216 protein-coding genes and 3 pseudogenes (1 of these 219 running past the window's edge) are annotated in these 225117 nt (G+C 67.6%); 111 read left to right on the top strand and 108 right to left on the bottom strand.

Features of this window, described 5'->3' with window-relative positions; translation table 11 throughout:
• The first annotated feature begins 138 nt into the window (after positions 1-138).
• The 5 genes from AC07O8_RS09985 to AC07O8_RS10005 all read left to right on the top strand — a co-directional run bounded on the left by AC07O8_RS09985 (position 139) and on the right by AC07O8_RS10005 (position 5449).
• Complete coding sequence (locus AC07O8_RS09985) at positions 139-1023, top strand: response regulator (protein WP_495047860.1); 885 nt, start codon at positions 139-141, stop codon at positions 1021-1023.
• 10 nt (positions 1024-1033) lie between these two features.
• Positions 1034-1537 (top strand): Csu type fimbrial protein, encoded by a 504-nt coding sequence (locus AC07O8_RS09990; RefSeq protein WP_495047861.1) that lies wholly within the window; start codon positions 1034-1036, stop codon positions 1535-1537.
• A 102-nt stretch (positions 1538-1639) separates the two neighbouring features.
• On the top strand, positions 1640-2431 hold the full coding sequence (locus AC07O8_RS09995) for a fimbrial biogenesis chaperone (RefSeq protein WP_495047862.1): 792 nt from the start codon (positions 1640-1642) through the stop codon (positions 2429-2431).
• Positions 2415-4943 carry a fimbria/pilus outer membrane usher protein gene (locus tag AC07O8_RS10000; RefSeq protein WP_495047863.1) on the top strand — a complete coding sequence of 843 codons (2529 nt, stop codon included), beginning with the start codon at positions 2415-2417 and terminating at the stop codon, positions 4941-4943. Before AC07O8_RS09995 ends, AC07O8_RS10000 begins: the two co-directional genes overlap by 17 nt.
• Positions 4940-5449: a spore coat protein U domain-containing protein gene (locus AC07O8_RS10005; RefSeq protein ID WP_495047864.1), complete on the top strand. Its 510-nt coding sequence runs from the start codon at positions 4940-4942 to the stop codon at positions 5447-5449. Before AC07O8_RS10000 ends, AC07O8_RS10005 begins: the two co-directional genes overlap by 4 nt.
• Before the next feature lie 36 nt (positions 5450-5485).
• On the opposite strand, the gene AC07O8_RS10010 is transcribed toward AC07O8_RS10005, so the two are convergent.
• Positions 5486-6952, bottom strand: coding sequence for a cryptochrome/photolyase family protein (locus AC07O8_RS10010; RefSeq protein WP_495047865.1), 1467 nt, complete (start codon positions 6950-6952; stop codon positions 5486-5488).
• A gap of 34 nt (positions 6953-6986) precedes the next feature.
• On the opposite strand from AC07O8_RS10010, the gene AC07O8_RS10015 reads away from it, so the two are divergent.
• The 7 genes from AC07O8_RS10015 (at position 6987) to AC07O8_RS10045 (ending at position 12606) form a co-directional block, all read left to right on the top strand.
• Positions 6987-7565 carry a YqgE/AlgH family protein gene (locus AC07O8_RS10015; protein WP_495047866.1) on the top strand — a complete coding sequence of 193 codons (579 nt, stop codon included), beginning with the start codon at positions 6987-6989 and terminating at the stop codon, positions 7563-7565.
• A gap of 14 nt (positions 7566-7579) precedes the next feature.
• The gene (ruvX, locus tag AC07O8_RS10020) at positions 7580-7996 is read left to right on the top strand and encodes a Holliday junction resolvase RuvX (protein WP_297526578.1); all 417 of its coding nucleotides are present in this window, start codon (positions 7580-7582) and stop codon (positions 7994-7996) included.
• Entirely contained in the window at positions 7993-8505 is a 513-nt protein-coding gene (gene pyrR, locus AC07O8_RS10025) for a bifunctional pyr operon transcriptional regulator/uracil phosphoribosyltransferase PyrR (RefSeq protein ID WP_495047867.1), read from the top strand. The genes ruvX and pyrR overlap by 4 nt, the downstream gene beginning before the upstream one ends.
• 4 nt (positions 8506-8509) lie before the next feature.
• Complete coding sequence (locus tag AC07O8_RS10030) at positions 8510-9472, top strand: aspartate carbamoyltransferase catalytic subunit (RefSeq protein WP_331615559.1); 963 nt, start codon at positions 8510-8512, stop codon at positions 9470-9472.
• Positions 9469-10797, top strand: coding sequence for a dihydroorotase (locus AC07O8_RS10035; protein WP_495047868.1), 1329 nt, complete (start codon positions 9469-9471; stop codon positions 10795-10797). Before AC07O8_RS10030 ends, AC07O8_RS10035 begins: the two co-directional genes overlap by 4 nt.
• The gene (locus AC07O8_RS10040) at positions 10797-11534 is read left to right on the top strand and encodes a lysophospholipid acyltransferase family protein (protein WP_495047869.1); all 738 of its coding nucleotides are present in this window, start codon (positions 10797-10799) and stop codon (positions 11532-11534) included. The genes AC07O8_RS10035 and AC07O8_RS10040 overlap by 1 nt, the downstream gene beginning before the upstream one ends.
• Before the next feature lie 199 nt (positions 11535-11733).
• Complete coding sequence (locus AC07O8_RS10045) at positions 11734-12606, top strand: ribose-phosphate diphosphokinase (RefSeq protein WP_495047870.1); 873 nt, start codon at positions 11734-11736, stop codon at positions 12604-12606.
• 55 nt (positions 12607-12661) lie between these two features.
• On the opposite strand, the gene gpmA is transcribed toward AC07O8_RS10045, so the two are convergent.
• Positions 12662-13405: a 2,3-diphosphoglycerate-dependent phosphoglycerate mutase gene (gene gpmA / locus AC07O8_RS10050; RefSeq protein WP_297526590.1), complete on the bottom strand. Its 744-nt coding sequence runs from the start codon at positions 13403-13405 to the stop codon at positions 12662-12664.
• A 231-nt stretch (positions 13406-13636) separates the two neighbouring features.
• Here gpmA and AC07O8_RS10055 point away from each other — a divergent pair, with 231 nt between their 5' ends.
• The 8 genes from AC07O8_RS10055 (at position 13637) to AC07O8_RS10090 (ending at position 20528) form a co-directional block, all read left to right on the top strand.
• Positions 13637-14821 carry a porin gene (locus AC07O8_RS10055; protein WP_495047871.1) on the top strand — a complete coding sequence of 395 codons (1185 nt, stop codon included), beginning with the start codon at positions 13637-13639 and terminating at the stop codon, positions 14819-14821.
• 21 nt (positions 14822-14842) lie between these two features.
• Positions 14843-15271, top strand: a complete 429-nt coding sequence (locus tag AC07O8_RS10060; RefSeq protein ID WP_495047872.1) for a type 2 periplasmic-binding domain-containing protein — start codon at positions 14843-14845, stop codon at positions 15269-15271.
• Positions 15272-15449: 178 nt separating this feature from the next.
• Positions 15450-16964, top strand: a complete 1515-nt coding sequence (locus AC07O8_RS10065) for a methyl-accepting chemotaxis protein (RefSeq protein ID WP_495047873.1) — start codon at positions 15450-15452, stop codon at positions 16962-16964.
• A gap of 114 nt (positions 16965-17078) precedes the next feature.
• A complete protein-coding gene (locus AC07O8_RS10070) occupies positions 17079-17498 on the top strand; it encodes a rhodanese-like domain-containing protein (protein WP_495047874.1) in 420 nt (139 codons plus the stop codon).
• Between the two features lie 73 nt (positions 17499-17571).
• Positions 17572-17829, top strand: coding sequence for a glutaredoxin 3 (gene grxC, locus AC07O8_RS10075; RefSeq protein ID WP_297529904.1), 258 nt, complete (start codon positions 17572-17574; stop codon positions 17827-17829).
• A 120-nt stretch (positions 17830-17949) separates the two neighbouring features.
• Complete coding sequence (gene secB, locus AC07O8_RS10080) at positions 17950-18417, top strand: protein-export chaperone SecB (RefSeq protein WP_297529905.1); 468 nt, start codon at positions 17950-17952, stop codon at positions 18415-18417.
• 108 nt (positions 18418-18525) lie between these two features.
• On the top strand, positions 18526-19536 hold the full coding sequence (locus AC07O8_RS10085) for an NAD(P)H-dependent glycerol-3-phosphate dehydrogenase (protein WP_495048131.1): 1011 nt from the start codon (positions 18526-18528) through the stop codon (positions 19534-19536).
• Between the two features lie 14 nt (positions 19537-19550).
• A complete protein-coding gene (locus AC07O8_RS10090) occupies positions 19551-20528 on the top strand; it encodes a Bug family tripartite tricarboxylate transporter substrate binding protein (protein ID WP_495048132.1) in 978 nt (325 codons plus the stop codon).
• A gap of 251 nt (positions 20529-20779) precedes the next feature.
• On the opposite strand, the gene trmL is transcribed toward AC07O8_RS10090, so the two are convergent.
• The gene (gene trmL / locus AC07O8_RS10095) at positions 20780-21250 is read right to left on the bottom strand and encodes a tRNA (uridine(34)/cytosine(34)/5-carboxymethylaminomethyluridine(34)-2'-O)-methyltransferase TrmL (RefSeq protein WP_495047875.1); all 471 of its coding nucleotides are present in this window, start codon (positions 21248-21250) and stop codon (positions 20780-20782) included.
• Positions 21251-21274: 24 nt separating this feature from the next.
• On the bottom strand, positions 21275-21982 hold the full coding sequence (locus tag AC07O8_RS10100) for a ComF family protein (RefSeq protein ID WP_495047876.1): 708 nt from the start codon (positions 21980-21982) through the stop codon (positions 21275-21277).
• 63 nt (positions 21983-22045) lie between these two features.
• On the opposite strand from AC07O8_RS10100, the gene AC07O8_RS10105 reads away from it, so the two are divergent.
• From AC07O8_RS10105 to AC07O8_RS10135, 7 genes are all read left to right on the top strand, one after another.
• The gene (locus AC07O8_RS10105) at positions 22046-22963 is read left to right on the top strand and encodes a biotin synthase (RefSeq protein ID WP_495047877.1); all 918 of its coding nucleotides are present in this window, start codon (positions 22046-22048) and stop codon (positions 22961-22963) included.
• A gap of 279 nt (positions 22964-23242) precedes the next feature.
• Entirely contained in the window at positions 23243-24427 is a 1185-nt protein-coding gene (gene coxB / locus AC07O8_RS10110) for a cytochrome c oxidase subunit II (protein ID WP_495047878.1), read from the top strand.
• A gap of 25 nt (positions 24428-24452) precedes the next feature.
• Positions 24453-26084 (top strand): cytochrome c oxidase subunit I, encoded by a 1632-nt coding sequence (ctaD, locus tag AC07O8_RS10115; protein ID WP_495047879.1) that lies wholly within the window; start codon positions 24453-24455, stop codon positions 26082-26084.
• A gap of 37 nt (positions 26085-26121) precedes the next feature.
• Entirely contained in the window at positions 26122-26241 is a 120-nt protein-coding gene (locus AC07O8_RS10120; protein ID WP_297529912.1) for a cytochrome oxidase small assembly protein, read from the top strand.
• The gene (locus AC07O8_RS10125) at positions 26238-26858 is read left to right on the top strand and encodes a cytochrome c oxidase assembly protein (protein ID WP_495047880.1); all 621 of its coding nucleotides are present in this window, start codon (positions 26238-26240) and stop codon (positions 26856-26858) included. The genes AC07O8_RS10120 and AC07O8_RS10125 overlap by 4 nt, the downstream gene beginning before the upstream one ends.
• A 61-nt stretch (positions 26859-26919) precedes the next feature.
• Entirely contained in the window at positions 26920-27171 is a 252-nt protein-coding gene (locus tag AC07O8_RS10130) for a DUF2970 domain-containing protein (protein ID WP_495047881.1), read from the top strand.
• A gap of 25 nt (positions 27172-27196) precedes the next feature.
• Entirely contained in the window at positions 27197-28081 is an 885-nt protein-coding gene (locus tag AC07O8_RS10135; RefSeq protein ID WP_495047882.1) for a cytochrome c oxidase subunit 3, read from the top strand.
• A 133-nt stretch (positions 28082-28214) separates the two neighbouring features.
• Here the strand turns inward: AC07O8_RS10135 and AC07O8_RS10140 are convergent, their stop codons facing one another.
• A complete protein-coding gene (locus AC07O8_RS10140; protein WP_297529916.1) occupies positions 28215-28424 on the bottom strand; it encodes a DUF2909 domain-containing protein in 210 nt (69 codons plus the stop codon).
• On the opposite strand from AC07O8_RS10140, the gene AC07O8_RS10145 reads away from it, so the two are divergent.
• From AC07O8_RS10145 to AC07O8_RS10165, 5 genes are read left to right on the top strand one after another with little or no spacing between them, the layout of a single operon-like run.
• On the top strand, positions 28423-29274 hold the full coding sequence (locus AC07O8_RS10145; protein ID WP_495047883.1) for an SURF1 family protein: 852 nt from the start codon (positions 28423-28425) through the stop codon (positions 29272-29274). The genes AC07O8_RS10140 and AC07O8_RS10145 overlap by 2 nt on opposite strands.
• Positions 29255-29983: an SCO family protein gene (locus tag AC07O8_RS10150; RefSeq protein ID WP_495047884.1), complete on the top strand. Its 729-nt coding sequence runs from the start codon at positions 29255-29257 to the stop codon at positions 29981-29983. The genes AC07O8_RS10145 and AC07O8_RS10150 overlap by 20 nt, the downstream gene beginning before the upstream one ends.
• A gap of 19 nt (positions 29984-30002) precedes the next feature.
• A complete protein-coding gene (locus AC07O8_RS10155; protein WP_495047885.1) occupies positions 30003-31232 on the top strand; it encodes a COX15/CtaA family protein in 1230 nt (409 codons plus the stop codon).
• Positions 31229-32137 (top strand): heme o synthase, encoded by a 909-nt coding sequence (gene cyoE, locus AC07O8_RS10160; protein ID WP_495047886.1) that lies wholly within the window; start codon positions 31229-31231, stop codon positions 32135-32137. Before AC07O8_RS10155 ends, cyoE begins: the two co-directional genes overlap by 4 nt.
• 43 nt (positions 32138-32180) lie before the next feature.
• Positions 32181-32810, top strand: a complete 630-nt coding sequence (locus AC07O8_RS10165; protein ID WP_495047887.1) for an SCO family protein — start codon at positions 32181-32183, stop codon at positions 32808-32810.
• Positions 32811-32861: 51 nt separating this feature from the next.
• On the opposite strand, the gene rpoH is transcribed toward AC07O8_RS10165, so the two are convergent.
• The 5 genes from rpoH to AC07O8_RS10190 form a co-directional block, all read right to left on the bottom strand.
• The gene (rpoH, locus tag AC07O8_RS10170; RefSeq protein WP_495047888.1) at positions 32862-33776 is read right to left on the bottom strand and encodes an RNA polymerase sigma factor RpoH; all 915 of its coding nucleotides are present in this window, start codon (positions 33774-33776) and stop codon (positions 32862-32864) included.
• Positions 33777-33933: 157 nt separating this feature from the next.
• The gene (locus AC07O8_RS10175; protein ID WP_495047889.1) at positions 33934-36795 is read right to left on the bottom strand and encodes a CHASE domain-containing sensor histidine kinase; all 2862 of its coding nucleotides are present in this window, start codon (positions 36793-36795) and stop codon (positions 33934-33936) included.
• Positions 36796-36948: 153 nt separating this feature from the next.
• Complete coding sequence (locus AC07O8_RS10180) at positions 36949-38463, bottom strand: efflux transporter outer membrane subunit (RefSeq protein WP_495047890.1); 1515 nt, start codon at positions 38461-38463, stop codon at positions 36949-36951.
• Positions 38464-38470: 7 nt separating this feature from the next.
• The gene (locus AC07O8_RS10185; protein ID WP_495047891.1) at positions 38471-40129 is read right to left on the bottom strand and encodes an MDR family MFS transporter; all 1659 of its coding nucleotides are present in this window, start codon (positions 40127-40129) and stop codon (positions 38471-38473) included.
• The gene (locus tag AC07O8_RS10190; RefSeq protein ID WP_495047892.1) at positions 40122-41261 is read right to left on the bottom strand and encodes an HlyD family secretion protein; all 1140 of its coding nucleotides are present in this window, start codon (positions 41259-41261) and stop codon (positions 40122-40124) included. Before AC07O8_RS10190 ends, AC07O8_RS10185 begins: the two co-directional genes overlap by 8 nt.
• A 107-nt stretch (positions 41262-41368) precedes the next feature.
• Here AC07O8_RS10190 and AC07O8_RS10195 point away from each other — a divergent pair, with 107 nt between their 5' ends.
• A complete protein-coding gene (locus tag AC07O8_RS10195; RefSeq protein WP_495047893.1) occupies positions 41369-42103 on the top strand; it encodes a CerR family C-terminal domain-containing protein in 735 nt (244 codons plus the stop codon).
• 254 nt (positions 42104-42357) lie between these two features.
• Here the strand turns inward: AC07O8_RS10195 and AC07O8_RS10200 are convergent, their stop codons facing one another.
• The 5 genes from AC07O8_RS10200 to AC07O8_RS10220 form a co-directional block, all read right to left on the bottom strand.
• Positions 42358-42762: a hypothetical protein gene (locus AC07O8_RS10200; protein ID WP_495047894.1), complete on the bottom strand. Its 405-nt coding sequence runs from the start codon at positions 42760-42762 to the stop codon at positions 42358-42360.
• Positions 42746-44830: a hypothetical protein gene (locus AC07O8_RS10205; protein WP_495047895.1), complete on the bottom strand. Its 2085-nt coding sequence runs from the start codon at positions 44828-44830 to the stop codon at positions 42746-42748. Before AC07O8_RS10205 ends, AC07O8_RS10200 begins: the two co-directional genes overlap by 17 nt.
• Positions 44830-46518, bottom strand: a complete 1689-nt coding sequence (locus tag AC07O8_RS10210; protein ID WP_495047896.1) for a hypothetical protein — start codon at positions 46516-46518, stop codon at positions 44830-44832. The genes AC07O8_RS10205 and AC07O8_RS10210 overlap by 1 nt, the downstream gene beginning before the upstream one ends.
• A complete protein-coding gene (locus AC07O8_RS10215; protein WP_495047897.1) occupies positions 46515-47930 on the bottom strand; it encodes a tyrosine-type recombinase/integrase in 1416 nt (471 codons plus the stop codon). The genes AC07O8_RS10210 and AC07O8_RS10215 overlap by 4 nt, the downstream gene beginning before the upstream one ends.
• A 195-nt stretch (positions 47931-48125) precedes the next feature.
• On the bottom strand, positions 48126-48368 hold the full coding sequence (locus AC07O8_RS10220) for a helix-turn-helix domain-containing protein (protein ID WP_495047898.1): 243 nt from the start codon (positions 48366-48368) through the stop codon (positions 48126-48128).
• Positions 48369-49098: 730 nt separating this feature from the next.
• On the opposite strand from AC07O8_RS10220, the gene AC07O8_RS10225 reads away from it, so the two are divergent.
• The 6 genes and pseudogenes from AC07O8_RS10225 to AC07O8_RS10250 form a co-directional block, all read left to right on the top strand.
• The gene (locus AC07O8_RS10225; RefSeq protein WP_495047899.1) at positions 49099-49428 is read left to right on the top strand and encodes a hypothetical protein; all 330 of its coding nucleotides are present in this window, start codon (positions 49099-49101) and stop codon (positions 49426-49428) included.
• On the top strand, positions 49415-49831 hold the full coding sequence (locus AC07O8_RS10230; protein ID WP_495047900.1) for a hypothetical protein: 417 nt from the start codon (positions 49415-49417) through the stop codon (positions 49829-49831). The genes AC07O8_RS10225 and AC07O8_RS10230 overlap by 14 nt, the downstream gene beginning before the upstream one ends.
• A gap of 19 nt (positions 49832-49850) precedes the next feature.
• Positions 49851-50369 (top strand): hypothetical protein, encoded by a 519-nt coding sequence (locus tag AC07O8_RS10235; protein WP_495047901.1) that lies wholly within the window; start codon positions 49851-49853, stop codon positions 50367-50369.
• 154 nt (positions 50370-50523) lie between these two features.
• Entirely contained in the window at positions 50524-50745 is a 222-nt protein-coding gene (locus tag AC07O8_RS10240; RefSeq protein ID WP_495047902.1) for a hypothetical protein, read from the top strand.
• Positions 50746-51050: 305 nt separating this feature from the next.
• Entirely contained in the window at positions 51051-51386 is a 336-nt protein-coding gene (locus AC07O8_RS10245; protein WP_495047903.1) for a hypothetical protein, read from the top strand.
• Positions 51387-51556: 170 nt separating this feature from the next.
• Positions 51557-51802: pseudogene (locus tag AC07O8_RS10250) on the top strand (response regulator); the annotation flags it as partial.
• On the opposite strand, the gene AC07O8_RS10255 reads toward AC07O8_RS10250, so the two are convergent.
• The 5 genes from AC07O8_RS10255 to AC07O8_RS10275 form a co-directional block, all read right to left on the bottom strand.
• The gene (locus AC07O8_RS10255; RefSeq protein ID WP_495047904.1) at positions 51750-52148 is read right to left on the bottom strand and encodes a hypothetical protein; all 399 of its coding nucleotides are present in this window, start codon (positions 52146-52148) and stop codon (positions 51750-51752) included. The pseudogene AC07O8_RS10250 and the gene AC07O8_RS10255 sit on opposite strands and share 53 nt — an antisense overlap.
• A gap of 98 nt (positions 52149-52246) precedes the next feature.
• A complete protein-coding gene (locus tag AC07O8_RS10260) occupies positions 52247-52702 on the bottom strand; it encodes a DoxX family protein (RefSeq protein WP_495047905.1) in 456 nt (151 codons plus the stop codon).
• A gap of 4 nt (positions 52703-52706) precedes the next feature.
• On the bottom strand, positions 52707-54032 hold the full coding sequence (locus tag AC07O8_RS10265) for a hypothetical protein (RefSeq protein ID WP_495047906.1): 1326 nt from the start codon (positions 54030-54032) through the stop codon (positions 52707-52709).
• 121 nt (positions 54033-54153) lie between these two features.
• Positions 54154-54840, bottom strand: a complete 687-nt coding sequence (locus AC07O8_RS10270; RefSeq protein ID WP_495047907.1) for an RNA polymerase sigma factor — start codon at positions 54838-54840, stop codon at positions 54154-54156.
• Complete coding sequence (locus tag AC07O8_RS10275) at positions 54837-56141, bottom strand: nucleotide disphospho-sugar-binding domain-containing protein (RefSeq protein ID WP_495047908.1); 1305 nt, start codon at positions 56139-56141, stop codon at positions 54837-54839. Before AC07O8_RS10275 ends, AC07O8_RS10270 begins: the two co-directional genes overlap by 4 nt.
• Positions 56142-56233: 92 nt before the next feature.
• On the opposite strand from AC07O8_RS10275, the gene AC07O8_RS10280 reads away from it, so the two are divergent.
• On the top strand, positions 56234-56887 hold the full coding sequence (locus AC07O8_RS10280) for a TetR/AcrR family transcriptional regulator (RefSeq protein WP_495047909.1): 654 nt from the start codon (positions 56234-56236) through the stop codon (positions 56885-56887).
• 102 nt (positions 56888-56989) lie between these two features.
• Here the strand turns inward: AC07O8_RS10280 and AC07O8_RS10285 are convergent, their stop codons facing one another.
• The 33 genes from AC07O8_RS10285 to imuA form a co-directional block, all read right to left on the bottom strand.
• The gene (locus AC07O8_RS10285; RefSeq protein WP_495047910.1) at positions 56990-58243 is read right to left on the bottom strand and encodes a nucleotide disphospho-sugar-binding domain-containing protein; all 1254 of its coding nucleotides are present in this window, start codon (positions 58241-58243) and stop codon (positions 56990-56992) included.
• 7 nt (positions 58244-58250) lie between these two features.
• Complete coding sequence (locus AC07O8_RS10290; protein WP_495047911.1) at positions 58251-58535, bottom strand: hypothetical protein; 285 nt, start codon at positions 58533-58535, stop codon at positions 58251-58253.
• A gap of 184 nt (positions 58536-58719) precedes the next feature.
• Positions 58720-60105 (bottom strand): hypothetical protein, encoded by a 1386-nt coding sequence (locus AC07O8_RS10295; RefSeq protein WP_495047912.1) that lies wholly within the window; start codon positions 60103-60105, stop codon positions 58720-58722.
• Complete coding sequence (locus AC07O8_RS10300) at positions 60102-61145, bottom strand: hypothetical protein (protein WP_495047913.1); 1044 nt, start codon at positions 61143-61145, stop codon at positions 60102-60104. Before AC07O8_RS10300 ends, AC07O8_RS10295 begins: the two co-directional genes overlap by 4 nt.
• Positions 61142-62824: a serine/threonine-protein kinase gene (locus AC07O8_RS10305; RefSeq protein WP_495047914.1), complete on the bottom strand. Its 1683-nt coding sequence runs from the start codon at positions 62822-62824 to the stop codon at positions 61142-61144. The genes AC07O8_RS10300 and AC07O8_RS10305 overlap by 4 nt, the downstream gene beginning before the upstream one ends.
• Positions 62821-63729: a Tll0287-like domain-containing protein gene (locus tag AC07O8_RS10310; protein ID WP_495047915.1), complete on the bottom strand. Its 909-nt coding sequence runs from the start codon at positions 63727-63729 to the stop codon at positions 62821-62823. The genes AC07O8_RS10305 and AC07O8_RS10310 overlap by 4 nt, the downstream gene beginning before the upstream one ends.
• A gap of 276 nt (positions 63730-64005) precedes the next feature.
• Entirely contained in the window at positions 64006-65505 is a 1500-nt protein-coding gene (locus AC07O8_RS10315; RefSeq protein ID WP_495047916.1) for a type VI secretion system contractile sheath domain-containing protein, read from the bottom strand.
• Positions 65486-66121: a type VI secretion system-associated protein TagF gene (gene tagF, locus AC07O8_RS10320; RefSeq protein ID WP_495047917.1), complete on the bottom strand. Its 636-nt coding sequence runs from the start codon at positions 66119-66121 to the stop codon at positions 65486-65488. The genes AC07O8_RS10315 and tagF overlap by 20 nt, the downstream gene beginning before the upstream one ends.
• On the bottom strand, positions 66121-69801 hold the full coding sequence (gene tssM, locus AC07O8_RS10325) for a type VI secretion system membrane subunit TssM (RefSeq protein ID WP_495047918.1): 3681 nt from the start codon (positions 69799-69801) through the stop codon (positions 66121-66123). The genes tagF and tssM overlap by 1 nt, the downstream gene beginning before the upstream one ends.
• Positions 69802-69814: 13 nt before the next feature.
• Complete coding sequence (gene tssL / locus AC07O8_RS10330) at positions 69815-71158, bottom strand: type VI secretion system protein TssL, long form (protein WP_495047919.1); 1344 nt, start codon at positions 71156-71158, stop codon at positions 69815-69817.
• Positions 71155-72492, bottom strand: a complete 1338-nt coding sequence (tssK, locus tag AC07O8_RS10335) for a type VI secretion system baseplate subunit TssK (protein ID WP_495047920.1) — start codon at positions 72490-72492, stop codon at positions 71155-71157. The genes tssL and tssK overlap by 4 nt, the downstream gene beginning before the upstream one ends.
• Before the next feature lie 130 nt (positions 72493-72622).
• The gene (tagH, locus tag AC07O8_RS10340) at positions 72623-74209 is read right to left on the bottom strand and encodes a type VI secretion system-associated FHA domain protein TagH (protein ID WP_495047921.1); all 1587 of its coding nucleotides are present in this window, start codon (positions 74207-74209) and stop codon (positions 72623-72625) included.
• Between the two features lie 47 nt (positions 74210-74256).
• Positions 74257-75000, bottom strand: coding sequence for a hypothetical protein (locus AC07O8_RS10345; RefSeq protein WP_495047922.1), 744 nt, complete (start codon positions 74998-75000; stop codon positions 74257-74259).
• Positions 74997-76319 (bottom strand): hypothetical protein, encoded by a 1323-nt coding sequence (locus AC07O8_RS10350; RefSeq protein WP_495047923.1) that lies wholly within the window; start codon positions 76317-76319, stop codon positions 74997-74999. Before AC07O8_RS10350 ends, AC07O8_RS10345 begins: the two co-directional genes overlap by 4 nt.
• Positions 76316-78514 carry a type VI secretion system Vgr family protein gene (locus tag AC07O8_RS10355; protein ID WP_495047924.1) on the bottom strand — a complete coding sequence of 733 codons (2199 nt, stop codon included), beginning with the start codon at positions 78512-78514 and terminating at the stop codon, positions 76316-76318. Before AC07O8_RS10355 ends, AC07O8_RS10350 begins: the two co-directional genes overlap by 4 nt.
• A 10-nt stretch (positions 78515-78524) precedes the next feature.
• The gene (gene tssH / locus AC07O8_RS10360) at positions 78525-81200 is read right to left on the bottom strand and encodes a type VI secretion system ATPase TssH (RefSeq protein ID WP_495047925.1); all 2676 of its coding nucleotides are present in this window, start codon (positions 81198-81200) and stop codon (positions 78525-78527) included.
• 102 nt (positions 81201-81302) lie between these two features.
• Positions 81303-82364 carry a type VI secretion system baseplate subunit TssG gene (tssG, locus tag AC07O8_RS10365; RefSeq protein ID WP_495047926.1) on the bottom strand — a complete coding sequence of 354 codons (1062 nt, stop codon included), beginning with the start codon at positions 82362-82364 and terminating at the stop codon, positions 81303-81305.
• Between the two features lie 10 nt (positions 82365-82374).
• On the bottom strand, positions 82375-84327 hold the full coding sequence (gene tssF / locus AC07O8_RS10370; protein ID WP_495047927.1) for a type VI secretion system baseplate subunit TssF: 1953 nt from the start codon (positions 84325-84327) through the stop codon (positions 82375-82377).
• A 32-nt stretch (positions 84328-84359) separates the two neighbouring features.
• The gene (locus tag AC07O8_RS10375) at positions 84360-84923 is read right to left on the bottom strand and encodes a type VI secretion system baseplate subunit TssE (protein ID WP_495047928.1); all 564 of its coding nucleotides are present in this window, start codon (positions 84921-84923) and stop codon (positions 84360-84362) included.
• Positions 84920-85591 (bottom strand): type VI secretion system tube protein Hcp, encoded by a 672-nt coding sequence (locus AC07O8_RS10380; RefSeq protein ID WP_495047929.1) that lies wholly within the window; start codon positions 85589-85591, stop codon positions 84920-84922. Before AC07O8_RS10380 ends, AC07O8_RS10375 begins: the two co-directional genes overlap by 4 nt.
• Before the next feature lie 28 nt (positions 85592-85619).
• Positions 85620-86141: a type VI secretion system tube protein Hcp gene (locus AC07O8_RS10385; RefSeq protein WP_495047930.1), complete on the bottom strand. Its 522-nt coding sequence runs from the start codon at positions 86139-86141 to the stop codon at positions 85620-85622.
• Between the two features lie 13 nt (positions 86142-86154).
• On the bottom strand, positions 86155-86685 hold the full coding sequence (locus AC07O8_RS10390; RefSeq protein WP_495047931.1) for an Hcp family type VI secretion system effector: 531 nt from the start codon (positions 86683-86685) through the stop codon (positions 86155-86157).
• 9 nt (positions 86686-86694) lie between these two features.
• Entirely contained in the window at positions 86695-87231 is a 537-nt protein-coding gene (locus AC07O8_RS10395; protein WP_495047932.1) for an Hcp family type VI secretion system effector, read from the bottom strand.
• 85 nt (positions 87232-87316) lie between these two features.
• Positions 87317-88825, bottom strand: a complete 1509-nt coding sequence (gene tssC / locus AC07O8_RS10400) for a type VI secretion system contractile sheath large subunit (protein WP_495047933.1) — start codon at positions 88823-88825, stop codon at positions 87317-87319.
• Positions 88822-89316: a type VI secretion system contractile sheath small subunit gene (tssB, locus tag AC07O8_RS10405; protein WP_495047934.1), complete on the bottom strand. Its 495-nt coding sequence runs from the start codon at positions 89314-89316 to the stop codon at positions 88822-88824. Before tssB ends, tssC begins: the two co-directional genes overlap by 4 nt.
• Before the next feature lie 43 nt (positions 89317-89359).
• Positions 89360-90424 carry a type VI secretion system protein TssA gene (gene tssA / locus AC07O8_RS10410; RefSeq protein WP_495047935.1) on the bottom strand — a complete coding sequence of 355 codons (1065 nt, stop codon included), beginning with the start codon at positions 90422-90424 and terminating at the stop codon, positions 89360-89362.
• A gap of 109 nt (positions 90425-90533) precedes the next feature.
• Complete coding sequence (locus AC07O8_RS10415) at positions 90534-91034, bottom strand: tetratricopeptide repeat protein (RefSeq protein ID WP_495047936.1); 501 nt, start codon at positions 91032-91034, stop codon at positions 90534-90536.
• A gap of 345 nt (positions 91035-91379) precedes the next feature.
• Positions 91380-92180, bottom strand: coding sequence for an anti-sigma factor (locus tag AC07O8_RS10420; protein ID WP_495047937.1), 801 nt, complete (start codon positions 92178-92180; stop codon positions 91380-91382).
• On the bottom strand, positions 92177-92719 hold the full coding sequence (locus tag AC07O8_RS10425) for a sigma-70 family RNA polymerase sigma factor (protein ID WP_495047938.1): 543 nt from the start codon (positions 92717-92719) through the stop codon (positions 92177-92179). Before AC07O8_RS10425 ends, AC07O8_RS10420 begins: the two co-directional genes overlap by 4 nt.
• Positions 92720-93365: 646 nt before the next feature.
• A complete protein-coding gene (locus AC07O8_RS10430) occupies positions 93366-94016 on the bottom strand; it encodes a hypothetical protein (protein ID WP_495047939.1) in 651 nt (216 codons plus the stop codon).
• 349 nt (positions 94017-94365) lie between these two features.
• Positions 94366-94647, bottom strand: coding sequence for a hypothetical protein (locus tag AC07O8_RS10435; protein WP_495047940.1), 282 nt, complete (start codon positions 94645-94647; stop codon positions 94366-94368).
• Between the two features lie 108 nt (positions 94648-94755).
• Positions 94756-96072, bottom strand: a complete 1317-nt coding sequence (locus AC07O8_RS10440) for a Y-family DNA polymerase (protein WP_495047941.1) — start codon at positions 96070-96072, stop codon at positions 94756-94758.
• Positions 96002-96736: a translesion DNA synthesis-associated protein ImuA gene (imuA, locus tag AC07O8_RS10445; protein WP_495048133.1), complete on the bottom strand. Its 735-nt coding sequence runs from the start codon at positions 96734-96736 to the stop codon at positions 96002-96004. Before imuA ends, AC07O8_RS10440 begins: the two co-directional genes overlap by 71 nt.
• A 612-nt stretch (positions 96737-97348) precedes the next feature.
• Here imuA and AC07O8_RS10450 point away from each other — a divergent pair.
• Positions 97349-98737, top strand: coding sequence for a hypothetical protein (locus AC07O8_RS10450; protein ID WP_495047942.1), 1389 nt, complete (start codon positions 97349-97351; stop codon positions 98735-98737).
• 533 nt (positions 98738-99270) lie between these two features.
• On the opposite strand, the gene AC07O8_RS10455 is transcribed toward AC07O8_RS10450, so the two are convergent.
• Complete coding sequence (locus AC07O8_RS10455; protein ID WP_495047943.1) at positions 99271-99669, bottom strand: hypothetical protein; 399 nt, start codon at positions 99667-99669, stop codon at positions 99271-99273.
• A 173-nt stretch (positions 99670-99842) separates the two neighbouring features.
• Between AC07O8_RS10455 and AC07O8_RS10460 the strand changes: the two genes are divergently transcribed.
• Genes AC07O8_RS10460 through AC07O8_RS10470 form a run of 3 tightly spaced genes read left to right on the top strand, consistent with a single transcriptional unit; the run spans position 99843 to position 102817 of the window.
• Positions 99843-100907: a hypothetical protein gene (locus tag AC07O8_RS10460; RefSeq protein WP_495047944.1), complete on the top strand. Its 1065-nt coding sequence runs from the start codon at positions 99843-99845 to the stop codon at positions 100905-100907.
• Positions 100908-100926: 19 nt separating this feature from the next.
• Complete coding sequence (locus tag AC07O8_RS10465) at positions 100927-102099, top strand: GmrSD restriction endonuclease domain-containing protein (protein WP_495047945.1); 1173 nt, start codon at positions 100927-100929, stop codon at positions 102097-102099.
• 4 nt (positions 102100-102103) lie between these two features.
• The gene (locus AC07O8_RS10470) at positions 102104-102817 is read left to right on the top strand and encodes a HEPN domain-containing protein (RefSeq protein WP_495047946.1); all 714 of its coding nucleotides are present in this window, start codon (positions 102104-102106) and stop codon (positions 102815-102817) included.
• An 8-nt stretch (positions 102818-102825) separates the two neighbouring features.
• Here AC07O8_RS10470 and AC07O8_RS10475 read toward each other — a convergent pair whose 3' ends face one another.
• Positions 102826-102978, bottom strand: coding sequence for a hypothetical protein (locus AC07O8_RS10475; RefSeq protein WP_495047947.1), 153 nt, complete (start codon positions 102976-102978; stop codon positions 102826-102828).
• A gap of 43 nt (positions 102979-103021) precedes the next feature.
• Between AC07O8_RS10475 and AC07O8_RS10480 the strand changes: the two are divergent.
• Positions 103022-103213 (top strand): annotated as a pseudogene (locus AC07O8_RS10480) (tyrosine-type recombinase/integrase); the annotation flags it as partial.
• Between the two features lie 78 nt (positions 103214-103291).
• On the opposite strand, the gene AC07O8_RS10485 reads toward AC07O8_RS10480, so the two are convergent.
• Positions 103292-103720: a MerR family transcriptional regulator gene (locus AC07O8_RS10485; protein ID WP_495047948.1), complete on the bottom strand. Its 429-nt coding sequence runs from the start codon at positions 103718-103720 to the stop codon at positions 103292-103294.
• An 81-nt stretch (positions 103721-103801) separates the two neighbouring features.
• Between AC07O8_RS10485 and AC07O8_RS10490 the strand changes: the two genes are divergently transcribed.
• The 3 genes from AC07O8_RS10490 (at position 103802) to AC07O8_RS10500 (ending at position 106237) form a co-directional block, all read left to right on the top strand.
• Entirely contained in the window at positions 103802-104767 is a 966-nt protein-coding gene (locus AC07O8_RS10490) for an acetoacetate decarboxylase (ADC) (protein WP_495047949.1), read from the top strand.
• 30 nt (positions 104768-104797) lie between these two features.
• Entirely contained in the window at positions 104798-105736 is a 939-nt protein-coding gene (locus AC07O8_RS10495) for an NAD-dependent epimerase/dehydratase family protein (protein ID WP_495047950.1), read from the top strand.
• Between the two features lie 102 nt (positions 105737-105838).
• Positions 105839-106237: a hypothetical protein gene (locus AC07O8_RS10500; RefSeq protein WP_495047951.1), complete on the top strand. Its 399-nt coding sequence runs from the start codon at positions 105839-105841 to the stop codon at positions 106235-106237.
• A 207-nt stretch (positions 106238-106444) separates the two neighbouring features.
• Here AC07O8_RS10500 and AC07O8_RS10505 read toward each other — a convergent pair whose 3' ends face one another.
• From AC07O8_RS10505 to AC07O8_RS10515, 3 genes are all read right to left on the bottom strand, one after another.
• Entirely contained in the window at positions 106445-106669 is a 225-nt protein-coding gene (locus tag AC07O8_RS10505; RefSeq protein ID WP_495047952.1) for a hypothetical protein, read from the bottom strand.
• A gap of 83 nt (positions 106670-106752) precedes the next feature.
• Complete coding sequence (locus AC07O8_RS10510) at positions 106753-107559, bottom strand: SDR family NAD(P)-dependent oxidoreductase (RefSeq protein ID WP_495047953.1); 807 nt, start codon at positions 107557-107559, stop codon at positions 106753-106755.
• A 28-nt stretch (positions 107560-107587) separates the two neighbouring features.
• On the bottom strand, positions 107588-108763 hold the full coding sequence (locus tag AC07O8_RS10515; protein WP_495047954.1) for a zinc-dependent alcohol dehydrogenase: 1176 nt from the start codon (positions 108761-108763) through the stop codon (positions 107588-107590).
• Positions 108764-108895: 132 nt separating this feature from the next.
• Here AC07O8_RS10515 and AC07O8_RS10520 point away from each other — a divergent pair, with 132 nt between their 5' ends.
• Positions 108896-109357: a DUF421 domain-containing protein gene (locus tag AC07O8_RS10520; protein WP_495047955.1), complete on the top strand. Its 462-nt coding sequence runs from the start codon at positions 108896-108898 to the stop codon at positions 109355-109357.
• 1 nt (position 109358) lies between these two features.
• Here AC07O8_RS10520 and AC07O8_RS10525 read toward each other — a convergent pair whose 3' ends face one another.
• A complete protein-coding gene (locus AC07O8_RS10525; protein ID WP_495047956.1) occupies positions 109359-109970 on the bottom strand; it encodes a cysteine hydrolase family protein in 612 nt (203 codons plus the stop codon).
• A 331-nt stretch (positions 109971-110301) separates the two neighbouring features.
• On the opposite strand from AC07O8_RS10525, the gene AC07O8_RS10530 reads away from it, so the two are divergent.
• The gene (locus AC07O8_RS10530) at positions 110302-110799 is read left to right on the top strand and encodes a YciE/YciF ferroxidase family protein (protein WP_495047957.1); all 498 of its coding nucleotides are present in this window, start codon (positions 110302-110304) and stop codon (positions 110797-110799) included.
• Between the two features lie 788 nt (positions 110800-111587).
• Here AC07O8_RS10530 and AC07O8_RS10535 read toward each other — a convergent pair.
• From AC07O8_RS10535 to AC07O8_RS10550, 4 genes are read right to left on the bottom strand one after another with little or no spacing between them, the layout of a single operon-like run.
• On the bottom strand, positions 111588-111935 hold the full coding sequence (locus tag AC07O8_RS10535) for a hypothetical protein (protein WP_495047958.1): 348 nt from the start codon (positions 111933-111935) through the stop codon (positions 111588-111590).
• Complete coding sequence (gene ligD / locus AC07O8_RS10540) at positions 111932-115333, bottom strand: DNA ligase D (protein ID WP_495047959.1); 3402 nt, start codon at positions 115331-115333, stop codon at positions 111932-111934. The genes AC07O8_RS10535 and ligD overlap by 4 nt, the downstream gene beginning before the upstream one ends.
• 4 nt (positions 115334-115337) lie before the next feature.
• The gene (locus tag AC07O8_RS10545) at positions 115338-115538 is read right to left on the bottom strand and encodes a DUF3606 domain-containing protein (RefSeq protein ID WP_495047960.1); all 201 of its coding nucleotides are present in this window, start codon (positions 115536-115538) and stop codon (positions 115338-115340) included.
• 45 nt (positions 115539-115583) lie between these two features.
• Positions 115584-116141: a tetratricopeptide repeat protein gene (locus tag AC07O8_RS10550; protein WP_495047961.1), complete on the bottom strand. Its 558-nt coding sequence runs from the start codon at positions 116139-116141 to the stop codon at positions 115584-115586.
• Positions 116142-116314: 173 nt separating this feature from the next.
• On the opposite strand from AC07O8_RS10550, the gene AC07O8_RS10555 reads away from it, so the two are divergent.
• A complete protein-coding gene (locus AC07O8_RS10555) occupies positions 116315-116698 on the top strand; it encodes a hypothetical protein (RefSeq protein ID WP_495047962.1) in 384 nt (127 codons plus the stop codon).
• Positions 116699-117470: 772 nt separating this feature from the next.
• On the opposite strand, the gene AC07O8_RS10560 is transcribed toward AC07O8_RS10555, so the two are convergent.
• Positions 117471-117767, bottom strand: coding sequence for a helix-turn-helix domain-containing protein (locus tag AC07O8_RS10560; RefSeq protein WP_495047963.1), 297 nt, complete (start codon positions 117765-117767; stop codon positions 117471-117473).
• Between the two features lie 54 nt (positions 117768-117821).
• On the opposite strand from AC07O8_RS10560, the gene AC07O8_RS10565 reads away from it, so the two are divergent.
• On the top strand, positions 117822-118292 hold the full coding sequence (locus tag AC07O8_RS10565) for a hypothetical protein (protein WP_495047964.1): 471 nt from the start codon (positions 117822-117824) through the stop codon (positions 118290-118292).
• Positions 118293-118626: 334 nt separating this feature from the next.
• Here AC07O8_RS10565 and ychF read toward each other — a convergent pair whose 3' ends face one another.
• Positions 118627-119721, bottom strand: a complete 1095-nt coding sequence (ychF, locus tag AC07O8_RS10570) for a redox-regulated ATPase YchF (protein ID WP_495047965.1) — start codon at positions 119719-119721, stop codon at positions 118627-118629.
• A gap of 222 nt (positions 119722-119943) precedes the next feature.
• Between ychF and AC07O8_RS10575 the strand changes: the two genes are divergently transcribed.
• The 7 genes from AC07O8_RS10575 to AC07O8_RS10605 all read left to right on the top strand — a co-directional run bounded on the left by AC07O8_RS10575 (position 119944) and on the right by AC07O8_RS10605 (position 127139).
• Complete coding sequence (locus AC07O8_RS10575) at positions 119944-121053, top strand: FAD-dependent monooxygenase (protein ID WP_495047966.1); 1110 nt, start codon at positions 119944-119946, stop codon at positions 121051-121053.
• 41 nt (positions 121054-121094) lie between these two features.
• Positions 121095-121868, top strand: a complete 774-nt coding sequence (locus AC07O8_RS10580) for a DsbC family protein (RefSeq protein ID WP_495047967.1) — start codon at positions 121095-121097, stop codon at positions 121866-121868.
• A gap of 35 nt (positions 121869-121903) precedes the next feature.
• Positions 121904-122374: a DUF3429 domain-containing protein gene (locus AC07O8_RS10585; RefSeq protein WP_495047968.1), complete on the top strand. Its 471-nt coding sequence runs from the start codon at positions 121904-121906 to the stop codon at positions 122372-122374.
• A 160-nt stretch (positions 122375-122534) separates the two neighbouring features.
• Positions 122535-124301, top strand: a complete 1767-nt coding sequence (locus AC07O8_RS10590) for a M61 family metallopeptidase (protein WP_495047969.1) — start codon at positions 122535-122537, stop codon at positions 124299-124301.
• A gap of 83 nt (positions 124302-124384) precedes the next feature.
• Positions 124385-125521, top strand: coding sequence for a DUF3108 domain-containing protein (locus AC07O8_RS10595; RefSeq protein ID WP_495047970.1), 1137 nt, complete (start codon positions 124385-124387; stop codon positions 125519-125521).
• A 96-nt stretch (positions 125522-125617) separates the two neighbouring features.
• Entirely contained in the window at positions 125618-126406 is a 789-nt protein-coding gene (locus tag AC07O8_RS10600) for an enoyl-CoA hydratase (protein WP_495048134.1), read from the top strand.
• Positions 126407-126854: 448 nt separating this feature from the next.
• Positions 126855-127139 (top strand): DUF4148 domain-containing protein, encoded by a 285-nt coding sequence (locus tag AC07O8_RS10605; protein ID WP_495047971.1) that lies wholly within the window; start codon positions 126855-126857, stop codon positions 127137-127139.
• A gap of 268 nt (positions 127140-127407) precedes the next feature.
• Here the strand turns inward: AC07O8_RS10605 and lysS are convergent, their stop codons facing one another.
• Positions 127408-128949, bottom strand: coding sequence for a lysine--tRNA ligase (gene lysS / locus AC07O8_RS10610; RefSeq protein ID WP_495047972.1), 1542 nt, complete (start codon positions 128947-128949; stop codon positions 127408-127410).
• 52 nt (positions 128950-129001) lie between these two features.
• On the opposite strand from lysS, the gene AC07O8_RS10615 reads away from it, so the two are divergent.
• The 12 genes from AC07O8_RS10615 to AC07O8_RS10670 all read left to right on the top strand — a co-directional run bounded on the left by AC07O8_RS10615 (position 129002) and on the right by AC07O8_RS10670 (position 141917).
• A complete protein-coding gene (locus AC07O8_RS10615; RefSeq protein ID WP_495047973.1) occupies positions 129002-130066 on the top strand; it encodes a Gfo/Idh/MocA family protein in 1065 nt (354 codons plus the stop codon).
• Between the two features lies 1 nt (position 130067).
• Positions 130068-130688 (top strand): acyltransferase, encoded by a 621-nt coding sequence (locus tag AC07O8_RS10620; protein WP_495047974.1) that lies wholly within the window; start codon positions 130068-130070, stop codon positions 130686-130688.
• Positions 130685-131788, top strand: a complete 1104-nt coding sequence (locus AC07O8_RS10625; protein ID WP_495047975.1) for a DegT/DnrJ/EryC1/StrS family aminotransferase — start codon at positions 130685-130687, stop codon at positions 131786-131788. The genes AC07O8_RS10620 and AC07O8_RS10625 overlap by 4 nt, the downstream gene beginning before the upstream one ends.
• Positions 131789-131796: 8 nt before the next feature.
• Entirely contained in the window at positions 131797-132357 is a 561-nt protein-coding gene (locus AC07O8_RS10630) for an acyltransferase (protein ID WP_495047976.1), read from the top strand.
• Entirely contained in the window at positions 132354-133667 is a 1314-nt protein-coding gene (locus tag AC07O8_RS10635; protein ID WP_495047977.1) for a DegT/DnrJ/EryC1/StrS family aminotransferase, read from the top strand. The genes AC07O8_RS10630 and AC07O8_RS10635 overlap by 4 nt, the downstream gene beginning before the upstream one ends.
• Positions 133664-134968 carry a lipopolysaccharide biosynthesis protein gene (locus AC07O8_RS10640; RefSeq protein ID WP_495047978.1) on the top strand — a complete coding sequence of 435 codons (1305 nt, stop codon included), beginning with the start codon at positions 133664-133666 and terminating at the stop codon, positions 134966-134968. Before AC07O8_RS10635 ends, AC07O8_RS10640 begins: the two co-directional genes overlap by 4 nt.
• On the top strand, positions 134965-136113 hold the full coding sequence (locus tag AC07O8_RS10645; RefSeq protein ID WP_495047979.1) for a glycosyltransferase family 4 protein: 1149 nt from the start codon (positions 134965-134967) through the stop codon (positions 136111-136113). Before AC07O8_RS10640 ends, AC07O8_RS10645 begins: the two co-directional genes overlap by 4 nt.
• Before the next feature lie 15 nt (positions 136114-136128).
• Complete coding sequence (locus AC07O8_RS10650; RefSeq protein WP_495047980.1) at positions 136129-137343, top strand: glycosyltransferase family 4 protein; 1215 nt, start codon at positions 136129-136131, stop codon at positions 137341-137343.
• A 93-nt stretch (positions 137344-137436) separates the two neighbouring features.
• Positions 137437-138162, top strand: coding sequence for a class I SAM-dependent methyltransferase (locus AC07O8_RS10655; RefSeq protein ID WP_495047981.1), 726 nt, complete (start codon positions 137437-137439; stop codon positions 138160-138162).
• On the top strand, positions 138159-139343 hold the full coding sequence (locus tag AC07O8_RS10660; RefSeq protein WP_495047982.1) for a DegT/DnrJ/EryC1/StrS family aminotransferase: 1185 nt from the start codon (positions 138159-138161) through the stop codon (positions 139341-139343). Before AC07O8_RS10655 ends, AC07O8_RS10660 begins: the two co-directional genes overlap by 4 nt.
• An 11-nt stretch (positions 139344-139354) precedes the next feature.
• Positions 139355-139948, top strand: a complete 594-nt coding sequence (locus AC07O8_RS10665; RefSeq protein ID WP_495047983.1) for a sugar transferase — start codon at positions 139355-139357, stop codon at positions 139946-139948.
• 61 nt (positions 139949-140009) lie between these two features.
• Entirely contained in the window at positions 140010-141917 is a 1908-nt protein-coding gene (locus AC07O8_RS10670; protein WP_495047984.1) for a polysaccharide biosynthesis protein, read from the top strand.
• Here the strand turns inward: AC07O8_RS10670 and AC07O8_RS10675 are convergent.
• The 22 genes and pseudogenes from AC07O8_RS10675 to AC07O8_RS10780 form a co-directional block, all read right to left on the bottom strand.
• A pseudogene (locus tag AC07O8_RS10675) lies at positions 141901-143007 on the bottom strand (acyltransferase family protein). The gene AC07O8_RS10670 and the pseudogene AC07O8_RS10675 sit on opposite strands and share 17 nt — an antisense overlap.
• Positions 142988-143860, bottom strand: coding sequence for a WecB/TagA/CpsF family glycosyltransferase (locus AC07O8_RS10680; protein ID WP_495047985.1), 873 nt, complete (start codon positions 143858-143860; stop codon positions 142988-142990). The pseudogene AC07O8_RS10675 and the gene AC07O8_RS10680 overlap by 20 nt, the downstream one beginning before the upstream one ends.
• Positions 143861-143865: 5 nt before the next feature.
• The gene (locus AC07O8_RS10685) at positions 143866-144993 is read right to left on the bottom strand and encodes a glycosyltransferase family 4 protein (protein WP_495047986.1); all 1128 of its coding nucleotides are present in this window, start codon (positions 144991-144993) and stop codon (positions 143866-143868) included.
• On the bottom strand, positions 144990-146264 hold the full coding sequence (locus AC07O8_RS10690) for an O-antigen ligase family protein (protein WP_495047987.1): 1275 nt from the start codon (positions 146262-146264) through the stop codon (positions 144990-144992). The genes AC07O8_RS10685 and AC07O8_RS10690 overlap by 4 nt, the downstream gene beginning before the upstream one ends.
• A 1-nt stretch (position 146265) precedes the next feature.
• Positions 146266-147330, bottom strand: coding sequence for an acyltransferase family protein (locus tag AC07O8_RS10695; protein ID WP_495047988.1), 1065 nt, complete (start codon positions 147328-147330; stop codon positions 146266-146268).
• Between the two features lie 2 nt (positions 147331-147332).
• Positions 147333-148409, bottom strand: a complete 1077-nt coding sequence (locus AC07O8_RS10700) for a glycosyltransferase family 10 domain-containing protein (protein ID WP_495047989.1) — start codon at positions 148407-148409, stop codon at positions 147333-147335.
• Positions 148406-149416: a CgeB family protein gene (locus AC07O8_RS10705; protein WP_495047990.1), complete on the bottom strand. Its 1011-nt coding sequence runs from the start codon at positions 149414-149416 to the stop codon at positions 148406-148408. The genes AC07O8_RS10700 and AC07O8_RS10705 overlap by 4 nt, the downstream gene beginning before the upstream one ends.
• The gene (locus AC07O8_RS10710) at positions 149413-150849 is read right to left on the bottom strand and encodes a lipopolysaccharide biosynthesis protein (RefSeq protein WP_495047991.1); all 1437 of its coding nucleotides are present in this window, start codon (positions 150847-150849) and stop codon (positions 149413-149415) included. The genes AC07O8_RS10705 and AC07O8_RS10710 overlap by 4 nt, the downstream gene beginning before the upstream one ends.
• A gap of 9 nt (positions 150850-150858) precedes the next feature.
• Entirely contained in the window at positions 150859-151806 is a 948-nt protein-coding gene (locus AC07O8_RS10715; protein WP_495047992.1) for a glycosyltransferase family 2 protein, read from the bottom strand.
• Positions 151803-152864: an NAD-dependent epimerase/dehydratase family protein gene (locus AC07O8_RS10720; RefSeq protein WP_495047993.1), complete on the bottom strand. Its 1062-nt coding sequence runs from the start codon at positions 152862-152864 to the stop codon at positions 151803-151805. The genes AC07O8_RS10715 and AC07O8_RS10720 overlap by 4 nt, the downstream gene beginning before the upstream one ends.
• Positions 152861-153787, bottom strand: a complete 927-nt coding sequence (locus AC07O8_RS10725) for a transketolase family protein (RefSeq protein WP_495047994.1) — start codon at positions 153785-153787, stop codon at positions 152861-152863. The genes AC07O8_RS10720 and AC07O8_RS10725 overlap by 4 nt, the downstream gene beginning before the upstream one ends.
• Positions 153784-154638: a transketolase gene (locus tag AC07O8_RS10730; protein ID WP_495047995.1), complete on the bottom strand. Its 855-nt coding sequence runs from the start codon at positions 154636-154638 to the stop codon at positions 153784-153786. The genes AC07O8_RS10725 and AC07O8_RS10730 overlap by 4 nt, the downstream gene beginning before the upstream one ends.
• Positions 154638-155987: a lipopolysaccharide biosynthesis protein RfbH gene (gene rfbH, locus AC07O8_RS10735; RefSeq protein WP_495047996.1), complete on the bottom strand. Its 1350-nt coding sequence runs from the start codon at positions 155985-155987 to the stop codon at positions 154638-154640. Before rfbH ends, AC07O8_RS10730 begins: the two co-directional genes overlap by 1 nt.
• The gene (gene rfbG, locus AC07O8_RS10740; RefSeq protein ID WP_495048135.1) at positions 155984-157060 is read right to left on the bottom strand and encodes a CDP-glucose 4,6-dehydratase; all 1077 of its coding nucleotides are present in this window, start codon (positions 157058-157060) and stop codon (positions 155984-155986) included. Before rfbG ends, rfbH begins: the two co-directional genes overlap by 4 nt.
• Entirely contained in the window at positions 157051-157824 is a 774-nt protein-coding gene (rfbF, locus tag AC07O8_RS10745) for a glucose-1-phosphate cytidylyltransferase (protein ID WP_495047997.1), read from the bottom strand. The genes rfbG and rfbF overlap by 10 nt, the downstream gene beginning before the upstream one ends.
• Before the next feature lie 50 nt (positions 157825-157874).
• Positions 157875-158876, bottom strand: a complete 1002-nt coding sequence (locus AC07O8_RS10750; protein WP_495047998.1) for an FAD-binding oxidoreductase — start codon at positions 158874-158876, stop codon at positions 157875-157877.
• Positions 158877-158896: 20 nt separating this feature from the next.
• The gene (locus AC07O8_RS10755; RefSeq protein ID WP_495047999.1) at positions 158897-159217 is read right to left on the bottom strand and encodes a MarR family EPS-associated transcriptional regulator; all 321 of its coding nucleotides are present in this window, start codon (positions 159215-159217) and stop codon (positions 158897-158899) included.
• A 125-nt stretch (positions 159218-159342) separates the two neighbouring features.
• Positions 159343-160506 carry a DegT/DnrJ/EryC1/StrS family aminotransferase gene (locus AC07O8_RS10760; protein ID WP_495048000.1) on the bottom strand — a complete coding sequence of 388 codons (1164 nt, stop codon included), beginning with the start codon at positions 160504-160506 and terminating at the stop codon, positions 159343-159345.
• The gene (locus AC07O8_RS10765; RefSeq protein ID WP_495048001.1) at positions 160503-161426 is read right to left on the bottom strand and encodes a GDP-L-fucose synthase family protein; all 924 of its coding nucleotides are present in this window, start codon (positions 161424-161426) and stop codon (positions 160503-160505) included. Before AC07O8_RS10765 ends, AC07O8_RS10760 begins: the two co-directional genes overlap by 4 nt.
• Positions 161427-161444: 18 nt before the next feature.
• Positions 161445-162542, bottom strand: coding sequence for a GDP-mannose 4,6-dehydratase (gene gmd, locus AC07O8_RS10770; RefSeq protein ID WP_495048002.1), 1098 nt, complete (start codon positions 162540-162542; stop codon positions 161445-161447).
• Positions 162543-162683: 141 nt separating this feature from the next.
• A complete protein-coding gene (locus tag AC07O8_RS10775) occupies positions 162684-163829 on the bottom strand; it encodes a Wzz/FepE/Etk N-terminal domain-containing protein (protein ID WP_495048003.1) in 1146 nt (381 codons plus the stop codon).
• Positions 163830-163856: 27 nt separating this feature from the next.
• On the bottom strand, positions 163857-166076 hold the full coding sequence (locus tag AC07O8_RS10780; RefSeq protein WP_495048004.1) for an SLBB domain-containing protein: 2220 nt from the start codon (positions 166074-166076) through the stop codon (positions 163857-163859).
• Here AC07O8_RS10780 and AC07O8_RS10785 point away from each other — a divergent pair.
• Together AC07O8_RS10785 and AC07O8_RS10790 are read left to right on the top strand one after the other, a co-directional pair.
• A complete protein-coding gene (locus AC07O8_RS10785) occupies positions 166033-167157 on the top strand; it encodes an MraY family glycosyltransferase (RefSeq protein WP_495048005.1) in 1125 nt (374 codons plus the stop codon). The genes AC07O8_RS10780 and AC07O8_RS10785 overlap by 44 nt on opposite strands.
• Positions 167158-167231: 74 nt before the next feature.
• On the top strand, positions 167232-168776 hold the full coding sequence (locus AC07O8_RS10790; RefSeq protein WP_495048006.1) for a DEAD/DEAH box helicase: 1545 nt from the start codon (positions 167232-167234) through the stop codon (positions 168774-168776).
• A gap of 26 nt (positions 168777-168802) precedes the next feature.
• Here the strand turns inward: AC07O8_RS10790 and AC07O8_RS10795 are convergent, their stop codons facing one another.
• Both AC07O8_RS10795 and AC07O8_RS10800 read right to left on the bottom strand, forming a co-directional pair.
• Complete coding sequence (locus AC07O8_RS10795) at positions 168803-169594, bottom strand: SAM-dependent methyltransferase (RefSeq protein WP_495048007.1); 792 nt, start codon at positions 169592-169594, stop codon at positions 168803-168805.
• A gap of 59 nt (positions 169595-169653) precedes the next feature.
• On the bottom strand, positions 169654-170265 hold the full coding sequence (locus tag AC07O8_RS10800; RefSeq protein WP_495048008.1) for a Maf family nucleotide pyrophosphatase: 612 nt from the start codon (positions 170263-170265) through the stop codon (positions 169654-169656).
• Positions 170266-170315: 50 nt separating this feature from the next.
• Between AC07O8_RS10800 and AC07O8_RS10805 the strand changes: the two genes are divergently transcribed.
• The 19 genes from AC07O8_RS10805 (at position 170316) to nagZ (ending at position 188335) form a co-directional block, all read left to right on the top strand.
• Entirely contained in the window at positions 170316-170879 is a 564-nt protein-coding gene (locus AC07O8_RS10805) for a YceD family protein (RefSeq protein ID WP_495048009.1), read from the top strand.
• A 270-nt stretch (positions 170880-171149) separates the two neighbouring features.
• Positions 171150-171335: a 50S ribosomal protein L32 gene (rpmF, locus tag AC07O8_RS10810; protein ID WP_067277410.1), complete on the top strand. Its 186-nt coding sequence runs from the start codon at positions 171150-171152 to the stop codon at positions 171333-171335.
• A gap of 228 nt (positions 171336-171563) precedes the next feature.
• Positions 171564-172697, top strand: a complete 1134-nt coding sequence (gene plsX, locus AC07O8_RS10815) for a phosphate acyltransferase PlsX (RefSeq protein WP_495048010.1) — start codon at positions 171564-171566, stop codon at positions 172695-172697.
• Positions 172694-173683 carry a beta-ketoacyl-ACP synthase III gene (locus AC07O8_RS10820; protein WP_297526123.1) on the top strand — a complete coding sequence of 330 codons (990 nt, stop codon included), beginning with the start codon at positions 172694-172696 and terminating at the stop codon, positions 173681-173683. Before plsX ends, AC07O8_RS10820 begins: the two co-directional genes overlap by 4 nt.
• A gap of 122 nt (positions 173684-173805) precedes the next feature.
• Positions 173806-174747, top strand: coding sequence for an ACP S-malonyltransferase (gene fabD, locus AC07O8_RS10825; RefSeq protein WP_495048011.1), 942 nt, complete (start codon positions 173806-173808; stop codon positions 174745-174747).
• Between the two features lie 52 nt (positions 174748-174799).
• Positions 174800-175549 carry a 3-oxoacyl-ACP reductase FabG gene (gene fabG, locus AC07O8_RS10830; protein WP_297526121.1) on the top strand — a complete coding sequence of 250 codons (750 nt, stop codon included), beginning with the start codon at positions 174800-174802 and terminating at the stop codon, positions 175547-175549.
• A 195-nt stretch (positions 175550-175744) separates the two neighbouring features.
• The gene (gene acpP / locus AC07O8_RS10835; RefSeq protein WP_058936430.1) at positions 175745-175984 is read left to right on the top strand and encodes an acyl carrier protein; all 240 of its coding nucleotides are present in this window, start codon (positions 175745-175747) and stop codon (positions 175982-175984) included.
• Positions 175985-175993: 9 nt separating this feature from the next.
• Positions 175994-177241, top strand: a complete 1248-nt coding sequence (fabF, locus tag AC07O8_RS10840) for a beta-ketoacyl-ACP synthase II (protein ID WP_495048012.1) — start codon at positions 175994-175996, stop codon at positions 177239-177241.
• A 38-nt stretch (positions 177242-177279) separates the two neighbouring features.
• On the top strand, positions 177280-177747 hold the full coding sequence (locus AC07O8_RS10845) for a hypothetical protein (protein ID WP_495048013.1): 468 nt from the start codon (positions 177280-177282) through the stop codon (positions 177745-177747).
• Between the two features lie 136 nt (positions 177748-177883).
• Positions 177884-179371, top strand: a complete 1488-nt coding sequence (locus AC07O8_RS10850; RefSeq protein ID WP_495048136.1) for a DegQ family serine endoprotease — start codon at positions 177884-177886, stop codon at positions 179369-179371.
• A gap of 566 nt (positions 179372-179937) precedes the next feature.
• Positions 179938-181746: a translation elongation factor 4 gene (lepA, locus tag AC07O8_RS10855; protein WP_495048014.1), complete on the top strand. Its 1809-nt coding sequence runs from the start codon at positions 179938-179940 to the stop codon at positions 181744-181746.
• Positions 181747-181763: 17 nt separating this feature from the next.
• Positions 181764-182735, top strand: coding sequence for a signal peptidase I (lepB, locus tag AC07O8_RS10860; RefSeq protein WP_495048015.1), 972 nt, complete (start codon positions 181764-181766; stop codon positions 182733-182735).
• Positions 182736-182891: 156 nt separating this feature from the next.
• Positions 182892-183248, top strand: a complete 357-nt coding sequence (locus tag AC07O8_RS10865) for a DUF4845 domain-containing protein (protein ID WP_495048016.1) — start codon at positions 182892-182894, stop codon at positions 183246-183248.
• 49 nt (positions 183249-183297) lie between these two features.
• A complete protein-coding gene (gene rnc / locus AC07O8_RS10870) occupies positions 183298-184005 on the top strand; it encodes a ribonuclease III (RefSeq protein WP_297526115.1) in 708 nt (235 codons plus the stop codon).
• Between the two features lie 268 nt (positions 184006-184273).
• Positions 184274-185167, top strand: a complete 894-nt coding sequence (gene era, locus AC07O8_RS10875; RefSeq protein ID WP_495048137.1) for a GTPase Era — start codon at positions 184274-184276, stop codon at positions 185165-185167.
• 40 nt (positions 185168-185207) lie between these two features.
• A complete protein-coding gene (recO, locus tag AC07O8_RS10880; RefSeq protein WP_297526114.1) occupies positions 185208-185984 on the top strand; it encodes a DNA repair protein RecO in 777 nt (258 codons plus the stop codon).
• Positions 185981-186763 carry a pyridoxine 5'-phosphate synthase gene (locus AC07O8_RS10885; RefSeq protein ID WP_495048017.1) on the top strand — a complete coding sequence of 261 codons (783 nt, stop codon included), beginning with the start codon at positions 185981-185983 and terminating at the stop codon, positions 186761-186763. Before recO ends, AC07O8_RS10885 begins: the two co-directional genes overlap by 4 nt.
• 70 nt (positions 186764-186833) lie before the next feature.
• Positions 186834-187229 carry a holo-ACP synthase gene (gene acpS / locus AC07O8_RS10890; protein ID WP_495048018.1) on the top strand — a complete coding sequence of 132 codons (396 nt, stop codon included), beginning with the start codon at positions 186834-186836 and terminating at the stop codon, positions 187227-187229.
• A gap of 20 nt (positions 187230-187249) precedes the next feature.
• Positions 187250-188335: a beta-N-acetylhexosaminidase gene (gene nagZ, locus AC07O8_RS10895; RefSeq protein WP_495048019.1), complete on the top strand. Its 1086-nt coding sequence runs from the start codon at positions 187250-187252 to the stop codon at positions 188333-188335.
• Positions 188336-188372: 37 nt separating this feature from the next.
• Here the strand turns inward: nagZ and AC07O8_RS10900 are convergent, their stop codons facing one another.
• The 3 genes from AC07O8_RS10900 to AC07O8_RS10910 all read right to left on the bottom strand — a co-directional run bounded on the left by AC07O8_RS10900 (position 188373) and on the right by AC07O8_RS10910 (position 191424).
• On the bottom strand, positions 188373-190244 hold the full coding sequence (locus AC07O8_RS10900; protein ID WP_495048020.1) for a hypothetical protein: 1872 nt from the start codon (positions 190242-190244) through the stop codon (positions 188373-188375).
• An 8-nt stretch (positions 190245-190252) separates the two neighbouring features.
• Positions 190253-190765: a hypothetical protein gene (locus AC07O8_RS10905; protein ID WP_495048021.1), complete on the bottom strand. Its 513-nt coding sequence runs from the start codon at positions 190763-190765 to the stop codon at positions 190253-190255.
• 215 nt (positions 190766-190980) lie between these two features.
• Entirely contained in the window at positions 190981-191424 is a 444-nt protein-coding gene (locus tag AC07O8_RS10910; protein WP_495048022.1) for an STY0301 family protein, read from the bottom strand.
• A 117-nt stretch (positions 191425-191541) separates the two neighbouring features.
• Between AC07O8_RS10910 and AC07O8_RS10915 the strand changes: the two genes are divergently transcribed.
• Together AC07O8_RS10915 and AC07O8_RS10920 are read left to right on the top strand one after the other, a co-directional pair.
• Positions 191542-191982 carry a DUF7684 family protein gene (locus tag AC07O8_RS10915; RefSeq protein ID WP_495048023.1) on the top strand — a complete coding sequence of 147 codons (441 nt, stop codon included), beginning with the start codon at positions 191542-191544 and terminating at the stop codon, positions 191980-191982.
• Positions 191983-192044: 62 nt separating this feature from the next.
• Positions 192045-192398: a lysozyme inhibitor LprI family protein gene (locus tag AC07O8_RS10920; protein ID WP_495048024.1), complete on the top strand. Its 354-nt coding sequence runs from the start codon at positions 192045-192047 to the stop codon at positions 192396-192398.
• A gap of 57 nt (positions 192399-192455) precedes the next feature.
• On the opposite strand, the gene AC07O8_RS10925 is transcribed toward AC07O8_RS10920, so the two are convergent.
• Together AC07O8_RS10925 and AC07O8_RS10930 are read right to left on the bottom strand one after the other, a co-directional pair.
• Positions 192456-193259, bottom strand: a complete 804-nt coding sequence (locus tag AC07O8_RS10925) for a DUF2314 domain-containing protein (protein ID WP_495048025.1) — start codon at positions 193257-193259, stop codon at positions 192456-192458.
• Between the two features lie 13 nt (positions 193260-193272).
• Positions 193273-193617 (bottom strand): hypothetical protein, encoded by a 345-nt coding sequence (locus AC07O8_RS10930; RefSeq protein ID WP_495048026.1) that lies wholly within the window; start codon positions 193615-193617, stop codon positions 193273-193275.
• 177 nt (positions 193618-193794) lie between these two features.
• Here AC07O8_RS10930 and AC07O8_RS10935 point away from each other — a divergent pair, with 177 nt between their 5' ends.
• Genes AC07O8_RS10935 through AC07O8_RS10955 form a run of 5 tightly spaced genes read left to right on the top strand, consistent with a single transcriptional unit; the run spans position 193795 to position 201630 of the window.
• Positions 193795-195246 carry an SWIM zinc finger family protein gene (locus AC07O8_RS10935; protein ID WP_495048027.1) on the top strand — a complete coding sequence of 484 codons (1452 nt, stop codon included), beginning with the start codon at positions 193795-193797 and terminating at the stop codon, positions 195244-195246.
• Complete coding sequence (locus AC07O8_RS10940) at positions 195243-196856, top strand: DUF5691 domain-containing protein (RefSeq protein WP_495048028.1); 1614 nt, start codon at positions 195243-195245, stop codon at positions 196854-196856. Before AC07O8_RS10935 ends, AC07O8_RS10940 begins: the two co-directional genes overlap by 4 nt.
• Positions 196853-197959, top strand: a complete 1107-nt coding sequence (locus AC07O8_RS10945) for an ATP-binding protein (RefSeq protein ID WP_495048029.1) — start codon at positions 196853-196855, stop codon at positions 197957-197959. Before AC07O8_RS10940 ends, AC07O8_RS10945 begins: the two co-directional genes overlap by 4 nt.
• A gap of 57 nt (positions 197960-198016) precedes the next feature.
• The gene (locus AC07O8_RS10950; protein WP_495048030.1) at positions 198017-200410 is read left to right on the top strand and encodes a DUF5682 family protein; all 2394 of its coding nucleotides are present in this window, start codon (positions 198017-198019) and stop codon (positions 200408-200410) included.
• A complete protein-coding gene (locus tag AC07O8_RS10955) occupies positions 200407-201630 on the top strand; it encodes a VWA domain-containing protein (RefSeq protein ID WP_495048031.1) in 1224 nt (407 codons plus the stop codon). Before AC07O8_RS10950 ends, AC07O8_RS10955 begins: the two co-directional genes overlap by 4 nt.
• 68 nt (positions 201631-201698) lie before the next feature.
• Here AC07O8_RS10955 and AC07O8_RS10960 read toward each other — a convergent pair whose 3' ends face one another.
• The 3 genes from AC07O8_RS10960 to AC07O8_RS10970 all read right to left on the bottom strand — a co-directional run bounded on the left by AC07O8_RS10960 (position 201699) and on the right by AC07O8_RS10970 (position 202936).
• Complete coding sequence (locus tag AC07O8_RS10960; RefSeq protein ID WP_495048032.1) at positions 201699-202337, bottom strand: DJ-1/PfpI family protein; 639 nt, start codon at positions 202335-202337, stop codon at positions 201699-201701.
• Positions 202338-202407: 70 nt separating this feature from the next.
• Complete coding sequence (locus AC07O8_RS10965) at positions 202408-202734, bottom strand: GNAT family N-acetyltransferase (RefSeq protein WP_495048138.1); 327 nt, start codon at positions 202732-202734, stop codon at positions 202408-202410.
• Positions 202628-202936 (bottom strand): hypothetical protein, encoded by a 309-nt coding sequence (locus AC07O8_RS10970; protein WP_495048033.1) that lies wholly within the window; start codon positions 202934-202936, stop codon positions 202628-202630. The genes AC07O8_RS10965 and AC07O8_RS10970 overlap by 107 nt, the downstream gene beginning before the upstream one ends.
• A gap of 2 nt (positions 202937-202938) precedes the next feature.
• On the opposite strand from AC07O8_RS10970, the gene AC07O8_RS10975 reads away from it, so the two are divergent.
• Positions 202939-203532 (top strand): GNAT family N-acetyltransferase, encoded by a 594-nt coding sequence (locus AC07O8_RS10975; RefSeq protein ID WP_495048034.1) that lies wholly within the window; start codon positions 202939-202941, stop codon positions 203530-203532.
• On the opposite strand, the gene AC07O8_RS10980 is transcribed toward AC07O8_RS10975, so the two are convergent.
• Positions 203524-204327: a TlpA family protein disulfide reductase gene (locus AC07O8_RS10980; protein ID WP_495048035.1), complete on the bottom strand. Its 804-nt coding sequence runs from the start codon at positions 204325-204327 to the stop codon at positions 203524-203526. The two genes, AC07O8_RS10975 and AC07O8_RS10980, sit on opposite strands and share 9 nt — an antisense overlap.
• A 9-nt stretch (positions 204328-204336) precedes the next feature.
• Positions 204337-204750: a VOC family protein gene (locus tag AC07O8_RS10985; protein ID WP_495048036.1), complete on the bottom strand. Its 414-nt coding sequence runs from the start codon at positions 204748-204750 to the stop codon at positions 204337-204339.
• A gap of 99 nt (positions 204751-204849) precedes the next feature.
• Between AC07O8_RS10985 and AC07O8_RS10990 the strand changes: the two genes are divergently transcribed.
• The 3 genes from AC07O8_RS10990 to AC07O8_RS11000 are packed head-to-tail and all read left to right on the top strand — an operon-like array spanning position 204850 to position 206545.
• A complete protein-coding gene (locus tag AC07O8_RS10990) occupies positions 204850-205494 on the top strand; it encodes a LysE family translocator (protein WP_495048037.1) in 645 nt (214 codons plus the stop codon).
• A gap of 13 nt (positions 205495-205507) precedes the next feature.
• Positions 205508-205912 carry a VOC family protein gene (locus AC07O8_RS10995; protein WP_495048038.1) on the top strand — a complete coding sequence of 135 codons (405 nt, stop codon included), beginning with the start codon at positions 205508-205510 and terminating at the stop codon, positions 205910-205912.
• A 51-nt stretch (positions 205913-205963) separates the two neighbouring features.
• Positions 205964-206545 carry a putative glycolipid-binding domain-containing protein gene (locus AC07O8_RS11000; protein WP_495048039.1) on the top strand — a complete coding sequence of 194 codons (582 nt, stop codon included), beginning with the start codon at positions 205964-205966 and terminating at the stop codon, positions 206543-206545.
• 140 nt (positions 206546-206685) lie between these two features.
• Here the strand turns inward: AC07O8_RS11000 and AC07O8_RS11005 are convergent, their stop codons facing one another.
• Entirely contained in the window at positions 206686-207900 is a 1215-nt protein-coding gene (locus AC07O8_RS11005) for an MFS transporter (protein ID WP_495048040.1), read from the bottom strand.
• 152 nt (positions 207901-208052) lie between these two features.
• On the opposite strand from AC07O8_RS11005, the gene AC07O8_RS11010 reads away from it, so the two are divergent.
• Complete coding sequence (locus tag AC07O8_RS11010; RefSeq protein WP_495048041.1) at positions 208053-209024, top strand: LysR family transcriptional regulator; 972 nt, start codon at positions 208053-208055, stop codon at positions 209022-209024.
• 135 nt (positions 209025-209159) lie between these two features.
• On the opposite strand, the gene AC07O8_RS11015 is transcribed toward AC07O8_RS11010, so the two are convergent.
• From AC07O8_RS11015 to AC07O8_RS11025, 3 genes are all read right to left on the bottom strand, one after another.
• On the bottom strand, positions 209160-210143 hold the full coding sequence (locus tag AC07O8_RS11015) for a hypothetical protein (RefSeq protein ID WP_495048042.1): 984 nt from the start codon (positions 210141-210143) through the stop codon (positions 209160-209162).
• 53 nt (positions 210144-210196) lie between these two features.
• Positions 210197-211720 carry a POT-type proton-dependent oligopeptide transporter gene (locus AC07O8_RS11020; protein ID WP_495048139.1) on the bottom strand — a complete coding sequence of 508 codons (1524 nt, stop codon included), beginning with the start codon at positions 211718-211720 and terminating at the stop codon, positions 210197-210199.
• A gap of 290 nt (positions 211721-212010) precedes the next feature.
• The gene (locus AC07O8_RS11025; protein WP_495048043.1) at positions 212011-215265 is read right to left on the bottom strand and encodes an Rne/Rng family ribonuclease; all 3255 of its coding nucleotides are present in this window, start codon (positions 215263-215265) and stop codon (positions 212011-212013) included.
• An 813-nt stretch (positions 215266-216078) separates the two neighbouring features.
• Here AC07O8_RS11025 and AC07O8_RS11030 point away from each other — a divergent pair.
• From AC07O8_RS11030 to AC07O8_RS11060, 7 genes are all read left to right on the top strand, one after another.
• The gene (locus AC07O8_RS11030; protein ID WP_495048140.1) at positions 216079-217080 is read left to right on the top strand and encodes an RluA family pseudouridine synthase; all 1002 of its coding nucleotides are present in this window, start codon (positions 216079-216081) and stop codon (positions 217078-217080) included.
• A gap of 19 nt (positions 217081-217099) precedes the next feature.
• Positions 217100-217756, top strand: a complete 657-nt coding sequence (locus AC07O8_RS11035) for an HAD family hydrolase (protein WP_495048044.1) — start codon at positions 217100-217102, stop codon at positions 217754-217756.
• A gap of 61 nt (positions 217757-217817) precedes the next feature.
• The gene (locus tag AC07O8_RS11040; protein WP_495048045.1) at positions 217818-218204 is read left to right on the top strand and encodes a Rieske (2Fe-2S) protein; all 387 of its coding nucleotides are present in this window, start codon (positions 217818-217820) and stop codon (positions 218202-218204) included.
• A 14-nt stretch (positions 218205-218218) separates the two neighbouring features.
• Positions 218219-219289, top strand: a complete 1071-nt coding sequence (locus AC07O8_RS11045) for a S49 family peptidase (protein ID WP_495048046.1) — start codon at positions 218219-218221, stop codon at positions 219287-219289.
• Positions 219290-219476: 187 nt separating this feature from the next.
• Positions 219477-219830 (top strand): hypothetical protein, encoded by a 354-nt coding sequence (locus AC07O8_RS11050; protein ID WP_495048047.1) that lies wholly within the window; start codon positions 219477-219479, stop codon positions 219828-219830.
• 177 nt (positions 219831-220007) lie between these two features.
• Positions 220008-220862, top strand: coding sequence for a ChaN family lipoprotein (locus tag AC07O8_RS11055; RefSeq protein WP_495048048.1), 855 nt, complete (start codon positions 220008-220010; stop codon positions 220860-220862).
• A 260-nt stretch (positions 220863-221122) separates the two neighbouring features.
• Positions 221123-222952, top strand: coding sequence for a hypothetical protein (locus AC07O8_RS11060; protein WP_495048049.1), 1830 nt, complete (start codon positions 221123-221125; stop codon positions 222950-222952).
• An 18-nt stretch (positions 222953-222970) separates the two neighbouring features.
• On the opposite strand, the gene AC07O8_RS11065 is transcribed toward AC07O8_RS11060, so the two are convergent.
• The 3 genes from AC07O8_RS11065 to AC07O8_RS11075 form a co-directional block, all read right to left on the bottom strand.
• On the bottom strand, positions 222971-223789 hold the full coding sequence (locus tag AC07O8_RS11065; protein WP_495048050.1) for a DeoR/GlpR family DNA-binding transcription regulator: 819 nt from the start codon (positions 223787-223789) through the stop codon (positions 222971-222973).
• A gap of 68 nt (positions 223790-223857) precedes the next feature.
• The gene (locus tag AC07O8_RS11070; RefSeq protein WP_495048051.1) at positions 223858-224904 is read right to left on the bottom strand and encodes a BadF/BadG/BcrA/BcrD ATPase family protein; all 1047 of its coding nucleotides are present in this window, start codon (positions 224902-224904) and stop codon (positions 223858-223860) included.
• 66 nt (positions 224905-224970) lie between these two features.
• Positions 224971-225117: the 3' end of an SIS domain-containing protein gene (locus tag AC07O8_RS11075; RefSeq protein WP_495048052.1), read on the bottom strand. The gene runs 1029 nt beyond the window's last position; the window shows 147 of its 1176 coding nt (coding positions 1030-1176); its start codon lies off the right edge, out of view — the gene reads right to left on this strand; the stop codon is at positions 224971-224973.

Consider the following 225117-nt stretch of genomic DNA (forward strand, 5'->3'; position numbering starts at 1 on the left):
GTGATCGCCCGACAAATCCTGCGGAGGGAACCCGACACCAGCTCGGGCGGGGTGCCGCTGATGTGGGCGCCAAGGCGCGCGCAAGATGCCGGACAGGCGGTGACAACCAGTCGCCGCGTGGATCCGGAGCATCCTTCCATGGACATTTTTCTCGTCGAGGACTCGTCGGCCATCCGCCGGCTCCTGGCACGCCGGCTCGAGGACATGCCCGGCGCACGCGTCGTGGGCGAGGCGGACTCGGCGCCGCAGGCGATCGCGCTGATCGACTGGCTGCAGCCCGACACGGTGCTGCTGGACATGACGCTGCTGGTCGGGACCGGGATCGACGTGCTGCGCGCCTTGCGCGCCAAGGGCTACCGGGGTCGCATCCTGATGCTCACGCACCATGCGATGGACGCCTACCGCGACATGTGCATGAAGGCGGGCGCCGACGGCTTCTACGACAAGGGGTCGGGCCTGGAGACGCTCTTCGGCGACCTCGATGAACTGCTGCAGAGCGAACTGGCCGGAGGCCGGCAGCATCGGCCGTCGCCGCTGCTGCGCGATGCCGTGACCGGTCTGCTCGGCCAGGTCGCGCTGCTCGAGCGCCTGGAGCAGGTGCTGCGCATGGTCAACGCCGAGGCCGGCAAGGTGGCCGTCACGGTCGTCGTGCTGAAGGGCCTGGATGCGCTGCTGCGCAGCCAGGGCGTGGCGGCGGCGGCGCCGGTGCTGGTCGAGATCGGACGCCGCATGGCGGGCTGCGCCGGCCCGGCCGACCTGCTGGCGCGCCATGCCAACGAGCAGTTCGCGCTGGTCGTCTCGCGCGCCGGCTCGGCGCAGGAAGCGGAAGCCCTGACGCTGCGCATCGGGGAATCGCTGGCCGATCCCTTCGACCTGGGCGGCCACGAGGTGCGGCTGGACAGCCATGTCGGCCTCGCCGTCTATCCCCGCGACGCGGTGTCCGCGCGCGGACTCCTCATCCTTGCGGAGGCCCGGGCCCACGGCTCGCGACTGCCCGAAAGGGGCAGCGCCGTGGTGCATTGACGGGACACGGATGCGGAGAAGCCTCCCGCTGCTCCTGGTCTCGGTCGCGCTCGCCGGCCTGATCGGCGCTGCGCGCGGCGGCACGGCGACCAACACCCTGACGTCGCAGACGACGGTCTCGTCCGCGTGCAACGTGTCGGGCTCGACGCTGGCCTTCGGCTCGGCCATCAATCCCATCGGCGCGGGACCGGTCAACGGCACCTCGACGCTGACCATCGAGTGCACCGCCACCACCGCCTACACCGTCGCCTTGAGCGCCGGCAGCAACGCCGGCGGAGCCGCCAACTTCTCGGCGCGCAAGATGGTCAACGGCGCCTACACGCTCGGCTACCAGCTCTATGTGGACGCGGCGCGGACCTCCGTCTGGGGCAACAGCACCGGCGGCAGCACCGTCTACAGCGGCACCGGCACCGGGGGCGTCCAGAACGTGACGATCTACGGGCAGGTGCCCTCGCTGACCGGCGCGGTGCCGGGGGCGTACACGGACACGGTCACGGTGACGGTGACCTACTGAACACGATCGACGGCCGCCCGCGGGCGGCGCGCGAGCAGGACGGCTTCGGGCGGCCGGGACGCCCAGGGAGACATCGGACAACAAGACACAGGAGTGACGCCGATGAACACGAAGCGACAGGGGGTGGCCGCTCCGGGCATGACGGCCATGCGGGCGGTCCGGCGGGCGGTCTGGCTGGTGACCTGGCTGATGGTTTTGCCGGTGGCCTTGCTGACGACATCGGCGGCTCGCGCCGCCGACGTCAGCATCATGCCGGTCAACGTGCGGCTGGACCGCGCGAACGACCGCGCGACGGTGCAGGTCCAGAACAACGGCACGGAGCCGGTGACGATGCAGGCCGAGGGCATCCGCTGGACCCGCGAGAACGGCCAGGACGTCGACGGACCGACGACGGACCTGCTGGTGAATCCGCCGATCTTCACGCTGCAGGCCGGCCAGGTCCAGGTCTTGCGCGTGGGGCTGCGGCGTCCGCCCGACCTGCAACAGGAGGCGACCTACCGGATGGTGCTGCGCGAGGTCCCGGTGGCGCGCCCCGGCGGCGACACGCAGGTCACCGGCGCCGTGCGGGTGCTGGTGGCGCTGCGGGTGCCGGTCTACGTGGCGCCCAACCAGGTGCGGCGGGACTCGAGCTGGAGCGTGCAGCGCGCCAGCAGCGGCGAGACGGTGGCGACGGTGACCAACGCCGGCAACGTGCATGTGAAGGTCAGCGAATTGCGGTTGACCGCCGCCAATGGCGAGGTGAAGTCGATGGCGGTGCCGGGGGCGCAAAGTGTGGTGTTCCCCGGCGAACAGCGCAGCTACCGCATTCCCACGCCGGCCGGGCCTCCCGGCAATCTGCAGGTCATGACCGATCAGGGATTGCAGCAGGTCACGGCCGGTGCAACGGGCAAGTGAACCCCGCCTGCTGCCCGCGGCGGTCTGCCTGTGCGTGACTGCCGCGGCGCAAGCCCAGCAACCCCCGCCGACGGCGCCATTGCCCGCGCCCGCGCCGGCGGCTTCCGATCCGGCCCAGGCGCTGGTCCAGGCCCCGCGCTTCGGCGAGACGCTGCTGCTGGGCCTGAAGATCAACGGCATCCCGCAGCCGCAGACGGTGCGCGCGGTGCGCGTGCCTGAAGGCGTCGCCATCCCGCAGGCGCTCTGGACCGAGCTGAAATTCAGACCGCCCGCGCTGCCGCCGCGGATGATCGACGGCGAACTCCACATGATCCTCGGCGAGGGCCCCGGCGAACTGATGCGCTGGCGCGTCGAGGAGCTGAGCCAGACGCTGGAGATCGAGGCGCCGCCCCAGGCCTTCTCCGAACAGCAGATCGAGGTGGCGCGCTCCGCCGCGCAGGTGATCCTGCCGTCGACCTTCGGGCTCTACGCCAACTACGACGTGCAATGGCAGAAGCGCCTGAGCGGTGACGGCAATGTCGACGGCGTCACCGAACTCGGCGTGCTGACGCCGCGGGGGGATCTCAACCACCAGCAGCTGTATCGCAGCGGCATGGGCGGCGGCTGGGTGCGGCTGGACACGCGCTGGACCATCGACCGCCCCGAGCACCTGACCAGCTGGCGGCTCGGGGACAGCATCGCGCAGCCGGGCACCTGGGGCCAGGCGATGCGTTTCGGCGGCCTGCAGTGGAGCACCGACTTCTCGTTGCGACCGGGTTTCCTGAGCTTTCCGCTGCCGACCTTGCGCGGCGAGGCGTCGCTGCCGTCGACGGTGGACGTCTTCGTCAACAACAGCCAGCGGCTGCAGGGGCGCGTGCAACCGGGACCCTTCGACATCAGCGACCTGCCGCTGGTCACGGGCCAGGGGGAGATCCGCACCGTGGTGCGGGACCTGCTGGGCCGCGAGCAGGTCGTCGTGCAGCCGTACTACATCAGCCCCTCGCTGCTGAAGCCGGGGCTCTCGGCCTACAGCGTCGAGGCCGGCTGGCTGCGGCTGAACTACGGCATCGACAGCAACCGCTACGGCCGCGCGGTGCTGGCCGGCACCTGGCGCAACGGCCTCACGCCGGGGTTCACGCAGGAGTGGCGCGGCGAACTGACGCAGCGCCAGCAGGCGCTCGGCGCGACCGGGCTGTGGCTGTTCCCCGCGCTGGGCACGGTGAGCCTGGCGGGCGTGGCCAGCCGCAGCGACGATCCCGAGGCACGCCGCGGCGCCCTCGCGACGCTGGGCGTCGAGCGCCAGGGCATGGACTGGAGCGGCGGCGTGCAGGTCAAGCGCGCCACCGCGGGTTTCACGCAGCTCGGCAACCCGGTGCTGCCGAAGTGGAGCGCCTCGGCGTCCGTCGGCACCTCGTGGAAGCAATGGGGCCTGGGCCTCGGCCTTGTCCACCAGGGCGCGCCGCAACGGCTGGCCCCCCAGGGCCAGCTGCAGGTGGCCAACAAGCTGTGGTCCTTCAACGCCAGCCGCAGCCTCGGCGGCTGGGGGTTTTTCGGCCTGTCCGCGTTGAAGGCGGGCGACGGCGGCGGGACCGCGATCTCGGTCTTCTGGAGCCTGCTGCTCGACGGCAACAAGAGCCTCTCGACGGCGTGGCAGGGCCAGCGCGGCGGCGGGCAGCAGTCGCGCGATCTCTGGCAGGTCCAGTTGCAGAGCAATCCGCCGGTCGGCGAGGGCGTCGGCTACCAGTTGCTGACGGAATCGCGCGGGCGCCAGCAGGCGCAGGCGCAATGGCAGACCAACGTAGTGGCGCTGGACGGCGGTGTCTCGCGGATGGCGGGACAGACCGACGTGCGGCTCGGCGCGGGCGGCGGGCTCGCCTACATCGACGGCAGCGCTTACGCGAGCCGGCGCATCGACGGCGGCTTCGCGGTGGTGCAGGTCGACAACCAGGCCAACGTGCGCATCCTTCACGACAACCAGCCGGTCGCGCGCACCGACGCGAAGGGGCGGGCATTCCTGCCGGCGCTGCGCGGCTACCAGATGAACCGCGTCGGCGTGGTGGCCGACGATCTGCCCCTGGACGCGGAGATCGAGGCCTTGGAGCTGCAGGTCATGCCGGCCGCGCGCAGCGCGGCGCTGATCCGTTTCCCGATCGTGCACAGCCGCACGGCGACCTTCCGCCTCGTCGACGAGGCCGGCGAGCCGCTCCCGCCCGGGACCGAGTTGCAGGTCGCCGGATCGAGGCGCACATTCCCGATGGGCCTGGACGGCCGGGCCTTCGTGACCGGGCTGGTCGACGGCGCCGACGCGGTCAGCGAGGTGCTGGCACGGCGCGAAGACGGCACGCCGTGCCGTCTCGAGCTGCGGCTGCCGGCCCAGGCGACCGAACTGCCGGACCTGGGCACCGTGGTCTGTCGCAAGATCACCCGCGGGTCGACGGGCACGCCGCCCAAGCCGGGCGAACCCGGCACGGCGCCTCCCGCGGAGACACCTGCGGAGAAGCCCGCCAAAAACACTCCCAAGGAGTCGCGATGAACGCCACACCCTTCCGCCTTGTTCGCCTGCTGCCCTGGCTGGTGCTGACGGGCGCGGCGCCCGCGGCGCATGCGCTGTGCATCCAGGGCCTGTGCTCGTGCAACGTCACGACGACGTCGGTGCTGTTCGCCAACTACAACCCGCTGGCGTACGGCAACACCGATTCGACGGGAACGGTCACCGTGAAGTGCGGAGGCGTCGCGGGCCTGCTGGTGCCCTTCACGATCGCGTTCAACCAGGGCGGCGGGCCCAGCATCTCCAGCCGCCGGCTGAGCTTCGGAGCGAATTCGCTCAACTACAACCTGTACATCGACAACACCTACACGACGGTGTGGGGCGACGGCACGACCGGGACGATGGTCGGCGGCGGGCTGCTGCTCGATGCGCTGGGCCTGTCGCCGGGGCTGGTCTACACCGTCTACGCGCGCATCCCGGGCCGGCAGACCACCGTGCCGCCCGGCGGGCCGTACACCGATGCCGTCAGCGTGACGCTCACCTATCAATGACCGCGAGGACGCCGCGTGGGCGGATCACGTCGACGCTCACGCGTCGGGGAAGGTCCGGTCCTTCACCACGGCGTAGCGCGCCATCGTCGCCATCCGGGCGGTTTCATGCCGCACGACCGGCTCCGGATAGTCGCGCCCGAGCACCACGCCGCAGGCCGCGAGTTCCACCGGCTTCGCCAGCCACGGCGCGTGGACGAGCTTGGGCGGCAGCTTCGCGAGTTGCGGCAGGTAGCGCTTGATGAACTTCCCTTCCGGATCGAACTTCTCGCTCTGGTTGACCGGATTGAAGATGCGGAAGTAGGGCTGCGCATCGCAGCCGCTGGACGAGGCCCATTGCCAGCCGCCGTTGTTGGCGGCGAGGTCGAAGTCGATCAGCTTCTCCGCAAAGTAGGCTTCGCCGCGACGCCAGTCGATGCCGAGGTCCTTGATGAGGAAGCTGGCCACCACCATGCGCAGCCGGTTGTGCATGTAGCCGGTCTCGTTGATCTGGTGCATCGCGGCGTCCACCAGCGGGTAGCCGGTGCGGCCCTGGCACCAGGCCTCGAAGTCGGCGTCCGCGTCGGGGCCGTCGGCCCAGGCGATGCGGTCGTACTCGGGCCGGAACGCAGCGCCGACCACCTGCGGATGGTGGTGCAGGACCTGGTGGTAGAAGTCCCGCCAGATCAGCTCGGACAGCCAGGTCTGCGCGCCCGCGCTGACGGCCTCGCCGCCCGCCGGGGCATGGCCCCGCGTCCAGGCCTCGCGCGCCAGGCGGCGGATCGAGATCGTTCCGAAGCGCAGGTGCGTGCTGAGGTAGCTGGGGCCCTTCGCCGCCGGGAAATCGCGCGTCTCGCCATAGCGGTCGATGCGCTCGAGGAATTCGTCGAACAGTCGCCGTGCGCCCGCGCTGCCGCCGGACAGCGCGGCCGCCAGGCCGGCCGGCTCGAAGCCGATGTCGGCGAGCGACGGCACGCCCCGTTGCGGCGCCTTTGCCAGATGCGCCGCGTGGCGTTCGACCGGGTAGCTGCTCAGGAAGAACGGCGTGATCTCCCGCAGCCAGGCGTTCTTGTAGGGGGTGAAGACGCCGTAGGGCTTGCGTGAACCCGTGAGGATCTCCGAGCGCTCGAAGACGACGTGGTCCTTGAAGCTCGCCACCTGCACGCCGCGTGCGAGCAGCGTTTCCCCCACGTCGGCGTCGCGGCGCAGCGCCTCCGGCTCATCGTCGTGGTTGAAGTAGAGCGCGCCGATGTCCAGTTCAGCCGCCAGGGCCGGGATCTGCTCCCGGGCGGTACCGTGGCGCACGATCAGGCCGGCGCCGGGCGCCAGCGCCGCCAGATCCGCATCCAGCACGCGCAGGGCGTCGACGATGAATTCCACGCGGCGGTCCGCGCGCGGCAGCGCGTCCAGGATGTCCGTGTCCAGCACGAAGGCGCAGAACACGCGCTCGTGATGCTTGAGGGCATGGAACAGGGCGGCGTGATCGTCCGCGCGCAGATCGCGCCGGAACCAGACAAGGGCGTTCATGGAGAGGGAGTGTCGGTGAAATAGAATCCGGCCCATGTCCAAGGAACGCATCGACCTGACCAACCAGTTCCTGATCGCCATGCCCGGCATGGTGGACGAGACCTTTGCCGGCTCCGTCATCTACCTGTGCGAGCACAACGAGAAGGGCGCGCTGGGCCTGGTCATCAACAAGCCGATCTCGCTGACCCTGGGCAACCTGTTCGAGAAGGTCGAGCTCGAGCTGGCCGACCTGGACATGGCCGCGCGGCCGGTGTTCTTCGGCGGCCCGGTGCAGACCGAACGCGGCTTCGTGCTCCACGAGGCGCTGGACGAGCAGGGCAACCACTACAGCGCGACGCTGGCCGTGCCTGGCGGACTCGAGATGACCACCAGCCGCGACGTGCTGGAGGCCCTGTCCAACGGCGCGGGCCCCAAGCGCGTGCTGATCACGCTGGGTTACAGCGGCTGGGCCGCGGGCCAGCTGGAGGAGGAACTCGGTCGCAACGGCTGGATCACCGTCGACGCCACGCCCGAGATCATCTTCGACACGCCGATCGAGGAGCGCTACGACAAGGCGCTCGCGCTGCTCGGCATCGATCCGCGCATGCTCAGCCAGGAGGCTGGCCACGCATGAATCCAGGAGGCGTCATGAGCCCGGTCTCTTCCGCTTCTTCTCCCGCCGCCTTTGTTTCCCCCCTCGGTTTCGATTTCGGTACCAAGCGCCTCGGCGTGGCGACCGGCAACCGGCTGCTCGGGAGCGCGCGCGGGCTGCGGACCCTCACCGAGCAGGGCGACGCCCGCTGGGCCGCGATCACCGCGCTGATCCAGGAGTGGCAGCCCGACGCGCTGGTCATCGGCGTGCCGCGCCATCCGGACGGCGCGCCGCACGAGATGACGGCCCGCGCGCTCAAGTTCGCCGGGCAACTGCGTGGCCGCTACCGGCTGCCGGTGGTCGAAGTCGATGAACGCTACACCAGCGTGGAAGCCCAGTCGCAGGGCGCGCGCGACCTCGATGCCGCGAGCGCGGCATTGATCCTCGAACAATTCTTCCGGGAACATCCATGAGCACATTGCACCTCGATGCGGAAGCGCTCTACGCCGACCTCGTGCGCGGCGTCCAGCGCCTGCTGCAACCCGACAGCGCCCTGGTCGGTATCTGGTCGGGCGGCGCCTGGCTGGCCGAGCGTCTCCAGCAGGACCTGAAGCTGCCCGGCCAGCACGGCGTGATCTCCAGCGCGCTGCACCGCGACGACTTCGGCAGCAAGGGCATGAACGCGAGCGCCGACCACACCAAGCTGCCCTTCGAGGTCGAAGGCCGGCACATCCTGCTGATCGACGACGTGCTCTACACCGGCCGCACGACGCGGGCCGTGATCAACGAGCTGTTCGACTTCGGCCGCCCCGCGAGCGTCACGCTGGCGGTGCTGGTCGACCGCGGCGGCCGCGAGCTGCCGATCGAGCCGGTGTTCTCCGCCGCGCGTGTCGCGTTGGCCCCGAACCAGCGCCTGAGCCTCGTCAAGGGCCAGGACGAAGGCGACAACGGCCGCTTCAGCTTCGATGTGAAGGAGGACTGACCCCATGCTGAGCAAACGCAATCCGCAGCTGAACAAGCATGGCGAACTGATCCACCTGCTGTCCACCGAAGGCCTGCCCAAGGCCGTGCTGCACCAGATCCTGGACACGGCCGGCACCTTCCTCTCGGTCAACGACCGCGAGGTGAAGAAGGTGCCGCTGCTGCGCGGCAAGTCGGTGTTCAACCTGTTCTTCGAGAACAGCACCCGCACCCGCACCACCTTCGAGATCGCCGCCAAGCGCCTGTCCGCCGACGTCATCAACCTCGACATCGCGCGTTCCAGCACCGCCAAGGGCGAGACGCTGCTCGACACGGTGGCCAACCTCTCGGCGATGCACGCGGACATGTTCGTCGTCCGCCACAGCGAGTCCGGCGCGCCCTACCTGATCGCGCAGCACTGCGCGCCGCATGTCCACGTGGTCAACGCCGGCGACGGCCGCCACGCGCATCCGACGCAGGGCCTGCTCGACATGTACACGATCCGCCACTACAAGAAGGACTTCACCAACCTGACCGTGGCGATCGTCGGCGACATCGTGCATTCGCGCGTCGCGCGCAGCGACATCCACGCGCTCACGACGCTGGGCGTGCCGGAGATCCGCGCCGTCGGCCCGAAGACGCTGGTGCCCGGCGATCTCAAGGACATGGGCGTGCGCGTCTGCCACGACATGGCCGAGGGCGTGAGGGATGCCGACGTCATCATCATGCTGCGCCTGCAGAACGAGCGCATGAGCGGCGCGATGCTGCCCAGCGCCGGCGAGTACTTCAAGAGTTTCGGCCTGACGCCCGAGAAACTGGCGCTGGCCAAGCCCGATGCCATCGTGATGCATCCGGGCCCGATCAACCGCGGTGTGGAGATCTCCTCCACCGTCGCCGACGGCCAGCACAGCGTCATCCTGCCGCAGGTCACCTTCGGCATCGCGGTGCGCATGGCTGTCATGTCCATCCTGGCGGGGAACGAAGCATGAAGATCCTGATCCAGAACGGCCGCCTGCTCGACCCGGCGTCGGGTCTCGACAAGATCGGCGATCTCGCCATCGCCTCGGGCCGCATCGTCGGCCTCGGCAACGTCGGCGACTTCAACGCGGACCGCGTCATCGACGCGACCGGCCTGGTCGTCGCACCGGGCCTCGTCGACCTCGCCGCGCGTCTGCGCGAGCCCGGCCACGAGCACGAGGGCATGCTGGAGAGCGAGCTCGCCGCCGCCGCCGCCGGTGGCGTCACCAGCCTCGTCTGCCCGCCCGATACCGATCCGACGCTCGACGAGCCCGGCCTGGTCGACATGCTCAAGTTCCGCGCCCGCAAGCTCAGCCGCTGCCGGCTGTTCCCGCTGGGCGCGCTGACGCGTGGCCTGGCCGGCGAGTCGCTCACCGAGATGGCCGAGCTGACCGAGTCCGGCTGCGTCGGCTTCTCGCAAGCCTACGTCCCGATCCGCAACACGCTGACCGTGCAGCGCGCGATGCAGTACGCCGCGAGCTTCGGCTACACGCTGTGGCTGCATGCGCAGGATCCGTGGCTGAGCGGCGGCGTCGCGGCCAGCGGCGCCGTGGCGACGCGCCTGGGCCTGTCCGGCGAGCCGGTCGCGGCCGAGACGATCGCCCTGCACACGATCCTGGAACTGGTCCGCGTCACGGGCTGTCGCGTCCACCTGTGCCGGATCAGCAGCGCCGCCGGCGTCGAACTCGTGCGGCAGGCCAAGAAGGACGGCTTGCCGATCACGGCGGACGTCTCGATCAACTCGCTGCACCTGACCGACGTCGACATCGGCTACTTCAATTCGTCGATGCGCCTGCAGCCGCCGCTGCGCCAGCAACGCGACCGCGACGCGCTGCGCGCCGCGCTGGCCGACGGCACGATCGACGCGCTCGTCAGCGACCACAACCCGGTCGCGGCCGACGAGAAGACGCTGCCCTTCGCGGAGGCCACGCCCGGCGCCACCGGTCTGGAACTGCTGCTGAGCCTGGCGCTGCGCTGGGGTCAGGATGAAGGGCTGTCGCTGGCGCAGGCGCTCGACGCGATCACGGCACGTCCGGTGAAGGTGCTGGGCAGTGCGCTCGGCTCACTGGCGGCGAGCGCGGGCCGCCTGGTCGAAGGCGGTGTCGGCGACGTCGTCGTCTTCGACGCGCAGGCCAGCGGTGCGGTGACGCCGGAGCGCCTGGTCAGCCAGGGCAAACACACGCCGTTCGCTTTCGACATCACCGGCTTCGAGTTGCCGGGTCGGGTGCGCTACACGCTGGTGGCCGGCACGGTCGCCTACGAATCGCTGGTCACCGAAGCCGAGCGGACCGTCTGATGCGCGCGCTGGTCGGCGTGTGGCGTGCGCTGCGGATGCTGGCGCACATCGTGCACGGCGTTTACCTCGTGCAGGTGCGCTGGCGGCGCTTCGACCCGCTGACCCGACAGCGCCACGTCGGCTGGTGGTCGGCCAAGCTGCTGAGGGTGCTGGGCGTCCGGCTGACGTCCGAGGGGCCGCAAGCGCCCGCGCCGAGGCTGATCACGGCGAATCACATTTCCTGGCTGGACATCGCCGCGATGCATGCGGTGATGCCGGAGGCGCGTTTCGTCTCGAAGGCCGACATTGCGACCTGGCCCCTGGTGGGGGCGCTGGCGACGGCGGTGGGCACGCTCTACATCGAGCGTGCCAGCAAGCGCGACGCGCTGCGCGTCGTGCACAAGACCGCGGAGGCGCTGGCCGCCGGCGAGACCGTGGCCGTCTTCCCCGAAGGCACGACGGGTGCCGGTTACCCCCTGCTGCCCTTGCACGGCAACCTGCTGCAGGCGGCGATCAGCACGCACACGCCACTGCAGCCGGTGGCGCTGCGCTGGCATCAGCCCAACGTCCCGTACAGCGACGCTGCGCCGTACATCGGCCAGATGTCGCTGATGGAGAGCCTCTGGCGCATCCTGACCGCGAAGGATCTGGCGGTTGAAGTGCGTTCCCTCCCCGCAATGCCCACCGAAGGTCTTGACCGCCGCCACCTGGCGGGGGCTCTTTCGGACCGAATCAACAACGCACTCCCCAGGCCCTGAGTCCTGGGTCGATCGGGGACGGCAAGTCGTGAGGTTTCGGAGCTTGACTCCGGGGCCTCATGACTTGGCGGCCAAGCGCGCCCCCGTCGGCAGGTAGGCGGTCCCCCAAGACCCTATATCCCCCCACCTCCGGACTCAGTTCGCCCAGCGCGGGTATGCCGGATGCCCTCCGGGGCCGGATTGGTGCGAGGATCCGCCGATGCTGCTTTGTTTCGAAGATGAACAGGAGTTGGCCACTCGCCTGGCGCGCGAGCTGGGCCGCCCCCTGGGCGTGATCACGCGCCACCGTTTTCCTGATGGCGAACTGCGCCTGGTCCTGCCGAAGCCCTTGCCGGTCGACATCATCGTGCTTCGCGGATTGCAGCATCAACCGAACGACCGGTTGGTCGAGCTGCTGATCGCGGCCCCTGCGGCGCGCGGCTGGGGAGTCCGCCACCTCATGCTGGTGGCACCCTACCTGGCCTACATGCGCCAGGACATGGAGTTCACCCCTGGGGAGGCGGTCAGCCAGCGACACATCTCGGCGCTGCTGTCGACGCAGTTCGACCGTGTGGTGACGGTGGATCCGCACCTGCACCGCATCGTGAGCCTGGACGAGGTGATGCCCAAGGGGCGGGGTGTGGCGCTGTCGGCGGCGGCGCTGCTGGGGCGCTTCATCGCGGCGCAGGTGCCGGGCGCGGTGCTGGTCGGTCCCGACGAGGAGTCCGGCCAGTGGGTCGCGGAAGCGGCGCGCGCCGCCAAGCTGGCGTACGCGGTCGGCCGCAAGGTGCGCTTCGGCGACACGCAGGTGCAGCTGGCCTTCCCCGACCTGGAGGTGCGTGGTCGCGCGGTGGTGCTGCTGGACGACATGGCGTCGACCGGCAGGACGCTGATCGGCTCGGCGCGCGAGGCGCTCGAGCGCGGGGCGGCCAGCGTCGACGTCGCGGTGACGCATGCGCTGTTCAACGGCGATGCGCTGCCGGCGCTGCGGGCGGCCGGCGTGCGGCATGTCTGGAGCAGCAACGCCGTGCCGCACGAGAGCAACGCCGTCTGTGTCGCGGAGCTCCTGGCGACGGCCCTGCGGCGGAAGTAGGGACAGGCCTTGCGCGTCGCGGCGCGACGTCGCCGGAGCCTGAGCATGAGCCTTCTTAGGCCTTGCCCTGGTTCGCCACCGCGGCGGCGGCCTTCGCGGCGGCCTCGGCGTCGCCCAGGTAATAGCTCTTGATCGGCTTCAGGTCCTTGTCCAGTTCGTAGACGAGCGGAATCCCGTTGGGAATATTCACGCCAACGATGGCTTCGTCGGCGATGCCGTCCAAATACTTCACGAGGGCGCGGATCGAGTTGCCGTGGGCCGCGATCAGCACGCGTTGACCCGACAGAATCGCGGGTGCGATCTGTTCGTTCCAGTAGGGCAGCACGCGGGCCACGGTGTCTTTCAGGCACTCGGTCAGCGGAATGTCCGAGGGCTGCAGGCCGGCATAGCGGATGTCGCCGCGCTCGCTGCGCGGGTCCGACGCTTCCAGCGCCGGCGGCGGGGTGTCATAGCTCCGGCGCCAGACGAGCACCTGCTCGTCGCCGTACTGCTTGGCCATGTCCGCCTTGTTCAGACCCTGAAGGCCGCCGTAGTGGCGTTCGTTCAGGCGCCAGCTGTGCTTCACCGGCAGCCATTGGCGGTCCATCTGGTCGAGGCAGTGCCACAGGGTCCAGATGGCGCGCTTGAGCACCGAAGTGTGGGCCACGTCGAAATCGACGCCGGCTTCCTTCAGCAGACGGCCCGCCTGCTTGGCCTGCTCCACCCCGGTGGGCGTCAGATCCACGTCGGTCCAGCCGGTGAAGCGGTTCTCGAGATTCCAGGTCGATTCGCCATGGCGAATCAGCACGAGCTTGTACATGGGTCTTGGATGGGTTCGTGAGGTTTGGCCGGGTTCCGGCAGGCCAGGCAGATTCTAGAGGCTGCCCCCCAGGGCACCCGCCTCAAGAAGGCTTCCGCAAGGCCGACAACTGGTTTCGTACCGGGCGAAAGGCGCACCCGCGCCCCAACTTGGTTCGCCGAAAGAACATGCCCCGTTGGGCATTCACGCTGTACAGGAGTACTTGCAATGATGGTGGTGAAGAACTTGCGCATGACGCCTCTGGCGCTGGCGCTGATGGTGTTCGGCGCGCAGGCGCAGGGCCAGTCGGACTCGATGTTCTCGTTCTCCGGCTTCGGCACGGTCGGTCTGACCGGCACGACGAAGGACGGCGCGGAATACGTCATCCCCGGCCAGGTCCATGGTGCCGACAAGACGGTCAGTGGCGAGGTCGACAGCAAGCTGGGCCTGCAGGGCACGGCGAAATTCAACGCGCAGTTCTCGGCCACCGTGCAGGTGCTCACCAAGCAGACCGGCAAGGGCGACTGGACGCCGCAGGTCGAGTGGGCCTTCGCCAAGTGGCAGGCCACGCCGGGCCTGGCGATCCGCGCCGGCCGCATCGGCGCGCCGTTCTTCGCGGTGTCCGACTTCCGTGACGTGGGATATGCCAACACCTGGCTGCGTCCGCCGATCGATGTCTACGGCCAGGTGCCGGTGAGCCACTTCGACGGCGTCGACGTGAACTGGACGACGCAGGTCGCCGGCAAGAGCGTCTCGCTGCAGGCCTTCGGCGGCGAAGCCTCGTCGTACGTGCGTCAGACCAAGCTCGAGATCAAGAAGATGGTCGGCGTGAACGCCACCATCGAACTGGCCGACGGCCTGAACCTGCGCGTCGGCCATGCGCAGGGCAAGCTGACCGCGCACAGCGCCACCGTCGCCTCGCTGGTCGGCGCGCTGCGCCAGACGCCGTTCGCCTCCGTGGGCAACGAGATCGACCCGACCGACAAGGACGCCAGCTTCTCCGGCGTCGGCCTGACCTACGACGAAGGCCAGTGGGTCGTCGCCGCCGAGTACACCAAGCGCCGCAACGACTCGTTCGTGCCGGACACCACCGGCTGGTACACGACGGTCGGCTACCGCGTCGGCAAGTTCACGCCGTATGCGACCCTGTCGCAGCAGAAGACCGACAGCAGCAACGTCAACAACACGATTCCGGGCACGGTCGTCGTGGGCGGCCTGCCGCTGCGCGCCGTCGTCGATGCGGTGACCGCCGCGCAGAGCACGCCGCAGAAGACCATCGGTCTGGGCGTGCGCTGGGACGCCTGGCGCAACGTCGCCCTCAAGGCCCAGTACGACAGCATCAAGACCACCGGCGCCGGCCAGTTCTACAACGTCCAGCCGGGCTTCAACAACGAGCGCGTCGGCGTCTACAGCGTCGCCGTCGACTTCGTGTTCTAAGCATCAGAAGAAGAGGCCCCCATGCAGTTCAACATCATCAAGCCCGTGATCGGGGCGGCGTTGTTCGCCGCCGCCGTGGCCGCGCAGGCGCAAGTCGCGGTCGTGGTCAATCCGAAGAGCCCCGTCGCCAGCATGACCGCGGACCAGGTCGCGAGCATCTTCCTGGGCAAGTCCAACCAGTTGCCCAACGGCAGCGCCGCGCAGGCGGTGGACCTGCCCGACAGCGCCGCGGCGCGTGAGCAGTTCTATTCGAAGGCCACCGGCAAGTCGTCCGCCCAGGTCAAGGCCGCGTGGTCGCGCCTGGTGTTCTCGGGCAAGGGCACGCCGCCCAAGGAACTGGGCAGCGCCGCCGACGTGAAGAAGTTCGTCGCCGCGAATGCCGATGCCATCGGCTACATCGAGAAGTCGGCCGTCGACGGCTCGGTGAAGGTGGTGCTCAGCGTCGATTGACGCCGGCAACGGAGCGGCGAATGCCGCTCCCGCACCCGCCGCCGAGTCCGCGCAGACGGGCCGGTGGCGAGTGCCAGGCGCCGCGCCGGGAAACGGGGCGCCGCCGACGTCGGCGACAGGGCCGACGTCGTTGGGGATCGTTGGGGATCGTTGGGACAAGGATGAATTGGAGTCAGGCATGAACTTGAAGACCCGTATCGCGATGCTGCCCGTGCTGGCGGCGATCGTTTTCGCGGTGGGCATCGCGGTGGTGCTGTTCTTTTCGTCGCGGACCTCGGGCGCGATCCAGGCACTGGGCGAGGTCGACTATCCGTACCTCGTGGCCACCAACCAGGTGGCCGCGCAGCTCGAGGCCTTGGGCGGGACGATCCAGTCCGCCGTCGCCGAGGGCGAAAAGAAGCGCCTGGACGAAGCCGCCGAGCGTGCGACCGCCATGCGCAAGGTGATCGCGTCGATCAAGGCGATCCCGGGCCGCGCCGATGCCGGCGCGAAGCTGGAGACCGGCTTCGAGGCCTACTACGCCGCGTCGGTCGAGACCGCGCAGCTGTTCCTGGGCATCAAGCAGGGCGACCAGGCGGGTTCCATTCCCAAGATGCAGGCTGCGCAGAAGGCGCTGGAGCAGACGCTGGGCGACGCGCGCGCCGATGCGAAGACGACCTTCGACGCGACGCTGTCCAGCGCCGAGAAGGGCGTTGGCTCGGGCCTGTGGGCGACGGTGCTGAGCGGACTGATCGTCGTCGTGTGCCTGGGCGCCGGCTCGTGGCTGCTGATCACCAGCGTGTGGCGCCAGCTCGGCGGCGAGCCCGAGTACGCCCGCGACGTGATGCGCCAGATGGCCGAGGGCGACCTGTCGCAGACCATCCACGTGGCGCCCGGTGCCGAGGCCAGCCTGCTGGCGGCCGTGCGGGACATGTCGCAGGGCCTGTCGGCCATCGTCGGCAATGTGCGCAGCGGCACCGATTCGATGACGCTGGCGTCCCGCGAGATCGCCGCGGGCAATCAGGACCTGTCGGTGCGGACCGAGAAGCAGGCGGGCTCGCTGGAGCAGACCGCGTCCAACATGCAGCAGCTGACCGAGACCGTGCGCCAGAGCGCCGACGCGGCCAGCCAGGCGAACCAGTTGGCCGGCAGCGCGGCGGCCGTCGCGAAGAAGGGCGGCGAGGTCGTGGGTCAGGTCGTCTCGACGATGGACGACATCAGCGCGAGCTCGCGCAAGATCGGCGACATCATCGGCACCATCGACGGCATCGCGTTCCAGACCAACATCCTGGCGCTGAACGCGGCGGTCGAAGCGGCCCGCGCGGGCGAACAGGGCCGCGGCTTCGCCGTGGTCGCGAGCGAGGTCCGTTCGCTGGCCCAACGCAGCGCCGAGGCGGCCAAGGAGATCAAGACGCTGATCGGCGCGAGCGTCACCCGGGTCGAAGCCGGTTCGCGCCTGGTGCAGGATGCCGGCGCGACGATGGAGGAGATCGTGGCCAGCGTGCAGCGTGTCTCCGACATCATCAGCGAGATCACCGCGGCCTCCGTCGAGCAGAGCCAGGGCATAGGCCACGTCAACGAATCGGTGGTCCAGCTCGACCAGATGACGCAGCAGAACGCCGCGCTGGTCGAAGAGGCCGCCGCTGCCGCCAACAGCCTCGAACAGCAGGCCCGCACGCTGCAGTCCGCCGTCTCGACCTTCAAGCTGAACTGACGCACGCCCTGACCGAAGGCCCCGCCCCGGCTTGCGCCGGCGAGCGGTCCCAGAGGATCCCAAGACGCCTTCCTATAATCCTCGGCTTTTGCATCCAACCGAACGGGCCCTGCCTTGAAGTTCCTGATTGAAAACTGGTATCTCGTGCTGTCGGCCCTGGTGTCGGGCGGTCTGCTGCTGTGGACGTCGATGCGTGGCAAGGCGGGCGGCGTACCGACGGCCGAGGCGGTGCGTCTGGTCAACCGCGAGAAGGGTGTGCTGGTCGACGTGAGCGAGCTGGAGGAGTTTGCCGCCGCCCACGCCAAGGGTGCGCGCAACGTGCCGCTGTCCAGCCTGACTGGCACGGACCTCCCGGCCAAGCAACTGCCCAGCAACAAGGCCCTGCCGGTGGTGCTGATGTGCAAGACCGGCGCACGCGCGCAGCGCGCTGCTGGCATCCTTCAGAAACAGGGCTACGCGAACGCGGTCGCTGTCCAGGGGGGTCTGACCGCCTGGCGCGAGGCGAGTTTGCCTGTCGAGACGTCCGCGGCCTGACCGCCCTGGCGCCCGTGCCGGCATTCGGATTGCCGGAAGAGGGACGTCCGACACGATTCTTGGAGAACTGGCGATGGCCGCCGTGAAGATGTATACGACCCTGGTCTGCCCGTACTGCGTGCGGGCGAAGCACCTGCTCAAGCAGCGCGGGGTGAGCCAGATCGAGGAAGTGCGCGTGGACCTGGATCCGTCGCAGCGCGACGCGATGATCCAGCAGACCGGTCGCCGCACGGTGCCGCAGATCTTCATCGGCGAGACCCACGTCGGCGGCTGCGACGACCTGATCGCGCTGGACCAGCGCGGCGGACTGCAACCGTTGTTGCAGGCCTGAAGCCGTCCCACCCGAAGTCGTCGCCGATCTCCGGAAACCCCTCACCGGACTGTCGCGAACGCTCGGTCATAATGCCCGCCACGGCTCGCCGCTGGCGGGCTTTTTCATTTGGATGACCCCATGGCCGACGACAACAACGCTCCCGTGTTCCAGATCCAGCGCATGTACCTGAAGGACCTGTCGCTGGAGCAGCCCAACGCCCCGGCGATCCTGCTGGAGCAGGCTCAGCCGCAGGTCGACATCAAGCTCTCGCTGGCCGCCGAACCGGTCGCCGAAGGCCTGTTCGAAGTCAGCGTCACCGCCACCGTCACGACGACGGTGCAGGACAAGACCCTGTTCCTGATCGAAGCCAAGCAGGCCGGCATCTTCGAGATCCGCAACCTGCCGCAGGACCAGCTCGAAGGCATCCTGGCGATCGTCTGCCCGCAGATGATCTACCCGTATCTGCGCGCGATCGTCTCCGACGTCTGCACCCGCGCCGGCTTCCCGCCGGTGGTGCTGACGGAAGTGAACTTCCAGGCGATGTTCGAAGCCCAGCAGGCGCAGATGGCCGCCAACGGCCAGGGCGGCGAAGCCGTTCCGAACTGAGCCTCGGCCCATGAGCGCGCCGGCCTCGCGGATCTGTCCGCCGGCCGGCGTGTTTCATTGCGAGCGTCCTTTCATCGATCCTCCGAACCGACCATGACTGCTCCGCGCATGAAGATCAGCGTGCTCGGCGCCGGTGCCTGGGGCACGGCGCTGGCCATCGCCGCGAGCGCGCGCCACGAGGTGACGCTGTGGGCGCGCGACGCCGCCGCGATCGCCGCGATGCGCGCGGACCGGCGCAACGTCCGCTACCTGCCGGATTCGCCGCTGCCGGTGGACCTGGGGCTGACCGATGACCTCGACGGCGCGCTCGCGCATGGCCGCGACGGCTTGATCGTCATCGCGACGCCGATGTCGGGCCTGCGCGGCATGCTGGCGCGCCTCCCGGTGGGAGCGCGGGCGCAATGGCTGTGCAAGGGATTCGAGGCCGGTACCGGCCTGCTGGGCCACGAGATCGCCCGAGAGGTGGCGCCGCAACTGGCCACAGGCATCCTGTCGGGGCCGAGCTTCGCGCAGGAGGTGGCGGCCGGTCAGCCCACAGCGCTCGTGTCCGCCTCGGGCGACGCCGCGCTCGCGCAGCTGGGTGTGTCCGCCTTCCACAGCGAGCGCCTGCGCGTGTACTCGTCGGCCGATCCGGTCGGTGTTGAAGTCGGTGGCGCGGTGAAGAACGTGATGGCGATCGCCGTCGGCATCGCCGATGGCTTGCGGCTCGTCGCCGAGGCGAAGGGCGTCAAAGGCCCCGGCCTCAACGCCCGCGCCGCGCTGATCACGCGCGGGCTGGCGGAGATGCAGCGGCTCGCGCTCGCGCTGGGCGCGCAGCAGGAAACCCTGCTCGGGCTCGCGGGTCTGGGGGATCTCGTGCTCACGGCCACCGGAGACTTGTCGCGCAACCGCCGCGTCGGCCTGCTGCTCGCCGAGGGCCTGGACCTGCCCGGCATCCTCGTGAAGCTGGGGCATGTCGCGGAAGGCGTCTACAGCGCGCCAACCGTGCTGGCGCGCGCTAAGCGTGCCGGCGTCGACATGCCGATCACCGCCGCGGTGGTCGAGGTCCTGGAGGGGCGCATGACCACGCATGAAGCCCTGGACGCGCTGATGGGGCGCCAGGCCAAGTCCGAGTGGTGAATCGCCGTGGATGGATGGCCGCGGCCACGGCCACGGCCACGGCAGCCACGACTGCACTGGGCGCGTGGCCGTTGTCCGGGCGCGCCGCGACATCGTGGCCGTCGCGGCCGATCCGCCTCGTCGTGCCGTTCCCGGGCGGGAGTTCGCCGGACCTGATCGCGCGTTATCTCGCAGAGCCGCTGTCGCAGGCGCTCGGCCAGACGATCGTCGTCGACAACAAGCCGGGCGCCGGCGGCAACATCGGCACCGGCGCGGTCGCCAAGTCCGCGCCTGACGGACACACGCTGCTGTTCACGATCCAGGGGCCGTTGATCACCGCGCCGCTGTTGGCGAAGGCGTTGCCTTACGACCCGCAGCGCGACCTGCGCGCGGTCAGCTTCATCGCGAGTTCGCCGAATGTGCTCGTTGTGCCGCCGTCGCTCGGCGCTGACACGCTGGCGCAGTTCGTCGCGCTGGCAAAGCAGCGCGCGGGGGCGTTGAACTACGGCAGCATCGGCATCGGCAGTGCCGCGCATCTGGCGATGGAATCGTTCATCGCGCGCGCCGGGCTGAAGCTGGTGCACGTGCCGTATGCCGGCTTCCCGCAGGTCGTGAACGCGATGCTCGCCGGACAGATCCACGCGGGGTTCATGGTGCCGGCCATCGCGATGCCGCAGGTGAAGGCCGGGAAGCTGAAGGCGCTGGCGGTGACCAGCGCGGGGCGCTTCGGCGCGCTAGCGGAACTGCCGACGGTCGCCGAATCTGGATATCCCGGTTTTGAAGCCACGTCGTGGCAGGCGTTGCTGGCGCCGGCTGGAACGCCCGAGACGATCGTGCGTCGCGTGGCTGACGAAGTCATCCGCATCGTCCGCAGCGATGCCTTCCGACGCGAATTGCTGCCGCTCTACTTCAGCGCGGCAGGCACCTCGCCCGAAGGACTGGACAGCCTCATGAGCGACGAACGCAAGCGCTGGGGCGCGTTGATCCGTCAGCTCAAACTCGAACGCGAGTAGGCGTCCTGCGACGGCCGCTGGCCCTCACCCCCGCCCTCTCCCGCAAGCGGGAGAGGGAGTCAAACCTGCGCCGTTCCCACCCTCTCTCCCGCAAGCGGAAGAAAGGGTCAAACCTGCGCCGTTCCCACCCTCTCTCCCGCAAGCGAAAGAGAGGGGCCAACCTGCGCCGTTCGTACCCCCTCTCCCGCTTGCGGGAGAGGGTGGGGGTGAGGGCCAGCGGCGGTGGAAGTGCCGTAGTGGGTCGTCGGCGATCACACGCCATCGGCGTAGCCGTTCTGGCGCCACGCCTCGAAGACCGCGACGGCGACCGCGTTGCTGAGGTTCAGGCTGCGCTGCCCGTCGCGCATCGGCAGGCGCACGCGTTGCTCGAGCGGGAAACTGTCGCGCAAGGCCGTTGGCAATCCCGCCGTCTCGCAACCGAACACCAGCCAGTCGCCGGGCTTGAGCGCCACCGACGGCAGCAGCCGACTGCCGCGCGTCGTGAACGCGAACATGCGCGTCGCATCCGCCTGCTCCGCGGCGATGAAGCGCTCCCAGTCCGCATGCCGCAGCACCGGGGCGTACTCGTGATAGTCGAGCCCGGCGCGCTGCAGCAGCCGGTCCTCCATCGAGAACCCGAGCGGCTCGATCAGATGCAGCCGGCAGCCGGTGTTGGCCGCGAGCCGGATCACGTTGCCGGTGTTGGGCGGAATCTCCGGATGGACCAGCACGATGTTGAACATGGGGCGAAGCTCTCTCGACAGGGGTCAGGGCGTGCGCGCGGCGACCCAGGCCTGCACGTCGCGGGCGCCCGCGCGCTGCAAGGCCAGCGCAGCCTCATGCAGCGTGGCGCCGCTGGTCATGACGTCGTCGACGATCGCGACACGCAGGCCGTGCACCGGCTTCACGACGGCGAACGCGCCGCGCAGGTTGCCGCGGCGCTCGTCGAGCGGCAGCTGCGCCTGCTGGTCGGTGTGACGCACGCGCATCAGGGTCAGCGCGCAAAGCCGGGATTGTCGCTCGGCGTCCGGCGGCAGCACGAGGCGTCGCGCGATCTCGTGCGCCTGGTTGTAGCCGCGCTCGCGCAGGCGTTGGGCGGACAGCGGGATCGGCACGATCAGGTCGGGTGCCTCGGTCCGAGCCAAAGCCAGTGCCCGGGACAGCCGCGCCGCGAGCAACGGCGCGTGTTGGAGCCGCTCGCCGAACTTCAGGCCGAGCAGCAGCCGGTCCCAGGGGAACAGGTAATCCATCGCCGCTACGCAACGCGACAGCGGCATCGGATGCGACGCGCAACGGCCGCAACGCATCGCGTCCGTGGCGCGCGTGCCGGCTGGCAGCCGCAGGGCGCAGAGCGCGCAACGCGGTCCCGCGTCGACCGGGTGCCCGGACTCGCAGTCCTCGCACAGCGGACCGCGGCACCAGCAGCGGCAGAAGGCGCACTGGCCGGGCCAGAACCGCGCGAGGCCGCTTGCCATCGAGGATCGCGCCAATGACCGGCGCCGGAACAGGTCAAGCATGGCCGCCTACAATCCCGCTCCATGACTGGAGATGAGGCCTTGCCGCCGAGCACACAGCAGATCGATGCGGGCGCGGCGCGGCGGCAGCGCCGTCGCCTGGCCGCGTCGGACCAGGCCCCGTGGCTGCATCAGGAAGTGGCCACGCGCATGCTGGACCGGCTGCCGGTGATCCGGCTCCAGCCGACGGCCGTGCTGCAGAGCCGCCCGTCGATCGGCGGCGGCGACGAAGGGCTGCGCCAGCACTACCCGCAGGCGACCCAGCTGTGGCTCGAACCCGACGCCGAGGTGCGCGCGCTGCTCGCGCAGCGGCTCAAGCGCGGCTTCATGCAGTCGATGGTGGACAAGCTGCGCGGCAGCGCGCCCACCGAGCTCATCACCGAGCCGCCCGCCGGGGCCGCGCAACTGGCGTGGTCCAACATGGAACTGCATGCGGAGGCCGACAAGCCCGAACTTGTGAAGCGCTGGCACGCCGGCCTCGCGGTCGAGGGCTGCCTCATGTTCTCCTGCCTCGGCCCCGACAGCTTCATCGAGCTGCGCCCGGTCTTCGCCCGCGAGGGCTGGGGCCCCCCGGCGCCGGACTGGGTCGACATGCACGACCTCGGCGATCTCCTGGTGCATGCGGGCTTCGCCGATCCGGTGATGGACCAGGAGCACCTGCGCCTCACGTGGGCGTCGCCGCAGGACCTGCTGCGCGATCTGCGCGCCCTCGGCGGCAACCTGGCGCCCGCCCGTCTGCGCGGCCTGCGCACGACAGCATGGCGCGAGCGGCTCATGCACGCGCTCGAATCGCTGCGCGGCGCGGACGGCCGGCTGTCGCTGAGCATCGAACTGGTCTACGGCCATGCGTTCAAGCCTCAACCGAAGGTGAAGGTGGCGGCCACGACCGAGGTCTCGCTGGATCAGATGCGGGCGATGGTGCGCGGCGCGGGCAAACACTGACCCCCGTCCTTCGCGGGCTCGGCTAGCCCCGCGTTGCCAGAGGGCGAGAGCGCACCATTCTGCGGGTAATCCTGGGCGGTTTCGCGCGCTGCGCCCAGTCATAGTGCGCCAGGGGGGTGGGCTAGAATCCGCCCCCGACTGGAGTACGTCTGCTGGCCCCGTAGGTTTCCGCCATCGCCTGGCGCCGGAGCCCGCGCTACGAGCGGGCTCGAGCACCAAAGCCGCCTGGAGGAGACCTGGGTGACAAGAGCTTGAGAAAGACTGGATAAAGAGACGACCATGACGATTGAACACAGTTGTGTGCAACTGGGGCGCCGCTGCAGCCAGCTCGCGTTCGGCCTGACGGCCGCGCTGGCCAGCCAGGTCGCCTTGGCGGTCAACGACCTCCCCGGAGGTCCGGCCGTCAACCAGCTGAATCTGCACCCGCCGGTCACCAAGATCGCGCACGAGCAGATGTGGTTGCACAACATGATGCTGATCCTCTGCCTGGCGATTTTCATCGCCGTGTTCGGGGTCATGTTCTATTCGATCTTCAAGCATCGGAAGTCCAAGGGCGCCGTGCCCGCGAACTTCCATGAAAGCGTGAAGGTCGAGATCGCGTGGACCATCGTGCCCTTCATCATCGTCATCCTGATGGCGCTGCCCGCGACCAAGGTCGTCGTGGCGATGAAGGACACCACCAACTCCGACATCACGATCAAGGCCACCGGCTACCAGTGGAAGTGGGGCTACGACTACCTGAAGGGCGAGGGCGAGGGCATCGGCTTCGTCTCGACGCTGGACGCCTCGCAGCGCGCGCTGTCGGACTCCGGCCATCCCGGCCAGGTGGACAACTACCTGCTCAAGGTCGACAACCCGCTGGTGGTGCCGGTCGACAAGAAGATCCGCATCATCACCACCGCCGACGACGTGATCCATGCCTGGATGGTGCCGGCCTTCGGCGTCAAGCAGGACGCGATCCCGGGCTACGTCCGCGACACCTGGTTCAAGGCCGAGCAGGTCGGCGACTTCTACGGCCAGTGCGCCGAGCTCTGCGGCAAGGAGCACGCCTACATGCCGATCCACGTCAAGGTGCTCAGCGCCAAGGACTACAGCGCCTGGGTCGGCGAGGAACAGAAGAAGATCGCCGCCAAGGCGGACGATCCGAGCAAGGTCTGGACGATGGACGAGCTGCAGGCCCGCGGCCAGAAGCTGTTCGACGCCAACTGCGCGGTCTGCCACAAGGCCGACGGCAAGGGCGCGGGCCAGTTCCCGGCGCTGGACGGCTCGGCGATCGTGAAGGCGGACGACCACACCCAGCAGCTCCACCTGGTGCTGAACGGCAAGGGCCAGATGCCGGCCTGGAAGACGGTGCTCAAGGACAGCGAGATCGCCGCCATCGTGACCTATACGAAGAACGCCTGGTCCAACAAGACCGGCCAGATCGTGCAGCCGTCGGAAGTCGTGGCCGAACGCGCCAAGTGACCCGAACCGCCACCGAGGATTTGACATGAGTGCAGTGCTCGACCACCCGACCGGTCATGCCCATGACCATGACGATCACCACGACCACCATGCCCCGACGGGCTGGCGGCGCTGGGTCTTCGCGACGAACCACAAGGACATCGGCACGATGTACCTGCTGTTCAGCTTCACGATGCTGATGATCGGCGGCATCCTGGCGCTGTGCATCCGTGCCGAGCTGTTCCAGCCGGGCCTGCAGTTCTTCAATCCTGAGCTGTTCAACCAGTTCACGACGATGCACGGCCTGATCATGGTGTTCGGCGCGATCATGCCGGCCTTCGTCGGCTTCGCGAACTGGATGATCCCGCTGCAGATCGGCGCGGGGGACATGGCCTTCGCGCGGATGAACAACTTCAGCTTCTGGCTGATGATCCCGGCGGCGCTGATGCTGGTGGGCTCGTTCTTCATGCCCGGCGGCGCGCCGGCGGCCGGCTGGACGCTCTACGCGCCGCTGACGCTGCAGATGGGCCCGTCGATGGACGCGGGCATCTTCGCGATGCACATCCTGGGCGCGTCCTCGATCATGGGCTCGATCAACATCATCGTGACCATCCTCAACATGCGCGCCCCCGGCATGACGCTGATGAAGATGCCGATGTTCGCGTGGACCTGGCTGATCACCGCCTACCTGCTGATCGCGGTGATGCCGGTGCTGGCCGGCGCGATCACGATGACGCTGACGGACCGCCACTTCGGCACCAGCTTCTTCACGCCCGCGGGCGGCGGCGACCCGGTGATGTACCAGCACATCTTCTGGTTCTTCGGCCACCCGGAGGTCTACATCATGATCCTGCCGGCGTTCGGCATCGTGAGCCAGATCGTCCCGGCCTTCGCCCGCAAGCGCCTGTTCGGCTACGCCTCGATGGTGTACGCGACCGCGTCGATCGCGATCCTGTCCTTCATCGTGTGGGCGCACCACATGTTCGCCACCGGCATGCCGGTGACGGGCCAGCTGTTCTTCATGTACGCGACCATGCTGATCGCGGTGCCCACCGGCGTGAAGATCTTCAACTGGCTGGCGACGATGTGGCGCGGCTCGATGAGCTTCGAGGTCCCGATGCTGTGGGCCGTCGGCTTCATCTTCGTGTTCACGATGGGCGGCTTCACCGGCCTGATCCTCGCGGTCGCGCCGGTGGACATCCAGCTCCAGGACACCTACTACGTTGTGGCCCACTTCCACTACGTGCTGGTGGCCGGCTCGCTGTACGCGCTGTTCGCCGGCGTCTACTACTGGGGCCCGAAGTGGAGCGGCGTCATGTATTCGGAGACGCGCGGCCAGATCCACTTCTGGGGTTCGCTGATCTTCTTCAATCTGACCTTCTTCCCGATGCACTTCCTCGGGCTGGCCGGCATGCCGCGACGCTACGCCGACTATCCGATGCAGTTCGCCGACTTCAACGCGGTCGCCTCGATCGGCGCCTTCGGCTTCGGTCTGATGCAGGTCTACTTCTTCCTTGCCGTGGCCATCCCGATGATGCGCGGCAAGGGTGCGAAGGCGCCGCAGAAGCCGTGGGAAGCCGCCGAAGGCCTGGAATGGGAAGTGCCGTCGCCGGCGCCGTTCCATACCTTCGAGACGCCGCCCAAGCTGGACGTGACGGCCACGAAGATCATCGCCTGAGCGCCGCGGCACCGCAGCGGAACAAGAGGAACGATCCATGTCGCCGACGCCCGAGCAACGCAAGAGCAACCTGCGCCTGGCCCTCATCCTCGCCAGCGTGGCGGCGATCTTCGGGATCGGCTTCGTGGTCAAGATCGCGTTCCTCGGCGTGTCATGAGCGAACCGACCAAGCGCGCCAGCTGGATCCGCCGGGAGAACCTGCGGATGACCGGCAAGCTGCTGGTCGTGGTGGCGGTCATGTCCTGCTTCGGCTACGCCCTGGTGCCGATGTACCGCGCGATCTGCACGGCGCTGGGCATCAACGTGCTGTCGCTGTCGGAGCGCCAGCACGCGGTGCGCGCCGAGGACGTGAAGAACACGCAGATCGACTACAGCCGGACGATCTCGATCGAGTTCGACGCCAACGCCCGCGGCCCGTGGGACTTCAAGCCGGCCAAGCGCCACCTGACGGTCCATCCGGGCGAGCTGACGACGGTGATGTACACCTTCCAGAACATCCAGGCGCGGACCATGTCGGCGCAGGCGATCCCGAGCTACGCGCCCAAGCAGGCGACGCCGTACTTCAACAAGCTCGAGTGCTTCTGCTTCAACGAGTACACGCTGAAGCCCGGCGAGCAGAAGGAGTGGCCGGTGGTGTTCGTCATCGACCCGAAGATCCCGAAGGACGTGCGCACGATCACGCTGTCGTACACCTTCTTCGAGGTCGCGGGGAAGGGCAAGGCGCAGGCGGTCGCTCCGGCGAACGTGACGGGGAAGGCCCAGCCGGGCGCCTGAGCGCGGCGGGCCGTGTGGAACGACGACGCAGACGACGATGTGAACGACGGTGTGAACGACGATGTCCGATGACCTGAAGCCGGGCGAGGATCTGAAGCAGGCGATGCGCCGCAAGGGTTCGCTGCTGGGGACGTTCCGGGCGGTGGCCTGGTCCTTCTTCGGCGTGCGCAAGGGGTCGGGACACGAGGAAGATGTATCGCAGCTCAATCCGCTGCACGTGATCGTCGCCGGCGTCATCGTCGCGGCGGTGTTCGTGGTCGGATTGATCCTGCTGGTCCGCTGGGTGGTGAGCAGCGGTGCGGCAATGAACTGAGAACCGAGTTCGAGGAGAAGAACGCATGTCGGCAACGACGACTCATGGCAACACGCCTTATTACTTCGTGCCCGGCCCGTCGCGGCATCCGGCGATGGCCGCGTTCGGCCTGTTCTGGGTGATCCTGGGCGCGGGGCAGTGGATCAACGGCCACGACTGGGGCAAATGGTCGCTGCTGTTCGGGCTGCTGTGGTGGGCGTTCACGCTCAAGCAGTGGTTCGGCGACGCGATCCGCGAGAGCGAGAGCGGCCAGTACAGCGACCGCATCGACCTGTCGTTCCGCTGGAGCATGGGCTGGTTCATCTTCTCGGAGGTGATGTTCTTCGCGGCCTTCTTCGGCGCGCTGTTCTGGTCGCGCGGCTACAGCATCCCGACGCTGGGCAGCCTGGACAACGCGCTGCTGTGGCCGGACTTCAACGGCCTGTGGCCCAGCGTCGCGGCCGGCGCGACGGCCTCGCCGGCGGGCACGGTGGACGCGTTCGCGACGATGGGCCCGTGGCCGATCCCGACGATCAACACCGCGCTGCTGCTGACCTCGGGCATCACGCTGACCATCGCGCACCATGCGCTGATCGCCGGCCATCGCGCCAAGACGATCCTCTGGATGTGGATCACCGTGATCCTGGGCATCACCTTCCTGGGCTTCCAGGGCTACGAGTACTTCCATGCGTACCACGAGCTCAACCTGAAGCTGAACTCGGGCATCTTCGGCTCGACCTTCTTCATGCTGACGGGCTTCCACGGCTTCCACGTGTTCGTGGGCATGCTGATGCTGCTGTTCATCACGCTGCGGCTGATGAAGGGGCACTTCACGCCGGACCGCCACTTCGGTTTCGAGGGCGCGGCCTGGTACTGGCACTTCGTGGACGTGGTGTGGCTGGGCCTCTACGTCATCGTCTACTGGATGTGACCGCGCCACGCGGCGCGATCCCCTGAAAGAAGAAGCGCCGCTCGATGCGGCGCTTTTCCTTTGGTGGCGATCCGGTCGACGATCGGATCACGGGGCCGGATCAGGCGATGATCGCCTGCCGGTCACCGCTTGATCATTTGCCGATCGGCAGGCCGGTGGGGTGGATCCATCCCATCCAGGCGCTGAAGAGGATGAACAGGAACAGCGCCACCGACAGCCCGACGCGCACCGCCAGCGCGCGGGCCATGGTGGCCTTGCCCTTCTGCTTGCGCAGCATCAGGATGCCGGCCGAGAAGAGCGCGGCCAGGATGCCGATGAACGCGATGAGGACGATGACTTTCATGGCGGACGATTATTCCCATCCGGCCCCGGCGGGGCCATCGGGCCGGGCCCGAAGGCGTCACGCCGTCGTGGTGATCGCGACGATCGCCGGCGTGGCGGCGGGGCTGTCGCTCGGCAGCTGGCAACTCGATCGGGCCGATCAGAAAAACGCGATGCAGCGGGCGATCGACGAACGCGGCCGGGAAGCGCCGCTCGCGACGGCCGCGCTGCCGCGCGCGGACGAGCCGCTGCAGGCGGCGCTCGAACATCGCCGCGCGGCGGTGGCCGGCGAATGGGACGCGGCGCACGCGGTCTACCTCGACAACCGCGTGATGGACGGCCACACCGGCTTCTACGTGCTGACGCCGCTGAAGCTTGCCGGGCGCCAGGACGCGATCCTGGTGCAGCGCGGCTGGGCGCCGCGCAACGCGGCGCAGCGCGAGGCGCTGCCGCCGGTGTCGACCCCGACGGGCGAGGTGCGGATCGAAGGCCGCCTGGCGGCCTCCGTGTCCAAGGCCTATGCGCTGGGCCGGGACGCGGAGACGGGGACGATCCGGCAGAATGTGGACCTCGCGGCCTTGCAGGCCGAGACCGGTCTGCGGTTGCTGCCGCTGGTGCTGCTCCAGACGGAGCCGGACCGGATGATGCCGTCGGGCGGCGCGGCGCCCGCGTCGCAAGCCGCCGACGGCCTGCACCGGCACTGGCCGCCGCCTGCGGTCGATGTCCACAAGCATTACGGGTACGCGTTTCAATGGTTTGCGCTTGCGGCGCTGATCCTGGGTCTTTATGTCTGGTTCCAAGTCCTCGCTCCGTACCGCGCTGGCCGAGCCGCCCGTGCCACCAAGGTCCCCGATGAACAGCGCGATGCGTGACGAGCACGACCATGGCCGCGATGCCGCCCCGGCGCCCGTCGACACGCCGCTGCCGCCGGACGGTCCGGTGACGATGGCCGTCCATTCGGTGCCGATGCCCGACCTCGATCCGCCCCGGCGCTCGCGTTGGATGCTGTGGCTGGTGATGGCGGTCTGCGCGGCGCCGGTGATCGCGTCGTACTTCAGCTTCTACGTGCTGGACCTGCGCGGCCGCGCCTACAGCGACCTGATCACGCCGACGCGCGATCTGCCCGCGGCGATGGCGTTGACGACGCTGGAAGGCGCACCGGTGGCGGCCGAATCGCTCAAGGGCCAATGGCTGCTGACCTACGTGCCGGACCGCGCGTGCGACGAGGCCTGCGAGCGCATGCTCTTCATGCAACGCCAATTGCGCGAGATGCTCGGCAAGGACCGCGACAAGCTCGACAAGCTGGTGCTGGTGCCCGACGACGTCACGCTGACGGCGGCGCAGATCGATGCGCTCACCGGCCACGGTGCACCGGCGACGGTGCTGCGCGCGCCGCGCGCCGCGATCGAGGGCTGGCTGATGGCCGCGCCGGGACGTCGCATGGGCGAGCACCTGTTCCTGGTCGATCCGATGGGGCGCTGGATGCTGCGTTCGCCGGCATCGCCGGAGCCGTCGCCGCTGAAGAAAGACCTGGAGCGCCTGATGCGCGCCAACGCCGGCTGGGACAAGCCCGGCCGGTGATGACGAGGACAGCCCGCGCATGAACGGATTGGCGATCGGTTTCGATTTCGAGCCGCTGCTGGAGCTGCTGGCGATGGCCGCGCTCGTCGGCGCGGTGCCGCTCGTCGGGTGGCAGTGGCGGCATCGCGGCGACACCGCGGCCAAGCGGCTGCGCGCGCTGACGGTGCTCGCGACCTTCCTGACCTTCGACCTGATCCTGATCGGCGCGCTGACGCGGCTGACCGATTCCGGCCTGGGCTGCCCGGACTGGCCGGGCTGCTATGGCAGCGCCTCGCCGATCGGCGCGAAGGCAGAGATCCTCGCCGCCCAGACGGCGATGCCGACCGGGCCGGTGACGCACGGCAAGGCGTGGATGGAGATGCTGCATCGCTACATGGCGGGCGGCGTCGGTTTCCTGCTGGTGGTGCTGGCGGTGCTGAGCTGGTGGGTGTGGTGGCGCGGCCGCCGCACCGGTGAGGCGACGCCGTCGCCGTGGTGGGCCACGCTGTCGCTGGTCTGGATCCTGGTGCAGGGGTTCTTCGGCGCCTGGACGGTGACGATGAAGCTGTTCCCGGCGATCGTGACGGCGCACCTGCTGCTGGCGCTCGGGCTGCTGATGCTGCTGGCCTGGCAGGCCGAGTCCTATGCGCCGAAACCGCTGGCCTGGCCCCCGGGCCTGCGACGCGCGTTCGCGGCCTTCACGGTGCTGGCGATCGCGCAGGTGGCGCTGGGCGGCTGGGTCAGCACGAACTACGCGGTGCTGGCCTGCCAGGACTTCCCGACCTGCCAGGGACAATGGCTGCCGCCGACCGACTTCGGACACGGCTTCACGCTGTGGCGCGAGCTGGGTCGTGGTGCCCACGGCGGCTGGTTGCCGTTCGAGGCGCTGACCGCGATCCACCTGGCGCATCGTGGCGGCGCGATGATCGTGTTCGCCGCGTTGCTGGCGCTGGCCTGGGCGCTGTGGCGCCAGGGCGGTGCCGAGGCGGGCGGCGAGGGCCGCGGCAACGGGGATCGCGGCGGTGACGGTCTCGACGCCCGTCGCTGGGCGCGCCGTCTGCTGGCGGTGGCCGCGTGGCAGTTGGCCTCGGGCTTGTCCAACGTGGTGCTGGGGTGGCCGCTGCTGGCCGCGCTGGCCCATACCGGCGGCGCCGCGGCGCTGCTGCTGATGTGTGCGATCGTGCTGGCGCGGCTGCGTGCCGGCCGGACAATCACTGTGATTGAGCCGGAGCCCGTGCGCGCCGGCATCCTGACGATGGGTTCGAAATGAGTTCCGCGACGCAGGCCGCCATGCCCTCCCGCTGGTGGCAGTTCTACCAGCTGACCAAGCCCCGGGTCGTGCAACTGATCGTGTTCTGCGCGGTCATCGGCATGGCGCTGGCGATCCCCGGCCTGCCGCAAGGCCAGGAGTGGGTGCGCCTGATCGCCGGCACCGGCGGCATCTGGCTGGTGGCGGGCGCGGCGGCGGCGTTCAACTGCCTGATCGAGCAGCACATCGACGCCAAGATGAAGCGCACCGCGTGGCGGCCGACCGCGCGCGGCGAGCTCAGCCGCAACCAGACGCTGCTGTTCTCGGGCGGGCTGTGCGCGTTGGGCTCGGCGATCCTGTACGTGCTGGTGAACCCGCTGACGATGTGGCTGACCTTCGCGACCTTCGTCGGTTACGCGATCATCTACACGATGGTCCTGAAGCCGATGACGCCGCAGAACATCGTGATCGGCGGCGCGTCGGGCGCGATGCCGCCGGTGCTGGGCTGGGCGGCGATGCGCGGCGAGCTGGGCTCGGAAGCCTGGCTGATGTGCCTGATCATCTTCCTGTGGACGCCGCCGCACTTCTGGGCGCTGGCGCTGTATCGCAGCGAGGACTACCGCAAGGCCGGCCTGCCGATGCTGCCGGTGACGCACGGCAACGAGTTCACGCGGCTGCAGATCTTCCTCTACACCTGGGTGCTGTTCGCGGCGACGCTGCTGCCGTTCCTGACGGGCATGAGCGGCTGGCTCTACCTGGCCGCGGCCCTGGTGCTGGGGCTCATGTTCTGCCATCACGCGTTCAAGCTGTGGCGGGCATATTCGGAAGCGCTCGCGCGCAAGACCTTCATGTTCTCGCTCCTGCATCTGTCGCTGCTCTTCGGCGCGCTGCTGCTGGACCACTACGTCAGTCCCTGGATCAGTTGAGCTGCCTCGGATGTCGGGACCTTCTTTCGGATCGGATGTGTCGATGATCTCGCGACGTTCTCTCGGACTCGGCGCTTTGGGGAGCCTCTGTGCCCTCGGCGCGGCGACGCTGCTGTGGGGCTGCGACAAGCTGGGTTTCTCCTCGGCGCCCAAGGCCAGCTTCCAGGGCGTGGACCTGACCGGCGCGGCCTACGCGCGCGGCTTCAGCCTGCCCGACCAGAACGGCAAGACGCGCACCCTGGAAGACTTCAAGGGCAAGGTCGTGGTCGTGTTCTTCGGCTTCACGCAATGCCCGGACGTCTGCCCGACCACGTTGGCCGAACTGGCGCAGGTCAAGAAGGCCCTCGGGCCGGACGGCGACAAGGTCCAGGGTGTCTTCGTCACGGTCGATCCGGAACGCGACAAGCCCGAACTGCTGAAGGCCTACCTCGAGAGTTTCGACCCCGGCTTCGTCGCGTTGCGCGGCACGCCGGAACAGCTCAAGGAAACGGCCAAGGAGTTCAAGATCTACTACGCCAAGGTGCCGGGCAAGACACCCGACAGCTACACCATGGACCACACGGCGGCGAGCTTCCTGTTCGATCCGCAGGGGCGGGTGCGGGTGTTCTCGCGCTATGGGGCGGGGGCGCAGGCGCTGATGGGCGACATCAAGGCGCTGATCGCCGGCCAATAAAGACGAAGGCCCCGCGAGCGGGGCCTTGTTCATGGTGCGTCGATCAGGTGCTCAAGCGGCTTCCGCCACCATCGCCTTGCGCATCTTCTTCATCGCGGCAACTTCGATCTGCCGGATGCGTTCCGCGGAGACGTCGTACTCGGCCGCCAGTTCGTGCAGCGTCATGCCGCCCGAGCCGTCGTCGTTGACGTTCAGGTAGCGCTCCGTGACGATGCGGCGGCTGCGGTCGTCGAGCAGGTCAAGCGCCTTCTGCAGGCCGTCGCTCGCCAGTCGGTCGCGCGACTTCGACTCGATCACCCGCGTGGGTTCCTGCGTGTCGTCCGCCAGGTAGGCGATCGGCGCGAAGGTCTCACCATCGTCGTCGGTCTGCGGCTCCAGCGCGACGTCGCCGCCGGAGAGCCGCGTCTCCATCTCGACCACGTCCTCGGGCTTGACGTTCAGCTCCTCCGCCACCAGGGCGATCTCGGCTTCCGTCAGCGAGGTGCGCTGCTGGTTCTCGGCGTGTTCCTTCAGGGCGTGCTTCTTCGAGCGCAGGTTGAAGAACAGCTTGCGCTGCGCCTTGGTCGTCGCGACCTTGACCATGCGCCAGTTCTTCAGGATGTACTCGTGGATCTCGGCCTTGATCCAGTGCATCGCGTACGAGACCAGACGGACGTTCTGCTCCGGGTCGAAGCGCTTGACCGCCTTCATCAGGCCCACGTTGCCTTCCTGGATCAGGTCGCCCTGCGGCAGCCCGTAGCCCAGGTACTGGCGCGAGATCGACACCACCAGCCGCAGGTGCGACAGCACCAGGCGACCCGCGGCGTCCACGTCGCCATGCGTCTTCAGACGCGTGGCGTAATCCTTCTCTTCTTCCGGCGTCAGCAGCGGAATGTGATTGATCGCCGTGATGTACGCATCCAGGTTCCCGAGCGATGGCACGAGGGACCAGGGATCGCGGACCTTCAATGCAAGGGTGTTGGACATGTGTTCGTTGCTCCTGGTTCGGGACGGTCCTCCGACCCGACGCCGTGAATATTAGCACTCATGCGGGAGGAGTGCTAAGGCTCGCGGAATCGGGCGGATCGGGGGAGGGCTACCCATGCAAACCAGTGTGTGCCCGCCGTCTTAGGATCCACTTAAGTCATTGATCTGCCGAAGAAATCGGCAGCTCAAAGCTGAATGTCGTCCCCTCGCCGACGGTGCTGCTCACCCGCAGCCGGCTGCCCATCAATTCCAGCAGCCGCTGCGTGATCACCAGCCCGATGCCGGTGCCCTCGATGCCGCTGACCTCCCGGCCCAGCCGGTTGAAGGGCTGGAACAACTGCGCCATCTGGGCCTCGGACAGGCCGGCGCCGGTGTCGGTCACGCTGAATTCAACCTGCCCATCCGCCGTCTGTCCTATTTGCCCCGTCTGCCCTGTCTGGCCCGTCCGCCGCGTCCGGAGCCAGACGCGCCCCCCGTCGCGGTTGTACTTGACGGCGTTGCTGAGCAGGTTGGTCAGGATCTGCTTGAGGCGCGTGGCATCGGCACGCAGCCGGTGGACGTCCGGCGCGAGCTCGACATCGATGGCCACCCCGCGACGCTGCCGCTGGGTCTCGATCATCGCCAGGCTGTCCGACACGATCGGCGCCAGATCCTGGTCGCCGATCTGCACGTGCAGACCGCCGGCGTCCAGCCGCGACAGGTCCAGGGTGTCGTTGATCATCGCCAGCAGGTGCCAGCCCGACTGCTGGATCTGCGCCAGCCACCCGCGCTGCCGGGGGCTGAGCGTCGAATCAGGGTCCGATTCGAGCAACTGCGAGAACCCCAGCATCGCGTTCAGCGGGGTGCGCAGTTCATGGCTCATCCGCGAGAGGAATTCGTTCTTGGCGCGGTTGGCGGCCAGCTCCGCCTCGTGGATGCGCTCCAGCTCGGCGAGCCGGAGTTGCTCGCCGATGTCCTCGACCACGCCCAGCAGCCGCGACGGCTGCCCCTGCGCGTCGCGCAGCAGGCTGACGGTGGAACGGACCGTGATGACCTGGCCCTGGCCGCCGATGTAACGCTTGATGCGGCTGTAGCGGCCGATTTCGCCCCGGATCAGCGCCATGCCCAGGCGGCCGTCCTCCGCACGGTCCTCGGGATGGGTGATCGCCATGATGGAGCGCGCCTGCAGCTGCTCGGCGCTCATGCCCAGCAGCTGGCAGAAGTAGGGGTTGATCTCCTGCGGCCGGGCCTTGAGGTCGCAGGAGACGACGCCGATGGGCGCGTGTTCGACGATGGTCCGGAAGCGTTCCTCGCTGACGCGCAGGCGATGGGTGGCCTCCTCGACGCGGCGGGCGACCCGCGCGGTGCTGCCGGTGACCGACAGCAGCAGCAGGCCCAGCAGCGCGGTGCCGACCAGCCCCGCGATCGCGAAGGGCAGGGCGGCGCCGCCGTCGAGGGCCGGCAGCCCCGACGGGTTGTAGACGACCAGGCGCCAGGCGCGCCCGGCGAAGTCGATGTCGCGCGACTGGCTCGGCAACTCGGCGGGCAGGTGGCGGCAACGCTCGTCGCCTGCCAGCAGCGGACGATGGGTGCCGGCGGTGGTGTCGATCAGGCAGTAGTCGAGCCGCCCGGCGAGGGCCGGCAGCGCGTCGTGCAGCAGCGCCTCGGGACGCAGCGTCGCGAAGGCCACTCCGATCGGTTTGCGGGCGCGCCCCGCGGTGTCGCGCGGATCCGTGAAGCCGCCCTCGTAGAGCGCGCGGTAGACCACGACGCCCATCAGCGTCACGCCCGCGTCCTGCGACAGCGGAAAGCTTTCGCTGGCCGCCGGCTCGCCGGTCGCCATCGCGCGCTCCTGCGCGGCGCGCGCCTGCGGGATGTTGCGGATGTTGGCGCCCATCGCCGGGCGGTTGCGGGCGAAGGGCGCGATGAGCCGGATCGGCAGGCGGTCCTCCGCCGGATCCTGGTCCAGGTCGCCCGGCCGGCGCCGCTCATAGACGCGATAACCGACGTAACCGTCGGCCTGGGCCGCGCGCTCGAAGGCGGGGACGTCGCGCGGCGGCACCAGCGGCGCCCAGCCCACCGCGTAGACGGCGCCCCCGGCACGCGCGCGCTCCGCATGGGCGCGCTCGAAATCGCTGCGGCTGATGCCGGGCGCGACCAGCAGCAGGCTGTGGTTGGCTTCGAGCGCGTTCAGCGGCATCGCCAGCCTGTCCGAGAGCGTGTTCAGCGCATTGACCGCCTCGAGGTCGAAGGCGTGACGCCGCCGGCCCTCCTCGTTGCGGGCGACATGCAGGGTGGCGCCGAACAGCAGCACGCAGGCGGTCAGCATCGGCAGCGCGACGCTCAGCCGGCGCGGCGCCCAGTGCCTGCGCGGCAGGCCGAACAGCGCCAGCGACACCGGCGCGCCGATGAGCACGCCGATCGCATCGCCGACCCACCAGGCGAACCAGTGCGACGCGACCTGCGCCGGCCCGATGGCGCCGCTGATCCACAGCGCCGCGACGCCGAAGCTCGGTCCGACGAGGCAGGCGACGCCGGCGGTCGCGGTGAGGAAGCGCACCAGCTCGGCAGGCTCGCAGAGCGGCGGATGTTCGCCGGCCCAACGCCTCGCGAGCCAGGCGCCCAGCCATGCCTGCAAGGCGCCGCCGAGGCCCACGAGCAGGTGCTGCAGCGGTTGGATGTGCGAGCGCTCGATCCCGAGCGTGAGGCTGACCGCCGCGCCGCCGATCGCGATGCCCGGCAGCGCGCCGGGCCCCCAGCGCAAGGCGGCGGCGACCGCGAGGCCGGCGGCGGGATAGATCGGGGAGACGAAGTCCGGCGGCAGGATGAGCTTGAGCGCCAGCACGCCGAGCGCGGCGTAGGCCAGCGCGAGGGCGATGTTCAGGAGCACCAGGCGGACCGCGTCGCCGGACCCGCCGGGCGGCGACCCCTGGCCGGCCTCGTCGAGCGCCAGCGCGATCGAGGCGGAGGTGGCGGGCGCGGCGCCCGCGCCGCTCGGGGTGCTTTCGGTAGACGGAGCGGGAGAGGACGCGTCGGTCATGAACGCCAGCCTACCCTTGCCGCGACCCGCCTGATACGCCGGATTGCCCCCGGATCGGGCGCTTGTCCTGCCAAACCAACGGCCTCATGCCGGGCTCATGCCGGGCTCATACCGCCTTGCATGCCGCCCCGCATGCCGACCTCATGCCGCCCCTCATGCCCGCAGGTCCCATCCCAGGCCCAGGCTTTTCTGCAGGGCGACGAAGTCCTTCAGCAGCGCGGACTCGCCGTCCAGCGCCTTCAGCCGCACCTCGATGTCGCGGCGCTGCGCGTCGAGCAGGTCGATCTGGCTCGCGGCGCCGGCCTGGCGGCGTTGCCGCGTCAAGTCCAGCGTCCGGCCCGTGGCGCCTTGTTGTGCGAGCAGATGCTGCACCGATTGCCGCTGCCGGCCGAAGCGCGCCAGGGAGGTGTTGGCATCCTGCAGCGCGCCGAGCACGGCGGACCGGTAGTTGGCGATGGCCTCGTCGCGGTCGGCTTCGGCCCCGCGCACCGCGGCGGCTGTGCGGCCGAAGTCGAGGAAGTTCCAGCTCAGGTAGGGGACGGCGGCGAGCGCCAGGTTGTCCGTGCGCAGCAGCTGGCCGGGGGAGGTCCCGGCGACGCCGAGGTTGCCCAGCAGGCTGAGCTTGGGGAAGTACTTCGCCGTCTCCTGGCCGATCTGCGCGTTGCGTCCGGCGAGGCGGCGCTCCGCCGCGCGGATGTCCGGGCGGCGCTGCAGCAGCGACGCGGGATCGCCGATGGCGACGCTGTCCGGCGCGTGCGGCAGCTCGGGCGTCGTGGCGGACAGCTGCTCATCGAGCGCGCCGGGCGCTTGAGCCGTCAGCAACGCGAGCCGGTCGAGGGCGGCGGCGATCTCCGCCGCCACGTCGGCGAGCGAGGCCCGTGTCACTTCAAGCTGCTGGGTGCGTTGCTCGACGTCGTCGGCCGTCGCGACGCCCTGGTCGCGTCGCTGCCGCACCAGCGTCAGCGCCTGCGCGTCGAACGCGGCCGTGTCGCGCAGCAGTGCCTGGCGGCCTTGCTGGGCGCGCAGGCCGACGTAGGTCGACGCCACTTCCGCCGCCAGCGACACCTGGGCGTCGGCCAGGTCCGCCTGCACCGCCTGCGCCTGCGCCGAGGCGGCCTCGACCGCGCGCCGCGTGCCGCCGAAGAGGTCAACCTCCCACGTCGCGTCGAAGCCGACGCTGTAAAGATGCAGCGAGTTCTCGTGGTCGGTGCCCGGCCCTTGCCAGACGCCCGCCCCCAGGGCCGAGGCCGAGCCCTTCGGCGGGCCGTTGGCCTCCTGCGCGCTGAACGCGGCGCGTGCGGAACGCAGACGGGCTTCGGCGGCCTGCAGCGTCGGGCTCTGGCTCAGCGCCTGCTCGATGAGTCCATCGAGCGTGGCATCGCCGAGCGCCCGCCACCACGCCGCCGCGACGGGCGAGGGGGCATCGGCGGAGGCCTGAGGCGTTGCGCCCGTCGCCCCGTCGTCGCGCTTGAGGCGCGATTGCTGGAGCGCATCGCCTGCGACGGCCGGCGCGCCTTCGTAGTCGGGGCCGACCGTGGTGCAGCCGGCGAGCAGCAGCATGGCGGCTGCAGCCGCCACAGCGGACAGCGTCGTGAGCGTGGTGAGCCGGAGCGGTCCCGAGAGCCGGAAGCGGGAGCGCGGGACGGAGAGGTGAGGAAAGTGGAACATGGGAATTTCAATGCGCGTCGTTGGGCACCGGCGCCTTGCCGGGCTGCTGCGGTGTCTTGAGCGTCAGCGCCAGCGGCACGCAGAGCAGCAGCGCGGCGGCGAGCACGTAAAAGGTTTCGGAGAAGGTCATCACGCTGGCCTGCTGATGGATCGTCAGCACCAGTTCCTTCATCGCCTGCAGTTGCGCGTAGGCGAAGTCGCCCACTTGCGCGAAGTGGCTGGCGGCGCTGCCGGCGAGGCGCTCCTGCACCAGCGTCGAATTGGCGTTCAGCGTCTCGCCCAGCCGGTCGATGTGCAGGCTGTTGCGGCGGTCGATGAAGGTGCCGATGACGGCCAGGCCGACGGAGCCGCCGAGGTTGCGCGCCATGTTGTAGATGCCGGCGGCGTCGCCCGATTCCTCGCGCGTGACCGTGGCCATCGACGCCTGGTTGAGCGGCATCATGCAGAGCATCTGGCCGACGCCGCGCAGAAGCTGCGAGCCGATGAAGTCGTGGCCGACGCTCTGGGCGGTGAGGCTGATGTCGAGCAGGCAGCTGGCCGCGAACGCCGCCAGCCCCAGGATCACCATCACGCGCAGGTCGACCCGCGAGATCAGCCGCGGCAGGATGGGCATCATCAGGAAGGCCGGCAAGCCGGCCAGCAGCATGATCGCGCCCGACTGCTGCGCGTTGTAGCCCGCGATCAGCGCCAGGAACTGCGGCACCAGGTAGGAGATGCAGTACAGCCCCGCGCCGACGGTGAACACGATGACGATGACGCTGGCGTAGTGCCAGTTGCGCATCAGCTTCAACCGCAGGATGGGCCGTGCCGCGTAGCGCTGCGAGAGCGCGATCATCGCCATCCCGATCGCCGACACCAGGCTCAGCGTGAGGATCAGCGAGGACTCGAACCAGCGCTCGCGCTGGCCCTCCTCGAGCACCACGGTCAGCGTCGACAGGCCGACCGCGAGACCGACGATGCCCAGCCAGTCGGCGCGGATGAACTCCTCCAGGTGCATGCGTTGCGCCGGCAGCCCCAGCAGCAGCAGCGTGAGCAGCGCGGCGCAGACCGGCACGTTGATGAAGAAGCACCAGTGCCAGCTGGCGTTCTCGGTCAGCCAGCCGCCGAGCACGGGTCCCAGCAGCGGCCCGAGCAGCACGATCAGCCCGAACAGCGTCATGCCGACGGGGAGCTGATGCCGCGGCAAGCGCGTGCGGATGATGGTCTGGGCGGTGGGGATCATCGCGCCGCCGGTGAAGCCCTGGCCGATGCGCGCGAGGATCAGCATCGGCAGGCTGCCCGAGAGGCCGCACAGCACCGAGAAGAAGGTGAACAGCGCCGCGTTGCCGACCAGGAAGTTGCGCAGCCCGAAGACGCGCGTGAGCCAGGCGGCCAGCGGGATCATGACGATCTCCGACATCAGGTAGCCGGTCGAGATCCAGGTGCCCTCGGTGCCGGTCGCGCCGATCGCGCCCTGGATCTGCGGCAGCGCCGAGTTGGTGATGGAGATGTCCAGCGTCGCCATCAGCGCGCCGAGCGCGCCGGCCGCGACGGCGATCCAGTCGCCGGTGCCGGCGTTGGGTTCCGCATGCGGCGCGACGCCGGAAGCGCGTGGCGCGCTCGAAGCGTTCGACGCACCGGGAGCACCGGGAGCAGCAGGCGCGGCCGGCGATGCGGCCTCAGCCATGGCGGGCCCCGCGCGTGTCGACGTCGGTGGTCACCGAGAGTCCGGGCAGCAGGCGGTCGCGCAGCGCCGGATCCGCCTGCGGGTCGAGCTGCACGCGGATGCGCACCGGCACGCGCTGGACGATCTTCGTGAAGTTGCCGGTGGCGTTCTCCGACGGCAGCAGCGCGAACTGCGCGCCGGTGCCGGGCGAGAAGCTCTCGACGACGCCGTGCAGGTCGAGGTCGGGCAGGGCGTCGACGTGCAGCGTCACCGGCTGGCCGGCGCGCATGCGCCCGATCTGCGTCTCCTTGAAGTTGGCGACGAGGTACACGTCCTGCGTCGGCACCACGGTCATCATCCGCGTGCCCGGCTGCACGAACTGCCCGACGCGCACGGTGGTGTCGCCGATGCGGCCGTCGATGGCGGCGCGCACGACGGTGTCGTCGACGTCGAGGTGGTTCTGGCGCAGCGCGGCCGCGGCGGCCTCGACCTGGGCCTTCGACTGCGCGACCTGCGCCTCGCTCGACTTCAGCCGGCCGTCGGCGGCCTTCACCGCCGCCTCGGCGGCGGCCAGGCTGGCGGCGGCCTGGTCGCGGGTGTTGCGCAGTTCGGCCAGACGCTCGGCGGTGGTCGCGCCGGTGGCGGCCAGCGGCGTGTGGCGCGTCACCTCGTCCTGCGCATGCGCCAGCGCCAGGCGCGACGCCTCGGCCTGGGCGCGGGTCTGCGCCAGCTGGCCCTGCTGCTGGAGGATGTCCGCCTCGAAGCGGCGGATGTCGGCCTTGCGGCCGTCGATGGTCGCCTGCGACTGGTCGGCGGCGGCCTGGTACTGGCGGGCGTCAAGCTTCACGAGCGGATCGCCGCGCTTCACGGCCTGGTTGGCGACGACGTACACCTGCGTCACGTAGCCGCCGACCTTGGGCGCGGCGGTGACGCTGTCGGCCTTCAGGTAGGCGTCGTCGGTGGTCTCGATGAAGCGGCCGGTGGTCCACCAGTGGATGCCGTACGCGCCGGCGGCGACGAGCGCCGCCGCGGCGATGACGAGCAGCACGGGCCTGCGATTCGAGGACGGCTTGGCGGGCGGCACCGGGGCCGAGGCGGGGGAGGACGCCGGGACGTCAGGCCCGTTCGGGCTGGCGGAGGTCTGGGAAGACATGGGAGGGGCCGGCTGGACCGGCTCGCAGAATTATTCCGGTCGCTATCTTTTTCCAGTTGGAAGATTTCTGTCAACTGGTATATTTTTGACTTCAGCCAGCTTTACACATGACCGAACGTCCCGTCCGAGCCCCCCGACACCGCGCCGACGCCGCCTATGCGCGCGGCGAGGAAACGCGCCGCCGCATCATCGACGTGGCGTTGCGGCTGTTCAGCGAGCGGGGTTTCGAAGGGGCGTCGACGCGGGAGATCGCGAAGGCGGCCGGCGTGAACGCGCCGGCGCTGCAGTACTACTTCGACAACAAGGAAGGCGTGTACCGGGCCTGCGCGCAGTACATCGCGGACAGCTCGGCGGCGCATTTCGGGCCGGTGGTGGCGCGGACGAAGGCGGTGCTCGACGACCCGGCGGCGACGCCGGGCGATCTCTTCGAGGCCTTCGGCGTGATGCTGGACGCGCTGACCGATTTCCAGCTGCTGCCCGACGACGCCGAGTACCGCCGGCTGTTCATCGCGCACGAGCAGATCGGCCATGCACCGGGCGTGCTGTTCGAGATCTTCGACAAGACGATGCGCCCGCAGATGGGCGAGCTCTCGGCGCGCGTGGTCGCGCGCTACTGCGGCATGCCGGAGAAGGACCCGCTGCTGGCGATGCGCGTGATGATGCTGTGCGGACAGGTGATGGTGTTCTCGCTGGGGCGGCGGACCATGCTGACCAAGCTCGGCTGGGAGCGCTTCGGGCCGGAGGAGGTCGCGACGATCAAGCGGTCGTCGCGCGAGCACAGCCGCGTGCTGATGGACAGCTGGCGCGAGGAATCCGGCAAGGCCCGACGGTCGACGTCCTGACGACAGGACGCGCGGAATGAAAAACGCCCGCGACGGCGGGCGTTGGGAGGACCGATCGGCGAGCCGATCCGGAGATCCGGCGGGTCAGACGTTGGACGCCTACCCAAGAGTGGATGGCTATGGACACTGCGCTAAGCAGTTGTCCTGAAATAGCTTTTGAGGGCTTGGCGATGTCCATGGCGACCACGGCCACATTAGGCCAAAGTTCCTGCGAATGGTTAGGGACGTGGCAATCCTCGGCACGGCCATCGTGTTCATCCGCCCTCGAACTTGCGCAGACGTGCCTCCATTTGATCGCGCTCCTCCAGCAGTTCCAAGATGACGGCATGCGCGCTCGTGATCTGAGACTGCGCTGCGTCCCTCTGCGCCTCTGTGACCTTCAGCCGCGCCTTGAGATCTAGTCTCTGGTGCCGGAGCTGCGCCCTCTGGGTCCGCCGTGCTTTGTCGGCCTCCCTCGCGATATCGACGTATGCCTGGATCTGCCTGACAACACCCGGGTAGCGCTCTTTTCTCAGAGCGGAAGGATCCACGCCAGCCTCTTTTGCAACATTGTTCTGCGAGACGGGGCTGCCAATTGGTAACTTTACTGGCGCGCCATCAACCAACCTCTTGAAGGCTTCGAGAAAGCGCTGCTCTGCCGAGCTACGCTGCTGTGACATTGATAAATCTCCGCATGCCTTCCACTTCCATTTCCAAGAGCGCCCTACGAGCGGGACCAATGTCGTCAGTGGTGAGGCGCTTCTCCAGTTCGCTTTTCTGCATTTCAATTGTGGCTCGTTTGCCTCTGTCGAAAATCGCATCGCGACATGCCTTCTCGCCATCTCCACCCGAACAGCGAGAAATGGACTCGATCCCTCCGTAGTCGCAATCACCTACTTTTACGCAACCACCGAGCCGGGTCGGCCGAAACGATACCTCGCCTGCTAGCCCTGCCGCCATCAGATTCTCAAAATCACGTTTGCCGATAATCTGATTTACGAGTTCGGCTTTCCGTTCATTGCCAAATGGAGAGACATACCTGTCACTTACTATGTTCTCGATCCTCTTCGCCATGGCCTCATATTTCGCCTGCGTGATGAGATCGTCAGCGTCCTCATTGAAGCGATGCCGAGTGAAGTTCCGACCGTAATACCAACTCTGAGACAAGGTGAGGTGCTTTAATACCAATTGAATCGCCGCATCGTTTACCAGTCCGCTGGCGAACATATTTACGGCGCCCGTCCTGCGAAGTTGGTGCAGAGCGAACGGCCAAGGCTGTCCCACCTTAAATGCTCCGTTCTTATGGAGGTTTGGCGTAAATAGTTTGGCCTGCCGAATATCTTCGTCGGTCATTCGAAGAATCGCAGGGTCGAAGATGTTTGAAAACTGGAGGATGACGGCTGCATACGAGGGGAAAGCCGGAACCTTCCAATAATCGCCTTGGTGCGCATTCCTGCTCCAGGGGTCGCTCGCTGAGAACCTGAGCCACGGATTGCTAACGTCCGATTCTGTGACACCTCGAGAGGGGTCTGCAGCGGCGCAGCGGATACGCAGGCGCGCGATGACCGATGCCGCCTCGACAGCGACGCTGACGGCTGGAGTTGTCGGCCACACCGCCTCAGCATCTCTATATGTCTTAGTGGTTGGGCCGACTATTATGGAAATGCGGCCCGCAATATCATCTTCAAAATACCGCAAGCAGTCGCTTTTGAGATGGGCTACCTCGGATTTGCGTTGCAACGTAAAGCAGGCGATATAAATCAAAGACACGACTTGCAGCATCGAAAGATACTTGGAAAAATCCTTTATTTTTAGCGATGAACCCTTGCGACCCACCCATCGGCGAAGTAGGTCGTCCAAGCCGAAATCGCGTGCGGTCGCCTCGAATGTGCCCAGGTAGATCTGATCAGGCATTTTTGCCCTCACAAACTTCTTTGTGAATGGCGGAAGAGGCGAATCGTCGGCCTTTGACCGAAACTCCATCGCAGCCTGAAGTGTTCCAAAGTTTTTGATGTACGCCTGGACGCAGAACTCATAGCATTGTTCTATGGCGACGCGATGCTCTAAAAACTCGTTAATGCAGGTGCGCAATCGGTTGAGTTGATAGTTCCAGATTCGCGGTGGAATATATGCCGTTTGCTCCGTTTCGCCGTCGATGTCCTCACTAATTTCTGCAGAGGATCTCTCCTTGAGGCACGCGGAAAGTCGCGCCAACCCCCACTCATTCAGTATCTCGAAGCCGAGCTCCTCCTTCGCTGCGCGCATCCGTTCGAGGAGCAAAAGTACGTCGCGTGATTGCCCGAGGCGACTGGCAATTGTTTTGATCACTTCCGGATGCCTGGACAGATTCGAGGCTGCAATGCCACATTCATCGCATATGGTCACAAGTCGTCGCAGTCGATTGAAGCGGCCTTTCAGTGTTTCCCAAGTGCGTTCGCCGCGTGGCCACCAGATCAGCCACGTTGCGATCAGGTGAAGCAATCTTTCGTTTTCCGGCGACAACTCTGAGGCGGACTTGCTGTCTACCAATTGACGCGTCGCCCAAAAATGTAGCTTTGCCGATCTTCCAAACCAAGCAGAAAAATCCCATGTGCGGTCGCCCCAAAGGGAATGAGGACATCCGTCCCGTTGAGCTGAAACGGGCCAGTCGAGCGCGGGCGGCCATGTGTCGGGGCGGAAACAAGGGTGGCTCGCGGAAATCAAGACATCATCGAATCGGAGCCCAAGTTCGTGCAGAAAATTTCGCATCAATTCACCTGCGCGGCTGTGATTTGTAAACTCCAGTCAGGATGGTAATTGCCTTCCATAAGCCTCATTCTTGCTTCGGTTATCCAACTTGCTCGTTCGTTACTCGATGCCCCAAGTTCATCCACCTTCTCTCGAACTCGTGCCGCAATCATCGCCGCAGTAGATTGTCTGGCTATGGGGGCATGCTGCGCCGCTACCTCCAAGTCTTTTAATAGACCAAAACTGATGAGCGACCATACATAGTCTTGGGAGTCAATATCTCGGTGGCTTTCGCACCACAAGCAGCCACCCGCGCGTCGACAGTCAGGCAGAGGTCCTGTGGCATTTGTCGCTGCGTTTCGGGAGGGGGCGGAGCCACATTCGCCTGGTGCAATTGAATTAGCGCGAGAATGAAACGGGTCGGTTGCCTCCCAGAAGCGCAGGATCTGCAGCGAGGAAGCGCGAAGACTTGTTCTTCTATATTGCTCGCTGATTACCGCGGGCGTGCTTTGTGAGACGTCGGAGGTTAGCTCTAGATCGTTAGTCTTGTTGAGAATCCAGTTGACACGCATCTTTCGCAAGGTTCGCATCGTCACAAACTTTATGCCTAACTTTTCAGCGATGCTCTTGATCCTAGAAGCATCGAATTTTGATTCGTGAAGCCCCCCCGCTGTGCGAATGAAGGGAAATAGAAGTGGCGAACTATCTTTGAAGATCTTTCGGCGCCAAACTATGTATCGATCTAGATGGGCGCGGTAACTTTGAAAGATCTCAAATTTGACTTCTCCGGCTCGGCGCTCCTTGTAATCCCGCACGTGGTATCCACCGCTGTAGCTAACGTACTGCAGATTGAATAAATGCATTTTTGAAGCCTGACTCGAGTTCATGCCGGTTTGGGCCATGAACATTATCAGTTCTGCCTCAATACGCAGATTGACAACTGCGGTTCGGGGGCCGAGCCTTGTGGCAAGCTCTGTTTGATCCTCTAATACGTGTTTGAAGTACTGCATTCCGAATATCTGCACCTCTTCTCCCTGCCTTGTGGTGATCGTTAGGGGCAGAGAACCTGTCAGAGTCGCGGATAGCGAGAGTGCATCACAGAGGTCTTGGATCAGCGCGCCGAATACAGACGTATCTTCAAGCTCCTTGATCTCTGTAGTGGGATTCTTATGTACGCGCCTCCGGGACGGCATACGAATTCCGGTGAGTGCGAGGAGCGAGCTGTGTCTGCCGAGAATGTTCTTGAACACTGTTCCTACGGACGAGGCATATAGGTAGGCGGTGGTATTGCTGATGGGAGGCTCTTCGCAGTCAGATGTTTCGTCACATTTGCGCAATCGGCTACGCGAGGAAAGTGAATCGCACCAGCGGCAATATGATTGAATGAGGTTATCAAACGTCAAAGATTCATCGTGCTTGTCGAGCCATATGAAGAATTGACGAAAGCACTGGATTAGTGTTTTTGTGCTTTCGGCACTTTCTCCCTTTGCGAGTCTTGCCAATAGATCGGCATGAATTTCGCAGACTACGGTCAACCGGTCGTGCAGAAGTGCTCCTACTTCGCCGTTCTGGATCTTCGTGGCGACCTGATTGGCGGGGCACGCGGTGCCTCCTCGATATAAGAAGCAAATCAGGTCCCATGGGGTTCCTCGCTTTGGGAACTTGATACCAGGAAAAGTGAGATCCGGCATTCTTTCCAAGACGTTCATCGCGCGCCGTTCCTTTCGTTCTTGGTAATTCCCGTGAACATTGCTCCGAACTCCTCGGCAAGTTTCTCCTTGCTTTCGGAGTCTTCAAGGAATTTGATGTAGCGCCAGGTCGTCTTCTCGCTCTTATGCAACATCGCATCACGCACCACTCGAATTGCGTCGACTTTTGTCCCAATGGATAAGAGCACCTGCATTAACCACGTTCCAAATGTGGCGCGAGTCTGATGAAACTTGAATCTGGCCATGAATTGATAGCCGGCTGTTGCGCAATCTGCGCGTAGTTGCTGAATAAGCCTATTCACGACGGTGACGGAATACCTCTGCGCACGTTTGGTTAGAAATAAGGTATCTTTATCCGCTCTGGCTGCTTTCGATACGCGAATCAGCCTTTCAGTTGAGACGGAGTAGGCCAGTAGTTCCTTGAGCAGTTCTTGAGGAAGCAATATTCTTCCGCTGACGGAGAACTTCGTGGCGATTCCGGTGCCTGGACCTACCTGAAGATAGAAGATTCCCGGAGTGAGTGGGTCTTCGGTTGCCAGGCGCAAGCTTGAGACGGTAAGGGTGGTGATGGTGCCCAGACGCGCACCGGTAAAGAAACCAGTGCTCAGCATTAAATGCAATTCGGTGGTTTCATTCTGCGCTGTGTAGGTGAGCAGCCGTCGCATGTGTTCTGCGCGAAGTGGCTGCAATCCATCCTCTAAGAAATGTCCGATACGGGCAGAGTTTGGAAGGGCGAGCTCACTTGTAAGACGGACGATGTTTCTTACAAAACCAGTGGTATCAAAATAGCGTATAACGGTCAATCGATCGTTCCAGAGAGGCGACGAGTTTTCAACCAGTCTCTTTTCTTGCGCGAAGCGATAGAACTTGATGATGGCGCCCATGCAGTTCGATGCGGTAGTGGGGGCGATAGCACCATCGTTGCGCTGATCAATCAAATGCTTGCGAAATTTTCTGAGCGGCTGATCGTCCTTTCGCAAGGGGAAATGGCGCCAGTCCTGGTTCACGACTTGCTCTAAGAACTGCGCATAAGCGCGCATGAATTTCATATCGCGGAGAACGGTTTCCTGCTTTACGCCCAAGGCGATTCGCGACATTGCCCAGACGTTGGCCGCGCTCCATCCAGAACCGTCAGACCAGAAAAGTTGGGGAAGATTCGCAATTGCGGCAGTGGGGCGGGGGAACCAGGAGAGTTCACCTGGGCGGGCCAGCGCGGCGTCGTAGCTTTGGAAGCGCACCAGTTCGAGTCTTGCTAGTGGCCTGTTGCGTACCGCACCATGCTTGCCATGGCCGTTCATCGAGCCAACGTCTTGGCGCTTTGCGACGGAGTTGGAAGGAGTGGGTGGTCCGGCGTTGGCGTCAATGCCGTTGGCTGAAGCACCAGCCTCAAGGCTCGACGGTTCCCGACTCATGCTTCGCGTGGGCGAGCAGCTTCCTGAGACTGAATTTCTCATCGTATTTGCGGGCAAAGATATGCCGCCCACTCGGGGAACATCCCAAGAGGCATTGACAGGCGCCGCCTACGAGAAGAAACTGTGGGTTCCTAGTCCTTTGGGTTTCGACTCGAAGGGGCGCCGACCATTCGATAGGATGGTCGGCGTTGTTTTTTACACGGGCTTCTCCTGAGCTGGTGTTAGTTTGATCGTGGCCTCGGGAAGAGGCTGCGGCTTCAGGCCGAGTGCGACAGCAACTCGGTGACCGTCTCCCCGCAGCGCCTGATTTCGTCCACTGAGCACCGCATATACCGTCTGAATCGGAAGTCCACGCTCGGTAGCCCACCGGCGCACGGAGATGCCACGAGCATGGAACTCGTCGAGAGTGTCCTGCCGCCGTTTGGCGTCGATGATCATGGACGTCATGTTCATAAATTTCTCAAAACTTAAACGATTCTCGTATGGACTGCTTTCGTGTCAAGGCTCGTTCGGGTTTGTTCCTAGGCTCGGGAGTAAATGACACAAGAGCGGGTAATTAAGTGAATGACACGAGATTGGATATATCGGTATCCGTATGGGTTACTTGAACCTCAATACTTGATTGCCGCATCATGTGGCCTCTTATCAGATCGTCACGGCAATGCATAGCAAATATGCCAAGCGCTGGTGGAGAGTCCAAGCCACGAGCGAGTAGAGTCAGGGTCACGAGGTGACCCATGAAGAGGATCAGAGTTGCGCCAGGAAAGTTCGTCACGATCAGCTCTGAACTTGCTGAGAAAGCGGAGCGGCTACTGTCGCGCAGCTTCACCAAGGCGGACCTCAATGTGTTCGCGGAGGCGGAAGCAAAGTTTGGCGGTGGGGCCATGGTAGGCAACCGTCGCCGATACAGAGTCAGACCCAAGCGCTGAGCTGAGGTGGAAGAGGTGGCCACGTTGGGAGTCTTTGCGGCAGGGAGCCCCAAGAGAGCAGATGACCGAGCAACAAACCCGGAACAACCACTACGTCCCACAGTGGTACCAACGCGGCTTCCTCGCTCCAGGCCAGTCTCGTCTTTTCCATCTCAACTTTGAGCCAGACCGCAAGACGCTTCCGGATGGTCGACAGGTGCCCGTACCCGTTGCACGAATGGGGCACCAAGAGCTGTTTCGTGGAGTACGACCTGTACACCATGCAGCTCGGCTCGAGCATCAATGACGACATCGAGAAGCACCTCTTCGGCACCATCGACGACAAGGGCTCCAAGGCTGTGAGTGCCTTTGCCCAGGGTGATCCTGTCGAGGTCCACGCCACGTTCCAGGACATTTTTGAGCATCTGGCCGCGCAGAAACTGCGCGCCTGTTGGGTTAAGGCTGGCCGGTTTAGGCTGGAAGCGGACACGCGACGTCGCGCACGCGAATCACGCGGTGCGCTGCTGTACATTGCGCGACGAATCAAAACAACAAGTTCTCAAAGGGAGAGATGCCATGCTTCGGTCTAGCTTGATACTTGCCGCCGCGCTGCTGACGGGCGCCGCGCTAGCTCAGGACGCGAGTTCGCCAGACCAGTTGGTCAGCAACTACAAGGCCGCGCTGGCCAAAGGGGACAAGACCAGCTTTGTCGCCATGCTTGCGGTCGCGGCCGAGCGAGATCTTCAGCCCGCAACCGAACGATTTGTCCGCCGCGCTCAGATGAAATTGATCTCTGCGGAGATCGTTCCATTCGCGACCTATGAGAGCGCCTTCAAATCCGCACTTGCTCGGGGCGTCAAGTCACCTGTGGAGCCCACGGATTGGCTGGTGGTCAAGTACGCGCCCCAGCCAATGGGCGGCGGCGCCACCCTTACCGAGACAGATGTGTTCCTGGTCGGCAGGAAGGACGGCAAGTACCTGTTGTCCTCTTGATGAAGATCTGCTCCTGCCGATGACGAAGCACTTTCACATCGACAAGACCGGTCAGGTCCGGTTGCCGAGGTCTGCATACGCTCTGTTCCTCGGCCTGGTGCTCAGCGGATTCGTGTGGCTGACCATGGGAGAGTCATTGAGCCTGCGCGCCTTCGGCGCCACCGTCCCTGCGACCTTGACGGAGCATCGGTGCGTACGGGAGATTCGGCCCGAAGGCGACGGCTTCATCTTCTACTTCCGTGCCAATTACACCGTCGACGTCGGGGGTCGAATGCTTGCCGGTGACAGAGTGAGCTTCGGATGGACCCAGGTGAGCGCGGCGGCTTGCGAGGCTTACGCGCAGAAGTTGTTGATCGACCGGCCGCTCTCCGCATATTACTGGCCGGACGATCCTCAGGGCTCGCTGACCCTCATGCTCGACGGAGCCGGAGGGTATGCGGCCCTCGCGGGACTGAGCCTCCTCGTCACCGCATTGACCGCGGCAATGGTGATTCGGGCCATCGTTGAGGATTTCATGCGTAAGCGTGTTCCCACATGAACGCGATCTCCCGCATGGTGGGTGCACACAGGCATCACGATCCGACGGACGACGGGGCCGTTCATGCCGTTGCTCGTGGCATCTCGCCCCCAAAGAATCTGGGGCAGAGATCGCCAACAATCCGCCCACGGCACTTCGCTTTCAGGGATTCACCATGCAAAAACTATTCATTGACTTGCTGCTCAGTTGGGGTCCGATGCTCTTGCTCATCGGTGTCTGGCTCTTCTTCATGCGTCGCGTCCGCGGCACACACCAGAAGCAGCAGGAATACATGGCGGCGGTGAACGGCTACGTCACCGAGCACTTGGCGGAGACTCGCCGCTTGAATCAGAACCTTGAGCGAATCGCCGATGCCCTGGAGCGCAGGCAACCCTGAACACTCACCCGACGCCTGGAGCGGGAAGTCCTGACGGTTGCACTGCATCGATGGGATGGCCATCGGCTGACGGCCAAGAGATCCCGCCCCAAACAGAACGCCCGGCTTGTCCCGGGCGTTTTGCGTTGAGGGCGGCTTCAGGCTGATTGCAGTCGCTTGGATGGAGCAAAGTGGCCGTCGGCTTTCGAGCCGGTGCTGACCTCCGACAGCTGTGGCTGCTTGCATCGCTGCGCCCAAGCCCTAGACTGCCCCTACGTCACCCCACCCAGCCAGCAGTCGACCGAGGCGCGGTGCCGACACCATGCGTGATCGCTGACAACGACGCGGCTGGCCGTGCGGCGCTCGCCGACATTCATGCCCTGCGCCTGCCTTCCACCTTCGTGGCGACCTGCCTGCCAGACCTGAAGGAACTCCGCGCGTTCAAGACAATCGGCCCCACCGGAGAAAGCGTCGAGGACATCAACGGGAGAGCAAGCGCTATCGAGTGCTTCCTCGACTTCCGCGGAGTCGAGCGAGAGCCTTCGATACGCTGGTCAGTGAGCCAATTTCTGTCCATGATGTGGACCGGGATTCCCGCTGTCTTGGTCAGCGCGTCCTCCGTACTGCCTCGCAGCTTGCCGATGCTGGCGGCGGCCGCCTAGGCCGCGCCCGAATCGAAGCGCGCAGCCCAACCGTCACTCGGTGCGCAGCGGACGCTCGTCGTCGATGACAACCCGACGCCGCGGACAGCTGGCGATGCTGTTATGCGTGCAAGGCGTCGACGTGCGCGTCGCCTACGACGGCGCTTCGGCGCTGGAAAAGCGCGGCCGAGTGGCTCCCGTCGGTGGTGCTGCTAGATCTCGGCATGCCGACGATGGATGGGTCGAAGGTCGCGCGACGCATGCGCGCCGAGCCGGCGCTGAAGGACGTCACGCTGATCGCGTTAACCGGCTGGCGCCAGGACCAGGACCGCGAGCGGACGGAGTCGTTCGGGTTCAATCACCATCTCGTCAGGCCGGTGGAGTTCAACGCGCGTCAGACGCTGCTGGGCTCAGCATTTGCTGAGCGACCTCATTGAGCCCTTGCCCGGCCTGGCACTGCAGCCACGCATACACCTTGGCCTGCGCCCAATGCAGCCGCCGTTGCGTGGGGCGCTGTCGATCGATGCTACCGCGGAAGGTCTTGATCTCTTGCAGACGCCGCCGCGCCGGATCGAAGCCGTCGGGGCGGCCGCGCACGCGCAGGTCGCGTAACTCGCCGCTGAGGGTCACTTCCCGCCGGTAGTCCGGAACGCGGCGCTCATAGACGAGCGCATGGGCGGCGATGCCCTCTTGCGCTGTCGGCGCGGGCGTGAAGCGCCGATCCAGGTCGCGCTGCTTGGCGGTGAATTCGCAGAGTTCGCGGACGGCGACGGTGTAGGGCACGGCAAGGCTGCTGACGGCTGACTGCTGAGTTTATATACAGCACTTGGCGCCGACTTTGTCGACAGCCTTGCGATCCCGAGAGGTCCGTCGTCGATCTGTCATCGACGCCGCGCACGGGGCGAAGGTCGCGGCTTGAGGCTCAACGCGCCGGGGCCGTTCAGCGCGATCTGCATCAGGCCGCCGATCAGTCCCAGGTTCTTCAGGAAGTGGATGAACTGGTCGGGACCGGTGGCCGGGTTGTGGAAGATCGCGCCGGCCACCAGCGTGAGCAGGGCCAGCACGACCGCGGCCTTGCGCGCGTGCCAGCCGACGGCCACGGCCAGGCCGCCGAGCAGCTCGATCGCCACGGCCATCACGTAGCAGAAGAGCGCGAAGGGCAGGCCGCCGTCGTCGATCATCGCGACGGTGGCGTCGCGCGCGCCCAGCTTGTGCATCGCGGCGAGCACGAAGATCAGCGACAGCAGCACGCGGCTGAGCACCTGCAGCGCGGCCCGGGCCGGCGTGAGGCGATCGTCGGTCACGGCCGGCGGGAGGAGGTGGTAGAGGTGATCCATGGCTTCAGATCTCCCAGGCGGCCTTGATGGCGCGGAACACGTCGCGTCCCGCCATGCCGGTCTCCGCGATGGAGACGATGCTCGACAGGTCCACCGGATTGGCCAGCTGGAACAGCCCGTCGGGCAGTCCGCCGATCGCCTCGTCGAACTCCTGCCACTTGGCCGATCGCCGGTAGTCGCTCAGCACGGACAGGTTCTCCTTGCTGAGCGCGAGCGCTGCGCCGCTCTTCTTGTAGCGTTCGGAGAACTCGACGGTCTGCTGCAGCAGCACGTTCAGGATGGCCTCGTCGCGCTGCGCCGCGCCCTTGACGGCGTCGGCGGCCTTGCTGATCAGCGCTTTCGACTCGGTCTTGTGCGGCGTCTTGCTGAGCTTGTTCTGCAAGGCCAGGTAGACCTCGGCCTTGCCGGTCTTGATCAGTGCCAGGTATTGATCGGCAGCCTTGGAGCAGCGATGCGCATGATCGAAGAGCCCCGTGCGCTTGGCCTCCAGCAGCTCGATGCCTTCCATCGCCGTCTTGATGCTGGGCATGGGCGCCGACGGGCCGGTCCCGCCGAAGAACTCATGGATGATCGCCAGCGTGATCTCCTTGGACTTGGTCGACTTCTTCAGCTCCTCGACCTTGCCCTTGGGCATCTCCTTGCGGATCTTCAGGCAGCGCTGCTTGACGCGCTTGATCGAGTCGTCGAGGTCCTTCTGCAGGGACTCGCAGGACCGGAAGGTCTCGTTCATGTGCTGGAGCAGTCCGATGAGCCCCTTCACCGAGGCGGTGAAGTTCTGCAGGTAGTCCAGCGGCGAGGAGGCGCCGGCCACCAGCTCCACCGGGCCGACGGCCACGCCGCCGGTCGACACGGCCACGATGCCCTTCACCATGTCCTTCACGTCGGTGAGCATCTTGACGGTCATGTCGATCTTGAACTTCCGGTACGCGGCGCGCGTCTCGGGCAACTGCTTCATGACCTGCGCGGCGACCGCGGCGCCGCCGTCGATGTTGGCCTTCACGGCGTTGACGATCATCACCGTCACGGTCTTGACAATGGCGTCGATCTGCGCCTGGTCGCCCTTGACGCGGGCCGCGACGGCCTTGGCGTCCTGCTCGGCGAGCGTACCGCCGATGGCATCGACCAGCCGGTCGTAGGTCGTCTTGAAGGCGTCCTTGACCAGCTGGTGCAGCATGGAGTCCTGCTCCATCGCCTTGAGCACGTCGGCGTTGTCGGCGCCGATCGCGACGACGTAGGGGGCCAGCTCAGGCACCGCGAGCACTTGCAGGCGCTTGGCCTTGGCCGCGACGTCATCGCGGAACTGGGTCTTCGAGAACAGCGTGATGTCCATGTCGGGGTCATCCTGGTTGGTGAGTGTCGGTCTCACCTACGAGGCTGTTTCCCGGACGGATGCGGCCATCGTTGCAAGCATCGGTAACCGGATTCCCGCCGCCGGTCGCCGTGCGCCCCTGTCAATGCGCGCAGCTGGGTTCAGGCATCGGCCGATGTGTCGGCGTCTTGCCGACGCGCGGCGTCCGTTCTTCGAGGCAGGCGCGCAACTGATGCTGCGCGCGACGCACCTGGTCCTTGACCGAGCCCAGCGGCATGGCGAGCGCTTGCGCGATGGCGGTCTGCGGCATGTCGCGGACATAGGCCAGCGCCAGGATCTGGCGCTGCGTCGGCCGCTGTTCGTGGAGGCAGTCCGCGAGCCGCGACGTCAAGCGCGCGCGGATGACCTCCCGTTCGACGTCGACGCTGAAGTCCGGCAGGCAGCGCGCCTCGTCCGTCTCCCAGTCCACGGAGGCCGGATGACGCCCGCGATGGCGGGCGATGTCGATCGCCTTGTTGCGCACAATGTTCAGCAGCCAGGTGATGCCGCTGGCGAGCGCCGGATCGAACTGGTGAGCGTTCATCCAGACGCTCAGATAGGCCTCCTGCAAGGCTTCCTCGGCGAGCGCCTCGTCGCCGAGCCTGCGCACGGCCACGCTCGACAGGTAGCGGCTCGTCGCCGCGTGAAGCTGGTCGAAGGCGTCCTGGTCCTGGTGCCGGATCCGGCGCAGGAGACCGGCCAGCGGATCCTCCTGCCGCCAGCGGACCGCGCTCGACCAGTCGTTGGCGTCGGCGGCCGCGCTCGCGTTCGAGTTCGCGCGGGTCGTCATGATCGCCCGTCCTCCGCAGTGCCGGTCAGCAGGTCCGCGATCGTCCGCACGGCATCGTGATGCGCATAGGCCTCGCGCAGCAACGCCGCTTGATACCGATAGGACGGATCGTCCAGGAGCGCGCGAACGCCGGTCCGCAACGCCTCGGCGCTCGGTCGGCGCGTCGCCAGGTTGAGCGCTGCGCCCGTCGCCGCGGACCGGGCGCAGACTTCGACCTTGTCTTCGGTATCCCCGGCCAGCAGCACGGGAACGCCATGCGACAGGGCCTGCTGAACGCCGCCATAGCCGCCGTTGCTCACCATCACTCGAACGTGGGGCAGCAGCGCCTCGAAGGACACGTACTCGACGACCCGGGCATTGTCCGGAACCGGTCCGACGTCGGCGACGCTCCGGCCCGTGGCGACGACGACCAGCACCGGCTCATCCTTCAGGGCCTCCAGCGTCGGCCACACCAGTTCGCCGAGATCGTGGTTGGCCACGGTCCCCTGCGTGACCAGCACGACGGGCTGATCGCCGTCCAGTTCATGCCACCAGGCGGGCGGCTCGAACGAGCGGTCGGGCGCGCGCAGCGGACCGATGAAACGCAGGTGCCCGGGCGCGTCGCTGCGCCGGTACTCGAGCTCGGGAATGCAGAGCTGCAGGTAGTGGTCGGGCATGCTGACCGTCCCGTCGAAGAAGAAGGGCGGGGCTTGCGTGGCGCCCGCGGCGGCCAGCGTCGCGATCAGGTGATCCTGCGCGCCCGCCAGCATGCCGCGGACCTGCTGGTTGAGCGCCGCGTTGCGCTCGAGGCCGGCCGGGGAGGCGTCGGGCGGCAGCCCCAGACCGAAGGGCGCGGTGTCCCGGCTGCTCAGGGCCAGCGGCGTGACGCCCAGCCCCACGACCTGGCGCGGCCGGGGCCAGTCCGCGCCGAGCAGGCCGGGCCAGGTCCCCAGGAACAGATTGTCGTGGAACAGCCAGTCGACCTTCGCGCCACGCTGCGCGAGCGAGGCCAGGAGTCGTCGAAGCGATTCGAACTGGTCCGGGATCACGTCGGTGAAGATGTGCCGCAGGTCGAAGTCCAACTGCGCCGGACCGCCCGGCAGCAGGGCGCGTTCAGGGAAGGTCGACGGGTCTGCCGGGTCGAAGTCCGCCTTGCCCAGCAGGGGCACGAACTGCGCGCCGCTCTTGCGCACGGCGGCCTCGAACTTCGATGCGGTGAGCACATAGACTTCATGCCCCCGCTCCACCAGCGCCGACGCGGCGACGAGGAGCGGCGCGAGGTGGCCCACTGCGGGGGTGGCCGCGAACACGATGGCTGACATGGGAACTCCGGAAGACAGCTGATGGTGGCAATTCATATTGGGTACATTGCTGATGTATTGAATTATGCATCGGCCGGCGAGGGAGCGTCCAGATGACGAGCGCGACGAGGGGTTATCAATCGGAGGTCCGGCAGGCGGCGGCCGCGCGGACACGGGAGCAGGTCGTGCGCGCGGCGCTGGAGTGCTTCCAGTCCAAGGGATACACGGGCACCACGATGCGCGCGATCGCCGAAGGCGCCGGCGTGTCGGTGGAGACGGTCAACGCGCTCGGTCCGAAGGCCGCGCTGCTCGGCGCGGCCCTGGTGCGCGCCTTCAGCGGCGACAACCACGACGTGCCCCTGCTCGACCTGCCCGAGCCGGCCGTGCTGATGGCCCATCCCGACGCGGCCGAGGCGGCCCGCGGCGTGGTCCGGTGGATCGCCGGAAAGAATGGCGACGTGGCCCGGGTCTGGCGGGCCTACGAGCAGGCGTCGGAGAACGACCCCGTCGTGGCGGTCGAGTTCAACGCGCTGATCGGCCGGCAGCGCGCCGAGGTACGCCGGTTCGTCGACATCCTTGCGAGCCGCCGTCCGTTACCGGCCGGCACCGATCGGGACGAACTCATCGACTTCCTGTGGTTGCTGACGATCCCGGATCAATGGATCCGTCTGACGCAGAACGCGGGCTGGTCTCAGGAGCGCTACGCGGCGTGGCTGGAGGCGAGCGCGGTGCTGGCGCTGTGGGGGCGACCAGACCGGCCGGACTGAAGACGAAGCCGTCGGCGCCGATTACCAGGATCGGCAGCGATGGCGCGGCGTCGTCGCGCGGCGCCGGCGTCGCGGCGGCGCCGACCAGCTTGCTGGCGTCGATCAGAGCGTGAACCCACTGCGCGCGTGGCGCGGCGTGAGGAGACCGGTCACCGTGTCGATCGCATCGTGATTGGCATAGGCGTTGCGCAGCGCGCGCGCGCCCGCCAGGGCGGTCGCCGAGTCCACGACCGATCGCACGGTCTCCCGCAGTGCGTCGCTGCTGGGAAGGCTGGACGCCAAGTGCGCGCCTGCCTGCGCCTGGGCCACGTAGCGGCCGACCTCATGCGCCGGACCGCTGTCCGCGGCCACGATCACGGGCACGCCATGCGAGAGCGCGTGCTGCACATCGTCGAAATCGCCGTTGCTGATCACGACGTCGACGAAGGGGAGCAGGGCCGCCAGCGGCAGGTTCGCCGCCGCGCGGGCGTGATCGGGCAGCGGACCGAAGCGTGCCGCGTCCCAGTCCACAGCCATGACGATCAGCACCGGGACGTGTCTGAGCGCGTGCAGGCTGGCGCGGGTGAGCCTGTCCAGATCGCCGCCCACCGTCGGTCCCGGCGTCACCAGCACCACGGGGCGGGCCGTGTCCAGGTCCGGCCACCAGGGCGGCAGGCCGTCGTCGCCCCGGTCGCCGCAGGTCGGCGGGATGTGTCCGACGAAGGTCACCCCGTGCGTCGTGCCGCGGGTGGGACGTTCCATGGCACTGATGCTCAACTGCAGGAAGCAGTCCGGCAGGGTGGTCACGCCGCCGAGCAGCAGCGGCGCGGCCGTCCTGGCGCCGCACTGCGACAGCACGCGGTCGAGATCGGCCTGCAGATCGACCAGCGACGCGGCGTCGACGGTCGGCCAGGGCAGCGGCGTCACACCCAAGGCCAGCACGGTGCCGAAGCGACGGCCTTCGGCTCCGAGGTGCGTCGGCCACGCGCCCAGGAACATCGTGTCGTGCACGAGCACAGGAAGCTCGGGCTCGGGCGCCATGCCGGCGATGCGGGTCAGCAGCGCCTGCAGCGCCGCGTGCTGATCGGCGATCGGATCGATGTGGCGGTCGCGGAGCTCGGCGCACAGGGATGGCAGGTCGTCGTCGGATGGCCGGCGGTCGACGACCTCGGCGGCGAGGCGCGCGTCCGGCCCGCCCGGTGAACCGGTGCGGCCCATCGGCACGAACACGACCCCCGCGCGTTCGACCAGTTCGCGGAAGGCGGGGGCGGCCAGGAAGTAGACGCGGCGGCCGCGACGGGCCAGCGACGCGGCGACGGCGAGCAGCGGACGCACGGCGGAAACGGCCGGCGTGCTGGCGAAGATCACAGTGGCCATGGGGATCTCAGAGCTCCGCGATCTGACGGTCGTCGACGGAGCGGTCGCGCCGGCCGTGGATGAAGACGGTCGGCAGCTGCTCGCGCGTGGCGTGGATGACGACCGGAGCCAGCGTGACGACGGCGGCGCGATCCTGGCGGTCCAGGCGCTCTTGACGCAGCCCGTGGGCGGACGCGATGCCGATGAACAGGGCGGACGCGGTGGCGGCGGCGACGAGCAGCGCCTTGAAGGAATGGGGCGCGTGCAGGCGCAGCGCGGGGGCGATCGGGGCGAGGGGCGGGTTGAGGTTCATCGGGGTCTCCTTGACGTGGTGGTGCCCGTTGACTGGCACTTGTCGTCTCGTGAGCCCCGGGTCGGGGCATGCGGCACCGGGGTGGCGCATCGAGACCTGGAGACTTACGCCGAACCGGTGCGGACGGATGTCGGCAAACCCGCAACAGGATGAAACGCCTCGATGGGAGCGCGGAGAAGTCCCGTCAGAGCTGCTCCGCGGGCGCCACGGCCTTCGCATCCACGAGCGGTGTACCCTTGAACACCCGGGCGACGATCTCCTCGGTCACAAGCAGTCCTGCGGCGGGGGTCAGGTTTTTCGCGATCTCGATGGGCTTGGGGTCGGCGAATGCCAGGCCGATCTCGACTGACTTGAGCGTGACATCCAACGCCACCCATCGCTTGCCATCCGTGAGCGGCTGCAGGCTCAGGATCAGCTCCTGGAGTCTGGCGATGCGCGTCGCGGCGGCATCGCTGCGCTCCTGGAGGCCGATGGCGGAGGTGAGCAGCAGATGGATCTGCCGCTCCAGGAGCTTTTCCTCGAACTTCAGATTCGCCTCGACCCGCCGGCGCTCCGCCTCGCCGGATTTCCGCTTGGCCGCGTACTGGAGGATCTCGGCCCCCAGCTGGGGGAGCTCCCGCAGCCCGCCTTCCATCCGCTGCGCCAGGCGGGTCGCATCCCGGTGGATGTCCAGTCGTTTTCCCTTGGCCGCCTGCAGAAGCTCGATGGCACGCTTGATCGTGGTGGCGCCGAACTTTCCGCCTTCGAGGCCGGTCAAGGAATTCAGTGCGACCTTCGCGGCTTCTCCCGCAGCCTGCCCGCCGCGCAACGACTCGGCTTGTCGGTACTTCTCCACCAATGCCTCCGCGGAGGTCTGCGCTTCCTCGATCGTCTTCTCCATCTCCTCGAAGATCAGCGCCGTGTTGTTGATGAGCTTGACGCCGGATTTGATGGCACCGTAGATCGCGGGGATGGCGATGGGGCCGGCGAACGGCGCGGTCGCCAGCATCGCCACGCCGATGATGAGCCCGCTCGCCGGGACGAGGATCGAGAAGCGTTCCCTCCAGTGGAAACTGCGGAGCGCCTTCTTGTCCATGGCGATGGTTGACAGGAAGGCCAGGACGGCGTCCGCGGCCTTCTTCTCGAACCGCGTCTCTAGGGTCTTGAGCTCGTTCAGGAAGTCTGCGTTCCAGACGGGCAACTGACCGGCGATCTCGTTGGCGAGACCTTCCTCGACGTATTCCAGGACCTTGGTGTTGGCGTCCAGCAAGGCCTGATGGATCTCGTCGACGTACTTCTCTTTCAAAGCGTCGAGCTTGCGGTCCAGCAGTGCCAGGTTCAGCGGATTCTTGAAGGTCTCCACCTGCTTCTTGTCGAGCTCGAGCGCGACTTCCAGCGGCAGCTCGTCCGGGAGGTGGATGGCCTCGAGCTTGCGGGCGCCGGCGAGTCTGGCGCCCAGGTCGTAGGAGAACAGATAGACCTTGGTCTTGGCGGTATCGGTGACTTTCGTGTGGAGCATGGTGATCGGGCGTTGAGAGAGTGGGGGCCGGGCGAGCGGGCAGCGAAGTGGAAGCAGGTGGCGGAGATTCAACGTCCGTCGCGCGACGGTCCGACGAACCGGCCCTCCTTGTGCGAGTAGGTCCAGCGCAGGTACTCCTTGAGCATGCTCAGCGCCGGCTTGGCGCCGGCATCCTGGTAGTGATAGAGCTCGGCCTCGCCCGATTCCGGCTCCCAGCGGCCCATCACGTAGAAGTCCTGCGTCTTCGTCTTGATCTCCGCGGCGGACAACCAGACGTCGCGGGCCTGCGCGTTCAGCTTGTTCTCCTTCTTGAACTGCTCCAGGGCCTTCTTGCCGACGACGTCGTCGTGCGCCTGCAGCCTGATCGTCCACACGTCGCAGCTCACCTTGACGGCGATCTGCTGGACGCCGCGATAGACGGTCGGATAGGCCTTGCCGCCGTTGGCCTTGTTGAGCAGCGCCGCAGGCGACATGTCCACCACGGAACTGGTCGTGACGCGGTTGCTCTTGAATCGCTCCACGGCCCAGTCGAAGGCGAATTGCCGACTCACGTTCTGCTTGATGTGGTCGTCGTAGAACTTGTCCTCGACCTTCCTGAACCTGACCGGCTTGCGGCCGCACCAGAGCAGGAAGGCCTGGTCCGCGTCGAGCTGCCGGGACTCATCGGGTTTCGGGGCTTTCGCCTTCAACCGCTCCAGCTTCTCGTAGGTGTCCTTGACGATCGCCGACAGGTCCTGGGCGAAGGACTCCTTGAGGAAGGCGACCTGGCGGGCCTCGAAGAGCGTCAGCAGCTTGTCCCATTGCCGCTCGTCGAAATCGGGCCGGGCGACCTTCCTCGCGTAGTCGACGAAGTTGGCGTCGATCTTCTTGCGGATCTGCGCGTCGAAGGCGGATTGGAACTTCGCCGGCGCGAAGCCGGTGTAGGTCTCGAACTGCTGCTCCTTGAGGTGTTTGTAGGCCTCGGGGTCGGCAGCCTTCAGGGCGATCACCGCCTCGTCGATCTGCTTGGGGAAAGGAAACTCCAGGTCCGCGGCGATGTCGACGTCGCGCTGGAAGCGCTTGGGCTTGACCTTGTCCGGGAATGCGTAGGAGAACCTGACCTTGTATTTCATGGGGACGTCCTGGAGGGAAGCGAATGTCCGTCGCGCAGCTCGGCGACGAGCGGGCCCGCCTCGGGGACGGTGTCCTGGAGACGGTCGAGGAAGGTCGGACGATCGGCCGCGCCGCGCGCGGCCTGCTGCACCATCAGCCGCGCGATCGGGCCGAGCTGCAGGGCGAGCGCTTCGGTGATCGCGCGCAGATAGGTGTCGCTGAGCGCGTCGTCCGCGTCCTCGCTGCGAGCGGCATCGACCGGCGCCGAAGCCGACGCCGACGCGTGCTGCGCCGGAAACGCATCCACCAGGATCGTGCGGCGCACGGTGCCCGATCCGGACGTGCCGTGCCCGGCGTCGACGAGCTCGCCGCTGGCCGCCGCCGCGGCGAGCGCCGCGGTGGTGGCGATGAACTGCTCGCGCTCCGGCGCGTCCGCGATGTGCCGCGCGAGCGAGCGCGACAGGTCCTCGACGCTGCCGCTGCGCGCGAGGTCCCTGGACACGAGGTGCTTCGCCAGCGGGCCGATGTGGGTCGCCAGCGCGCGCTCGACCCGGGACACCAGCGTGGCATCGAGCACGCCGGCCGGGCGGGCGGCCGACGAGCCGATCGATCCGGTGGATCCGGTGGATCCCGTCGAGCCTGTTACCGCACCGCCCGTTCCCCCGCGCGAGGGCATCGCCAGGGTCGGCGCCAAGGCGGTGCTCGCGGGACGCGTTAGCAGCAGCGTGCGATCGTCGGCGCCGTCCGCGGCCGCCTGCGAGGGCGCCGCGAGCTCCTCCAGCGCCGCGCGCATCGCCGCCGCATCGGCGAACCGGTCCCGCGGCTCGCGGGCCATCGCGCGGCGCACGATCGCGTCGATGCCGGTCGGCAGCTCGCCCGGACGCAGCGCACTCGGCGTCGGCGGCTCCTGGTGGAGCGTCTGATACATCACCGCCTCGGGCGCGCCGCTGAAGGGCATGCGGCCGGTCGCGAGCCGGTACAGCAGCACGCCGCAGGCGAAGAGGTCGGCGCGGTGATCGATGGGCCCGCCGAGGTACTGCTCCGGCGCCATGTAGCCCGGCGTGCCGATCTGCGAGGCCGCCTGCGTCAGGTGGCGGTCGGCGATGCGCGCGATGCCGAAGTCGGTCAGCTTGACGCGGCCGTCGCGCGTGATGAGCAGGTTGCCCGGCTTGATGTCGCGGTGCCAGACGCCCTGGCCGTGCGCGCAGGCCAGCGCGCCCAGCAACTGGTCCATGACGCCGAGGGACCAGGCCAGCGGCGGCGTCGGCATCTCGTGCTTGAGGACCCGGTCGAGGCCGCGGCCGTCGACGAGCTCCATGACGAGGAAGGCATAACCCCCCAGGCTCGCGCCGAGGCTGCCGCGCGGTCCCGCGATGGCGACCTGCGCCGGCGCGACCTCGCCGAAATCGTGGATGGTGACGACGCCCGGATGCGCGATGCGGCCGACGGCGCGCGCCTCGTTGCGGAAGCGCGCCGCCAGCGAGTCTTCGCGGGACGCGTCCTCGGCGATGTCCTCGACATGGCGGCGGATGACCTTCACCGCCACCTCGCGCTGGATGTGCGGGTCGAAGGCGCGATACACCACGCCCATCGCGCCTTCGCCCAGCCGCCCGCGGACCAGGTACTTGCCGATGCGCGACGGCAGCCCGGTCGACGCGGAGGCCGGCGCGCCCGCGCCGGCCGCGTCCCTGGCCGTCATGCGCCTCGCTCCAGCATCGCCATGGCCTGGTCCAGACTGCGCCGCATGCGGCCGAAGGACGCGGCCAGCACGCCGATCTCGTCGTCGGAGCGCACCTCGAAGTCAGGCGCGTCCTCGCCCAGCGACACGCGGTCGGCGATCTGCGCCAGGCGCGTCACCGGCCGGATCACCAGGTGCCACAGCATCAGGTTGAGCGCCGCGCCCGTGAGCACGAACGCGGCCGTCAACGCCCCCATCACCAGCCAGAAGGTCTGCGCCGCCTGCTTCAGCGGCAGCGCCATCGGCACGGTGACGACCTCCGCGCCCAGGGTCTCGCCGATCCGCCAGCCGAAGCCGTTCGACGGACCGTAGCGCGCGACCAGCGTCGGCGGCGCGGTCTGCGGCGAGGCGTGGCAGCCCAGGCAGGCCGCGCTGGCGATGCGGATCGGCTTGGCGATGTAGAGCGCCTCGCCGCCGGGGATCTCGCGGCGGCCGACGAACTCGGTCAGCGCGGGCCGGCGCGCGAATTGCGCGATCACGTCCTCCTCCCAGCCCACCGCGCGGTTGCGCGGGTTGGTCGGGTTGAGCATCGCCGACTTGTAGCTGTAGTCCTCGTAGGCCTTGGACAGCGTCGCCAGCACCTCGTGCGCCGAGAACGCCGGCACCGCCTCAGGCACGAAGCGCTCGCGCAGCTGACCCTCCAGCAGCGGGCGGACGTGCTCCGCGGTGTAGCGGTTGACCGCGCTTGCGCTCTGCATCAGCAGCCGCGCGCGGTCGGCGACCTGTTCCTGCGCGCTGGCCTGCAGCCACTGGCGCGCCAGGATGCCCGTCACCGCCAGGCCCACGACGAACACCGCCAGGAAGATCACGTTGAACTTCAGCAGCAGGCTCAGGTGGGGCAGGCGGTACCAGGGCAGGGCGCGCACTCCCGGCTGGGTGCATGATCCGGAACTTGTGCCCGGGCGGGTTCCGGTGCGTCCGGACGAGGTGTCGATGCGGCTCATGGGTGCTGTCTCGGCAGGGGGTCATGGCGATTGCGCCGACCGGGGCGATCGATGCAATCGCATTCATGAAGACCTACGGAGACGGCCGCCGCATGGACGCAGCCGAGATGGAAACTTTTGTAACGCCGCCGGAGGACGCTCTGCCGGAGCTTGTCCCGGCGGACTCCCGTCGATCGCTCGGCGGCGTCTCGCGGACGTTTACTCCAGCGACTTCAACAGCGCGGCCAGCTCCGCGTCCATCTCGTCCTCGGCCGCGGCAGGCGCCGGGGCCTCGGACGGCGCGGGGCTCGCGTCCGCGTCGCCCGCCGCGGACTCTGCATGCAAGCGGTCCAGCAGCGCCTCCAGGGCGTCGTCCGCGCCGAGCGCGCCGCCCTCGGCGGCCTCGGACGACGACTCAGGCGAGGAGCTCGTCGCGCCCTGCGGTGCCAGGTCTTGATCCGTTCCTTGCGCCGCCCCTTGCCCATCGGCTTGCGCCGTGTGGCCGCCTGTCTTCAAGACCGGCTTGGGCCCGGTCCGCGACAAGGCCGTGCCGTCGACGGCGGCCAGGCCCAGCACCCGCAGCGCCGGCTCGTTGCGCGCGGCCATCAGCGCCTGCACGCCGAAGTCGCGCAGGGTGACGGCCATGTCGGCGCGGATCAGGCGGTCCGTGCAGGGCAGGGCGACCTGGTCGCCGTCGGCGTCGCGCACGACGTGCAGCGGCCGGTCGCGCAGCATCAAGTCGCCGCCGCGGTGCCAGGCCAGCAGCGCCACCAGCGCCGGATGGCCCCAGCACATCGAGCGCAGACCCAGGCGCGGATCGAATTCCTCGAAGTCGAACGCGGTGATCCGGTCGGTGGCGCGCCCATAGACGTGGCGCACTTGGAAGCGCGGCCCGGCCAGGCACAGGAAGCCGGCCTCCGGTCGCGCCTGCAACGCGGCGAAGGCCGCGCGCACGGGCTTTTCCGGCGGATGCCGGCGGTCCGCCAGCGCGTCGGTCGACATCGCGGTGAACAGCGGCGCGCCGGCGTGCGCGGCGATCCGCGCCAGGCGCGCCAGCCGGGTCAGATCCGCCGGCGTCGCGTCGTGGTCGTGCAGGCAGGCGATCGCGGCATAGCCGCCGTCCGCGTCCTCGGAGGGGCGTTGGACCAGCCACGCATACAGCGCGGTCTGCGCGAGATCCCCGGCGCTGTCCAGGTCGGCCGCGAGCGCCTCGGCCCCCAGGTCGAACAGATGGATCTCAAGCGCCGCGCCGGGGCCGAGCTCGCGCACGATCAGGTCGACGCCCCGCCAGGCGGATTCCAGCCGCCGCAGCTCGGGATGCATCAACACCGCGCGCAGCGCGTCGGGGGTTGCGCTGCCGCGCGGGAACTGGCGGAGCAGTTCGTCGGGATGCAGGTCGTCGAGCGCGGCGATGCTCAGCGCGACGGACTTGCCGTCCGGTAGCGCGACCTCCAAACTCAGATCGGCCTGCGCGATCACCTCGTCGAAGGTGTCGAAATCGATCCGGCGCGGGCGACGCGCGGACAGCGCGCCACTGCCGCTGCCACCGCCACCGCCATTGCCATTGCCATTGCCATTGCCATTGCCATTGCCATTGCCGAAATCGCCGATCAACGCGATGCGCAGCGGCCGACGCGCGTTCCAGGTGGGGATGGGGGCGTCCAGGCGTCCGGCATCGAGCGCGGCGCCGGTCGGATCGTCATTCAAGGGGGCGGTCATGTGAATCTCCAGAATCGTTCGTGAGGCTGAGGGGCGCGGCGATCAATCGCGCAAAGGCGGTACCGACCGGCAGTCCCGGATGTCTGCGCCAGGCCGTCGCGTCGCCGACGGATACCGGCGACGCGGCCCAGCAGGTGCGGCCGGGCGGCAACCGGCCTTGCACGACGGCAGCGAGGTCCGCATGCAGCGGCGCGATGTCGTCGAGCAGGCTCAGCGACTCCTCCAGCTGCGCGATGGACCAGGCCTCGGTCACGGCGAGGCAGAGCACCGACTCGAGACCCGACAGCCATTCGTGCGCGGCCGGCGACATCGGCGACGCCATCGCCCGCAGCGCGATCAGCGGGAAGCGCCGCCCGACGCGGTCGCGCGAGGGCAGCAGCACCCCGCACAAGGGGCCGCTCCACGGGCCCTCGTCGGCCAGCACGCCGGCGGCCCAGGCGAAGCGCCAGCGCGGCGCATGGTCGTAGCCGGCCAGCCAGGCATCGGGCGCCGCCTCGATGCGCTGCGCGAGCCCCTCCGAGAGCCAGGCGTCCAGGCGTTCGACGGTGTCCAGGTCCAGTCGACGGTGCGCGAAGTCTCCGATCGCGGGCAGCTTGCCGAACCACGCGATCGACATCAGAGGCCCTCCGGGCATCGGAAGGCGCCGAACTCGCGCAAACGCAGCGGATGCACGGCGCTGCCGGCGATCAGCTCCAGCCGGGCCTTGCGGCCGTCGATGGTCACGGTGACGCTCATGCGCTCGGGGTTGCCGTCCGCGGCGACCTCGTGCTGCTGGATCAGGCGCAGCAGGGCCCAGGGGCCGTCGAAGGTCTGCGTCGCGGAGTTGTTGAAGGACAGCTTGATCTGCGAGCCGGTGCGGCCCGGCACCGTCAGCGTCTGCGGCGCCGACTCGGGACCCTTGAACCTGAGCTGCTGGCCGTCGACCTCCAGGCGCAGTTCGCGCGATCCGGTCAGCTCCGCGACCCGCACCGTGACGCTGGCCGCGGGGGCGCGGGCACCGCCCTTGAAGAAGGCGTCGCGCACGCGCGCGGCGCGCTGGAACTCGACCAGTCCAGCGCCGCCGCCCGGCTTGCGGCCGTCCGGCAGCGGGCGGAAGCTCCACGGCGAGCTGCCGGTGTCCACCAGCGAGGCCAGGCGACGCTGGAAGAAGTCGTCCATCAGTCCGCCCGGTCCCATCAACTGGCCCAGGTCGTCGGGCAGCCCGTCGGCGCGCGCCGTCGAGGTGAAGGGGAAACGACCGGCCACGGTACGGGCGCAGAAGTCCGTCACCGGGCGCAGGTCGCTGGACAGCCCCAGCCGCTCGGCCACGCGGCCCTGGCTGGCGCCGACGTCGGACAGCGCCTCCAGCAGGCCGCGCACCGGCTCTGGCTGCAGGCCGGCCGCGGCGCGGGCCGCGCCGACCGCCGGGCCCACCGGGGGCGGCGCGCTGCGGCTCTTCTGCGCGGCGTCGATTGCGGCCAGTTGCAGCAGCAGTTCGTTGAACAGGCGACCGGCCTCGTCGATGGGCGCGGGCTGGCCGGCGACCAGCCGCTGCAGCGCGGCGAAGTGCCCGTTGACGGCGGCCTCGGCGCTGCCCGCGAGGGCGAGCTCCGCCGGTGAACGCTTGGCCGCCTCCGCGGCATCGGGACCCAGGCGGGTCTCGCGCGAGGCGGCGCGCATCAGCGTCGGCAGCGGCGAGTCCGGCGAGGCCAGCACGCGCGCCACCGCCAGTCCGCGGTCCAGCGAATCTACGCGGACCGGCTTCAGATCGCCGATCAGGCCGTCCCAGTTCCGGATGTAGTTCTGTCCGTACAGCACGCCCACGCGGCGCAGCGCATCGAGGAAGGCGGCGTCGGACACGTCGGTCCTTGCGGGCGAGGACGTCGAGCCTGAAGGGACGCCCGCGTTTGCGTTTGCGGTCGTGGTCGTGGTCGTGGTCGTGGTCGTGGTCGTGGTCGTGGTCGGCGCGGGCGTCAGCACCCAGCGCTCTTCTTCGAGCAGCAGGCGCGTCTGCCGGGGCGCGTCGGCCAGGAAGAGCCGGCCGTATCCGGTGCGCGTGTACAGCGCCGGCACGCCGCGCGTGAAGGGCTGGCCGCTGGCGCGCTGGAAGACCTGCGCGACGGCGGAGCCCACGGCGGAGGCGACGGTGAACTCCGGCACGTCCGCGACCGCCCGCTGGCGCTGCATGCGCGACAGCACGCGCTGCTCCAGCGGGAAGGCCGCGAGCTGCTCGCGCACCCGCGCCACCAGCGCGTCGTCGCGCGGCGCGACGGGCGCGGGCACGCCCTGCGCCAGCGCGGCGCGCAGGTGGTGCTCGAAGGAAGCGCGCTGCGTGGAGCCGGCGGGTCCGGCCAGCGCCTCGTCCTCGTCCTGCAGCACCCAGTCGATGAGCCAGGGGCCGTCGAAGCGCTGCGGCGCGTGCAGCATCAGGTAGCCCTTGAGCGCGTCGTACTGCTGCGCCGGGCGCGCGGGATCGGCGGCCCGCAGGCGTTCCTCCAGCCGGCGCGCCACGCGCGGCAGCAGCGCGTGCTCCAGCAGGTGGCCGTAGCCGATGCGCATGCCGGCCTGCAGCAGGTCGCCCTGGTACAGGCCCAGCGTGTTGAGCGTCGGCGGATCGCCGATCTCGAAGTCCGCCGGTCTCGGCGCCGCCTCGACGCTGTCGAGCACCGGGAGCAGGCGGCGCGTGCCGGCAGCGTCGTCTGCGGCCAAGGCCTTCACGTCGGCGCTCAGCGCGGGCAGGCGCGCCGCCACCTCGTCGACGTAGGCGCGGTTGCGCATCGTCGACACCGTCCAGCCGGCCAGCACCGCGACCGCGCCCAGCCCCAGCGCGGCGAAGGCAAGCCGGCGCAGGCGACGTCGGGCCGCCGCGGCGCGGGGACTGGCGCCGACCAGGTCCTGCTCGGCGAAGACGACGTCGCGCAGCACGCCGGTCAGGAAGTAGCTGCGGCCCTTGCCCGGGGCTCCAGTCGCTGAGCCGCCTGCGCCGCCCGCGACGTCCGCGCGGGGCGACGCCGTCGCGATGCCGAAGCGGCGCGACAGCGTGCCCAGCACGCGGTCGATGGGCGTGCCTTCCTGCGTCGCGCTGGTGAAGTAGACGCCGCGCGGCAGCGTCGTCGCGCGCTCGCCCGCCGGCGTGGCGAAGACCTCGCCGAGGAAATGTCCCAGCAGATCGCGCAGTCCGGCGAACTGCGTCGGGAACGCGAACATCGCGGCCCGACGCGCGAGGTCGGGCTGCTGCTCCAGGCGCGTGGGCAACTGCGCCCGCAGCCGCTCGGACAGGGCGTCGAAGCCGGCGAGGAATGCGGCCGGAAGTTCCGCGCCGGCGCTTGCGGCTTGACCGCGCGCGGCGCCGCCGAGAGCACCACCCTGAGCGCCTGCACGAGCACCGGCCTGGCCGCCGTCGGCGGCCGGGAACGGGAAGCCCCAGATCTGCTCGCGCTCCTCGCGCGCCATGGCCGCGAAGCTGTCGTCGAAGCCAGCCAGCAGGTCGCACTTGGTCACCAGCACGTAGACCGGCGCCTGCACGCCGAGCCGGTCGTGCAATTCCTCCAGCCGCGCGCGCAGCCGTCGCGCATGGTCGGCGCGTTCCTCGGCGTCCTGCAGCAGCAGGTCCTGCACGTTGACGATCAGCAGCACGCCGTTGATGGGACGGCGCGGCCGCGTGGCGCGCAGCAGCGCGAGGAACTTGCCCCAGCCCTGCGCGTCCGCCGCCGCGTCCGACTGCTGCAGCGCATAGCGGCCCGCGGTGTCGATCAGGATGGCCTGGTCGGTGAACCACCAGTCGCAATGCCGCGTGCCGCCGACGCCGCGCACCGTGCCCTGGCCGAGCTGGCCCGCGAGCGGGAAGTTCAGCCCGGCGTTGGTCAGCGCGGTCGTCTTGCCGGAGCCCGGTGCGCCGATGAACAGGTACCAGGGCAGCGCATACAGGTTGCGGCGCCGCGACCAGGGCCAGCGCCGGCCACGCCGCGCGCTCTGGTCCATCAGCTGCAGCGCCTGCGCGAAGCGTTGGGTCAGCGCCTGCGTTTCGCTTGCGGATCTGCGTTCGGCCGCGCCGGCCTCGCCTTCGCGCAGGCCGTTCAGCAGCGAGCGCTCGGCCCGGCGGCGGCGCCAGGCCTGCCAACCGAAGACCAGCGCCGCGGCGACGAGCACCGCGGCGATCGCGGCGACGCGCGCGGCCGGCGTGTCCAGCGGCCGCGCGTCGCCGATGCCGACCAGCGGGCCGGCCCACCAGATCAGCGCGCTCAGCGCGGCCAGCGCGATCAGGGCTTGCGTGCGGCCGTGCAGCAGCACGGCCAGGAATTTCTCTTCTCGGTTCATGGCGGCAACGGGGTCAGGGGGTCGGCTGTTTCACCCAGAGGGTGATCACGACGCGGCGGTTGCGGGCGCGCCCGGCGGGCGTGGCGTTGTCGGCCACGGGCTCGGCCTCGGCGCGGCCTTCGGCGCGCAGGCGCGTCGCCGGCACGCGTTCGGCCAGGCCGTTGCGGACCGACTCCGCGCGCGCCTGCGACAGGTGCCAGTTGGAGGGGAAACGCGCCGTGCGGATGGGCGCGCTGTCCGTGTGGCCGGTGATCAGCACCTGGCCCGGCAGCGGGCGCAGCGCCTCGGCGATGCGCGTCAGCAGCGGACGCAGCGAGGGATCCAGGGTGGCGCTGCCGGCGTCGAAGAAGCGGTCGCCGGTCATGACGATCACGGAGCGGTCGGCCAGGTCGGTGACGGTCACCAGGCCTGCGGCGATCTCCGGCTGGAGGAATCCGGCCAGGCGCGGCGCCTCGGCCGCGGGCGGCGCGGCGCGGGCCGGCGCCGGCGCGTCCAGCGCGGCCAGCGTCGCGAACACCGGCTGGGTGCGGTCGGACAGTGCCAGCCGCAGTCCGCCGAAACTCAGTGCGAGCACGGCGACGGTCACGGCGGCGACCAGCCAGACGGAGACGCCGTCCCGCAGCCGCGAGGCGGCGTTGCCGGCCTCGGCGCGCGGCACGCCGACGGGCGACAGCGCCGTCGGCACCGCTTCGGCGCGGCTGGTCAGCAGCTCGTGCATCCGGTGGCGCAGATGGCGCACCTGCGCCGCGCCCTGGTCGGCCACGCGATAGCGGCCCTCGAAACCGAGCGCCAGCGCCAGGTACATCAGCTGCAGCAGATCGCGGTTGGCGGCGACGTCGGTCGCCAGCTTCTGCATCAGGCGAAACACCTTCTCGCCGCCCCAGGTTTCGTCGTGGAACTGGATCAGCAGGTTGTTGGCCGCCCAGACGCCGTTGCCGCCCCAGGGCGTGGAGGCGGCGGCTTCGTCCAGCACCGTGCAGAGCACGTAGCGCGCGGCGAGCACGCGGTCGCGCGTCACGCCCAGGCGCGCGGCGGTCTGCTCGAAGCGGCGCAGGCCGTCGGCCAGCGCGCTCTTGAGCGCGGCGGGGTCCTCCTGCCGTGCGGACTGACGCAGCCGCGGCGCGGCGGCCAGCAGCGGCTGCGCCGCCGCGATCAGCGGTTCGAGGCCGGCGTCGGGCCGAGCTTCGAAGCTCAGGGGTTCCGCGTCGCGCCAGGCGCCCGGTCCTGCGGCCGGCGTCGCGGACGACGCCCCGCGGCCGTCCGCCAACGGCTGCCGTGCCGCATCGAGCGCCGCGAAGGGGTCGCGGCCGTCATGGTCGAGGTGGGATCCGAGGCCGATGTCGAGATCTCGGTTCATGCGCGCACCGCCCAGAGTTCGAGTTCGAGACCGGGGAATTCGCCCCCGATGTGCACGGCCAGTCCGCCGGACTGGGCGAGCTGACGCCACTGGTCGCTGTCGCGCGTGTCCAGCTCGAAGTAATGGAAGCCTGCGTGGAAGGGGATCTGGCGCGGCACCACTGGCAGCGCGCGCAGCGCGACGCCGGGCAGCTGCAGGTTCACCAGGTCGCGGATGTGCTCTACGGTGCCGATCTTGGCCTGCGACGGCAGGCGCGCGCGCAGCGACTCCGCCGGCATGCGCGCGGAGGCCGCCAGCACGAACTGGGCGCTGCGCTGGAGTTCCACGTCCGGCACCAGCGCGACGCGCACGCCGTGCTTGCGCTCCTGCAGCGCGATGGGCATGGCGCCCTGTTCCAGCACGATGGACAGCGCCTGGCGCAGGATGGCCATCAGCGGCGGGAAGCACAGGGCGAGCTCGTCGTGGTCGTAGGCCGGCAGCGGCTGGGGGCGGCGCGAATCGCCGAATACGGCCAAGTCGCCCGCCAGCGCGACCATCGCCGCGTGGACCTCGCGCGGATGCAGCAGGCCGCCGGACAGGCGCTGGGCGAGCAGCGGCTCATGGCGGTTGATCGCGCCCAGCAGCAGGTAGTCGGCGATCTCGCCGACGCCGGCGCGGCCTGGCTCGGTCAGCCGGGCGGCGAGGGTGTCGCCGCGCTGCTTGAGCAGCCCGTGCAGTTCCCGCATCCAGCGCAGCAGCGGCTCGCTGCGCAGGGCGTCCAGCGTCGGCGGCACGTACGTCGCATCCAGCACCACCTGCTGGTCGACACGGCGCTCGGCGATGCGGCACACGCCCAGCACGGTCTGACCCTCGCCGCAGTCGCGCGCCAGCATCAGCCGCAGGTGGGGCCGGCCCAGCTGCAGCCGCGCCGCGCGCGGCGCGTGGGCGTTGTCGTCGGGCACGTCGGCCTCGTGCGCGCGGTAGCGCGGCGCCATCGCGCCGGCCGCGCCCTCGGCGTCGGTCTGCGCGACGCCGGGACGGGGCAGCGAGAGCGCCAGCACCACCAGCTCGTCGCGCGCGTCCGCGGGCACGTCGAGCGCGGCCGGGGCCGGATCGTCGCCGGGCAGATCGATGGCCAGGCCGTCGGGCAGCAGGCCGTGACCCGACTGCAGCGCGATCTTGCCCAGCGCCAGCGCCCCGCCGTCGAGCTGCAGCGATAGCCAGCCTCGGGCGTGCGGCGTCACGGCCGTCATGCGGGCCAGGTGTTGCGCGGCCTGGTGGCGGTCGTGCTGCTGGAAGTGTTGCGGCTGGAGGAACATGCCCTCCGTCCAGATGACTTTGTGGTGCCAGGTCATGAGCGGTGTGAAGTGGACGGGGAGGCCGGGAGGACCGTCACGGGACGAAGACGACGGGACGGACATCGCGGGAGATGCCAGGACATACGGGGGCCGCGTCCGGACGGATGCGGCCGCGGGCGCCCTGAACTCAGCGCCCGGCCTGCCGAAGCGTTTCGAAATGTTCCTCGTAGGCGGCGCAGAAGGCCTGGGCGAAGGCCGCCTGGAAGGCCTCGTCCGCCTCCTGGCCGAGGCGCTCGTACTCGTCGACGAAGCGTTCCCACAGTGCGGCCTTGCGGTGCATCGGGAGCGCCTTGTCGAGCAGCGAGGGCGCGCGCAGCCGCTCGGCCATGCGCTCGGGGGCCAGGCGGCGCAGCACGCGGGACGACGCGCCCTGCATGCCCGCGACCAGGCCGACCTGGTGCGCGCGCAGGTCGTCGACCGCGTCGCGCATCGCGGCGCGGGGCGCCAGGAAACCGGACACGGCGGGCTGTAGCAGGTGGCGCAGGGCGACGTCCACGTTGGGCGAGAACTTCAGCGGGTTGTTGTCCCGCGTGGCGATCATGGTGGCGGCGGCCTGCACCTCGCGCTTGAGCGTGGCGCGGGCGTGGAGCATGTCCACGGTGCCGGCGACGGCGTCGCGCAGCAGCTCGCCGATCAGCAGCGCCAGGGCCGGCGTCAGCACGGGCAACTGGTCGCGCGGCAGGCCGAGGCCCTGCGCGAGCGCGGCGGCCACCTCGTCCGCTGCGGCGAGGGGCGGTTGCTGCGAGGTGGCAGGAGCAGGTGCAGCGACGGGCGGCGAAGCCGGCGAGGAGACTGGCGAAGAAGGAGGCGCGACCGCGACCGGTGAGGCCGTCGGGGTGGGCCGGGTCGGCGGGACCGGCCGTTCCAACGTCAGTTCGTCGAGCGCGTCCTTCGGCGCAGCGTTGGGATGAAAGGCCTGGCGCCAGTCGTCGGCGTGCGCGTCCGCTCTGGTGACGCTGCCGAGCGGATCACCCAGCGGATCGCCGAACGCGTCGTCGAACGCATCGCCGAGCGGGTCGCCCAAGGGGCCGCCCTCGTCGATGCCGAACATGGACTCGAGCGCCCGACGCTCCTGCCGGACGTCGAGGTCCGAGGCTGGCATGGGGAGCGTCGCCGGCGCAGCGGCCCGCGAGGGCGGGGGAGCCAGACCCAGTCCGAGCGGGTCGTTCCCCGCATCGTTCCAGGCGTCGAAATCGACGAACGCGGCGAAGGGATCGATCGCGGCGGAGGGCCGCGGTTCGGGAGGCACGTGCGTGGGGATCACCGGGCGGATGAGGCGGTCGACCTCGTCACGGGCAGCGTGACCGGCATGACCGCCGGTGCCCGCCACCCCGGTACGGCCGGGACCGCCGACACGTCCGTTCAGGTCCAGCACCGTCGGCGCGTCGGCGTCCGGACTGGTGCCCTGCAGCGCGCGCAGGTCGACACGCAGCGTGTACGCGCCGAGCTGCACGCGGTCGTCGTTCGCGAGTTCCCGGGAGGGGCCGTCGAGCAGCGGCTCGCCGTTGAGCAGCACCGGGTTGCTGCCGCGATCCAGCAGCACATAGGCGCCGCGACGGAAGACCACTTGCGCATGCACGCGCGAGATGGTGCGGCCGGGATCCGGCAGCACCAGCAGGTTGGAGTCGGCGCGGCCGATGGTGCCGCCCAGCTCGTCGAAGCGGGCGGACAGGGCCGGCGCGCCGGGGCCGTTGACGACGGTCAGGGTCAGCATGGGGATGTCCTTCTGTGGGAAATGGAGGGGTCCGGAGCGGGCGCGGGTCAGCGCAGTCCGTGCAGTCGGTCGTCGATCCAGGCCAGGCGCAGCGGCAGGGACCACGCGTGGCGACCGTCGCGCGAGCGCGCCTCGAGCGCGGGACCGCCCGCGCGGCGCAGGCAGCTCAGCAGCCGGCCGTCGGCGTCGGGCCGCAGGACGAAGTCCTCGTCCGCGGGCCAGGCCCAGGACCAGGGGCGGCCGTCCGGCGCGGCGCGGAGGTGGTCGAGGAACGCGGCCTGCGTCGTGCGCACGTCGCCGCCGTAGGCCAGGGCGCGTTCCTCGATCGCCAGGCGCGTCAGCGCGAACCAGCCGTCGGCGACGCCGCGGCGGAACTCGAGCACGCGCTCCCGCACGCACTGCAGCGCGCGCACGCGCACGGCGTCCTGCGATGCCACGGGCAGAGACGGCGCGTCGAGCCAGCGCCAGCGCGGGAAGTCGATCGGCAGGTCCACGTCGACATCGACGTCGACGGGCGTCTGCATCGTCCAGTCGACCTTGGCGAGTTGCCGATCGGCGGAACCGGCGAGGCGGAGTTCCACGGCGGCGTTCGCCGGATTCGCATCGTCGAAGGCTTCCAAGCTGGCTGTATCGACGCGCAGCGTCAGCCGATTGACGCCGCGCAGCAGGAACTCGTGCACGGGGAGGGCGGTCGCGCCGGACGCGGTCACTCGCGCGAGTGCGACGCCGTTCAGCGCGGCTTCCGCCGCGCAGCTGCCGGTGCGCAGATGCAGGGTCAGCAGGCGCTTCATGCGTCGCACCGCCAGTCGACGAGGGGCAGCGCGGGCAGCCAGTCCAGGGTCTGCTCCCGGCGGCCGGACCAGGGTGCGCTCAGTCCGACCCGCACGGCGATCGGATCGAGCGTCGCCGTGACGGCCCATTCGAGGCCGTTGCCCCGTGCCGACGGGCGAAGGCCGACGCCTCCGACCAGAGCCGGCGGCTTGCCCGCCCAGTCGATGTCGGAAACGAATGCGCCCGTGGCGTTCGCCAGCGGCTCGAACTTCAGCCGCAGCGGCAGCCGCATCGGCACCCAGGGAAGCACGGCGGGGTCGGCGTCGTGGGACCACGGCAGGTCCCAGTCACGGCGGAAATCCGCCAGCGCCGGATCGTCGACGACGTCGATGCGGACACGCGCACGCGCTCCGGCGATGTCGACGACACCGTGCCACGACAGGTCCCAGCGACACAGGTTTCCTTGCAGATGACCGGTCATGTGCATCGTCGGAGCGAGGTCCAGCGACGCGCCCGCGCGATAGCCCCAGGCGACCCCGCTCTCGGCGGCCAGCAGCGCGGGCCGCGCTTCGATTCGCGTCGACGAGACGGCCTCGGCCGACCGCCAGCGCTCGCCAAGCCGGTCGATCGCCTCGGCGATCCGACGGTCCAGCGCAGCGAAGCCCGCCCGCCACGAACCAGGATCCAGCACCCGGCCGTCGGACTCGACCCGCACCCGGGTCTGCGAGGGCGCCGGTGTCGGTGCGGCACCGCCGTCCTGTCCGGAGCGGGCCCAGACCAGCAACCGCTGCTCGTCGGGCAAGGTGATGAGCCAGCTGTCAGCCTTGTTGTCGCTGCCGCTGCCGCTGCCGCTGCGGTTGCTGTTGCTGTTGCTGTTGCTGTTGCTGTTGCTTCTGTTGTGACCATCCGCGCTCCGGTCGTCGGCCGTCCAATCGATCGACAGCCGCGCGAACTGTTGCGGCGCGGACGCCGCGATGCCCGGCGGCAACACGGCGGGCACCGCCAGCGGATGCTCGATGTCGAGCGTCGTGCCGCGCTCGCGTCGCGTCGGCCCGGTCATGCCCATCAAGGTGAGGGTGGTGGCGGTCGTGTCCTGCGGCTCCTGCGCCTGCGGGCCCTGCACCTGCGCGCGCCAGCTCGCCACGGCGGCGCCGTCGGACGACGCCAGCGCGTGGAGCCGCTCCGGCAGGGCGACCCCGCCCGTGGAGCGCCAGACCGGGTCTACCTCCTCCGAGCCCGACACGATGCGCCAACCGTCGGCGTCGTGGACGTAACGCCGCGGCGCGCCCGCGGCCGCCGGGCGGCTCAGCCCCATGCGCACCTCGGGGATCTCGCTCATCGCGCACCGCCGTTCGGTCCGAGCGGATCCACATGCGCCGGCAGCGGGTCGGGCGCCGTGGGCGTGGCGGGCACGCCGGGCACGGCCGGGATCGCGGGCAGGGGCGGCGTGCCCGAGAACAGCTTGATCTGCGGTCCGAAGATCGAGACGCCCTCCATCCCGATGGTGATGAAGGACAGGCCCACGCGCAGGCTGAGAGTCGCCTGCGCTTCCAGGGTCAGCGCCATCGCCTGGACGCTGACCTGGCCGGTCGCCGTCACGCGCGCGCCCTGGCCGAGCGCGACCTCCACCGGCCCGTCGGCGTCGATGGACACGGGCCCGCCGGCCTTCAGCGTCAGACCGCCCGCGATCGAGGCGTCCACCTTGCCGCCGACGCCGACCCGGAGGTCCGCGCCCAGCGTCGCGTGCGTGTTGCCCGCCAATTTCAGCCGCGTGTCCTTCTCCACCGCGACCGACAGTCCGCCGCCGACCTGTACGCCCGCATCGCGTCCGATGTCCGTGCGCGCATCGCGCTTGACCGTGTCGACCTGGTCCTGGCCGACCCAGTGATGCAGGTCGCGCTCCGCCTTCATCCACAGGTGCTCGGCGCCGCGCGCGTCCTCGAAGCGCAGTTCGTTGCCGCTGTCGGGCGCGCCGTTCCTGCTGGACCGCGTGCGCACGCCGCTCACCGTGGCGTGCGCGGGCAGCGCATACGGCGCCGGCTGCGCGCCGTTGTAGACCCGGCCGGTGACGACGGGCCGATCCGGCCAGCCGTCGAGGAACTCGACGATGACCTCGTCCCCGACGCGCGGCAGCGCCACCATGCCGAAGCCCTTGCCGGCCCACGGATGGCTGACCCGCACCCAGCAGGAGCTGCGCTCGTTGCGTCGTCCGAGCCGGTCCCAGTGGAACTGCACCTTCACGCGGCCGTGGCGGTCGACGTGGATCTCCTCGCCCGCCGGGCCGGTGACCACGGCCGTCTGCGGGCCCTGCACGCGCGGCAGCCACGCCGCCGGCGGCGGCTGGTAGTCGACGGTCGCGGGCACGGCGGCGAAACGGCACACGTAGCTGGTGCTGCGCGCGTCGCCGTTGGCCTCGTAGCCGGCGAACTCCATGTCGGCGATCGCGCCGGTCACCAGCCACTTGCCGGCGTCGTCGTGCCCGGCGAACTCGAAGGTCTGGCCCACGCTCAGCGAGCGGTACGGCGTCGTGCCCTGCGCCACCACCGCCTGGCTCTCGAAGCGGTCGACCTGCCGACGCATGCGCGCCGTCCCCGCCGTGCGCTTGGGCCCGAGGTCGCCCGCCATGGCCAGGTCGTCATGCCCGCCCGGATAGACGTGGCGTTCGAGGCGCCCCGCGGTAAGACCGACGGGCCGGCGCGTCGCGTCGCGCCGGAGGTCGGCGTTGGGCAGCTCGGCCGCGAAGTCCGTGGCGGTCGCGCTCAGCGGCTGCAGCGACTGCGCGCGGGTCCATTGCAGGATCACGTCCTCGCGCAGCATCGTTTCCCCCTGCGCCTCGTTCCAGCGCAGCGGCACCGGTGCCGGGCGATGGCTGGACGGCGAGTCGCACAGCACCAGCACGTGGCGCTCGCGCTCGTGGCGGAAGAAGAAGTAGAGGCCTTCGTCCTCCATCAGCCGGGCGACGAAGTTGAAGTCGCTCTCGTTGTACTGGACCGTGCAGGGCCGCCGCGCGAAGCTGGCGTTGCGCAGCCGTTTCTCGACCGGTCCGGCGCCGGGGTAGGCGGCGAAGACCTCGTCCAGGATCTCCAGCACCGTGCGGTCCTGGAAGATGCGGCAGTCCGCGCCCAGCGTGAGCTGCCACAGCCACGGCCGCAGGTGCACGCGGTAGATGTCGAAGCGTCCGAGGTGGCCGCCGCGCTCGACGTGGGTGACCAGCCCGTGCAGGAAACGCTCCGTGTCGTCGTCCTGGCGCAGGCCCACCGCCGCCGGCTGGCCGAGCAGCTTGTCCGCGGCCAGCGGCGCTTTCTGGCTGGACCGCAGCAGCTCCAGGCGCAGCTCGGGCAGCCGGCCGAGTTCCTCGCGCCATTGCAGGCGGCGGAAGAGCAGTTCCTCGCCAGCGAGGGGGCCGAGGAAGCGCGCCTCGTTCGGCGCGGTGGACAGCGGCGTGGCCGCGGTCGGGGCGCCGCTCGCGGCGGACGGCGTGGCGGTCGGGGACGGCACGTGGAGCGCGGGCTCGATGGGCGCGGCAAGGGGCACGGCAAGCTCCTCAGTCGAAGGCGTAGGTGAAGGCGCCCTGGGCGGCGCCCACGCGGATCGCGCTCAGCGGAGGCGTCGACGTCGCGCCGTCCGCGAGCCGGCTCAGCAGTTCCAGCGAGATGCGCGGCAGTACGGTGTCGGAGATCACCCGGTCGATGACGCGGCCGCCCGATTCCGGCTGGTCGCAGCGCGCCATCAGCGCCGCGACGAAGTCGGGATCGAAGTTCACCGCCACGCCGTGGCGCTCCATCACGCGGTGCTGGATGCGCGCCAGCCGCTGGCGGGCGATGCGCCCCATCAGCTCGGGCGACAGCGGGCGGTAGGGCACCGTCACCATGCGGCCCAGCAGGGCCGCCGGGAACACGCGCAGCAGCGGCGCCTGCAGCGCCTGCGCCAGCGCGTCGGGCTCGGGCGTGAGCGCCTCGTCCGCGCACAGGCGCATGAGCAGCTCGCTGCCGACGTTGGAGGTCAGCAGGATCACCGTGTTGCGGAAGTCGACGGACCGGCCCTCGCCGTCCTCCATCCGGCCCTTGTCGAAGACCTGGAAGAACAGCTCGTGCACGTCGGGGTGGGCCTTCTCGATCTCGTCGAGCAGCACGATCGAATACGGCCGGCGGCGCACCGCTTCGGTCAGCACGCCGCCCTGGCCGTAGCCGACGTAGCCGGGCGGCGCGCCCTTGAGCGTGGAGACGGTGTGCGCCTCCTGGAACTCGCTCATGTTGATGGTGATGACGTTGTGCTCGCCGCCGTACATCGCCTCGGCCAGCGCGAGCGCCGTCTCGGTCTTGCCCACACCGGAGGTGCCGCACAGCAGGAAGACGCCCAGCGGCTTGTCCGGGTCCTGCAGGCCGGCTCGCGCGGTCTGCAGGCGGCGCGCGATCATGTCCAGCGCCGGCTGCTGGCCGAGCACGCGGCTGCCCAGGGTCTCGCCCAGGCGCAGCACGCCGTCGCGCTCGTCAGCGACCATGCGCCCGACCGGCACGCCGGTCCACGCGGCCACGACCGCCGCCACCGCCTGCGCGTCCACCACCGGCAGCACCAGCGGCGACTCGCCCTGCAGCGTGGACAGCGCGGCCTGCGCCTGGCGCAGATCGGCGATCGCCTCGGGGCTGCGCGACGGGGACCTCAGGTCCTCGCGCATCGCGAGCAGGCGGGTGACGGCCACGCGTTCCTCGTCCCAGCGCATGCTCAGCGACATGAGTTCGGACGAGATCTCCTCGCGCCGTCGGGCGAGTGCTTCGAGGCGCTCGACGACCTCGCCGCCCAGAGCGGCTTCGCGCTCCAGGATGTCGGTCTCCAGGGCCATGGCCTCCAGGCGGCGTCGCGCGTCCTCGACGGCCGCCGGCGTCGCGTGCTGGCTGATCGCGACGCGCGCGCAGGCCGTGTCCAGCAGCGCGACCGCCTTGTCGGGCAGTTGCCGCGCGGGGATGTAGCGCTGCGACAGCCGCACCGCCGCCTGCAGCGCCTCGTCGGTCAGCTCGACGCGGTGATGCGCCTCCAGCCCGGCCACCAGGCCGCGCAGCATGGCCAGCGCGGTGCCGGTGTCCGGCTCGGCCACGGTGACGGCCTGGAAGCGGCGCGTCAGCGCCGGGTCGGGTTCGATGAAGCGCTTGTACTCGGCCCAGGTCGTGGCGCCGATGGTGCGCAGCTGGCCGCGCGCCAGCGCCGGCTTGAGCAGGTTGGCCGCGTCGCCGGTGCCGGCCGTGCCGCCCGCGCCGATCAGCGTGTGCACCTCGTCGATGAAGAGCACCACTGGGCGCTCGGAGGCCTGCACCTCGTCGATGAGCGCCCGGAGGCGCTGCTCGAATTCGCCCTTCATCGCGGCGCCGGCCTGCAGCAGGCTGAGGTCCAGCCCCAGCAGCTCGATGTCGCGCAGCGCCGGCGGCACGTCGCCCGACACGATGCGCTGCGCCAGGCCCTCGACCACGGCGGTCTTGCCCACGCCGGCCTCGCCGGCCAGCAGCGGGTTGTTCTGGCGGCGACGCATCAGGATGTCGACCAGCTGGCGGATCTCGTCGTCGCGACCGGTGACGGGATCGAGCTCGCCCGCGCGAGCCTTGGCCGTCAGGTCCACGCAGTAGGCGGCGATGGCCTGACGACGGCCCATCAGGGCGGTGGCCGCATCGGTCCCGCCCGAGGTCGTCCCGGCAGTCATTCCCGCCGACGCCGCGTCCGTGCCGGCGCCGGATGCCGCGTCCTGCGCGGGCGCCTCGCCGGTGCGCCGGCACAGCGCGGGCAGGCGCTCCGCCAGGTCGTCGGCACGGATGCGCTCGAACTGGCGCGACACGGCCAGCAGCGCGTGGCGCAAGGTGTTGGATTCGAGTAGGCCCAGCAGCAGCGCGCCGGTGCGCACGCGGTCCTGGCCGAAGCGCAGCGAGGCCTGCACCCAGCCGCGCTCGATGGCGGCCTCGATGTGCTCGGAGAAGTCGGACACGGCGGTCGATCCGCGCGGCAGCCGGTCCATGGCCTGGGTGACGTCGCGCGCGAGCTGCGCGGCGTCGATGCCGTAGTGGTGGAGGATGACGGCGAGGTCGCTGCGCGCGTCGGGGATCAGCTGCGCGAACCAGTGCGACAGCTCGACGTAGGGATTGCCGCGCATCTTGCACAGCACGGTCGCGCTCTCGATGGCGCCGTAGGGGAGCGGATGAAGCTTGCCGAACAGGTCGGCGCGGCGGATCGTGGTCATGCGGAAGTCGTCGTCGGGATCGACGCCGTGGAAGTCATGGGTCGTTGAAGGAGATACGGAAGCGGGGGGCGATCCGGATGCAGGCGCAGATGCAAGCAGCGGTTACAGGGTGGCGCCGGCCTCGGCGGGCAGCAGCAGGTCGTCGCCGTCGCGCTCGCGCGGGACCGTGCCTATCCACAGGCCTCGGCCCAGCGCGGCGGGCGCGTCCGCACCGATGCGGGGCGGCGGCAGCTCTCGGCGGTCGAGCACCAGGCGCAGGTCCCAGTCGAGCTCCAGCCCGACCCACTGCCGCACCAGCGCGCGCAGGCGGGGCAGGGCGTCGCCATCCGGCAGCAACTCGCGATAGCGATCCCAGCCCATCGGACCGAGCACCACGCGGAACTTGTGCTGCACGTCCCAGGTGGCGGCGCCTAACGCCAGCCCCTGGCCGAGGCCGACCTGCTCGCCCGCGCGGGCCGGCAGGCCGCCGGCGCGGGCGCGCAGCTCGGGCGCCAGCGGCAGCCAGTGACCGGTCCACGGTTCGACGCGCGCGGGCACGTCGAAGGCTTCGCCGCACCAGGCCGCGAGGCCGTCCGCGTCGTGCACCTGCCGCGACAGGCGTCCCAGGAAGGCGAGCTTCGGTGCGTCGCCGAGCGCGTCGCGCTCGCGCAATGCCGGCAGACCCAGGCCGGCCAGCGCGCCCAGGCGCCCGCCCTGGCCGGCGTCGTCGGGGCGGTCCATCGCCTGCACCGGCTGGGCCTGCGCCCAGGCACGATGGAACAGCAGCGCGAAGCGGTGCGTCAGCAGATCCAGGAAGTCCTGCATCGCCGGATCGCCGTGATGGCGCTCGCGCTCGCGGGCCAGCTCGGTGAGGTGCAGCGGCAGCGGACCGTTGGGCCCGGTCAGGCCGAACACGCGTTGCCGCACGCGCGGGGTCGGGTCTTGCACCGTCACCGCCTGCACCGGCGAGGGGGCGAAGTCCAGCTCCGCCGGCTGGCCGACGCGCATCGGCTCCTGCGCGGGGCGGGCGGCCTCGCCCAGCCGCGGCAGCGACGGATGGGCCGATTCCCAACGCCTCAGCAGCGCGAAGAGGTCCTGCCGCTTCGGATGGGCGACGGCATCGAGCAGCCAGTCCGGCAAGGACGCGGCGGTCGCTGCCGTGGCTGCTGTGGCGGCGTTCGTCATGACAGTCCCCTCACAGCAGCGGACGCGCGCCGGCGCGCGGCGCCCAGCGGCCGATCTCGCCGCGCGTCGTCGACAGCAGCACCGTCTCGACGAAGCTGTTCAGCGAGACATGCCGCGACAGGAAGTGGTGCAGCGCGGCCCCGAGCAGGTAGGCGCTGTGGCCGCTGCCGGCCCCCAGCCGCTGCTCGTCCAGGGTGATCGAGATCTCCACGCCGCGTGCGTACGCGATGGGGCCCGGCGCCGGATGGCGGCGGTGCACGACGGCGGCGCTCAGCCCGGTGAGCGCGCCGATCTGGCGGCTCACGTCGGCGTCGCCGGCCTGCGGCAACTGCGACAACAGTTCGCGCAACGCGTCGGCGCCGGCGTCGATCAGCGACAGGTAGTTCAAGGACAGCAGGTTCAGCAGCCGCCACGCGGCCGAACTCTCCGCCGGTGCCGGCAGGGGGCGCGAAGGCCCGGCCACGGCGCGCACGTCGGTGAGCGCGATGCCCGCGTCCAGCGTCAGCGGCGCGTTGCCGCCGCGCAGGAACAGCGGCAGGTCGCGGTTGGTGCAGAGCACGTCCAGCGCCACCTGGTCCGGCAAGGGTTGAACGGCGATGGCGGAGGCGGAGGAGGCGGAGGACACCGCCGATGCCGAGGAAGCCGTGGATGCCGAGGCGCCGGCCGTGCCGTCGACCTCGCCGCGGAGCTCGCTGCCGGCCTCGGCCTCCCAGCCGTCGGACCACGAGAGGAAGACCTCCGTGCCCGCGTACGACGATCGCGCGCCTTCCCGCCGCACCCGCTCGCTGGGCCGGCGCGGCTCGCGGCGCATCGAGTAGACGCGCCGGACCGGCCCCGACCCCGTGCGCGCGGTGCCGTGCAGCGGTTCGAAGCGTCGCGATCCGCCGTCCGCGTCGTGGGCCGTCATGCCGGTGACCGCGTAGACCTCGTGGTCCAGCGGCCGGCTGCGGTCGACGACGATGTGGAACTCGTGCCGGTCGGGCCCCGGCAGCAGCCGGTCGGCGCGGCAGGGGAAAAGGTTGATCGCCGGAACGCAGTTGGTCAGCACGTTCGCGGCGGACACGTCGCCCAGGGACGCGTCGTCGGCCTGCGTCAGCGCGAGGACCAGCTCCATCGAGGATCCCGCCGTGCGCGAGAACGCCGTCGACAGCGCGTCCACCTCGAAGAACTGGAAGCGCTCGGGGAAGGCCAGCGTCTCCTGCAGGAGGCGCAGACCGCCGAAGCCGCGCGGCGGCGCCGGCAGCAGGGCCTCGTCGTCGGCATAACCGACGGGGACGACGGAGGACGTCGGCAGGCGCTGCACGCGCCCGGACGCGCCCGCCAGCACGGCGACGCAGCGCGACAGCGTCAGTTCCACCAGCGAGGCCGCGACGTCGGGCGCGCCGGTCAGGAAGAAGCGCAGACGGTCGACGCCGAGTTGATCGAAGCGTTGACCGTCCGGCAGCCGCAGGCTGAGCACGAGCGCGGCGCGAGGGCGTTCTCCGGGCAGGCCGCCGAGGGCCTCCAGCGCGGCGTGCTCGCGGACCAGCCGCGCCTCGGCGACCGACACCGGCGTGAGCACGGTGTCCTGCGCGGTGCGGAACTCGCAGCGCGTGCCGGTCAGCGCGGGCGCCGCGCCGTGCAGCGCCGAGCCGCGCGGCAGGCGGTGACCGGCCAGCAGCTGCGGGTCGGGCGCCGGTTGCATGCGGGCGACCAGCATCGCCGGCAGCGGCGCGTTGAAGCCCGGATAGACCATGTCCAGCAGGCGGTGGGACAGGCGCGGGAATTCGGCGTCGAGCTTGAGCTGGACGCGCGCGGCCAGGAAGGCGCTGCCTTCCAGCAGGCGCTCGATGTAGGGATCCTGGGCGGCGGCGCCCAGGCCCAGTTGGCCGGCGACCTTGGGATGCGCCTCGGCGAACTCCTGGCCGAGGTCGCGCAGGTAGCGCAGCTCCTGGTTGTAGTACTGCAGCAGTTGGGGATGCACGTGGGTCTCCTGGAGGGTCCTCGTCGGCCGCCTCAGCCGCGCAGATCGCGCAGCCGCGCTTGGCCGGTGGCCAGGTCCAGCTCCGCCGCCATCCACAGCGTCAGCGGCACCGGGTCGTGGCGCAGCCGGCCCTGGATCACCAGACGCAGCGGCCGATGCGCGCCGCGCGAGGCGATGTCACCGACGCCTGCTCCGCCCCCCGCGCCGATGCCCGAGTCGTTGCGGCCGTCATCGATCGAGACCTCCAGGAACTCCGGCAGGAGGCGAGGCTCGAATCGGCGGATCGCGTCCACCAGCTCCCGCTGGAGTCGACGTCTGTCCAGCGACGACTGCGCGCGGCCCGTCATCGCCGGCAGCCCGAAGTTGAGGACCGACGCGCGGGCCAGCGGCGCGTCGGTCCATGGCGTGCGCAGCGAATCGTCGCCCTCGCTCCAGGGATCGTCGTGGGCCGGTCGTTCGAGCCGGGTGGCGTTGAGCAGCCAGATCAGGTCGCGGGCGACCGATTCGCGGAGTTCGCGGCGGCTGATCACCGCCGTGCCGATGAGCCGGTCGAGCAGCGAGGGCTTCAGCCGATCGCCGGCGGCGGGCGCGCTCATCGCTGCAGCCCCTGCGGGCCGGCCGGCGCGCGGTTGGCCACCATGTCGGACCACACGGTCTCCAGGTCGCGCAGCGCGAACTCGCGCGAGGGTCGCGAGGGATCCGATGCCGCCGCGCCGCCGGCGGCGGGCGAAGACGCGCCGCCCTGGCGCGCCGCCTCCGCGCCGGCTGCCGCCGCCGATTGCTGCGCCGCGGGCGACGCCGTCGACGCCCCCGCCATGCGCGTCACCGTGGTCGTGGTGACGCCGGAGCGCCTGTCCTCGCGGTACAGGAACTCCGCCTCGCGGTAGTCCAGTTCCCAGGACTCCACGAGGCTGACGGCGGCGTCCTCGTCCCGCAGCTCGAGCGCATAGCGCGTCACCCGCGCCCGGCGCAGCTTGATCGACAGGCTCAGCAGCTCCTGGGCCGCGTCCTCCATGCACAGCGTGACCGTCATCGGCATGCCGCGGTCCATCGCCGAGAGCAGGGCGGCGCTGGCGCGGTCCATGCGCTTGGTGAAGGACAGCACCGAGGGCTCGGGCTGGCGGCCGGCGGCGCCGTCGGCGTCCAGCGCCCACTGCCAGTCCTCCAGCTCGATCCAGTCCTTCATCGCGGGCACGCGGGACTCGCCCGCGATGGGCCCGCCGTCGCCGACGGCGGACATGTACAGGCGCGCGCGTTGCGTCATGCCGGGCTCCTCGGTCGTGTCAGTCGTTTTAGTCGTATCGGCTGCTGCGCAGCTCGACGGTGTTGGGGGTGGGGCGGCGCAACGTGGACGCGTCCAGCGGGTAGTAGCGCAGGCGCAGGTCCTTGAAGGACAGCGTCAGCTCCTCCACGATGGGCTTGGCGTGGGTGCTGTCCTGGGTGCGCGTGGCGATGTGCGTCAGCGTGCCGTCTTGCAGCTCCATCGTCAGCATCGCGACCGGCGGCTTGCCGGCGCTGCCCGTACCGGAGAGCGCGGGATCGATGACGGTGATGCGGGCGCGGTCGTAGCGGCGCGTCTCGTTGGCGCAGCGGTACAGCAGCAGGCTGCTGCGGTCCAGGTACTTGGACACCGTCACGTGGCCGGGTCGCAGCTCGGTGCGTTCGCGCCGGCCGCGCGAGGCCAGGTGCACCGCGCTGGCCGACCAGGCCAGCGCGTGCAGTACGATCTGATCCTCGAAGCCCTGCACGCGGCTCTCCCCGAGCGCGGGCCGGCCCAGGCAGGCGAAGTCGAGGAAGGCGACGGGCAGGGACATGGCAGACGCTCCTTCAGGCCAGCTTGCCGGAGATGGCCGTGGTGGTCTTCATGTCCTTCACGCTCCACTCGAAACCGGTGGTGGTGTCGAGCTTGCCGTCGTTCTTCTGCGGCTTGTAGCCGATGAAGATCTCCTTGAAGACGAACTCCACATCCTGGTTCAGCGAGCCGTCCTCGGCGCCCTTGGTCGCGACCTTGGTGACGTAGGCCTCGGTGACCTTGACCTGGAAGTAGGTCTGCGGGCCGTCGAGGTTGCCGGTGGTCTTGAGCATCTCGATCGTGATCGTCGGGAAGTGCTTGCCCGCGACGATCTTGGAAAGGATCGCGGTCGAGGACGTGTCGAAGTAGTGCGTGATCGACAGCGTGCCGGGCTGTGGCTTGCCGACGGCCGCGCCGGTGCCTTTGGTGACGCTGTGATCGGCCTCGACGTCCCAGCTCCAGTCCGAGATCTCGATCCAGCCGTCGTCGCCGTGGTGGCCCTTCTGCAGCGATTCGCCTTGCGGCACGTCGGCCTTGCCGAAGTTGATGAAGCTATTGCCTGCCATGGGAGGTCCTTACTTGATGGTCAGCTTGATCTCGGGGGTCGTCTGGGTCATCTCGGCGATGTTCCAGCGGAAGAAGAGGGCGCTGTCGAGCTTGCCGTCGTTCTTCTGGCGCTTGTAGCCAACCGCCAGCTGCTTGAAGACGAACTCGATGTCCTGCGTCACTGCGCCGTCTTCGCCGCCCTTGCTGCCCACCTTCGTGATGAAGACGTCCTTGGCGACAAGCTGGAAGTACAGCTCGGGCTCGTCCTTGCCCGTCTGCTTGAGCAGGTCGATGGTGGCGGTCTTGAAGTGGGTGCCCTTGACGATGTACTGCAGCAGCACCGGCGAAGACTTGTCGTAGTAGTGCGAGAAGCTCAGCGTGCCCGGGTTGGGCTTGCCCACGGCGGCGCCGGTGCCCTTGAGGTGGCTGGCCTCGGCGTCGACGTCCCAGCTCCAGTCGCTGATCTCGATCCACCCGGCGGTGCCGAGGTGGCTGAGCTGTTGCGACTCGCCGGGGGCGTTGCCGCCGTCGGTCTTCTCGAACTTGATGAATGCGTTTCCTGGCATGGATCACTCCGGAAATCGGCGTCGTAGGGACGAGCGCCGGGAAGGCCCCGCGCGAGCGGGGACCGATGAACAAGGGGACGGACGCTTACGAGCGCTCGGACGGCAGGCGCGACACCAGCCGCAGCGAGATGGACAGGCCTTCGAGCTGGTAATGCGGCTTGAGGTAGAACTTGGCCTGGTAGTAGCCGGGCGCGTCCTCGATGTCCTCCAGCACGACCTCGGCCGCGGCCAGCGGACGCTCGGCCTTGGTCTGCTCCGTGCTGTTGTCCGGATCGCCGTCGACGTAGCGCAGGATCCAGTCGTTGAGCCAGCGCTCCATCGCCTCGCGCGTCTTGAAGGAGCCGACCTTGTCGCGCACCATGCACTTCAGGTAATGGGCGAAGCGGTTGCACGCGAAGAGGTAGGGCAGGCGCGCGGCGAGGGCGGCGTTGGCCGTGGCGTCGGGATCGTCGTACTCCGCGGGCTTCTGCAGCGACTGGCCGCCGATGAAGGCCGCGACGTCGGAGTTCTTGCGGTGCACCATCGCCATGAAGCCGTTGCGCGAGAGCTCGGCCTCGCGGCGGTCGGAGATGGCGATCTCGGTCGGGCACTTCATGTCCACGCCGCCGTCGTCGGTCGGGAAGCTGTGGGTGGGCAGGTTCTCGACGGCGCCGCCGGACTCGATGCCGCGGATCTGCGAGCACCAGCCGTGCAGCTTGAACGCGCGGTTGATGTTGACCGCCATCGCGTAGGCAGCGTTGCACCAGGTGTAGGTGTCCTGGTGCTCGCCGCCGGTGTCTTCCTCGAAGTCGAACTCGTCGATCGGGTTGGTGCGCGGGCCGTAGGGCAGGCGGCCGAGGAAGCGCGGCATGCACAGCGCCAGGTAGCGCGCGTCCTCGCTCTCACGCAGCGAGCGCCAGGCGGCGTACTCCGGCGTGGTGAAGATCTTGGTCAGGTCGCGCGGGTTGGCGAGCTCGCGCCACGATTCCATTTGCATCACGGCCGGCGAGGCGGCGGCGATGAAGGGCGCGTGCGCGGCGGCGGCGATCTTGGACATCTCGCCCAGCAGCTCGACGTCCATCGGCGAGTGGTCGAAGTGGTAGTCGCCGACCAGCGCGCCGAAGGGCTCGCCGCCGAACTGGCCGTACTCTTCCTCGTAGATTTTCTTGAACAGCGGCGACTGGTCCCAGGCCGTGCCCTTGTAGCGCTTGAGCAGGCGGCCGAGTTCCTGCTTGGCCACGGGCATGACGCGGATCTTGAGCTGCTCGTCGGTCTCGGTGTTGGTGACCAGGTACTGCAGGCCGCGCCAGGCGGATTCCAGGCGCTGGAAGTCCTCGTGGTGCAGGATCAGGTTGACCTGTTCCGAGAGCTTGCGGTCGAGCGCGCCGATCAGCGACTCAATGCTGGTGACCGTGTCGTTGCCGATCAGCGCGACCTGCGCCAGCGCGTGCTGCGCGAGGGTGCGCACGGCGCCCTCCATCTGCAGGCGGGCCTCGTCGGACTTGGGCTTGAAGGCCTTGTCGAGCAGCGCGGCGAAGTCGCTGCCCTCGTGGGTGATGCCTGCGAGGCCGGCGGGGCCGGCGGCCGGAACGGCGGATAGTGACGCGTCCATCATGCTTCCTTCTTGGGCGTGTCGGCCAATGTCTGCAGCAGCGCGGGGTCGCGCAGCACGCGGGCGATGAGCGCCTCGGCGCCTTCCTTGCCGTCCATGTAGGTCAGCAGGTTGCTGAGATGGCGGCGCGCCTCGAGCAGCGGGCGCAGGCCTTCGACGCGCGCGGCCACGGCCGCGGGCGAGAAGTCGTCCATGCTCTCGAAGGTCAGGTCCACCGGCAGCAGGCCGTCGCCGGTCAGCGTGTTGGGCACGGCGAAGGCGGCGCGCGGCTTCATCGCCTTCATGCGCTGGTCGAAGTTGTCGATGTCGACTTCGAGGAAGCGGCGCTCCGCGACGGGCGGCAGCGGTTCCTCGGGCTTGCCGGCCAGGTCGGACAGCACGCCCATGACGAAGGGCAACTGGACCTTCTTCTCGGCGCCGTAGAGCTCGACGTCGTATTCGATCTGCACACGCGGCGCGCGATTGCGGCCGATGAATTTCTGACTGCTTCCCATGGGGTCTCCAGAAAAGTCTGAGGAAAAATGAAACGGACGGCACTCACGCCGAGGCGTCGAGCGCGTCTTCTTCCAGTCCGAGGATGCGGGCCGCGTCCGCGATGCCGCCGGGGGCGATCTCGCGAACGAGGGCGAAGAAGTCCTTGTCGATGAGGCGCTCGGCGCGACGCAGCATCAGCTGGGCAGGGTTGGTCGGCTCGGTGCGTTCGAGGAACTCGCGGATCTGCCGCAGCGCGGCGAGCGCGTCGGCGCGCGACCCGATCGCGAGGCGGCCACCGCGCAGTGCGGGCGCGACGGCGAAAGCTTCTCGACTCGACGCCGCGTCGATTCCCTCGTCGTCATCGAGCATCCCGGCCGACGAAGCGTCGTCAGAGGTGTCGTCCTGCGCTCCTTCCCGCAGCTCCGGCAGCAGCCCCCGCAGATCGGCTACGGCCTGCCCGACCGCCTTGAGACGCGGCGCGACATCGACGCCGAAGCGCGTCGTCCACACCTGCCTCAGGGCTTCGAGCGCGCCTTGCGCCGCGTCGACCTGCGCGCGCAGCGACGCGGTCAAGCCGGCCTCGTCCGCGAAGAATCGTTGCAGCTGATCGGCGGTGAAGACCTCGTCGCCGTCGCGCGCCGGGATCCGCTCCAGCGCGACTTCGACGTCGCGCAGTCGCAGCGCCGGCAGACGGCGGTCGCGATGCAGCGGGGCGTGCCGCAGGTCACCCAGCAGGCCGCGCGCGTTGTCCAGGTCGACCAGCGGTCCCTGGCGGGCGAAGGCGTCCTCGTCGTCCGCGTCGGGCAGCGGATGCAGGCCGTCCCAGCAGCGGTCGAGCAGCCCGGCCACCAGCGCGAGCGCGTCGGGCAAGGCGGCCAGACCGCCGGCGACCACGCTCGCGCGGCCCCAAGCCACGGCGATCCGCAGATCGCGGGTGCGCGGCAGCAGGTCCTGCGCGAGCTGCCGCGCCAGCGGCCAGTCCGGCGCCTCGGCCGGCGCGAACTGCGTTTCCTCGCGGCCGCGCAGCGCGTCCATCAGCGCGGCGAATTCCGGCTCGTACTCGAGGTTGGGGCCGGCGGGCGCGTCGGCGTCCAGGGGGCGGGTCCAGTCGTCGATTGCGTCATTCATCGCGCCGTTTGCTGCGCCATTGGTCGCGCCGTGCATCGCGGGTTCCATCGCTGCCGTCCAGTGCTGGGGTCGTGTCGAGGTCGTCGTTCGTCGCCGCGCCGGTCGCTGCTTACCAGTTGGCCTTGGCCACGTACTTGTTGCCGTTGGCCTGGTAACGGTCGATGGCGGCGCGCAGCTCGTCGTACTGCTCGCACTTGGCGGAACACTCGGTCGCCAGCGTGGCCAGGCGGGCCTGCGCCTTCGGCAGGTCGCCCTTCATCAGGTAGAGCTCGCCGGAGTACTCCAGCGCGTTGCGGTGGCGCGGATCGATCTTCAGCGCGGCGTCGTAGTAGCGCTCGGAGGCGGCCAGATCGGGCGTGCTGCTCTTGCGCAGCGTGTAGCCCATCAGGTTGTTCCAGTCGGCGCTGGCGCGCTCGTCGACGCGCTTGAGTTCCTTCAGCGCGGCATCCCACTGGCGGGCGTCGATGTACTGACGGGCCTTGTCCAGGGAGGTGTCCTTGCGCGCGGCGGCGGCGGTTGGCGCGGCGGGGGCCATGTCCGCGGCCATCGTCAGCTGCATGCAGAAGGCGCTCAGGGCGATGGCCAGGGCGAAGGAGGTCTTGGTGTTCATGGGAAAGTCCTTTCGAGGTGAAGGTGGGGATCGCGTCGTCCGCTTGCCGCGGAGCGTCGTACCGAATCGTCGACACCAGGACCTACGGGCGCACTCGCGGCACGGATGCAGGCGGAGGTGAAAGGATTTGTAACTGGGAGGAGGGGAAGGGCGCCGCAAGGACTGACCTCGCGGACAGGCCACGACCCTCACCCCAATTCTTTCCCGCAGTGCGGGAGAGGGAGAAAGAAGCGCGCAGGCACGGCTCCCTGTCCCGCACGCGGAACAGGTGCGTCGTGTCGTGTCGCTTGGCTCGTGGAAGCCCCTCCCCGCACTGCGGGAGAGGGGCAGGAAAGGCTCAGCCGGTCACCAGACCTTCACGCAATCGCCTTCCCAGACGAAAGGCGCGAGGGGCGCCGTCGGCGCGGTGTCGGCGGGTTCGATGCTGACCGCCAGTCGGCGCACCGACTTGAACAGCCGTTCCGAGGTATCGGCCAGCGTCGCCTGCGTCGTGCCCTTGGCGGGCAACACGGCGGCCAGCAGGATGGGCGCGCCGTTGTCGGGCAGGGCCCACAGGCGCGCGACCTGGCCGGCGGGCACCACCAGCGGCTGCAGCAGGCGCACCGTCATCAGCGTGCCGTGACGGCGGGAATTCGCCACCAGGGTCGGCTGACCCTTGGCGTCGTGCAGCAGACCGACGTAGCTGGCGGGCGTGGCCTGATCGGCCTGCAAGCTCTCCATCCAGCCCGGCGAGCTGCGCAGCACGGCCACGCAGGCCAGCGCACCGGCCAAGGCGCCGGCGACGGCCCACCCGGACACGGCGGCCGCGCCGCGGCCGCCGCCCGGCACCAGCCAGTGCCACCAGCGGCCTTCGCCGCCCTTGCTCCTGCCGTTATTCGATGCCACCGCGCCGTGACGCGCCGCCTGTCCGAACTCATCGGGGAACAGCCGGCGCTGGATCGCGGGCCAGTTGCCCAGCGGCGGCGCGACTGGCGGCGTGGCGGCTTCCAGCGAGGACAGCCGTTGCTGCCAGATCTGCGCCGACAGGCGCACCGCGGCCGAATCCCGCATCAGCGTCTCGAAACGGCGGCGCGCGCCGCCCGCCAGCGTGCCGAGCGCATAGGCGCGGGCGAGGGCGTCCAACCGTTGGGGGCGGAGATAGTTCATGCGCGCCCCCCCAGGTTGTCCAGGCAGGACTTGAGCTGATCAAGCCCGCGACGGACCCAACTCTTCACCGTGCCCAGGGGGGCGTTCAGACTCTCGGCGATCTCGGTATGCACCATGCCGCGATAGTAGGCGAGCGCCAGGGCCTGACGTTGCGCCGGCGCCAATGCGAGCATGCATTCGTCGATGCGCGTCTTCACCAGACTTTCGTCGAACAGCGCGTGCGGATCGCCGCTCGCGTCGGCGGCGACGTCCATGGCTTCGTCGTTCAACTCGATCGTGCTGTCGCGCTCTTTGCGGCTGGCGCGCAGCGCGTCGATGGCGCGGTTGCGGACGATGTTGATCATCCACGTCATCGGCGTGGCAGCCTCGGGCTGGTAGCTCGCCGCTTTCTGCCAGATGCTGACGTACGCCTCCTGCAGCACTTCGTCCGCGCGGCCTTCGTCGCGTAGTACGCGCAGCGAGACCGAGAACAGGTGGGCGGAGGTCGCCCGGTAGAGGCGTTCGAAGGCTGCCCGGTCGCGCAGCGCGACGCGGGCCATCAGATGGCGGAGGGGATCGACGGGCTCCTGCGGAGAGGCTTCAGCGCTTGCGTTCATGGTTCCTTGATCAGGACGCCGCTCGGACGGACGGTCGCGGTTCTCGTGGAGCGCGCGACGACCCGGCCGCCCCGGACGGCGTGGTCTCGTCCGCGTCGGACGACGGACGAAGCAGTGCGTCAATTGTTCGCCAAGGGCTAAGCGCCGGCATGACGTGCCGCGTTCGACCGTGCGGCGTGCAGGACGCCTGCCCGCTGATGGTGCGGGATCCGGGGAATGGCCTCACCCTTTTTGGGTATTGCCGTTCACGCCGATTCGGCGATCACTCGAATCGCGCGCGATTCGTTGCAACGAACTGCGCCACTGTCGTTAGCGGACCGCCCAGACCTTCGAGCCCGATACTGTCGTCACCGCGCAGCAACCCCTGGCCACCCGGCTTCGCGAAGGGCTGATGCCGGCAGCGATGTAGCCTTCGGGCACCCGCGGGCACCCGCGCCGGATGAGCGCCGCACTCTCAATACCGGTCGTTGAGCCGTCAGCCGGCAAAGTGTGCCGCGACCGCTTCATGCCAGCAGCGTGAACTCGGTGGCTGCTCGTCGATGACGGCAATCGCTGCAAAGCCGCCGGCCGCATCAGGCTGATAGCGGGCCTACGCTTGCCAGCGGCCAGTCGCCTTGTCCAAGGTGTAGTGACGAAAGATGCCGACCTGCAATCGGTCTGGCGTTTGCTCATGAACGAACGCCTCGCCAACTACCATCTCAGCGCCACCATCGAGGTAGACCGCTACCGGAAGCTTCTCGCCGCCTTGGAGCGCCTTGCTGATGTCGATGCCGACTTCACCCAGGTACTCTGGGGTCGAGGCGACCACCTTGTATGCGCTCACCATGACGTCCGACGCGGAACAGAACTCCGGACCGCCTACCAGTCGCATGCGAGCAGGCACATCACGCATCGAAATATCCTTCTTGTCTGCGACGAAGTCTCGCGCGTCGACGTGTCCGCCAAGCACTTCCTGGGCGGCCACTTTCGCTGCAAAAGCCGCCGGCCGCAGCAGGCTGGGAGCGAGCCTACGCTTGCCAGCGGCCAGTCCCGTGTCCAAGGTGTAGTGACGAAAGATGTCGACATGCAATCGGTCCGGCGTTTGCTCATAAACGAACGCCTCGCCAACTACCATCTCAGCGCCACCGTCGAGGTAGACCACCACCGGAAGCTTTTCGCCACCTCGGAGCGCCTTGCCGATGTCGATGCCGACTTCGCCCAGGTACTCAGGGGCCGAGGCGACCACCTTGTATGCGCTCACCCTGACGTCCGACGCGGAGCAGAACTCCGGACCGTCTACAAGTCGCATGCGAGCAGACACATCACGCATCGAAATATCCCTTTGTCTGGCGATGAAGTCTCGCACATCGACGTGTCCGCCAAGCACTCTCTGGAACGCTCAGAGGGTCAGTCATTGCCACCTACAAGCATGTCGCCGTTGACGGGAGAAATGCGTACGCGTTCGACATCCCGAACCGCACTGCCGGTGCCTCGCTCGGACCGTACACAGCAACGGTCAGGACGACTGTCAACGGAAGCCCCGCCAACCTTCCAACAGACATTTAGCCGGATCAGGTAGTCACGGGCCTGTCCATATCGAATCGCGCGTTTCAGCTTTTCGGGTCTGGCGCAGCGTTTGGTCTGATCGCCACGTTTGTCTTCGGCGGCTTCCATTCAGCGCAGCATCGTTTGAACGCCTCGCGCTTGGCTGCGACGAGCTTGATGGCGCGTTCAATGGAATCAGTACAGTGCTCCGCGAAGACCCGGCGCTGCTGCAGGCCGCGCTCCAGCAGTGACCGCAATGCAGCCTCGCAACCGGGACCGGTGACGATGACCAGCGGGAACTCACAGTCCACCGGTGGCCGATGACCGATGCTCAGCACCCAGGCCATTTCATCGCCACCGCGGTAGTGCAGACCGCTTAGTACGGCGATGCTCGGGACGATCCCGAAGGATCGCGGCAGTGCCCGTGGAAGCTGGGTCAATACTCATGCGTGCCCTCAGCCGAACACGCCGTGAAGGAACCACGCAGTGCCGTCGTCCAACTTCGCCTGGAAGATCCAGAGTAGCCCGGCGTGCTTGGACTCGGCCAGCCAATAGTCACGCACGACAAGTCGACCTTGGTCGGTCGTCTCGTCGCGATCCCACCAGCCGGCCTCGACGCACTGCGGCCCAGCAAGGAGCTGCAACTCGCCCTGATACACCGGGCGGTTCTTGCGTACGGCCAACTTCAGCGGCTCAGGCAGCACCCAGGTGGGCTGAGGCAGTGGCGTGCTCGCTTTGAGCTTGCGCGGCTGCGGCGCTACCGCGGGCTGCCAGTGCCCCATCCATTCCTGGCGATGGTCCTCGCGTGTGACGCAGCGTTTCACCTTGTCCGGTCCGAGCCTGGCTGCCATTCGTTCGAGCACAAGGTGGAGCGACTCTCCGTCCTGCACCGTGTCGGGCAGCAGTGAGCCGCTGCTGCCGGCTAGGTCGTGGACCTGGTCGGCGATGAGCGCCAGGTCGCCCGCCGGCGCCAGCAGTTCGACCTTGGTCAGGTTTTCTGCCAGAAGCCTGCACAGGTGTTCGACATCACGGTTCGGATCGGCAGTGCCTACGCTCAGTGAACCGCCTTCGCCTGCGTCCTTCGACCGCATGGCGTCGTGCCACCAGCGCAGGGTGAAACCGGTAACGCCGGCGTGGCGCGCTGCGAGCCATCCGCACATCTGTACAAGCAGCCGTCGCGCGCCTTGCAAGAGCGCTGGCGCATGCTCCACGCGGAAAGGCAACTCGAGCTTCGCATTAAAGGTGTCGGGCAGCACCTCCCAAACGTGCAACTCCGGCGCGTGGCCATAGGCTCGGTCGAGCGCCTGCAAAAGCTCCTTGTCGAACCGCCGACTCAGGCCGCCGCGTGGCAGCGCACGAACGTCGCCCAGGGTCCGGCAGCCGGTCTGCGCGAGAGTCGTCGAATGCGGTCGAACTGCGGTGAGGCACTCCATGCGCAGGGCGTCGAGCATTTCTTCAAGCGGCCTTTTGAAGCCGTTCTCGATGCGCGATCGAGCCAAGGCGTGCGCTCCCAAGCTGGTGGCCGCCCACGCGACCTGTAGAACTCCAAGCTCCTCAGCTTCAGCCACGACACGGTCGCGCAAGGCGCGCTTGCCGCCGAATAGGCGCGTGCTGGCCTCGACCTCCATCAAGACGGCATCTTCGGAGACGGCGACGCGGGGCGTGAACTGCAACGCCCAGACGGCCACTGCTCGAAGTGCGTCAGGACTGGGAAGGCTCGAGGACGGGTTCTGGCTGGCGCACGGCGGCAGCAACAGGGCTGTCCACAGCATGGCTTGGCTCGACGGAAACGAGGCGACTCGGGTAGCGCAGCCTCGGGGTCATGATCTTGTTCAAGCCGCCGGGCATGGACGGCAACTTGAGTTGCCCCTCCACCGGAGAGCCCTTGCGCTTGAGCACTTGGACGGCGATCTGCCAGTCGGTCTCCACCCGCACCACGACGCGCAGCGGCGCAGCAGAAGAATCCCGTGCCGCCGACTCTGGCCGGCAGAGGAAGACTGGGCCTGTGCAGCGCGCAGCGAGCACCTGCAGCCGTCGGACCTGCTCTGCACGCACCAGCGGCAGCCAGGCGATGACTGCTCCGCAGCTGCCGGCCTTCACCAGTTGTTCGGTCGACCACAAGCGATCCTTCGGGGCATCGACATCCACCCAGACCAGATGGCGATCGTCCACACCATGGTGGCGAAGGCCGGGCATATGCGGCCATAGCGTAGGGCCGACCAGGGCCACAGTACGCCCTCGCTGCGTGATGGCCGCCATCATCGACACGAGCAGACGGAGTTCCACAACGGAAAATTGACTGACCAACACCTCGGTTAGCGCTGCGCAAGGCCAGCCCCCACCGGGCAAGGCGGCATCCAGCTGCGCAAAACCCGTGGGCTCTATGTCAGCGACCAAGCCTCCGAGCTGATTCCCTCGCCACAGCGCTGCTTCCACTGCGGCCGGCAAGGGTTCATGAACCTTTGCCTCAGCATCAGAGATTCCGTTCTGACTGGGTGAGGTCAGGCTGACAAGAGGCGACGCTCCCGCCAACCCGGGCGCGGCGGGTGACATCGTTCAGCAGCAAAAAGACTGTATGGACATACAGTATATGCACACCCAGCCGATGTCCAGTTTCGGTTGCAATACGGCTGATCGAGTCCGCCTATGTGTCCGGTCGATCACGAAAGCGCACCGCTGATTGGCGGCCACCCCGAGGGCACTGGTCCCTCTCGGGTCTCTAGGCGATGCTCCCTTGTTGACGGCGAGCTGACGAGCATGTCGGACTAGCGAAACAAGCCAAAGCTCGAGGCCCGTAGGCGGCGGAAGCACCTTCGCATAAGTCTGTGAAGTGAATGCTCCGCGAGCACGCGATGCAGGTGAGGAGGGATTTCGCTCGGTTGATTATCAGAGCAACTGAATGTCCGAACTTCCAGCCACGCGCTTGCAGGACAGTGCGAGAACAGCGCGTCCTCCGATCTTGTCGCCCGAAGATCTGGGCTGCACTCAAGCCAGAATGCGTGGCGCGCCAATACGCCAAGCCGAACAACAACACGGAGGAACCCGTCCATGCTGGTCAACATCGTCGGCAGCTTCAGCTTCGAACAACGGGGCGATGCCCTGTCCATCGGAACTGAAGAGTCCTCCGTCATGGTGGCAAATGGCTACGCGCGCCTGATGCCCCCTGAGCCCACCTATCTGATGTTCAAGGGGCCGGGGGTCAGTGCCCACGTACCCTATGGCGATGCCCCCACCACCGTTGACCATGGAGGACGGCAGTGGAGCAGCGATGACTGCCTGTTGGGCGGGGCCGCGAGCTATGGCGTGTGGCTCGCCGACGATTCGAACGGAACGCCGGTCGGCATCGTCCGCAACTGGGACGGCCAGCCCCTCGCAACCGTGCCCTACCTCGGCGGTCCGCGGCACTTCGCCAGCCAAGCCATGGTCTTCACAGAAGACGAGACGGCCCAGATTCACAGCCCGCAGGGCGAGTTGATCGCCAGCTTCGCCCTACAGGGTCAAGGCGCGGGCATTCAGCATCTGGCGCACTTCGCCGGGCTATGGGCATTTCTTCGCACGGATGGCGAAGCGCCGGTCTATCAGGTGTTCGATCTAGATCGGATGTCGGTGATCGCCGCGCTGCGCGTTGCCGACGCGATCTTCGCCCTGTGTCCGATGGAGAACGGCGACGTCCTGCTGGCGGATGCCGGAGGTCTGCAGCGCTGGAGCCCCTCGTCGCCGGACACCCTTCACCCGCTACACAGCTTCGAAACCCCGCTGGACGCTAATGAGGTCCAGATGCTGCTCTGGCACGATCCGCAGCACGCCTACGTGTCCATCGAACACGATCATGCACGCGACCGCCACACCCTGTTAGGCGTGCCACTGGTGGGAAGCAGTAGCGCTGCGGTGCAGACCCTGCATTGGTCCAGCGCCTGGGCCACATCCATCCATGGCGGCTTCCTGGCTGGGCAGAATTACTTGTCGCTTAAGCGCAAGACACTGCTGGGCGACAACGCCGTTCTGGTCTGGGCACCGGGCCAGCCGCTGTCGTCAGACATCTTTGAGCCCGCCGCCGACACCGCCGTCGAAGTCGAGCAATCGCAATCCGCAGTCAAGGGCAAGCATGGCTACCGAGTGCGGGTCGAGGATGACGATCCCAATCGAGCCGTGCGCCGTGCCGCGCTGGAGCTGGGCCGGTTACTGGGCGAGACCTGCAAGGGGCCCTACGTGCAGATCGACGAGGCGGTCGACCGTAAGTTCGACGGCGCATTCCATGTGGACATCGCATGCGCGAGCGTACCCACCGATTTCGAACGCGGCTTTCTGGACGCCTACCTTGGGTTCTTCCGAGACGAGGGCCACCTTCAACCGGCTGGAAGCAAGGCGCGCCTGTCCATTGCAATCTCTTGGACTCGCGGAAGCCCGAAGTTTCCCGTGGCTGTCATGGGCAAATAGTCTGTTCCCAGCGCGCCAGCTTGCTAGCCTGGTCACCACCCCGAGCACCCAGTGCGCGGAACTAGGGGCTCTTAACTGGCAGGGTTTCACGGCGCAGGACTTGTTCGCTCCCGGTTGAGGCTAATATGGAAACGCAGGCCCACGAACGATCAAGCAGAGGTGCGTGCGGCAGTTTGAGAACGCAAGACCGCCGTCACTGAGTAAGCGTCCGGCGAACTTGTCTTGAGATCCGCATTGCCGCCGACGACGATGGTGTCCATTAAAGACTGAACTGACCCCCAGAAGTTGGGCAGCCAGTGTCTGTGCCTAGGCGTTGATCTGCAACGGGGTTGAGCAAAATATCGGGGGTCGGCTTTGCAGCGGATGCGGTCCTTCGACTTGCTGAACTTGCGGCCCGGAAGCTGTCGTTCGACGTTCGCGCTCAGCGGGTTGTGCAGCCGTCCGCTGCAGCAAAAGGTTGGGCCAAGCGGCAACGTGCGCCTAGCATGCCAGGCACGAAGTTCACGGCGAGGTGAGCGACGACATAGGCACTGTCAAACATTGGTCTTCTTCCCAGTGACGATGGAAGCAATCAGTTCAATTGCCGTCGCCAGCCCAAGCATCACGGCGGCGCCTGTAAGCGAGAGCGAAATGGTGAGCGATGCTGCGTCAGTAGTCGGACTGCCGAGTAGTACCTTAAGTGCGGTGAAAGCCGCGCGACGGGTACTGACTTCCGTTCCGCTGGACTTGGCGCCAAGTCCCGAGGCTATTGGGACGTCATCACAATTGACCGTACCTTCCCGGAGCGCTGACGCGCAACGTCGCGCGTTCGATCGAGCGCGCCAGGCAACCGGCACTTGAGGGTGGACCGGGGTGAACAGGGCATACTCCTGACCGTCAAGAATTCTGAGGCTTTCGCCAAAGCTGTAGATAGAACCGGATGCGATCACCAAAGCTACCCGCCAAAGAAGAAGTCAAGTACAAGTACTACGCGGGGTTCTCGGACACATTTGTGCGAGACGTGCTCGACGGGTTCTCAACTGCAGCCACGCGCGTTCTCGACCCGTGGAACGGGAGCGGCACTACGACAAGCGTCTGCGCCCGGCGAGGCATTCAAAGCGTCGGCGTGGACATCAATCCTGCCATGCTGCCTGTAGCGTGGGCGCGGCTTGCTCGGGCAGATCTTGTGCTCGAACTGTGTAATCGCCTTGCCAGCCAGCGCATGCCGACCTTCTTTGCTCATGGCGGCGTGGCGCAGGACGATGACCTGCTATCAGTCTTGTTTGATTCAGAGTCCGCCGCAAATCTCCGCTGTCTGCGGGCCAGCTTCATTGGTGCCGCCCAAGCTGTAGCGGCCGGCCTCGACAACAACGAACTGCTGGCTCTCTCGGGCGCAGCGTTTGTCGCCCTGGCTGAGGTTCTGCGTGAGGCGCTTCGCCCTTTGCGTGGAACGAACCCCTCTTGGTTTAGCAGGCCCCGCAACCAGGGTGAGCGAATTCGGATAGGCCGGTCAGAACTCCACTCACTCATTTTGAAGAGCGTGGCTGGGTTGGAAGCCTCTGCCGTGGCGCTATCGAGCAACCGCTCGGACGATTTTCGGTGGCCCTGCCTAAGCGTTGGCGACTCCCGTTATGGCTTGAAGGGCTTGGGGAAATTTGACCTCGCAATTACTTCACCGCCATACTGCACGCGTATCGACTATGCAGTAGCAACGATTCCCGAGCTGCTGGCGTTAGGTGAGGCCGACCAGGCGGGATTTTCGGCATTGCGGCATCAGATTATGGGTGCCGTTGTTACTGAGAAATCCAACTTAGATCTCTCTTGGGTTGATTCGAAATCGCTTCTCGGGAAGACGCTTGAAGCGATTCGCAACCACCCCACAAAGGCTGCATCGACCTACTATGCGCGGTACTTCGAGAAGTACTTTAGCGACCTGCTGCTCTCTCTTTCGCAACTGGCCTCCGTTGTCCAGAATGGCCACATAGTTGTGGTTGTTCAAAGCTCGTACTTTAAAGATGTAAAAATTGATCTGAGCGGGATAGCGACCGAGTTTTTTGTGGCGAGAGGGCTCGCTCTTTCATCCCTGCGAGCGCACGCTGCCAGATCATCAATTGCTTGGTCCAATCCGAAATCCAGAGTTTATCGCAATTCAAATGTAGATACGGAAGATGTACTTGTCTTCTCTACTTAAATTCACATAGAGGCTCTCAATGGCTGACGACAAAATCGACTTCGTCGACGATGCAGACGCGGAGGACGACAGCTACGCACCTGAGCTAGATGCAGACGACGCGCTTGAGAAGAAATATGCAAAGCAGATGCGTCAGATTCATCCGCAAAAGATCGAACTTCCAATATCAACGCTCAAGGCGATGGTGGAGGATCAGATCAGCCTCAGCCCTGATTTTCAGCGTCGTGATCGCTGGGACACCAAGAAGCAATCGAGGTTTGTCGAATCCATCATTATGAATGTGCCTGTTCCACCTGTATTTTTAGGTGAAGATCGGTACGGCAAATATGTTGTTCTCGACGGGCGCCAACGGTTGACGGCTATCTATGAGTTTTTGCGTAGTAGCTATGCGCTTGAAAAGCTGGAAGTCTGGAAGGAACTCAATGGACTGAGGTTCACGGACCTCGAGGACAAAGGCCTCGCTCCTACAATAAAGCGACGTTTTATTCCGGCAGTTCTCTTGCTTCGCGAGTCATCGCCGGAGGTTAAATACGATGTGTTTGACCGGCTTAATACAGGCGGGGTTCCATTGAATACGATGGAAATTCGCAACGCGGTATTTCAAGGAAAATTTAATCGCGTGATTCACAAATTGTCCGACGAGTCGGTCTTTCGTGAACTGTGGGGGATCCCCCAAGGTACCGCAGAGCGTAAGTCGAACACGCTGTATAGCCAGATGAAGGATGTTGAATTGGTCCTTCGCTTCTTCGCGCTCAGAGATCCCTCCAAGATTCGCCGCAGCTTTAAGTGGTGGCTGGGCCATTATCTCGATGGCAGGAATCAAGAGGCAGATATTAATCCAGATGCGGATACATTTGAGCCAGATCGCCAAGCCTTTTTCCGGGCTATAAGTTCCGTGAAACGAGTGTTCGGGTCCGAGAATGCCTTTGTGCGGCCCGACGACGCTGACAAAAAATCGAAATCAGCTCCACTCTCTGATGCGGTGATGATCGCGTTTTCATACTTGGATCCAGCTAAGATTGACGATGCGATCGCCACGTCCTTGAAAGACGGTCTTGCCAATCTAGTTAGTTCCGACCACGCGTTTCGCGCCTCAATCACAACGGGAACGAACGGAAAGGGTGCGATATCGACGCGAGTTGCTCGCCTGGTCGGCTTGGTAAACCAGTCTGCTAGCGCGGCGTTGGCTTGAGGCGATGCGTAAATCTATTCGCGCTGCCTATACCGAGTTTTCTGCATCTGCCGGACCTATCTTGAAGTTGATGGTGCGGGTGCAGAATGAATCTATGCAGGCTATGCGCGACAGTAGCATGTTGGCTCAGCACAATACGATTCAGCTCGGTAGTGTTGTGCTTCTGAGTGGGTTTCTCGAATCATTTTTGCGCGCTACATGCGAGGCCTACTTTGCTGAGTTGCTCAGCAAGGGGTACGGGATGAATCGATTGAGTGCAGCCTTCTTGGAGACACATCTTCGAGAGGGTGCTGGATATCTCGAAGATTTGGTGAAGCGCGAAGTAAAGCGGAAGAATTCTCTTGCCGATTCATCCGCATTCGTGCGGCGGTTAGTGGCTCCGATCCTCGACGCCACCAAATCGCCCGTATGGGAGGCGTTCGCACGGACTCAAGGCAACCCGTCGCCGGATGTAGTTAAGAGCGTGCTTTCGGGCCTTGAGATCAAGGGTGGCTTTGACGCCATTGCGACGGCATTGAAGGGGAAATATTCCGCAAGCACGCTCACAAGCCTTCTCAAGAATCTGAATGACATCAGAAATGAGTGCGCGCACACTGGGACCACCTCAAGCGTCCCACAGCCCAGCTCGATCATTGATCTGGTCGAATATACCCGCTACCTTACGCTTGGTATCTGTCGGCTGGTTGATCAGAAAATCACGCAGCTAACGAAACCCTAATAAGTCAGCTACCTCAAGCTGCCTGCAGTCGAGTTAGTGGAGCTGAGAGTTTTTGCTCTTTGCAGGTGCTCGGGTGCAAGATGGGCGTAGCGCATGGTCATCGTCAAACTTTGGTGGCCGAATATTTTCTGCAAGGCGAGGATGTTGCCGCCGTTCATCATGAAGTGGCTGGCGAATGTGTGGCGCCTATGCCGTTATCGGCATAGGCGCCATTCATTCGCGACACACCTCTTGCAGTCAGGCTACGACATCCGAACAGTTCAGGACTTGCTCGGCCATTCTGATGTTGCCACCACCATGATCTACACCCATGTACTCAAGGTGGGTGGCGGTGCTGTGCGAAGCCCCTTGGATTCTTTGCCCGGCACCGCATCGCCGCAAAGCGGCCGTTGGTGAACGACAGCCTCCAGCCTGAAGCGGCCGGTCGCTTTGGGACAGGCCCGCCGGTTGCGCTCAGCCTAATCGTAGAAGGGCTCAGTCGCGCTGACCGCCGTCCGTGCTAGCGGCGCGAAGTTGATCCAGCACCCATTGAGGACGCTCAGCACACGCGATGTCCTCAGGACGGTTCTTCATGGTGTCGATCACCAAGAGCAGGCGCGCCTTGTTTTGCACCAGCCGTTGTTGCAGCAACTCGATTTCGGCGACCTTGCGCTGCAGGCTCAGCAGCAATGCATCGTGCTGCCACGCTGCCTCCGAGTCCGGCAGCAGGCTACGAATCTCATCAAGCGAGAAACCAGCGCTTTGGGCGCTAGCGATGATTTCCAACATCCACAGCGCTTCCGGCCCGTACTGACGGTAGCCGTTCTCGCGACGTTCGACCATGCTGAGCAGGCCGCTTTTCTCGTAGAAGCGGATACGTGAAGCGGCCAAACCAGTGCGCTTCGCCAGTTCGCCGATCTTCATCCCAGTTCCAAATCACCGCTTGACATTGAACTTAACTTTAACCTTAGAGTTTTGGCATCGTCAACGCTCCCGAACGAAGCCATGAATGTCCGAACGATTGCCACCACCGTAGGCGCCGCCCTCAACCTCGGCGCTGGCGCCGTGTTGGCGCAGGGTCAGACCACGACCATTGACATTGCTGGCCAGCCAGTCCCGGTCGTGAAAGGTGGTCTCTATGACCGCTACCGTTCGAATCCTCCGCTCACCGTCATCGCAGCCGAAGGGCCTGACCTCGACCTGAGCTGGTTCAAGCAGCTTCAGAAGGAGCGGGTAGACGTCGGCTTCGAGTCTTACTCGCCCAATTTCTATTACCAGGCGAGCCGCGTGACGGCCATCTTTACGGCCGACCTGGACCAACTCAAGGCGCTCATACCGTCCAAGGTGCTGGAACAGGTGCAACCCCTGCAGGTATGGCCGGGTCGCGGCCTCGTTGCCCTGACGGCTTACACCTACCGGTACTGCGACAATGACAGCTACAACGAAATCGGCCTGTCCATCGTCACCAACAAGCCCGGCTCGTCCAGCTTCGGCCCGTTTACGCTGTTGAGCCAGTCGATGTCGGGAGACTTCTGGGGTTATGTGCTCAAGCTCCCTGTGAACACGGAGCTGGCTCGCGTGCGCGGCGTGGTCGGCTACAACCTGCCGAAATGGTTGACCGACATCACCTACCAGGAGACGGACAAGTCCGTCATCGTGGAAATCTACGACGCCACGACCAAGCAACTTGATTTCACGATGGAGACTCGCAAGCTCGACGACCTGTCCAGCAAGGAGGTCATGGTCAAGAACAGCTTCACCAATGTCGACCAGAAGGGCCAGTTGATGACCGGCTACTCCGTCGCGCGTCAACTCAGCCATTCCAGTAGTAGCAGCGCTGATGACGTGAAGCTCACCCTCACTGACGGCAGCTTGTCGGCCTACATCAAGGCGCTGAAACTGGGCAAACTCGTGAAGTACGAGTACGTGCCCGATTTCCAGAGCGCGCTGTACTCGCCCAAGCCGTTGTGACTCCGGTCGTCACGCAGACTGAGGATCACCATGAAGACCATCCTGGGCGCCACCGGCCAAATCGCCGTCGAACTCGCGCTGGAACTGAGGCGCACGACGACAGACGACCTTCGCCTCGTCAGTCGCGCGCCTCGCCAGGTCAACGACGGCGACCTGCTGGCACCGGCGGACCTGCTGGACGCCAGGCAGGCCGCCGATGCGGTGAAGGGCAGCGACATCGTGTACTTCACGGCCGGCCTGCCGCCCGACACCCGATTGTGGGAGGCGCAGTTCCCCAAGATGTTGAAGAACGCGCTGGACGCCACGCGCGCGGCGGGCGCCAAGTTCGTCTACTTCGACAACACCTACATGTATGCGCAGGACGACAAGATATTGCGCGAGGGCGCGCCGTTCCAGCCCGTGGGCGGCAAGGGTCGAGTGCGCGCGGAAATGGCGTCCCTGGTGTTGCAGGAAATGGCCCGCGGGGACATTCCGGTGGTCATCGGCCGCGCGCCCGAGTTCTATGGCCCGGGCAGGACGCAGAGCATCACTAACTCGCTGGTCATCGACAGGCTCAAGTCTGGCAAGCCACCGCGCGTACCTGTGCGCGACGACACGCGCAGAACGCTGATCTGGACACCGGATGCGAGTCGAGCCCTAGCCGCGCTGGGCAACGCACCCGATGCGTTTGGTCAGACTTGGCATCTGCCATGCGACGACAACCGCCTGACCTATAGGCAGTTAGTCGAACTGGCGGCCGACGTGTTCGGTGGGCCGCCCTCATACAAGGTGCTGCCCAAGTGGATGCTGATGGCCGCCAGTCTGGTTTCCAACCAAGTGCGTGAATTGCGCGAACTGCTTCCCCGCTATGAGCGGGACCACCTGTTCGACTCGACCAAGTTCAAGCAGCGGTTTCCGGAGTTTCAGATAACGACCTACCGGAAGGGTCTGGAGTTGATCCGCGACGAATCGCGCGCACCACGTCGTTGACGGAGAGCCTAGCATGACGCGGACACTGTAAGAACTTCCAGCAGCGTCGACGTTCCCGATGCGTACCATTGCGACGTGCCAAATCCCCATGCGACAGTGCTCGTGCTTGATGATTTCCCCGACGCGTCCGAGGCGGTCGCCGCGTGGCTGGAAATCGAGGGTTGGCATCCCATCGTCACGTCCACGCCGGATGAAGCGCTCGATGCACTCTCGCGCGCACCCGTCGCTGCGGTAATCATGGAGCCGTACCTGCGCCTTGGAAGCGCCATGCATGTGGCGGAAGCTGCCCGAGATAGCCGATTCGGACGCCCGCTCATCGTGTCAGTCTCGGGACGTGGGCGGGAAGGCGACCACACAGCCTACGAACCCACGCTATTCGACTTCAATTTGGTCAAGCCAGTTCTCATGGAGCAGCTCTCGACCGTACTCACGACAGCGAAGCTTCGTCGATGTCCTGCGGTTGAGCACCCTGTGCCCGCTGACTACCCAGCTAAAGACTGAAGAAAGAAAGCCCCGGCACGTGGCCGAGGCTTGAAAGCCTTGTACTGCCATCGCAGAAGGCTCCTGCTCAGGGAGGAAAAGCAGGGGGCCGGAGCAGAGCCGCAGCCCACGCCGAGTCTACGCTTGAGTGACCAGGGCGCCCACGGCTCACAACCGAGGCGGGCGGCCAGGGATTCTGAACGACGCTCCGCTGTTGGTTGAACTGCACTATTTCAATCGTTTGAAATGCACTAGGTCAACAAATTGCTCGCCGGACTCGCTCTCGGAGTGCTGCGAGATAACCTCCACCAACCCCTGCTCAGCCAGTTCATCCAATCGTTCCAGTTCGCGGGAGAAACGCTCCAACGTCTCGACCACATCCCGGTGAGCTTCAAACGAGAACGTCTCTTGGGCCCCGATTTCGGCCATCTTGTAGATGTGATCTATGAGCATGCCCCCTGAAGGTGGGAGTTAGGGAAAAGACTTGGCAAACATCGACGGTGCGCGCTGCTCGCGGGCGCTTCCGCTGCCATCATCTACTCGGAAGCACCCTTGTTGCCGCCGCCAGGCTCTGCGGTCTTTCGATGCTGCGCCGCCAACACCTCGGCCGGGGTGACGTTGGCGAGCAAGGCTTGGACCTTGTTCTTCCAGCCTGCCACCACTGAACTCTCGCCTTCCTCCATGGCCTCGTAGCCGGTCTTGGCAACCTCCGCCGGAGGTTGCTTATCGCCGGAACCCACCTTGGTGTCCGTCATATCGGCTCGCCGGAAGAACTCAGTGTCAGTCGGGCCGGGCATCAAGACAGTCACGGAAACTTCGGTGTCCTTGAGCTCGTTGCGCAGGGCGTAGGCGAATGAGTCGATGAAGGCCTTTGTGCCGTTGTAAACAGCTTGGAAACTGCCGGGCATTAGACCAGCGATGGAGCCGGTGATGAGGATTTTCCCCGCGTTGCGGGTACGCATGGTTCGACCGATGCGCTGGATCAAGTCCAGCGTGCCGGTGATGTTGGTGTCGATCACGTGCCGCACTGCCTGGAAGTCCTGGTCAAGGAAGGCATGACCCAACCCGTGCCCCGCATTCGCAAGCAGCGCATCGACCGGCCGCCCGCGCAGTTCGGCCATCAAGGCGTCCACGCCGATCATCAGCGACAGGTCCGCTTGAAGCACTTGAACTTGCGCTCCCTCGGCGCGACAAGCTTCAGCTGTGTCATCCTGGGCGCGATCCGCTGCGATGAGCAGGTCGTAGCCATGTCGCGCGCATTCCAGGGCGAGCTCGCGGCCTATGCCACTGGATGCACCGGTGACGACGGCGAACGGACGTGCGGAAGAATTGCTGGTGTTCATGAGAACTCCTCGAACCAGTGGACGGGGATCAGTTGTCGAAGGGGGTGAGCACGACCTTGCGGCAGTCCTCTTCCTTCTTGTTGAAGATGTCGTAGCCGCGCGCTGCCTCGGTGAGCGGAAGGCGATGGCTGACGATGACGTCGGGCTTCAGTTCGCCGCTTTCGATGTGCCGGAGGAGCTCTGGCATGAAGCGCTGCGCATGGGTCTGGCCGCTTGCGAAGCTCAACCCCTTCTCGAAGGCATCCCCGAACAGAAACCCATGGATGAAGCCCGCGTACACGCCGGGCACGCTCACTATGCCCCCCCGCCGAGTAGCGGCAATTGCCCACCGCAAGGAGGTGCCGCTAGAGCCCTCCAGCTTCAGTGTTGACAGCACGGTTTCCACGGTGCTTCCCTTGGCCTCGAAGCCCACGGCGTCGATTGATGCATCGACGCCGCGATGGTCGGTCTGCTCGATGATGAGCTGCGCGGGGTCATCAACTTGGTCGAAGTCGATGGGCAGCACACCGTACGTCTCCTTCGCGAAGGCCAACCTATACGGATGGTGATCGACCATGAAGATTTTCTCGGCGCCTAGCAGCCGAGCACTGGCGGCGGCCATCATGCCGACGGGTCCAGCGCCGAAGATGGCGACGCTCGACCCAGCGGTGACCTGCGCGTTCAACGCAGCTTGGTAGCCGGTTGGCAGGATGTCTGAGAGGAAAAGCACTTGCTCGTCGCGCAGGCTGGTGTCGGGGATCACAAGCGGACCGACGTTGGCTTTGGGCACGCGCACGTACTCCGCTTGACCACCGGCGTAGCCACCATAGAGGTGGCTGTAGCCGAAGAGGCCCGCTCCGGGGCGAATGTCCTTCTTGTTCAGGATGGCACCGCGGCCAGGGTTCGTTGTCTCACAGGCTGCAAACAGCTTGCGACCGCAGAAGAAGCAGTCGCCGCAGGAGATGGTGAACGGCACGACCACGCGGTCGCCCCGCTTCAAATTCGTCACACCGCGCCCTACATCCTCGACGATCCCCATGAACTCATGGCCCAGGATGTCCCCCGACTTCATGTCTGGGATTTTTCCCCGGTAGATGTGCAGGTCAGACCCGCAGATGGCGGTCGCGGTCACACGCAGCAGGATGTCGTCGTCAGCTGCGAGCACCGGATCGGGAATCGTCTCAACGCGAACATCCTTGGCACCGTGGTAGGTCAGGGCGAGCATGGAAGGCCTCTAGGTTGGCGCGCTCCAAAGCGCTGAACGCAGGTGTGGCAAACCCGACGCCTGAGTCCGCTAACGCAGGTATCGGCGTTGCCAGTTCGTTGACAAGACCGTCGCCACCATCGGAGTCGTTCAGTGTTCGACCTGCAAGTCAGTCCATGGGAATTGCTCGCTCGCGCAGCGCTCATCTACCTCGCGCTGCTGGTCATGGTTCGGGTGTCAGGGAAGAGGACTGTGGGCCAGTTCACGCCGTTCGACCTGCTGGTCGTAATGCTGCTGAGCGAAGCCGTCAGCAACGGCCTCAGCGGCGGTGAGGACTCGGTCATAGGCGCGTGGATTCTGGCCGCTACCCTCATCGGCCTGAACGCAGGGATCGCCTACCTGGGCTCGCGCAATCGGCGCCTAGAGCGGCTGCTTGAGGGCTCCCCAGTGCTCATCGGTCGCGATGGCAAGTGGTTCGAGGCGGTGCTTCGTCGCCACAGGCTCAGCGACCTCGACGTCGAGAAGGCACTGCGCGAATCCGACTGCAAGCTGTCCGAGCTGAAGATCGCGGTGCTGGAGAGCGACGGGACCATCAGCGTCGTCAAGCGCGATTGACCTAAGAGCCCGTCCGCCGGCCGCCGGTTGCCGCAATCCGCGCCTTCAACGCTTCCTTCATCCATGCCAGGGCGGCACGCTTTCGTTCGTCAGATTCAGCAGCCGTGCAGTCGGAAGGGACTGCCACGCGATAGCCCCGGACGTAAGCATCCATGGCGGTGCACTTTACGCAGTAGTCAGTCGCGAGCCCGGTCATGACGACCTCCTTGGTGCCGAGTTGCTCCAGCAGCAGGTCAAGCGGTGTTGCGTAAAAGCCCGAGTGCCTAGGCTTGAGGATCATCAAGTCAGCCTTCGTTGGAGGCAGCAAGCGCGCAAGCTGGGCGGCAGCGCCGCCTGACCTCCGGCATTCCCTCAGCAGCGTCGGCACGTCCGACCGCCACTGCCCGAAGTTGTCGTTGATATAGATGACGCACGCCCCTGCGGCATGGAACGCCTTCTTCAGCTTGGCAGCAGCGCGAGCTGCTTCGACCGCCGCTTCGGCGATGTCCTCAGCGCCCTCGAAGCGCAACGGGTTGATGAAGTCAACGAGCAATAGGACCTTGGTCGACCGCGGCATGCCTGTGCCGCTGGCGACCTGATGGTCAATTGCGCGGGAGCTGGCGCGGGTTGCCATGATGATAGGGGTGACGGCTGCTGGACGCGCGCACTAGCGCTGCAACCAAGTCCAGAGCAGGATGAAGAAGAGCAGGGACAGCCCGAGGGTAGCGACGTCGCTGAACCCGTTCAGCGCACCGAGCCAACCTCCAACGACCGCACCTCCTAGGGAGACAAGGGCTCGAACCGGCGTCGTGACGTTCAACATGGCGTCCTCCGGTTCATAACTGGCATCCGACGTGCCGCACCGGTTGCGCCAGTGTCCATCGCGAGCCGCTGAAATCTGGGGCATGCCGGCAAGGCACGGGAATCTGACTTGCTGTGTGGCCGACTCAACCGGAGAACCCACCATGGCTGTGAAAACCATCGAAGACCTTTTCATACACGAACTCTCGGACATGCGCAGCGCCGAGATGCAGATGACGCGCTCGTTGCCCAAGATGGCCCGCGCCGCGGCGGATGCTGAACTGGTTGCCGCGTTCGAGAAACACCTCGACGAGACGCAGGGCCAAGTCGAGCGCATCGACCAGATCGTCGAGCTCACCGGCATCAAGCTCAAACGCATCAAATGCGCGGCCATGGAAGGCCTCGTTGAGGAGGGCAAGGACCTCATTGACGAAATCGACAAGGGTGCAGTGCTCGACGTGGCGCTCATCGGCGCTGCGCAGAAGGTGGAGCACTACGAAATTGCTTCGTACACCGCGCTCCTGGTTCTGGCCAAGCAGCTGGGACTGTCCGAGGCCCTGCCGCTCTTGCAGGCGTCCCTTGACGAGGAGAAGGCAACGGACCAAGCGCTGGGCAAGCTCGCGGCAGTCGCGAAAGTGAATGAGGCGCTCAGGGCAGCCTGACTCGAGTGCGCTACGGCCTGTTAAAGACCGAGGCTCGCTCGGTCTTCCTCGAACAGCTTCCACCGCGGTCGCCATAAGCTTGCACCGCCCGCCGCTATGGACGGCGGGCGCAAACTTGCGTGCTGTACCACCGGGCGTAGGGCGTGTTCTTCACGAGGTGCCGATTTAAATCCGGAGCGCCATCGTGCCACCAGGGCGGTCCGCACTCACCGAGTGCGACTTTCGCTGCGTGGACCTCAGAACGCGCGGCCGCGGGCTGGTCCTCATCAAGGTGCCCACGCAGACGAAGTCGCGCGTCATGAGCTCCTTCATTAGCGTGCCGTGGAGGTCCGGTTCAAGGTTCGGATTGGCTCTTCGCCAAAGACGGCCTCGGACCACAATGTTGAAGTCCGGCACCCCTGATTCGATTTCGCCATCCAACCAGCCAGATTCCGGGCCAGCAGCCGTTACGCCAGATCGGCCTGCCACTCAGCATCATCGGACGTGTACCGCCCGCCTGCGAGCATCTGCTCCTTCAGTGTCGCCACCTAGCTCTCCGTTGATTTTGATGAACTGCGGGAAGCCAACAGGAGAACGATGCGCACGAGCTCAGGGGGGGCGTGTAGCCCAAGCGGCTGGCCGGACTGCCGCATGACTGGTCTCCAGGCTGCTTGTCCAACAATTTCCTTACCGCCGCCGTCTCAACGATCAAGGTGAGTTGGCCGGACGGATACGTCGATTTCCCCCCTCCAGCAGGCCGCCGCATACTGATCTCGCTCGGCTAGACGTATGCGTCGGCCGGCGCGACGTCACAGCTGTTCGGCGATCGGAAGCGCTTCATACCAGCCGGCGTAGGGCGAATTTTTCACCATACGCTTGTTGTAGTCGGGGGCGCCATCCATCCACCACACCCGACCGCGTTCACCAAGATGAACCTTCGTGGTTTCAATTGCCTGCCGAGCAGCCGCTCGCGCAGCCGAACCAGCAGCGCTCGTTCGAAGCCTGCTGCGGGCGGACATCAAGGCGCTGACCAGCGCGCTTCGTTGATCCTCGCTGAGTGCGGGATTTGCTTTCCGCCACAGTCTTCCTCGCACCACGAAGTAGCGACCGTCCGGCGTCACTGGGTACCCCGCGCCGACCGTCTGCGGCGCGCTCACGGCGAAAGCGCCTTCATCGCCTTGCTCAAGCTCTGACGTTTTTTCCAGTAGTCCGCCCAGGGATCTGTTCGCTGGAACGACAGGTACTCGCGTGCGGTGGCGATGGTCCACTGGGCGCCGCTCTTCAATCCCCTGAGCTGCTCCCAGGCCACAGGCATGGATACGCCCATGCCAGGACGAGCTCGAGCAGAAAAGGCGGCGGCGGTAGTCTGACCGTGTCCGTTTCGCAGGTAGTCGATGAAGATGCGTCCGATGCGGTTGCCGCCGCCGGACTTCGCCACGAACCTCGACGGGATGGTCTTGGCCATGTGCTGCACGGCGATCTGGGAGAAGCGCTTCACCTCGTCATAGGCGAGCTTGGGCGTTATCGGCACCACAATGTGCAGGCCCTTGCCACCGCTGGTCTTAAGCCAGCTCTCCAACTGCAGTTCTCCCAGAAGCGTGCGCATTAGCACGGCGGCCTCTTGAAGCATCGTCCAGGTCACGCCTTCCCCAGGGTCGAGGTCAAAGATGACGCGATCTGGATGGTCGATGTTCTTGGCCAGGGAGTTCCATGTGTGGAACTCGACTGTGTTCATCTGCGCGGCGCTGAGCAATGCCTCCGGCGTGTCCACGCTCATGAGCGCGGCGTGGCCGGGCCACAGATCAGCATCCAGCTCGGTGAGGCCCGGCATCTTGGTCTCAGGATGCTTCTGGAAGAACAGTTGACCCGTGATGCCCTGGGGCGCGCGCACTAGGGAAATCGGCCGACCCTTGAGGTGGGGCAGGATCCACTCGGCCACCGATTCGTAATACCGCACCAGATCGACTTTCTTAAACCCGGTGGAAGGATCGATTACCCGCTCGGGATTCGTGACCTTGACGGCTGGGGCGATCTTGTTCTTCCCGCCAGAAGCGGTGGCAGTCGATGTCGCACCGAGTTCCTTTGGACGCTCCCTGATGATCGCGCTAGCCGGCTTGTCGGTCCGCACGCCGCGGAATGAGGCATGACGAATCTGCCCGTCGGGCGTCCATTCGGAAAACGCCACCTCTACAACGGTCTTCGGTTTGACCCAGCGCTCGGCCCCCGGCGAGCGCTTCGACCATCGACCCGGCTTCACTTCCGCGTGATCCACCGTCGGTGTGGATGACGCCAGCTTCTTGAGCATCGCGTGGAGCTCCTTGCCGGTGGTGGCGCTCCATCCCGTGCCGACGGAACCTGCGCTTCGCAGCTGTCCCTCGTCGTAGTAGCCGAGAAGCAGGCTGCCCACTTCCGTGGTGGATCCGGCGCGATCGGTGAAGCCGATGACGACGAACTCCTGCCGCTGCTGGCACTTGAGCTTCAACCAAGTCTCGGTGCGGCCAGATGCGTACGGCGAGTCAGCGCGCTTAACCATCACGCCCTCGAGCCCCATCCGGCAGGCCGCGTTGAGCATCTGATGCGGCAGCGCTTCGAACGATTCACTGAAGCGGATCATGTCGGATGACCGATCTTCGAGAAGCTCCCGGAGTACGCTCCTGCGCGCGGCCAACGGAACATCGCGCAGGTCCATCCCGCCGAGGAACGGCACGTCGAACAGGAACATCTCGATGTCCTTGTTTCGCGCGTTGTCGATGGCGTTCTGCAGCGCGTTGAAGTCCGGTACCCCTGCATCGCCCATTACGACGATCTCGCCATCCAGCCAGGCACTCTCCAACCCGAAATCTGCGATGGCCGCTGCGAGCGGTTTGAACTTGGCAGTCCAGTCGTTGCCGTTGCGCGTGAACAGCCGCACCTCGCCATCTTCCACGCGCGCGAGAAGTCGGTAGCCGTCGAACTTGGATTCCACGATCCAGTCGCCGTCGGGCACCGAGGAGGCTAAGGTAGCGAGCTGCGGCGCCAGCTTTGACGGCAGCGGTGCCCTCTTCGCTGCCCGCATGTCTTCATCGGCCACACGTGGGGCTGGCCGTGCCGCTACATCCCGCGGCTCGCGTTCCTCCAACAGGCCGAGCGGCTTGGTTACCACGCTGTCCGGTAACGCCGTGATGACGTCGTACTCGGCCGCAGGTCTGACCCAGGCGTCACCACGCTTCTTGAACAGGATCCACTGATCCTGTTTCTTCTCGCCCGGCTTGGAAATGCGCACGAGTTCCCACAGACCAGCGAGCTTCTGCCCATGGAGCTTAAAGAGCAGCTTGCCCACCTTCATGCCTTCGCGCGGATCGCCGATAGGCTCCCAGGAGCCTCGGTCCCAAACGATGACTGTCCCGCCGCCGTACTCACCCTTGGGAATGTCGCCCTCGAACTCGTTGTAGCTGACCGGGTGGTCTTCGACGTGGATCGCCATCTGCTTGCGGGCGGGGTCGAAGGATGGCCCCTTGGGCACTGCCCACGACAGCATCACACCGTCAAGTTCGAGTCGGAAGTCGTAATGGAGGCGGCTCGCCCAGTGCTTCTGGATGACGAAGCCCAGCGCTTGACCCTTATTGCGTGAACTGGCGGCGACGGCCGGCAGCGCGCCAGGCGGTTCTGCTGTTTTCTTGAAGTCCCGCTTCTGGTTATAACGGGCTAGGGGTACCGCTAAGGTTGGCGGGGCCGCAGCGTCAGGCTTGCCGTCCTTCACCGCAGTCTTGGCCTTCGAGGCCGCCGATTTCGTGGGCTTTCTGAACTTCGCCGGGGCGACCTCGGCCCAGACCGGCGCGTGGTCGCTCGGGTTCTCGCTCGCGCGTTCTTCGCGGTCCACGCCAGCATTGATGACTTTTAGCGCGCCACCGACAAGGATGTGGTCGATGCGAAGCCCCGCGTTGCGCTCCCATCGCTGACGTCGATAGTCCCAGAACGTAAACATCTTTTCGTCTGGATGCACCGTCTTCAACGCGTCGACCCAACCCTGGTCGAGGATCGCGGTGAACGCGTCGCGCGCTTGCGGCTGCAGGAGGGCGTTGTCTCGCCACGTGTCGGGCTTGTAGATGTCCTGGTCGGTAGGGACGACGTTCCAGTCGCCCAGCATCACCACCGGCTGTCCCGTTGCCCACAAAGCTTCGGCTCGCTGACGCAATCGCTCGAACCATCGCAGCTTGTAGTCAAACTTCGGGCCGGGCTGGGGATTGCCGTTCGGGAGGTACAGGCATGCGTAGAGCACACCGTTGATCGCTGCTTCCAGGTAGCGGGCTTCCTTGTCCTTCGGATCTCCTGGCAGGGATGTGGCGACCGAAAGCGGCTCGTGTCCGCGAGCCAGCAGCGCCACGCCGTTCCAGGTGCGCTGCCCAACGACCAGCGCCTCATATCCCGCGGCGCGAAGCGCGTCGACGGGGAAACTGTCCGTCGTTGCCTTCAGTTCCTGAAGGGCGACGACGTCTGGCTTGCGGTGATCCAACCAAGCCAGGAGCTGGTCGAGCCGCTTGAGAACGTTATTGACGTTCCAGGTCGCGACCAGCACGGCATCACCGCGTCTGGTTCTTGCTTTGGCCGCCCTTGAGATGAGCCTCGACATCTGCAGCGCTGGTACCGACCGCGTTCACCGCCCGCTTCAGCTCTTCGGGCGTCACACCGAACTTCTTGGACCAGTCGCGCAGCTCGTAATCCTCGTTGACGTTGATCTTGGTGCGGTCCTGGCCGCCGGACTTGCTCTTGTCGTCAGACATGTGAAACTCCTTTTTGATGGTGAACGGATCTGGCAAGCGCCTCGCCTAGAGACTTTCTTCTCGATGCAGGCGACGGTAGGCGCTGAAGTGGCGAAGAGAAGACTGGGTATCGCCCAGGCGCTCCATGAGGACGCCGAGGTTGTAATGGGCATCCGCCAGTTGCGAGTCCAACTCCAGCGCGCGCCGATAGGCATCGACGGCGAGCGCCGGACGTCCAGAATCTTCGAGAGCCGCGCCGCGGTTGAAGTGCACTAGCGGCGTGTCGCCGCAGTGGGAGATCGCATCGTCATACAACGCCACCGCTTCCAGGCAGCGCTTGGCCTCGCACAGCATGGCGCCGAGGTTCACGTAGGCCACGCCATGGCAAGGGTCCAGGGCAATTGCTCGCCGGTAGGCTCGCTCCGCAGCGGTGGTGTCAGTGGCCTCCAGCCGCACGGCCTGTTGGAACCAGTACCTCGCATCGCGCGCAACCGGGGGAACCGGTGCCGGCGCTGGGTCGATGCGAATCTCGCTGCCATCGAGCGGCAACAGCAACTGGCCAGATACCGCATCGCGTTTGCCGGCCTCATCGGCGGCTTCGACGCTCCTGCCATTTGCCCGCACGCGAACACTGGCTAGGTGCGCAGGCCCCGGCAGGCCCCGGCAGGCCCGCTCTGACATTCTTCAGCGCCTGAATGATTTTGCGATGCGGCACCCGCGCATCTCGAAGGCCCTTCGCCGTACGGAGCACCACCAGGTCCTGCAGGGTGAACCTTCCACTCTCCTGAGGAGCGACGATGTCCACGAGCTTGAGCGCGAGCTGCAGCTCCGAGTTGGATACGCCACAGTTGGAGCCAGCATCGCGGGAGTCATCTCGAGCACGCGAATTTGCCAGGAAGCTCAAGGACAAGTACTTCGAGCTGCAGGTGATTCAGCGCCTGTACGTCAACGCCATTTTTGCGTTGGCGACGTACCTCGTCTTGCGTCCGATTGTTGGACCCGGGGCCGCAGAGGGGGGGCTCTATCTCTTCTTGCTGTTCTGGGGCTTGGCGATCGCCAAGGACCTTCTGGATCTGTTCAAGAAAGTACAGGCAAGGGCGCGATGGGTCTGGAGGACGTCGACGAAGAGATTCTGTCGTTGTTGGTCCCACGGCAATTCATCTCTTTACGCTCACGCATAAACTACGGTCTTCATCGCAGCAGCTAACTAGTATGGCCGGCGCCGTTCAAGTGTTTGAGGCTCAATCCTTCGAGTGGTTATCAATGCTCAAGGACATAGCCCTTCTTGCGACGGGTATCGCAGGGGTATGGGTTGCACGCTCTGGCCTTGCTACCTGGCGCACTCAGTTGACTGGAACGGCAAGCTATGAGCTTGCTCGCCGAATTCTCCGGGCGACGTTTACGGCACGAGATGCATTGCGTAGCTGTCGGAACTCTTCCGTTTGGCTTGACTACGGCGTTCAGGGAACGGCTGATGCGAACATTAGTCGAGAGCGCTTCTCGGGGATGCTCAAGTTTTTTCCGAGCGCATAGATCAGACCAGATCAGCACTGAACGATCTAGAAACTGAAGCAAAGGAGGCTGAGGTTCTCTGGGGGACAAATCTTGCGACCGAGCAAGGTGCGCTTCAGAAGTTGCTCGAAGAGTTGGTGAAGGACACCCTAGATTACGCAGTGTCGATTGATCCGGAACGGACGGTCGAGGAGAGGCGTATCGCAGCAGAACGCCTGGGGATAGGTCGGCTCTCAATCGCATCACCTGGCAGAGAGTCTGTTGATAGTTTCGAGAGCGATATCGTGGATGCCGTCGAGAAAATTGTCCGTTTTGCCGCTCCGCACCTTCGGCGAGACGGGCTTTAACTTAGAAAAGATCACCGCTCTACCGAAGAATGGCATCGGCTTTTGCGAGCGATAGATGCATGCTTTATGCCCTGCTCATGTGTCGCGGGCTGTCTCAGCCTCTTTGCGCGAGTCGCTTAACTTCCTCGTCCGCGAGGTTCAGGACTGCCTGAATCTGCAGGACTTTCTCTGGATCCGCATAGGCGCAGATCAGTAGTGTTAGCGGATGCACTCCCAAGGCAAGTGCAAGGTCGTCGATCTTGTTCAGGGTTGGGCTCTTGCCGCCACGCTCGAGAACGCTAACGTAGGTCCGACTCGAAGCCGCATCGAGCATCTCCTGGGATAGCCCCTGCTGCTTGCGTACGAACTTGAGTGCGCGTCCGAAGTGGTTCGCGGGGCTGGACTTGATCATCCCGCGATTACCCTAAAATGAACCCTATAGAGCTACAAACTATAGGACTCATTTTTGGGAGCGATCCGAACCTATCCTGAGTTCGAGTTGGCTGCGATGTCGGTGTTTGGTCCGGAAGGATCGCGGCACTGGGGTCTCGTCGAACTTTGTGGCCGCGGGCCGCACTTCTTAGTCACGTTCGACGTCTTTGACGCAGACGGTGCTCTGCGTGAGCGCAAGGTATTGATACCCGGCGTGTCCGCCTTGGGCGACTTTCTGGCCGGGCGCCCCGCAACATGTGGGGATCTGGAAATTTTTGCGTTGCAGCCTGAGCAGGAGTCTCGGCTTGGTTGGCGAGTCTTGAAAGTTGATCAGATCGTCGCGGCGCGAGAGCCTCACAACCCTGCTCTGACGGCGTACGTGCTCAGATCTGGCGACGAGCCTGCACTTGTGCTCTCGGCGTTCGCGAACTCCGAGGAAGATCTCTTGGAGCCGATAGTGATCTATGACTTGTCACCCACGCCCGCGTCTGACGATATGGGCTGATCGATTGAATGTTGGGCGTCAGCCCGCCATGTGATCCGCTCCCCGGCTGTGCCGAAGAATTGACGTGGCACCTGTCGAGCCGATTGCTCGCGACCTCGAATCGGCTATTGCTCTGAACTCAACGCCCAGTTGCTGTTGTCAGGGCTCGTTGAGAGAGGTGAGGCGCTTCGCGGATGGCCAAGTTTACCGATGGCCCTGTATAGACGCCCGCGGGGATAGGTCTGTGAAGACCTCCCGGTCTTCACTCCTATGGCCACAGCCTTGAGTTGCAATCCCGCGAAGAACCCGCTACGTGTCAATGGGCGAGCACTCGCGGGTTGATGTCGATAGGTGCTTAGGTTTGGGTGAACAGGAAGTTCAGCACGTCGCCGTCCTTGACGACGTAGTCCTTGCCTTCCGCGCGCATCTTCCCGGCGTCCTTCGCGGCCTGCTCACCCTTGAACTGGATGAAGTCGTCGAAGGCGATCGTCTGCGCGCGGATGAAGCCGCGCTCGAAGTCGGTGTGGATGACGCCGGCCGCCTGCGGTGCGGTGTCGCCGACGTGGATCGTCCAGGCCCGCACTTCCTTGACACCCGCCGTGAAGTAGGTCTGCAGACCCAGCAGCTTGAAGCCGGCGCGGATCAGGCGGTTCAGGCCCGGCTCGTCCTGGCCCATCTCGGCCAGGAACATCGCGCGGTCCTCGTCTTCCATCTCCGACAGCTCCGCCTCGGTCTTGGCGCAGATCGCCACCACCGGCGCGTTCTGCTTGGCAGCGTAGTCCTTCAGGCGGTCCAGGAAGGGGTTGTTCTCGAAACCGTCCTCCGCCACGTTGCCGACGAACATCGCTGGCTTGGCCGTGATCAGGCACAGCGGCTTCAGGATGACCAGCTCTTCCTTGCTGAAATCGATGGCCCGCACCGGCTTGGCCTGGTCCAGCGCGACCTGGCACTTCTCCAGCACCTTCACCAGCGCCGCCGCGTCCTTGTCGCCCGCGCGCGCCACCTTGTTGTAGCGGTGCAGGCTCTTCTCCACCGTCCCCAGGTCCGCCAGGCACAGCTCGGTCTGGATCACCTCGATGTCGGAGATCGGGTCCACCTTGCCGTTGACGTGGATCACGTTCGGATCCTCGAAGCAGCGCACCACGTTCACGATCGCGTCGGTCTCGCGGATGTGCGACAGGAACTGGTTGCCCAGGCCTTCGCCCTTCGACGCCCCCGCCACCAGGCCCGCGATGTCCACGAACTCGACGATCGCCGGCACGATGCGCTCAGGCTTGACGATCTCCGCCAGCTTGCCCAGGCGCGGATCGGGCAGCTCGACGATTCCCACGTTCGGCTCGATCGTGCAGAAGGGGTAGTTCTCGGCGGCGATGCCGGCCTTCGTCAGCGCGTTGAAGAGGGTGGACTTGCCGACATTGGGCAGGCCCACGATGCCGCATTTGAGGCTCATGGTTGGCTTTCGGGGGAAATGCTGGGGGAATGCTGGGGGCTGTTCGGGCCTGCGGCAGCGCGCGGGCGAAACCGGCATTTTAGTCAAGCGCCGCCCCCGCTGCCTTCCCGTCGTGGTTGCGGTCGTGGTTGCCGTCGTGGTTCCCGCCGCCGGTCCCGCCGGTGCTCCCGCCTGGAACTCCGCCGGGCACGCCCTCATCGCCCCTGCCTACAATCGTCCTCCATGGAAAAGTTCGATGTCCTGGTGCGCGGCGACGGCTGCGTCGGTCGCAGCCTGGCGCTGGCGCTCGGCGCCCGCGGCCTGCGCGTGGCCCTGCTCGCCCGGCCGACCGCCCCCGCCTCCACTGCCGACGTGCGCGCCTATGCGCTCAACGCGGCCTCGGTCGCGCTGCTCACCCGGCTGCGCGTGTGGGAAGGCCTGGCCGAGGACGCCCGCACCCCCGTGCACGACATGCGCATCCACGGCGACCGCGCCGGCGCGGAGCTGCATTTCAGCGCCTGGCAGCAGGGCGCCGGTGAACTGGCCCACATCGTCGACGCCGCCGCGCTCGAGGCGCAGCTCGACGCCGCGCTGCGCTTCGCTCCGCACGTGCAGCGCGTGACCGAGCCGGTCCCCGCCACGCTGCAGGCCCTGTGCGAAGGCCGCGACACCGGCGCCGCCCAGGAATTCGGCGTGCACTACGACCGCCACGACTACGGCCACATGGCCGTCGCCACGCGGCTGATCGCAAGCAAGCCGCACCAGGGCCAGGCCTGGCAATGGTTCCGCTCGCCGGACGTGCTCGCGCTGCTGCCCTTCGACCGTCCCGAGCCCGGCCACGGCTACGGGCTGGTCTGGTCGCTGCCCAAGGACGAGGCCCGCCGCCTGATGGCCGCCGGCCCGGCCGAATTCGAATCCGCGCTGCTCGAGGCCACCGGCGGTGCCGCCGGCACGCTGAAGCTCGCCGGCGAGCGCCAGGCCTGGCCGCTGCAGCTGTGCCGCGCCGATGCGCTGTGCGGTCCCGGCTGGGTGCTGCTCGGCGATGCCGCGCACGTGGTCCATCCGCTGGCGGGGCAGGGCCTGAACCTCGGCCTGGCCGACGTGGAGGCGCTGGTCGACGTCATCGTGCGACGCGAATCCTGGCGCAGCCTCGGCGACGAGAAGCTGCTGCGCCGCTACGCCCGTGCCCGCATCGCCCCGACCTGGGCGATGGGCGAATTGACGGACGGCCTGCTGCGCGGCTTCGCCAGCCAGGCGCCGGTCCTCGCCCGGCTGCGCAACGAAGGCCTGCGCCTGGTCGATCGCGCCGGCCCGCTCAAGAAGTGGCTCACGGCGCGCGCGCTCGGCCACTGAACGGTGTCGTCCGTTCCTCCTGAAAGCTTTTGAAAGTGCCCATGACGTCCCTGCTGTCCACGTCCTTCTCCCGCAAGACCCTGGCCCTGGCCGCGGCGCTGGCCGCCCTGGGCCTGTCGGGCTGCTCCGCCCAGACCAACGAGGAGACGATCCGCAAGAACCTCGCCACGGTGATGCCCAAGGAGATCAAGATCGACGAGGTCCGCCCCAGCCCCATCGCCGGGCTCTGGGAGGTCCGCATCGGCAGCGAGATCCGCTACACCGACGCGAGTGGCCAGTACCTCATCGAGGGCGAGATCCTCGACCTGAAGAACCGCAAGAACGTCACCCAGGAGCGCATCGAGAAGATCACCGCGATCGACTTCGCCTCGCTGCCGCTCAAGGACGCGATCGTCTGGAAGAAGGGCGACGGCAAGCGTCGCATCGCCGTCTTCGCCGACCCGAACTGCGGCTACTGCAAGCGCTTCGAGAAGTCGCTGCAGGAGGTCGACAACATCACCGTCTACACCTTCGTGATCCCCATCCTGGGCGGCGACTCGCCGGAGAAGTCGCGCACCATGTGGTGCGCCAAGGACAACACCGTCGCCTGGCGCAACTGGATGATCGACGGCGCCATGGCCGGCCCGGCCGATGCGAAATGCGACAGCTCGGCCATCCAGCGCAACCTGGCCCTCAGCCAGAAGATCCGCGTCAACGGCACGCCGGCCATCCTGTTCGAGAACGGCACCCGGGCCCCGGGTGCGCTGAGCCCGCAGCAGCTCGAACAGCGCTTCCAGGCGATCCAGGATGCCGACAAGGCGCAGAAGAAGTCCTGATCCCGATTGATCCTGATTGATTCCGATTGAGTCCGATGAGCGACCGCACCCCCCACCACGCCGCCCCGGTCCACGCCGCCTCGGCCTCCGTCAACCCGATCGCGTTGCGGCTGGGCTACGCCGGCCTGATCCCCTTCGTGCTCGGCGCGGTGCTGGTCTGGCTGGTGCGGGAAGACGCGCACCCCTACGTCACCGACGGCCTGTCGCGGTACGCGGCCATCGTGATCAGCTTCCTGGGAGCGATCCACTGGGGGCTGGGCATGCGCCAGACCATCCCGTCGCCCGCACCCTTCATCTGGGGCATCGTGCCGGCGCTGCTGGCGTGGATCGCCTCGACGATGCCGGCGTACGCCGGCCTGGTGATCGAGGGCTTCCTGCTGATCGCCTGCTACGTCGCCGACCGCAAGCTGTATCCCTCGCTCGGCGCCTCGGCCTGGCTGACGCTGCGCTTCCGGCTGAGCGCCGTGGCGGCGCTCAGCTGCTTCATCGCCGCCCAGGGGACCTGAGCCCGCCGCGGAACCCGCCCGGGCGTCGATCCGGACGAACCCTGGGCGGGGTCCGTCTCCTGAACGAGAACCGCCCAGAACCACTCAGAACCGCCCAGAACCTTCCAGAAAAGCGTCCGACGCGCCCCACGCGCGGGCCAGCCTTGGTAGTCTGTTCCTCATGACCGCTCGCCCCACGATCCATTACCGCATCGCCGTCGCCGACCTGCACGCGCATCGCTTCGAGGTCACGCTGACCGTGCCCGCGCCCGAGCCGCGCCAGGTCCTGAGCCTGCCGGTCTGGATCCCGGGCAGCTACCTAGTGCGGGAGTTCTCCCGCCACCTCGGCGCCGTGACGGCGCGCCAGGGCCAGCGTGAGGTGCTGGTCACGCAGACGGCGAAGAACCGCTGGGAATTCGACTGCGCCGGCCGCGGCGCGCTGATCATCAGCTACCCGGTCTACGCCTTCGACACGTCCGTGCGCGCCGCCTTCCTGGACGCGCAGCGCGGCTTCTTCAACGCGACCGGCCTGTGCCTGCGCGCCCACGGCAAGGACGATCTGCCGCACCGCGTCGAGCTCGCCGGTCTGCCCGAGGGCTGGGACGTCGCCACGGCGATGGCGCCGGTCGATAGCGCGCCGCTGCAGTTCGAGGCGGCCGATTACGACGAGCTCGCCGACCACCCCTTCGAGCTGGGTCCGTTCTGGCGCGGCGAATTCGTCGCCGGCGGCGTGCCGCACGAGTTCGTCGTGTCCGGCGCCTTGCCGATCTTCGACGGCGAGCGGCTGCTGCGGGACGCGCAGAAGATCTGCGAGGCGCAGATCGCCTTCTGGCACTGCGGCAAGAGCAAGCCGCCGATGTCGCGCTACGTGTTCCTGCTGAACTGCACCGACGACGGCTACGGCGGCCTCGAGCACCGCGCCAGCACCGCGCTGATCGCGGCGCGGCGCGACCTGCCGCGGCTGGGCCAGTCCGAGACCGGCGACGGCTATGTGAAGCTGCTCGGCCTGATCAGCCACGAGTACTTCCACACCTGGAACGTCAAGCGGCTGCGGCCGGACGTGTTCGAGCGCTACGACTACGAGCAGGAGAACTACACCGAGCTGCTGTGGTTCTTCGAGGGCTTCACCTCGTACTACGACGACCTCTTCCTGGTCCGCGCCGGCCTGATCGACGAGGCCCGCTACCTGAAGCTGATCGGCAACACCCTCACGCAGGTGCTGGGCGCGCCGGGGCGCAAGCACCAGAGCGTGGCGCGCTCCAGCCTCGAGGCCTGGACCAAGTACTACCGCCAGGACGAGAACACCCCCAACGCGGTGGTGAGCTACTACGCCAAGGGTTCGATGGTGGCGCTGGCGCTGGACCTGTCGCTGCGCGGCGCGGAGAAGTGCGAGAAGCCGATGTCGCTCGACGACCTGATGCGCGGCCTGTGGAAGGACACCGGCGGCGGGCCGGTCAGCGAGGCGAAGATCCTGCAGAAGCTCGTCGATCTCGGCGGCGAGGCGATCGCGCAGACGCTGTCGACCTGGGTGCACGGCACCGAGGACCTGCCGCTGCCGCAGCTGCTGGAGCGCGTCGGCGTGCGCTGGTGCCTGGACAAGCCGACGCTGGCGCAGCGCCTGGGGCTGCGGGTGTCGGAGTCCGACGGCATCGTGACCGTCAAGAACGTGCTGCTCGACAGCGCCGGCCTGGCGGCCGGGTTGAGCGCGGGCGATGAGATCGTCGCCTGCAACGGCTGGCGCGTGCGCAAGCTCGAGGACCTGCCGCTGACCTTGAACCACATCGATCCGCAACGGCTCGAACTGCTGGTGACGCGCGACCAGCGGATGCTGACGCTGGCCCTGACGCTGCCGACGCAGGACAGCGCGGCGCGGCCGGTCTGCCTGGGTCTGCTCGACAAGGCGCCCGCGCGTGCGCAAAGCCTGCGGCGCGCATGGTTGGGTGGCTGAGACGCCGGCTCGCCCTTGAAATCCGGCAGATCCAGGACGCCGGACGGGCGGTGGGCCGATGGCTGTCGTCGGCGGCGAGGGGCGTGGCGCCGCTCGCCGACCCGCGCCGCTGGCGCGAGGCGGTGCTCGGCATCCGCAAACATCACGTCGCGCTGGCCGGGCTCACGGTGGCGGTGATCGGCGCCCACCTCTGGCTGCTGAGCGGCGCCCGCGAGCTCCACGACCAATGGGCGCCCGAGACGCCCGAACCCGAGCGGCTGCAGGCGGCCTTCGTCCGGGAACTGACGGCGGCGCCACCGCCGCCGCCCGCCACCGCGCCGCCGAAGGACGGACCGCAGGGAACGCCGCCACGCCGCATCGAATCGATGCCGGCGCTCGGCGAGGGGCCGGCGCCGCTGCCGCCCGATCCCGCGGCCAGCGAACCGCCGCCCGAGCTGCAGGCGCTGGCGATGCCGCCGGCGCTGGCCGTCTCCGACGCGGTGGGCGAGTGGATGCCGGGGATCGAATGGCCGCTGTCCACCGAGCTCGACTACAAGCTGACCGGCGATTTCCGCGGCGCCATCTACGGTGACGCCAGGGTCCAGTGGCTGCGGGAGGGGACGCATTACCAGGTCCACCTCGAGGCCTGGATCGGCCCGAAGATCGCGCCGCTGATGTCGCGCCGGATGAGCAGCGATGGCGAGATCACGCCGCTGGGCCTGGCGCCCAAGCGTTTCGACGAAGTGACCGGCGGCCTCGCGGGCGGGAACCGGCAGACGACGCTGCTCTTCGACCTGGGCGGCGTGCGCCTGGCCAATGGCCGTCGCGAGCCGGTGCCCGACGGCACGCAGGACGCGGCCAGCCAGTTCGTGCAGTTCACCTGGCTGTTCCTGACCGGTCGCCAATCCGCGCAGGGCGACCTGCTGATCCAGCAGCCGCTGGCTCTGCCGCGCAACGTGCACCTGTGGCGCTACAAGGTGCGCGGGATGGAGGACGTCGCGACGCCGCTGGGGCCGATCGCGGCGTGGCACGTGGACTCGGACATGGACGACACGCGCGGCGACATGCAGGCGGAGTTCTGGCTGGCGCCGTCGCTGCAGTACCTGCCGGTGCGGGTGCGGATCTGGCAGAACCGGGCGAAGGATCCGCGCACGCACATCGACCTCGTGCTGAAGGCGCCGCCGAAGCAGGCGCTGGCGCCGGCGCAGCCGATGCCGTCGGCATCCGCCGCGGCGCCTTGACCGTCACGGGGCGCGGGCCTCGCCGTCCGCGGGCGCCTCTATAGTTGCCGCCATTCCAGTTCAAGGAGACATCCCATGATTCCAGCCCTGTCCGGCGTGACGTTCGAGAACATCCTGGTGGAGGTTGCCGGCACCGGCGAGCGCAAGACCGGCGTGATCCGGCTGAACCGCCCCAAGCAGCTGAATGCGTTGAGCGATCCGCTGATGGATGAACTGGGTCGCGCGCTGCTGGCCTTCGACGCGGACGACGGCATCGGCTGCATCGTGCTGACCGGCAGCGAACGCGCGTTCGCCGCGGGCGCGGACATTCCGACGATGGCGCCGCACACCTTCCTGTCGGCGTTCAAGAGCGGCCTGATCTCGAAGAACTGGGAGACCCTCCTGCAGGTGCGCAAGCCGGTGATCGGCGCGGTGGCAGGTTTTGCCCTGGGCGGTGGCTGCGAGCTGGCGATGATGTGCGACTTCATCATCGCGGCGGAGACGGCCCGCTTCGGCCAGCCGGAGATCAAGCTGGGCATCATCCCCGGCGCGGGCGGCACGCAGCGCCTGCCGCGCGCGGTCAGCAAGAGCAAGGCGATGGACATGCTGCTGACGGCCCGCATGATGGACGCGGCCGAGGCGGAGCGCGCCGGGCTGGTGTCGCGCGTGGTGCCGGCGGAGCAGCTGATGAGCGAGGCGCTGGCGGCGGCGGAGACGATCAACGGCTTCAGCGGGCCGTCGACGATGCTGATCAAGGAACTGGTCAACCTGGCCTACCAAGGCCCGCTGACCGACGGCGTCGCGATCGAACGCCGCTATTTCCACGCCCTCTTCGGCACCGACGACCAGCGCGAGGGCATGGACGCCTTCCTGGCGAAGCGGGCGCCGGCGTTCAAGCACAGCTGAAGTTGCCTGACTGCGGCGGCCGCTGGCCCTCACCCCCCGCCCTCTCCCGCGGTGCGGGAGAGGGAGCCCGATCGGCGCCATGCATACCCCTCTTCCGCTTGCGGGCGAGGGAAGGGGTGAAGAGGAGCAAGCCATCCGCCGCAGGAGCACTGGGTTGGCTCCCTCTCCCGCTTGCGGGAGAGCACCGGGTGGCTCCCTCTCCCGCTTGCGGGAGAGGGTGGGGGTGAGGGCCAGCGGCCTCGGCAGTCCTCCCCATATCCGGCCCCGATTGAAACAATCCTTGATCCCGACCGCTGTACGCTTGGTGCTCGGTCGGGGGATTGTTGACAATCCGTGAACGGATCTTTCCAGTTTGCCTAGTGTTTCCCCTAGGCGGCGGCGCCTAAAGTTCAACCCATGGACAACGCGGAGTGCGGAGTCCGGTGCAACGAACCGCTAGGAGCCCGCCATGAACACCCTGATCAAGACCACCCTGATTGCCGCCGCCTTCCTGACCGCCGGCGCCACCTTCGCCGCCGAACCGGTCCAGAAGACCCGCGCCGAAGTCATCGCCGAGCTGCAAGCCGCCCGCGAATCGGGCGAAATCGGCTCGTTGAGCGCTGAGCAAGCCGGCGTCGGCTCGCTCGAGAACGGCATCAACGCGCCGACCTCGGCCCAGATCGCCGCCAAGAAGGCCGCCGTCAAGACGGCCGCCAAGAAGGGCGCGACGACCGAAGGCAACTCGGCCAAGTAAGACCACGCTTCCCCCTCGACACTGCCGGACGCACCGGCCGGCCTGGGGGGCCAGCAAGGAAAAAGGACACCCTCGGGTGTCCTTTTTTCGTTCGTGAGGCTGTGATTGCGGGAGGCCGGGCTTGCGTGAGGCCGGGCTTGCGTGAGGCCAGGCGCGGGCACTCCACGCAGCAGGGGGCATCCCTCCGGGAACCCCCAGCAGCATTCCGGCCCCACTCGCAGTCGTTGACTGCACGTTGAATGGGGTCAGGTGATGCCTGTCTCCTGGTTCAACCTTCGCGGCGGAGCGCGGGGAAGAGGATCACGTCGCGGATCGACGGGCTGTCGGTGATCAGCATCATCAGGCGGTCGATGCCGATGCCGCAGCCGCCCGTCGGGGGCATGCCGTACTCCAAGGCACGGATGAAGTCGGCGTCGAAGAACATCGCCTCCTCGTCGCCCGCATCCTTGTTGGCCACCTGCGACTGGAAGCGCGCGGCCTGGTCCTCGGCATCGTTCAGCTCCGAGAAGCCGTTGGCGTACTCGCGGCCGGTGATGAAGAGCTCGAAACGCTCGGTGATGGTCGGATCCGCATCCGACGCACGCGCCAGCGGCGAGACCTCGACCGGGTAGTCGACGATGAAGGTCGGCTCCCAGAGCTTCTCCTCGACCGCCGCCTCGAACAGGCCGAACTGCAGCGCCGACAGGCCCCAGTGCTTCGGCGCTTCCTCGCCGAGCTCCTTCAGCTTGGCGCGCAGCACGTCGGCGTCATCGGCCTCGGCCTCGGTCACGCCCGCGTGCACGATCAGCGACTGGCGCACGGACAGGCGCGTGAAGGGCTTCTCCAGATCGACCGGCTTGCCGGCGTAGGTGACCTGGGCGCTGCCCGTGGCGGCGCGCGCGGCGTGGCGGATCACTTCCTCGGTGAAGCTCATGACCTCCTGGTGGGTCCAGTAGGCCGCGTAGAACTCCATCATCGTGAACTCGGGGTTGTGCCGGACGCTGATCCCCTCGTTGCGGAAGTTGCGGTTGATCTCGAAGACGCGCTCGAAACCGCCCACCACCAGGCGCTTCAGGTAGAGCTCCGGCGCGATGCGCAGGTACATCTCCTGGTCCAGCGCGTTGTGGTGTGTGATGAAGGGCTTGGCGTTCGCGCCACCCGGGATCGGGTGCAGCATGGGCGTCTCGACTTCCAGGAAGCCGTTCTCGACCATGTACGAGCGGATCGAGGACACGGCCTTGGACCGCGCCACGAAGCGGTCGCGCGCCTTGCCGTCGGAGATCAGGTCGGCGTAGCGCTGGCGGTACTTCTGCTCCTGGTCGGCCATGCCGTGGAACTTGTCCGGCAGCGGACGCAGCGACTTGGTCAGCAGGCGCAGGGTCGTGACCTTGACCGAGAGCTCGCCGGTGCGGGTGCGGAAGAGCGTGCCCTCGGCGCCGATGATGTCGCCCAGGTCGAAGTGCTTGAAGTCGGTGTAGACCTCGTCGCCCAGCGCGTCCTTGGACAGGAACAGCTGGATCGCGCCGGTGGCGTCCTGCAGCGTGGCGAAGCTGGCCTTGCCCATGATGCGCTTGAGCATCATGCGGCCGGCCACCGTCACCGCGACGGCCTGGGGCTCGAGTTCCTCGTTGGGGAGCTCGCCGTACTGCGTCTGCAGCGGCTGCGCGCGGTGCTGCGGCTTGAAGTCGTTGGGGAAGGCCGCGACGCCCTTGGCCTTGGACTTCTCGCGGATCGCGGCGAGTTTCTCGCGGCGTTCGGCGATCAGCTTGTTCTCGTCTTGCGCGGGCGCCGCTTGGTCGGCGCCGGTCTGGGGGGCTTGGGGCTGGCTCATCGTGGACCTGGAAAATGCTGGCCGCGATTTTAGGCTCTTAAAATCGCCCCCCATGCCTCAGTTCCCCATCCTGGACCGCCCGGTCCGCGTCGCCCTGGTCGGTTGCGGCCGTATTTCGAAGAACCACGTCGACGCGCTGACCCGGCACCAGGGCCGCGCGGAGCTGGTCGCCGTCTGCGATACCCGCCCCGAGGCCGTCCAGGCCGCGCTGGCCCAGACCGGCCTGCCCGCGGAGCGCGGCTTCGCCTCGCTGGACGCGCTGCTGGCGGGCTCCGACGCCGACCTGATCGTGCTGTCCACGCCCAGCGGGCTGCATGCGCAGCAGGCCATCGCCTGCGCCCAGGCCGGCCGCCACGTGCTGAGCGAGAAGCCGATGGCGACGAAATTCGAGGAAGGCCAGGCCATGGTCCGCGCCTGCCGCGACGCTGGCGTCAAGCTCTTCGTGGTCAAGCAGAACCGCCTGAACGCGACCGTGCAGCTGGTCAAGAAGGCGCTGGACGAGGGCCGCTTCGGCCGCATCTTCATGAGCACGGTCAACGTGTTCTGGACCCGCCCGCAAAGCTATTACGACGCCGCCCGCTGGCGCGGCCGCTGGGACATGGACGGCGGCGCCTTCATGAACCAGGCCAGCCATTACGTCGACCTGCTGGACTGGCTGGTGGGTCCGGTGGACAACGTCCACGCCTACACCGCCACGCTGGCCCGCGACATCGAGGCCGAGGATACCGGCGTGCTGGCGCTGCGCCTGCGCCACGGCGGCCTGGCCAGCATCAACGTGACGATGCTGACCTACCCGCAGAACCTGGAAGGCTCGATCACCATCCTGGGCGAGAAGGGCACGGTCAAGATCGGCGGCACCGCGGTCAACAAGATCGAGCACTGGGCTTTCGACACGCCGCATCCCGACGACGAGCTGGTGAAGAACGCCAGCTACGAGACGACCAGCGTCTACGGCTTCGGCCACGCCGCGTACTACGACAACGTCATCCAGACGCTGCGCGGCGAGGCGCAGGCGCAGGTCGACGGCTACGAAGGCCTGCGCTCGCTGGAGCTGCTGGTCGCCTGCTACCGCAGCGCGCGCGACGGCCAGCGCGTCGGCCTGCCGCTGGTGTTCTGACATGAGCTTCTGGCAACACGCCTCGGCGGTCGTCGACGACGGCGCGCAGCTCGGCGAGGGCACCAAGGTCTGGCACTTCAGCCACGTCTGCGCCGGCGCGCGCGTGGGCGACGGCTGCTCGCTGGGGCAGGGCGTCTACGTCGGCAACGACGTGACGATCGGCCGCAACGTGAAGATCCAGAACAACGTGTCGGTCTATGACGCCGTGACGCTGGAGGACGACGTCTTCTGCGGCCCGTCCATGGTCTTCACCAACGTCTACAACCCGCGCTCGGCGGTGCCGCGCAAGAGCGAGTACCGCCGCACGCTGGTGAAGCGCGGCGCGACGCTGGGCGCGAACTGCACCGTGGTCTGCGGCGCGACCATCGGTGAATACGCCTTCGTCGGCGCCGGCGCCGTCGTCAAGGGCGACGTGAAGCCGTATGCGCTGATGGTGGGCGTGCCCGCGCGCCAGATCGGCTGGATGAGCCGCCACGGTGAGAAGCTCGACCTGCCCGTCGACGGACAGGGCCGCGCGAGCTGCCCCGCGAGTGGCGAGCGCTATGAACTCGACGGTCAGGCGCTGATGCTGATCACCGCCTCGACCCCCGCCACCGCGGCGACCCAGGATTCCAAGCCATGAGCCTTCCCTTCATCGACCTCCAGGCCCAGTACGCCGCGCTGAAGACGACGATCGACGCCCGCATCCAGCGCGTGCTCGACCACGGCCAGTACATCATGGGTCCCGAGGTCAAGGAGCTGGAGACCGCGCTGGCCGCCTACGTCGGCACGAAGCACTGCATCACCGTCGCCAGCGGCACCGAGGCGCTGCTGATCGCGCTGATGGCACTGGATCTGCAGCCCGGCGACGAGGTCATCACCACGCCATTCACCTTCGCCGCCACGGTCGAGACCATCGTGCTGCTGGGCGGCGTGCCGGTGCTGGTCGACATCGAGCCCGACAGCTGCAACCTCGACGCGTCGCTGATCGAGTCCGCCATCACGCCGCGCACCCGGGCGATCATGCCGGTGAGCCTCTACGGCCAGGTCTGCGACATGGACGCGATCAACGCGATCGCCGCGAAGCACGGGAACATCCCCGTCATCGAGGACGCCGCGCAGAGCTTCGGCGCCTCGTACAAGGGGAAGAAGAGCTGCGGCCTGTCGACCTGGGGCGCGACCAGCTTCTTCCCGAGCAAGCCGCTGGGCTGCTACGGCGACGGCGGCGCGCTGTTCACCGACGACGACGCGCTGGCGCAGGCCGCGCGCGAGATCCGCGTCCATGGCCAGAGCCAGCGCTACACGCACACGCGGGTGGGCGTCGGCGGCCGGATGGACACACTGCAATGCGCGGTGGTGCTGGGCAAGCTGGAACGCTTCGACTGGGAGATCGCGCAGCGCCTGGCGATCGGCGAACGCTACCAGCGCCTGATCGCCGGACTGCCGGTGCAGCGACTGGCGGTGCGCGAGGACCGCGATTGCGTCTGGGCCCAGTTCACCGTGCAGCTGGATCGACGCGATGACGTCGCGGCAGCGCTGAAGCAGGCCGGCGTTCCGACGGCGGTCCATTACCCCAAGCCGCTGCACCGCCAGCCCGCCTACGAGCAGCGCTGCCGCGTCGCGACGCCGCTTCCCAATGCCGAGTCCGCCGCGCGGCGCGTGATGAGCCTGCCGATGAGCGCCGACCTGAGCGAGGCACAGCAGGACCAGGTCGTCGCCGCGCTGCGGATCGCGCTGACCTGACCGCCCCGATGCTGATCGGCTACACGCTGGATGCAGTGCGCGCCCGGATGCGCGCGCGGGTCGCGGCGTGGCTGGGGCTGGCGGTGGGCACGCGGGCGCAGATCCATCCCGGCGCGCGCGTGCGCTGCGCCGGCGGGAGCGCGCTCGGCGCGGGATCCATCCTGTACCGCGACGTGCAGATCCTCGCCACCGGCGACGGGCGCTTCACGATCGGCGCGCGCAGCCACATCGCGCCGGGCGGCTATCTGCTGGTCAGCGAGCAGCGCCTGTCCATCGGCGACGACGTCGCCATCGGCCCCGGCCTGATGCTGTTCTGCGAATCCAACGCGGTGACGGCGACCGGCCTGTTCCGCGACCACTACCGGCGCGGCGAGATCCGCATCGGCAGCAACGTGTTCATCGGCGCCCGCGTGACGGTGCTGCCGGGCAGCGTCATCGACGACGGCGTGGTCGTCGCCGCGCACGCGGTCGTGCGCGGCCACCTGCCCAGCGGCTGGGTCTACGGCGGCGTGCCGGCGCGGCCGCTCCACCGGATCGACGGGGCCCGTCCGCCGTCGACCGGCCCGTGAAGGGTCACGTCGCCGGCGCGCTGCGCTGGCGCGACCTGCCTCGCGCGCTCTGGCACTGGCTCCGCCGCGGGGACGCCAGCGCCGAGGACTTCCGCGCCGCCTTCGCCCGCAGCCTCGCCCTGGATCCGGCGCAGTCCGGCGAAGTCCGCCTGTTCGGCTCCGGCCGCGCGGCGCTGCATGCGTTCACCGCGTCGCTGGATCTGCCGGTCGGCTCGGAAGTGCTGCTGCCCGGCTACACCTGCGTCGTCGTGCCCAACGTGTTCATGCACCTCGGGCTCGCGGTGCGCTACGTCGACATCGCGCGGGACGACTTCAATCCGACGCCCGACGCGATCTCGAACGAGATCGGACCGGCGACACGCGTCGTCGTCGTGCCGCACAACTTCGGCCTCGTCACCGAGGGCCTGGACGCGCTGCGGGCGAAGCACCCCGCGGTCGTCTTCATCGAGGACGCGGCCCACGCCTGGGGCAGCACCGACGCGATCGGCCGCATGGTCGGCACGCTGGGGCACGCGGCCTTCTTCAGCTTCGAGTATTCGAAGCCGCTGACCACCGGCATCGGCGGCGCGCTCGTGATCCACGACGCGGCGCTGCGTGCGCGTTTCGCGGCGCACTTCTCGACGGACAGCTCGGCAGATGTCTCGACAGAGGTCTCGACGCACGCGTCGGCGATCACGCCGACCCTGCACGCGCCGCCGGCCTCGACGGTCGTGAAGCAGCTGCTCACGCTGTGCTGGCATCGCCTGACGATGAGCCTGCCGCGCCCTGCGTTGCAGGCGCTGATCGCGCTGCTGCGGGCGCCGTCGCGGATGCTGGGCGTCGTCGCGAAGACGCCCGACAGCGAGGTCGCCGGCGAGACGGAGCCCGACTACCGCGCCGGCCTGCACCCGCTGAGCGCGGCGATCGGACTGATGCAGGCGAGCCGCTTCGACGAGCTCCACGCGCTGCGCCGCGCGCAGGCGCAGGACTACGACGCGCTGCTGACGAACCTGCCCGGCTGGGAGTGGCCGGTCCGCGCGCCCGGCGCCGTGCTGCTGCGTTATCCGCTGCTGCTGCCGGACGCGGCGACGCGCGACGCCGCGATCGCGGCGCTCGAGGACGTGGGCATCGTCGGCGGCACCTGGTTCGACGACGTCGTCCATCCGCGCGGCAGCCGGCGTTTCGGCTACACCGAGGGCGATTGCCCGAACGGCGAGCGCGCCGCCCGCACCGTGCTCAACCTGCCGCTGGGGCGCCACGGGCGGCTGAGGCCGTCGCAACGCGCCGCCGTGCGCGCGATCGCGGAACGCCACGGGGGCAAGGCCCCATGACCGTCCGCCGCCGCTTCGCGCAGCTCGCCGGTGCGTCGATGCTGACGCAGGCGATCCCGATGCTGATCGCGCCGCTGCTGACGCGCTGGTACGGCGCGGAAGCGCTCGGCCACTGGGCGCTGTTCGTCGCGCTGGCCGCGAACCTCGCGACCATCGCCAACGCGCGCTACGAATTCGCCGTGGTCCTGCCGCGCCGCGACGGCGAGGCCGCGCTGGTGCTGCAGCTCGCGCTGTGGATCGCGCTCGGCGTGGGCCTGCTCACGGCGGCCGGCGCCAGCGCCTGGCACCTGCTCATGTCGCATCACGCGAAGCTGGGCGGGCGCTGGGTGTCGCTCGACCAGCTCGACCCGTGGCTGCTGATGCTCGCGCCGGTGGTCGCGCTGGCCGGCATGCAGCAGGCGCTGAGCCTCTGGAACAACCGCCAGGGCCGCATCGACGTGATCGCGCAGGCGCGCGTGCTGCAGCAGGGCGTGATGGCGGCGGCGCAGGCCGTGGCGGCGATCGGCGGCTTCGCGGGTGTCGCGGCGCTGGTGCTGTCGCAGAGCCTGGCCGCGCTGCTCGCGCCGCTGTGGCTGCTGCGGCGCGGGGCCCGCTGGCGACGCGCGACCCGGCTGGACCGGGCCGGCAAGACCTGGCACTGGCGCCATCTGCGCCGGCTGGCCTGGCGCTACAAGCAGTTCCCGCTGCTTAACAGCCCGCACGCCTTCGTCAACGCGGCGCAGGAGACGCTGGTGCTCGCGATGATCGCCGCCTGGGCCGACGCCGCGACGGCGGGCTACTACGCGCTGATGGTGCGCCTCGTGAAGGCGCCGGCGACGCTGGTCGGCGGCGCGCTGTCCGAGGCGCTGCTCGGCGAACTGGCCCGCGACTGGCAGCGCGGCGTCGATCTCCGTCCGCGCCTGCTGCGCGGCATCCGGCTGCTGGCGATGGTCGCGCTGCCGTGCATGGTGGTGCTGATCGCCGTCGGTCCGGCGCTGTTCGGCTGGCTGCTGGGCGACGATTGGGCCCGGGCCGGCGAGTACGGCCGCTGGCTCGCACCCTACGTCGCCGCGCACTTCATCGCGGCGCCGCTGACGGTCACCCCCATGGTCACCGGCCGCCAGCGCGGCGCGCTGGTCTTCAGCCTGGTCGGCAACGCGCTGTACGTGCTGCCGGTCGCGCTGGTCCTGAGTTCCGGCGGCGCGCTGACGACGGCGCTGGGCGCCATCGCGGTGCTGCTGCCGATCTATTTCGCGATCTATCTGGCGTGGCTGGTGCGCGGCTCGGCGCCTCGCCCCGTCCCGCACGGAGTGCCTGCATGAGACTGGTCCTGATCGGGGACGGCGAGAGCCCCCACCTCCTGAAATGGGCGCGCGCGCTGTCGCAGCAGCGCGAGCTCGAACTGTGGGCCGCGTCCACGCGCGGCTTCGCGCCGGAGTTCCAGTTCCTGATCCCCGAGGATCGCCGCCTCGCGTTGAACACCGACCCCGCGCATGCCGGCGGCAACATCGCGGTGCTCCGACAGCTGCCGGCGCTCGGCGCCTGGCTCAAGCGGGTCGACGCCGACTGGCTGCATGCGCACTACCTGACCTCGCACGGCACGCTGGCCTGGGCCGCGCGCCGCGGCTGGAAGCTGCGCGCGAAGATCGCCGGCTCCGCCTGGGGCAGCGACATCCTCGTCACGCCCGACCAGGGCTGGGCCTACCGCTGGCTGACGACGCAGGTGCTGAAGGCCTGCGCGATCACGACCTCCGACTCCGAGCACATGAGCGCCCGCATGCGCGAACTCGGCGCGGGCGAGGTGATGACCTTCCCCTTCGGCCTGGAGCAGTTGCCCAAGCAGAACGTCCGCAAGCAGCCGTGGCTCTTCTTCACCAACCGCGGGCTGGAACCCATCTACCGGCCGCATCGCGTGATCGAGGTCTTCGCCGCCGTCGCGGCGAAGCAGCCCGAGGCGCGTCTGGTCGTCGCCAACGACGGCTCGCTGCGCGGCGCGCTGGAGGCGCAGGTCCAGACGCTCGGCCTGACGGACCGTGTCGAATTCGTCGGGCGCCTGGACGCGACCTCGCAAGGTCGCCGTTATGCGCCGGCGCGCTGGTTCCTGAGCCTGCCGCAAAGCGATTCGGTGTCGGTGTCGGTGCTGGAGGCGATGGCGCACGAGTGCCTGCCCATCCTGTCCGACCTGCCCGCCAACGACGAGGTGCTTGGCACCGGCGGCATCGCCAGCATCGATGCGGCGATGCACCCGAACGCGAAACTGCTGGGCCGCCACGGCCTGATCCTCAAGGACGGCGACGACCTGACCGCGCTGGCCGACCGGCTTCAGCTGATGGTCGGTCAGACCGACGTGGCGGGCCATGCGGTCGACGCCGACCGCCTCGGCGCCGCCAACCGTGCGTGGGTCGCGGAACACGCGATGTTCGCGCCCGCCGTCAAGACATTCATCGAGCGCCTGAAGCGCGTCTGAGCCTTTGCCTTCCCCATGAAGCTGCTGCTGATCAACCACTACGCCGGCTCGCCGAAGCACGGCATGGAATTCCGCCCGTTCTACCTGGCCCGCGAATGGGTGCGGACCGGGCACCAGGCGCTGATCCTGGGCGCGTCCTACTCGCATGTCCGCACCACCCAGCCGGAGCCCGGCATGGCGGCGATGAGCGGCGTGAACTACTTGTTCTACGACACGCCGGCGTACGAGGGCAATGGCACCGGCCGGGTCAAGAACATCTGGTCCTTCTGCCGGCAGGTCTGGAAGGACGCCGACATCCTGGCGCGCGAGTTCGAGCCGGACGTCGTCATCGCCTCCAGCACCTACCCGATGGACATCTGGGTGGCGCGCCGCGTCGCGAAGCTGGCCAAGGCCAAGCTCGTGTACGAGGTGCACGATCTCTGGCCGCTGTCGCCGATCGAGCTGTCGGGCATGTCGAAGTGGCATCCGTTCGCGATGCTCTGCCAGAAGGCGGAGAACGACGCCTACCGCGATGCCGACGTGGTCGTCTCGATGCTGCCCAAGGTGCACCAGCACATGGCCGCGCACGGCCTCGACCTGAAGAAGCTGCACATCGTGCCCAACGGCATCACGCTGGACGAATGGTCCGAGCACGGCGAGCCGCTCGAGCCCGCGATCCAGGCCCACCTCGACGCCGAGCGGGCGGCGGGCCGCACCGTCGTCGGCTACGCCGGCTCGATGGGCGAGCCCAACGCGCTGGACGTGCTGCTGGACGCGGCGAAGCTGGTGAAGGACCGCGCGCTGAGCTTCGTGATCGTCGGCGGCGGGCATCTGCGGGAGCAGCTCGAAGCGCGCGTGCGCGACGAGGGGCTCACCCACGTCGCGATGTTCCCCGCGATCCCGAAGGCGCAGATCCCGTCGCTGCTGAAGGGCTTCGACATCGCCTACATCGGCTGGCAGCGCACGCCCATCTATCGGTTCGGCATCGCGCCCAACAAGCTGATGGACTACATGATGGCCCAGCGGCCGGTGCTGCATTCGGTGGAGGCCGGCAACGACCCCGTGGCCGAGGCCGGCGCCGGACTGACGGTGCCGCCGCAGGAGGCGAAGGCGGTCGCCGAGGGCCTGCTCCAGCTCGCCGCCGTCCCGGCCGACGAGCGCGCCGCCATGGGCCGCCGCGGCCGCGAGTTCGTGCTGGCGAATCACACCTATCCTGTCCTGGCGCAGCGTTTCATCGACGCGGTGTCCTGAGCCGTTTTCCCCGAATCCCCCGGCAGTCCCGCACAGTCCCCTCCGCAGTCCCGATCAACGCAGTCCTCACCACGGCCCTCCGCCGCCGACGACATGACCCAGGACCGAGAACTCCAGGCCATCGCCCAGCGATACGCCCGCCGCGACCAGCGGCTGGCCGGACTGGAGCGCTACAGCCTGCTGCGCCCCGAGGTCTGGCAGATGCTGCACGAGCGCCAGGCCGCGATGCTGCGCCTGCTGGCGTCGCATCGCGCGGCGCTGGCCGATCCCGCGGTGCCGTTGAGCGACTGGCGGATGGCCGAGGTCGGCTGCGGCGCCGGCGGCAACCTGATGGACATGCTGCGGCTGGGCCTGCTGCCGCAGCACCTGACCGGCATCGAGCTGCTGCCTGAGCGGCTCGACGCCGCGCGCGCCGTGCTGCCGCAGCAGGTGCGGCTGCTGGCGGGCGACGCCTCGCAGGCGGCGGTCGAGCCCGGCAGCCAGGACCTGGTGCTGCAGTCGACGGTGTTCTCCTCCATCCTGGACGACGGCCTGCAGGGCCGGCTCGCCGATGCGATGTGGCGCTGGCTGAAGCCGGGCGGTGCGGTGCTCTGGTACGACTTCATCGTCGACAATCCGCGCAATCCCGACGTCCGGGGCGTGCCGCTGAAACGCGTGCGCGCGCTGTTCCCCGAGGGCCGCCTGGCGGTGCGCCGCGTCACGCTGGCCCCGCCGATCGCGCGGGCCGCCTGTCGCGTCCACCCCGGCGCCTACCGCGTCCTCAACACGATCCCCTTCCTGCGCAGCCACGTGCTGGCGCTGATCACCAAGACATCATGAGCACCAACGAGCCCAAGCTCCCGTTCCTTCCCTTCGCGCTGCCCGAGCTGGGCGACGAGGAAATCGCCGAGGTCGTCGACACGCTCAAGAGCGGCTGGATCACGACCGGCCCGAAGGCGCGACGTTTCGAGCAGGCCTTCGCCGAGTTCCTGGCCGAGCCGCAGATCGAGTGCATCGCGGTCAACTCCGCGACCGCCGGCCTGCACCTGGCGCTGGAAGCCCTGGGCATCGGCCCCGGCGACGAGGTCATCACGACGACGCACACCTTCACCGCCACGGCGGAAGTGGTGCGCTACCTGGGCGCGGACGTGAAGCTGGTCGACATCGACCCGGCGACGATGAACATCGCGATCGACCAGATCGAGGCCGCGATCACGCCGCGCACGAAGGCGATCATCCCGGTGCACTACGCCGGGCTGGCGGTGGACATGCTGACGCTGCTGGACATCGCGCGCAAGCACGGCCTGAAGGTGGTCGAGGACGCCGCGCACGCGCTGCCGACGACCTTGGAGAAGGAGCTGATCGGCACGATGGGCAGCAACGCCACCGTGTTCAGCTTCTACGCCAACAAGACGATGACGACGGGCGAGGGCGGCATGCTGGTCACGCGCGATCCGGAGCTGGCCAAGCGTGCGCGCGTGATGCGGCTGCACGGCATCAACCGCGACGCGTTCGACCGCTTCACCGCGAAGGTGCCGAGCTGGTACTACGAGATCGTCGCGCCCGGCTTCAAGTACAACCTGACCGACATCGCCGCGGCGCTGGGGCTGCACCAGCTCAAGCGGCTGCCGGCCTTCCAGAAGCGGCGCGAGCAGATCGCGGCGCGATACTTCGAGGCGCTCGCCGACCTGCCGCTGATCCTGCCGCCCAAGGCGCCGAATGAGGACGTGCACAGCTGGCACCTGTACGTGCTGCGCCTGTCCGATGCGGCCGTGGCGGCCGGCGTGTCGCGCGACCTCTTCATCGAACGCATGTTCGAGCAGGGCATCGGCTGCAGCGTGCACTACGTGCCGTTGCACCAGCATCCGTACTGGCAGGAGCTTTACGGCCTGACGCCGGAGATGTTCCCCGAGTCGCAGAAGGCGTATGAGCGCACGGTGACGATCCCGCTGTACACGGCGATGACCGACGAGCAGGTCGAGCGCGTGATCGCGGCGGTGCGCCGCAGCCTGGGCTTCTGAGCGGACGGCCGATGGCCAAGCGACTCTTCGACATCCTCTGCGCCGGCGTGGGCTTGCTGCTGCTGAGCCCGCTGCTGCTGGTCGTGGCGGTGTGGGTCAAACTGGATTCGCGCGGGCCGGTGATGTTCCGGCAGGAGCGGGTGGGGCGCTTCGGCCGCACGTTCCGCATCCACAAGTTCCGGACGATGCGGGTCGATGCGCCGAAGCTCGGCCCGGAGATCACCATCGGCGACGATGCGCGCATCACGCGCAGCGGCCGCTGGCTGCGTGCGAGCAAGGTCGACGAGCTGCCGCAGCTATGGGACGTGCTGCGTGGCGCGATGAGCCTGGTGGGGCCGCGGCCCGAGGTGCCGCGCTATGTAGCGCTGTATCCGGAAGAGTTGCGCGCGCTGGTGCTGTCGGTGCGGCCCGGGATCACGGATCCGGCCTCGCTGAGCTTCCGCAACGAGAGCGAGCTGCTGGCGCAGGCGGAGGATCCCGAGCGCGAGTACGTCGAGGTCGTCATGCCGATGAAGCTGCGGCTGGCGGCGGACTATGTGCGCAATGCCAGCCTGGTTGGGGACATCCGGCTGATCCTGGCGACGCTGGGGGCGATCCGGGCCTGAGCCGGTCCCATCGCCACGAGCTGCAAGACACGCACGAGACGTTCAAGAAAACGAGAACACGATGAACTGGTTGTCCCTCGATGCCTTCCTGACGCGGATCCGTCCGTACCGCGAGGCGGCGGCGCTGGCGCTGGACATGGCGGCGGTGGCGCTCGCCTGGCAGGCCACGTATCTGTTCCGGCTGGGATTCGAGCGCTGGTTCGAGGCCCGGCCCGACTACGACCATTGGGTGATGCTGGGCATCGTCGCGCTGTACGCGCTGTTCCTGAAACTGTTCCGCGTGCCCAAGGGGATGTGGCGCTTCAGCGGCTTCGGCGAGGTGAAGCGGTTGGCGGCGGTGTGCATCCTCGCGGGCCTGATCGCGGCGGTGGGGGTGCTGATGGCGCAGCTCACGAAGGTGCCGCGCGCGGTGCTGGCGCTGCATCCCCTGTTCACGCTGATGGCGCTCGCGACGATGCGCATGGGCTACCGCATGCTCTACGAGCACATGCGCAGCCGGATCAGCGGGAGCGCGCTGGAACAGCGGCGCGCGCTGGTGATGGGCGCGGGGGACGCGGGGCGCCTGCTGGTGGCGGGGATCCAGCATCAGCAGGGATGGGTGGTCGTGGGGTACTTGGACGACGCGCCGGAGAAACGCGGCGCGCGGGTGGCCGGGGTGCCGGTGATCGGCACGCTGGAAGACGCGACGCGGTTGGCGGACATGCACGGCATCACGCATGTGATCGTGGCGATGCCGGCGGCGACGACGGTGGAACGGCGTCGGGCGCTGGACCTGGCTGGGAAGACAGGGCTGGCGGTGCTGACGGTGCCGAGCAGCCAGGAGCTGCTGGCGGGGCGCGCGGTGAATCAGGTGCGGGATATCGAGCCCGAAGACCTGCTGGGGCGCGAGCCGGTGGAGCTCGATGAAGGCGGCATCAGCGAGTGCATCGGCGGGAAGGTGGTGCTGATCACCGGCGCGGGCGGGTCGATCGGGTCGGAGCTGTGCCGGCAGGTGGCGCGGTATGGGCCGTCGAGGATCGTGCTGTATGAGCTGAGCGAGTTCGCGCTGTATTCGATCGAGCAGGAGCTGAGCGAGAAGTTCCCGCACATTCCGCTGGTGAGGTTGATCGGGGATGTGAAGGACCTGGAGCACCTCAGGTTCACGTTCGGGAAGTACCGGCCGCAGATCGTCTTCCATGCCGCGGCTTACAAGCATGTGCCGTTGATGGAGGAGGAGAACGCGTGGGCGGCCCTCCGCAACAACACGTTGGGGACGTATCACGCGTGCACGGCGGCGGCGGAATCAGGGGCCGAGCGCTTCGTGATGATCTCGACGGACAAGGCGGTGAATCCGACGAACGTGATGGGGGCGACGAAGCGCGCGGCGGAACTCGTCATCAGCCACATGGCCGGGCAAGGGCATGCGACGAAGTTCATGGCCGTCCGCTTTGGCAACGTCCTCGGCTCGAGCGGGAGCGTGATCCCGAAGTTCAAGGAGCAGATCGCCAAGGGCGGGCCGGTGACGGTGACGCATCCGGAGATCACGCGCTACTTCATGACGATTCCGGAGGCCGCGCGGCTGGTGGTGCAGGCCGGAGCGATCGGCGAGAGTGGCCAGGTATTCATCCTCGACATGGGCGAGTCGGTCCGCATCGCCGATTTGGCGCGGACGATGATCCGGATGGCTGGTTATCGACCGGAGGCCATTCCGCTTGTGTTCACGGGACTGAGGCCGGGAGAAAAGCTGTACGAAGAACTGCTGGCGGACTCGGATGCCACTTTGCCCACGGCGATCGCCAAGCTGCGTATCGCGCGGCTCGACGGAGGAGAGCCTCGTGCGGAGCTGCGCATGGGGGCCTGGCTGGAGGGTTGGCGCGAGAGCGAGCGCATGAGCGACCGGGCCGTGATGGCCCTGTTGATGGAGGCGGTGCCCGAGTATCGGGCCCGCTCGGCTGACCTTGCGAGTCAGGGCCTCAGGCCGCGCGCTTGATCGCGGCCTTGGCGCGGTAATAGAGGCGCTTTTCGAAGATCTCGCACCAGGCGATCGACATTGCGATAGCGACCACCAGCTGCAACAGCACGTTCGCCGGCGCCGCGTCGAGCGGGTTCGGCATGAACAGGATCACGAGGTAGTGTAGCAAGTAGAAGGAAAAGCTGATCGAGCCCATGAACAGCAGCGGGCGCGAGCTCAGCAGGCCGGCGGATGAGCCTCGTCGATAGGTGACGATCGTGACGAACGTGGCGACGACGAAGAACGCTTCCGCAATCTTGCCGTTCACTGGCCTGAACGTCGAGGCGGCCAGCATCGCAACGAAGACCACGCCCACTGTCACCAGCGCGCCGGTGTACAGCCTGATCGCGGTCCGGCTCCCATCGGGGTACTTCGCCTTCAGGTGACGCCTCAACACGAAGGACAGGCCGCCAAGGTAGAACATCGGAAAGTAACCGAACGGGAGCCAGTGCACGAAGTCGGGGTCGAGGCCCCATCGCTTCGCGATCAAGAGCTGTAGAACGGAGATCAGGAACGCCAGCACGCCGAACACGATCATCGCTCTCCGGTGCATCCGTACCAGACCGAGATGGATCAACAGGCCGATTGCGACGTAGAAGAACACCTCCACGCCCAATGTCCACTCGATGCCGATGATGGTGTTCTGCCACGCCAGACGGTAAGGCGACAGATAGGTCAGGTGAGCCAGCAGATTGGTGGTGTCGATCACGCCGCCGTTGAGCATTTCTGCCCACGGGGTCAACCGGGTGCCCCCGGCCTGCGCATAGATGAACAAGACGATGAGCAACGGGAAGTAGGGCAGGGACAACCGCGTGAGGCGGACCATCAGGAACTTCTTCAGCGTGTACTTCTCCTAAAAGAACTGGCTGAAGATGGTGAAGCCGCTGATCACGAAGAAAACCTGGACGCCGTACTTGCCGCAATCGATTAGGAAGTTGCTCCAGCTTGAGAGTTCACGCATTCCGCCACCGCCGCTATGGATGAGGAAGACGAGCAGGATGGCGATGGCGCGCATCCCAGTCAGAAAGTTGGTGTCGCCGTAATTTTTGTCAGGCGTGGGGGTGGTCATGTGCGACAGAACGTCGTGGACAGAAGAGTAGATGTTTAAAGAATCTCAGGCTTGCTGTAGCCTTTTTTGCATTCTTACGAGGCAGAGTGATAAATCGCCAGAGCCATTCCAAACCAGATCTCCGGACGACCTCAGGAGCCCTCCGTTCAATGCCGCCCCAGAAGTCAAATAGCCCACCAACGCCGATGACGATCAGGCTACCTCGCTCCTGAAATCGTGCTTGGTTTTCCAGGATCCATTGTTCTTGTTTCGGCGTGCCCAGACCGACCAGCAGCACAACGGGATCGCGCCCTTCGAGCATCTCAAATGGAAACGGAGCGAAGCCGTGGGTTCCTTGAACTTCGAGACGATGACGCTGACGGACATGTTCAATGGCCTTGGTGGATACCTCGGGCATTGCGCCATACAGCACTACGCGGACATTCCTTCCTTGCAAACTATCCAGGATCTTGGGCGAGAGGTCGGTGCCGTTCAGATTGGGAATGGCCTGCGCGGAGTACTTTCTGTTTCGAAGCAGGATGCTCAGGCCCGAAAGATGCGGTTGATGGAAGGCGAAATGCAGAAGGCGAAAAGCAATGCCATCCGCCAGAACGAAATCCGCTTGGGCGAGTGACCGCTGATATCCTGCCTCAGGATGCCCTGCATACCAGCCGGTCATTTGCAAGGCGGCGAAGTACACGAACGATACCCAGGCGATGCCACCCAGGGACAGCGTGTGATGCAGGTGCTCTATGAGTTCTTTCTCTGATCCGGAGAACGCCTTCCTGTACACATCCTCAATCTGGAAATCCATCGCCGGGGCCGGCTCGCGGTTCGCCGTTGAGTTGATTTTTTCCGAGGAAATGATTGGCATGACCGTCAGGATTGGAGAGCGTCGTCAATGTGCTGAGCGAGTATCTGCGCCACCGATGTGCGGTCGAATCCGCGGGCGATTCTCTGGCCTCGAGCGACCATGCTTGCCAATGCTGGGTCAGGACACTCGAGCACATGGCTCAAGACTTTCGCCAGAGCCCCCGGTTGGGTCGGATCAAAATGGAAGGCACTCTCGCTGTTCCGCGTGAAATCCGTGAAGGGGCGAATGGTGCTGCAGATCAGCACATGGCCAGCTGCCAATCCTTCCAGAGCCGCGAGACCGAGGCTTTCTCGCTGCGAAGGGACCACATGGAAATCGAACTGTGCATGGGCTCGAGCCAGTTCTGAAGGAGGGATGGCATTGTGATAGAGAACGCGGCCCTGACCATCCTTCTCGATGCGATCGCGCAGTTTTTCCACTTGTTGTCCGATGCCCCAGAAGTGCAGCTTCGCCCGGGAACGCTGGAATTCAGGCAATGCCAGGAAGGCGTCGAACAGAGACTCCCATCCCTTGTCGGCCTCAATGCGCCCGATATAACCGAACTCGGCAATTCGGTGCGCGGGGTCCGCAGCCCAGTAGCACGGGCGACTTGTCGTGGCAGCACTCAGTTTGGGGAAGTCGATCCCACTCGAGGGTGAGACGACGACTCGTGCCGATGGAATGTCCGGAAAACGCTCGAGCGTCAATTCCTTGAAGAACTGGGAAGGCACCACCAGCAACCTGGCGCTGCGCACCAGCCTGGCCTGGCCGACGGACATGATGCGTCGATAGAGCGTGGATCGGCCCAGCAACAGGTCATCGCCGTGGATGTTGACCACGGTTTTCTTGCCGAACCACGAGGCGCCAAGCGCGGGGATCAGGCAGTGATGCGACACGTAGTGCACGTAGTAATGACTTCGATTGGGCTTCAGCAGCAATAGGAGAAGTCCCGCGTAGTGCGAGGCATAGGCGCGCACGCGACGCAGCCCGGTGGAGCGGCCACGGATGACAACTTCTTCCCGGATGTTGAAGCCCTCGGCGCGGAGGTCTTCATTATTGCGCCCGACGAAGGCGCCGTAAGACGGGTCTGTCGGGGACGGGTACATGTTCGAGATCAATGCCCATGGGGCGGACCGGACAATGCGATCGTTCATGTGGGACGCAGCAGCGAGGCCGTGGTGGTCGTTGGTGGCGAAGACGTTCCGTGGGGCCGTGACGAATTGCCTGGGAATCGCTGAGAGGACGTCAGCGCCAGCAGCGCGATGAAGGGGGCCAGCGTGGCGGAATAGACGACGTGGCCGGCGAAAACGCTCAGCATCAGGAACATACCGACCATATAGGCAGCGAAGGCGCCTTCGGCGCGCCCTTCCATCCAGCGTCCCCTCAAGCCGCGCATCATCCATCCGCACCAGACAAAGTAAAACAACACGCCTAGCAGGCCCGCGCTGTAAGTGAGATCGAGAAGGTCATTCTCGAAGGACGCCGCAAGTTCACCGGTCACCTGCCCGTTGCCAAATAGCAGGACGAGGGGGTTCTCAGTTTCGGTGGACCACGCGAGATAACGGTCGATGCGGTCGATGCGGCCGCTGGTGATGAAGCCGAGCAAGTCGGGACTTCGCTCCCAGAAGTACTCCCATCGATCAAGCGACAGTTGCAGCAGCGGAATCCACCATGGCGACGTGGCGGCGACCGCGACGCCGAAGACGACCAAAAACCTGATCTTCATTGCGCGAGACAGATAGCTGTGCATCACGAACAGGAGGATCAGCAGAAAGCCAAGCAGCGAGGTCTTGCTCAATGACACTAGCGAGGCGACGAAGAAAACGCCGACGACGATGAAGAGGTGCAACTGATGGCGCCGAAACCTGGCACGACCAACAAAGACGACAAGTGCGAATAGCGCCACCAGCGTGGCGGACACTTCGTTGCCGGCGAAGAAGAAGCCCTTGCTGCCGAGCAGCTCACCGTCCTCGGTTTCGCCGTAGTTGCCGAACCCGAAGCCGAACAGGCCCAGCGAGAGATTGGCCAGCATCACGATTGCATTGAGCCCGAGGATGCGGTGCAGACGCGCAGCATCGAGCACCCCCTGCTCCATCTGGATCTGCAGCACGAAGTAGATCAGCACCGGCATCAGGAGCTTGAGCAGGAACTGCAGGTCCGCCATGGCATGCGGCCCGTCCATGCCCTGCGCCAACATGTGCGCGCCGGCCCAGACGAAACACAGGAAGAGGAGCACGACGCCCGGCAGGCGGCTCACGCTCGCATGGCGCAGGATGATAGCGATGAACAGCCCGACCGCGACCAAGCGCACCAGCGCGCTGATCGTCTGATTGCCGGGCAGAAAGATGTTGTGGTTCTGGAGGAACCCGCTGAGCGTGTCCACTAGCAGCCAGGTCAGTTCGATGATGTAGGCGAGTCGGAGCATGTCAGCTTGCCTTCATCAGGCGATGTCGATAGCGATCCACCGGTTTGTCGATGAGGTGCGTGAGCAGCACGGCCATCCCGATGGCCGCCACGATCATCGCCGCATTCCGGCTCGCGCCCGGTGCCATGACCAGGGCGAAGAGCTGGAACACGAACACGTGGCAGAGATACAGCGGGTAGGAGTACTCGCCGATGGCACGGTCCCAGCGAGTGGTTCGCGTGAGCCGGAACAGCCAGGGGATCGCCGCGGTGAGCAAGAAGGTCGCTGCCGCCGCGGGACTGAGCAGCTTGGCGTTCACATGGCCGAAGCCGTTGGCTGCGAGGCTGGCGACCGCTGCCGCGACCGCGCCCAGATAGAGCAGGCCGCCCGTCGACAGAGGTAGCGCGTCCGACGCGCAGACCCAGCGGAAAGCCAGCATGCCCAGCAGGAAGAACGAGAGCTCCGAGGGGAAGAAACGCGTCGCCCAAGGGTCCTGCACAAGGCCGGCTCCGAAGGCGAGCACCAGGCGGAGGGCGATGCTCGCCACCATCAGGACCGCGAGCCGGCGCGTGGACCAGCGCGCAAGGAACGGGACGACGAGATAGAACATCAGTTCCAATGACAGCGACCAGGCCGGGGGAATGATGTTCAGCGACGTCAGGGCGGTGTCCGGCGCGGCCTCGGACGGGCGGAACGCGAGCATCCCCTGCGCGTCGAGCCCGAAGAAGAGCAGCACGTCCTGGCCCAGGATCAGCGCCTGCGACAGGATCCAGCCCAGGAACAGCCAGGGATGGTCGGCGGGGAATTCCAACTCGAGCGCGAATCGCCAGCCGTGCGAGGGCAGCCAGATGCCGAGCAGTACCGACAGGGCCAGCAGGGCCCAATAGGTCGGGAACAGACGTAGCAGCCGCTGTTGGTAGAACGTCCGCACGTCGCCATAGGCGCGCTTCTCCGCCAGTACCATGGCCATGTAGAAGCCCGAGATCGCAAAGAAGACGGTGACGCACAGATCGCCGGACAAGCCCTTCGGCAAGCCGGCATGCGTCCATGCGACGCTCAGTGCAAGCAGGAAGCGCAATAGGCCCATTTTCAGTCCTGGTGACCCGCTGCCGGTAGATCGTCGACCGAGGTCGCGATCATGTTGACCAGGCTGTCGTGATACAGCGTCTTGCCGGCGGTGCGCAGGAAATCGCGCCCGGCATCGCGGCGAAGCTGCCATTCGGTGTCGGTCATCGCCGACACGCGGGCCCACATCGCCGCGTAGTCGTTGCTACCGAAGTCGCGCATGTCGACGTAGGCCTCAGGCGGGATCTGCGTCGAGATGTCCTGCGCGCCGAGGTACACCGGCACCGTGCCGGCGTAAAGGCAGTCGAAAATCTTCTCGGTAACGTAACCGAGCATCGGCATGTTCTCGAAGCACAGGCTGAACCTGTACTGGCTCAGGGTGTCCATCTTCGACGCGCAACTACCACGATAGGTCGAGCGTATCGCGCTGCGGTGGCGCCAGTAGGCCGGCGACGCGGCTTGCCGCGTCCACCAACGCTCCCAGCCGCGACCGTACAGGTCGACGGCCCCCAGCGGCTCCAGCGCACCAACCGCCTCGATGCGTCGGCTGTAAAACTCTGGTCGCCTGCGTCGCGGGTTGTGCAATCCGGCGATCACCACCAGCCGGTTCTGGCGATCGGTGCGCGACCAGTGCGGCTCCTGCACGTCGGCGTAAGGCTGCGGCCAATGCAGCTTGGCCAAGCGTTGTCGCGGTACGCCGGTCAGGTCGTAACCGTCGCCGTCGGTGTTGTGGAGGAAGACCTGCTCGAAGGCGCGGGTCAGCTCAGGCAGCGCCCGGTACATCCACGGCGCCACGAGCGGCGGCTCGAGCAGGATGAAGCCACGCAGGCGCACGTCCGCACGCCCGATCAGCGAACGGTGTCCGTCCAACAGACCCAGCGACCAGTAGTGGTGGGTCCGCGCACGGACGCTGCCGTCTCGCAGCCGATCCGCGGTGTGTACCGGCACGCCGCGTGTCGTCAGGTGGTCGCGCAGCCGCGCAAAGGGCAGCAGCGTCCCGTCGCGATTCAAGGCCGCGTTGGACACGTCGAACAGACGGTCGCCTAGGAAGTCGTCGCTGGACGGGTCGATGAAAACCGCGTGATCGGGCAGCGCGCTCATGCCGCAAGTCCCCGGCCCTCGGACGCGCCCATCCGCGCGAACACGCCCTCGAAGCGCTGTGCAAAAGTGTGCTCCTCCACCGTGCGCCGATAGCCGGCCGCCGCGACCCGTTCGCGGAGTTCGTCATCGGCCAGGTAGTAACGCACCTTGTCGATCATCTCGTCCGCATCCACGTACACCGCGATCTCCTCGCCGATCCGGAATGCGCGTTCCAGGCCCTCGACGTAGTAGGAGAGCTGGAAGGCGCCGCAGGCGTTGATCTCGAAGTGCCGTGCCTTGATCTGCTCGGCGGTCTTCTTGCTGCGCAGTTGGCGCAAGCCGTTGATCGGTTGCGAGGCCAGCATGCGCAGGTCCCAGCAGCGCGAGTTGGTGAGGTTCAGGTTAATGCGGGTCTCGTTGAACATGCGCACCATCGCGTCGTGCTCGATGATGCCGCCGGGCCAGCCGAAGCCGGCGACCGCGACCTCGACGCCAGCCTTGCGCAAACGCCGGATCAACCATTCGCGTGCGGGGTTCCAGCCGCCGACGAAGGACACGTCATGTCGTTTCGCCAGTCCCAGCGGCTTGTACAGGCGCTCGTTGGCTCCGAAGGGAAAGTGGATCACGTGAGGCAGGCCTGCCTTTATGTACTTGTTCCTGCACTCGTAATCGGACGAGGTGAAGAAGTCGAAATGCGGCGCCCAGGCGCGCACGAAGTCCTGGCGCCAGTTGTCGTCGTGGAAGAAGCACAGCGTGCGCGTATGCCCGCGCACCGCATCCACCGCAGCGGGATCCAGCTGATCCGTGTACGGCGAGAAGACCGCCACGTCGAAGCCGCCTGCGGCGGCCGTCTCGACCAGCATCCGGTTCATGCGGTCACGGCCGTGCGCCTTCAGGTTCTGCATGTAGTCGAAGAGCTCGACTTCATGGCTTGCGCGCAGGCTGTCGTAGAAGTTGAAGTACTCGTACGAGCGGCCGCGAGCCGGATCGCCGTAGTCATGCTCCATGCAAACGAGGAGGATCTTCATGGGTGACGGTTTCGGTTCATGACGGAGGGTTTCAGCAGGCGCCAGGCCAGCAGGCCCCAGGCGGCGCCGACGGCCAAGCAGGCGGTCAGCGGCAGGCCGCGGCGGTCCAGGTCTAACAGCCACGTCTGGACGCCGGCGAAGACGGCCGAGATTGCAGCAAGGGCGGCGATCCTGGCAAGCAGGGCGCGGAAATCGATGCGCGCATGCGCATCGTTGGCAAACGTGATCCGGTAAAGGTAGGCCACGATCGTCATACCGCCGAGAAACACGGCGAGCGGTGCGGCCAGCATCCCAAGCAGCGGGAGCAGCGCGTAGAACGCTGCGTATGTGGCCGCAGCGCCGAGGACGTTGGGCAGGATCAGCGCGCGTGTAGACATGTGCCGATGGGCGTTCAAGCTGATCATGCCGACCATCATCCGCGCCCATTCCGCCAGGGCGCCGAGCATCACATATTCGCCGGCGTCGTGGAAGGACGGCCCCAGCATCACGCGCGGCAGGCTGGGCGCGGCGGCGATCAGCGCAGTTACCGCGAGCAGCGAGGCCGGAATCATGACCCGGGCGTACTCGGACCAAGCGCGGTTGCGACGCTCGGCGGATTCGGCGCTCACATCGCGGTAGAACTGCGGCTGGAACCAGGTCGTCAGGATCGTCTCCGCCGCCGACATCAGCGAGGCCGCGAGCCCGTAGCCCGCTGCATACAAGCCCAGCCGGGCCAGGCCGAACTCGTCGGCCAGCAGGAAGCGATAGCCCTGCATGTGGGCCCACTGCAGCAGCACCGCGATGGCGATGGGCCAGCAGAAGTCAGCCATCTGCCGCAGTTTGACCGCGTCCAGCGGCGCGGGTCGGGGCGCCTCGGGCGTCGACTTTCCGAAGAACACGGCATATGCGACGACCGAGAACAGCGCCTGTGCCAGCAAGGTGCCGGCGAGCCAGTGTTCCGCGCTGGCCCCGCCCCAGCGGTTGAGGGCGATCGACGCTCCCAGGCCCACCACCAGGCAAGCCAGGGTGAGCACGATGAACGGCCGTGGACGGCCCACCATGTTCAGCGACGGCACCAGCGTCTGCACGGCGGTGTTGAAGCACAGGGAGCCGCACACCAGCACCATCGCCCATCCCAGCGAGACGCCGCCCAGGTCCACGCCCAGCCGGTCGCCCAGCCACAGGCCGCAAGCGGCCAGCATGGCCACCGCCAGCAGGTAGACCGCGAACAGATGGAAGCGGGACCGCGCGACGCCGTCGTTCACCCACGGATGCAGCCGGCGGTTGAAGAACATGCCGACCGGATTCACCAGGAAGAGCGCGAAAAGGGAGGTCGCGGTGGTGAGCAGCGCCACGCGGCCCATGTCCGACGGTGACAGCAGCTGGGTCATGATGCGCACGCTCGCGAACATCAGCGCGAACTGGATCAGACGCCCGACCAGGGTGATCAGCATGTCGGGTCCTCAGGCCGCGGGGCGATGCAATCGCTGCCGCACCATCCGGCCCAGCTTGGACAGCGAGCGTTGCCACAGCGTCGCACGGGTCAGCGCGTAGGTGGCGGTGCGAGCCACCAAGAAGCGCCGCACCACCCGTCTGCGCCAGGGTTGGTCAGCCGCCGTCGCGGCGCTGCCGCGCCACCAACTCATCCAGTAGCGGTAGCGGTATTGCGTGATCAACGGCGAACGGCGATTGACCCCGGTCGAGCCGTAGACGTAGCGCAGCAATCTCAGTCGCTGGCCGACCGCCTCGGTACCGCTGTCGTTCTGACCGTGGATCCGGTAACGCATCAACGGCGTCGCCAGCCAGAGCAGGGCGCCGCGCCGGAGCACTTTCAGCAGGAAGGACACGTCCGAGTACTTGCCGCCGTGGCCCGGATCGAGGAAGAGGCCCTGGATGGCGCTGCGCCGGTACATGTAGCCGGGGAAAGGTGCCGGGCCCTTCAACGACAACGAAAAATACGCGCGCAGCAGGTCTTCCGGCGCGCGCAGCGTCAGATCGACCTCGCCTGGCGCGAACCACTCGTCGGTGACCTGCGCGCCGCGCAGGATCGCGGCGTTGCAGCAGACGGCCGCGAGCGACGGGTCGGCTTCCAGGCGATCGCGCAAAGTGCGTGCGTAGCCCTCCAGCAGTACGTCGTCGTCGTGAAACATGACGACCAGATCCGCGGTCGCGCCCTCGATCACCGTGCGGAAATGGTCGAACGCGGCCAGCGGCGGCGTGCGGCGGATGCAGTGCACATGGGGGAATTCTGCGGCCAGCATGCGAGCGACGTCTTCGCGCTCGGAGTTGTCCGACACGATGACCTCGATGCGATCGCCCTTCTGCGACAGCGCCGAGCGCAAGGCTTCTCGCAGGTAGTCGGGACGGTCCCGGGACAGCAGGACGATCTGCAGACTGGCGCTGCCGCTCATGGCGACACTCCGCGGCGATGCCAGCGCGCGGTCCGTGCGATCGCCTCGTCGAGCACGATCGGCGCCGCCAGTCCGAGTTCTTCGCGAGCCAGCCGGTGATCCGGCACGTAGCGTTCGGCCGGTCTGGTGGGGTCGGGCGTGCCGACGATGCGCACTCGGGCGGGCACGCCCATCACCGTGGAGACGCGGTGCGCGAGCTCGCCGATCGAGATCGCCGCGTCAGCGCCGACGTTGTACGCCGCGCCGGGGCGTCCCTTCAGCAGCACTGCCCACAGCCACGCCGCCATATCGGCGGCATGCAGGTAGCTACGCACCGGCGTGCCGTCGCCTTGGATGACAATCTCCCGACCGTCCAGGGCCGCGCCCATGAAGTTGCCGATGGCGAAGTGCTTGTCCAGCGGCAGGTAGGGACCCACGAAGGCGAAGCAGCGCGCCGAGCGCACCTTTAGTCCGAGACGCGCACCTGCGGCGGTACACAGCCACTCCGAGGCGCGCTTGCCTTCGCCGTAGGCTGAACCGGGAAGCAGCGGATCGGGCGCGCCGGGATAACTCTCCGGCACGCCGGCCAAGTCCGCTGGTTGCCGACCGTAGACCGCGCCCGAACTGACTAACAGGAAGTCTCGCGTTCCGGCCCTAGCCGCGAAGTCCAGCACTCGGCGCGTGCCGGAGATGCACGTGTCGAAGATATCCTCCGGTGTCGCCTTGGCCACGACGTCGGTGGCGGCGTGGATCACGGTGTCGAATGTTCCCTCCGGCATCGGGAAATCGCGCACGTCGCCGCGCAACCAGTCGATGCCCGCAGCATCGGCCAGTTGGGGGGCCACGACGCGGAAAGCGTCAGGATCGCGGCTCAACACCGTGGCGCGCACCTCCAGGCCGAACCGGCTATTGGCCGCCGACAAGGAAGCGAGCAGCCATTTGCCGACAAACCCCGTACCCCCGGTGAGGAAGATTCGCCTGCCTGCCAGGCTGCGCCAGACGTCGTCGGGCAGTTGCGCGAAGACGTGATCGAGATCGTCCTCGGGCAGTGACTGCAGGAAGGAGGAGGAAGCGCTCACGAGGCAGTCGACGTCTTGCGTACGAAGGCGTCTATGCGGGCGCGGACACTGTCGGCATCCAGGCCATGCTCGCGCAGCAGGTAGGCATGCGTGCCGCAGTGCTCCGAGAACCGGTCCGGCACGCCGATGCGCAGCACGCGCGTGGGCTGGTGCTCGCTGGTGATCTCCGTCACCGCGGCGCCCAGACCACCCAACACCGAGTGCTCTTCCAGCGTCACCAGTCCGCTTGTGGCGCGCGCGGCGGCGCACACATCCTCGACCAGCAGCGGCTTGATAACGGGCGCGCTCCAGACCGCGAGGTCCAGGTCCGCCGCGATGTCCGCGGCGGCGCGCACCATCGAGCCGGTGGCGATCAGTCCGGGACGGTCGGCTCGGCCCGCGCGGACCTTCACCAGTCCGCCGGCGCGCAGCGTGGCGATCGGCGCCGCATGCACGTCACCGCGGTCGGACTTGCCCATGCGCAGATACACCGGGCCGTTCGCGGCGTAGGCGTAGTCCATGCTCGCGGTCATCTCAAAGCGGTCGGACGGCGACAGCACGGTCAGGCCCGGGATCGCGCGGGTGCAGGCGATGTCCTCGGTCGACTGGTGGCTGGTGCCCAGGTGGCTGTAGACGAAGCCGGCGCCGTCGCCGAGCAGGACGACCGGCAGGTCGTCATGGGCGATGTCGAGCTTGATCTGTTCCACCGTGCGGATCGGCACGAAGGCGGCCAGGCCGTAGACGAACGGCCGGAAGCCCACGCGCGCCAGGCCCGCGGCCATGCCCACCATGTTCTGTTCGGCGATGCCGGCGTTGATGTATTGGTCCGGGCAACGCTTACGGAACTCGTCGAACAGGGCATAGCCGTGGTCGCCGGTCAGCAGCAGCACCTTCGGGTCGGCGAGCGCCAGCCGGACCAGTGAGTTCGAAAAGGCGTCTCTCACGTCGATGCTCCGGGAAGGCCGAGGGCGTCGACGGCCTCGGCGAAGGTCTGCGCGTTCAGGCGCGTGTAGTGCCAGCGGTTGTCCGATTCCATGAACGGCACGCCCTTGCCCTTGACCGTGCGCGCAATCAGCGCCTTGGGCTTGCCCGCGCCGGTCGCCCAGAGCCCGCGGATCGCCGCGTCGACGGCGGCCTCGTCGTGCCCGTCGACCTCCAGGGTCTCGAAACCGAAGCTCGCGAACTTGGCCGACAGGTCGCCCAGCGCCAGCACGTCGTCCGTGGTGCCCATCGCCTGGAAACCGTTCTTGTCGACGATCAGCATGAGGTTGTCCATCCGGTGGTGCGCCGCGACCAGCGCGCCTTCCCAGATCGGCCCCTCGTTGAGCTCGCCGTCGCCGACGATGGCGTAGACCTTCTGGTCCGTGACCTTGCGCTGCAGGCCCATCGCGATGCCGACGCCGACCGAGAAGCCGTGCCCCAGCGATCCCGACGTCACTTCCAGGCCGGGCACGCGCGAATCCGACAGGCCCTTCAGGTCGCTGCCGTCCTTGAAGTAGCCCTGGACGTGCGAATCCTGCAGCCAGCCCAGTTCGCGCATGCAGGCGTACTGCGCCATCACGCCGTGGCCCTTGCTCAGGACCAGGTAGTCGCGCCCCTCGGCGCGCGGATCGTTGCCCGGGTATCGCAGATGGTCGCGGTACAGGACCGTCACCAGCTCGATGATCGAGAACGCGCAGGCGATGTGCACCGTCGAGCCGGCGTAGGCCATCTCGAGCACGGTGCGGCGCATGCGGGCCGGCGCGAACTTGCGTTCGGCGCCGGACTCCGCGCGGGGGGACGCGAGGGGAGACATCAGAAGTTCACTCCGAAGAACTCTTCCAGCTTGCCGGCGATGTAGTCCAGTTGCTCTTCGCCGAGCGCCGGGAAGGTGCCCAGCCAGAAGGTCTGGTTCATCACCACGTCGGTGTTGGTCAGCGCGCCGCTGACGCGGTAGTTGCGACCGGCCATGTAGGGCTGCTTCGTCAGGTTGCCGGCGAACAGCAGGCGCGTGGCGATCTTGTTCTCTTCCAGGAAGTTGATCAGGTCCGCGCGCTTCACGCCGGCGGCGTCCTTCACGATCAGCGGGAAGCCGAACCACGACGGCTCGGAATTCGGCGTCGCTTCGGGCAGGTGCAGGAACTCGGCGACGCTCGCCAGCTTGGCCTTCAGGTAGGCGAAGTTGGCGCGACGCTTGGCGATGAACTCCTCGACCCGGTCCATCTGCGCCAGCGCGCAGGCGGCCTGCATGTCGGAGATCTTCAGGTTGTAGCCGAGGTGGCTGTAGGTGTACTTGTGGTCGTAGCCGTCCGGCAGGTCGCCTCCCAGCTGTTCCTTGGTCCAGCAGAAGCGCTTGTCGCAGGTGTTGTCCTTGCCGGGCGGGCAGTAGCAGTCGCGGCCCCAGTCGCGGAAGGACTCGGCGATCAGCTTCAGCTCGGCGTTGTTGGTGAACACCGCGCCGCCTTCGCCCATCGTGATGTGGTGCGCCGGGTAGAAGCTCAGCGTGCCGATGTCGCCGAAGGTGCCGACCATCTGACCGTTGTAGGTCGCGCCGAGCGCGTCGCAGCAGTCTTCGACCAGCCACAGGTCGTGCTTCTTGCACAGCGCGGTGACCACTTCAAGGTTGAACGGGTTGCCCAGGCTGTGGGCCAGCATGATGGCCTTGGTCTTGGGCGAGATGGCCGCTTCGATCTTCGAGGCGTCGATGTTGTGCGTCGCCAGGTCGACGTCGACGAACACCGGCACCGCACCGAACTGCACGATCGGGTTCACGGTCGTCGGGAAGCCGGCGGCCACGCCGATGACTTCATCGCCCGGCTTGATCGCACGGTCGCCCAGCTTCGGGCTGGTCAGCGCCGAGAACGCCACAAGGTTGGCCGACGAGCCGGAGTTCACCGTGATCAGGTACTTCACGCCCAGGAACTGCGCCAGGCGCTGTTCGAACATGGCGTTGAAGCGGCCCGTGGTCAGCCAGCCGTCCAGGGAGGCGTCCACCATCATCTTGAGCTCGCCCGCGCCGATGACCTTGCCGGAGACCGGGACCTGGGTCTGGCCGGGGACGAAGGGCTTGGGGGCGTACGCGATGTCGGCGTACTGCTGGACCAGCTCGCTGATCTGGCTACGGAGCTTGTCGAGCTGCGGCTGGAAATTGATGGGAGTGGTCATGCGTCGGCTCGGTATTGAGAGATTTGGTTCAGGCAGACGGCACGCATGTCCTGGCCGTCAAGCCAGGCGTGATGCCAGTCGGTGATACGGGTCAGCGTGGTCTCGAGCGACCAGCGCGGGGCCCATTGCAGGCGCTGCCGCGCCTTGGAGATGTCCAGCTTCAGGAAGCTGGCCTCGTGGGGATGGTTCCCCGGCTGCAGGGTCCAGGAGGCGCCGTCGCCCCAGGACTCGCACAGGTGCTCGACGATCCACTGCACGGGACGGGCGTCCTCGTCGCGCGGACCGAAATTCCAGCCTTCGGCGTCGGCCTGGCCTTGCGTGTACAGGCGCTCGGCCAGCAGCAGGTAACCCGACAGCGGCTCCAGCACGTGCTGCCACGGGCGGATCGCGTGGGGGTTGCGGATCAGCACCGACTCCTTGTCCTGCAACGCGCGCAGGATGTCGGGGATCAGCCGGTCCAGCGCCCAGTCGCCGCCGCCGATGACGTTGCCCGCGCGGGCCGTCGCCATCGCGATGCCAGCGTCCTTCAGGAATGACTTCCGGTAGGCCGAACTCACCAGTTCCGCGCAGCCCTTGCTGTTGGAGTAGGGATCGTGGCCGCCCATGGGCTCGTCTTCACGATAGCCCCAGACCCACTCGCGGTTCTCGTAGCACTTGTCCGTCGTGATGTTGACGATGGCCTTGACCGAGCCGGCGTGGCGCGCTGCCTCGAGCACGTGCACCGTGCCCATCACGTTGGTCGCGTAGGTCTCCACAGGCTCGTTGTAAGAGAGGCGCACCAGCGGTTGAGCCGCCATGTGGATGACGATCTCAGGCTTGAACTCATCCACCTGCGCCTTCACCGCGGCGAAGTCGCGGATGTCGGCGATGCGGTGCTCCATGCCCTCGGCCACGCGCGCGACGTCGAACAGCGCAGGCTCGGTCGGGGGCTCGAGCGACAGGCCGCGCAGTGTCGCGCCCATGGACTGAAGCCACAGGCTCAGCCAGCTGCCCTTGAAGCCGGTGTGGCCGGTCAGCAGGACGCGCTTACCCTGCCAGAACGCCGGGTCGGTCTGCGCGAGGCTCATGTCCAGCTCTTCCAGGGTGCCTTGCCCGACGCCCACAGCTCTTCGAGCAGGTGCTTGTCGCGCAGCGTGTCCATCGGCTGCCAGAAGCCGTGATGCTCGTAGGCCATCAACTGACCGTCGGCGGCCAGGCCCTGCAGCGGCTGCTGCTCCCAGACGGTGGCGTCGTCCTCGAGATAGTCGAGGACGCGCGGCGTCAGCACGAAGAAGCCGCCGTTGATCATGGCGCCGTCGCCCTTGGGCTTTTCCTTGAAGCTCATGACCTGGCGGTCCCGGATGTCGAGCGCGCCGAAGCGGCCCGGCGGGAAGGTGGCCGTCAACGTCGCGGCCTTGCCATGGCGCTTGTGGAAGTCGATGGTGGCGGAGATGTCGATGTCGCCGACGCCGTCGCCGTAGGTGAAGCAGAAGGCCTCTTCGTCGCGCACGTAATCGGCCACGCGGCGCAGGCGGCCGCCGGTCATCGATTCATCGCCGGTGTCCACCAGCGTGACGTTCCAGGGCTCGGCGCGCTTGTGATGCACTTCCATGCGGTTGTTGCGCATGTCGAAGGTGACGTCGGACGTGTGCAGGAAGTAGTTGGCGAAATACTCCTTGATCACGTAGCCCTTGTAGCCGCAGCAGATCACGAAGTCGTTCACGCCGTGGTGCGAGTACATCTTGAGGATGTGCCACAGGATCGGCTTGCCGCCGATCTCGACCATCGGCTTTGGCCGCGTGGAGGTCTCTTCGCTCAGTCGCGTTCCGAGGCCACCGGCCAGGATCACTGCTTTCATGGAAAGGTCCTATGGGATCTGAAGGGATCGTGAGATCGATGGGTCGACGCTCAGGTCGCGGCCGAGCACACAAAGGCATCGGAATGGAACTGCCGGTCCGGAAGGCCGGCGGCGTGGAGCTTGGCCTGGGCGCCGTGGATCATGGCGTCCGAGCCGCAGGCATAGACCAGCGTGTCGGCCAGGTAGGCGTGATCGCGCAGCATCGCGTCCTGCACATGGCCGCGCTCGCCGGTCCAGTCGTCGGACGCGCGCGACAGCACGGGAATGAAGCGGAACGCGGGCAGGTCCGGATAGGCCGGCGCCTGCCAGTACAGGTCTTCGGCCTTGCGGCCGCCCCAGTAGACGGTCACGCTGCGCGGGTGGGCGTCGGCGGACAGCGCCGACAGGCCTTCCAGGATTGCCTTGACCGGCGCGATGCCGGTGCCGGTCGCCAGCAGCACCAGGTCCTTGCCGGTCTGGCCGCGCAGGAAGAAGGTGCCGAGCGGACCGCGCAGGCGCAGCAGGTCGTTGGGTTTGGCCTGTTCGAACCAGTAGCGGCTCATGGCGCCGCCTGCGACCTCGCGGATGTGCAGTTCGACCTGCTTGTCAGCGCGCGGCGCGTTGGCCACCGAGTAGCTGCGGCGGAGCCCCTCGGCGCCGATGACGTCGAGGTACTGGCCGGGCAGGAAGTCGAGCGCGGCGGTCGGCGGCAGTCGCAGCAGGACGCGGACCACGTCCGGCGCGAGCCGGTCGATGGCCTGGATGCGACAGGGCAGGGTCTTCGCCTCGGGCAGCACGACGTCGCCCAGGTCGTCGATCTCGAGCTCGACCGGACCGAGCGCGCGCCGCACGCAGGTGAGGATGAAGCCGTGGGCGCGGTCCTCCGCGCTCAGGCCGAGTTCGTCGTGCAGCGCCGCCGTCTCGCCCGAGCGCACGCGGCCCTTGCAGGAGCTGCAGCGGCCAGTGCGGCAGCTGTAGTCGAGCACCACGCCCTGGCGCAACGCGGCGTCGAGCAGTGCTTCTCCCGCCTGGACTTCAAACGACTTCCCGCTGCTGATGGTGACGGTGTGCATCCCTGATCCTGCTTCTTCTCTTATGCCGAGCGATCGCCGTCGCTTTCCGAGACCTCATGCCGAAGGACCTCGATCTCCTGCTGCAGCGCCTCGAACTCCCTCTCCTTGATCGCAAGGAAGTTGCGCGCCATGCGCATCTTGGCACTGGCGCCGCTCGGCGTCAGCAGGTAGGCATAGGCCAGCTTGTTGTCGGCCCGCCGGAAGTTATTGACCTTGACCCAGCCGCGGTCGATCACTGCGCGCAGGCAGAAGTTGATCTTCCCGACGCTCACGCCCAATCGCTTGGCCAAGTCACGCTGGTTGCCGTCCGTCCGGGTTTCCAGCTGGCGCAACAGCGCCAAGTCGAGTTCGTTGTCGGAGGGCGGGGGATCGATCAATGCAAGGACCCGTTCAATCGATGAACGGGTGCGACTCTAGCACGATGGACGGGCGTCCCGCGGCCGCCGCGGGACGCGTCTCCAGGCGATCAGATCGACTTGAGCGCCTGGACGGCTTCGACGATCGGGTAGTGGTGATTGCCGATGAACAGGCCGTTGCGGTCGATGTGGTCCGCGTTGCGCAGCTCGCCGTGGATCGTGGCGTCGAAATACTTCATGACCTCGTTCTTGGCGAAGTTTCCCGCGACGATGGGGCGGCTTTCGAAGCCCACATCGGTCAGGCGTCCGAGCAGTTGCTCGCGCGTCATCGACGAGCCCGGGCGGATGACCAGGCTGAAGCCAAACCAACTGCTCTTGCCGATCTCGCGCTGGATCAGCAGTTCAGGATGGTTGCCCATCACGTCCTGCAGCACCGCGGCATTCTTGCGGCGTTCCGACACAATCATCGGCAGCTTCTTCACCTGCTCGATGCCTAATGCGCCGGACATTTCCAGCGGCCGGAAGTTGTAGCCCGGCAGCACGAAGCGGAACGATTCCTTGAACGGATCGTCGCTCTTCTCTCCCACGACATGGTTGACCTTGGGCAGGTTGCGCGTCCAGCCGTGCGCACGCAGCGACAGCATGATGTGGAACAGCTCCTCGTCGTCCGTGACGACCAGACCGCCCTCCATTGTCGAGATGTGGTGCGAGAAGAACGAGCTGTAAGTGCCCATCACGCCGAAGGTGCCCGCCTGCTTGCCCGCGAACTCCGCGCCCATGGATTCGCAGTTGTCCTCGATCAGGCGGATGTCACGTCCCGCGACGATGCGTTGGAGGGCGTTGAAGTCGTTGGGGTTGCCCAGCAGGTTGACCACCATGATCAAGCGAGTCTTGTCGGTGATCGCCGCTTCGAGCTGGGTCAGGTCGTAGTTCAGCGTCTCCAGGTCGATGTCGACGAAACGCAGCTTCAGTCCGTACTGGTGCAGCGGATAGTAGGTGGTGCTCCACGACACGGCCGGGACGATCACTTCATCGCCGGGTTGAAGCTTGTTCTCCTTGGTGAAGAACAGGGCGCCCACCATCAGTAGGTTGGCTGACGAACCGGAGTTCACCATCACCGCATGGCGGCTGCCCACATAGGCGGCGAAGTCCTGCTCGAAACGCTGCACTTCCTTGCCCATAGTGAACATGCCGGAGTCGATGACGCGTTGGATGGCGGCATATTCGGCCTGATCCCAGGTGGCGGTGGCGAGGGGGTACTTGAATGCGTTCACTTGGCAATGTCCTGAATGTAGTGTTGGTAGGTCAGACGCAGGCCTTCCTCGATTGAGGTCTTCGCGTGCCAACCCCAGATAGAGGCGCGGGAAACGTCCACCAGCTTCTGCTTCATGCCAACCGGCTTGGTCAGATCGTGGACGAACTCGCCCCGATACCCGATCACCTCCGCCGCGACGCGGTAGTAGTCGTTCACGGCGAGATCTCGCCCGAGACCGACGTTCATCAGCGCGGGCAACTGCTCGAAATGATCCAGCGTCTGCCAGAGGCAATCGGCGAGGTCGCCTGAATACATGAACTCGCGCCGGGCGGTGCCGTCGCCCCAGATATCCACTTGCGGCGAGCCGGCCAGCTTGGCCAGATGCAGCTTGTGGATGATCGCGGGCACCATGTGGGAATGCCTGGGATCGAACTTGTCGTGGCGACCGTACAGGTTGCAAGGCAGCAGCGTCTTGAACTGGAACTCTGGCGTTTCGGCGGAGATGTACTGGCACAAGCGCGCCGTCGCGATCTTCGCGATCGCATAGCCCTCGTTGGTGGGCTCCAACGTGCCCGTCAACATCGCTTCTTCCGGGATGGGATTGTGCGTCTCGCGTGGATACATGCACGAGCTGCCGAGGTTGATCAGGCGTTTGACGCCGGCCGCACGTGCGCCGAGCACGACGTTGCGTCCCATGTCCAGGTTGTCCACGAGGAAGCTGACTGGCTCGCGCATGTTGGCCTGGATGCCGCCAACACGGCCCGCCGCGTGGAAGACGATGTCCGGGCGCGCGTCGCGGAGGAAGGCCTCGACGGCCTTGGCGTCGCGCAGATCGAGTTCGCGGCTGCTCGGGCTGATCAGTTCATGGCGTGACGCCGCCGCGTGCTCTGCGACGTTGCGGCCGACCATGCCGCTGCCGCCGGTCAGAAAGACTCGCATGGGGAATCCGGTCCCAAATCACTCGTTGTAGTTGAAGGTCGCAAAGCCGTGGCCTTTGACCAGTTCATCGCGTTGCGCGGACTTCAGGTCCTCGCGGACCATTTCCGAGACTAGTTCGGCGAAAGTGATACGGGGTGTCCAGCCAAGCTTCTCGCGCGCCTTGGTCGGATCGCCGAGGAGTGTCTCGACTTCCGTGGGGCGGAAATAGCGCGGGTCGACGGCCACGATCGGGGTGCTGCGGCCATTGTCAGCATTGGTCCAGAAGCCCCGTTCGTCAACGCCGGAGCCTTCCCAGCGGATTTCCATGCCGAGTTCCTTGGCGGCGATGGTCACGAATTCGCGCACGCTGAACTGAACGCCTGTCGCGATGACGAAGTCCTCGGCCACATCTTGCTGCAGCATCAGCCATTGCATCTCGACGTAGTCGCGTGCATGACCCCAGTCGCGCTTGGCGTCCATGTTGCCAAGGAACAGGCATTCCTGCAGGCCCAGCTTGATCCGCGCCAGTGCGCGGGTAATCTTGCGCGTCACGAAGGTCTCGCCGCGCAGCGGGCTTTCATGATTGAACAGGATGCCGTTGCACGCGTATATGCCATAGGCCTCGCGGTAGTTGACGGTGATCCAGTACGCATACAGCTTCGCCACTGCGTAAGGGCTGCGCGGATAGAACGGAGTGGTCTCCTTCTGCGGAATCTCCTGCACAAGCCCATAGAGCTCCGAGGTAGATGCTTGGTAGAAGCGCGTGGTTTTTTCCAGGCCGAGAATGCGGATCGCCTCCAGGATGCGCAACGCACCCAGTGCGTCGGAGTTCGCGGTGTACTCGGGTTCTTCGAAGCTGACAGCGACATGCGACTGTGCTGCCAAGTTGTAGATCTCGTCCGGCTTCACCTTCTGGATGATGTGCGTCAGGCTGGAGGAGTCGGTCATGTCGCCGTGATGCAGCACGAAGCGGCCATCCGAGATATGCGGATCCTGGAACAGATGGTCGATCCGATCGGTGTTGAACAGCGAGGTACGGCGCTTGATGCCGTGGACCTCATAGCCTTTGCTCAACAGGAGTTCCGACAGGTAGGCGCCGTCTTGACCGGTGACGCCGGTAATCAAAGCTTTCTTCATTGTTGTTCCTCTGATGGACTGCATAGGCCACATCGCGGGGCAGCGCCTGGAGGACGTGCGGCGTGGGGCCTGTTGAATATCTATGGGTGCCGACGTTCCCTGGCGGGGTCGGCGTGGAGCGGAGAATTGTCGTCTGTTCGATCAGTGGCCCTTCCACGCCAGTCGAATTCGCTCAAGCTTGTCCTGATTCGCGGGATCTCGGCGGATCGCCGAAAGGGAGTGCGAGATCATGAGCGCCGTCAGCAGCAACATGCCGGTCACGAGCCAGGTCAGAATCGCCGCCACGGCCCGCTTCGGGCGGCTTTTGTATTCTGGCTTCGTGGCGGGATCCACTACCTGCACCAAGCCGCCGTCACGGGCTTCGTCCAAGCGGGCCATCTCATACTGCTTCGAGAAAAGCTCGAAGAGCGTTTCCTGATACTTGTACTCTCGATAGCGGGTGATGTAGTCAGACGAGCCAAGGTTTCCGTCCGCGCTCTCGACGCGGCGCAGCTCCGCCCGTAGGGCACCGATCACGGCGCCAAGGCGTTGGATCTCCGGGGCACTGTCGACAAGCGTGCGACGGGCCGCGTGTAGGGCCACTTCGGAGGTCGTCAGTTCAGCCTTCAGCTTGGCGTACTCCTCGGCCGCTGCCTTGGGCTCGGCCTTCAGCGCGCCAGGATTGAAGCCGCTGCCCTGCAATGCGATCTGCGCCGCCGTCAGGCGTTCCTTTGTCTGCTTTAACTCGGTCTCGAAGAAGACACGGCGTTGCTGTGCTTCCGTCAAAGCCAGCTCCGAACTCAGCCGGCGCAATTCCGCGATGTACTGGTTCGCGATGTCCGCGGCGCGCTGTGGATCGGTGTCGTCGACTTCGACCGAAATCAATGTGTCCTTCTTGCCCAGTGTCAGACGGACGTTGGTCTCCAGCGTCTTGCGGGCCTGAAATCGAAAGTCGACATCGTATGCCTCCATCAGCTTGAAGCGGTCGACGATGCGATCCTCGACATTCACGCTCTGCATGAGGCCGATGTACTGATCGCCGGGCGTCTTCATGCCGGTGAGACCGCCGGCTAGGCCGCCTAAGGCACCCAGATTGGCCAGTGCGGCCATGGACGAGGACTGTTGTTGCTGGGGCGGCAGGAAGGAAGTCTTGGCTGTGAAGACCGGCTTCATCAAGTAGGTAATGCCCAACGCCCCTGCACCGGCGATGACCGGAATCACGAGCAGGAGGCGCCAGCGCCGCGCAACGACGGCCGCGAAATCAAGCAAGCCGGGCGCGCTGGCGGAAGATTGGCTGGAATCGTTCATGTGAAACGTCGGATGAGCCATGTCGGCTCAATTCTTGATTGTCTGCAACGCCGCAATGCCCAGGCCGAAATTGGCCAGGATCTGCGTCCAGTCCTTCGCGTCCTGGATGAACGTCGACTTGTTCATCTCTTCGGGCACGAAGACCGTGTCGCCCGGGAGCGCAGGGAGTCCGGCGAGGCTCGTTCCGCCCAGCCAACCGCTATTCTGCTGGCGCGCGCTCACAACAGTCCCGTTCGCCCGGATCACGAAGGCACCTCGCGCATCCGCGCCGCGGGTCGGGCCGCCGGCGAGCTTCATCACGTCGTCAAGCGTTGCGCTGCTCTGCAGCAGGAAGCTGCCCGCGTTGAATACGCTGCCGAACACGCCCACCGTCGAAGGCCGAGCCGGCACCAGCAGCCGGTCGCCGTCTTCAACGGTCAGCGTGGGGAGGACGCGCGCATCAGGTTCGAGCTGCAGCACAACGCGTCCGGTGGGCCGCACGGCCCGCAGCCGGGCGACAAGGCGCTCGGTGCCAGCGGCACGCTGAGCATTGCCGGCAGCTTCGTCGGCTGTCGACGCCCGCTGCGTGCTGCTGTTTTTGGTGAACTCCGTCTCCAGGTCCCGCAGCGCGCGATCGTAGTTCTCCTGCTGCGACTGACGAACGCTTTCTCTAGAGAAATCGGTGCCGTACACGTAGGCCTGTGTCGTCAGGCCGCCGGCGGCCGCGATCGCGTCCTGCAAGGTGCTCGTCGGCGGGAGCACGTACTCACCCGGACGGGATACCTCGCCCTCCACCGTCACGCGCTTGAACTGCTTGCCGACGGGCAGCGCCGCGTTGACGCTGCTGAACGCGCGGATCACGTCGCCATTGCTGGCCACCGTCTTCTGCTGCGTCGGCAGTTGAAGCTCGCGCACGCGGCGGTCGTTGCGGTCGCTCAACTGTTCGATCGACACGCGCGAGCGGTCGGCCACGGCGCTGAAGCCGCCGGCCATCGCCAGCACATCGTCCACCGTTTCACCCGGCTTGAGCTCGACGATCGACTGCTTGTTCACGCTGCCGAGCACCGCCACCTGCGGGCCGATCGGGCCGATGTGGATCACGTCTTCGGCCTGCAGCGCGCGGTCGCTGGCCTTGTCGCCCTTGAGCAGCAGGTCGTAGGCGTCGAAGCTGGCAACGACCTGGCCGTTGCGGCGCAGCTCGATCTGGCGGAAGCTGCCTGCGGCCGACGGGCCGCCGGCGCGGATCAGTCCGTTGACGATCGTTGCCAGGCTGCTCACCGTATAGGCACCAGGCCTTGCGGTGAAGCCCGTCACGTAGATGCGGATCGTGCGCAGCTTGCCCAGCGAGGTGCTGACCTGGAAATTCTTGAAGACCTGCGAGATGCGGGCGCGGACGACCTCGTTCAGGTCGCCGTAGCGCACACCGGCGACCAGCACCGGCCCGACACGAGGGATTGTCACGCGACCGGCGCGGTCCACCGTCAGGCGCAGGTCGGCGTCGACCGAGCCCCACGCGGTGACCTGGATCTCGTCGCCGACGCCGATCAAGTAGTCCGCCGGCGCCTGGCGAGGACCGTCGACATCGCCGCCCATGCGGGCGTCCAGCATCAGGTCCGCGCCGAGCCGGCGCACGATGTTGTCCGCGGAGACGGCCGCACTCTTGGTGATGGCGGCGGCCTGCGTCTGCGTCTGCGACACGGCGGCGGTCTCAGTCTGGCTGGCTTCCGAGCGGCGCAGTTGCTCCAGCGTCGACGGGTCCGTCAGATCAATGCCCAGCAGCTTGTTGACGTAGATCTCGAACTCGCCGGGCACGTACTTCGGCGCGCGAGCAGGCGCCGCCTGCACACTCGCGCTGTCCTGGGCGTTCCGGTTGGCCGGGGTCAGCCGGATCGGGCCGGACAGATCGCTGCCCGTATCCGAAGAGTTCTGGCTGCCGCCCGTGTTCACCTGCGCGAGGGCCGAGGTCGCCGCGAAGCTAACCATGAGGCAGACCGTCAGCAGCGCGAGCGCGGGCTTGCGGAAAGAGGGGCGCGCGCGAGTCGTCGACATCGGCGAAAGGGCGCGTTGGGCGCGAAGTTCCATGCGTGATCTCGTCTCAGATGAACTTGGCCGCCCGCGACGGGCCTGATGATCAGGGCGTCGGAGCGACCAGCGGCGCATTCTATGGCAGCGCTGTTGCGCCAAAACCGCCTTGGGCCTGAAGCCCGTCGTTACACTGCCGCCCATGTTGTATTTGCTCATCCCGTTCGCGCTGGCGGCGGCGATCACGCTCTACGTCGTGCACTCGTCGACGGTGCATGGCCATCTGTCCTCGGACCACGATCTGTCCGGCCCGCAGAAGTTCCATGCCCGACCCGTGCCGCGCATCGGCGGTGTCGGCATCTTCGTGGGCCTGGTCGGCATGGTTGCCCTGGCCTTCGTGCTGAAGCACCCCCAGGCCAAGACCGGTCTGCTGCTGCTGCTGTGCGGCCTGCCCGCATTCGCCGCCGGCCTGATCGAGGACTTCACCAAGAAGGTCTCGCCGCGCGAGCGCCTCATCGCCACGATGGTCTCGGCGGCGCTCGGCTGCTGGCTCCTCCAGGCCAGCATCAACCGGACCGACATCCCCGGCCTCGACTTCATCGTCGGGACCACCGTCGGCGCTGCGCTCATCACCATCTTCGTCGTCGCCGGCGTAGCCAACTCGGTCAACATCATCGACGGCTTCAACGGCCTGTCCTCGATGTGCGTCAGCCTGATGCTGCTGACCCTCGCCTACGTGGCCTACCAGGTCGGTGACACCGAACTCGCGTTGTGGGCGCTCGCGGGCGTCGGCGCCATCCTCGGCTTCTTCGTCTGGAACTACCCCGCCGGCCTCATCTTCCTGGGCGACGGCGGCGCGTACTTCATGGGCTTCTATCTCGCGGAGATCGCCATCCTGCTGATCCACCGCCATCCGCAGGTCTCGCCGCTGTTCGCGCTGATGGTGTGCATCTACCCGGTGTTCGAGACGGTCTTCTCCATCTACCGCCGCCGCTTCCTGCGCAACACCAATCCCGGCGATCCGGACGGGATCCATCTGCACTCGCTGATCTATCGCCGTCTGATGCGCTGGGCGATTGGCGCACGCGATGCGCGCCTGATAACGCGCCGCAATTCGATGACGGCCCCGTACCTGTGGACGCTCTGCCTGTCCTCCCTGGCGCCGGCGCTGCTGTTCTGGGACTCGACGCCGATGATCGCCGCGTGCATGGTGCTGTTCGGCGTCGCCTACGTGGCGCTGTACTGGCGCATCGTGCGATTCCGGACGCCGAAATGGATGGTCTTCCGCGGCGACCAGCGCAAGCTCACCGATCGTTCGGCGCAGTGAACCCACAACGGTCCGCGTGTGCGGATCGGTGGTTTCCCGGGTCTTTCCGGCCCTTGGGGGATAATCCGCCGCTTATGACAGAAACCACCCCGACGCCAAACCCTCTTTTCGACACGCTGCCGCTGGACCCCAAGCTCTTGCGCGCCGTGTCCGATCAGGGCTACGCGACGATGACGCCCATCCAGGCCAAGGCGATCCCGATCGTCCTCGCCGGCCGCGATGTGATGGGCGCCGCCCAGACCGGCACCGGCAAGACCGCCGCGTTCTCGATCCCGCTGCTGCAGCGCATGCTCAAGCACGAGAACGCCTCGATGTCCCCGGCCCGCCACCCGGTGCGCGCGCTGGTGCTGGCCCCGACCCGCGAACTCGCCGACCAGGTCGCCAACAACGTCAAGGCCTACGCCAAGCACACGCAGCTGCGCGTGGCCTGCGTGTTCGGCGGCATCGACATGAAGCCCCAGACGCTGCAGCTGAAAGCCGGCGTCGAGGTGCTGATCGCCACCCCCGGCCGCCTGCTCGACCACATCGAAGCCAAGAACGCCGTGCTGAACCACGTCGAGTACGTCGTGCTCGACGAGGCGGACCGCATGCTGGACATCGGCTTCCTGCCCGACCTGCAACGCATCCTGAGCTACCTGCCCAAGGCGCGGCAGACGCTGCTGTTCTCGGCGACGTTCTCGCCCGAGATCAAGCGGCTGGCGCAAAGCTACCTGCAGGAGCCGGAGCTGGTGGAAGTCGCCCGCCCGAACGCGACGGCCTCGACCGTCGAGCAGCGCTTCTTCAGCGTGGACGACGACGACAAGCGCGCCGCGGTCAAGCAGCTGCTGCGCCAGCGCGAGATCCGCCAGGCGATCGTGTTCGTGAACTCCAAGCTCGGCGCGGCGCGTCTGGCCCGTTCCTTCGAGCGTGATGGGTTGCGGACTGCCGCCCTGCACGGTGACAAGTCGCAGGACGAACGCCTGAAGTCGCTGGATGCGTTCAAGCGCGGCGAGGTGGACCTGCTGGTCGCGACCGACGTGGCCGCGCGCGGCCTGGACATCGCGGACCTGCCGGCCGTCTTCAACTTCGACGTCCCGTTCAATGCCGAGGACTACGTGCACCGCATTGGCCGTACCGGCCGCGCGGGCGCTTCGGGGCTGGCCTTCACGCTGGTGACCAAGGGCGACGCCCGGCTGGTCGGCGACATCGAGAAGCTCATCAAGCGCAAGCTCGACCTGGAGCCGATCGAGTTCGAAGGCGAGCGCCGCCGCTTTGACGGCGATCGCGGCGAACGCAGTGAACGCGCCCCGCGTGGCGAGCGCTCCGAACGCCCCGAACGCGCGCCGCAAGCCGAGGGCAGTGGGGAGCGTCGCGACTTCCGCCGCGAGCGCGAAGATCGTCGTGAGGAAGCCTACGGATCGCAGGGTTCGCATGCGCCGGCGCGCGCGCCGCGTCAGGCCTACGACCCGCTGTTCGACAAGCCGTATGAAGCCGCCCAGGGGGGTGACGTGCCGGCCTGGGAAAACGGTCCGGCGAACACGCCCCGCGGCGGCCTGTCGGCCAACATCAAGCCGAAGAAGAAGGTCGCGGCGCTGTTCGGCGCCAAGCGGCCGCAGGTCACGGCCGACAGCGAATCCTGACCGGCCTTTTGATCAGCCCAGGCTGATCAGCGAACGCCGAGGATCGCGAACACGGCCGGCACCTTGTCCGGCAGCGTCTTCGGCGCCTGACGCCATTGCTCGACCGTGGCCGTGTGCGTCCACGCGTCCTTCAGGCTCAGCCCGCAACTGACCGACAGCAGCGAACCCGGCTTGAGTGCCGCCAGCAGCGCCTGCAGCAGCGCGCCGTTGCGGTAGGGCGTCTCGATCATCAGTTGCGTCTGCTGTTCGCGGGCCGAGAAGTTGTCGAGCGCCTTGATGCGCGCGGTGCGCTCGGCCGCTTCCAGGGGCAGGTAACCGACGAAGGCGAAGCTCTGGCCGTTCAGTCCGCTGGCGGCGAGTGCCATCAGCAGCGAGCTCGGCCCCGTCAACGGCACGACCTGCACTTTCGCGGCATGCGCCGCAGCGACCAGCTTCGCGCCCGGATCGGCAACCGCCGGCATGCCGGCTTCGGAGATCAGCCCGATGTCGTGACCGGCCATTGCCGGCTCCAGCAGCGCCAGCCAGAGCTTCTCCTCGCTGGAGGAACTCGTCACCGCGCCTGCCGCAGGGCCGCGGCCCTTCTGCGGGCGCGGGAGTTCCTCGATGTGCTGCTCCTGCAGCGGCACCGCCAGCGGATGGATCGCGCCGACGCGCTTCAGGAAGGCGCGGGTGGTCTTGGCGTTCTCCGCGGCCCAGTGCGTGATCGACGCGGCGCGTGCGAGCACCGCGTCCGGGAGGACCTCTCGCAGGTCGACCTCCTGGCCGTTCATGCCGAAGTCGAGGGCGTTGGGAACGAGGAAGAGGCGGCCGCGGGTCATTGTTGTTCTCGAAATGGGCAGGGCAGGGCGGAGGCAGAGGGAGATGTCAGGGATCGGGTTCAGGCGAGCGCGCCCAGCACGTCCAGCCCGCCCTGGCGAAGCAGCGCGGCGGTGCGGATCAGCGGCAGGCCGATGAGCGCCGTCGGGTCGTCGGACTCGATCGCGTCCAGCAGTGCGATGCCCAGGCCTTCGGCCTTGGCGCTGCCGGCGCAATCGTAGGGTTGTTCGGCGCGGAGGTAGCGCTCGATCTCGGCGTCGCTCAGGTCGCGGAAGCGGACGCGCACCGCGGCCAGATCCTCGGCGACGAAACCGGTCGCGGCACAGACCACCGCCAGCGCCGTCTGGAACACGACGGTGCGACCGCGCATCGCGCGCAACTGCTCGACGGCGCGTTCGTGCGTCCCCGGCTTGCCGATCGTCTGACCGTCCAGGTCCGCGACCTGGTCCGAGCCGATCACCAGCGCCTGCGGGAAGCGCGCCGCCACCGCTTGGGCCTTGGCAAGCGCCAAACGCCGTGCGAGCGCCTCGGGGACTTCGCCGGGGCGCGGGGTCTCGTCGACGTCCGGTGCCGCCGTTTCGAACGGCAGTCGCAGGCGCTCAAGCAGCTCGCGCCGGTAGCGGGACGTGGAGCCCAGGATGAGCGGGCGGGTGGGCTCGGCGGCGGCGGTCATGGGGGCGGATTCTCCCATCGGGGCGGAGGCGGCTCGTACACTTGCGCCCCATGAAACCGCGTTCCTTTGATCCATTGAAGCTCGATGTCGGAGCTTTTGCCCGGGAGGGCGCCGCGTTGGCGGGCGAGTGGCCCGTCACCAGCCTGACGCGCCTGGCGGGTGCCGCCGCGCCCGAGTCCGATCCGGCCAAGTGGCCGCCCGTGTCCTGGTCCGCCCATGGCGAGCTGCGCACGCCCAAGGGCGGCGAAGCGCAGGTGTGGCTCGAGCTGAGTGCCGAGACGCAGGTCGCGCTGACCTGCCAGCGCTGTCTCCAGCCGGTGCGTGAAGACCTGGCGGTGTCGCGCTGGTTCCGCTTCGTCAAGGACGAGGACATGGCGGCGGAGATGGACATGGATTCGGACGACGATGTCCTGGCGCTGCCGCGCCACCTGGACCTGCGCGAGTTGATCGAGGACGAGTTGCTGCTGGAACTTCCGGTCGTGCCGCGTCATGACGAGTGCCCGGAGCCGCTGCCGCACGCCAACGTCGACGAGCACGAGGCGCCGGCCGAGGAGAGGCCCAACCCGTTCGCGGCGCTGGCGGCATTGAAGAAGGGCTCCGGCGGCAAGGCGTGAGGGCGGGGCGTCGCCGCCTGCCGGCGTTGCGCCCATGAAGCCTTCCGGTTCGCCGGATTTGCGAGGCCGGGGAGTGCTGTGCTATAGTTTCCGGCTTTCCCGGATCTAAGTGCGGCCACGTCAGCAATTTCAGCGATGTGGACGTGCGCCGGGACCGAGGCGTCGGTAGCGGAGCATCCTCGTCGGATCCGCGGCACAGCTCGAGTCCTCTCGAGACCCCGAGCAACCTCGAATCACCGAAGCCAGCCGAAGCCTTTAGGAGAATCAATCATGGCCGTTCAGCAAAACAAGAAGTCCCCGTCGAAGCGCGGCATGCACCGCTCGCACAACGCCCTGGTCACCCCGGGTACCGCGATCGAGCCGACCACCGGCGAAGTGCATCTGCGTCACCACATCAGCCCCAACGGCTTCTATCGTGGCCGCAAGGTGCTGAAGACCAAGGGCGACGCCGCCTGATCGATTCGATCAGCCGGTCCGGAGGGTTCGCAGGAGCCCCCGCCTGGTCTCACAAGATGAAAAAGCCCGGTTCCGCATCACGCGTTGCCGGGCTTTCGCGTTTTTGATCCTTTCCCGATCCTCGCTCCGGCAGGGCTCCCCCTTCCTCTGGAAGCCTCCCCTTGTCGCGCACGCTTCTTGCGGGGTCGCTACAGTCGCACCTTCGACCGGTGTTCTTCCCAGGTTTCGATGACCGCCATTCCCGCCACCCGCTCATCGCCCTCCGCCGAGCCGCTCCGCCTGTCGGTGGACTGCATGGGCGGCGATCACGGCCCTGCCGTCACCCTCCCGGCCTGCCAGGCCTTCCTCGCCACGCATCCGCAGGCGGAACTCGTGCTGGTCGGCCTGCCTGACGCGCTCCAGGCCGCGCAATCCTGGCCGCGCACGCGCATCGTCGCGGCCAGCGAGGTGGTCAACATGGACGACCCCATCGAAGTCGCGCTGCGGCGCAAGAAGGACTCGTCGATGCGGGTGGCGCTCTCCCAGCTCAAGCCGGGCAAGGACGGCACGCCCGCGCAGGCGCATGCCTGCGTCTCCGCGGGCAACACCGGGGCGCTGATGGCGGTCGCGAAGTACCTCCTGAAGACGCTGGACGGCATCGACCGGCCGGCCATCGCCACGGTGATGCCCAACCAGATCGGCGGCTTCACGACGGTGCTGGACCTCGGCGCCAACGTCGACTGCGGCCCGGAACACCTGCTGCAGTTCGCCGTCATGGGCAGCGCGCTGGTGTCGGCGGTGGACGGCAAGGAGAACCCGACCGTCGGCCTGCTGAACATCGGCGAGGAAATGATCAAGGGCAACGAGACGATCAAGCGCGCCGGCGAGCTGCTGCGCGAGGCCGCCTCGCACGACCAGTTGAACTTCCACGGCAACGTGGAAGGCAACGACATCTTCAAGGGCACGACGGACATCGTCGTGTGCGACGGCTTCGTGGGCAACGTGGCGCTGAAGACGGCCGAGGGGCTGGCCAGCATGATCTCCAGCTTCATCCGGGCGGAGTTCACCCGCAGCTGGTGGACCAAGGTCATCGCGCTGCTGGCGATGCCGGTGCTGCAGCGTTTCAAGGACCGCGTGGACCATCGCCGCTTCAACGGCGCGGCGCTGCTGGGCCTGCGCGGTCTCGTGTTCAAGAGCCATGGTTCGGCCGATGCCTTCGCTTTCGAGCAGGCGTTGAACCGGGCGTATGATGCGGCCCGCAACCGGCTCCTAGACCGGGTTCACGATCGCATCGTCGCAACGCTGCAGGCGCTCCCCGCGCCTGCCAATGAGGAGGGCGGCGATGCAGGAGACACGGCGGCCGCCGCCGCCCACGCTGCATGACCACTGCTTCCACGCGCCACGCCCGCATCCTCGGTACGGGCAGCTACCTGCCCCCGAATCGCGTCACCAACTCGGACCTGGCCGAACGCCTGGCCCGCGACGGGATCGAGACCTCGCATGACTGGATCGTCGAGCGCACCGGCATCCATGCCCGTCACTTCGCCGACCCGCAGATCACGTCCAGCGACCTGGCCCTGCCGGCCTCGCTGGCCGCGCTCGAATCCGCCGGCGTGCGCGCCGACGAGATCGACCTGATCATCGTCGCCACGTCCACCCCGGACATGGTGTTCCCCTCGACGGCGTGCCTGCTGCAGCAGAAGCTCGGCATCCACGGCTGCGCCGCCTTCGACGTGCAGGCCGTGTGCTCGGGCTTCGTGTACGCGCTGACGGTGGCCGATTCGATGATCAAGACCGGCGCCGCGACCAAGGCGCTGGTGGTCGGCGCCGAGGTGTTCTCGCGCATCCTCGACTTCAAGGACCGCACGACCTGCGTGCTGTTCGGCGACGGCGCCGGCGCCGTGGTGGTCGGTGCCAGCGACGAGCCCGGCATCCTCGCCAGCGAGCTGCATGCCGATGGCCGCCATGTCGACATCCTCTGCACGCCGGGCACCGTGTCCGGCGGCGAAGTCCTGGGTCATCCGCTGCTGAAGATGGACGGCCAGGCGGTGTTCAAGCTGGCCGTGGGCGTGCTGGAGAAGGTCGCGCGCTCGGTCCTCGACAAGGCCGGACGCACCGATGCCGACATCGACTGGCTGATCCCGCACCAGGCCAACATCCGGATCATGCAGGGCACGGCCAAGAAGCTGAAGATGCCGCTGGACAAGCTGATCGCCACGGTCGACGAGCATGGCAACACCTCCGCCGCGTCGATCCCGCTGGCCTTCGACGTCGCGGTGCGCGCCGGCAAGATCAAGCGCGGCGACACGGTGATGCTGGAAGGCGTCGGCGGCGGCTTCACCTGGGGCGCGGTGCTGCTGGACTTCTGATGGCCGACGCCGTCCGGTGCCTGATCCTGGCCGCCGGACCCGCGCGCAGCAGCGGCACCTGAGGGGCCGCGTCGCTGTCACGCGCGCTTCTCTCTCCTCATCGACAGTCTCGGACGCCAACCATGAGCAAGAACTTCGCAATCGTCTTCCCCGGTCAGGGCTCGCAGTCCGTCGGCATGCTGGATGCCTGGGGCGATCACCCCGAAGTCGTCCGCACCTTGGCCGAGGCCTCGGCCGCGCTGGGCGAGGACATCGGCGCGCTGATCAAGAACGGTCCGAAGGACCAACTGGACCTGACGACCAACACCCAGCCCGTGATGCTGACCGCGGGCATTGCCAACTACCGCGCCTGGATCGCCGAGACCGGCCGGGTGCCGTCGGCGGCCGCCGGCCACTCGCTGGGCGAATACACGGCCCTGGTGGCCGCGGGCGCACTGAGCCTGGCCGACGCGCTGCCGCTGGTGCGCTTCCGCGCCCAGGCGATGCAGGAAGCCGTGCCGGTGGGCACCGGCGCCATGTCGGCCATCCTGGGCCTGGACGCCGCCGTGGTCCGCGAGGTCTGCCAGAAGATCGCCGCCGAGTCGGGCGAGGTCGTCGAGGCCGTCAACTTCAACGATCCCAAGCAGACGGTGATCGCGGGCTCGAAGGCCGGCGTCGAGAAGGCCAACGAGGCGCTCAAGGCCGCCGGCGCGAAGCGCGCGCTGCCGCTGCCCGTGTCGGCGCCGTTCCATTCCAGCCTGATGAAGCCGTCTGCCGAGCGCCTGCGTGAGAAGCTCGCCGCCGTGTCGTTCCAGCCGGCCGCCTTTCCGGTGATCAACAACATCGACGTCGCCGTGACCGACGACGCCCAGGCGCTGCGCGACGCGCTGTTCCGCCAGGCCTTCGGTCCGGTGCGCTGGGTCGAGGTCGTCCAGGCGCTCAAGGCGCGCGGCCTGACCACCGTCATCGAGTGCGGCCCCGGCAAGGTGCTGGCCGGCATGGCCAAGCGCATCGACGCCGACCTGGTCAGCGCCACGGTGCTGGACCCGGCCTCGCTGGCCGAGGCCAAGGCGCTGCTGGCCTGAGTCGCGGCGCGCACTGCGGTCCTTTCCTTCCGAATTCCTCCCGAGGTTCCTCATGTCCGACAACACGTCCGATAACAAGCACGTTGCGCTGGTGACCGGCGCCAGCCGTGGCATCGGCCGCGCGATCGCGCTGACGCTGGCCCAGAAGGGCTTCGTCGTGATCGGCACCGCGACCAGCGAGTCCGGCGCGCAGGCCATCACCGACGCACTGGCGCCGCACGGCGGCCGTGGCGCGGTCCTCAACGTCAACGACGGCGCGGCCGTCAATGCGCTGATCGACGCGATCGTCAGCCAGGACGGCGGCATCCAGGTGCTGGTCAACAACGCCGGCATCACCAAGGACATGCTGTCCATGCGGATGAAGGACGAGGACTGGGATGCCGTCCTGGACACCAACCTGAAGGCCGTGTTCCGCGCCAGCCGCGCCGTGATGCGTCCGATGATGAAGCAGCGCTACGGCCGCATCATCAACATCACCTCGGTCGTCGGCGCGTCCGGCAACGCCGGCCAGGCCAACTATGCCGCCGCCAAGGCCGGCGTCGCGGGCATGACGCGTGCCCTGGCCCGGGAGCTCGGCAGCCGCTCGGTCACCGTCAACTGCGTCGCCCCCGGCTTCATCGCCACCGACATGACCGAGGTGCTGCCGGAGGCGCAGAAGACCGCGCTGCTGGCCCAGATCCCGGCCGGCCGCCTGGGCGATCCGGCCGAGATCGCCCACGCCGTGGCGTTCCTGGCTTCCCCGGAAGCCGGCTACATCACGGGCGTGGAGCTGCACGTCAACGGCGGCATGTACATGAATTGAGGTGGACCCCGTCCCACGCATGCGGCGTGGGCGGCCCACCCACCGGATTCACCCGGCCGGTGTAGGGCTGATAGAGTGCGAGCGCGCGCCGCATCCATCGTGGAGGGCGCGCCTCGGGAGGTCCGACTAGGGGCGCCACTCTAAGGCCTTAGAATCCCGGGTTGTTCTAGCAAACCACCCCCTCCTGGAGGAGTCATGAGCGATATCGAAGCACGTGTCAAGAAAATCATCGCCGAGCAGCTCGGCGTGCCCGAAGCCGATGTGACCAATGAAAAGGCCTTCGTCGCCGATCTGGGCGCTGATTCTCTGGACACCGTGGAACTGGTGATGGCCCTCGAAGACGAGTTCGGCATCGAGATCCCGGACGAAGAGGCCGAGAAGATCACCACCGTGCAGCTGGCCATCGACTACGCGGTCAAGCACCAGAAGGCGTAAGCAAGCAGCATGAGCCGTCGTCGCGTCGTCGTCACCGGTCTCGGCCTGATCTCGCCCGTGGGCAACACGGTCGAGGAAGGCTGGGCCAACATCGTGGCTGGCAAGTCCGGCATCGACACCATCACCCGTTTCGATGCCTCGGTCCTCGCCTGCCATTTCGCGGGAGAGGTCAAGGACTTCAAGGTGGATGACTACATCCCCGCGAAGGAAGCCCGCCACATGGATACGTTCATCCATTACGGGCTGGCGGCGTCGCTGCAGGCGATCCGCGACGCGGGGCTGCCCACCGGCGACGCGCTCGACCCGGAACTGGCGGAACGCATCGGCGTGCTCGTCGGCTCCGGCATCGGCGGCCTGCCGATGATCGAGGAGACCCACGCGGAACTGACCAATCGCGGCCCGCGCCGCGTCAGTCCGTTCTTCGTGCCGGCCTCGATCATCAACATGATCTCGGGCCACGTCTCGATCAAGTGCGGGTTCAAGGGCCCGAACCTGGCCATCGTCACGGCGTGCACGACGGGCCTGCACAGCATCGGCACCGCCGGTCGCATGATCGAGGCGGGCGACGCCGACGTCATGGTCGCCGGCGGCTCCGAGTCGACGGTGTCGCCGCTGGGCGTCGGCGGTTTCGCCGCGGCCCGCGCGCTGTCGACCCGCAACGACGACCCCAAGACCGCGTCCCGTCCCTGGGACAAGGACCGCGACGGCTTCGTGCTGGGCGAGGGCGCCGGCGTGCTGGTGCTCGAAGAGTACGAACACGCCAAGAAGCGCGGCGCCAAGATCTATGCGGAGCTGGTCGGCTTCGGCATGAGCGCCGACGCCTATCACATGACCGCGCCCGACGTGGACGGCCCGACGCGCTCGATGCGCAACGCGCTGCGCAACGCCGGACTGAACGCGGACCAGATCCAGTACATGAACGCGCACGGCACGTCCACGCCCCTGGGCGATGCGAACGAGACCAACGCGATCAAGAAGGCCTTCGGCGATCATGCGAAGAACGGCCTGGTGGTGTCGTCGACCAAGTCGATGACCGGCCACCTGCTGGGCGGCGCGGGCGGCATCGAGTCCGTCTTCACCGTCATGTCGCTGCACGACCAGGTCGCTCCGCCGACGATCAACATCTTCAACCAGGATCCCGAGTGCGACCTGGACTACTGCGCCAACGAGGCGCGGAAGATGCCCATCGAGTACGCCGCGAAGAACAACTTCGGCTTCGGCGGCACGAACGGCACGCTGATCTTCAAGCGGGTCTGATTCCCTGAACTGATCCAACGCGAGACGGACGGCGACCCATGACGCCGGATCGTTCGACATCACGCCGGGCCGTCGCCCGGCGTTTTTCATTGGCGGACGATCCGTGGTGGGTGCGCGTGCAGCGCGCGATGCTGTCCGGCGGCATGGCGGCGGCCCTCGTTGCCTTGCTGCTCCAGGCGGGCGTCGCCGACGGCATCGGACCGTGGCTGGGCCTGCCGCTCGCCGCCCTGGCGGGCGCGGCGCTGCCGGTCCGCGCGCGGGGCCGGGCCTTGCTCCGGTGGGACGGCGCGCAATGGTGGTGGCAGCGCGCGGGAGAGCCGCTTGCCATCACGCCGGACGTCGTCATCGACCTCGAACAGTGGATGCTGTTGCGGCTCAACGCCGCGACCGATGCTGAAGGTGTCCGCGGTCGCACGCCCCCGGAGCGCTGGATCGCGCTGTCGCGACGCGCGCACGAAGCGCAGTGGCCGTCGCTCAGGCTCCACCTCTTTCTCGCTGCCGGCTGACACCATGTCGTTTCTGAATTCCGGGCATGATGTGGGCCTTCCGTTTTTGCATCGCCACCTGCGAGTGTTCATGCTCAATTCCGATCGCATCTGTTCCCTTCGACGTCTTGCCCTGGCGCTCGCCGGCGCCACCTTGATGGGCGCCTCGCTGGGCGCTGCCGCGCAGACCGCGACCAAGCCGGCCGCACCCGCCACGGCCGCCACGGCCGCCGCCCCCGTCGCCGCTTCGGTGCCGGTTGCCGCCCCCGATCTCGCGCGTGCGCTGCCCGACTTCAGCGCCCTGGTCGAACAGGCCGGACCGGCCGTCGTCAACATCCGGACGTCGGAGAAGGTCAAGGTCGCCAACGCGCAGATCGACGAGCAGATGCGCGAACTGCTGCGCCGCTTCGGCATCCCCGTGCCGCCGCAGCGCCGCGCGCCGCCAGGAGCGGCCCCCGCGCCCGCGCCGACCCCGGACGACGATGACGACGAGGACGCGCCGCAGCGTCGCGGGCTGGGCTCGGGTTTCGTGATCGGCGCGGACGGCTTCGTGATGACCAACGCGCACGTCGTCGACGATGCCGACGAGGTGACGGTCACGCTGACCGACAAGCGCGAGTTCAAGGCCAAGGTGATCGGCCTGGACCGCCGCACCGACGTGGCGGTGCTCAAGATCGAGGCCAGCAACCTGCCGATGCTGCGCATGGGCGACGTGGGCAGGCTCAAGGTCGGTGAATGGGTCATGGCCATCGGTTCGCCGTTCGGTTTCGACAACACCGTGACGGCCGGCATCGTCAGCGCCAAGGCACGCGATACCGGCGACCTGCTGCCGCTGATCCAGACCGACGTGGCGATCAACCCGGGCAACTCCGGCGGTCCGCTGCTGAACCTGCGCGGCGAGGTCGTGGGCATCAACTCGCAGATCTACAGCCAGTCGGGCGGCTTCATGGGCATCTCGTTCGCGATCCCGATCGACGAGGCGATGCGCGTGGCCGACCAGTTGCGTGCTGGCGGCCGCGTGACGCGCGGCATGCTGGGCGTCTATCCGGACGACGTCAGCAAGGAGGTCGCCGAGGCCATCGGCCTGGGCAAGCCGCAGGGCGCGCTGATCAGCCGCATCACGCCGGCCGGCCCGGGGGAGAAGGCCGGCCTCCAGCTGGGCGACGTGATCACGAAGTTCGACGGCAAGGCCGTGGAGAAGGCGGTCGACCTGCGCCGGCTCGCCGCGGCGACCAAGCCCGGCACCAAGGTGCCGCTGCAGGTGTTCCGCCGGGGCGCCTACAAGGACCTGACCGCGACGCTCGACGCGTTGCCGGATGACCGCGCGGCGGCGACGCCGGAAGCCGAGGCACCGGCCGCCACCGGCGCGTCGGCCTGGGGCCTGACGGTGAGCGAACTGACCGAGGCGCAGCGCAAGGAACTCAAGGTCGACGGCGGCCTGCGCATCGACACCGTCGACGGTCCGGCCTCGCGCGCCGGCTTGAAGACTGGCGACGTGATCCTCTCGGTCAACAACGCCGAGGTGAAGACGGTCAAGCAGTTCCAGGCGGCGCTGGCCAAGCTCGAGAAGGGCAAGTCGCTCCAGATGCTGGTGCGCCGGGGCGAGGTCGCGACCTACGTCGTGCTGAAGCCCGGCAAGGGTTGAAGCAGTCCGGGTCAACCTAGCGCCGGCATGGGGCTTTCCGCAATGCGGAAAATCTGGCCGTCGATGGGTGATCCGGTGCACAACTCGACGTCGGTTGGTGCTTGCTAACGGATGTGACCAAGGCGGGGCAGCGATGGGGTATTGGTGCCCCGCTCCGCTACAATCCAGCCGCGTTCGGGCAGCTTTGTCGCTGTTCCGACGGTGAATCGGAAGGCATCATTTTGATGGGCTCAGCGATCCACAGGATGTCCCCGCGTTTTGTGGATAACCTGTGCACAAAATCGCTGTTGGCGAAGGGCAACGCGCGAGAAGCTCGCATCCATGCGGTTTCCAGGGCGGGGCTTTTGGCTACAATGAAAGCCCAACAAGCAGTTGCCATACGTTTTGTTGGAAGGCGCGTCACCGTTTAGACGTGCCTTTTTTTTATGTCCCGTTCAGGTCCTGCGAAGGGTCCTGCATCACCGCCTCGACCGACCGTCCCCAGCATGTTTCAGCATGCATCAGCGTGCGCCGCTCGAGCGTCGCTGAGGTGTGGCGGACGAACCGCGCGGTCTCCGTCCGAGTCCATGAACCACATCCGCAATTTCTCCATCATTGCCCACATCGACCACGGCAAGAGCACGTTGGCCGACCGGATCATCCAGCGCTGCGGCGGACTGTCGGATCGGGAGATGGAAGCGCAGGTGCTGGACTCGATGGACATCGAGCGCGAGCGCGGCATCACGATCAAGGCGCAGACCGCCGCGCTGCAGTACACGGCGGCTGATGGCCAGGTCTACAACCTGAACCTGATCGACACGCCCGGACACGTGGACTTCTCGTACGAGGTGAGCCGCTCGCTGTCCGCCTGCGAAGGCGCGCTGCTGGTGGTCGATGCGAGCCAGGGCGTCGAGGCGCAGACGGTGGCCAACTGCTACACCGCGCTGGAGCTCGGTGTCGAAGTCGTGCCGGTGCTGAACAAGATGGACCTGCCGTCGGCCAATCCCGACGGCGCGAAGGCGGAGATCGAGGAAGTCATCGGCATCGACGCCACCGACGCGATCCCGTGCTCGGCCAAGACCGGCATGGGCATCGACGAGATCCTCGAGGCGGTCATCGCCCGCATGCCGCCGCCCCAGGGCACGGTCGAGGCGCCGCTGCGCGCGATGATCATCGACTCCTGGTTCGACAACTACGTCGGCGTCGTGATGCTGGTCCGCGTGGTGGACGGCACGCTGAAGAAGAACGAACGCATCCGCATGATGGCGACCAACGCCATCTACCCGGCCGAGCACCTGGGCGTGTTCACGCCCAAGTCGGAGAAGCGCGACCAGCTCAACGCGGGCGAGGTCGGTTTCATCATCGCCGGCATCAAGGAACTGTCCGCGGCGAAGGTGGGCGACACCATCACGTTGGAAAAGAAGCTCCCGAACAACCTGGGTCCGGCCACCGAGGCGCTGCCCGGCTTCAAGGAGATCCAGCCCCAGGTCTTCGCCGGCCTGTACCCGACCGAAGCCAGCGAGTACGACCAGCTGCGCGACGCGCTGGAGAAGCTCAAGCTGAACGACGCGTCGCTGCGTTTCGAACCGGAGGTCTCGCAGGCGCTGGGCTTCGGCTTCCGCTGCGGCTTCCTCGGCCTGCTGCACATGGAGATCGTCCAGGAACGCCTGGAGCGCGAGTTCGACCAGGACCTGATCACGACCGCGCCCAGCGTGGTGTACGAGGTCCAGCTGGGCGACGGTGAAGTGATCGAGGTGGAGAACCCCTCGAAGATGCCGGAGCAGAGCAAGATCGCCGAGATCCGCGAGCCGATCGTGACGGTCCACCTGTACATGCCGCAGGAGTACGTCGGCGCGGTCATGACGCTGGCCAACCAGAAGCGCGGCGTGCAGCTGAACATGGCCTACCACGGTCGCCAGGTCATGCTGACCTACGAGATCCCGCTGGCGGAGATCGTGCTGGACTTCTTCGACAAGCTGAAGTCGGTCTCGCGCGGCTACGCGTCGATGGACTACGAGTTCAAGGAATACCGCGCGTCCGACGTCGTCAAGGTCGACATGCTGATCAACGGCGACCGCATCGACGCGCTGTCGCTGATCGTGCACCGGGCGCAGTCGCAGTACCGCGGCCGCCAAGTGGCGGCCAAGATGCGCGAGATCATCCCGCGCCAGATGTACGACGTGGCCATCCAGGCGGCCATCGGCGCCAACATCATCTCGCGCGAGAACATCAAGGCGCTGCGCAAGAACGTGCTGGCAAAATGCTACGGCGGCGACATCAGCCGCAAGCGCAAGCTGCTGGAGAAGCAGAAGGCCGGCAAGAAGCGCATGAAGCAAATCGGTTCGGTGGAGGTGCCGCAAGAAGCCTTCCTGGCCATCCTCCAAGTCGAAGAATAAGTCTCCGCATGAAAGCCATGAGCGCACTGACCGGGTTGCTGTACGTGACCCTGATCGCCTACCTGGGCGGCTGGTACCAGGGCTACTGGAACGGCAACTTCTCGCTGCTGCTGCTGATCCTGACCACGGTGACGCTGGCCTACTGGCTGGCCGAGCGCTTCCACTTCCAGCCGTCGCGCGAGCGCGCGGCGGCGCAACTGGCCAGGAACGACGAACAGCGTCGCGCCTCGCTGGCCGCGCAGGGCATCCAGCGCGTCGACGGCGACGTCGAAGGCGCCCGCGAGGAGATCCTGCGCCAGCCCTGGTGGCTGGACTGGACCGCCGGCCTGTTCCCGGTGATCCTGATCGTCTTCCTGCTGCGCTCGTTCATGTTCGAGCCGTTCAAGATCCCGTCCGGCTCGATGGTGCCGACGCTGCTGATCGGCGACCTGATCCTGGTCAACAAGTTCCACTACGGCGTGCGCCTGCCGGTGATCAACAAGAAGATCATCAGCAACAACGACGTGCAGCGCGGCGACGTGGTCGTGTTCCGCTATCCGCAGAACCCGAGCATCGACTACATCAAGCGTGCCGTCGGCCTGCCGGGCGACGAGATCGCCTACCTGAACCAGAAGCTGTACGTGAACGGCAAGCAGGTCGAGACGGTCGCGCAGGGCGAGTTCTTCGACGAGGATCCGAACTCGATGCGCTTCCGTTCGCGCTATACCGAGAAGCTGGGTCCGGTCGAGCACCAGATCCTGGTGGATGCGCAGCCGCAGGGCCGCATCGGCAAGATGTATGACTTCCCGTACAACGAGAACTGCAAGTACACGCTGGAAGGCGTGACCTGCAAGGTGCCGGCCGGCCATTACTTCATGATGGGCGACAACCGGGACAACTCGCAGGACTCGCGGTTCTGGGGGTTCGTGCCGGATGAGAACATCGTCGGCCGGGCCTTCGTGGTGTGGATGAACTTCGGCAGCCTGAAGCGCATCGGCGGCATCCAGTAACGCCGGCTGCCATACCCACCGACACATCGACCAACACATCGACCGACGTACCGACCGACACACCGACCGACACACGGACTGACACACCGGTCCGACCACGGCCGGTCGACGATCGACTACTCTGTTCGCCAACGACAACCACCGGAGCGAGACGTGATGAGGGCACGGAAGATTCAACGGGGCATCAGCCTGCTGGGACTGCTGTTCTGGGCGGTGATCATCGGCGGCGGGTCGGTGATCCTGCTGCGCGTGGTGCCGACGTTGATGGAGTACTACACCATCCAGCGGGCGATCGACAAGATCGCCAAGGACAGCCCGCCGACCGTGCCGGCGGCGCGCGATTCGTTCGAGCGCACCAAGCAGATCGAATATTCGATCGTCAGCATCGAGCCCAAGGACCTGGTCATCACCAAGGTCGACGACAAGGTGAAGATCAGCTTTGCCTACGACAAGGAAGTGCCCTTGTTCGGCCCGGTGTTCCTGGTGATCAAGTACAAAGGCGAGTCCCGCTGACGCCGCTGATCCCATCGACCCCATCGACCCGACCCACCGACCTCCGGCCATGACCCCGCAAGCGCTCGACGCCCTCCAGCAACGCCTCGGCTACCGCTTCACGCAGCCGGGTCTGCTGCAGCGCGCGCTGACGCATCGCAGCTTCGGCCAGCAGCACAACGAGCGCCTGGAATTCCTTGGCGACGCGGTGCTCAACCTGACGGTGTCGGCGCTGCTCTTCGATCGCTTCGCCGGTTCCGACGAGGGCGACCTGACGCGCATCCGCGCGCACCTGGTGCGCGAGGACAGCCTGCACCGGCTCGCCCTGACACTGCAGATGCCCGAGGCGCTGCGGATGAGCGAAGGCGAGGCCCGAGGCGGCGGCGGCCAGCGGCCGTCGATCCTGGCGGACGCGCTGGAAGCCGTGATCGGCGCGGCGTTCCTGGACGGCGGGTACGAGGCCGCGCGCGAGATCGTGCGCGGGCTGCTGGGCGAGACCATCGCCGCGAGCGGCATCGAGCAGTGGGCCAAGGATTCGAAGACCGCGCTGCAGGAATGGCTGCAGGCGCGCAAGCTGCCGGTGCCGACCTACCGCATCGCCGAGACGCGGGGCCAGGCCCACGCGCAGACTTTCACCGTCGAATGCGAAGTGCCCGCGCTGACGCTGTCGCGCCGCGGCGAGGGCCGTTCGCGCCGGATCGCCGAGCAGGAGGCGGCCCGGCAGGTGCTGGAAGAGCTCCTCGCCGGCGATCGACCCGGTACCGGCCTGCGCGACTGACGCGGAGCCCGCGATGAATGCACCGACCACCCCGAGGACGCCGAAGCCGGCGTCCCCGTCTGCTTCCCTTTCTGATGCCCCTGTTTCCGAGGATCCCGATCTGAACGCCCCGCACGACCCCGCCACGCCGCACGACGCTGAAACGCCGCTGGACCACGACGCCGACGCGAGCGCCCACGACGAACTCGACGAGGCCGACGAACTCGACGAGGACGACGCGGGCGACGCCGGCGAGGGGCTGCCCGAGGTCCAGGGCGGCATCGGCGCGATGCCGTACGAGGGCGACCTGCGCTGCGGCCTGATCGCGATCGTCGGCCGGCCCAACGTCGGCAAGTCGACGCTGCTGAATGCGTTGGTCGGTCAGAAGGTCTCGATCACCTCGAAGAAGGCGCAGACCACGCGTCACCGGATCACCGGCGTGCGCACCGTCGACGAGGCGCAGTTCGTCTTCGTCGACACCCCCGGTTTCCAGACCAAGCACAGCAGCGCGTTGAACCGCAACCTGAACCGCACGGTCCAGGGCGTGCTGTCGGACGTGGACCTGGTGCTCTTCGTCGTCGAGGCGGGCCGCTTCGGCCTGGACGACGCGAAGGTGCTGTCGCTGCTGCCCAAGGACAAGCCGGTGGTGCTGATCGCCAACAAGCTGGACGCGGTCACGCGCCGTGCCGAGATGATGCCCTGGCTCAAGAGCATGCAGGAGCGTCGCAACTTCAGCGAGTTCGTGCCGCTGTCGGCCAAGAAGGACTCGGACGTGCAGCGCCTGTTCCAGATCCTGAAGCCCTACCTCCCGAGCCAGGAATGGTTCTACGAGGAAGACGCGCTCACCGACCGCAGCGAGAAGTTCATGGCCGCGGAGATGATCCGCGAGAAGCTCTTCCGGCTGACCGGCGACGAGCTGCCCTATGAAGCCACGGTGATCATCGATCGCTGGGAAGAGGAGGGCAACCTGCGCCGCATCGCCGCGACCATCGTGGTCGAGCGCGACGCCCAGAAGGGCATGATCATCGGCCAGGGCGGCGAGCGCCTGAAGCGCATCGGTTCCGAGACCCGCCAGGAACTTGAGAAGCTGTGGGACGCGCGCGTGTTCCTGGAGCTCTGGGTGAAGGTGCGGTCCGGCTGGGCCGACTCCGAAGAGCATCTCAGAAGCTACGGCTACGAGTGATCCGCCGGCGCGGTCGCTGAAGACATCGCAGACATCCCGCATGGCCACACGTGCCCCGAAGCCGCCCGCGACGCAGGCGGCTTTTGTTTTGCATCACTACGACTGGAGCGAGACCAGCCTCGTGCTGGACCTGTTCAGCCGGGAGCACGGCCGGCTGGCGGTGGTCGCGAAGGGCGCGAAGCGGCCGTATTCCCAGCTGCGATCGGTGCTGCTGCCCTTCCTGCGCCTGCAGGTGACGCTGTCCAGGCCGTCGAAGATGAACGAGGACGGCGCGGCCGAAGTGCAGTCGCTGCGCGGCGCGGAGTGGGTCGGCGGGCAGACGCTGCCCAGCGGTGCCGCGCTGTTCAGCGGCTACTACGTCAACGAGCTGCTGCTCAAGTTCCTGCCACGCCAGGACGCGCAGCCGGAGCTCTTCGACGCCTACGCAGCCTTGCTGCCGCAGTTGCGGTCGGTGGACGACGCGCAGGCGGCGCTGCGCGCCTTCGAGCTGAAGATGCTGGCGATCTGCGGCCTGCTGCCCGACCTGAGCGTGCTGTCGACGACGCAGGCGCCGCTCGATCCGGAGCGGCCCTACATGCTGGCGCCCGAATCCGGCGTGATCGTGCCCACCCACGACGCACCGCAGCTGACGGGTCAGGCCTTCATCCAGCTCCAGGCGGCGCTGCTGCACGGCAGCCAGGCGGCGCTGCAACAGGCCTGCGAACTCGCGGGTCCGGCATTGAAGCCCTTGTCGCGCGCCTTGCTTCACTATCATCTGGGGCATCGTCCATTGCGGACGCGGCAAGTGCTGCTCGACGTCCAGAAGCTGCTCACATGAATCCGCTGATCGCTCCCGAATCCGGCCGTCACGACGCGCGATGCGCGCTCTCGGTCAACGTCAACAAGGTCGCGCTGCTGCGCAACACCCGGCACCTGGGCATCCCCAGCGTGACGCGCGCGGCGCAGCTGTGCCTGGAGGCCGGCGCGCAGGGCATCACGGTGCACCCGCGGCCCGACGCGCGCCACATCCGCGCCGACGACGTGCGCGAGCTCGCCGCCCTGATGAAGGCCTGGCCGCAGGCCGAGTACAACATCGAGGGCAATCCGACGCAGAACCTGATGGACTTCATCCGCGAGGTGAAGCCGCACCAGGCGACCTTCGTGCCGGACGGCGAGGACCAGTTCACCTCCGACCACGGCTGGAACCTGCCGGCCGACGCTGAACGCCTGCGTCCGATGATCGCCGAGTGCAAGTCGCTGGGGGTGCGGGTGAGCCTGTTCATGGATCCGCTGCCGGAGGCGATGGTCCATGTGGCCGCCGTGGGCGCGGACCGCATCGAGCTCTACACCGAGACCTGGGCGAGCGCCTTCGGCACGCCGCGCGAAGCCGAGGTGGCCGCGGCCTTCGCCGCCACGGCGCGCGCCGCGCTGGCGCAGGGCCTGGGCATCAACGCGGGCCACGACCTGAACCGCGACAACCTGACGCGCTTCCTGCGCGAGGTGCCGGGGGTGTCGGAGGTCTCGATCGGCCACGCGCTGATCGCGGACGCGCTGGAGCTCGGCTACACCGAGGCGGTGCGCGACTACCAGCGCTGCATCCAGCGCGCATACGTCTGATTGCACTTCCGCACCAGATGCCCACAGAGCGGGCACCAAGCGCGCACGCGCTGCGCATGAAAGGATCGCGATGATCTACGGCATCGGCACGGACGTCTGCGACATCCGGCGCATCCGGGAGACCCTCCAACGGCGCGGCGTGCGTTTCGCCGAGAAGGTGCTGGGCCCGCACGAGATGGAAGTGTTCCGCGAGCGCTACGCCAAGGTCGAGGCGCGGGGCATCGCGTACCTGGCGACGCGCTTCTCGGCCAAGGAGGCGTTCTCCAAGGCGATCGGCATGGGCATGCGCATGCCGATGACCTGGCGCGCCTGCGAGATCGTCAAGGCGCGCAGCGGCAAGCCGGGGATCCAGCTGCACGGCGCGCTGGCCGAGTGGTTCGAGGCCAAGGGACTGAGCGCGCATGTCAGCGTGAGCGACGAGACCGACTATGCGACGGCGTTCGTGGTCGTCGAGACCCGCGATTGAAAATGAAAGAGACACCCTCAATGACCGAGCATCTGCATTCGCCCGTGATCCTGGACATCGCCGGGACGACGCTGACGGCGGACGACCGCCGCCGGCTGGCGCATCCGCTGACGGGCGGGATGATCCTGTTCGCGCGCCATTTCGAGAACCGCGCGCAGCTGACCTCGCTGTGCGCCGAGGCGAAGTCCCTCCGCCCCGATCTGCTGATCGCGGTGGACCAGGAAGGCGGCCGTGTGCAGCGTTTCCGCACGGACGGTTTCACGGCGCTGCCGGCGATGCGCGCGCTCGGCGAGCTGTGGATGGATGACGCGATGCGGGCGATCCAGGCCGCGACGGCGACCGGCCTGGTGCTGGCGCTGGAACTCCGGGCTTGCGGCGTCGACATGAGCTTCACGCCGGTGCTCGACCTGGACCATCAGGACGAGGGCCGGCAGTCGATCAGTCCGGTGATCGGTTCGCGCAGCTTCCACGGCGACCCGCGCGTGGTGAGCCTGCTGGCGCAGAGTCTGATGCAGGGCCTGGCGCTGGCGGGCATGGGAAGCTGCGGCAAGCACTTCCCGGGGCACGGCGCGGTGAGCGTCGATTCGCATGTGGGCGTGCCGGTGGACACGCGTTCGCTCAAGGCGATCCTGGCGGAGGACGTGCGGCCCTTCGAGTGGCTGAGCCTGAGCCTGTCGGCGGTGATGCCGGCGCACGTGGTCTATCGCAAGGTGGACAGCCGGCCGGCCGGTTTCAGCCGGCGCTGGCTGCAGGACATCCTGCGCGACCGGCTGGGCTTCGCCGGCGCGGTGTTCAGCGACGACCTCGGCATGGCCGCGGCGCGCGTGATCGAAGGCCGTCCGGTGGGCTACACCGAGGCGGCGCTCGCGGCCCTGGGCGCGGGCTGCGACCTGGTGCTGCTGTGCAACCAGAGCCTGGAGCAGGGCGGTCGCGCGATCGACGAGCTCCTCGACGGCCTGGCCGACGCGCAGGCGAAGGGCGCATGGACGCCGGCGATCGACAGCGAGGCCCGCCGCGCGGCGCTGGTGCCGCAGTCGGCGCCGCTGACCTGGGATGAACTGATGCTCGCGCCGCGGTATCTGGAAGCGCTGGCACGCCTGCCCTGAGGCGCCTGCGCTGAGGCGACTGCGCTGAGGCGGACGCTCAGAACAGGTTCTGGAACACCAGCCGGAGGAAGGCCGCGTTGCGGCCGCCCTGGATGGCCGGGCCGCTGACGGTGCGCATGAAGCCGCCTTCCAGCCGCGCGGTCACGACCGTCACGCCGACGCCCGCGCCCACGGCGACCCAGCGTGCGCTGAACCCACCCGCGCCGTCGGACAGGCCTGCGACGTCCAGCAGCAGCAAGGGACGCACAGCGTGGAGACTGGCCTTGTCGATGATGAAATGGGCCGCGGGGCGGACTTCGTCGAAGGCCGCGTCCGCCTCGCGCTTCGCCTCTTCGCTCGATTTCCCCTGGGCGACGAGTGTCGCGACCAGCATCGACGGGCCGCTCACGTCCAGCTGATTGCCGAGCAGGGTCTTCAGCGGGATAGGCGGTCTGGGATTGCCGTTGCTGTCTGTGTCGCCCAGATCCACGCGCTCATCCGGGATCAACGGTGAGGACCAGGCCTTCACCGGGATGGCCACCTGCGCATTCAGATGCCAGTAGCGCGTGCCGCCGCGCTGACCGGGCAGTCCCGCCTGACCTTGCCCCGCGCTGCGCAGCAGCGGGCCGTCCGGCGCGCGGCTGAGCACGGCACTGCCCAGGTCGTCGTACAGGAACTGTCCCTTCGCGCCGCCGCCGTAGAAACGTTCCACCGCCGGCGCGCGATCGGACACGCGGCCGGCGCCGGCCATCACCTCGAGCCCCCAGGTCGGTCCGCGGCCCGACGAGAACTCGCGCGCATAACCGAGCCGCGCCGACCAGCGCGCGAGCGATGCGACGCCGTCGGGCCGCACGCGCTCGGTCCACAGTCCGGCGCGAAGCACGCCTTCGGCGCGCGGGACCATCCACTCGGTCAGCACGCGCGCGGTCAGGCGACGCGTGTCGGCGCGGGTGTCGGCGCGGGTGTCCGCACCGCTCGCGAAGGTGCTCTCGTCCCGTCCCGCCTGCCAGGAACCGTCGAGCGCCACCCGCACGCCGATCGCCGGCTTCATCGTGACGCCCAGCCCGGCTTCGCCGGCGCTGCGTTGCAGTTCGCCGCCGAGCATCGGCTCGCGCCGGTCGATCGCGTTGGCGAAGACGCGCAGTTCCTGGACGACGTCCTGCGCATCGCGCGCAGCCGGCTGATGGCGGTACGCGAGTCGCCCTTCGCTGCGATGGAAATCGCTGCGGGTCGACTGCTCGTGGCGCAGGCTCAAGCCCATCGGCGACTTCGCCGCATCCGTCAGCGGCAGCGGCATCCGGATGGCAGCGGTGACGGTGGGGCCGAAGGCCTCGTCATAGCCGGCGCCGACCTGAGGATCCAAGCGGCGCAGCGCCGCAGGCACGTGGTCGTACAGCGAGGCCGTGCCGGCGCGCGGGATCGGCAGCACGTTGTCGCCGAGGCGCGCGAGGTCGACGCGCACGTGGTACGGCTCCAGCGTGACGCCGACCGTCGGTCCGCCGCCCGGGCACTCGTCGCCGCGGCCGGGGGACAGGTCGTACGCGACGCCGATGCAAAGCACCTCCGCACGACCTTGCTGTCCGAGCACGCCGGTCGCGGCGGGGCCGGTGACGATCTGTTGCCGGAGCGCGTTCATGGCGGCCGAGATCTTGTCATTCGTCAGCACATCGCAGGCGGCGATTGGCAAGGTCGACGCGTCGGCCCATCGACTCTTGATGCGGACGTGGCGCACCCGCAGATCCGATGCCTCGACCCGCGACATCGCGCCTGGCGCGGCCAGACGGCTCGGGATGCCGGGTGGCCCGTTGAACTCGATCGACACCGGCGGCGGCTCCGCGCCCCGGGCGAGCGACGCCAGGCCGGCCGACGTGGCCAGCGCGAGCACGCTGCCCAGCAGCTGGCGCCGCGGCCGCAACAGACGCCGTCGCATGAGCGGGCTCAGAACTCGATCTTGAGCACGTCGGCCATCGCGCCGTGCAGGGCTTCCTTCTGCTCGGTCGTCGGGGGCGTGGTCTTGCCGGCGACGGCGCGGGCGGCGGGGTGCACGTCCTGGACGAGGACGGTGGCCTGCTCCGGCTTGACGCCTTCGCGCGCCATGGTGGCCACGGCCTGGCTCTCCACGGGCGTGCCGGCGGTATAGGACACGTGGACGATCTGCACCTCCTTGTCGTCGACGATCTTGTACAGGTCGAAGACCAGCTTCCAGATCGGGTCGGCGGTGGGCGTGCAGGAGCGCTCGACGATGACCTTGAACTTGAAGCCCGACTCGGGGCTGAAGACCATCACCTCCAGCAGGAAGGGCTTGCAGATCTTCCCTTCAGGCACGATGGGCACGACGCTGAGGTTGGTCGTGTCGGCGGCCTTGTCGGTCTTCTTCACTTTGACGGCTTTCTTCGCCTTGTCGGGCTTCGCGGGCTTGGCAGGCGTGGCGGGTTTCGCGGACTTGGCCATGGCGGGATCCTCAGGAAGCTTCCCGGGCGCGACGCATCCGGCCGGACGGCCGCCTCGAGGAAGACTGAGAGCCTAGCCATGAGGGGCGGGAGCGACATCCCTAAGGCCGATAGGCGCGCCCCCTGATCCGAGGGGCGCGGCGGCGTGGCGCTTCAATGCGCCGGCCTTGTGGAACGCGCAGGTCGCGATGGTCGTGAAGGATGTCGAGGGCACCTTCAGCGGCAGTCGACAGAGCGGATGGTCATCATGGCGCCGGGTTCCTTGCGCATGGTGGCCGTGCATCGGGCATAGCCCGCAAGCGGTCGCGTCAACACGAGCCGCGTGCCGGTGTAGCTGCATATCGCGAGCGGACGATCAAGCGTCGAGACGTTCCAGATCAACGTCTCGGTGAGGCCGCCCTTGGCGTCGCGCCGGGTCTTCAGATCGTCGTAGATGGCGCCCTGGTGCTCTTCGATGGGGCCCTGGTTGATCTGGAAGCCGCCGAGGGTGTGCTTGACCTCAGGCGCTTCGCGCGCGACGACGAAGCCTTCTGGCACTTCTGACGCCTCTTGTTTGGTGGATGCCCATTCGCTTGGACAACTGAAGGGAGGAGGAGCGGCCCACACCTGATGGCTGGCAATGGCCAGCAAGACTGCGACGGTGGTCTTGAAAAGGGACATGCGACGATTGGACCGTCATGCGACGGGACGTGCCGCTGTCGAAGGTCATCCGTTCCACGCGCAACAATGAAATGACGCGAAACCAGGGCACACAGGCGGGCCTTCATCGACGATCAATTGCCGATCTACTTCCACGTCGATCCAAATGCGGCCTTGCCTGCACTCGCGACGCGTGCGCCGTTCCGCGCGGTGATCGTGGCCGAGGTCGCCGTGACCGCCAGCCAGCAGAGTCGCATCAGCGACTGGCTCGTTGCCGAAGGTTGCCTCTACGCCATGGCGTGGGGCGTGGCTGCGAGCAGTTGGGATGATGCGATGGACTGGTCCTGCCTTGAGAAGTTCGACTACGGCGATGTGCCAGCGAATGCGTTCGTCATGACGACCTGGCACGACGATCAGCCGCTGAGCGAGGTCTTCGACTTCGCGATCCGATGCGCGAGTCACCCGGTGGAGCCACTGGACGAGCTGGTCGTCATCCATGTGGCCGCTGCCGAGGATCCTGATCGCATGCACGCCGCCTTTCGAGCCTCACTTTCCCCTGACCACAAGGAGCCTTCATGACGAGTAACGTCCTCCGACTTGACCGCGCCATTGCCCGACGACTTGCCTTCGCCGCGCTTGTGATGTCCGCAGCGTCCGCCGCGCATGCACTCGACTGTGCCAACGCCGTGAGCACCGTCGACATGAACGACTGCGCCGCGCAGGAGCAGCAGCAGGTCGAGAAGCAGCTCAACGACGTCTATCGCCGCGTGCTGGCGGCGACGCCGGCTAAAGTCGGCGGCGCCAAGCCTGCGAAGCCGAAGGACAGCCTCGTCGCCGCGCAGCGCCTGTGGGTCAAGTTCCGCGAGGCCGATTGCAAGGCGGTGCTCGACCTGTGGTCCGAAGGCTCGATCCGCAACCTGCAGTACCTCGGCTGCATGCGTGAGCACGCGCAGCTGCGCATCAAGCAGCTTGAGGCGTTCAAGACGCAGCCCTGACGGCGACGGTCGCTGTTCTGTCGCTGTCGCGGGCGACATGCTGCGTCGGGGAAAGACTTAGCGCATCCGCTCGATGATCTTGCTCGTCTCGTTGCCCTCGAATCGGCCGTCGGGATAACGACGGAAGTAGTCGAACAGGTCGCGTTGGGAGACCTGCACTTGCTGTCCTGCGTGCAGTGCGGGGATCCCGGCCGGCTCGTTCTTCAGCATGCCGGTGATGGAATCGCCGGACCAGGTGACGACTTCCACCCACATCCATTCGACGCCACCCTCCGGCCGTCTGAAGGGGGCCTTGACCTGGATGAACTCGCCAGGCTGCAGCCCCTTGTTGAAGGCGTCGCGCAATGCCGGAAGCTTCGTCTTTGCTGCGTTGCTCGCCGCCGCCAGTGCCGCGTCATCGCTCCGTATCCACGACACGGGTTGCTCGACCGAGCCGAATAGTCCGGTCAGCAAGGCGTCCTGGCGCGCGCCCTCGTCCTTGCCCGAGACGTGATCAAGGCGCAACGACAACAATCGGTTCTCCGGATCGCCTCGTTCGCGCGAGCCGGCAACCACCAGCAGCGCGGCCTTGCCTGAGCCCTTGGCCGATAGCTGATCGAGTAGCCGCTGCCGGACGTCGCCGTGTTGGATGGCGCGGAGATCGAGCTCGAAGCGACCCTGTGCACCCATGGCTGCGCCTTCGCCCAGGCGCTGGGCGAAAGCATTCAGCAGCCATCCCATGCGGGCGTTCGACGACCAGGGGAATTGCGCCACAACCACGTCAGGGAGACCGAACTTGACCATGCCCAATGAGATCGCGCGAACGAGTTTGCCGTCGTCCTGATAGGCGTGGACAACGGTCTGCTGCGAAACGTCGGGCATGTCTCCCGACCAACTATCTAGGCGACGCGTCCGGCGGGGCGTAGGTCGTAGCCACGTTCTCGTTGAGCGTCGCCCTCACGATGGAGGTCTTCGGCGGCTCATCGAGCTTCTGCGACAGCGTCGGCGCACCGGCCGCGTTCTTCAATGCCCGACGCAGTGCCTCCATCGGAGGCGTGGACGCCTTCTCCGGAAAATAGACCGCGAATTGATACGCGATGGTCCCAGCGGTCAACAGCGGACCGGCCGGAATGACTTTCGGAGTGGCTCCTGCGGCACTCCCGGCGCCCATCGTGAATGCCAGCGCCAGTGCGCCTGGCATGGCGCCCAGCCACCGCCGCATCTGCCTCCTCATCGACATGACGTTCTCCCTCTTCCAGGTTCCCTGTTCTTCGTTCGGCGGGAAGTCTACGTGCCAACGCGAACAGCGCCGCGATCGCAGAGCTGCCTGAAGAACCGGGCGGACGCGGGTGTCATTCACTGCGGCTAGACTCGCCTCCGAACTCACCCACAACGATTCGACAGGGAGCGGGCCAGCATGTCGCTGACCATGGAGGGCGTGCTGGCGATGGCGCCGGACGAGGCATCGGCGAAGGCCGCGCGGGGACTGACCTCGCCGGCCAAGTGGCCGTTGCTCGGCGCCGATGACGCCGCCGTCTGGGGCGAGTGCCAGGGCAGCGGTTCCAAGCCGTATCAGACGCAGGTCGACCTCAGCGGGCCGGCCTTCCGCTGCTCCTGCCCCAGCCGGAAGTTCCCCTGCAAGCACGGCCTCGCGTTGTTGATGCTGCGCGCGCAGGATGCCTCCCGCTTCACCGCCGGCGAAGCGCCCGCCTGGGTCTCCGAATGGATCGCCTCGCGCGGCGAACGCGCGCAGAAGAAGGAAGAGCGCGATCAGAAGGCCGTTGAACGCGCCACCGAACGCGCCGCCCAGATCGCCGACGGCGTCGATCCTGCGCAGGCCACGTCGACGCTCGCCGATCCCGACACCGCGCTCAAGCGCGAGTTGCAACGGTGGCGTCGCATCGAAGACGCCGCTTGCGAATTGCAGCGCTGGCTCGGCGATCAAGTCGGTCGTGGTCTTGGCGCAATCGACGATGCCGCGATCCGCGGCTGGCGCACGATGGCGGCGCGGATGGTGGACGCGCAGGCGCCCGGTCTCGGCCAGCGCATCGTGGCCGCCGCCGACGGCTGGCGCGTCGGCGCCGACTGGCCCGAACGGACGCTCGTGCGCCTCGGGTTGCTGCAGCTCGCGAGCGAGGGCATCGCCCGTCGCGAGACGCTGCCCGAGCCCGTTCAGGCGGACCTGCGCACCGTCTGCGGCTGGCCGCTCGAACAGGCGGACGTGCTCGCCCTCGGCGAACGCGTCACCGACCGTTGGACCGTGCTCGGCGTGATCGTCGAGGAGCGCGAGGGTCGCCTGAACGAACGCCGCGTCTGGCTGCACGGCGCGCGCTCGGGCCGACGCGCCTGGCTGCTCGATCACGCACACGGCGGTCGCGGTTTCGAAGGCATGTGGCTGCCCGGCATCGCCGCCGACCTCACGCTCGCCTTCTATCCGGGAAATGCGCCCCTTCGCGCGCTGATCGCCGACGCCTCACCGCCATCCGAGCCCGAGGGCGTGGCCGACGAGGTGAGCAAGGTGAGCGATGTGAGGGATGTGCGCCTCGCCGGCTCCGACGCGTGGCAAGGCGCATGGCAAGACGAGTGGCAGCGCGTCGCCGAACGCGTGGCCGCCAACCCGTTCGCGGTGCTGCATCCGGTCGTGCTCACGAACGCGACGCCGGTCGCGTCCGAATCGGGTCGGCATCTGGTCGCCGACGGCCGCGCCGTGCCGCTGCAGGTCGGCGATGCCGACTGGTGGTCGCTGATGGCCGTCGCCGGCGGCCATCCGCTGGCGGTGATGGGCGAATGGGACGGCCGCGGCCTGCGCCCGTTGACCGCGTGGCGGTCGGACACGACCGGCCCGGCATGGGTGAGGAGCACCGCATGAGCGCCTGGACGCCGCTGCTGCCCATCGCGATGGTGGGCACGGATCGACAGCCGGGACCCTTGCCCGAATGGCCTGGCGACATCGGCGCGCTGGTGGCGCTCGTGGCTCAGGCTCCCGACGTCGCGGGCCATCCGTCGGGTCAGGTCTTGCGCACGATGGCCGTCATCGCACCCTGCGAGGCCGCTGGCACGCAGGACCGCGCCTGGACCGCGCCGCTGCCAGAGCCAGCCGCGGACGATCGCCTGGACGCCGTGCCGGAGCGCATCGACGGCGTCGACGGCGCCGCCGGCTCGCTTCGACTGCTGCTGCGCTGGGCCCTGACCGAGGCGCCCGGGCGCCTCCAGCAGCAGGTGTTCACGGATCTGGCTGCCGCGGGTCTGCGCCTGCCCGAGATGCTGCTGCCGCTGGCGCTCGATATCGGCCGGCGCTCCGTCGCGCTGCGCGCGCCGCTGTTGCCGGTGCTCGGCGAGCGCGGGCTGTGGCTGGCGCGGCAGCGCGAGGACTGGCAGTACGCCGCCGGCGCCGCCGGCGATGCGCCCGGCGAGACGCACTGGACCGAAGGCACATTGGAACAGCGCCGCGCGTTCCTGGCGCGTGAACGCGCCGCCGATGCCGCCGCGGGCCGGAGCCGGCTGGAGGCCGCGCTGACGGAACTCTCCGCGAAAGAGCGCGCCGACCTGGCGGCGCAGCTGGCGGTCGGACTCGGCATGGCGGACGAGGCGCTGCTCGAGCGGCTGCGCGCCGATCGCAGCCGCGAGGTGCGCGACGTCGCGCTCGACCTGCTGCTGCGCCTGCCCGACGCCGCCCATCCGCGGCGCGCCGTCGACCGGCTGACGCCGCTGCTGCGCCGCGAGCGCGCGCTGCTGCGCCAGCACTGGGTCATCGATGCGCCCGAAGCCGCGGCCTCCGACTGGGCGTCCGATCAGATCGTCGCCGCGCGCCCGTCCGCCGAGAAGCTTGGTGAGCGCGCCTGGTGGCTCTATCAACTTGTGCGCCAGGTGCCGCTGGGCTGGTGGACCGCGACGACCTCGATGACGCCCACCGAGCTGCTCGGCTGGGCCGCCAAGACCGACTGGGCCGACGCGCTGATGCGGGGCTGGTTCGATGCGCTCGCTGCGACGCGAGAGGTCGAGTGGTGCGAAGCCTTCCTCGACGCGCTGCAGGCGTCCGCCGCCAATCCGGCGCAGCTGAACGTCCCGCTGCAGATGCATCAGACCGCGCAGGCGCTCAGCTGGCTGCCGCAGGCCCGCCGCGAGCGCCACTGGTTGCGGCACCTCCAGCAGGGCTCCTTGCCGTTGTCGGCGTTGATCGCGGCCGCGAGCGGCGGCGAGACGCTCGGCGCGGACCTCTCGCAGGCGCTGACCGCGCAACTGCTGACGCGCGCCCGCGCCGGCACGCTGAAGGACGACTACGCCGTGCGCGCGATGCTGGCCGACTTCGGCGCGGTCGTGCATGCCGACAGCCTGCCCGCGTATGCGTCGCTGGCCGAGCTCCGCGCCGCCGACGAGACCGCCGCCCACGCGGAACAACTGCAGGCCGTCGCGCGGACGGCCGCGCTGCGCCGTGTCCTGCTCGCCCTTTCACCCGATCCGATCCCGAGGACCTCATGACGACTTCCACCGAGACCGCCGCCGCCTCGCAGCTGCTGCGCCGCCACGCGGAGCACCAGTTCGCCGAGGAGCTCGCCGAGCTGAAGCGCCAGGACACGCGCACGCGTCCGGAGAACTGGGCGATGTCGCCGTGGGCCGTGCTGCGCTACCTGATGGGCGGGACGCTGGAGAACGGCTTCGAGGTCAGCGCCAAGTACATCGGCGACGAGCGGCTGATGGAGATCGCCGTCGCCACGCTCGCGACCGATCGCGCGCTGCTGCTGTACGGTGTGCCGGGCACTGCGAAGTCGTGGGTGTCGGAGCATCTGGCCGCGGCGGTCAGCGGCGATTCGACGCTGCTGATCCAGGGCACCGCCGGCACCGGCGAGGAACAGCTGCGCTACGGCTGGAACTACGCGCAGCTGCTGGCCAACGGACCCAGCGAGGCGGCCCTGGTGCCCAGCCCGATGATGAAGGCGATGCGCGACGGCAAGATCGCGCGCATCGAGGAACTGACGCGCATCCCCGCCGACGTGCAGGACTGCCTGATCACCGTGTTGTCGGAGAAGACGCTGCCGGTGCCCGAGCTCGGTTCGGAGGTGCAGGCCACGCGCGGCTTCAGCGTGATCGCCACGGCCAACAACCGCGACAAGGGCGTCAACGAACTGTCCGCCGCGCTGAAGCGCCGCTTCAACACCGTGGTGCTGCCGGTGCCGGCGAGCGAGGACGCCGAGGTGTCCATCGTCGTCAAGCGCGTGGCCGAGCTGGGCGTCGCGCTGCAGCTGCCCGCCGAGCCGCCGGCCCTCAAGGAAGTGCGCCGCATCGTGCAGATCTTCCGCGAGCTGCGCAACGGCCGCACCGAGGACGGCAAGACACAGCTGAAGTCGCCCAGCGGCACGCTGTCGACGGCCGAGGCGATCTCCGTGATCAACAGCGGCATGGCGCTGGCCGGCCACTTCGGCGACGGCGTGCTGCGTCCGCGCGACGTGGCGTCCGGGCTGCTCGGCGCGATCGTCAAGGATCCGGTGCAGGACCAGGTCGTCTGGAACGAATACCTCGAGACCGTCGTCAAGGAACGCACCGAGTGGAAGGACCTGTACCGCGCCTGCCGCGAGCAGTCCTGAGTCTCCGGTCCCCAGGTTCATTTCCGTCCCGAGCCCCCTGACTCTTCACGAGCGGCCATGAGCGATCCGGTTCATTACTTCGGCGTGCGGCACCACGGCCCGGGCTGCGCGCGCAGCCTGCTTGCCGCATTCGAGGCCTTGAAGCCCGACTGCGTGCTGATCGAAGGTCCGCCGGAGGCGGATGGCCTGGTCGCCGCCGTGCTCGACCCTGCGATGACGCCACCGGTGGCGCTGCTGACGCACGGCGTGGAGGAGTCCGGTCGCGCGGTCTATCACCCGTTCGCGAGCTTCTCGCCGGAGTGGCAGGCCTTGCGTTGGGCCGGAGTCGCCGGCGTGCCGGTGCGCTTCATCGATCTGCCGGTCGGTGTTTCCCTCGCATTGGAGAAGGCGAGGGAGGACGCCGTCGAGCAGGCCGCAGAGACCCTTGCATCCAAGGAACCCGAATCCGCAGCGCCTGAGGCCGCAGTTGCGCCCGAGGACGACGAGGCGCCCAAGGCGGGTGAGGCGAGTGAGGCGGATGAGCCCATCGCACGTTTGGCGCGCCGCGGCGATCCGCTGGACTGGCTGGCGCGCGCGGCCGGCTACGCCGACGGCGAGACCTGGTGGAACCACATGGTCGAGGAACGCGGAGACGGCGAGGACCTGTTCGCCGCGATCTCGGAGGCGATGACGACCTTGCGCGCCGAGTCCGGCGATGACGAGACGCTCGATCCTCAGACGCCGCGCGCCCACCGCGAGGCGCTGCGCGAGGCCCACATGCGCCAGTGCATCCGCGCGGCGCGCAAGGAGGGCTTCGAGCGCATCGCGGTCGTCTGCGGCGCCTGGCACCTGGGCGGCCTGCGGGCCGACATCACCGCCAAGGCCGACCAGACGCTGCTCAAGGGCGTGCCCAAGCTCAAGGTCACGAGCACCTGGGTGCCGTGGACCTACCGGCACCTGGCGCGCGAAAGCGGCTACGGCGCCGGCATCCAGTCGCCGGGCTGGTACGAACACCTGTGGCTGAGCGGGCAGGGCGGCAAGGATGGCAATGACGGCGAACGCCGTCCCCGCGCGATCGGCTGGCTGGCGCGCGTTGCGCGGCTGATGCGCGAGCGCGACCTGGACTGCTCCTCCGCGCACCTGATCGAAGCGGCCCGCCTCGCCGACACGCTCGCCGCGCTGCGCCAGCGGCCTGCGCCGGGCCTGGACGAACTGCACGAGGCCACGCGCACCGTCATGACGCTGGGTGACGAGGCGGTGCTCGGCTTCATCCGCGACGAGCTGGTCATCGGCGACCGCCTGGGCGGCGTGCCGGCCGACGTGCCCACGGTGCCGTTGCAGCGCAACCTGGAGCAGCTGCAGAAGTCGCTGCGCATGAAACCCGAGGCGACGCAGAAGACGCTCGACCTCGACCTGCGCCAGCCCAACGATCTGGCCCGCAGTCATCTGCTGCACCGGCTGCGGCTGATCGACCTGCCGTGGGGCGAGATCGCGCGCACGGGCAAGTCCTCGCGCGGGACCTTCCACGAGATCTGGACGCTGCAATGGCAGCCCGAGTTCGCGCTGCGCGTGATCGAGGCGAGCCGCTGGGGCCAGTCCGTTGCGCAGGCCGCAACGACTGCGGTCGCAGAGCGCTGCGGAAAGCCGGCGAACCTGGCGGCGTTGGCGGAACTCGTTGATCGCGTGCTGCTTGCCGACCTGCCGGAAGCGGTGACGATCGCGTCGCGCGCGCTGCAGGACCATGCGGCGGTCACCGGCGACGCTGACCAGCTGCTGGGCGCGCTCCCGCCGCTGGCCAACGTCTTCCGCTACGGCAACGTGCGGCAGACCGACGCGGCGATGGTGGGCGATGTCTTCGACGGCCTCGTGACGCGCGCGGCGATCAGCCTCCCGCTGATGGGCGATTCGCTGGACGAGGCCGCTTCGGAGCAGGTCCGCGATCGGCTGCTCGGCGCGCAGGCGGCGGTGCGGCTGCGCGATCCGGGCCGTCAGTCCGAACCCTCGTCGCAATGGCGCGCCGCCATCGTGCAGTTGGCCGCACGCGAAGGCGCGCACGCGCTGCTGCGCGGCCTGTGCACGCGGCTGCTGCTGGACGACGGGCTGATCACGGCGGACGACGCGGGGACCTCGATGTCGCTGCAGCTGTCGCGTGCGGCGGAGCCGGCCAAGGCGGCGGCGTGGCTCGATGGTTTCCTCAATCGCAATGCCGTCGTGCTGCTGCATCACGACGGCGTCTGGCCGTTGGTGGACGCCTGGCTCGGCGGGCTCGACGACGAGCACTTCATCCGCGTGCTGCCGCTGGTGCGGCGCACCTTCGCGCACTTCGACGCGGGCGAGCGACGCGACCTCGGTCAGCGCGCGGCGCGCAAGGGCGGCGGTGCCGGCGCGGTGATGGCCTCCGCGGAGTGGGACGAAGCGCGAGCGGCGCTGCCGGTGCCGCTGCTGCGATTGATGCTGGGAGTGGGGGCATGAGCGCGCCTGACGACTTGACGGACCCGACGGCCACCGTGACCGGCCCCGCGACGACGACCGATACGGATCGCCTGCGCCGATGGCGCCTGGTGCTCGGCGGCGAAGCCGAGGACAGCTGCGGCGGCCTGCACGGCGACGCGGTGGAGATGGACCAGGCGCTGAGCGCTCTTTACGGCGACGGCGGCGGACTCGGCGACGATCGCCGTGGCGGTCGCGGCAACTCGGCGCCGCGCGTGGCGCGCTGGCTCGGCGACATCCGCAAGTACTTCCCGAGTTCCGTCGTGCAGGTGATGCAGAAGGACGCGCTGGAGCGCCTGCATCTGCGCGACATGCTGCTGCAGCCCGAGATGCTGCAAGGCGTGCAGCCGGACGTGCACCTGGTCGCGAACCTGATGGCCTTGTCGCGGGTGATCCCGGCGGGGACGAAGGACACCGCGCGTCGCGTCGTGCGGCAGGTCGTGGACGAGCTGATGAAGCGGCTCGAGGAACCGATGCGCGCGGCCGTGACCGGCGCGCTAGACCGCAGCCAGCGCAACCGCCGGCCGCGCCTGTCGGAGATCGACTGGCACCGCACCATCCGCGCCAACCTGCGCCACTGGCAGCCGGAACTGCGTACCGTGATCCCGGAGACGCTGCACGGCTATGGCCGCAAGGCGCGACGTCCGCAGCGCGAGGTGGTGCTGTGCATCGACCAGAGCGGGTCGATGGCGAACTCGGTCGTGTACTCGAGCATCTTCGGCGCCGTGCTCGCGTCGCTGCCAGCGGTGAGCACCAAGCTGGTCGTCTTCGACACGGCGGTCGTCGACATGACCGAACAGCTCGACGATCCGGTCGACCTGCTGTTCGGCGTCCAACTGGGCGGCGGGACCGACATCAACGGCGCGGTGGCCTATTGCCAGTCGCTGATCCGCGAGCCGCGCAACACGATCTTCGTGCTGATATCCGACCTGTACGAAGGGGGCGTCGAGCCGCAACTGCTGCGCCGCGCGGCCGCGCTGGTCGAGAGCGGCGTGCAGTGCGTGGCCTTGCTGGCGCTGAGCGACGAGGGCGCGCCGGCCTACGACCGTGCGCTCGCGGCCAAGCTGGCGGCGCTGGGCGTGCCATCGTTCGCGTGCACGCCGGATGCCTTCCCGGGGCTGATGGCCGCGGCGATCCGGCGCGACGACATCGGCGCGTGGGCGGCGGGGCAGGGCATCGTCACCGCGGCCAAGGGCGCCTGAGCCGCATCCGCACCACAAGGGACACGTCCGTACGCCCGCAGAGGTCTGCGCAGGCAGACCGCCGCGACTCAGCGTCCACCCGCGGTCTGCGCCATCTTCGCGAAGTACGCTGACTTGCCGGTCTTGTTGAGCTGGTACCAGGCCTCAAGCGTCTCGGGCTCGTAGATGTCGAGCGTGTCGAAGATGGCCCGGGCGAAGTCCAGCGCGGACATGCCGCCCGCAGTCAGCAGGCCGCGGTCCGAGACGACGGGTTCGTCGACGTAGCGGTCGCTGCCGCCGTACTCCGCGACGCCCTTCAGGTAGGACAAGGCGTTGCTCGTGTGCTGCCGATCGTCGAGCACGCCGAGCCGCGCCAGGCCCGCCGTCGCGCCGCAGATCGCGGCGACGCGTTTGCCGGCGTCGAGGAACTCCTTGGCCTTCTTCGCGGCTTCCATGTGCTCGCCCTTGTCCCAGCCGGCGCCGCCGGGGAGGATCAGCAGCTCGCTGTCGTCCGGGAACAGCGTCGACAGGCGGATGTCGGGCATCACCGACAGGCCGCCCATCGATCGCGTCAGGTTGGCGCCGGCGGCGGCGACGGTCTTCACCTGCCAATCGCCGGGCGTCTTCTGGAATTCGGGCGTGTTGATGCCCGCGACCGCATAGGCGGCCTCCCAGTCGGCGAAGCCCTCGAAGAGGTAGAGATGGACGGTGCGGGTGGGGGTATTCATGCCGACATGGCGGCAAGGTGCGTGCCCGCCAGGCTTGCCGGGACCGTCGCACCGGGACGTGCTCACCGCGTCAGTGCGGCGGTGACAGGGATCTCGCGAGCCGGACCATCATCGTCTGCGTCAGCTGATTGGGACCGCGCTCGGCTTCGACGTAGCCGTTGCGGGCATACAGGCCGATCAACGGCGAGTTGGTTTCGGAGGTCCAGGTGCAGGCGAGCGGCACGCGGCGTTCGCGGAACCAAGCTTCCGCATGCGTGAGCAGCCGTTGTGCGACGCCAAGCCGACGCGCCTCAGGCAAGACGTAGGTCGTCGAGATCAAGCCGAAGGGCGCGGTGGCGGGCGCGTCGTGTGGCGCGTCGGCATCGGACTCGATGCGATAGATCGTGTGGCCGACGATTGTCGCCGTTCGCGTCCTCGGCGACGATGACCTCCGCGGCTCGGCCGTCCAGATGCCACCGCACGCGGTCGCGCAGCCAGTCCATCGAATACATCGCGCCGCCGGCGTCCTCGCCTTCGACTTCGATCAGCGTCGCGCGCATACGCTCGGCGACGAGGTCGACGGCGGCGGTGTCGGCGAGGGAGATCGAGCGCAGCAGCATGGATGAATGATGAGGAGCGATCCGCCATGTTAGGCGGTCGGCGATTCGGAGACACTCGTGTCATGCCTGCCTTTCCATCCCTGGACGCGCCGCCGCTGCGCCTCGAACCCGTTTCCGTCGAGCATGCCGATGAGATGCATGCAGTGCTCTCCGATCCGTCGATCTATGAGTTCCTCGATGAGGACGAGCCACCCACGCTCGAATGGCTGCGCAGCGCCTATGAGCGACGTGCGAAGGGGGAGTCCCCGGAGGGTGACGAGCTGTGGTTCAACTGGATGATCCGAGGCGACGGCGGACGGTTGATCGGATATGTGCAGGCGACGGTCGAGTCCCCTGAGGTCTGCTGGATCGCCTACGTGCTGACGGCCGAAGGGCGAGGGCAAGGCCACGCGACGCGCGCGGTGGCGGCGATGGTCGACTACCTTCGAAGCACTCAGGCCGTTCAACGGCTTCTCGCGTCGGTGGAGCAGGGCAACGTGCGCTCGATCGCATTGCTCGCGCGACTCGGCTTCGTGGGTGCAGCCACCAAGCTCCACGATGTCTTCGAGATCGATGCCTCCGACCGGCTGTTCGTGAGGCCGTTGACGTCAGCGTAGCCGCGTCAACATCGCCTCCAAGGCCGGCTGCGACAGCTCGCCCGTGCGCTTGCCGACGAGCTTCCCCGACGCGTCGAAGAGCAGCGTGGTGGGATAACCCGCCTGCTTGAACACCGCGCTGGCCTCGCGTCGTTCGTCGATGGCCACGTTGCGCATGTCCAGGCGTTGTTGGCCCAGCCACTTCGACACGTGGGCCGCGTCCTCGCCTTGATTGATGAAGACGAAGCGCACCTCGGGCCGGTCGCGCTGCGCCTGCGCAAGCATCGGCATCTCGCGGATGCACGGCCCGCACCAGGTCGCCCACAGGTTGATCAGCACCGGTTTGCCGCGCAGCGCGGCGAGATCGATGGTCTCGCCGTTCAACTGCTCGAAGCGCAACGCCGGCAGCGGCTCCGCGGCCGGTCGCACGGCGAGCTGGATCTGCCCCGCGATCACGATCGCGGTGCCCAGCGCCAGCGGCGCCGTCGCCGCGATCCGCATCGCCGGCACGTTCCGCAGCTGGAAGGTCGCGTACATCCACATCGCGATGATGCCGACCTCGGGCGACCATCCGCCATCGCGCAGGTTGAGGATGCTGAGCGGGTGCTCGACGTACAGCTCCTTGTACTGGTAGAGGAAGCCGAGCCGCGCGAACACGATGGCGACCCACAGGCTGCGCCACAGCAGCGGTCCGGCGTCCTGCTTGCGCCTGCGCATGAGGAATGCCGCGACCGCCAGCGACGCGGCGACCGCGACGCACAGATGCAGGAAGGCCCAAGGCAGCACCAGGGGCCCGATGGCGACCACCTCGTTCATCGTGCGCGATCAGGTCGCGAAGATCCCGTCCGTGGAGGCGAAGCCCTTGACCTCGATCGGATTGCCCGACGGGTCGAGGAAGAACATCGTGGCCTGCTCGCCGGGCTGGCCGGCGAAGCGGATGCTGGGCTTCAGCACGAACGCGATGCCTTGCGTCTCCAGCCGATCCGCGAGCGCGCGCCAGTCCGGCATCGCCAGGATCACGCCGAGGTGCGGCATCGGCACCAGGTGGTCGCCGACCTTCCCGGTGTTGCCGGTCTTGAACGGCTCGCCGAGATGCAGCGAGATCTGGTGTCCGAAGAAGTCGAAGTCGACCCAGGTGTCGGTGCTGCGGCCTTCCTCGCAGCCGAGCACGCCGCCGTAGAAGGCGCGGGCATCGTCCAGGTCTCGCACGTGATAGGCCAGATGGAACACGGATCGCATGGGGACTCCCGGGCAGGGGTGATCGATCGGACGATCCTAGCCCCGAAGCCCGCGCCGCTAACATCGGCATCCTCTGTGTCGTGCGCTTGGGAGATCGGTGTGGATGTGACCAGTTGGTTGGGCTTTGTCAGTGTGGCGCTGTTCGTCACGTTCACGCCGGGGCCGGCGGTGCTGATGGCGATCTCGAATTCGCTCAGCGTCGGGCCGCGGCGGGCGATGGTCGGCTCGCTGGGCAATGCGATCGGGCTGCTGGCCGTGTCCGCGGCGACGACGGCGGGACTCGGCGTGCTGCTGAGCACTTCGGCCCAGGCCTTCCTGGTGGTGAAGCTGCTCGGCGCCTGCTACCTGATCTGGCTGGGCATCAAGCAATGGCGCCAGGGCGCGCGGATGTCGATGGCCAACGGCGACGCCGCCGCGGCGGAAGTCGCCGGCCTGTCGCGCCGGGCGCTGTTCCTGCGCGGCATCATGGTCGCGCTGACGAATCCCAAGGCCATCCTGTTCTTCACCGCGCTGTTCCCGCAGTTCATGAACCATCCGGAGACGGCGCTGCGCGACTTCGTCGTGCTGACGGTGACCTTCTCGTCCTGTGCCGTGCTGGCGCATGCCTTCTACGTGCTGCTGGCGCGGGCGCTGCGGCGCGGGCTGGCCTCGCCGACGCGGGTGAAGCTGATGAACCGGACCTTCGGCGCGTGCTTCGTGGCGCTGGGCGTCAGCCTGATCGGCTGGCGCGGCCGGACGCAGTGAGCGCGGCGCGGTCATGTTCTCGCACGTGTTCCTCGGCGTTGCCGACTTCGAGCGCGCCATCGATTTCTACGCGCCGCTGATGGCGGTGCTGAACCTGCCGCAGCGCTTCCGCGATGACAGCCGGCCCTGGGCGGGATGGCAGTCGGTGCCCGGGCCGCGTCCCCTGTTCCTCATCGGCCGGCCCTTCGACGCACTGGCGCCCGCCGCCGGCAACGGGCACATGACCGCGTTCATGGCCGACACGCGCGCGATGGTCGACGCGGCGCACGCCGCGGCCCTCGCGAACGGTGGCACCTGCGAGGGGCCGCCCGGTCCGCGGCCCGACTATCACGAGCACTACTACGGCGCCTACTTCCGCGATCCGGATGGGAACAAGCTGTGCGTGGTGTGCCATGAGGCGCCGGGAACGGCGGGCTGATCGATCGAGCCTCCGCACGGCGATTGCCCCGTCCGACGCAAGGAGGTCGCCATGTCGCATCCGTCCCGCACGATCTGCTGGATCCCACTCTGGAATGCCGCGCATGCTGCCACCGGCATCGAGCATCTGACGCTGTCCGACGGCCACGCGGATGGCGTCGTGATCGCGATCGACGACGAGCGGGGGCCGTTCCGCCTCGGCTATCGCCTCGACTGGGACGAGCAGTGGCGCCTGCGCGCGGCGGTGCTCTCGCTGATCGGCGACGCCGACGCGGCGCCCCGCGCGATGCATCTGAGCACCGACGGCGAAGGGCGCTGGCAGGATGGCGGCGGTCGTCCGCTCCCCGAGCTCGACGGCTGTGTCGACATCGACATCTGGCCCACGCCCTTCACCAACAGCTTTCCGATCCGGCGCGTGCCACTGGCCATCGGCGAGCGGCGCGAGTTCCGCATGGCCTGGGTCGACGGCACCGCGCTGACCGTGCGCGCGCGGGCGCAGGCCTATACGCGGCTCGACGAGCGGCTCTATCGGTTCGAATCACTCGACGGGTCAGGCTTCATCGCAGACTTGCCGGTGGACGAGGATCTGCTTGTCCTGGACTACCCGGGCCTTTTCAAACGGCATCGGGACTGAGGGGAAGGTCGCGATACTGCGCGACCCTGCCGACAGTGAGCTTCACCGCATGAGCCGACAGGCCGCGTTCCTCGGTGATCCGGGCCTACCTGGGGCGCGGCGACTGAGCGGTCCTCTCGCCCGCGCCTTGGCTCATGCCGTCACTCGTCGGCGGTGAGCCGCACCAGCAACGCGCCAGCGCTCGCCACCGTCGCCAGCCCGGTCACGCCGACCCAGCCCCAGTGGGTGAACAGCACGCTGCCCAGCGCCGCTCCTGTCGCCATGCCGATGAACATCCCCGTGAACAGCAGCGCGTTGAGGCGGCTGCGCGCGGCCGGATCGAGGCTGTAGACGATCGTCTGATGCGCGACCAGCGCCGCCTGGACGCCGAAGTCGAAGACGATCGCGAGCACCACCAACACGACGATCGCCGCACCGCGGTCCAGCCACGCCGTCACGGACATCACCGCGAAGGACAGCGCCACCAGCAGCGATCCGAGCTTCGTCACCACGCCGGGGCCGCGCTTGTCGGCGAAACGGCCCGCCAGCGGGGCGGCCAGCGCGCCGGCCGCGCCCGCCAGGCCGAAGGCGCCGGAGACCGCACTGCCCAGCCCGAAGCGTTGATGCAGCATCACCGCCAGCGTCGACCAGAAGGCGCTGAACGCCACCGCCAGCAGCGCCTGGGCGATCGCGGCGCGACGCAGCGTCGGCAGCGTGCGCCACAGCCCGCCGAGCGAGCGCAGCAGCGCGCCATACGTCGTGCGCATCGTCGGCGGCGAGGACGGCAGCCAGCGCCAGCTGGCCAGCCCGGCGACCGTCAGTGCCATTGCCGCCAGTCCGTAGACCCAGCGCCAGCCGAGCGCCTGCGCGATCACGCCGCTCATCACGCGAGACAGCAGGATGCCGAGCAGCAGTCCCGTCATCACCTGGCCGACGATGCGGCCGCGGTGCTCGGCCGGGCTCAGCGAGGCGGCCATCGGCACGACGTCCTGCGCCAGCGTCGCCGTCAATCCGAGCAGCGCGCTGGCGGCCAGGAAGGGCGCGAAGCCCGGCGCGAGGCCGCTCAGCAGCAGCGTGGCGATCAGCAGCACGAACTTGGTCAGGATGACCTTGCGGCGATCGAAGCGGTCGCCCAGCGGCGTCAGCAGCAGGATGCCGGCGGCGTAGCCGAGCTGGGTGAGCATCGGCACCGCGCCGATGCCCGCCGTCGAGGCGTGCAGGTCCTCGGCGAGCGGGGCCAGGATCGGCTGGCTGTAATACAGCGACGCAGCGCCAAGGCCTGCCGACGCCGCCAGCAGCACGATCAACGGTGCGGACGGGGTGGCGGGGTCGCGCGGTGCGGCGGCGGCAGTCGAAGGCATGGGAAGGCTGGACATGGCAACTCCCGAAGGATGATTCAAGATGGCGTGAAGAAGAAGCGGGGGAGGGTCGATGAGGACCGAATGACCCGCATTCTTCGTATCCAGGGCCCTGCGGGGAACGGGTCCGGCTCGCACAGCGCCCATACGCGCAGCGTATAAAGCGAGCCATGAATGACGCCAACCGGGACAGCGGCCAGGACCGCCTCGCGCTGCTGCAGACCTTTCTCCGCGTGGCGGAGGCTGGCAGCTTCTCCGCCGCCGCGCTGCAGCTCGCGACCACGCAGCCGACCGTCAGCCGGCGCGTGCAGATGCTGGAATCGCTGCTGGGCGCGCGGCTGGTGGAGCGCTCCACGCGCGGACTCCGCCTGACGGAGGAGGGCGAGCGCTGCGCCGCGCAGGCGCAGGACCTGATCGACGGCTGGCAGTCGCTGGCGGAGGAGCTCGAAGGCGGCGAGGAGCTGTCCGGCACGCTCCGTCTGCGCGTGCCGCATGCCTTCGGGCAGAGCCAGTTGATCGAGCCGCTCGCGGCCTTCCTCACCAAGCACCCGCGCGTGTCGGTGGAATGGATGCTGCAGGACCAGCTGCCGGATTTCAGCCGGGAGAACGTCGACTGCTCGCTGCTGGTCGGTGAGATCAGCCAGCCCAACCTGATCGCCACGCAGCTGGCCGAGATCCCCCGCGTGCTGGTCGCGACGCCGCAGCTCGCGAAGACGCTGCCCAAGGGCCTGGGCAAGCGGCCGCCGGAGGAGATCGCCGAACTGCTCGGTGCGCAGCCGTGGCTGGCGCTGCTGGCGTTCTATCGCGACGGCGTCGACCTGCGCGCCGCGGACGGCGAGGAACGGATGCACATTGCATTCCGTCCGCGCCTGGGCACGGACAGCCTCTTCGCGCTGATCGAATCGGCGCGTCGGGGATTGGGCTTCGCGCTGGTGTCGCAATGGGCGGTCTTCGACGACATGGCCGAAGGGCGCCTCGTGCGCGTCCTGCCCGAATGGTGCGCAACACCGCTGCCGATCTCACTCGTCTATCCGTCTCGACGGCTTCAACCCGCGCGTCTGCGCGCGTTCCAGCAAGTCATGCGCGAAGTGATTCCGACGATGCGCGGCATGCGGGAAGTGCGGCGGCGCGCGAAGACATGAGCGTCGACCGGTTGCCCGCATGAGCTGCCAAAGAAGAAAGAAAAAGACCGCCCGAGGGCGGTCTTCTTCATGGTGCCGTCGAATCGCCAGATCAACGGCGGAGGGCGGTGATCAGCCCTGCATTCAGTCCTGCATTCAGCCCTTTGCAGCGGGCTTCGCCGGCGCCGCCGGCTTCTTCGCCCCCGGCGGCAGTGCCTTGCCGGTACCGGTCATGGACATCTCCATGTCCATGCGCATCTTGTTGCCCTGCGGGCCGGCCATGTCCACGCCCATCGTCATCGCCATGGTGCTGCGCACCATCAGGCGGTCCGCCAGCCGCAGGTCCATCTTGCCGCGGCCCGAGCCGGTCATCGCCCCTTCAACCGGACCCGCCGCCGACGCCGCCGCCACCGGCGCCGAGGCGCCCGACGCCGCCTTCGCTGGTGTCGGCACCGCGAAGCTCATGTCCATCCGCACGTCCACGTCGAAGGACGCGACGCCCTTGTTCACCGCCGTCAGCGTGTACTTGCCCAGCAGCTTGCCCGCCTTCGCGCCGGCCATCGGCAGGTTCATCTCGATCGGCATCTCGAGGGTCTCGCCGACCTTCAGCGTCTTGCCGTTGAACTTGCGCATCCAGTCGAAGCTCTGGTTGAAGATCTGTTCCTGCATCTCCTTGCTCAAGGCCTGCGCCTGCGCGGTGTTGGCGAGCTGCAGATCGATCTTCTCGAACTGGTCGTCCTTCAGCCGCGCGCTGAAACGCATCGGCCCCTGCTGCGGCAGCGGCCGCGCCTGCCCCGTGCCGTCGCGCATCTCGCTCTTCAGCGTCGTGACCTCGGCATTGAGCGTGTAGGCGCCGTCCGGCGCCTTGGCCGTCGTCGCCAGCTCCTGGCGCATGCCCATCTTCATGACGATCGGCATCGAGGCCTTCATCTGCGCCATCTGCGCGCGCTGCTGCTCGGTCGCGTTCGGCGGCAGGTCCATGGACATGTTCATCTTCATGTCCATGCCGATGTCGATCTGCTGTCGCGACGACGGCAGCGGCACCATGTTGAGCTTGACGCTGTCCTGCGCCATCGCGGCGGGCACCGCCACCGCGGCCTGCACCGCCAGCGCGGCGACGATTGAAAGGATCCGTGCCATGTCCGTGTCTCCTGAAGCTGTCTGAATTTGACTGAGTCTGACTGAAAGGGCCGTCAGCCCCGGTAGTTGTCCTGCATCCGGTACCCGCGCGCATACAGCGCGAAGAGCAGCGCCGCCAGCAGCGCGAAGCCGGCGAAGAAGAACATCTGGAAGGCCGTGACGCTGGTGCCCGTGGACTGGATGTAGGCCGTCACCGCCGCGCCCTTGACGCTGGAATTGGCCAGCAGCACCCACAGGTTGCCGATCGTCACCGACAGGTTCCAGAAGCTCGTGATCACGCCCTTCATCGCCAGCGGCGCCTGACTGTAGGCGAACTCCAGGCCGGTCGCCGACACCAGCACTTCACCCAGCGTCAGCAGCGCGTAGGGCAGCACCTGCCAGGTGATGTCGACCGCGTGGCCGCCGTCGATCCACAGCTGCAGGCCGCCCACCACGATCCAGGCGATCCCCGCGAACGCGATGCCCGCACCCATGCGGCGCAGCGCCGTGACCTTCAGGCCCAGCCTGGACAGCAACGGATACAGCACCAGGTTGTTGAACGGGATCAGGATCATGACCAGCGCCGGATTCAGCGCCTGCATCATCGAGGACTTGAACCACTCGGGCTTGGCCATCTGGTCGGCCTGCAGCACCCAGGTGGAGGCCTTCTGGTCGAACAGGGACCAGAACGGCGTGACCAGCGCGAAGAGCACCAGCAGGCGCAGCACCGTGCGCACGCCTTCGACGGCCTCGTCCGGGTGCACCGCGCGGGCGCGCTCCAGCTGCATCCAGGCGCCGACGCCGCCGAAGCCCATCACCAGCACCAGCGCCGAGCAGAAGGCGATCACGAAGCCCAGGTTGGGCGTCAGCAGCAGCGCGCCGACCGCCAGCACCACGCCCATCCCCGCGACGAACAGCCCGCCGCGGCCCTGGCCGGGCGCCTGCGACAGCAGCGCCGTGCGCACGACCTTCAGGAAGCCGTGCGGGTCGCGGTGCGACACGCCGGCCGGCACGTGCGTGTACTTGCGGCGGCCGCTCCAGAAGATCACCGTGGCGAGCAACATCAGCGCGCCCGGGATGCCGAACGCGACGCTCGCGCCGAACCTGTCCAGGAAGATCGGCATCAGCAGCGACGCGAAGAACGAGCCGAAGTTGATGATCCAGTAGAAGGCGTCGAACACCTTCTGCGCCAGCGTGCGGTTGCTCTTGTCGAACTGGTCGCCGATGAAGGAGCTGACCAGCGGCTTGATGCCGCCCGAACCCAGCGCGATCAGGAACAGGCCGAAGTAGAAGCCGCGCAGGTTGTCCTCGAAGATCGCCAGGCAGGCATGGCCGGCGCAGTACACCAGGCTCAGCCAGAAGATGGTGTTGTACTTGCCGAAGAAGCGGTCCGACAACCAGCCGCCCAGCAGCGGGAAGAAGTAGACGCCGATGACGAAGGTGTGGAACACCTCCTTGGCCTCGCCCTTGCGCAGCGGCTCCGGGATGGCCAGCAGCAGGCTGGTCATCAGGAACACCGTCAGGATGTTGCGCATCCCGTAGAAGCTGAATCGCTCGCAGCCCTCGTTGGCAATGATGTACGGGATCTGCGGCGGCATCTTCGGCGCGGCTTTCGCGCCTGCCGCGTCGCCCGGCTGGGCGGCGATGGTGGAGGAGGTGTTCAAGCGTCTGTCTCCGTCATGTCCCGGGGCGCTCGTGACGCCCCAAAAGGAAAGCCGCCGAGGGGTGTCTCGGCGGCTGTCGTGTTCCTGCTCGTACCTTCGTCTGACACCCTCGCCCCGCTTGCGGGGAGAGGGAGGGGTGAGGGGGCGCCGTCAGGCGCATCAGCCGTGGCAGGCCCTCACCCCCCGCCCTCTCCCGCAAGCGGGAGAGGGAGTTCATGCCGTCATCAAGCTTCGAACGGAAGCTTGATCTGGTTGAGGTCCTTGCGGGTCTCGACCAGGACCAGCGGGCCTTCGTCGACCACCACCACCGGCGCGGGCTCGCGGCCCAGCGGGGCGGCGGCCGGCTCGGCAGCCATCGCGGCCTTGGCGGCGGCGATCTTGTCGGCGTCGCTGTTGACCCAGACCAGGCCGGCACCTTCGGCGACGGCGCTGAGCTCGGTCATCGGCAGCTCGAAACGAGGCACCGGGGCCGGCGCTGCTGCCGCAATGGCAGGTGCAGCGACCGGAGCGGGGGCCGGGACCGGGGCCTGGACCGGCGCTGGCGTCGGAGCGACAGCGGCCACCGGCGCCTGCGCCGGTGCCTGCTTCGGCTCGTCGCCCAGTTCCAGCTGACGCGGCGCGGCGCCGGCATCCAGCACGATGCCGTCCAGCGCGGCGATGGCCGGCGTGGCCGCCACATCGCGCTCGGCAATCACGCCATCGGCAGACACGCCGTCGGCAGCAGTGCCGTCGGCCGGTGCACCTTCACCGTCGCGGCGGTCGCGGCGATAACGGTCGCGACCACGGCCACGACGGCGGCCTTGGCCGTCCGCGCTGCCTTCCGCGCCTTCTTCGCCAGCCGGGGCGTCGCCCTCGACCACCGGAGCGGCGGCGGATTCGGCGCCTTCAGCGAACGAGGTGTCGCCGGACTGGGCCTGGCCTTCGACCAGCGCGCCCTCGACCTGCTCCGCGCCCTCGACGCCTTCGCCGCGATCACGGTTGCCGCGACGACGACGACGACGGCCTTGGCGCTCGTCGCCGGCTTCGCCCAGCGGGTTCTCCAGCGGGTTCTCCAGCGGCTGCGTGTCGGCGAACGCGATCGGCGACTCGACGTTGGCGGCCTCGGTGCCGGCCAGCGCGCTCAGCTGCTCTTGCGAAGCCTCTGCCGGACGCTCCTCGCGACGGCGGCGGCCCTCGCCGCGCTCGCCCCGGTCACCGCGCTCGGCGCGGTCACCACCCCGTTCGGCACGTTCGCCGCGCTCCGGACGATCACCGCGTTCGGTGCGTTCGGTGCGTTCCTGACGCGGTGCGCCGTCGACAGCCTGTTCCGGCTTGTCGGCGCGCTCGTTGCGACGCGGACGGTCACCGCGCTCGCCACGTTCGCCGCCACGTTCACCGCGTTCAGCACGATCGCCCCGCTCGGCGCGCTCACCACGCTCGGCGCGGTCACCGCGTTCCGGACGCTCGGCGCGGCCTTCCTGCTGCGGCTTGCCTTCGCCGCGCGGCTTGCCGTCGCGGGCCTTCTGTTCACCACGCTCGCCACGTTCACCACCGCGTTCACCGGCAGCGCGTTCACCACGCTCGCCGCGTTCGCCACGGCGATTGCGGTCGCCGCCACGGCCGCCGTTGCGGTCGCGATCACCGCCACGTTCGCCGCGTTCACCGCCACGTTCGCCGCGCTCGCCACGTTCCTTCTTGGCGGGTTCGGCCGCCTTGGCCGCGGGGGCCGGCGCCGGTGCGGGCGCCGGTTCTCCACCGAACAGGCTCTTGATCCAGCCGAAGAAGCCACCACCGGCGGCCACGGGCGCGGCCGGCGCGGTCGGCGCGGCAGGCGCCGCCACCGGGGCCGCAGCCACCGGCTCGACGGCCTTGGGCGCGGGCGCGACGGGCATCGGGGCCGGCTGCTCGGGCAGGATGCCCTTGATCAGCGGCTCCTGCTTGTTCTTTTTCTCGGCGCCGCGGCGGGTGATGCTTTCCTCTTCCTGCTGCTCCTCGATCATCGTGTAGCTCGCCTGCAGGTTCTCCAGGCGGGGATCGTCGTGGCGCAGGCGCTCGAGCTTGTAGTTCGGCGTGTCGAGGTGACGGTTGGGCACCAGCAGCACGGTGACGCGCTGCTTGAGCTCGATCTTGGTGATCTCGGTGCGCTTCTCGTTGAGCAGGAAGCTGGTCACTTCCACCGGCACCTGCACGTGCACGGCGGCGGTGTTGTCCTTCATGGACTCTTCCTGGACCATGCGCAGGATCTGCAGCGCGGAGGACTCCGTGTCGCGGATGTGGCCGGTGCCGTTGCAGCGCGGGCAGGTGATGTGGCTGCCTTCGCTCAGCGCCGGGCGCAGGCGCTGGCGGCTCAGTTCCAGCAGGCCGAACTTGCTGATCGAGCTGAACTGCACGCGGGCCCGGTCCTGGCGCAGCGCGTCGCGCAGGCGCTGTTCGACCTCGCGGCGGTTCTTGGACTCCTCCATGTCGATGAAGTCCACGACGATCAGGCCGCCCAGGTCCCGCAGACGCATCTGGCGCGCGATCTCGTCGGCGGCTTCCAGGTTGGTGCGGGTGGCGGTCTCCTCGATGTCGCCGCCACGGGTGGCGCGCGCCGAGTTCACGTCCACCGAGACCAGCGCCTCGGTGTGGTCGATCACGATGGCGCCGCCCGAGGGCAGGTTCACCGTGCGGCTGAAGGCCGTCTCGATCTGATGCTCGATCTGGAAGCGGCTGAACAGCGGCGCGTCGTCGCGGTAGCGCTTGACCTTGTGTGCCGTCTCCGGCATCACGTGCGACATGAACTGGTGGGCCTGTTCGAAGATGTCGTCCGTGTCGATCAGGATCTCGCCGATGTCGGCGGTGAAATAGTCGCGGATCGCGCGGATCACCAGCGACGACTCCTGATAGATCAGGAAGGCGCCCTTGCCGCCCGACGCTTCGTCGATGGCGGTCCAGAGCTTGAGCATGTAGTTCAGGTCCCACTGCAGCTCGGCGGCGGAACGGCCGATGCCGGCGGTGCGGGCGATCAGCGACATGCCCTTGGGGTACTCGAGCTGGTCGAGCGCGTCCTTCAGCTCTTCGCGGTCCTCGCCCTCGATGCGGCGCGAGACGCCGCCGCCGCGCGGGTTGTTGGGCATCAGCACCAGGTAGCGGCCGGCCAGCGACACGAAGGTGGTCAGCGCCGCGCCCTTGTTGCCGCGCTCTTCCTTCTCGACCTGGACCAGCAGCTCCTGGCCTTCCTTGATCACGTCCTGGATCTTGGCGGAGCGCACATCGGCGCCTTCGCGGAAGTAGGTGCGCGAGATCTCCTTGAACGGCAGGAAGCCGTGGCGGTCCTCGCCGTAATCGACGAAGCAGGCCTCCAGCGACGGCTCGACGCGCGTCACGACCGCCTTGTAGATGTTGCCCTTGCGCTGTTCGCGGCCTTCGATCTCGGTCTCGAAGTCCAACAGCTTCTGTCCATCGACGATGGCCAGGCGACGCTCTTCCTGCTGCGTCGCGTTGATCAGCATGCGTTTCATCAGTTCTCCTCCGCGCCAGGGCCTTGCCGCTGACGCGCGTGCTTCAGAACCGCCGCCGGAGATTCACCGGCGGGCGATTCGACCGATGCACGAGAAACACGAAAGAACCAATGAAAGGATCGCCCTGGACTGCAAATTGAACGGCTCGTTCGACCGTTCAGCGATGCAGCGTTGGCGCGCGCGCCGCAGGCCCCGGGTCGGCTGTTCCGGTCCTCAAGCGCGCCGACTGAGGCGCGACCCGACCACGGCCGGAGCCTGGCGTGTGGACGAAGCCAACACGCGCTCGCAGGCGGCGGGGGGTGGAATGGACCGAAGAAAACATCCGGAATCGGAGCCTGGGTGCTGACGTCAGCGCCGGGGCTTGGGGCCCGTCTTCTGTCGTCGTGAAACCTTGTTGTACTGCCCGCGCCGCCTGCCGACATCCTGGAATGCGACCGGCCGCGTGGGCATGGTTCTGACGATGTTGCTCTGCCGTCCGGCCTCGGCGCCTGCCCGCTCGCTTTGGGAAGCGGGCCCGACGACGATGACCTGACGTTGCATCACCAAAAGTGATGAGCAGCCTACTCACAATCGCTGCTCACTGCCACGTTCTCGTCGACCTCGAACGCGCACGTCCGAGTAAAATGAGAAAAATCAAATACTTACAACGGAAACGTGGCAAGCAGCATTATAGGGGCTAAAGCCCGCAAGGCCGCCCCAGGGACTGCCCGCAGTGCCACGAGGGCCCCGGCGCCCCCCAAACCACGCTCGACGCCCGGGACGGCACCGGTCAAGCCGGCCGTGCCGCCGCCCGCGCCGCCGCCCGCGCCGGTCATGCCGGCCCAGGTCCGTCAACTGACTGTCGACGAGGGCTCCGCCGGACAACGGCTGGACAACTTCCTCATCCGCGAACTCAAGGGCGCGCCCAAGACGCTGGTCTACCGGATCATCCGGTCCGGCGAGGTGCGCATCAACAAGGGTCGCTGCAGCGCGGACTCGCGGCTGGAAATCGGCGACATCGTGCGCGTGCCCCCGGTGCGGCTGGCGGAGAAACCCGCCGAGCAGGCCGCCGCCGTCCCCGCCCGCGAGTTCCCCATCGTCTTCGAGGACGAGCACCTGATCGTCATCGACAAGCCGGCCGGCGTGGCGGTGCACGGCGGCTCGGGCGTGAGCTTCGGCGTGATCGAACAGCTGCGCCGCGCGCGGCCGCAGGCGAAGTTCCTGGAGCTGGTGCACCGGCTGGACAAGGAGACGTCCGGCCTGCTGATGATCGCCAAGAAGCGCGGCGCGCTGACGCACCTGCAGGACCAGTTGCGCGACCGCGAGACCGGCAAGACCTACGCGGCGCTGGTCGCCGGCACCTGGCCGAAGGGCAGGAAGGTCGTCGATGTCCCGCTGCTGAAGTTCGTCGGCAGCGACGGCGAGCGCTGGGTGAGGGCGGTGCCCGATCCCCAGGATCCGCAGCTCGACCAGGCCAAGCGGTCGATCAGCCTGGTGAAGGTCGTCGAAAGTTGTCCAGGCGCCGGCAAGGGCGCCGAAGGCGGCGACCCCGGCGGCTACAGCCTGCTCGACGTCACGATCAAGACCGGCCGCACACACCAGATCCGGGTCCACCTGGCCCATGAAGGCCACCCGATCGTCGGCGATCCCAAGTACGGCGACTTCGAGGCCAATCGCGCACTGGCCCGGGGCGCGTTGCGCTTCGACCGGATGTTCCTGCATGCGCGCGCGCTGCGCGTCGTGCATCCGGCGACCGGCGAGACCTTGACCCTGGCGGCGCCCTTGCCGCCGGAGTGCGAGAAACTCCTGGCCGCGCTGCGCCGCCCGGCGCCCTGACGACTTTCCGCGGATCCCCATGCCTCAACGCTTCGACCTGATCGTGTTCGACTGGGATGGCACCCTGTTCGACTCCACCGCGCTGATCGTGCGCTGCATGCAGGCCGCGGCCGCCGACCTCGGCCTGGAGCCGCCGTCGCGCGAGAACGCCGCCTACGTCATCGGCATGGGCCTGATCGAGGCGTTGCAGTACGCGCTGCCGGGCCTGGACCCGGCGCGCTACCCGGAACTCGGCCAGCGCTACCGCCATCATTACTTCGCGTCGGCGCACGAGGTGACGCTGTTCGACGGCGTGCCCGACCTGCTTCGCGACCTGAAGGCGCGGCACCATTGGCTGGCCGTCGCGACCGGCAAGAGCCGCCGCGGGCTGGACGAGGCGCTGGCCGCCGTCGACATGAGGACGCTGTTCGACGGCACCCCCACCGCGGACGAGACCGCCGGCAAGCCCAATCCGCAGATGCTGCTCGAACTGATGCGCGAGTTCGGCGCCGAGCCGGACCGCACGCTGATGATCGGCGACACGACGCACGACCTGCAGCTGGCGCGCAATGCCGGCTGCCCGGCGGTGGCGGTCACCTACGGCGCGCACGAGCACGAATCGCTGCGTGGCTTCGAGCCGCTGCTGGTCGCGCACGACGTGCCGACGCTGCGCGAGTGGCTGCTGGCCCACGCGTGACCGCCTGCCGATCCGTTCCCGATCACCCTCCGACCCTTCCTGCCTTGCGGATCCCTTGCGAATGACGCCCGAGCCCGACCTGCCCCCAGTGCCGCTGTGCGCCTCCTCCGAGCTGGAGGAGCGTGGCCGCGCGCACACCTTCGACGTGCTGCAGTTCCGCCAGCCGGCCTCGGCCTTCGCGCTGCGCTTCGACGGCGAGGTCGTCGGCTACCTCAACCGCTGCGCGCACGTGCCGACCGAGATGGACTGGCAGGAGGGCGAGTTCCTCGACAGCAGGAAGGAATACATCATCTGCAGCATCCACGGCGCGGTGTACCACCCGCGCGATGGACGCTGCGTGACCGGCATGTGCGGCCGTTTCGGCCTGACCAAGCTCGACGTGCGCGAGCAGGACGGTCAGGTCTTCTGGTATCCCTCGCGCGACACGCGACCCGTGTTCGAGGATTGAGTTTCGAGGATTGAATGAACCCCAACGACGACCCCGGCGCCGGCAGCGACCTGCCGCGCCCGATCCCCGACGCGACGGCGCGCCCGGAAGACATCCTGAAGGCCACGGCGCCCGCCGCGTCCGCGCCGTCCGTCCCGCCCGCGCCGTCCGCACCGGCGGCGCCCGGCCGCTACGAGCACGTGATCGAGCAGTTCGCGCATGACTACCTGCGCGACCGCCGCAGCGACCGGCGCTGGAAGACCTTCTTCCGGCTGATCTGGGTGTCGGTGCTGCTGCTGTTCATCTGGTCGATGTTCTCGGCGAAGCACCATGGCGGCGCGACGACCGGGCCGCACACCGCGCTGGTCGAGGTGCGCGGCGAGATCGCGCCCGACACCGAGGCCAGCGCCGAGCTCATCAACGCCGCGCTGAAGGCCGCGTTCGAGGACCCCGGCTCGCAGGCGGTGGTGCTGCGAATCAACTCGCCGGGCGGCAGCCCGGTGCAGTCGGGCATCGTCAACGACGAGCTCAAGCGCCTGAAGGCCCTGCACAAGAAGAAGGTCTACGCGGTGGTCGAGGAGATCTGCGCCTCCGGCGCGTACTACATCGCCGCGGGCGCGGACGAGATCTACGTCGACAAGGCGTCGGTGGTGGGCTCGATCGGCGTGCTGATGGACGGCTTCGGCTTCACCGAGGTGATGAAGAAGGTCGGCGTCGAGCGCCGCCTGATGACGGCGGGCGAGAACAAGGGGATGCTGGATCCGTTCTCCCCGGTCACGCCCAAGCAGCAGGCCTATGCGCAGGCGATGCTGGACCAGATCCACCAGCAGTTCATCGCGGTCGTGCGCGAGGGCCGCGGCACGCGCCTGAAGGAAACGCCGGAGATGTTCTCGGGCCTGTTCTGGAACGGCGAGCAGGCGATCCAGCTGGGCCTGGCCGACGGCGCCGGCAACCTCGACTACGTCGCCCGCGAGGTGGTGAAGGCCGAGGACGTCGTCGACTACACGCCGCGCGACAACGTCGCCGAACGCATCGCCAAGCGTTTCGGGGCGGCGATGGGCGAGGGCGCGGTCAAGGCGATGCGGTCGACGATGTCGATCCGCTGATCCGGCGATCCGCTGATCCGCTGATCCGCTGATCCGGAGATTTGATCTCCGGCGATCCGATCTCCGGCGGAAGAGGACTACGGCACGGCATCGATGCCTCGCGTCGCCAGGCGGCGCGCGGCCGATGCGCGACCCGGCGCGTGAGGCGCCGGGCGCCTGACTGTCCGATACCGAAGGAGAACTTTCCATGACGATTCCATCGCTGCCGACCTCGATGGTCGAAGACGATCCTGCTCAGCAGGCGCAGCAGTTCATAGAGGCGGTCTTCAGCCAGTCGACCCTGCACTTCGAGATCGGCGGGGAGTGGGTCGACTTCGACACCGCGCGTCTCCTGGCGGTGTTGGACGACCCGCAGGAATCCCTGCTCCGGCAGACGATCTCGAACGCGTTCCTGCCAGGCAACGACGATGAGGTCCAGGCGGCCCAGGCACGGGCGGAGCTGATCTTGGGCGAGGCAGTCAAAGCCGACCCGGCCGTCGCGGCGGGCTGGTCGCCGCCCAACGTCCCGATGTCGCCCGAGCAGGGCCACGCGGTGCTCTGATCCCCCGCCGGTCCGGGGAGCGACACGACGACCGGCTTGCGCCTGCCGGTCCTCCTGTCCGTGAGGGGAATGCCTGACAATGGGCGGTCGACCCAGCCATTGCCGCAGGCGCGCCTCCCGCGCATCGCGGCAGCGCCGCCAGGCCTGTTCACACTCCCTGCTCCCAGGACTGTTTCCATGAACATTGCCTCCCGCGGCACCGTGCTGGCGCTGCTTGCCCTGCTTTCCCTTCTGCTCGCGGCTTGCGCCTCGTCCACGACACGGACGGCGCCGGCTTCCTCCCGGATCGAGCCCGAATTCGTCCTGCTCGGCGAGCTGCACGATAACCCCGACCACCACCGCGCCCGCGCGGAGCAACTGCGACAACTGATCGCGCAGGAGCCGAAGACGATCGTCGTGTTCGAGCAGTTCTCGCGCAGCGAGGATGCCGCCGTGGCGGCGGCGCGCAAGGCGACGCCGGGCAACGTGGACGCCGTCATCGACGCGGCGAAGTTCGACCGCCAGGGCTGGCGCTGGCCGCTGCATCGGCCGCTGTTCGACGTCGCGTTGCAAGCCGGCGCGGAAGTCCGAGGCGGCAACATCGATCGCGACCAGATCCGCAGGATCGTCCGCGAGGGCGACGCCGCCTGGCCGGCCGATCTGCTCGCGCTGCGCGATCGTGTCGCGTGGCAGGGCGCGCAGCAGGACACGCTGCGCAAGGACATCCAGGACGGCCACTGCGGGGCCATGCCGGAGGCGATGCTGCCCGGCATGGTCCAGGCGCAGCGCGCGCGCGACGCCGCGATGGCGCAGGCCATGCTCGACGCGCGGAAGTCGGGCGCGAGACGCGTCGTGCTCATCGCCGGGAACGGCCATGTGCGACGCGATGTCGCCGTGCCGGTCTACCTGCAGGCGGCCGGCGTGCCGGCGTCGGACATCGACGCCATCGCGTATCTGGAGCCCGGCGGCGCCACGCCCGCCGGCGGCTACGACCGCGTCGAGCGCGCGCCCGCGCCGTCGCGTGAGGATCCGTGCGCGCAGTTCAAGCGCTGATCAGACCGCGGACGGAACGGCGATCCGGCTGAAAACGCCGGGGTCGAACGAGGTGCCCTGATTCAGGTAGGCGCCTGCCTGTCGCGAGTTGGACGGTGACCGCGCAGCTGCAGCTGTCGCTCATGCCGGTGCGCGAGCGCCAACCCTCCGGGCCTTGACCAAGCGTTTGCATGGGACGACCGCCGTGGAAGCGCCGCGGACGGCGTCGGCATGTGCACCGCGGCGCGCTCGCGCCGCAGCCATCACCTGAAGGAGTGTCCGTGATTCAGCCCGCCAATCCACCCGCCGGCGCCGCCGATGCCGCGCGCGGCTATCTCTGGGCCAGCGGCAGGGGGACATGGCAATTCAAGCCCGTCGTCGGCGCACGCACCCTGCAGATCTTCCAGGAGACCGCCGGCAGGACCTATGCCGCGGGCGATCTGACATTCAGTCGGGCCAACGCTGCCGACCTCCGCATCGATCTGCCCGGGACGCATCACCACCTGCTGCTCGAAGACTGGTATGCGGACCCGTCCTGGCAGCTGGACAAGATCCAGTACAACAACGGCTCGAATCAGGCGTTGCTGAACCGGACCGCGCCCTGGGTGCGCCTGTCCGAGCTGGTGAGCGGGGATCGTCGCCTCGATCTGCCCCTGCGGGACGCGGCCAGCGAGCCCCTCGGGAAAACGGTGTCGGCCGACGACGAGCGCGAGACTGGCGCATCGCGATCGCCGCCTGCCTTCAAGGCGAAACCAGGGGGCGAGTTCACGCACGGTGACGACCGGGACAACACGATCTTCACCCGTACTGGCCCGGAACGGATCTTCGCGGGTGCCGGCGACGATCGGATCGTGGTCGCCCATCGCAAGCCCGGCCAGCTGCCGCCGGACAACAAGTACATCCGCGGCGGCCCCGGGAACGACACGGTGGACTACAAGACCGCCTTCGATTCGCCCGACGTCGGCATCACGGTCAAGCTGAAGGAGCGCACGGTGACCTGGGGCACGTCCGGACACGACCGGGTCGTCAATATCGAGAACATCAGTGGCACCGTTGCCGCCGATCACTTCGAGGGCAATGCCGGAAACAACGTCATGACCGGGTATCACGGCAACGACGTCTACCTCGTGACGCGGGGCGGCGGCCGGGACGTGATCGTCGATCAGGATGCGACGGCGGACCATGTCGACACGCTCCTCTTCGAGCAGGGACTGCGGCGCGAAGACCTGCGCGTCAGCGTCGCGGGCGACGACGTGGTGATCGAGGTGCTCGCGGCGGGGGGCGGGATCGATACCGTGACCACCATCCAGAACGGCGTCCGGAAGGCGTCCGCGATCGAACGGTTCCAAATGCACGACGGCACGACCTATGCATGGTGGGAACTGGCGGAGCGGCCGCCCCTCGCCTCGACAGCGATGGCCGACGAGCCGGCCCCGAGTCTCGTCCCGGGCGACGGTCGCAGGACGACCTACCGCGGCACGGACGGCAACGACCTGATCGCGGTCGGCGCCCTGCACGACAAGGTCCTGGCGGGAGGCGGCGACGACCGGATCCGGGTGGATCACGCCTACGCGCTTGGGGCGCCGCAGAACAAGGAGATCCAGGGCGGTGCTGGCAACGACACGGTGGATTACCACGGCGCGTTCGGAGACGGCGGCGGCATCCACGCGACGCTGGACACGCAGACCCTGACCTGGGGCCAGGGTGGGGAGGATCGTCTGATCGGCATCGAGAACGTCGTTGGAACCGACGATGCGGACTGGTTCAAAGGCGACGCGAAAGACAATCGGATGACCGGCCACCGCGGCGGCGACACGTACCTCGTGACGTTCGGAGGCGGAAAGGATGAAATCGTCGACCACGACGACACGCAAGGCAACGTCGATACGCTGCGTTTCGACGAGGGCATCCGACCGGATCTGCTGCGCTATCGGGTGGAGGGCCCCGACCTGGTGATCCAGCTCCTGCTCGAGGACGGCCGATACGACACCCGGGTGACCATCTGCAACGGAGCCCAGGGCGATTTCGCGATCGAGCGGTTCGTTCTGGCCGACCGGACCGAGTTCCAGATGAACCTGTTGAGTGAATTGCCCTTCAGCGTGCTCGGCTGAACGCCGTCCGGCCGACGCTCAGGCCAGCACCACCTCGACGCCGCGGCGTCGCAGCTCGCCGACGATGCCGTCGTCGGCCTCCTTGTCGGTGATCAGCATGTCGATCTGCTCGACCGGCGCGATCACCGACAGGTTGCGCTTCATCAGCTTGGACGCGTCCGCGACCGCGACGATCTGGCGCGCGATCTTCATCATCTGCGCGTTCAGCTGCGCCTCCAGCAGGTGCGGCGTCATCAGGCCGATCTCCGGGTCCAGGCTGTCCACGCCCAGGAACAGCCGGTCCGCGTAGAGGCTCTGCAGCGCCGTCACCGCCTGCGGGCCCGACAGCGAGTACGAGTTCTGCCGCAGCAGCCCGCCCGGCATGATCACGTTGACGCCCGGCACCGTCGCCAGCAGCACGGCGATGTTGAGCGCGTTGGTGATCACGTTCAGCGACTGCAGCCGCAGGCCGCGGATCTGCTTGGCGATCTCCTCCGTCGTCGAGCCGGAGTCCAGCAGGATGGTCTCGCCGTCGCGGATCAACTTCGCCGCCTCGACGGCGATGCGCACCTTCTGCTCGTGGTGCAGCTTCTGCTTGACGCTGATCGGCACCTCCTCGGTGTCGCGATGCGCCAGCGCGCCGCCGTGCGTGCGCAGCAGCGCGCCGGTCGAGGCCAGCGCGTTCAGGTCGCTGCGGATCGTGACGACCGAGATGCCGAAGCGCTCGGCCAGCTCCTCCACCGTCACCTTGCCCTGCGCCTGCACCTGCTCGCGGATCAGCCGCCGGCGCTCGTCGATCAGCAACGCGGCGTCAGGCTTCTCGGCCTTGTCGGCGGTGGCGGTGGTCATGGTGGTCATGGGAAGCGGAAGCGATGAACTTTCGAATGATATCGATCCAGCAAGGTTCGCAAGCGCCGGTCCGACCCTCACGCCGTCGGCCGGACGACGCCCTCTCCCGCTTGCGGGAGCGGGTGGGGGTGGGGGTGAGGGCCAGCGGCCGTTGCAGGCCGGAGCTGCACGCCGACGAGCCGGGCCGCGTACATGGCCGCGCCCATCTCCGGACCGAAGCGCGGCACGATCAGCCCGGCGCCAGGGACCTCGCGCGCGAGCGCCAGCCGCAGCGCATCGGTGACGGTGGCGCCCGCTTCGAAGACGCCGCCGGTGTAGGAGACCGGCACCTGGGCGTCCACCGGCAACGCGAGCTGCCGGGCGATGGCGCCCGCGAGCGCGGCGAGCTCGTCGCCCGCGCGGACCAGCAGCGCGGTCGCCTGCGCGTCGCCGTCGGCGGCCGCCGCGGACACGAGCCGCGCGAACTGCGCGAGCCGGCTGCGCGCCGCGTCGCCGTTGATCGCCGCGCAGAGGTCCAGGTCATGCGCGAGCTGGAAGTGTTCCCGCACGAGCCCGAGCAGCGGTCCCGGCGCGGCGCGGCCGTCGGCCATGCGCGAGAACAGCGCGAGGCCTTCGCGCGCCAGCCAGTAGGCCGAGCCTTCGTCGCCGAAGACTTCGCCCCAGCCGCCCGAGCGCGCGCCGCGGCCCTGCCATTCGCCGTAGGCGATCGAGCCGGTCCCCGCGACCAGGCTGATGCCGTCGTCGCCGCCCAGCGAGCCGGCCCAGCTGCAAACCATGTCGTTGCCGATGACCGCGCGCGGGAGCGCGCCGGCGAGCAGGCTGTCGAAGTCGGCGATCAGGGCGCTGTCCTCGCCGTGCGCCGGCAGACCGGCGAAGGCGGACGTCACCTGGGCCGGCGTCACGCCGGCCTGCTTCAAGGTCTCGACCACGCCGTCGCGCAGCAGCGCACGCAAGGCGCCGAAGCCGATCTCCAGGTAGTAGCTGGTCGTCGTGGTGTGGCGGGCGAGCAGCTGGCCGTCGCCGTCCAGCAGCAGGAAGGAGGTCTTGGTGCCGCCGCCGTCGATGCCGAGGAAGACCGGGCGGTCGGCGCTGATGTCGTGGGGACCGAGGGTGGCGGGAGTCATGAGCGGTTCAGTGGGCGGGTCTGAGGTCGGCGCGATGCCGGGTCCGTGGAGCGGGCGCGGGTCGACTCAAGGCGCCGGCGCGGCGAGCGGATGGATGATGACGCCGCTGACGACGCGCGTCACGGTGCCCGAGGCGCTCGGATTGTCCGGCGTGATGCCGAGCTTGAGCGAAGCCAGCAGGGCCAGGCACTGCGCGAAGACCAGCGCCACCGG

The organism is Roseateles sp. GW821-FHT09G09, from assembly GCF_059415965.1.

Excerpts from the sequence above, each read along its gene's own strand:
- AC07O8_RS09985 (WP_495047860.1), top strand. The coding sequence starts at position 139 with ATGGACATTTTTCTCGTCGAGGACTCGTCGGCCATCCGCCGGCTCCTG.
- AC07O8_RS09990 (WP_495047861.1), top strand. The coding sequence starts at position 1,034 with ATGCGGAGAAGCCTCCCGCTGCTCCTGGTCTCGGTCGCGCTCGCCGGC.
- AC07O8_RS09995 (WP_495047862.1), top strand. The coding sequence starts at position 1,640 with ATGAACACGAAGCGACAGGGGGTGGCCGCTCCGGGCATGACGGCCATG.
- AC07O8_RS10005 (WP_495047864.1), top strand. The coding sequence starts at position 4,940 with ATGAACGCCACACCCTTCCGCCTTGTTCGCCTGCTGCCCTGGCTGGTG.
- AC07O8_RS10010 (WP_495047865.1), bottom strand. The coding sequence starts at position 6,952 with ATGAACGCCCTTGTCTGGTTCCGGCGCGATCTGCGCGCGGACGATCAC.
- AC07O8_RS10015 (WP_495047866.1), top strand. The coding sequence starts at position 6,987 with ATGTCCAAGGAACGCATCGACCTGACCAACCAGTTCCTGATCGCCATG.
- ruvX (WP_297526578.1), top strand. The coding sequence starts at position 7,580 with ATGAGCCCGGTCTCTTCCGCTTCTTCTCCCGCCGCCTTTGTTTCCCCC.
- pyrR (WP_495047867.1), top strand. The coding sequence starts at position 7,993 with ATGAGCACATTGCACCTCGATGCGGAAGCGCTCTACGCCGACCTCGTG.
- AC07O8_RS10030 (WP_331615559.1), top strand. The coding sequence starts at position 8,510 with ATGCTGAGCAAACGCAATCCGCAGCTGAACAAGCATGGCGAACTGATC.
- AC07O8_RS10035 (WP_495047868.1), top strand. The coding sequence starts at position 9,469 with ATGAAGATCCTGATCCAGAACGGCCGCCTGCTCGACCCGGCGTCGGGT.
- AC07O8_RS10040 (WP_495047869.1), top strand. The coding sequence starts at position 10,797 with ATGCGCGCGCTGGTCGGCGTGTGGCGTGCGCTGCGGATGCTGGCGCAC.
- AC07O8_RS10045 (WP_495047870.1), top strand. The coding sequence starts at position 11,734 with ATGCTGCTTTGTTTCGAAGATGAACAGGAGTTGGCCACTCGCCTGGCG.
- gpmA (WP_297526590.1), bottom strand. The coding sequence starts at position 13,405 with ATGTACAAGCTCGTGCTGATTCGCCATGGCGAATCGACCTGGAATCTC.
- AC07O8_RS10055 (WP_495047871.1), top strand. The coding sequence starts at position 13,637 with ATGACGCCTCTGGCGCTGGCGCTGATGGTGTTCGGCGCGCAGGCGCAG.
- AC07O8_RS10060 (WP_495047872.1), top strand. The coding sequence starts at position 14,843 with ATGCAGTTCAACATCATCAAGCCCGTGATCGGGGCGGCGTTGTTCGCC.
- AC07O8_RS10065 (WP_495047873.1), top strand. The coding sequence starts at position 15,450 with ATGAACTTGAAGACCCGTATCGCGATGCTGCCCGTGCTGGCGGCGATC.
- grxC (WP_297529904.1), top strand. The coding sequence starts at position 17,572 with ATGGCCGCCGTGAAGATGTATACGACCCTGGTCTGCCCGTACTGCGTG.
- secB (WP_297529905.1), top strand. The coding sequence starts at position 17,950 with ATGGCCGACGACAACAACGCTCCCGTGTTCCAGATCCAGCGCATGTAC.
- AC07O8_RS10085 (WP_495048131.1), top strand. The coding sequence starts at position 18,526 with ATGAAGATCAGCGTGCTCGGCGCCGGTGCCTGGGGCACGGCGCTGGCC.
- AC07O8_RS10090 (WP_495048132.1), top strand. The coding sequence starts at position 19,551 with ATGGCCGCGGCCACGGCCACGGCCACGGCAGCCACGACTGCACTGGGC.
- trmL (WP_495047875.1), bottom strand. The coding sequence starts at position 21,250 with ATGTTCAACATCGTGCTGGTCCATCCGGAGATTCCGCCCAACACCGGC.
- AC07O8_RS10100 (WP_495047876.1), bottom strand. The coding sequence starts at position 21,982 with ATGGCAAGCGGCCTCGCGCGGTTCTGGCCCGGCCAGTGCGCCTTCTGC.
- AC07O8_RS10105 (WP_495047877.1), top strand. The coding sequence starts at position 22,046 with ATGACTGGAGATGAGGCCTTGCCGCCGAGCACACAGCAGATCGATGCG.
- coxB (WP_495047878.1), top strand. The coding sequence starts at position 23,243 with ATGACGATTGAACACAGTTGTGTGCAACTGGGGCGCCGCTGCAGCCAG.
- ctaD (WP_495047879.1), top strand. The coding sequence starts at position 24,453 with ATGAGTGCAGTGCTCGACCACCCGACCGGTCATGCCCATGACCATGAC.
- AC07O8_RS10120 (WP_297529912.1), top strand. The coding sequence starts at position 26,122 with ATGTCGCCGACGCCCGAGCAACGCAAGAGCAACCTGCGCCTGGCCCTC.
- AC07O8_RS10125 (WP_495047880.1), top strand. The coding sequence starts at position 26,238 with ATGAGCGAACCGACCAAGCGCGCCAGCTGGATCCGCCGGGAGAACCTG.
- AC07O8_RS10130 (WP_495047881.1), top strand. The coding sequence starts at position 26,920 with ATGTCCGATGACCTGAAGCCGGGCGAGGATCTGAAGCAGGCGATGCGC.
- AC07O8_RS10135 (WP_495047882.1), top strand. The coding sequence starts at position 27,197 with ATGTCGGCAACGACGACTCATGGCAACACGCCTTATTACTTCGTGCCC.
- AC07O8_RS10145 (WP_495047883.1), top strand. The coding sequence starts at position 28,423 with ATGGCGGACGATTATTCCCATCCGGCCCCGGCGGGGCCATCGGGCCGG.
- AC07O8_RS10140 (WP_297529916.1), bottom strand. The coding sequence starts at position 28,424 with ATGAAAGTCATCGTCCTCATCGCGTTCATCGGCATCCTGGCCGCGCTC.
- AC07O8_RS10150 (WP_495047884.1), top strand. The coding sequence starts at position 29,255 with ATGAACAGCGCGATGCGTGACGAGCACGACCATGGCCGCGATGCCGCC.
- AC07O8_RS10155 (WP_495047885.1), top strand. The coding sequence starts at position 30,003 with ATGAACGGATTGGCGATCGGTTTCGATTTCGAGCCGCTGCTGGAGCTG.
- cyoE (WP_495047886.1), top strand. The coding sequence starts at position 31,229 with ATGAGTTCCGCGACGCAGGCCGCCATGCCCTCCCGCTGGTGGCAGTTC.
- AC07O8_RS10165 (WP_495047887.1), top strand. The coding sequence starts at position 32,181 with ATGATCTCGCGACGTTCTCTCGGACTCGGCGCTTTGGGGAGCCTCTGT.
- rpoH (WP_495047888.1), bottom strand. The coding sequence starts at position 33,776 with ATGTCCAACACCCTTGCATTGAAGGTCCGCGATCCCTGGTCCCTCGTG.
- AC07O8_RS10175 (WP_495047889.1), bottom strand. The coding sequence starts at position 36,795 with ATGACCGACGCGTCCTCTCCCGCTCCGTCTACCGAAAGCACCCCGAGC.
- AC07O8_RS10180 (WP_495047890.1), bottom strand. The coding sequence starts at position 38,463 with ATGTTCCACTTTCCTCACCTCTCCGTCCCGCGCTCCCGCTTCCGGCTC.
- AC07O8_RS10185 (WP_495047891.1), bottom strand. The coding sequence starts at position 40,129 with ATGGCTGAGGCCGCATCGCCGGCCGCGCCTGCTGCTCCCGGTGCTCCC.
- AC07O8_RS10190 (WP_495047892.1), bottom strand. The coding sequence starts at position 41,261 with ATGTCTTCCCAGACCTCCGCCAGCCCGAACGGGCCTGACGTCCCGGCG.
- AC07O8_RS10195 (WP_495047893.1), top strand. The coding sequence starts at position 41,369 with ATGACCGAACGTCCCGTCCGAGCCCCCCGACACCGCGCCGACGCCGCC.
- AC07O8_RS10200 (WP_495047894.1), bottom strand. The coding sequence starts at position 42,762 with ATGTCACAGCAGCGTAGCTCGGCAGAGCAGCGCTTTCTCGAAGCCTTC.
- AC07O8_RS10205 (WP_495047895.1), bottom strand. The coding sequence starts at position 44,830 with ATGCGAAATTTTCTGCACGAACTTGGGCTCCGATTCGATGATGTCTTG.
- AC07O8_RS10210 (WP_495047896.1), bottom strand. The coding sequence starts at position 46,518 with ATGAACGTCTTGGAAAGAATGCCGGATCTCACTTTTCCTGGTATCAAG.
- AC07O8_RS10215 (WP_495047897.1), bottom strand. The coding sequence starts at position 47,930 with ATGAGTCGGGAACCGTCGAGCCTTGAGGCTGGTGCTTCAGCCAACGGC.
- AC07O8_RS10220 (WP_495047898.1), bottom strand. The coding sequence starts at position 48,368 with ATGATCATCGACGCCAAACGGCGGCAGGACACTCTCGACGAGTTCCAT.
- AC07O8_RS10230 (WP_495047900.1), top strand. The coding sequence starts at position 49,415 with ATGCTTCGGTCTAGCTTGATACTTGCCGCCGCGCTGCTGACGGGCGCC.
- AC07O8_RS10235 (WP_495047901.1), top strand. The coding sequence starts at position 49,851 with ATGACGAAGCACTTTCACATCGACAAGACCGGTCAGGTCCGGTTGCCG.
- AC07O8_RS10240 (WP_495047902.1), top strand. The coding sequence starts at position 50,524 with ATGCAAAAACTATTCATTGACTTGCTGCTCAGTTGGGGTCCGATGCTC.
- AC07O8_RS10260 (WP_495047905.1), bottom strand. The coding sequence starts at position 52,702 with ATGGATCACCTCTACCACCTCCTCCCGCCGGCCGTGACCGACGATCGC.
- AC07O8_RS10265 (WP_495047906.1), bottom strand. The coding sequence starts at position 54,032 with ATGGACATCACGCTGTTCTCGAAGACCCAGTTCCGCGATGACGTCGCG.
- AC07O8_RS10270 (WP_495047907.1), bottom strand. The coding sequence starts at position 54,840 with ATGACGACCCGCGCGAACTCGAACGCGAGCGCGGCCGCCGACGCCAAC.
- AC07O8_RS10275 (WP_495047908.1), bottom strand. The coding sequence starts at position 56,141 with ATGTCAGCCATCGTGTTCGCGGCCACCCCCGCAGTGGGCCACCTCGCG.
- AC07O8_RS10280 (WP_495047909.1), top strand. The coding sequence starts at position 56,234 with ATGACGAGCGCGACGAGGGGTTATCAATCGGAGGTCCGGCAGGCGGCG.
- AC07O8_RS10285 (WP_495047910.1), bottom strand. The coding sequence starts at position 58,243 with ATGGCCACTGTGATCTTCGCCAGCACGCCGGCCGTTTCCGCCGTGCGT.
- AC07O8_RS10290 (WP_495047911.1), bottom strand. The coding sequence starts at position 58,535 with ATGAACCTCAACCCGCCCCTCGCCCCGATCGCCCCCGCGCTGCGCCTG.
- AC07O8_RS10300 (WP_495047913.1), bottom strand. The coding sequence starts at position 61,145 with ATGAAATACAAGGTCAGGTTCTCCTACGCATTCCCGGACAAGGTCAAG.
- AC07O8_RS10305 (WP_495047914.1), bottom strand. The coding sequence starts at position 62,824 with ATGACGGCCAGGGACGCGGCCGGCGCGGGCGCGCCGGCCTCCGCGTCG.
- AC07O8_RS10315 (WP_495047916.1), bottom strand. The coding sequence starts at position 65,505 with ATGACCGCCCCCTTGAATGACGATCCGACCGGCGCCGCGCTCGATGCC.
- tagF (WP_495047917.1), bottom strand. The coding sequence starts at position 66,121 with ATGTCGATCGCGTGGTTCGGCAAGCTGCCCGCGATCGGAGACTTCGCG.
- tssM (WP_495047918.1), bottom strand. The coding sequence starts at position 69,801 with ATGAACCGAGAAGAGAAATTCCTGGCCGTGCTGCTGCACGGCCGCACG.
- tssL (WP_495047919.1), bottom strand. The coding sequence starts at position 71,158 with ATGAACCGAGATCTCGACATCGGCCTCGGATCCCACCTCGACCATGAC.
- tssK (WP_495047920.1), bottom strand. The coding sequence starts at position 72,492 with ATGACCTGGCACCACAAAGTCATCTGGACGGAGGGCATGTTCCTCCAG.
- tagH (WP_495047921.1), bottom strand. The coding sequence starts at position 74,209 with ATGCTGACCCTGACCGTCGTCAACGGCCCCGGCGCGCCGGCCCTGTCC.
- AC07O8_RS10345 (WP_495047922.1), bottom strand. The coding sequence starts at position 75,000 with ATGAAGCGCCTGCTGACCCTGCATCTGCGCACCGGCAGCTGCGCGGCG.
- AC07O8_RS10350 (WP_495047923.1), bottom strand. The coding sequence starts at position 76,319 with ATGAGCGAGATCCCCGAGGTGCGCATGGGGCTGAGCCGCCCGGCGGCC.
- tssH (WP_495047925.1), bottom strand. The coding sequence starts at position 81,200 with ATGACCACGATCCGCCGCGCCGACCTGTTCGGCAAGCTTCATCCGCTC.
- tssG (WP_495047926.1), bottom strand. The coding sequence starts at position 82,364 with ATGACGAACGCCGCCACAGCAGCCACGGCAGCGACCGCCGCGTCCTTG.
- AC07O8_RS10375 (WP_495047928.1), bottom strand. The coding sequence starts at position 84,923 with ATGAGCGCGCCCGCCGCCGGCGATCGGCTGAAGCCCTCGCTGCTCGAC.
- AC07O8_RS10380 (WP_495047929.1), bottom strand. The coding sequence starts at position 85,591 with ATGACGCAACGCGCGCGCCTGTACATGTCCGCCGTCGGCGACGGCGGG.
- AC07O8_RS10385 (WP_495047930.1), bottom strand. The coding sequence starts at position 86,141 with ATGTCCCTGCCCGTCGCCTTCCTCGACTTCGCCTGCCTGGGCCGGCCC.
- AC07O8_RS10390 (WP_495047931.1), bottom strand. The coding sequence starts at position 86,685 with ATGGCAGGCAATAGCTTCATCAACTTCGGCAAGGCCGACGTGCCGCAA.
- AC07O8_RS10395 (WP_495047932.1), bottom strand. The coding sequence starts at position 87,231 with ATGCCAGGAAACGCATTCATCAAGTTCGAGAAGACCGACGGCGGCAAC.
- tssC (WP_495047933.1), bottom strand. The coding sequence starts at position 88,825 with ATGATGGACGCGTCACTATCCGCCGTTCCGGCCGCCGGCCCCGCCGGC.
- tssB (WP_495047934.1), bottom strand. The coding sequence starts at position 89,316 with ATGGGAAGCAGTCAGAAATTCATCGGCCGCAATCGCGCGCCGCGTGTG.
- tssA (WP_495047935.1), bottom strand. The coding sequence starts at position 90,424 with ATGAATGACGCAATCGACGACTGGACCCGCCCCCTGGACGCCGACGCG.
- AC07O8_RS10415 (WP_495047936.1), bottom strand. The coding sequence starts at position 91,034 with ATGAACACCAAGACCTCCTTCGCCCTGGCCATCGCCCTGAGCGCCTTC.
- AC07O8_RS10420 (WP_495047937.1), bottom strand. The coding sequence starts at position 92,180 with ATGAACTATCTCCGCCCCCAACGGTTGGACGCCCTCGCCCGCGCCTAT.
- AC07O8_RS10425 (WP_495047938.1), bottom strand. The coding sequence starts at position 92,719 with ATGGCCCGCGTCGCGCTGCGCGACCGGGCAGCCTTCGAACGCCTCTAC.
- AC07O8_RS10435 (WP_495047940.1), bottom strand. The coding sequence starts at position 94,647 with ATGGCCTGGGTGCTGAGCATCGGTCATCGGCCACCGGTGGACTGTGAG.
- AC07O8_RS10440 (WP_495047941.1), bottom strand. The coding sequence starts at position 96,072 with ATGCTGTGGACAGCCCTGTTGCTGCCGCCGTGCGCCAGCCAGAACCCG.
- AC07O8_RS10450 (WP_495047942.1), top strand. The coding sequence starts at position 97,349 with ATGCTGGTCAACATCGTCGGCAGCTTCAGCTTCGAACAACGGGGCGAT.
- AC07O8_RS10465 (WP_495047945.1), top strand. The coding sequence starts at position 100,927 with ATGGCTGACGACAAAATCGACTTCGTCGACGATGCAGACGCGGAGGAC.
- AC07O8_RS10470 (WP_495047946.1), top strand. The coding sequence starts at position 102,104 with ATGCGTAAATCTATTCGCGCTGCCTATACCGAGTTTTCTGCATCTGCC.
- AC07O8_RS10475 (WP_495047947.1), bottom strand. The coding sequence starts at position 102,978 with ATGATGAACGGCGGCAACATCCTCGCCTTGCAGAAAATATTCGGCCAC.
- AC07O8_RS10485 (WP_495047948.1), bottom strand. The coding sequence starts at position 103,720 with ATGAAGATCGGCGAACTGGCGAAGCGCACTGGTTTGGCCGCTTCACGT.
- AC07O8_RS10490 (WP_495047949.1), top strand. The coding sequence starts at position 103,802 with ATGAATGTCCGAACGATTGCCACCACCGTAGGCGCCGCCCTCAACCTC.
- AC07O8_RS10495 (WP_495047950.1), top strand. The coding sequence starts at position 104,798 with ATGAAGACCATCCTGGGCGCCACCGGCCAAATCGCCGTCGAACTCGCG.
- AC07O8_RS10505 (WP_495047952.1), bottom strand. The coding sequence starts at position 106,669 with ATGCTCATAGATCACATCTACAAGATGGCCGAAATCGGGGCCCAAGAG.
- AC07O8_RS10510 (WP_495047953.1), bottom strand. The coding sequence starts at position 107,559 with ATGAACACCAGCAATTCTTCCGCACGTCCGTTCGCCGTCGTCACCGGT.
- AC07O8_RS10515 (WP_495047954.1), bottom strand. The coding sequence starts at position 108,763 with ATGCTCGCCCTGACCTACCACGGTGCCAAGGATGTTCGCGTTGAGACG.
- AC07O8_RS10525 (WP_495047956.1), bottom strand. The coding sequence starts at position 109,970 with ATGGCAACCCGCGCCAGCTCCCGCGCAATTGACCATCAGGTCGCCAGC.
- AC07O8_RS10530 (WP_495047957.1), top strand. The coding sequence starts at position 110,302 with ATGGCTGTGAAAACCATCGAAGACCTTTTCATACACGAACTCTCGGAC.
- AC07O8_RS10545 (WP_495047960.1), bottom strand. The coding sequence starts at position 115,538 with ATGTCTGACGACAAGAGCAAGTCCGGCGGCCAGGACCGCACCAAGATC.
- AC07O8_RS10555 (WP_495047962.1), top strand. The coding sequence starts at position 116,315 with ATGTCCACGAGCTTGAGCGCGAGCTGCAGCTCCGAGTTGGATACGCCA.
- AC07O8_RS10560 (WP_495047963.1), bottom strand. The coding sequence starts at position 117,767 with ATGATCAAGTCCAGCCCCGCGAACCACTTCGGACGCGCACTCAAGTTC.
- ychF (WP_495047965.1), bottom strand. The coding sequence starts at position 119,721 with ATGAGCCTCAAATGCGGCATCGTGGGCCTGCCCAATGTCGGCAAGTCC.
- AC07O8_RS10575 (WP_495047966.1), top strand. The coding sequence starts at position 119,944 with ATGGAAAAGTTCGATGTCCTGGTGCGCGGCGACGGCTGCGTCGGTCGC.
- AC07O8_RS10580 (WP_495047967.1), top strand. The coding sequence starts at position 121,095 with ATGACGTCCCTGCTGTCCACGTCCTTCTCCCGCAAGACCCTGGCCCTG.
- AC07O8_RS10585 (WP_495047968.1), top strand. The coding sequence starts at position 121,904 with ATGAGCGACCGCACCCCCCACCACGCCGCCCCGGTCCACGCCGCCTCG.
- AC07O8_RS10590 (WP_495047969.1), top strand. The coding sequence starts at position 122,535 with ATGACCGCTCGCCCCACGATCCATTACCGCATCGCCGTCGCCGACCTG.
- AC07O8_RS10605 (WP_495047971.1), top strand. The coding sequence starts at position 126,855 with ATGAACACCCTGATCAAGACCACCCTGATTGCCGCCGCCTTCCTGACC.
- lysS (WP_495047972.1), bottom strand. The coding sequence starts at position 128,949 with ATGAGCCAGCCCCAAGCCCCCCAGACCGGCGCCGACCAAGCGGCGCCC.
- AC07O8_RS10615 (WP_495047973.1), top strand. The coding sequence starts at position 129,002 with ATGCCTCAGTTCCCCATCCTGGACCGCCCGGTCCGCGTCGCCCTGGTC.
- AC07O8_RS10620 (WP_495047974.1), top strand. The coding sequence starts at position 130,068 with ATGAGCTTCTGGCAACACGCCTCGGCGGTCGTCGACGACGGCGCGCAG.
- AC07O8_RS10625 (WP_495047975.1), top strand. The coding sequence starts at position 130,685 with ATGAGCCTTCCCTTCATCGACCTCCAGGCCCAGTACGCCGCGCTGAAG.
- AC07O8_RS10630 (WP_495047976.1), top strand. The coding sequence starts at position 131,797 with ATGCTGATCGGCTACACGCTGGATGCAGTGCGCGCCCGGATGCGCGCG.
- AC07O8_RS10640 (WP_495047978.1), top strand. The coding sequence starts at position 133,664 with ATGACCGTCCGCCGCCGCTTCGCGCAGCTCGCCGGTGCGTCGATGCTG.
- AC07O8_RS10645 (WP_495047979.1), top strand. The coding sequence starts at position 134,965 with ATGAGACTGGTCCTGATCGGGGACGGCGAGAGCCCCCACCTCCTGAAA.
- AC07O8_RS10650 (WP_495047980.1), top strand. The coding sequence starts at position 136,129 with ATGAAGCTGCTGCTGATCAACCACTACGCCGGCTCGCCGAAGCACGGC.
- AC07O8_RS10655 (WP_495047981.1), top strand. The coding sequence starts at position 137,437 with ATGACCCAGGACCGAGAACTCCAGGCCATCGCCCAGCGATACGCCCGC.
- AC07O8_RS10660 (WP_495047982.1), top strand. The coding sequence starts at position 138,159 with ATGAGCACCAACGAGCCCAAGCTCCCGTTCCTTCCCTTCGCGCTGCCC.
- AC07O8_RS10665 (WP_495047983.1), top strand. The coding sequence starts at position 139,355 with ATGGCCAAGCGACTCTTCGACATCCTCTGCGCCGGCGTGGGCTTGCTG.
- AC07O8_RS10670 (WP_495047984.1), top strand. The coding sequence starts at position 140,010 with ATGAACTGGTTGTCCCTCGATGCCTTCCTGACGCGGATCCGTCCGTAC.
- AC07O8_RS10680 (WP_495047985.1), bottom strand. The coding sequence starts at position 143,860 with ATGCCAATCATTTCCTCGGAAAAAATCAACTCAACGGCGAACCGCGAG.
- AC07O8_RS10685 (WP_495047986.1), bottom strand. The coding sequence starts at position 144,993 with ATGAACGATCGCATTGTCCGGTCCGCCCCATGGGCATTGATCTCGAAC.
- AC07O8_RS10690 (WP_495047987.1), bottom strand. The coding sequence starts at position 146,264 with ATGCTCCGACTCGCCTACATCATCGAACTGACCTGGCTGCTAGTGGAC.
- AC07O8_RS10695 (WP_495047988.1), bottom strand. The coding sequence starts at position 147,330 with ATGGGCCTATTGCGCTTCCTGCTTGCACTGAGCGTCGCATGGACGCAT.
- AC07O8_RS10700 (WP_495047989.1), bottom strand. The coding sequence starts at position 148,409 with ATGAGCGCGCTGCCCGATCACGCGGTTTTCATCGACCCGTCCAGCGAC.
- AC07O8_RS10705 (WP_495047990.1), bottom strand. The coding sequence starts at position 149,416 with ATGAAGATCCTCCTCGTTTGCATGGAGCATGACTACGGCGATCCGGCT.
- AC07O8_RS10710 (WP_495047991.1), bottom strand. The coding sequence starts at position 150,849 with ATGCTGATCACCCTGGTCGGGCGTCTGATCCAGTTCGCGCTGATGTTC.
- AC07O8_RS10715 (WP_495047992.1), bottom strand. The coding sequence starts at position 151,806 with ATGAGCGGCAGCGCCAGTCTGCAGATCGTCCTGCTGTCCCGGGACCGT.
- AC07O8_RS10730 (WP_495047995.1), bottom strand. The coding sequence starts at position 154,638 with ATGTCTCCCCTCGCGTCCCCCCGCGCGGAGTCCGGCGCCGAACGCAAG.
- rfbH (WP_495047996.1), bottom strand. The coding sequence starts at position 155,987 with ATGACCACTCCCATCAATTTCCAGCCGCAGCTCGACAAGCTCCGTAGC.
- rfbF (WP_495047997.1), bottom strand. The coding sequence starts at position 157,824 with ATGAAAGCAGTGATCCTGGCCGGTGGCCTCGGAACGCGACTGAGCGAA.
- AC07O8_RS10750 (WP_495047998.1), bottom strand. The coding sequence starts at position 158,876 with ATGCACACCGTCACCATCAGCAGCGGGAAGTCGTTTGAAGTCCAGGCG.
- AC07O8_RS10765 (WP_495048001.1), bottom strand. The coding sequence starts at position 161,426 with ATGCGAGTCTTTCTGACCGGCGGCAGCGGCATGGTCGGCCGCAACGTC.
- gmd (WP_495048002.1), bottom strand. The coding sequence starts at position 162,542 with ATGAAGAAAGCTTTGATTACCGGCGTCACCGGTCAAGACGGCGCCTAC.
- AC07O8_RS10775 (WP_495048003.1), bottom strand. The coding sequence starts at position 163,829 with ATGAACGATTCCAGCCAATCTTCCGCCAGCGCGCCCGGCTTGCTTGAT.
- AC07O8_RS10785 (WP_495048005.1), top strand. The coding sequence starts at position 166,033 with ATGTTGTATTTGCTCATCCCGTTCGCGCTGGCGGCGGCGATCACGCTC.
- AC07O8_RS10790 (WP_495048006.1), top strand. The coding sequence starts at position 167,232 with ATGACAGAAACCACCCCGACGCCAAACCCTCTTTTCGACACGCTGCCG.
- AC07O8_RS10795 (WP_495048007.1), bottom strand. The coding sequence starts at position 169,594 with ATGACCCGCGGCCGCCTCTTCCTCGTTCCCAACGCCCTCGACTTCGGC.
- AC07O8_RS10800 (WP_495048008.1), bottom strand. The coding sequence starts at position 170,265 with ATGACCGCCGCCGCCGAGCCCACCCGCCCGCTCATCCTGGGCTCCACG.
- AC07O8_RS10805 (WP_495048009.1), top strand. The coding sequence starts at position 170,316 with ATGAAACCGCGTTCCTTTGATCCATTGAAGCTCGATGTCGGAGCTTTT.
- rpmF (WP_067277410.1), top strand. The coding sequence starts at position 171,150 with ATGGCCGTTCAGCAAAACAAGAAGTCCCCGTCGAAGCGCGGCATGCAC.
- plsX (WP_495048010.1), top strand. The coding sequence starts at position 171,564 with ATGACCGCCATTCCCGCCACCCGCTCATCGCCCTCCGCCGAGCCGCTC.
- AC07O8_RS10820 (WP_297526123.1), top strand. The coding sequence starts at position 172,694 with ATGACCACTGCTTCCACGCGCCACGCCCGCATCCTCGGTACGGGCAGC.
- fabD (WP_495048011.1), top strand. The coding sequence starts at position 173,806 with ATGAGCAAGAACTTCGCAATCGTCTTCCCCGGTCAGGGCTCGCAGTCC.
- fabG (WP_297526121.1), top strand. The coding sequence starts at position 174,800 with ATGTCCGACAACACGTCCGATAACAAGCACGTTGCGCTGGTGACCGGC.
- acpP (WP_058936430.1), top strand. The coding sequence starts at position 175,745 with ATGAGCGATATCGAAGCACGTGTCAAGAAAATCATCGCCGAGCAGCTC.
- fabF (WP_495048012.1), top strand. The coding sequence starts at position 175,994 with ATGAGCCGTCGTCGCGTCGTCGTCACCGGTCTCGGCCTGATCTCGCCC.
- AC07O8_RS10845 (WP_495048013.1), top strand. The coding sequence starts at position 177,280 with ATGACGCCGGATCGTTCGACATCACGCCGGGCCGTCGCCCGGCGTTTT.
- AC07O8_RS10850 (WP_495048136.1), top strand. The coding sequence starts at position 177,884 with ATGGGCGCCTCGCTGGGCGCTGCCGCGCAGACCGCGACCAAGCCGGCC.
- lepA (WP_495048014.1), top strand. The coding sequence starts at position 179,938 with ATGAACCACATCCGCAATTTCTCCATCATTGCCCACATCGACCACGGC.
- lepB (WP_495048015.1), top strand. The coding sequence starts at position 181,764 with ATGAGCGCACTGACCGGGTTGCTGTACGTGACCCTGATCGCCTACCTG.
- AC07O8_RS10865 (WP_495048016.1), top strand. The coding sequence starts at position 182,892 with ATGAGGGCACGGAAGATTCAACGGGGCATCAGCCTGCTGGGACTGCTG.
- rnc (WP_297526115.1), top strand. The coding sequence starts at position 183,298 with ATGACCCCGCAAGCGCTCGACGCCCTCCAGCAACGCCTCGGCTACCGC.
- era (WP_495048137.1), top strand. The coding sequence starts at position 184,274 with ATGCCGTACGAGGGCGACCTGCGCTGCGGCCTGATCGCGATCGTCGGC.
- recO (WP_297526114.1), top strand. The coding sequence starts at position 185,208 with ATGGCCACACGTGCCCCGAAGCCGCCCGCGACGCAGGCGGCTTTTGTT.
- AC07O8_RS10885 (WP_495048017.1), top strand. The coding sequence starts at position 185,981 with ATGAATCCGCTGATCGCTCCCGAATCCGGCCGTCACGACGCGCGATGC.
- acpS (WP_495048018.1), top strand. The coding sequence starts at position 186,834 with ATGATCTACGGCATCGGCACGGACGTCTGCGACATCCGGCGCATCCGG.
- nagZ (WP_495048019.1), top strand. The coding sequence starts at position 187,250 with ATGACCGAGCATCTGCATTCGCCCGTGATCCTGGACATCGCCGGGACG.
- AC07O8_RS10900 (WP_495048020.1), bottom strand. The coding sequence starts at position 190,244 with ATGCGACGGCGTCTGTTGCGGCCGCGGCGCCAGCTGCTGGGCAGCGTG.
- AC07O8_RS10905 (WP_495048021.1), bottom strand. The coding sequence starts at position 190,765 with ATGGCCAAGTCCGCGAAACCCGCCACGCCTGCCAAGCCCGCGAAGCCC.
- AC07O8_RS10910 (WP_495048022.1), bottom strand. The coding sequence starts at position 191,424 with ATGTCCCTTTTCAAGACCACCGTCGCAGTCTTGCTGGCCATTGCCAGC.
- AC07O8_RS10920 (WP_495048024.1), top strand. The coding sequence starts at position 192,045 with ATGTCCGCAGCGTCCGCCGCGCATGCACTCGACTGTGCCAACGCCGTG.
- AC07O8_RS10925 (WP_495048025.1), bottom strand. The coding sequence starts at position 193,259 with ATGCCCGACGTTTCGCAGCAGACCGTTGTCCACGCCTATCAGGACGAC.
- AC07O8_RS10930 (WP_495048026.1), bottom strand. The coding sequence starts at position 193,617 with ATGTCGATGAGGAGGCAGATGCGGCGGTGGCTGGGCGCCATGCCAGGC.
- AC07O8_RS10935 (WP_495048027.1), top strand. The coding sequence starts at position 193,795 with ATGTCGCTGACCATGGAGGGCGTGCTGGCGATGGCGCCGGACGAGGCA.
- AC07O8_RS10940 (WP_495048028.1), top strand. The coding sequence starts at position 195,243 with ATGAGCGCCTGGACGCCGCTGCTGCCCATCGCGATGGTGGGCACGGAT.
- AC07O8_RS10945 (WP_495048029.1), top strand. The coding sequence starts at position 196,853 with ATGACGACTTCCACCGAGACCGCCGCCGCCTCGCAGCTGCTGCGCCGC.
- AC07O8_RS10950 (WP_495048030.1), top strand. The coding sequence starts at position 198,017 with ATGAGCGATCCGGTTCATTACTTCGGCGTGCGGCACCACGGCCCGGGC.
- AC07O8_RS10955 (WP_495048031.1), top strand. The coding sequence starts at position 200,407 with ATGAGCGCGCCTGACGACTTGACGGACCCGACGGCCACCGTGACCGGC.
- AC07O8_RS10960 (WP_495048032.1), bottom strand. The coding sequence starts at position 202,337 with ATGAATACCCCCACCCGCACCGTCCATCTCTACCTCTTCGAGGGCTTC.
- AC07O8_RS10970 (WP_495048033.1), bottom strand. The coding sequence starts at position 202,936 with ATGCTGCTGCGCTCGATCTCCCTCGCCGACACCGCCGCCGTCGACCTC.
- AC07O8_RS10975 (WP_495048034.1), top strand. The coding sequence starts at position 202,939 with ATGAATGATGAGGAGCGATCCGCCATGTTAGGCGGTCGGCGATTCGGA.
- AC07O8_RS10980 (WP_495048035.1), bottom strand. The coding sequence starts at position 204,327 with ATGAACGAGGTGGTCGCCATCGGGCCCCTGGTGCTGCCTTGGGCCTTC.
- AC07O8_RS10985 (WP_495048036.1), bottom strand. The coding sequence starts at position 204,750 with ATGCGATCCGTGTTCCATCTGGCCTATCACGTGCGAGACCTGGACGAT.
- AC07O8_RS10995 (WP_495048038.1), top strand. The coding sequence starts at position 205,508 with ATGTTCTCGCACGTGTTCCTCGGCGTTGCCGACTTCGAGCGCGCCATC.
- AC07O8_RS11000 (WP_495048039.1), top strand. The coding sequence starts at position 205,964 with ATGTCGCATCCGTCCCGCACGATCTGCTGGATCCCACTCTGGAATGCC.
- AC07O8_RS11005 (WP_495048040.1), bottom strand. The coding sequence starts at position 207,900 with ATGTCCAGCCTTCCCATGCCTTCGACTGCCGCCGCCGCACCGCGCGAC.
- AC07O8_RS11010 (WP_495048041.1), top strand. The coding sequence starts at position 208,053 with ATGAATGACGCCAACCGGGACAGCGGCCAGGACCGCCTCGCGCTGCTG.
- AC07O8_RS11015 (WP_495048042.1), bottom strand. The coding sequence starts at position 210,143 with ATGGCACGGATCCTTTCAATCGTCGCCGCGCTGGCGGTGCAGGCCGCG.
- AC07O8_RS11020 (WP_495048139.1), bottom strand. The coding sequence starts at position 211,720 with ATGCCGCCGCAGATCCCGTACATCATTGCCAACGAGGGCTGCGAGCGA.
- AC07O8_RS11025 (WP_495048043.1), bottom strand. The coding sequence starts at position 215,265 with ATGAAACGCATGCTGATCAACGCGACGCAGCAGGAAGAGCGTCGCCTG.
- AC07O8_RS11030 (WP_495048140.1), top strand. The coding sequence starts at position 216,079 with ATGCCGGCCCAGGTCCGTCAACTGACTGTCGACGAGGGCTCCGCCGGA.
- AC07O8_RS11035 (WP_495048044.1), top strand. The coding sequence starts at position 217,100 with ATGCCTCAACGCTTCGACCTGATCGTGTTCGACTGGGATGGCACCCTG.
- AC07O8_RS11040 (WP_495048045.1), top strand. The coding sequence starts at position 217,818 with ATGACGCCCGAGCCCGACCTGCCCCCAGTGCCGCTGTGCGCCTCCTCC.
- AC07O8_RS11045 (WP_495048046.1), top strand. The coding sequence starts at position 218,219 with ATGAACCCCAACGACGACCCCGGCGCCGGCAGCGACCTGCCGCGCCCG.
- AC07O8_RS11050 (WP_495048047.1), top strand. The coding sequence starts at position 219,477 with ATGACGATTCCATCGCTGCCGACCTCGATGGTCGAAGACGATCCTGCT.
- AC07O8_RS11055 (WP_495048048.1), top strand. The coding sequence starts at position 220,008 with ATGAACATTGCCTCCCGCGGCACCGTGCTGGCGCTGCTTGCCCTGCTT.
- AC07O8_RS11065 (WP_495048050.1), bottom strand. The coding sequence starts at position 223,789 with ATGACCACCATGACCACCGCCACCGCCGACAAGGCCGAGAAGCCTGAC.
- AC07O8_RS11070 (WP_495048051.1), bottom strand. The coding sequence starts at position 224,904 with ATGACTCCCGCCACCCTCGGTCCCCACGACATCAGCGCCGACCGCCCG.